Origin of the sequence: Polynucleobacter sp. IMCC 29146 (assembly GCF_021395195.1) — a bacterium.
Classification (GTDB): domain Bacteria; phylum Pseudomonadota; class Gammaproteobacteria; order Burkholderiales; family Burkholderiaceae; genus Polynucleobacter.
The window spans coordinates 171,537-367,706 of sequence record NZ_JAJVCR010000002.1 but is presented as its reverse complement, the minus strand read 5'-3'; the positions used below and the strand labels follow the sequence as shown (position 1 = coordinate 367,706).

Here is a 196,170-nt window from a genome sequence, read left to right as displayed (position 1 = left end):
GACGCAATAAGGTGACGATTTGCTCGGGTTTAAGACGTTGGCCTTTTGCCATATTTAGCACTCCTTTAGGGTGAAGATTATCAAAAATCCTCTCTTTTGGAGTGGTACTAAAAATCAGGTCAGTTCATGAGCTTGGATTTGCGCTTGATAAAATAATGCCTATTAACTCAAGCGGGATGGTTACGGCACGCGATGGAATAACGATCTGGATAGATAAAAAGAGTTTTGAATCCTTTCTTAAAAAATTTATTCAACTAAGTGCTGATGATGTAAGAAGTGAATATAAGCTTGGCGACGATACAAAAGACTGGAGTATTGAAAGAGCTCAAGCTGATGTTAAATCAAATCAATTAGCCTCATGTATTGCTCGAGTTGAGTATCGTCCATTTGACTACCGATGGACTTTTTATACTGGACAAGCAAGAGGTTTCATATGTAACCCAAGGCGACCAGTTTTACAACATATCCGTGCTTTAAAAAATATTGCATTGGTGGTTAATCGCCAGGTTAATAATGAATTTCGACATGCACTTGTAAGTAGATCTCTTATTGATACATGTACTCTCTCTAGTGCTACTCGGGAAACTGCGTATATTTTTCCTCTTGAGCTCTCCGTTGAAGGGGGGCTACCTTTACTGGATTTAATAAAGCATTTTAATTTTTCAGAGGATTTCTTAAAGACATTTAAGGAAGCTATACCCAATATAAACCCCTCAGAGGAATTTTCTGAAAAAATATTTGCATATATTTATTCAATTCTTTACAGCGATTCATATCGATTAAGATATGCCGAGTTTTTGAGAATTGATTTTCCTAGGATTCCTATACCTAAGGACATGAAGTTATTTTTAAATCTATCGGCTCTTGGAGAGAGGTTGATACAACTCCACCTTTTAGATGAGTACCAAATAGTAGACTCTCAAATTTCATATTCAGGTAATGAAAATATTCAGATTGAAAAAGGAGCTTTTACCCTTGATACGATATGGGTAGATAACGCCCAGACATCTGGTTTTATGGGCGTAAGTGAAAAAATATGGAATTATCACATTGGTGGTTATCAAGTTTGTCAGAAATGGCTTAAAGATAGAAAAGGATGTCTCCTTTCAAAAGAAGATATTCGGCATTATCAAAAAATAATTATTTCTTTGGCTAAAACCATCGAAACAGTAGAGCAAATTGATGATGTTATAAACGAGCATGGCGGTTGGCCTAATGCCTTCTTATTAAAAGAAATATAGCTATGCCAGTTTAGTTAAAATTATAAATTTTTAAAACTAGTTATAGTATTTTTAGGGATATTTGGTGGGCGTATTCGAAGATTTAGAATTCAACCCTTTAACTCCGTCCTAAAGAATAAGATCAATTTTCTCTTGGTACGGTAACTCCATGTGACCATCATACTCCTATTGCAGCATAACTATATCCCTATGATATTCGAGGAATTGTTGCTGTTCTTCTCTAAAACTTCCTACATTGATATTTTTTTCAATTCTCCACTGATCAATCACTGCAGCATCTAAGTGTGTTGAAAGAATTAGATCGCCATTCTCTTTGAAGGAAATAAACCCCTTATCAAATAAATGATCAATATGGGGGGCAAGCAATAAACCATTAAAGCCGCTCAATTTTTCAATGTCATCAGATTTAGACCAGGGTTTTATATGGCTAGCGATTAGGTGCTTGGGGTTGGTTACTTTTGTAACTCTGCAAGCATTCTCAATCAGGCGTACATTTGCTTTAAATATGCCTTGACCCCTGCGTGAGCTAATGATTTGGGTTATTTGTGTAGCCCCAATATCGGTTCTCATTTTAATTTCACTAACTTCCGCAATCTCGTCATTGGGAGCGGCAAAGTCTAAATTTTGGGATAAGTCTTCCACAATTGAAGCACCCACACCCTTAGATAGAGCAATAAGAATGTCAGCCATTTGTTTTGAGATCTTCGCTAAATAGATCTGATTTCCGCCTCCATCAGGGCGAATAGGCGATAAAACTTCGGGTAGCGTAGGATTTAAAAGACCCATATATTCTTTGGGCTTAAATTGAGCCAATCCCAGCTCTTGGAATGCTACGTCAACCAGCCAACCATCATCTGACCAATTAGCGCCTGCATTGCCAAAGTCGGGTTTAACGCTAGATTGAGCTGGGCTTGTTACAACGCCAATTGCCTTGATATAGGTATCTGCAAATGAAAAGACAATGTCACCTATTTTCATATCCTCCATAAAATCATAGGAAGGAACTCTTCCGCCTCTAGAGCTTGTCTTGGGTGACCACATAAAGTTTCCGGGAACTTCATGCTTATAAGTTTGATTTTGGCTAACCCACCAATATTGACGATCTAGTAGTTGAATGCTTGGCGCAGCCTCAGAAAGTAGTGGCGTGCGCGATGGCTCTGATATGAATTGATCTACAACCGTCTTAGCTACTTTTGATATTAAGTCTGGGTTGTGGTGTAAGGCGTTGAATATTTCATCTTTAAGTGATGCTGAGACATTAAATTCAATCAGTTGATTGGGGGTTGGGGTATTGCTTTGTGCGAATAATGACGCCGGAGCATTAATTTCTACAATGCCGTCATTCTTCAAGCGCCAGAATGGTTCATTCCGGGTATTGGAAGCGTTGTTAGAGCCATACTTCTCAAGCCATTTCTTGAGATCAGGATCAAGCTCTGCAAATGTGAAGCTATTACCATGACCATTCAGAATTCTCTCCAGCACGAGCAAAATGAGGATTGGTTTGTGTGGCGCATAACCATTACCTAGTCTCGCGCAATTTATTGAGTTAAAGAGTTTTAGGATTTCAGAGCTAGTCATTCCCAATACTTCGCTTTCTCAGGAATAATCCATCTTACCCCGCCTCTAGCATCCTCTTGATCGCCTTTATATCTTGGAATGAGATGCATATGTAAATGGGGAACTGTTTGACCAGCTGCAGGGCCATCGTTAATTCCGATGTTATAGCCATTTGCGCTAAATTCTTTTTCTAGAACTTTTTGAGCTTTTGTGAGGAGCTCCATCAGGCTAAGCTGCTCTTCTTTACTAATTTCAAACCAAGAGCCAATATGTCTTTTGGGGATGACTAAGGTATGCCCGGGGGAGACTGGGAAGCCATCTCGAATCGTCACCCCAAATTCATTAGAGTCAATGATTCGTTCTTGGGCTAAGGTGCAAAAGGGGCAATTATTCATATCCTAGACAGTTTATTAGTATTTTTATATCTATTATTAGTTTATTTGAAGATTTACTAGGACTTGGGTATGACGACTTAAACCTCTTTTTTTATGACATATTGATTTACCTACCTAAGGAATGTATATGTTAGCTGGCACTGTAGAGTCTGCCTTTTTAAGAAAGAAAGTTGCGCAAGGCAGAAATACTGATTCTCAGGAATCATAGTTGGTATGCTGTAGTAATGTATATGCTGACTAAAAGCAAAATCATCACAGGCTTGCAATGCCATAAGAAGTTATGGTTTGATGTAAACGAGCCCATTAAGGGCGATTCACATTTGTTTCATTTGGGTAATCGCCTAGGTGATTTTGCGAGAACTTATTACGCTATAGCTGACCAAACTATTAGTCTTGATGGGCAATACTCGCCAGAACTCATTTTGCAGAAAACGCAAGAGGCCATGAATGATCCATCAGTTCAAGTCATTTATGAAGCAGCTTTTTTAGATATGCAAACCTTAGTACGCGTTGATATCCTAAAGCGCCTAGGTAATGCCTGGGAAGTAATTGAAATCAAAGCATCAACTGAGCTTAAGGCTTTGCATATTGATGATGTCAGTATTCAGGTGGCGGTATTGCGGGCTAACAGTATTCAGGTTAACAAAGTCAAGATTGGCCATATTAATAAAGAATTCATATACGAGGGTAATGAGCAATATGTTGAGTTGATTACTGAAGTGGATGTGACTGCAGCGGTTAATAGCAAGGCAAATGAAGTTGGGCAATGGATAGCCGAATTACTTCCCGTTGCTATTAAAGGCGCTCCAATGCCAAAGATTGAAATGGGAGCCTGGTGCAATGCGCCTTATGTATGCCTTTATCAAGAGCGGTGTTTAACGGCTTATCCCCCTAAAGCTGAGCATCCGATAGAAATTTTGCCCAAGGTAGGTAAAAAAATGGCGCTGGAGTGGAATGCCAAAGGTGTTTTTGATATTCGTGAATTACCGGTTGAGGCATTAACTAGTCCCATTCATCAAGCAATTCAAAAAGCCCATCAAACTTTGCAGCCTTGGTTTGATTCCGAGACCATTGCGCAAATTAAATCAATGCCCTGGCCGCGTTACTTTATGGATTTTGAAACAGTCCAGCAAGGGGTGCCATTAATTGTGGGTACTAAACCCTATCAAGCTATTCCCTTTCAGTGGTCAATACACCGCTGGGATAGGGTAGCTCAGGTGCTGAGTATTGCCGATGGGAAAAGTTTTCTGGAATTTATTAGTCCCACCATGTTTAGAGACTTTGCTCAAAAGCTCATTGGCGAGTTAGGTAGTGTGGGACCTATTTTTGTGCATCACAAACCCACCGAACGCGGGGTTCTTAAATATTTAATGGAGCGTGAGGATTGTGCGGATCTTGCGCCACAAATTGGGGCAATTATCGATCGTTTAATCGATAGTTTAGAGCTTGTACGTAAGGGCTTTTATACGCATCAAATGGGGCAAAGCACGGGTAATTCATATTCAATTAAAACCCTAGTAGAAGTAATACCCACAACGGTGAACTACGAGGAGGGTAATGTCGGCTCAGGAATGGACGCGCAAATTGCGTGGTTTGTCTGTACCGATCCCAAGTCTACTCAATCCGAAAAAGATGAGTGGTCTAAATCTGTCTTGAACTACTGCGCTAAAGATACCTTAGCTGTAGCTGATCTAATTAGGTATTTTGAAATGCAGTAATAAAGCTTTACAAAGCCAGTTAAAAAAGTGAAGGTGCCCCGTAGAATGATCCCCGGTTTTTGAGTTCGGTAACCACTTGTAGCCGGTCATCGCAATGCCAGTCGCTAGGTAGATCGCTTTGGCTTTGACATGGATACAGCCTAGATAAATGATGGGGTAAAGCGGGTCTAAAGGCGGCGCGACCATGAAACCATGTCGAAAGAATTGCTGTACTCGGCTAGTAAGCCGAGAACCGCGTAGCGAGCCTAGACGATAACGTAATGTTTTGTACTGCCATCGAGGCTTTAGAGCCCGCTTTTTTAAGAAAGAAAGTAGCGCAAGGCAGAAATACTGATTCTCAGTAATTTCCTACAAGAAAATACGATTTTTCTGCTATGTAATGGTTAATGCAGGCTTTACGCTTACATCTTTAACCCAGCTTGACTTAATAAAGAAAATCTCATGCTTGCAATTGACTACACCCATAAACGTGTTCGCTTATTTCGCATTGAACTAAATTACTACATTTTGATTGGTATCTGCCTAGCCGTCGTCATCTGGCGTTTACTGGTGTTGCTGACATATATTTAACGTGGTAAATAGCCCTACTAAGGCTAGCGACTTGGGGTGTAGTGCTTAATTAATACAAAATCCCCACTTCAACCATAGCCCTTACTTGAGAGGTATTAGTGCCATTTGCGCCAAAGCTTGCACCAGCGGCGGCATTTATGGCCTTTACGAGCGATGCTTCAAGGCGCATGAAGTATTGCTCAAACTGATAGGTGGGGGTGATGGTGAAGGTCCAGGCTGAGCTATTGGGGCCGTAAAGCAGTATTGGCGCCCCAGCTACATTGCCGCCGTTAGTAGATAAATACTCCACGCGCACTGGCAAACTTATATTCTTTAATTTAGCTGCGCCCATTTCAGTAGGGCGCATTTTATAGTTCACCAATATCGCGCCACCCCGAGTGGTATACGAAACAGGTATACCAATCGAAGGGTTGGCGGGTATCAATGAGTACTGTAAATAAGGTACAACTTGCCAATGATCAGAGCTAAATTTATAAACGACATTAGCAATTTGCGAATTGTTTTCTAATAAAGGCGTATTAAAAGTATTCGTATTATTGGGGCTGAAAGAGCCGACATAGCTAATGCCAAGATAATGATTTAGATTAGGTCGATAGCTAGCTGAGGCACCCAGCCAATTATATTTTCCTGAATACGCGCCATCATTAAGCGTAAAAGCCAAATCGATCTTATCTTGGGTGTGATTGACTTGAATACCGCGGGTAATGACATTCGTTTGGGCCCATAAGATGCCACGGGCAATATTTAAGTTTTGGTAGGTGAAGCCAGACTCATAACCCCCCATGGCCTGCAGCTTACCTATCATTGCCGACCAATTGCTATTGGGAACATAAGCGGCATAAACCTGTGGAACGTAGCCATAAGTATCGGCAGTATAAAAATTCGCTCTTTTGTATGCTGTGCCCAGCGTAGGAAAGCTATACGAACCTGCCTTAAAATAAAACTGAGCCACCCCAGTATTTTTTTGCAAAATTAATTGTGCATTCGAGAGATCGGCAGTGGTGCTTGGATAGCCTGGGGATGTATTAGTTTGGCTGACGCCAATAGCACTTACTGCGGCTGAGGCGATCCATTCACCATATTGACCTAAATCAATTGCCAGCCCCTTGCCGCTAAATTCAAGCGAGTTATCCATATTAATACCCAATTGAATAGTATCGGTTGGCGTAGCGGATATAAAGGACTGCAGAGTCGCTGTTTGGCATAAGCCACTATTAGCAATAAGCCCTAGTGCTGCTGCCAAAATGTTGCAGCAAATTGATGGATATTTTTTAGAGGACAAGCTTTGCTTTAGAAGATGTTTGAATTGAAGCGTAAGCGAAGGGGACGAGCCCAACCCCCGGCACTGGCAGTACTTGGGTTTGGCTGCTTCGTTCCCGACCTGACCAGGTTACCAAGCCACCATGCGAGGAGGCCCGTCCACCCACATTTTAGCCTTGTTCGAATACCTATGGCAGTATTGGTATTGGGTCACACCCAGGGGGGCAAATAATGAATATGAGTTTAGTCAGAATTGCGTTAATGTCGATGATGGTCGGCCTTAGTGGAATTGGTTTCTGCTTAGCTCAAGTTAACCCTCCTGCGGGTTCAGAAGGCGATATAGAACTAGAAAACGTAAAAGCCCCACCTAGAAATATTCAGGATATTTTGCAAGTACTTGATACTAGTAAGCAAGACTTCGCTGCTCAAGATGAAGCAAAAAAAATTCTGGCATCTCCTAAACCAGAATCAAATGATCCCAAAATATTAAATAATTTTTACTATAAACAAGCTAAGGCATTTGAAAGATTTGGCAACTATAGAGCTGCCGTTGCTATTTATGAAAAAATAATCACTGAATATCCTCTCACTGGAGGAGCTGGCGCTGACGAGCTTACTTATTATTCATTGGCTGAAATGAGAAATGGCAATCCTCTTAAAGCAATTGACTTAATGCAGCGAGCATATGCAATAAATTTTTCGATCGGCAATCAAAGGGGTTTTATACCCAATAATCGCATTTTAATTCAATATTTTCTTACTATTGGCAACTTAGAAGCTGCAAAAAAGACTATGGGCTTGCTTGAAACCCAGTTAGAACAACTATTAGCTAATCCTAAAGTACGTTTTGTTGACAAAGTGCGCTTAGAGGGTCAGGTTGAGACTGTTAGGGGGTCAATTTTTCTTAGAGAGGGGCGACCAATTGATGCGGAAAGGAGATTCCGTAAGGCCATTAAATTAACACTGGATACTATAGCTAATTATGAGGGTGTCACTAACGAGCTTAACTCCGCCGAACGAAATGCTGAAAGTGCTAGAGTAATCGATGCCAAAAGCAGACTAGCTGAACTTCAGAATTACCTAGCAATGGCATTTTTAAATCAACATAAATTTGTTGATGCTGAAATAATGGCTAGAGAGAGTATTAACACAGTCATAAGCTCCTTTGGAGTGGTAGCTCCTGAAATTACTTCAGGTTTAACCACGTTAGCAAATATTCTTTTGGCTCAGGGGAGGGCTGATGAGGCTCGCATTTTAGCCCTTGAGTCTTTAAGAATATTAACTTTAGGTAATTCTGATGACTTGTCGACTCGGATGATAAGGCAGAAAAATTTTCTCGGCCAAGTTCTTGCCGCTGAGGGCAAATATGCTGAAGCAGATAAAGTTTATTCAAATTTATTAAGCAATTTACAGAGAGACCCTGAATTATTGATTAAGTTTCAACCAAGAAATTTAAGCTGGGTACTAGCCATGCTTAAAACCAATAAAGTAGCCCAAGCCACCCAAATGACCGATGGGCTTCTCAAGCAGGCAGTAGGCCGCATGGATAAAAACTCTCCTAGTCTAGCCATGACCCGCGCTTTTCATGCCTCAGCATTACAAGCTGATGGTAAAAGTAGTTCCGCAGCTACCGAATTTAAACAAGCAATCCCCATTTTAGTGAATCAAGCCCAAAATGATGCCGAGAACTCAACCGGTAGCTTTACTCAGACCCAGCGCCTTAATTTTGTGTTGAGTAATTACTTGGCACTCCTTGCCCAAAGCGCTAAAGCAAGCCCCTCTCAAGCTGGTGATGCTGCTGCCGAAGCTTTCCAAATCGCTGATGTGGCACGCGGTAGTGGGGTACAACGCGCCTTAACCGAGAGTGCCGCGCGCGCTTCGATTAAAGACCCCCAACTAGCTACTTTAGCGCGTCAAGAGCAAGATTTACAGCGGCGGATTAATACCTTATCTGATTTGTTAACAGGCCTCTTATCTGCCCCCGCTAATCAACAACTCCCTGGCGTACAAGCTAAACTTAAAACCGATATTGATACCTTTAAAGCCCAGCGTGACCCGATTAAAAAAGAGATTGAGAAGAAGTTTCCTGAGTACGCCGAGTTAGTTGATCCTAAGCCGGCGACGGTTGAGCGTACGCAGAAGTTACTTAAGCCCGATGAAGTGCTAGTCTCCTGGTACTTTGCTGATACGGTAGGTTATGTCTGGGCGATTAGTAAAGATGCTCCGGTACAGTTTGTGCAATTGCCTATTGGTAGAGCACAAATCGCAAAAGAAGTGGCGCAACTGCGTAAAGCCTTAGATCCTGGGGTCTCTTCGGTTGAAGAGATTCCGCCTTTTGATGTGGTGCTCGCCAATCAACTCTATCAACAGATACTCGCTCCCGTAGAGTCGGCTCTGAAGGGTAAAAAGGTCTTGATTGTGGTACCCCACGCCGAACTAGGCCAATTGCCTTTATCGGTCTTAGTTACTAAAGCCACGACCCAACCCACTAAAGCAGGAACTCCCTTTGCAGGATACAAGACTGTGCCTTTTTTAACCAAAGACATTGCCATTGCCCAGATTCCCTCAGTTACTGCACTCACGGCCCTAAGAAGTCTGCCTGAGGGCGATCCCAACCGCAAGAGCTTTGTCGGTTTTGGTGACCCGTACTTTAGCGCTACCCAAGAAAAACAAGCTGATAAAGGCAAAGGGACTCAGTTAGCTACTAGAGGCATTCCCTTGGCTTTGCGCAGCGCTCCTAAAACTGCGGGAGTCAGTTCTGCTGAACTAGCTCTACTGCCAAGACTACCGGATACAAGTCTTGAGATTGAAGATATTGCCAAAGTGGTAGGAGCAGGGCCAGACGATATCTTTTTACATAAACAGGCTAGTGTGAAGCAAGTGATGTCAATGGACCTGTCTAACCGTAAGGTGGTGATGTTCTCGACCCACGGTTTAGTTCCGGGAGAGCTTAATGGCTTAACCCAACCAGCGCTCGCTTTATCGTCACCCGATGTCACGGGAGATAAGGATGATGGCTTACTGACCATGGATAAAGTTATTGGTTTAAAACTGAATGCAGATTGGGTGGTACTCTCGGCTTGTAATACGGCCGCTGGCGAAGGCGCTGCCTCAGAAGCAGTCTCTGGTCTTGGTAGAGCCTTCTTCTTCGCCGGAACCAAAGCACTCTTAGTCTCAAACTGGCCAGTAGACTCCGTCGCTTCAAGGCAACTCATGACTGACCTTTTTAAGCGTCAACAAGACAATAAGACCTTAGCCAAACCCGAAGCCCTAAGACAAGCAATGCTCGCGCAAATCGATCAGGGAGGAGTGAAAGAGGGCAGTACGGTGAAATACAGTTATGCCCACCCACTCTTTTGGGCACCATTTATGGTGGTGGGGGATTGATTCAAGCCTTGTTAGAATCTAGGGATGACCGCATTAGCATTAGCCCGTTCGTGGCGCCCTAAAACCTTCACCCAATTGGTAGGGCAAGACCACGTGGTCAAAGCCTTGACACATGCTCTAGATCAGGGGCGCCTGCACCACGCTTGGTTATTTACGGGTACACGCGGTGTGGGAAAAACCACCATTGCCCGTATTTTGGCCAAAGCCTTAAATTGCACTGGCGCTGATGGTAAAGGTCAGATGACTTCAGAGCCCTGTGGTAAGTGCCCCGCCTGCGTTGAAATTGATGAAGGCCGTTTTGTCGATTACATTGAAATGGACGCCGCTAGTAATCGCGGGGTCGATGATATGGCTGCTTTGCTTGAAAAAGCCGCCTATGCACCAAGTAGCGCACGCTTTAAGGTCTACATGATTGACGAGGTACATATGTTAAGTACCCAAGCGTTTAATTCGATGTTGAAAATGCTCGAAGAGCCGCCTCCCCATGTGAAGTTTATTTTGGCAACGACCGATCCGCAAAAAATTCCAGTAACGATTTTGTCGCGTTGCCTACAATTTAATTTAAAGCAAATGCCGGTTGCGCTGATCATCGAGCATCTGGAAAAAGTATTAGCCGCTGAAAAAGTGAGCTATGAGCCTGTAGCCTTACGGGTACTTGCCAAGGCTGCGCAGGGCTCGATGCGCGATGCGCTTTCACTGACTGATCAAGCCATTGCGTATGCTGCTGGCGCTGTAAACGAAACTGCAGTTCGCGGCATGTTGGGTACCCTAGATGATGCTTATCTCATTAGCATGTTAGATGCCCTGGCAACACATGATGGGGCGAGCTTATTGGCTATTGCGGAGGAAATGGGCGTGCGTAGCATGTCGTTTTCCTTAGCTTTGCAGGATTTATCGAGCCTCATTCAAAAAATTGCCGCTGCACAAGTTGTACCCGAATCGGTATTAGATGATTGGCCCGAGGCAGGTGAAATTCGGCGCTTGGTGTCGGTATTCACCCGTGAAGAAATTCAATTGTTTTATCAGATTGCGATTACCAGTAGGGCTGATATTTCCTTGGCACCTGATGAGCAGACTGGCTTTGCTATGGCCTTGTTGCGGATGCTGGCGTTTCGTCCAGCGGGATCAGGCGATTTATCGCCAAAGGCACCACCCGCCAGTAAGCCGGTAGCCTCATCGGCACCCCTCGCTGCGCCTTCACCAGTTGCAAGCAAAGCGTTACCGCCAGCGGGGCGTCCCAATTGGCACGATTTAATGCGTCAGTTACCGCTGCGTGGTTTAGTGCAGCAAATGGCTTTTCAAACTGATTTACAAGATTGGACTGACTCAGCTCAGGGAATTAAAATCACTGCGCTAAGCAGCTTGCCCCAATTAGCCACGGATGATTGTGTGGAGCGCCTGCGCGAAGTGCTTGCTGCCCATTTTGGCAAACCTGTACGACTTCAAGTAGTTGGGGGTGCGGTTGTTCAGTCGGTGGCTAAAATTGATGCGCAAGTTCATCAAGAACGCCGTTTAAATGCCGAAGAGCAAATTGCTACAGACCCCTTGATTAAAGAGCTCGAAAAGCAATTCGGCGCGAAGGTTGTAAGTGGATCAGTACGGCCGCTGTAACTGCAGTTGCTGTGATTGAATGGATTGGCAAATACGTAATACGGAATTGAGTAAAAAGATGAGGGACGCAAAATGATGAAGGGTCAATTGGCAGGCTTGATGAAGCAAGCTCAGCAAATGCAAGAAAATATGAAGCGTGCGCAAGAAGAGTTAAGTGCGCTTGAAATTACAGCGCAAGCTGCGAGTGGCTTAGTAAAAATTACCATTACGGGTAAATATGAAACCAAGCGCGTGCAAATTGATGCTGGCGCGATGGAAGACCGCGAAATGCTCGAAGACTTAATTGTGACAGCTTATGCCGATGCCTTTAAGCAAGCCGAGGCAGCAAATTCAAAGCTGATGTCGGGTGCGACAGCAGGTATGCCGATGCCACCTGGATTTAAGCTTCCGTTTTAATGACGCGAAATTCAACGAAGCCGAACGGTAAGTACGATTTGCCGCAAGATGCTTTACAGCGCTTAATTGATGCCTTAAGAGTGCTGCCTGGGGTAGGACCTAAGTCGGCACAACGCATGGCTTTTTATTTATTACAACACGATCGTACAGGTGCGGCGTTGTTGGCTCAAGCGCTTGGTGAGGCGGTGGAGAAAGTAGGGCATTGCAAACGCTGTAATACTTTTTCGGAAACTGAAATATGTGTTACCTGTAGTGATTTGCGGCGTGATCCCAGTTTGTTATGCATTGTCGAAACCCCTGCCGACCAAGTGATGGTCGAGCAGACCCTGAGTTTTAAGGGCAATTATTTTGTTTTGATGGGGCGTATTTCTCCACTAGATGGTATGGGGCCAAGCGAAATTCACTTTGATCGCTTACTTGCTCGCATTGAGAATCCCGATACTGAAGTGCCAGTGCGAGAGGTTGTTTTAGCAACCAATTTCACTAGCGAAGGCGAGGCCACCGCCCACTATATTGGCGAGGTTTTAAAACTCAAAGGCATTAAAGTAACCCGAATCGCCCGTGGTATACCGGTGGGCGGGGAGCTAGAGTATGTCGATGCAGGCACCTTGGCACGAGCCATGCTCGATCGTCGAACCTTGGGTTAAGCTATTTTTTGCTTATAAATCATAGGGATAGTACATCGAATTTTTACTAAAAATAGGGCTTTGTCACCTATAATTCGGGGGGTAAACCCGAATTTAATAATATATCTCGATTGAATTGAACTTATTTAACCAACCCTGCGGTCACTTGTTGAAGCAATTACCTCGGCGCACCCTGAGCGTGGTCTACTTTACTTTGTTGACGCTCGGCTATGGCTACGGTGCATTTGCTCAATCTGTACCGGCAACGGTGACGGTAGAGCCTACCAATAAGTTTGATGCTTTTAATCGTGCCGCCCCGAGCAATAAAGTTGAGTCATTTTTACCGCCACCAGAACTGAATTCTACCGAGCTACCCTTACCTAAAATTCTCAATCAATCGGTGAACAATGCGCGTAGCAGTTGGGATTTGCGGCAGCTCTGGAATGAGTTAAGAGCGAATAACCCGCAATTGATTGCCGCCCGTGAAGCCTATTTTGCTGCCAAGGCGACCGTGCCGCAAATTAATGCGCCTGCCAACCCCACAGTTGGGCTAGTCGTTTCTGGTATGCCTGGGTCAGGCTCGCCACTCGCCTTTGGTACTGCGGGAACTAGCCCACAAAGTCAGAATGCGTTTTCTTTCCAGCAGCCTTTTCAGTTTCCAGGTAAGCGCAGTTTGGCTGCCGATATTGCCGATACCTCTGCCGAGGCCTTACAAGCGCGCAATGAAAATCTTTATTTACAGTATGGCGCACAATTAGCTAGTCTTTACTACAGTACGCTCGCCTCGCAACGACAATTAAAAGTGCTGAGTGAAACTGTAGTGCGTACTGAGCTGATTAAAAATATTGCGAAAGCACGTTATGCGAATTACTCTGCTGCTTATGTGGAGTTCTTGAATGCGCAAGTTTCACAAAGCGCTGCTGAATCGGATCGCTTTACTTTAGAGCGACAACTCGCAGTTGCTTATAAAAATATTAATGTATTAATCGGGCGTGATCCCCGTGAAAAATTAGTATTGCGTGGCGATCCAGGTGCAGCAGTGCGCAAGGTACCCACTCTGGTCGAGTTAGAAAGCTATGCTGAATCGAGCCATCCCTTGTTGAAAAGCTCGCTGTTGCAAGTCGATGCCGCTAAAAAAGGCGTTACTTACGCAAAGAAAGCGTATTTGCCCGATTTTCAGATTATTGGCACGAACTTTATGAACCGTAGCCCATTTGCGGCGAATAATAGTGCTTCGTATTACCAAATTGAGTTCGATATTGTCATTCCCTTGTACTTCTTTATGAAGGAGCGGTACGGAGTAGAGCAGGCAGTACGAAACCAAGCGGCCATTGAGGCCAGTAATACCTCAATGCACCAAGAGATTATTTTGGGCGTGGGGAGTTCTTATGCTTCTTATGAGCAAATTAAAAAATTGTATGAATTTCTACGTGACCGTCAGCTGCCGGTGGCCGAAGCCGCATATAAGGTTTCACTGATACAGTATGCTAATAATGGTCAAGGGTTTAACGATTTAATGACTGCACAAATTCAATTACGCTCGATTGAAATACAACTAGCGCTTGCAGAAAGTAATTTAATGCAAGCTCAGGCTACTTTATTTGCTGCGGCAGGTAAAGACCCAATTGAATAGGTATTACGAATGTTAAAAAAACTGACCATCTATCTTGAAAAAATTCTTGCTCTGATCAAGCCACTTAGCGCGAGCGTAATGAGTCGTCTGCGTGCTTTCAAAGACCAAGTTTTTGCCATGTATTGGGATTTAACGCCTGATAATCGCCAGCGGGTGCGTTTAGTGGCCTTTGCTTTTGCTATTTTGGCCTTAGGCTTTTTGGTCGGACGCATTACCAATGTGAATCGAGTAGTGGGGCTTGAAAAAGCAGAGAAAGTGGAGCTGAAGGTTGAAAAAAGTGGCGCAATTGAAATCAAACTTCCCGATCTCAAGTTAAATCCAGCTATCTATCAATTCCAAGTTGTACAAAAGGCTCAAGTATCGGAAGACATTAAGGTGCCTGGACGGCTAGCATTTAATGCCGAGAAATCGAAAGTGCTTTCTGCCCGCATACCTGGTAGGGTTGAGCGAATTTATGCCTTTGAGGGCGCACTCGTGCAAGCAGGTTCGCCTATTGTTGAGCTTTATAGCCCTGAGTTTCTTTCGGCTCAGCAAGAGTTTTTATTGGCGACCAAAACAACTCAAGTATTAAGTGGCAAGCAATCCTTAAGTGATGTTCTGGGTGATGCCCAAATTACGGTTCAAGCTGCTAGTAATCGCTTGCGCAATTTAGGCGCCTCTGATCAAGATATTCAGAATTTAGAGAAAACCGAAAAAGGTCAGCCGAATTTAATTATGCGTTCACCTTTGCAGGGAGTAGTGGTAAAGCGCAATGTCGATCCAGGGGCCTTTGTGAATTCAGGCGATGTTATTGCAACCTTGGCCGACCCTAAGCAGCTCTGGTTTTTAGGGAATGTATTTGAGCAAGATATGCGTCTAATTAGCCGCGGGCAAAAATTAGTTCTTCGTACCGAGGCTTACCCCGATAAAGAATTTATTGCTTATGCAAACTATATAGCGCCCACGATTGACCCAGTCACGCGCGCGCTTTTAATTCGTTGCGATGTAGATAACTCGGCGGGCTTGCTGCGACCAGACATGTATGTTTCAGCGAAACTAACTACGGGCATGGCTGAGGCTTATGTGTTACCCCAAACTGCCATTATTCGGGTGCGTGAAAGTAAGTATGTGATTATGCGTATCGCTAGCGATACCTATAGACGGGTACCCGTGAACGGCTATGACATCGATAGTAAAACGTATGCAGTTACCGAGGGTTTAATGCCTAATGCTAATGTATTAACCGATGGTGCTGTGCTGCTGAACGATCGTTTTGCTAGGCAAGAGGACTAAGTGAGCCTGTTTTCTTCCTTTATGGGAGGCGTGCTTGAAAAGCGCGTGATCGTTATTGTGGCTTCAATTGGTTTATTGGGCTTGGGTATGTTTAGCCTGAGTCAATTACCAATTCAGCCCTACCCTGGAGTGGCGCCATTAACCATTCAGGCAATTTCTCAATGGCCTGGGCGAAGTACCTCCGAAGTTGAGCAGCAAGTCACTATTCCGGTTGAGAATGCCCTTGCGGGTATTCCAGGCGTACAGGCTTTTCGTTCGGTTTCCTTATTCGGCTTATCGGTTGTTACCTTAAAGTTTACCGATACAACTGATCCTTTTAAAGCGCGTCAAACGTTTATTGTTAATCTTAGTAACGTAACTTTTCCCGCTGGCGTTTCATCGAGCATTAGCCCCGACTCAGATGCGACGGGTGAAATTATGCGTTACCACGTGCAATCCGATTTTGCTTCACCAACTCGCTTAAAAACCTTACAAAATTACGAGATTTATAAAGAGCTGAAACAAACCCCTGGGGTAGCTGATGTTTCATCTTTTGGCGGTAAGGTGCGGCAATATCAAGTGATTATTACACCTGAGAGTCTGCAATCAAAAGGGGTAACCGTGTCGCAAATTATTGCTGCCCTTAGTAACGCCAATAGCAATGCAGGCGGCGGTTTATTGCCAGCAGGGGAGCAGCAGTTTGTGGTGAGGGGTGTTGGCCTGTTTAAAAATATAGGAGACATTAAACAGGTTGTGGTTGCCGTAAACCAAGGCGTACCTATTCGGATTGGTGATGTAGCGACAGTGGAGATTGGTTTTGCGCCACGTTTAGGTATGTTTCAATACGGAGAGAACGCCGATGCCGTTGAAGGCATTGTATTTTTGCGCCGCGGTGAAAATGCTACTGAGGTGTTGGCTCGGGTACGCGACAAAATCAAAAATATCAATTCACATATTTTGCCACCCGGCATTCAAGTAATACCATTTTATGATCGGCAGGCGTTGCTAGATATTACGATTGGCACGGTTAAGCACACTTTATTTTTTGGGATCTCTTTAGTACTGGCGGTTCTATTTTTATTTTTAGGAAATTTGCGCGCTGCCGCGGTCGTGGCGGCTGTCATCCCTTTAGCGCTATGTGTCTCGTTTATCCAGATGCATATTTGGAGTGTGCCAGCCAACCTAATTTCTTTGGGTGCAATCGACTTCGGGGTGATTGTTGACTCAGCAGTCATTTTGACGGAAAACGTCATGCGCCATTTAGAGGAGGGGGGTAAGCGCTTAAATCAAAGCATCATCATTGCTACTAGTGAAGTACAACGCGCCATGATTTATTCCACCAGCATCATTATTGTGGCTTATTCCCCCTTATTCTTCATGGGCGGGGTAGAGGGAATTATTTTTAAGCCGATGGCCTTCACCATGGGCTTTGCGCTGATTGCAGCCATGGTTTTAAGCCTGACTTTTTTACCTGCGATGATTTCCCTAATTTTTGGGGAAAACTTACATCACAAGCCACCCCGCTTTATTACGCGTTTGTTAGCTGGGTATAAGCCTTTATTGCGGCGCTGGATGGACCGTCCCCGCACCGTTGTAGCGATTGCAGTGTTTATTTTGGGTTTAACTTTGTTTAGTATGACTAAGCTTGGCACGGCTTTTTTGCCTACCCTAGAAGAAAATAATATTTGGCTACGGGTAACTTTGCCAAATACAGTAGATTTAGGTTATTCAATCAAAATTGCTAATGAATTACGCGGCATCTTTTTGAAGCAAGGTGAAATTGAAAAAGTAGCCGTACAAATTGGTCGTCCAGATGATGGCACTGATTCAACGGGGGTTTTTAATCAGGAATACGGGCTCTATTTAAAAGCCCCAGACAAAATGCCAGCAGGTTCGAGCAAGAAAAAACTGATTGAACATTTAGAAACAGAATTAAATAAAATTCCTGGTATTAATTATAGTTTTTCACAATACATTCAAGATAACGTCAATGAAGCTTTATCTGGTGTTAAGGGTGAAAACTCAGTGAAAATTTATGGCCCTGATTTAGAGGTCTTAGATTTGAAAGCCCGCGAGATTATTGATGAGCTGAAAAAAGTTTCTGGGGTGGCTGATGAAGGTATTTTGAAAGAGTTAGGGCAGCCTACCTTAAACATTCAAATTGATCGCGAGAAAGCATCGCGCTATGGCATTAATGTGAATGATATTCAAACGATCGTGGCTAATGCCATTGGGGGAATGCCAGTTACCAATTTGCTCGAAGATGAAAAAACTTTTGGTATTGCTGTGCGCTTAAATGAAGCAAGTCGTAATGATGTGTTGGATGTCTCGAAACTTTTAGTTGACTCGCCCACGGGCGCAGCAATTCCGCTGTCGATGGTGGCTAAAGTGAGTTTAAGTGATGGCCCTTTCTTTATTTATCGTGAAGCTGGTAAGCGCTATATCGCGATTAAATTTAGCGTGCGTGGACGCGATTTAGGCAGTGCGGTGGAAGATGCACAAGTGCTGGTTCAAAAGAACATCACTTTGCCAGCAAACTATTCGATTAGCTGGGATGGGCAATTTAACCAAATGAAGCAAGCGCAGAAAAAGTTAATGATTATTGTGCCATTAGCTTTGTTAGGTATTTTCCTGTTATTGGTGAGTGCCTTTGGTAACTTCCGCGACGCAGTAATTGTGATGATTAATGTACCCTTTGCGGCAATTGGCGGGGTTCTAGCCTTGCATCTAGCCGGCGAAACTTTAAGTATTTCAGCTTTCTTTGGTTTCTTATCCTTATTTGGTATTGCGATTCAAGATGGAGTGATCTTAATTTCCTTCATTAATAAATCGATGTCGGATGATTTGGCGGCAATGAAAGACACCATGGTTGAAGGCTCATCATTACGGGTACGCCCCGTTTTAATGACAGCGATGCTTTCGGGGCTTGGTTTGTTACCGGCTGCTTTATCGCATTCAATCGGCTCTGAAGCGCAGCGTCCGCTAGCCTTAGTTATTGTTGGTGGCATGGTAACGACGACGATTCTGACTTTATTGGTCCTACCCGTGATTTATAGTTGGTTTAGAGGTCGTTCATTACCCAATGCACCGGTCATTTAGCCTGATTGAATCGACTATCAATTTTACTTTTTAATGCGCTAATTTTAGATTCTCAATATTAATGCCTACCGATACCAATTTACATATTTTAGTTTCCAACGATGATGGTTACTTAGCCCCAGGTTTACTTGCCCTGGTTAATGCTTTGCGTCCACTGGGGCGCATTACAGTGATTGCACCAGAGCAAAATCACAGTGGCGCCTCGAATTCATTAACTTTATCGCGTCCCTTATCGATTCATCGCGTAGCGGGAGGTGAGCGTGATGGTTTCTTATTTATTAACGGCACCCCCACTGACTGTGTGCATATTGCTATGACCGGTTTTTTAGATCAGCGCCCCGATTTAGTTGTTTCGGGTATTAATCAGGGCGAAAATATGGGTGAAGACGTGCTCTATTCAGGCACGGTGGCAGCAGCAATTGAGGGGGTCATGTTTGGCGTGCCAGGAGTGGCATTTTCACAAATCGACCGTGGTTGGGCTCGTATTGATGATGCAGCAGCGATTGCTAAAGATATTGTTACGCATTTATTAGCGAACCCGATTGGCTCTGAAAAAGGGATAGCAACCTTATTGAATGTGAATTTACCGAACCAAAGCTATGCCGATTTACAGCGCTGGCGAGTCACTCGCTTGGGGAACCGTCATCACTCTGAGCCCGTAGTAGTGCAAAAAAATCCTCGTGAAGAACTCATTTATTGGATTGGGGCAGCCGGTGTGGCTAAAGATGCCTCGGCAGGTACTGACTTTAGTGCAATTGCCGATGGCTGTGTTTCACTAACACCGATGCAGCTTGATTTAACTCACCACGCCCGCTTAGCAGCGATGCGTGCCAACGGCTGGGATCGGGGTTGAAGGCGACTTCACGGCATGCTGGTCACCGCCAAGCACTTGCCGATAAAGTTGCCGCTAGTGGGGTAAAGCACCTGAAAACCCTTGAAGCTATTGCTACGGTGCCACGACATGCCTTTATGGATGCGGGTCTACATGCGCAAGCGTATGAAGATTCCGCCATACCCATTGGTCATCAGCAAACCATTTCTAAGCCATCAGTGGTGGCACGCATGATTGAGCTTTTACATAAAAACAAACATCCCCTAGGCAAGGTACTAGAAATTGGCACGGGTTGTGGTTATCAAGCTGCGATCTTGAGTTTGTTAGCTACAGAAGTGTATTCAATTGAACGGATACGACCTTTGCATGATTTAGCTCGGGCGAAGTTACGACCCTTTCGGATTAATAATTTACGCCTCATATACGGCGATGGCATTTTGGGCCTGCCCCAAGCTGCACCCTTTGATGCCATTATTTTGGCAGCCGCAGGGCTCGGTATTCCCGATGCTTTATTAGATCAATTGGCGATTGGCGGGCGCTTAATTGCCCCAGTAGCCCGCAATGCCAATCTGCAGCAGTTATTACTGATTGAACGAGTTAGCTCGCAACGCTATCAAAGAACCGCCTTTGACGAGGTCTTTTTTGTCCCTTTACAATCGGGGGTGATATGAAACGATTGATTGTTAAACCATTATCTTCTGTAGATTTAAAGCGCGCTTTAGCCTCAACTGCACCGCTAGCAATTACTTTGGCAGTGGGTTTGGCTTTAGCTGGCTGTTCTACGCCCCGTACAAAGCCTGCGCCCATTAACGATCGTAATGCGAGCATTTCCTCTGCAATGGCTAATGAACCAACCCCTCCTGGTTATTATCGGGTGAAGCGAGGCGATACCCTGTTGCGCATTTCTTTAGATCATGGTCAATCGTATAAAGATATTGCGCTTTGGAATAATTTAAGCGACCCGAATCAAATTGAAGTGGATCAACTTTTATTAATTAAATCACCTACTGCTAGTAAATCAGCTAGTGCAGCGAGTGCAGCTAGTAAAAAATTACCTGCTGGTGAAAGTGTAGTTGGAGGCACTGGTGCCGCTAAGGCTGCTGCTTTAAAACCCGATACTACCAAGACTGAGACCATAAAAACTGACCCCCTGAAGAGTGATGCCAGTAGTTCTCCAGTTGCCGAGCCAGGTATTCGCTTATCTTGGCCAGCGCAAGGTAAGGTAGTAGAAGAATTTAGTGAAGGCAAAAATAAAGGGATAGATATTGCCGGTAAGTTAGGCGAGCCAGTTCAATCGGCTGCAGATGGTAAGGTAGTGTATGCCGGCAATAGTCTGCGAGGTTATGGTAATTTGGTCATTGTGAAGCATGACAATACCTATTTAACGGCCTATGCGTATAACAAGAGCTTGTTAGTGAAAGAGGGCGATAGCGTACGCAAAGGGCAAAAAATTGCTGAAATGGGTGATACGGATACCAATGCAGTGAAGTTGCATTTTGAAGTACGCGTGAATGGTAAGCCGGTTAATCCAATGCAATTTTTACAATAACTAGCTATTTTCATGCGTGTCGGTGCAACCGTTTTGGTCTTTGATATTGAGACTATTCCCGATGTGGCTGGTTTACGCCGTTTAGAAGATTACCCAACTACCATTGCTGATGCCGAGGTAGCACAGTTAGCGATGGCAGCACGAACTGTGAAAACGGGAAGTGATTTTCTACCGCTCTACTTACAACGAATTGTGGCGATTTCATGCGTGATTCGTCGTACCACTAAAGAAGGTTTACCGCAATTTAAAGTGGGATCTTTAGGCGAAGTGGGTGACGATGAGAAAACTTTAATTCAGGCGTTTTACGATTTAATTGAAAAATATACGCCGCAATTAGTTTCATGGAATGGTAGCGGCTTTGATTTGCCGGTTTTGCATTACCGCGCCATGGTTCAGGAAGTGCAAGCCGCACGTTACTGGGAGATGGGCGAAAGCCAAGACAGCGATAGCCGCGACTTTAAATGGAATAACTATATTTCGCGGTATCACTTACGGCATCTTGACATGATGGATATTTTGGCTAAATTTAATCCGCGCGCCAATGCACCGTTAGACAGCTTAGCAAAACTCTGTGGTTTTCCTGGAAAAATGGGCATGGATGGTAGCCAAGTTTGGGGCGCTTATCAAGAGGGTCGCTTACCTGAGATTCGCAGCTATTGCGAAACCGACGTCGTGAACACGTATTTAATGTATTGCCGCTTTCAATTAATGCGAGGCGGTTTTTCTCCCGCAGAATATGCCGAAGAATTACGGTTTGTGCGCGCCTATCTACAAGAGGAATCGAAGCAGCCACACGGCGCAGCTTGGCAGGAATACCTTGCTGGTTTTGCGGATGCCGCTTAAGTACTTGCGGCATGTCTGAGCTAGTGAGTGAGCCAATTTGGATTGAATCACTTGATTTAGAAGCGCAGGGCATTGCCAGGCTGCCACCCGCCCTAGATGCGCCTGCTGGCGAAGCTGGCAAGGTGCTATTTATTCGTGGCGCATTGCCAACCGAATTGGTTAGCTATCAAATTACCCGTGATAAAGCCCGCTTTGCCAAGGCCAAAGTCATCCACATCCTCAAGCCCGCGGTATTTCGGACTCAGCCGCGTTGCGCAGCCTTTGGAATTTGCGGGGGCTGTAGCATGCAACACCTTGATATGGCTGCACAAATTTCGATGAAGCAAAGAGTTTTAGAGGATGATCTCTGGCATCTTGCCCGTGCTAAACCAGCAGAAATACTTCGCCCCTTAAATGGACCAAATTGGGCTTACCGGCAACGGGCGCGTTTAAGTGTAGTGAATCGCTCGATTAAAAAAGGTACTGCCCTAGTGGGCTTTCATGAATTCAATAGCGGGTATGTGGCCGACATGCTAGCTTGTGAAATATTGCCCCCGCCGGTTTCGGCTTTATTACTTCCTTTGCGGGATTTGGTGAACGCACTCTCGATTCCCGATGAAATTGCGCAATTTGAATTAGCAGTAGGTGAGGGTAATACCACCAATGCATTTCAGCCGGTAACAGTTTTGGTGATGCGCCACATGGCGCCACTGAGTTCTGCTGATCTTGATCTGGTACGTAACTTTGCTGAGATGCACTCTGTATGGATGTGGTTACAAGCTGGCGGCATCGATACTGCCAAACCATTTCATCCTACTGAGGGTGGCTTAAGTTATCGACTACCCGAATTTGGGCTTGAAATGCCTTTCTTACCCACTGACTTCACCCAAGTGAATCATGCGATGAATCGTGCTTTAGTAGGCCTGGCAATGCGCTTGTTGGCACCACAAGCCCATGAACGAATACTGGACTTATTTTGTGGCATCGGTAATTTCACTTTACCCTTAGCGCGTTTAGCCAAAGCAGTTTTGGGGATTGAGGGTAACAACGCCTTAACTCTGCGAGCGCATAGTAATGCAGAACATAATGGGTTGGCTGATATGGCTCAGTTTCAATTGGCCAATTTATTTACAGCTGATGCAGTGATGGTGCGTTCATGGGGGCCAGCAGACCGCTGGTTAATTGATCCCCCTAGAGAGGGGGCGATGGCCCTGTGCCAAGCCTTAGGAGAGCTACAAAAGAATTGCCTCGCCGGCGATGCTACCGCCTTATCCTTTCTACCCAAACGTATTGTTTACGTCTCTTGCAATCCGAAGACGCTAGCGCGCGATACTGCAATCCTCTTGGGCGAAGCTGGCTACGAGTTGACTAAGGCTGGCATCGTGAATATGTTTCCTCACACTTCACATATTGAATCGATTGCGGTGTTTGAGAAAAAATAAGCGCATAAAAAAAGCACCTCGAAAGGTGCTTTTTAGTTGCTAGCGTAAGCAGTCGCTAATTGAGTCTAATCGCGCTGCCCACCCATAATGCCAAATAAAGCCAGCAAGTTGGTGAAGACGTTATAGACATCAAGGTAGATGGCTAGAGTAGCCATTACATAGTTGGTTTCGCCGCCATTAATAACGCGTTGCACATCAACCAAAATAAAGGCTGAGAAAATGGCAATTGCTAGAATCATCACCGTCAGCATGAGTGCAGGTAATTGCAACCAGATATTGGCCAAGGAAGCCACGATGAGGAGCAATACGCCAACCATGAGCCATTTGCCCATACCTTGGAAATCACTTTTGCTAACAGTTGCAATAGTTGCCATGGTGGCAAAAATTAAGGAAGTGCCGCCAAAGGCAAGCATGATTAAGGTAGCGCCATTGCTATAGCTGCTGAGGGTAAAGCCAATTAGGCCTGACAGCATGAGACCCATAAAGAAGGTAAAGCCTAGCAGTAGCAAAACACCGATGCCGGTTTCTTTGTTTTTATTGATTGCCCAGAAGAAGCCAAAGGCAACTGCCATAAAGACGATGAAACCTAAGAAAGGACTACCAGCAAAAGGTACAAACCCCATTGCAACTCCCAACCAAGCGCCAATGACGGTAGGCACCATCGAGAGAGCAAGCAAAGCATAGGTATTGCGCAAAACCCGGTTACGGATTTGCAGACTTGTTACAGAACCAGACTGTCCAAAGCCAAAAGAGTTTAAATCGCTCATTGAGACCCCTTCATTGTTAAATTAACTAAGCCAAAAATTGGCTTGTGTATTAAGTATAGACAAAATAGGTTAATTTCAAGGGCTTTCGTAAAGATAGTACTGCTAAAGGGGTTATCCCCTGTAAATTCAATCACTTAGCTAATTTACCCTTAAAGGTAAGATGGTCTAGGGATGTATAATTCTGTGGGCGTTGCTAAGCGACGCAGCTTTCAGCATCTGCAGCAAGGATGCCCTTTTTGGGGCTCTAACACTGCTTTTTACGATCTTTGATTCAGTACTGGAGTTATGCATGGCAATGGAACGCACTTTATCTATTATTAAACCCGACGCAGTAGCTAAAAACGTCATCGGGCAAATCTACGCGCGTTTTGAAGCGGCTAAGCTCAAAATAGTGGCCTCGAAAATGGCGCACTTATCGCAATCGGAAGCTGAGCAGTTTTATGCTGTGCATAAAGAGCGGCCTTTCTTTAACGACTTAGTCAAGTTCATGATTTCTGGTCCGGTGATGATTCAAGTATTGCAAGGTGAAAACGCCATTGCAAAGAATCGTGAGTTAATGGGCGCGACTGATCCAAAGAAAGCTGATAAAGGTACGATTCGCGCCGACTTTGCTGACAGTATTGATGCTAATTCAGTACATGGCTCTGATGCCCCTGAAACTGCTGCGGTAGAAATTGCCTTCTTTTTTCCTGGCATGACTATTTTTAATCGTTAATGTGAATTCACCCCGCATCAATCTCTTAGATTTAGACGCCGAGGCAATGAAGGCGTACATTGTGGGTCTGCATGAAAAGCCATTTCGGGCAAAACAATTGCTGAATTGGGTGCATCAACGCGGCGTTGGCAATATTGCTCTCATGAGCGATTTAGCCAAGGGGTTTCGCCAGACTCTAAGCGAGCAGGCCGAAGTTTGTGCGCTACCTGTTTTAAATGAAGCGCTAGCGACGGATGGCACCCGTAAATGGTTGCTAGATGTGGGCGGCAGTAATGCCGTAGAAATGGTGTTTATTCCTGAGGATGATCGCGGTACCTTATGTATTTCTTCGCAGGCAGGTTGCGCGGTGAATTGTTCTTTTTGTGCAACTGGATATCAAGGTTTTTCGCGGAATTTAACCACGGGTGAAATGATTGGCCAGCTTTGGTTTGCTGAGCATCATTTGCGCGCCGACCCTAACGCCATTAAACGCATTGAAGAATATCCCACTCCAGGTTATGTTCACGAGGGTAGAGTGGTATCAAACGTAGTCTTCATGGGTATGGGTGAGCCCCTCCTCAATTACGATAACGTCTTGCCGGCCTTACGTTTAATGTTAGATGATCACGCATATGGTTTATCGCGCCGTCGAGTGACCCTCTCAACTTCGGGGGTAGTGCCAATGATGGATCGCTTGGCACAGGATTGCCCAGTGGCTTTAGCCGTGTCTTTGCATGCGCCGAATGATGCCTTACGCGATCAGCTAGTGCCGCTGAATAAAAAATATCCCCTGAAAGAATTGCTAGCCGCTTGTGAGCGCTATTTACCTTATGCACCGCGCGACTTTATTACCTTCGAATATTGCATGCTTAATGAAGTCAATGATCAAGATGCGCAGGCACGAGAGTTGGTGCAATTACTAAAAGGCATTCGTTGCAAAATCAATTTAATTCCGTTTAATCCTTTTCCTGAGTCGGGCTTAACTCGCTCTTCGCCGCAACGGATTTTTGCCTTTAGTAATATCTTGCAAGAAGCGGGCATGATTGCGACGGTGCGCAAAACCCGTGGTGATGACATTGCAGCAGCTTGCGGACAGCTCGCAGGCGATATTATTGACCGCACTAAAGTTCGTGAGCGCACGGTTGATGCAGCACTGGGCGAGCAAATTGTGCAATGGTTGGAACGTTAATTATTAACAGGATGGATATGCGTACTACTCCTGATTCTGCTTGTCTGCCCCTCGGCCCTGCGCCGCGGCGCAGTTCTTTGCAGGCAACCGTATCTTGGCAAGATGTACATGTTACCGTGGGCGGAGATGCACCAGTGCGCGTGCAGTCAATGACCAATACCGATACGGTTGATGCACTTGGTACCGCGATTCAAGTAAAAGAATTGGCGCGTGCCGGTTCTGAATTAGTGCGTATTACGGTCAATACGCCTGAGGCTGCCGCAGCCGTGCCTTACGTGCGCGAAAAATTAGATGCGATGGGTATTTTTACCCCGCTGATTGGTGATTTTCACTACAACGGCCACACTTTGCTAAACGATTTTCCAGCCTGTGCAGAGGCGTTATCAAAGTACCGCATTAATCCGGGTAATGTGGGTAAGGGTGCTAAACGCGATCCGCAATTTGCCCAAATGATTGAAGTCGCTTGCCGTTATCACAAGCCAATTCGGATTGGCGTGAATTGGGGTAGCTTAGATCAAGCGCTGTTAGCCCAGATCATGGATGAAAATGCAATGCTTGCTGAGCCTAAAACAGCGCAAGCAGTGATGATTGAAGCTTTAATTCAGTCAGCCTTGCAATCGGCCACTAAGGCAGTTGAATTAGGTATGAGCCCAAATCAAATTATGTTGTCGTGCAAGGTGAGTGGTGTACAAGATTTAGTTGCGGTGTATCGCGATTTAGCCCGCCGCTGCAATTATCCTTTGCATTTAGGTTTAACCGAGGCAGGCATGGGTAGTAAAGGGATTGTGGCATCGACCGCGGCTTTAGGCATTTTGTTGCAAGAAGGGATTGGCGATACCATTCGGGTTTCACTGACACCTGACCCTGGTGCACCGCGCGAAAATGAAGTGATCGTGGCTCAGGAAATTTTACAAACCATGGGCTTACGGAATTTCACGCCTATGGTCATTGCCTGTCCTGGTTGTGGGCGTACGACCAGTACGACTTTTCAAGAATTAGCAGCCCAAATTCAATCTTACTTGCGCCAACAAATGCCAGTCTGGAAAAAATCGCATCCAGGAGTTGAAAATATGAATGTGGCGGTGATGGGTTGTATTGTGAATGGACCCGGTGAAAGCAAGCATGCCAATATCGGTATTTCGTTGCCTGGCACTGGGGAAGCCCCTGCGGCACCAGTATTTGTTGATGGTGTCAAAGTGAAAACCTTACGTGGTACCGGTATTGCCGAAGAGTTTCAGGTGATTGTAGAAGACTATGTGAAGTCACACTATGGTAGCTCGGCAAGCTAAATACGTAAAATGAGTGCGCAAAAAATTCAAAAACTAGCGGGCGTGCGGGGTATGAATGACCGCTTGCCTACTGAGGCAAAGCAGTGGCTGCATTTAGAAAAAATATTGCACGATTTAACCCGCGCTTACGGTTATGAGTTAATAAACACCCCGATTGTTGAGGCTACTGAAGTTTTTCAGCGCGGTATTGGCGTGGTTACCGACATTGTAGAAAAAGAGATGTATTCCTTTGAAGATCGCCTGAATGGAGAGCAACTCACTTTGCGACCCGAAGGAACCGCCGCAGTTGTGCGCGCAGTCATTGAACATAATTTACTGTACGACGGACCTAAACGCCTATGCTATATGGGACCCATGTTTCGCCACGAGCGTCCGCAGCGTGGGCGCTATCGACAGTTTCATCAATTTGGGGTTGAAGCCTTAGGTTTTGCGGGTCCTGACATCGATGTTGAAATTATCGTCATGGGGCAACGACTCTGGGATGAGTTAGGTTTACGGGGCGTACATCTTGAAATAAATTCTTTGGGCCAAGCAGCTGAGCGCGCTGCCCACCGTGAAGCTTTAGTCGAGTATTTCACGGCAAATACTGCAGCCTTAGACGCAGATTCGCAGCGTCGTTTACTGACTAATCCCCTGCGAATTTTAGACTCTAAAAATCCAGCAATGCAAGAACTGCTTGAACAAGCGCCACGTTTACTCGATTTTCTTGGCGCAGAATCGCTACAACACTTTGCTGCGGTACAGGCTTTATTAAAAGCCCAGAATATTCCCTGCAAAATTAATCCGCGGTTAGTACGCGGCTTAGATTATTACAACCTCACCGTGTTTGAATGGGTCACTACTGAACTTGGGGCGCAAGGCACTATTGCTGGGGGTGGGCGTTACGATCCTTTGGTTGAACGAATGGGGGGTAAAGCGGCACCCGCTTGTGGTTGGGCGATGGGCATTGAGCGCGTGCTTGAACTAATGGCCATCTCAGGATCAGTCCCCGAAGCCGAGGCAGTGTGTGATGTGTATGTTTTACATCAGGGTGGTGAAACCTTAACGGCCGCTTTTATTGCTGCTGAACAATTGCGCAGTGCTGGCATGGATGTTGTTTTATTTTGTGCCCCCGATGGCCAAGCGGCAAGCTTTAAATCCCAAATGAAAAAAGCCGATGCGAGTGGTGCCGCCTTTGCTGTAATTATTGGCCCTGATGAATTGGCGCGCGGTGAAGCCCAAATTAAAGACTTACGCGGGTTGGGTAAACAATATGCAGTTCCGCTAAATCAGGTCTTGGATGCCATGATTGAAGCCTTAGTTTCTGCTTCGGAATAAAATAGCCTGCCCTTGATCCCACTTTACTCATTTATTTAATTTACGTTTACCTTACGGATTGTTATGCCACTGGACCTAGAAGAACAAGAACATTTAGATAACTTTAAAGACTTTTGGAAAAAGTATGGCAAGTTATTGACTGGCTTATTAACTGCTATTTTATTAGCTTATGCGGGCTATAGTGGTTGGCAATGGTGGAAAAATAATCAAGCAATGGAGGCCTCAAAACTGTACGGCACCATGTTGAGTGCGGTGGGCAAAGGTGATAAAGAACAAATCTTTCGCGCAGTAGACGATTTGCAAAATCAATTTGGACGTACAAGTTATGCGGCCATGTCGGGTTTAGTTGGCGCAAAAGTTGCTGCAGATGCAGGCGATACAGCAAAGGCGCTAAGCTATTTACGCTGGACAAGTACTAAAGCAACCGATTCTGCATATGCAGGGGTAGCCAAAATGCGCTTGGTAGCCCAATTAATTGAACAGGGCGGTGATGCGGCGATAACTGAAGCCGACCAACTATTAAAAGAAAAACCAGTTAGTGGCTTTGAGGCTTTATGGATAGAGCGGCGTGGCGATTGGTATTTATCACAACAAAAAATAGCTGAGGCGCGCACGAATTATCAAACCGCGTGGAAAATGATGCTGCAAGCAAAAGAATTGCCCGATGAAAGCCGCCGCTTATTAAAGGTAAAACTGGATGCTGTAGGTGGTGTTTAATGCGTAGGGCTTTATTTGCTTTACTCGCTTTGCTAGTATGTTCAATGCTGGCATGCTCGGGCTCTTCGCGAACTCGCAAGCCTAACGATCTGACGGCAGTGACTAATCAATTTGAAATGAAAGAAATTTGGGCAGCGAATGTTGGCTCGTCCGAACCCTATTATTTTGATCCGATGGTAGCTGGCAATTCAGTCTATGCTGCTTCTGCTAGTGGCAAATTAGTAAGACTAGATTTACAAACTGGTAAAACGATTTGGGAAGTGAGCGTGCCCGATAGGCTAGCTGTAGGCCCAGGGTCGGATGGCAAAACGACAGTGGCGGTTTCAGCTAAGGGGATGGTTTATGCCTTTGATGAAGCCGGAAAAAATATGTGGTCAGTTTCAGTTGGCAGTGAAGTATTAACTGAGCCCATAGTGGCCGCTGGCACCGTAGTGATTCGCACGCTCGATAATCGTTTTATGGGCTTAGACGTACTCACAGGGAAGCGCCGTTGGTTTTATCAGCGCCAACAGTCGGTACTGTCATTGCGTGTAGGTTATGGCATGCTGCTTGTTAATAATGAAGTAATTGTGACAGGCCTATCGAGTGGCCGCTTCGGCATGATTGGGGTAAATAATGGGGCCCTGATTTGGGAAACATCGGTTTCTTTTCCAAAAGGATTTTCTGAAATTGAGCGTTTAAATGATGTATCCGCCAAGCCAAGCTTGGAGGGTGATAAATTATGCGCCGTATCGTATCAAGGCAAGATCGGTTGTAGCATGGTACGTACGGGAAATTTAATTTGGTCTAAGGATTTTTCGAGTTACACCGGCACTGCGCAGGGCCCTGAACTGGTTTTTGCAAGCAATGAAAAATCGCAAGTAGCGGCTTTTAAGAGCGCAGACGGAACGCAGGTTTGGGAAACGAGCAAGCTCAATTGGCGTGACTTAGGTGAGCCTACCGCCATCGGGCGAGTGCTGTTATTTGGTGACGCTGAAGGTTATTTACACGCTATCTCACAGGCGAATGGCGAGATTGTGGCGCGCATTCGGCACGATACCTCACCCATTGCGTCGGCCCCAGTGGTCGCCGGTGGCCTAGTTCTAGTGCAGTCTCAAGGCGGTAAATTAGTTGCCTATCAACCTAAATAAAGTTTACTTTATGAAACTTGTCCCATGAAACCTGTCATTGCAATTGTTGGTCGGCCTAATGTAGGTAAATCGACTTTGTTTAACCGCTTAACGCGCTCACGCGATGCAATTGTGGCTGATTTTTCTGGCTTAACCCGTGATCGACATTATGGCAATGGACGCCTAGGTAGTCGCGGTTTCATTTGCATTGATACCGGTGGCTTTGAGCCTGTAGCGAAAACTGGCATCGTCGCGGAAATGGCCAAGCAAACTAAACAAGCAGTAGCGGAATCGGATGTGGTGATTTTCTTGGTTGATGGGCGCTTAGGTTTGGCCCCCCAAGATCGTGTCATTGCCGATTTCTTACGTAAAACAGGACGGCCGATTATTTTGGCAGTAAATAAAACCGAGGGTATGTCAGCGGGCGTTGTTACCGCTGACTTCCATGAGTTAGGTCTGGGTGATCCCATGCCGATTTCCTCAGCTCATGGTGAAGGCGTGCGCAGCTTAATTGAGGATGCGTTGGATGACTTGGGTGTGCCTGAAGAGGATGATGAGGCTGAGGTGCTGGGTGCAGATAAACCGCTCAAGATTGCTGTGGTGGGTCGTCCTAATGTAGGTAAGTCGACATTAATAAATAAACTGATTGGCGAAGAGCGGGTGATTGCTTTTGATCAACCTGGCACAACCCGCGATGCCATTGAAGTACCCTTTGAACGTGCTGGTCGCCCCTATATTTTGATTGACACCGCTGGCTTGCGGCGTCGCGGTAAAGTGTTTGAAGCGATTGAAAAATTTTCAGTCGTGAAAACCTTGCAAGCCATTGCCGACGCCAATGTGGTGATTTTGATGCTGGATGCTCAACAAGATATTTCTGAGCAAGATGCCCATATTGCTGGGTTTATTGTTGAAGCCGGGCGAGCCTTAGTGGTGGCAGTAAACAAATGGGATGGCGTCGACGCTTATGTGAAAGAGCGTTGCCGTTTAGAGATTGCGCAAAAATTGCGCTTTCTCGATTTTGCCAATGTTCATACGATTTCAGCGCGCAAGGGCTTTGGTCTAAAAGAACTGTTCAAAGATGTTGATGCTGCGTATAAAGCGGCCACGACGAAGATGCCCACCCCGCGTTTAACGCGAATTTTGATTGAGGCTATTGAACATCAGCAGCCTAAACGGGTGGGGATGGGGCGTCCGAAAATGCGTTATGCACATCAAGGGGGCATGAATCCGCCAATTGTGATTATTCATGGCACTGGCCTTTCTGGCGTTACAGATAGCTATAAACGCTTTCTAGAAGGGCGGTTTAGGGCGGTTTTTGGTCTCCGTGGGACACCGATGCGTATTGAATTACGCACCAATCGTAACCCTTACGTTGATGATGACAAAAAGAAGAAGCGATAATAAGATTCTGTTTTGAGTTTGAAAAAATCAAGACTCCCATTAGTGCTTAAAGGAGCGGTATGAATAATAATAAAAGTCAGATGTTGCAAGACCCTTTTCTCAATGCTTTGCGTAAAGAGCATGTGCCTGTTTCGATTTATCTCGTGAATGGCATTAAATTGCAAGGCAATATTGATTCATTTGATCAGTATGTGATTTTGCTGCGCAATACGGTGACGCAAATGGTGTACAAACATGCTGTTTCTACTATCGTTCCTGCCCGCGCAGTGACTTTTCGCCTAGATGAGGAAGAGCCCTCTGCATAAAACTAGTATTGACGCTGTGCGAGCGGTGCTAGTCGGCGTTGATACTGGCTTAGCTGATTTTCCCGAAAGCATGGCAGAACTTGCTTTATTGGTGGAAAGCGCAGGAACATTGCCAGTGGCTAATGTCATTGGGCGCCGCGGCAAAACTGATCCTGCTTTATTTATTGGGTCTGGTAAAGCTAACGAACTGAAGCACATTCTTGAAGAGCAAGAAGCGGAGTTGGCGATTTTTAATCATCCTTTATCGCCTAGTCAGCAACGCAATTTAGAGCGCCACTTGGGGCGCCATGTGCTCGATCGAACCGGGTTAATTTTAGATATCTTTGCCCAACGGGCGCAAAGTCATGTGGGTAAAACCCAAGTTGAGTTAGCCCATGTGCGTTATCGCATGTCGCGTTTAGTGCGGGCTTGGAGTCACTTAGAGCGGCAAAAGGGTGGTATTGGCTTACGGGGCGGTCCAGGTGAAACCCAAATGGAGTTAGATCGGCGCATGTTGGCTACACGTGCTAAGCGACTTGAGCTTGAATTGGCGAAGTTACAGCGGCAACAACGAACTCAACGCCGCTCACGCAGTCGCAAAGAAGTTTTCTCAGTATCGTTGGTGGGCTATACCAATGCGGGTAAATCAACGCTCTTTAATGCTTTAACAAAGGCTGGCGCCTATGCGGCCGATCAATTGTTTGCCACCCTCGATACCACTTCACGCAAAGTGCATCTGCCTGAGACGGGGTCGATTGTAGTGTCCGATACGGTGGGGTTTATTCGCGACTTGCCCCATCAATTGGTAGAAGCTTTTCAAGCAACCCTAGATGAAACGATTCATGCCGACTTAATTTTGCATGTGATTGATGCAGCTAGCTTAGTTTCACGCGAACAACGGGCTGAAGTTGAGCGGGTTTTGCAAGATATTGGGGCTACTGACATTCCGCGCCTAGAAATCATGAATAAAATTGATTTAATGCCTGAAACCTTTGCCCATGGGCCTATTGTCAAGAGGGATAATAATGGCTTACCCAACCAAATTTTCCTTTCAGCACAGGCTAGCTTGGGCCTTGACTTACTCCGTAGTGCTTTAGGCGAACATGCCCAATTGGCTGATAGAATTAGGGCTCAAGATGACCGAGCCAAAAATCACACTAACGCCACTGATTTATTAGCTCCCTTAACCGATCGACCTGACTCTGCCGAATTTAATCCCCTCCCTTCCCGTAGCTATTCGCCACATAATGCATAAACTGCTTGCACTTTTTTCAGTAAAAGACCCAGGCTGGGGCAATAGTAGCAACAGCAATGATGCTAAAGACTCTGGCAATGGCGAAGGTACGCCTGCAGGCGAAACTAAGCCGCCAGTCGTTGAGGGAGCTCCAGGAAATAGCCCAGAAAATATACCCACAGTCAGCCCACAACCACCATCCAAGCCACCTGAGCGACCCACCGATGGGCCGCCCGATCTGGATGAGCTCTGGCGCGATTTCAATAATCGCCTGAATAATTTTTTTGGTGGTAAAAAAGGCCCCAAAAGTACTACAAATAATTCTGGCAATTCATCGCCAAATAAAGCGCCATTTAATAAGCCCTCGAATAATGGTGGCGGCGGTAAAAACCAAGCGCCATTTAATTTTAATTTTACGAATCCCTTTTCCAGCAAGGCAAGCTTTGGTTTTATTGCAGCTGGTGCGGTCTTGTTTTGGTTATTAAGTGGTTTTTTTATTATTCAAGAAGGTCAGGCGGGTGTGATTCTCACCTTTGGTAAATACAGTTACACCGCTGGGCCTGGCATTAACTGGCGTATGCCTTGGCCCATTCAGGCGCAAGAAATTGTAAATTTATCGGGCGTTCGTTCGGTTGAAGTAGGGCGTCCAGTCTTAATTAAGTCAACTAACTTAAAAGATGCATCGATGTTGACCGAAGATGAAAACATTATTGATGTGAAATTCGCCGTGCAATATCGTTTAAAAAATCCGACAGATTATTTATTTAATAATCGTAATCCGGATATTGCGGTAACACAGGCTGCTGAGACGGCAATTCGGGAAATTGTGGGCCGCAGCAAAATGGATACCGTGCTTTATGAGGGGCGTGAAAAAATTGCCATTGACTTAGCTATCTCAATTCAAAAAATCTTAGATAGTTATAAAACCGGTATTTATATTACGAGCGTGACAGTGCAAAATGTGCAACCCCCCGAACAAGTTCAGGCCGCATTTGATGATGCCGTCAAAGCCAGTCAAGATGCTGAGCGTTTGAAGAGCGAAGGTCAAGCATACGCAAACGATATTATTCCGCGCGCTAAAGGTACTGGCGCACGTTTACTGCAAGAGGCTGAAGGCTATAAAGCACGAGTCATTGCAACTGCTGATGGTGATGCCACCCGCTTTAAACAAATTTTGACGGAATATGCAAAGGCACCTCAAGTCACGCGTGATCGGATGTATATCGACACGATGAAGGAAGTCTATAGCAATGTAACGAAAATTTTGGTCGATACCACTAAGAGTAATAGTCTCTTGTATTTGCCCCTCGATAAAATTGCCGCGCAAGTGAGTGCTGAAAGTGCCCAGGCGGCTGCGGCAGCACCCAATAGCAGCATGGGTTCGGGTTCGGTTGGTAGCTCTACTGGAGTACCTAGTTTGCCAGCTACGGGCTCGGTCACGGTTTCACCAGCACAGCCTGCGTCTGGCTCTGCGGCAACGGGCGGCAGTAATAGTTCGGTTGATAAACGCGATGGCTTACGCAGCCGCGATCGGGATGCCCGCTAATGAATATGAATCGCGTACTTGCTGCTTTAATTGGGCTCATTGCCATTATTTATTTATTGGCTTCCAGTATTTTTATTGTTGACCAACGGCAGTTTGCGGTGGTATTTTCCTTTGGTCAAATTGTGCGGGTAATTCAAGACCCTGGTTTGCAATTTAAGTTTCCTGCCCCATTTGAGAATGTGCGCTTTTTCGATCGCCGCATTTTAACGATCGATAATCCTGAAGCTGAGCGTTTCATTACCTCCGAAAAGAAAAATCTCTTGGTTGATTCTTATGTGAAGTGGCGCATTGTTGATCCGCGTAAGTTTTTTGTGAGTTTTAGAGGTGATGAAAGTTTAGCGGTCGATCGATTAAATCAGCTAGTTCGTTCAGCTTTGAATGAAGAGTTTACGAAGCGCACCGTACGTGAACTTATTTCTGAGCAGCGCGAACAAGTGATGCAGGGAATTCGTAAGAAAGTAGCCGATGATTCTGCCGATATTGGTGTTGAAATTGTTGATGTGCGTTTAAAGCGCGTCGACTTATTGGCTGAAATTAGCGATTCAGTGTATCGACGCATGGAAGCAGAACGCAAACGCGTAGCTAATGAATTGCGCTCTACGGGCGCAGCTGAGTCGGATAAAATTCGTGCCGATGCCGAGCGCCAGCGCGATGTTATTTTGGCTGAGTCGTATCGGGATGCGCAAAAAATTAAAGGCGCTGGCGATGCGAAGGCGACCGCCTTATATGCCGAAGCGTTTGGTCGGGATTCCCAATTTGCTCAGTTTTATCGCAGTTTGGAGGCATACCGCAGCTCTTTCAAAGATAAGAAAGACTTGATGGTGGTTGAACCCAGTGGTGAGTTCTTCAAGTTTTTGCATAAAAAGAGCCAATAAGACGACCCGCTCTTTAGGGCCTAAAAGGCCGCAGACTCAGAGTTCTGCGAGATTCCCCAGCATTGCCCATCATCAAGCATAGTTGAGCCATAATATTAGGCATGAACCGTTGGTTATTACCTGAAGATATTGCTGATATTTTGCCAGCTGAGGCTGCCAAAGTAGAGGCTTTGCGTCGTCGCTTGCTCGATTTATATCAATCTTATGGCTATGAGTTGGTGACCCCACCCTTAATCGAGTTTCTCGATTCTTTGTTAACGGGTACTGGTGCGGACCTTAATTTACAAACCTTTAAGTTAGTTGATCAGCTCTCAGGGCGTACCTTAGGCTTGCGGGCTGATATGACACCCCAAGTTGCTCGGATCGATGCGCATTTATTAAATCGAGATGGCGTAACCCGCCTATGTTATGCGGGCTCGGTTGTCCATGCCCGCGCCAGCATTACTAGTGCGTCGCGCGAAGAGGTGCAATTGGGCGTGGAAATTTATGGTTGCGCTAGTTTGGATGCTGATTCTGAAGCGATTTCACTTTTATTGCAAACCCTGCGTTTGGCTGGGCAAGAACAGGTCTATCTCGATTTATCGCATGCCGGAGTATTGGCTGGCGTGTTAGAGGGCGTAACGCTAACGCCTGCAGATATGCAAACTGTATATGGCTTATTGCAAAGTAAAGATCGCCCCAGTTTGGTGGCCTGGTCGCAAGCAGTGCCCACCGATTGTGCTAAAGCCTTGCTAGCACTAACGCATTTAAATGGACCGAGTAGCGAGGTTTTAAAAAAGGCCCGCAAAGGTGAATTTGCTTTGCCAAATAATCTTCAAGTACAGGAATCTTTATTGCAATTAGAAGCGTTGCTCGCGTCAATGACTGAGCTCGCGCCTACTACCGAAATGAGTATTGATTTAGCAGATTTACGGGGTTATCAATACCACACTGGGGTGACGTTTGCGGCTTATATTGCTGACTTAGCTCAGCCCATTGCGCGGGGTGGTCGCTATGATCAGGTTGGAGCTGCTTTTGGGCGCGCGCGCCCCGCAACTGGGTTTTCACTCGATTTGTTGACCTTAGCAAGTCTTTCTAAGGCATCCGCTCTGCGGCCGGTAATACGTGCACCCTGGCTTTCTGATGCGGCTTTATTGGCCCAAATTTCCCAATTAAGGGAGGCTGGCGAAGTGGTGATTCAGATCAAGGTGGGGGAGGAACTTTTAAGTTCCCAATTCCAGTGTGATCGAGAATTGGTTCAGCAAGGTAAAAACTGGGTGGTAAGCCCATTAAGGTCGGTAAAATAGCCCGTCTTGATCAAATTTGGATTGAATATGTCTCAGCAGCAAAGTAAGCAAAACCCTGGCCAACCCAGGTCAGCCAAACGCGGCCGAAATGTGGTGGTAATAGGCACTCAATGGGGTGATGAAGGCAAAGGCAAGGTAGTCGATTGGTTAACTGATCATGCTGCTGGCGTCGTGCGCTTTCAAGGTGGCCATAATGCGGGACATACTTTAATTATCGGTAATAAAAAAACCATTTTGCGTTTAATTCCTTCGGGAATCATGCATCCGCAGGTCATTTGTTATATCGGTAATGGTGTTGTGCTATCGCCTGAAGCACTCTTTAAAGAAATTGGTGAGCTCGAAGCCGCCGGATTAAATGTCTGCGATCGCCTGCGTATTTCTGAAGCAGCGACGTTAATTTTGCCGTATCACGTCGCAATTGATAACGCCCGCGAGAAAAAACGGGGGGCAGCGAAAATTGGCACTACCGGACGTGGCATTGGCCCCGCATATGAAGATAAAGTAGCCCGCCGTGCTTTGCGTGTGCAAGATTTGTTTTATCCCGAAAAATTTGCCGCGCAATTGCGTGAAAATTTGGAATATCACAATTTTGTTTTAACCAATTACTACGGAGCGAGCCCCGTTGATTATGAAGCTACTTTAGCTGAGGCCATGAGTTATGCAGCGCGCCTTAAGCCGATGGTTACCGACGTTTCTAGTGCTTTATATGCAGTCGAACAAGCTGGGCAAAATTTATTATTTGAGGGTGCTCAGGGTACGCTGCTCGATATTGACCACGGAACCTACCCTTATGTAACTTCGAGTAACTGTGTGGCGGGGAATGCAGCCGCGGGTTCTGGAGTAGGGCCTGATTCTTTGCAATATATCTTGGGTATTACCAAAGCCTATTGCACCCGAGTGGGCGCTGGCCCATTTCCTAGTGAGCTTTATGATTTCGATAATCCTGCGAAGCAAGACCCAGTTGGCATCCGCTTAGCTGAAGTGGGCAAAGAGTTTGGCTCAGTAACAGGCCGTCCGCGTCGCACGGGTTGGCTTGATGCGGCCGCATTAAAGCGCTCAATTCAGATTAATGGGCTAACTGGTTTATGTATCACTAAATTAGATGTGCTCGATGGCCTTGAGCAGGTCCGCTTATGTGTGGGTTATCGTTTGGAGGGCAAAGAGCTCGATGTATTGCCGCGGGGTGCAGAGGCAGTAGCTTTATGTGAACCGATTTATGAAGATTTTCCAGGTTGGCAAGATAGTACTGTTGGTATTCAAAATTGGGACCGCCTACCAATTCAGGCACAACACTTTTTGCGTCGTATTGAAGAGGTCGTTGGCAAACCCATTGCCATGGTGTCGACTGGGCCAGAGCGCGATGAAACCATTTTGGTGCACCATCCTTTTGAGGCGACGCATTAAGCGGTAATGTGTAATTTATAGGCTATTTTTATTGTGAGATTTATTTAAAGGTTTTTATCATGACTGTACGTATTAACTGTTTTGGCTTGCAGGTTGCCGATTCACTTTACCGTTTTATTGAGGATAAAGTGTTACCAGGTCTGCAGATTAAAAGTGCTGACTTCTGGAAGGGCTTTGCCGCAATTGTTAAAGACTTAACCCCAATTAATGACGCATTGCTGGCCAAGCGTGATCGAATCCAGCGTGATTTAGATAAATGGCACCAAACTCATCCAGGCCCAATCAAAGATATGCCTGCGTATCGCCAGTATCTAAAAGAAATTGGCTATATAGATGAGATACCAGCCAATGTAGTGGCTTCTACTCAGAACGTCGATGATGAACTTGCTCTCCAAGCGGGCCCCCAGTTGGTTGTTCCTGTGCTCAATGCGCGCTATGCTTTAAATGCAGCTAATGCTCGTTGGGGCTCTTTGTATGACGCGCTCTACGGTACAGATGTTTTGTCTGAAGAGGATGGTGCTACCAAAGGCGGAGCGCTCAATCCAATTCGTGGCGCTAAGGTTGTAGCCTATGCGCGGCAGTTTTTAGATCAGGCTGCACCTTTGCTTAAAGCTTCATATAGCGATGTGGTGGCTTATACCGTGGTAGCCAATAAACTGGCGGTAAAGTTAAAAGATGGTAGCACTACTGGCTTGCTTGATGAAAAACAGTTTGTGGGCTACCAAGGTGATCCTTCCGCACCTTCATCTGTTTTACTACGCAATAATGGTATTCATATTGATATTGAAATTGATAAGACGAAAACCATCGGTGCTAGTGATTTAGCTGGTGTAAATGATGTCGTACTAGAAGCCGCGCTCTCTACCATTCTGGATTTGGAAGATTCAGTAGCGGTTGTTGACGCCGATGACAAAGTACTCGCTTATGAGAACTGGTTAGGTATTCTCAAAGGGACCTTAGTTGAAGAGGTGAGTAAGGGTGGCAAAACTTTTACCCGCCGCCTCAATCCAGATCGTCAATACAAAGCCGGTATTGGCGCAGTAAATGCAAAAGATGGCTTGGTGACCTTACATGGCCGATCACTATTATTCCTGCGTAACGTTGGTCACCTGATGACAAATCCTGCCATCATTACTAGTGAAGGTAAGGAAGTTTACGAAGGCATCTTAGATGCAGTCGTGACCGTATTAATTGCTTTATATGATATTAATCGCCCAGCAGCACAAGCGATTGGCAATACCCGTAAAGGTTCTGTATACATTGTTAAGCCTAAAATGCACAGTCCTGAAGAAGTTGCATTTGCTAGCGAGCTCTTTAGCCGTGTTGAGAAATTGCTTGGCTTGCCAGAGAACACCGTCAAATTAGGCATCATGGATGAAGAGCGGCGCATGAGCGTCAATATTAAAGCTGCCATTGCGGCAGCTGGTGCACGCGTTGCTTTTATTAACACTGGCTTTTTAGATCGTACTGGCGATGAAATTCATACTGGTATGTATGGCGGTGCCATGGTCCGTAAAGGCAAGATGAAGGTCGGCAAATGGTTCAATGCGTATGAGCGCCGCAATGTCTTGGCTGGCTTAGATTGTGGTCTACGGGGTCGCGCACAGATTGGTAAAGGCATGTGGCCTGCACCAGACCTCATGCGAGAAATGGTAGAGCAAAAAATCGCCCACCCTCAGGCTGGTGCCAATACAGCTTGGGTGCCTTCACCCACAGCTGCTACTTTGCATGCTATGCACTATCACCAAGTCAATGTGGCGAAAATTCAAGAAGACATGGAGAAAAAAGATACTGCAGCTGAGTATGAATCGTTAATGGATGATTTATTGACTGTGCCAATTGCGCTCTATCCAGATTGGACTAAAGAAGAGATTCGCGAGGCGCTTAATAATAATTGCCAAGGTATTTTAGGTTATGTGGTTCGTTGGATTGATCAAGGTGTTGGCTGCTCGAAGGTGCCGGATATTTACAACGTTGGATTAATGGAAGATCGCGCGACATTACGTATCTCTAGTCAGCATATCGTCAATTGGTTACTGCACAAAATTGTGACTGTAAATGAGGTAAATGAAGCCTTGCAACGGATGGCTAGCATTGTTGATATGCAAAATGCAGGCGACCCCCTCTACAAACCAATGATGCCAAATTACAAAGACTCATTCGCTTTTCAGGCAGCCAGTGATTTGATCTTTAAAGGACTCGAGCAACCCAATGGTTACACTGAGCCGCTGCTACATGCTTGGCGTAGGCAAGTAAAAGGGGTATAGCTTACCCGTGTACTAAGAAAGCTTGGAATAGTGGTGCCCAGAAGAGGACTCGAACCTCCACAACCTTTCGATCGCCAGCACCTGAAGCTGGTGCGTCTACCAATTTCGCCATCTGGGCAATGGGCTCTATTATAGGGGGTATCTGGTTATTTTTTACTCTAATCTTGATTTGAAAGAAATGCATGTTGAAAGTAAGCAAGCGTAAGACTGAAGCTTCAGTGCAACGCGAGGCCGATCGGATTGGCACAGTACAAGGTCATCGTGATGGTTTTGGCTTTGTGATACCGGATGATGGTGGCGAAGATATTTTTTTATCGGAACGCGAAATGTCACGGGTGATGCATGGCGATCGCGTAAATGTAAAAGTGCTTGGAGTCGATCGTCGGGGTCGACCTGAGGGGCAAATTGTCGAAGTGCTGGTGCATGCTAACCGCCTCGTCATTGGGCGTTTGCTGAATGAAAACGGAGTATTGATTGTGGCCCCTGAAGATATGCGGATTGGCCACGATATTTTGATTCCCCCAAAGGGCCAAGGAAATGCTAAGTTAGGCCAAGTGGTCAGCGTAGAAATTATTGACTACCCCGATAGTTATCGGCAGGCAGTAGGGCGGGTGGTAGAGGTGTTGGGTGAAATTGATGACCCTGGGATGGAAATTGAAATTGCGGTACGTAAGTACGGGGTGCCTCATGAATTTTCAGCTGCTGTTATTAAAGAAGCCGCCGCATTACCTGACGGTGTTCTGCAAGCTGATTTAGAGGGTCGAGTTGATTTGCGCGACATACCTTTAGTGACAATTGATGGTGCTGATGCGCGCGATTTTGATGACGCGGTGTATTGCGAGCCGACCCTGTTTGGAAAGTCGAAAGCCTGGCGCTTAATTGTGGCTATTGCTGATGTTTCGCATTATGTCAAACCTGATCGTGCTCTGGACGATGAAGCCTTATTACGAGCGACCTCGGTATACTTTCCGCGGCGCGTGATTCCGATGTTGCCAGAGAAAATCTCCAATGGCTTGTGTTCATTAAATCCTGGAGTCGATCGTTTATGTATGGTGTGTGATGCGGTAGTCGATTTACAGGGCATTGTTTTGGCGTATCAGTTTTATCCAGCAGTTATGCATTCAGCACAGCGGTTTACTTACGACACCGTGTGGGAAATTTTAAGTAATTCGAAGGGGCCAGAAGCAGCTCGTTTCGCAGCATTTCGTACTGAATTAAGTAATTTATATCAACTATATAAGATTCTTGATGCAGCGCGTGAACGGCGCGGGGCGATTAATTTTGAGACCACTGAAACCCAAATTATTAGTAATGAATTAGGCAAGATTTTACGGATTGAGCCACGCATCCGCAATGAAGCTCATAAAGTGATTGAAGAATGTATGTTGGTAGCTAATGTGTGCGCTGCTGATTTATTGGCACAAAATAATCACTATAGCTTGTACCGCGTGCATGAAGAGCCTTCTGCAGAAAAACTAGCCACCTTAAGGCAAGCTTTGCGTACCTCAGCCCTTAGCTTAGCGGGGGGTGATAAACCACAGCCCAAAGACTTTGCGCGCTTAATTAAGGAAATTAAACCGCGGCCCGACTCAATGATGCTGCAATCATCGGTTTTGCGCTCCATGCAACAAGCAGTTTATCAGCCTGAAAATGCTGGGCATTTTGGTTTGTCTTATCCTGCTTACGCCCACTTCACCAGCCCGATTCGGCGGTATCCTGATTTATTGACGCATCGGGCGATCAAAGCCATTTTGCAGAAAAAAACCTATCACCCAACTCTGCCAGAGCGGGTGCCCCTGAATCTCACCTTACCTCGCAAAGGCACTGCTCGTGCGAATGCCGTAGCCGCTAAAAAATCGCATGGTGAGGCAGTGCAATCTCGCTTAGAGTCCAAAGGAATCAAAGGGCCTAAGGGTGCACAAGGTGATAAGGGTGCAAAGGGACAGCACTTGAGTTTGCCTGTTTGGGGTCAGTTAGGGGTCCATTGCTCAGCTAATGAGCGCCGTGCAGATGAGGCTTCACGTGATGTTGAGGCTTGGCTGAAATGTTATTACATGCGCGATCATTTAGGGCAAGAATATGCTGGCACGATTACCGGGGTAGCTAATTTTGGTTTATTTATTCAACTTGAGAATCTTTTTGTTGAAGGCATGGTTCATGTGACAGAATTGGGCGGTGATTATTTTCAATACGATGAGGCTCGCCAAGAATTACGCGGCGAGCGCACAGGTATTCGTCATCGTCTTGGTGATCGACTACATGTATTAGTAAGTCGAGTTGATTTGGACGCACGCAAAATTGAGTTTAGTTTAGTCAAGTCGGTTGGCGCAGAGGGCGGTGGCTCGCGGACCCGTAATTTAATGTTGGCTGCGGATACTGGGCGCCCTCATAAAAAAGCAGCTTCAAAAAAAACCCGTCCCGATAGTAAAGCGCCTGTTAAAGGCTCACAAGGAAGCGCGATTAGCGCGGCGACTGGTAGCGCGAATGGAGCCAATCGTAAGGCTGCTACCAAGAGCGGCAAGCATAAAGCAAAAGGCCGCGGAGCCCATAAACCCGCTGGTAATAAGCCGCCAGTGCGTAAAGGTAAGCGTAAGTGAAAAATATCATTTTGGGTTTTCATGCAATTCAAACCCGCTTACGTTTAGACGCCCAAAGTTTACGTGCAGTCTATTACGATCCTGCGCGCCGTGATCGCCGTATGGGTGATTTTTTAAAACAAGCAACACCATTATTAGGCGATCGCTTGCATTCTGCCAATTCTGAGCGTTTACATAGCTTGGCAGGGCATGATCGGCACCAAGGCCTTGTGGCGCTAGCAGACAAAATGACTGTGGCGAGAACATTACCTGAATTAGTAGATGGTATCGAGGGACCAGCTTTGCTGTTAGTTCTAGATGGCGTTACCGATCCGCATAATTTAGGCGCCTGTTTGCGAGTGGCGGATGGCGCAGGGGTACACGGGGTTGTGGTACCCAAAGACCGTTCGGCGCACGTAAATGCGACGGTTACTAAAGTTGCCAGCGGTGCAGCAGAGGTAGTACCTTTAATTCCAGTAACAAATTTAGCGCGCAGTATGAAAGAGTTAAAGGAAATGGGTATTACCTTAATTGGTACCGATGAAGAGGCCGAGTTATCAATTTATGATCTTGATTTAACTGGCTCAATTGGCATTGTGATGGGCGCTGAAGGTGATGGTATGCGGCGATTGACGCGCGAAAACTGTGACCAGTTGGTGCGTATTCCGATGCAGGGCGTGGTCGAAAGCTTAAATGTTTCCGTTGCCAGTGGGGTTTGTTTATTTGAGGCAGTAAGACAACGCTTAGCTCTTATTTAAGTAATTGTTCTAATTTTTCAATATCAGCACAGAAGCTGCGAATGCCTTCGGCGAGTTTTTCAGTCGCCATGGCATCATTATTGAGTTGTAAACGAAATGCGGCTTCCTTCGTGTTGAGTTCAGTAGCCGATAAGTCATTCAGGGCTTCTGCATGTAACTGGCGTACGACGGGTATGGCACTATCTTGTAGGTTAGACAGTAATTCTGGGCTAATGGTTAACAGATCACAGCCGGCTAGCTCAATGATTTGCCCTATGTTGCGAAAGCTCGCTCCCATCACCTCTGTCTGAATACCAAATTGTTTGTAATAGCGGTAAATACGTTTAACAGAATTGACGCCAGGATCACTGGCGCCGCCATGAGTAGCATCCACCCAATTCGTTCCTAAGCGGGTTTTATGCCAATCGGTTATGCGCCCCACAAATGGAGAAATAAGGGTTGCCTTGGCTTGGCCACAAGCCGCTGCTTGAATTAAGGAAAACAATAAGGTCATATTGCAATGAATACCTTCAGCCTCCAGTTGTTTAGCGGCCTGAATGCCTTCCCAAGTAGCAGCTAATTTGATTAATACGCGCTCTTGATCAATACCTTGTTTTGCATACAGGGCAATGAGATGACGTGCTTTGGCGATGGTTGCGGAGGTATCAAATGATAGTCGGGCGTCAACTTCTGTTGAGACCCGACCTGGCACAATTTGGAGGATTTCTAAGCCAAAAGCAACTAAAACATGGTCCATGAGCTCGGTGGCGCTTGCCTGTGGATGCGCTTGCTGAACTCCTTTAACCAAATCTGCATAAGCACTTTGTTGCACGGCTTTCAGGATTAAAGAGGGGTTGGTAGTGGCATCTTGCGGCTGAAATTGGCGCATCCGTGCAAAATCGCCGGTATCGGCTACAACGGTGGTGTACTGTTTAAGTTGATCGAGGCTATTCATCGGTATTTATCTTCTTTTGACATATCATAATGAATTCAGAGGGGAGGCGGACGTGAATCCAGAAGAATTAAAACGCTTAGTGGCTCAAGCCGCTTGTGACGAAGTCTTAAAGCTGCCCGCTGGACAGTGTTTGGGTATTGGCACAGGCTCGACTGCCAATTGGTTTATTGATTTGTTAGCACCGCATCGCAACCACTTCGCTGGCGTTGTTTCAAGTTCGATAGCCAGTACGCAGCGCCTTATTCAGCAAGGTTTTTATGTTTTTGATACCAATCAAGTAGCTGATTTACCAGTCTACGTCGATGGGGCCGATGAAATTAATCCTCAGGGCCACATGATTAAAGGGGGTGGCGGCGCTTTAACGCGTGAAAAAATTATTGCGGCAATGGCCAAGCGCTTTATCTGTATTTGTGATGCCTCAAAACAAGTTGCTGTATTAGGCCGCTTTCCCTTGCCGCTGGAAATTATTCCCATGGCAGAGCCTTCTATTAGACGTACGATCGCTGCTTTAGGTGGTGACGGCCATTTGCGCATGGTTGGCACAACAGGTCAACCTTTTATGACTGATAACGGTGGCTGGATTGTGGATGTGCACGGTTTATCAATTAATCAGCCCGTGCAATTAGAGCTGCAGATTAATCAAATACCTGGAGTCGTTAGTGTTGGGCTCTTTGCCCAACGTAAAGCTGATTTACTCTTAGTCGGGAGCGCTACTGGGGTGGCGGCGGTGGCACATAGCCAGTAGCCATATCAGCGCCATCCTCAAAGAAATGTTTTTCAGCTTGCTTTAAGAGGTATTGGCGTGCGCGGGCATCGACCATATTCAGGCGATTTTCATTAATCAGCATTGTTTGGTGTTTAAGCCAGCCAGCCCAAGCTTCTTTTGACACTTGTTGCCAAATGCGCTTCCCTAATTCGCCCGGTAAAGGAGCAAAATCAAGACCTTCAGCTTCTTTATTGAGTTTGATGCATTGAACCATGCGTACCATGAAAAAACCTTTCTTTTAATACCAATATCGAGAGAAAATCAATTTTAGACGTTCTTAATCAAAACCATTGATTTACGATCCCAGTTATAAATTTCTTTACGCTCGATGGGTAAATCATCGACTGTGGCGCGCACAAAGCCCCGCTTTAAAAACCAATGTTCGGTACGGGTTGTGAGGACAAAAAGCTTGGTGATACCCTCATTTTTTGCTCTCATTTCAATATGCTTGAGGAGGCGCTCTCCATCACCCGAGCCTTGTACTTCGCTATCAACGGCTAAACAAGCGAGCTCGCCAACCTGATTCGGAAAAGGGAAGAGCGCAGCGCAACCAAATAACACCCGATCATGCTCGATAACCGAAAACCGCGCGATATCGCGCTCAATCACATCTTGACCGCGGGGCGCCAAAATACCTTCTTCTTCAAGCGGCATGGTGAGCTGCAAAATACCGCTAACATCATCTTGGTTGGCTTCGCGTAAATTTTCAATGTTGGAGGAGGCTAGCATCATGCCAATACCATCGTGAGTAAATAACTCTTCCAAAAGCGCGCCATCGCGATTGGCAGGTAAAAAATGTACGCGGTTGACGCCAGCTTTAACAGCTTGTGCGGCTAAATTCAGTAAGCTACGAAAACCGGGGAGTAATTCGGCATGGCTATTCACATAAGTGTTTAATTGCTCCAGCGACAATTCAGTTATGGGTTCGTGCTGCTCATCGCGCAGAGCGGGATAGGGCGTTAGAAATAAAATTTTGTCAGCCTTTAAGGCTGCAGCAGTCGCTGCAGCGACATCTTCATACGATAAATTAAATGCTTGGCCAGTGGGCGAAAAACCAAGCGGCGAGAGCAAAACTATTTTATTGCTATCAAGCGAGAGATTGATGGATTCAGCATCGACTTTGCGGACTAAGCCGGTATGAATAAAGTCGGTTCCGTCAACTACGCCAAAAGGCATAGCAGTTATAAAGTTTCCAGAAATAACTGAGATGCGTGAACCTGCCATGGGGGTGTTGGGCAAGCCGCGGCTAAAAGCGGCCTCAATATCTAGCCGTAATTCACCAGCTGCTTCTTTTACACACTCTAAGGCCGCAGCATCAGTAATGCGGTATGCGCTCATGGTGGCTTTGCCGTATTTACTTTTAATTTTGCGCAACTTAAGCTGCTCTTCAATTTGCGGGCGAATGCCGTGGACCAAGACAATCCGCATGCCCATGGCGTGCAGCATAGCAATATCTTCGATTAGGCTCTCTAAGCCAATTTCTTGGGCCAATTCGCCAGCAAAAGCAATGACAAAGGTTTTTCCACGAAAACTATGGATATATGGCGCAACATCGCGGAGCCAAGCAACAAAGGGGAAATCAGTACCCGCAGGGATTGCAGCCAGGTTTAATGACGAAGTTTGCTGGGTAGTGGCGGCTAAGTCACGCCGGTTTTGGTCGAGCTTAGGTGGATTCGCGTTCATAGTGAGAAAATTATAGGGTGCAGAAGCCGATAAACCAAACAAAATTCAACCCAGAGTCTCTACCTGTGTCCACTTCCAACACTTCTGAGGAGGCCAAAGCTTGCCTTCTTGCGATTGAGTTTCCCGAAGAATTGCCAGTTTCAGGTGAGCGTGAGCGGATTATGGCAGCTTTGCGAGAACACCAATTGGTGATTGTTTGCGGCGAGACTGGCTCAGGAAAAACGACTCAGCTGCCCAAAATTTGTCTTGCGCTTGGTCGGGGACGTGCTAATGGAGGGCGTTTAATTGGCCATACGCAGCCCCGCCGTATTGCTGCCACAGCAACCGCCAAACGCATTGCGCATGAATTACATTCCCCATTGGGTCAGGATGTGGGTTATCAAGTACGTTTTGCCGATAAGACTAGCTCTACCGCTTCAATCAAATTAATGACGGATGGCATTTTATTGGCTGAGACGCAGCGCGATCCACTCTTAAAGGCTTATGACACCATTATTATTGATGAGGCCCATGAGCGCAGTTTAAATATTGATTTTTTATTGGGATATTTGCGGCAACTTTTGCCCAAACGTAAAGATCTCAAAGTGATCATTACTTCGGCCACAATTGATGCGAATCGTTTTGCGCAACACTTCGCTATTAATGAGATACCCGCTCCAGTTATAGAAGTGAGCGGCCGTTTATTTCCAGTAGAGCAACGCTATTTTCCTTTAGAGGGCGCAGGCAAAAAGGAAACAAAGGATTTGAGCGAGGGTGTAGCAGAGGCGATTCATGATTTATGGCGTGAGGGTGCTTTAGGTGCTGGGGACGCGTTAGTATTTTTACCAGGCGAACGGGAGATTCGCGAATGTGCTGAAGTGTTACGCAAAGATCCCCATTTGCAACAGCGTTTTCATCCCGAGGTCTTAACCTTATTTGCGCGTCAATCGGTGGCAGAGCAAGAGCGGGTATTTCAAACAGGGCATGGACGCCGCATTATTCTAACTACCAATGTTGCTGAAACATCTTTAACGGTGCCCAATATTCGCTATGTGATTGATAGCGGTTTAGCGCGAGTGAAACGCTATTCCTATCGTAATAAAGTGGAGCAATTACAAATTGAGCCCATTTCACAAGCCGCTGCCAACCAACGTGCAGGCCGCTGTGGTCGGGTTGCAGATGGTATTTGTGTGCGCCTGTATAGTGAAGAAGATTTTCTGGGGCGGCAAAAATTTACTGATCCGGAAATTTTGCGTAGCTCGCTAGCAGCAGTTTTATTACGCATGAGCGCCTTACATTTACCGCGTATTCATGATTTTCCTTTTTTAGATCGCCCATTGGGCAGAGCAGTAGCCGATGGCATGCAATTGCTAGATGAATTAGGCGCGATTGAAACGAGCGCTGAAGATGGTACTCAAGCAGGTGAAATTAAGCTTACTGCCTTAGGGCGTGAATTAACAGAATTACCGTTAGATCCAAAAGTTGGGCGCATGCTACTGGCGGCGCGAGATCATCAGGCCTTAAAAGAAGTTACTATTATTGTTTCTGCTTTAGCGACCCAAGATCCACGCGATCGACCGTTGGAGCAGGCAGCTGCTGCCGATGCAGCGCACCAACGTTTCGCTGACCCTAAATCTGAATTTTTGAATTATTTAAAAATTTGGAATTGGTATCAAGATGCCTTACATCATAAGCACTCTAATCGACAGTTAGAAAATTTATGTCGAAGTCAATTTTTATCCCCCCGCCGATTACGTGAATGGCGAGATGTTTATGGCCAGCTACATACTATGTTAGGCGAAAAGGGTTGGCGTGAAAATACGATACCGGCGACTTATGAGCAAATTCATTTAGCTTTATTAACCGGCTTATTGGGGCATGTAGCTAAAAAAGAAGAGAGTGATAAGACCACCACGCCAAATACTAAAGTAGGCTCCTATTTGGGCGCACGCGGAATTCGACTTTTTATTTGGCCCGGTTCAAGCTTGGGAAAAAAGGCCGGGGCATGGATTTTGGCAGGTGAATTACAAGAAACCACACGGATGTATGCCCGCACGCTTGCCAAAATTGAGCCACACTGGGTCGAACAAGTGGGCGCACACCGTTTGGTCAAATCTTTAAGTGACCCTTTCTGGGATAGTCGTCAAGGCGAAGTCATGGCGCATGAACGCGGTACCTTGTATGGGCTATCGATTTACCATGGCCGCAAAGTCACTTTTGCTCCCCATGATCAAGCTGAAGCCCGTCAATTATTTATTCAAAAAGCCTTGGTTGAAGGGGAGATGTTTGGGCGGGTAGATACCCCGGCACTGGCGAAAGAAACCGAAATAGAGGCGCAAAAGCGCTATCCTCATAACTATGCGTTTTTCTGGCATAACCGCCGTTTAGTGCGGGAAATTGAGGCGCTCGAGCATCGCTCGCGTCGCCCAGATGTACTAGTTGACGATGAACTATTGTTTGCTTTTTATGCGGCACGTATACCGACGGAAATTTATAGTCGCCCTGGTTTACAAGCTTGGTTACAAAAAACGGCTACTGCTGAAGCGAGTTTACGTTTAGATAAAGCCGACTTAATGCGTCATGAAGCTGCAGGAATAACGGTCGATCGATATCCTCAGCAATTAGTCATGGGGGGCACTGAATTTACTTTGTCTTATCACTTTGAGCCAGCTAGCCCAAAAGATGGGGTGACCTTAATTTTGCCTTTAACGCTATTGAATCAAGTAGATAGTCGTCGTTGTGAGTGGTTAGTACCTGGGATGTGCGAAGAGAAAACGCAAATACTAGTCAAGTCGCTCCCGCAAAAGTTGCGGCGTCATTGCGTACCAATTGCTGACTACGCTAAGGATTTTTTGGAGCGTAGGATAGCAGCGGATGAATTTGGTAAGGGCGATTATCTCGATAGCTTGATCTTGGATTTACGTCAAGTGAAGTCTTTAGAGGTAAAGCGTAGCGATTTTCGTCTTGAAGCGTTAGCGCCGCATTTGCTGATGAATTTTCGTTTACTGGATGAGCACGGTCGGCAATTAGAATTAGAGCGTAACTTGCCGCGCTTAAAAGCTGAGTTTGGTAATAGCGCCCGTCTTGCTTTTCAGGCCGTTGCGCTGGCGCCATCAGCCCTTTCTCGCACAGCCCTTAGCTCTGGCACTTATACCCAGTGGGACTTTGGCGAACTGGCAGAAACCTTAGAAATTCAAAAAGGAGGCAAAACCCTGTTTGGTTATCCTGCCTTAGTCGATGGCGGGGAATCTTGTGAATTAGCGGTATTTGATGATGTAGTTGAGGCACGTAAATTCCATTGGCTCGGTTTACGCCGTTTATTTGCGCTGAGTCAACGCGATACCCTAAAAGCCCTGCAAAAACAATTACCCCATGCGCGTGAAATTGGCTTGTTATTTATGCAAATTGGTACGGTAGAGAGCATCATGGAGCAGATTCTGAATTTAGCACTTGAACGAGCATTCATGGCAGAACCGTTGCCGATTAATCATGAGCAATTTCAAGCGCGTTTGCAAGCAGGCAAGCCACGGCTAACTTTAATTGCCCAAGAAATTGCCCGCCATCTCTTAGTCGCCTTGGAAGCCCACGCCGATGTACAGAAAAAATTAGCGCAAGCAAAAGCCCTTTCTGCTAGCACTCATGCTGATATTACCCAGCAAATTCAGGGTTTGATTTTTCCGCGCTGCATTGCTGACGTGCCCTATACGCAATTAGTGCACTTACCCCGCTATTTAAAAGCCATTGTTTTACGTCTTGATAAATTGCGCGCTAATCCGGTGCGCGATGCCCAGGCTCAGCGAGAGTGGGAGGCCTTAGCGAGGCCTTGGCAAAAATTACTTCAAGGCCAGAAAGGGGGCGCATCTTATGTTTTAGATGAAGACGCGCGTTTACAAGATTTTCGTTGGCAATTAGAAGAGCTCAGGGTAGCCCTGTTTGCTCAAGAATTAAAAACTCCTATGCCAATGTCAGCTAAACGCCTCGAAAAGGTGCTGCAAAGCCTTTATAGGTAAATATAGCTAAGTCTTGATTCGTATCAAAGCCTGTTGTAGAGAGGGGATTTACAATGGGCTAATGAAATTTCTTTCCAGCGTTACTGTTTTTTTTGTCACATATTTGCTCTTTCCGCATTCTGGTGTTGCGCAAACTGTTACCCCACCCCTAGCGAGGCAAGGCGAGCCAAAGGTTGCCATCGTATTAAATTCAGGTGATGCCAGTATTAGCCTAGTCGATATGCAATTACGTGAAGTTATTAAAACTGTACCCATCGGGAAAGAGCCGCATCATTTAATGATGGCGCCTGATCAAAAAACCCTATTAGTGGCCAATGCGGTAGGCAATGATATTGCGGTTTTAAACGCTAACACTGGCGAGGTAAAAGGGCGTATTCCCAAAATCATTGACCCCTACCAAATTGGCTACTCACCAAATAGTCAATGGTTTGTAGTGAATGGGAATCGCTTGAATCGAGTAGATATTTATGCTGTGCAAGGCAATGACTTTACTTTAGCGAAGTCACTTGCTTTGGCTAAGACTCCAAGCCACATTGCCTTTACTGCCGATAGCAAAATTGCTTTTATTACGTTGCAAGACTCTTCTGAGTTAGTGGCGATTGATTTAGCTAGTCAGACGGTATTGTGGAGAATGCCCACGGGACCAACACCTGCCGGTTTATGGCTGACCCCAGGAGATCAATATTTATTGGTGGGTATTACTGGTGCTGATTATGTGGAAGTGATTGATTGGCGAACGCGCCAATCCATTAAGCGCATTGCGACCGGCAAGGGCGCGCATAACTTTAGACCTCAAGGCGATCGAAAGCATGTCTTTGTGAGTAATCGCGTAGCTTCAACGATTAGCTTAATTGATATGCAGACCTTAACTAAAGTGGGTGATATTACTGGTTTACCAGCGGGCCCAGACGACATGGAAATTACTCCTGATGGAAAAAGTTTATGGGTCACCTTGCGGTTTGCTAAAAAAGTGGCGGTGATTGATATTCCGAGTATGAAAGTAAGCTCAATTATTCCAGTAGGCAAATCACCGCATGGCGTTTTCTTTTATCCGCGAGCTGCCTGGGAGTAGATTTTGCGTAGGCTCTTTAACTCGCTGCTGATTTTATTTTGTTTGACCAGTTTGGGGTGGGCACAAACTATGCCTACGTCAGTTTGCAATAAAACGGTGTACCTCACTTTTGATACTGGCAATATGGCAATGGCTGAAACAATTGCAGCTATTCTGCGGCGCCAGCAAGTACAGGCTACTTTTTTTGTGGCCAACGAAAAAACCAGCCGCGGAGATTTTTCTTTAGACGATAGCTGGCGCTCTTATTGGCAAAAATTAGCGCAAGCAGGCCATCATTTTGGCAGTCATACTTATGATCATCTGTATTTTCAAGGCGATGGCAAAGCTGGGTTTGTTCGTCTTAAGCCACAATTTGGTGCCGATGCAGGCATTGGCAAATGGTATGACGCCCCCGCATTATGTGCGGAGTTAAAGCGGGTTGATGGGCGCTTTCATGATTTAACGGGGCGGCATTTAGAGCCCATCTGGCGCGCTCCAGGCGGTCGAACTTCAGCTCGGTTAATTGCACTTGCTGAGCAGTGTGGATTTCAACATATAGCTTGGTCCAGAGCAGGGTTTTTAGGCGATGAGCTTGACTCGGCGCGCTTCCCTAATGCCGTCTTACTTGAGCAAGCTAGTAGAAATATTCAAGATGGGGATATTGCCATGGCTCACTTAGGTATTTGGTCACGTAAAGAGGCCTGGGCGCCAGCAGTTTTAGAGCCCTTGATTGATAATTTGAAACAGCGGGGATTTTGTTTTGCTACTTTACCTGTAATGACTGCTAAATCCCTGCCTCTTAAACCATAAGGCTGAAGTACGACGATGCTCGATTTTTTATCCCAGCAATATAGCCAAGCGCAAGAGGCTTTGTATCATTATTTGCTTGAGCCAGTGCTGTATCAATTTGGCTTAATGCATTGGGCAGAGGATGCTTTTGATGGCAGTGAATGGCTTTTATTAGGCTTACTACAAATTTTTCTTATTGCTTTTGGATTGCGCCTGTGGGAGAAATTGAATCCCGCTGAATTGCAAGTACGTCAGGCCAAGGGCATGTCGGCTGATGTGTTTTACACTTTTTTTCATCGCTTGGGTTTATTTCACGCAATCATTTTCATTGTTTTTGCCGATCTCTTTTTCCAATTTGAAGGGCAATTACACGACTGGCGTTTTGAGCGTTTTAATGTCGAAAGTTGGTGGCCTGGCATGACCTCAATTCCTTGGGTTAGCTTTTTGATTTATTTAATCATCTTAGATTTTGTTGATTATTGTTATCACCGTGCTACCCATTACTTTCGGTGGTGGTGGCAGTTACATGCTTTACATCATAGCCAAACTACCATGACAGCATGGTCGGATAATCGCAATCATTTTTTAGATGATGTGATGCGCGCCTTGGTTTTTGCGTTTTGCGCTTTAGTTATTGGAGTCAGCCCAGGTCAATTTATTTTGCTGGTGGTCGTCAGTCAATTTATTCAAAGTTGGCAGCATGCAAATGTAAAAGTGCATTTAGGCTGGGCTAAGTATTTATTGGTATCGCCTATTTTCCATCGGCGCCATCATGCTATTCGTCTGGGCTATGAAGCCAGCAATCAACCTGGAGTATTGGGCGGGTGTAATTTTGGTGTTTTATTCCCGTGGTGGGATATGATTTTTAAAACGGCTAATTTTGATCAGCAAGTTCACCCCACTGGCGTAGAGCATTTGCAACTTGCTAATGGCGTACTAAAGCATCAATGGCAGAGCTTAAAATTGGCTTGGCAGACTTTTTTTAAACGCCCTCATTCGCGTTAAAGGTCTAGAAGTAACTTTAAAGGGAGTTTAGATGGTTGGTTTTAGTAGCGTCATTCGTGCTTTGGGTTTGGCCTTGGTAGGTTCAATGCATCCACGTATGTTATGGCTAAGCTTTAGACCATTTTTAATGGCGGCAGTTTTTTGGGGTGTTTTGCTCTGGTTCGCTTGGTCGCCTGCGCTCGATTATTTACGAATTTTTTTAAGCGCTTCGATTTTTACTAGTTGGATCGAGCATGCCCTTGCTTGGCTTGGCATTGAAGGTTCTCAAACCTGGTTAGCACCGTTATTTTTTATCATGCTTTTAATGCCAGTTGCGGCGATTAGTCTTTTGCTAGTGATTGCTTTTACAACTGTGCCCGCCATTGTAAATAGCGTGACCGAGCAGCCAGCTTATGCTAATTTGGCGCTGCCTATTGGCACCCGTTTATTTGGGGGGTTTTTTAGTGGCCTAGTCTATACCCTTTGGTCAAGTTTAATTTGCTTAGTTTTGGTTTTTCTTACTTTACCTATTTGGTGGATACCACCCTTGTTTGCAATCTTGCCACCTTTGTTATGGGGTTGGTTAACGATGCGTTTAATGACTTACGATGTTTTGGCGAAGCATGCCAGCACTGCTGAACGGCATGCCATATTAGAAAAATATCACTGGTCTTTATTAGTTATGGGTATTTTGGCGGGCTTACTGGGAGTGGTGCCTAGCTTCTTTTGGGCTACTTCGGTGCTAGCTTTAGTGTTATTTCCGTTTGTGTCGTTTGTGGCGCTGTGGGTCTATTCAATCATTTTTGTTTTTGCTGCTCTATGGTTTTCCCATTTCTTATTACAAGCCTTAATTGAACTGCGGAGTACGAGTACCGTTGACGTGATTGAGCATGACCCGTTGCATGGATAATTGCGTATATGTCTTCAATTAACCCAAGGCGTTCTGCGCAGAATAAGAGCCCAGAGCAGCAGATCTCCACTTCGGCCAATTCGCCGGCTACAAGACGTTTTGGTTTGCTCGTTATTGGCGATGAAATTTTGTCAGGCCGAAGAAGCGATAAACACCTTGCTAAGCTGATTGAATTACTCAACGAACGGGGCTTGAGTTTATCTTGGGCGCGCTATGTGGCAGATGATCCCGTGCAAATTATTCAAACCCTACAAGACACCTTTGCCAGTGGGGATGTGGTTTTTAGCACAGGCGGTATCGGTGCCACCCCTGATGACCATACCCGTGCTTGTGCAGCTAAAGCTTTGGGGTTAAGTCTAGCCCTGCATCCTGAAGCCAAAGTATTAATTGCTGCCCGAATTCAGGCAACTGCTGAGGGCGATCCGGTGAAGGCAGATCTGCATACGCCAGAAAATCAGCATCGCTTCAAAATGGGCGAATTTCCGCTCGGTTGTGAAATTATCCCTAATCCCTATAACCAAATTCCGGGTTTTCGGCTTCAAGAGCATCATTTCTTGCCCGGGTTTCCGGTGATGGCAGCGCCGATGATGGCCTGGTGTTTGGACCAGCACTATGCGGATTTATTTCACCGTAGCGAATGGGCTGAAAAAAGTTTTATCGTCCCCAGTGGCATTGAGTCAACCCTAACGCCGCTGATGGAGCAAATTGAGCGCGACTTTGCAGGCGTGAAGGTGTTTAGTTTGCCTTCGGTTGGCGACCCCTCGCGCAGCGGTATTTTTGCTAAACGCCATATTGAATTAGGCGTGAAGGGCGAGCAAAGCACCTTAGATCAAGCCTGGGAGGCTTTGCGCCAAGGCACCACAGCTTTGGGGTATGAAATTCATGATTTGCCAGCCCGCAGTACTTAATTCAGGCTGGAGAGTGAGGAATTGACGGGTAGTTCAATTTATGCACTAATTTAGTGCAATAATAATGCCTTCAACACCATGGTTTCAGTAAATTAGTCTTATCGGTATTCGCTTTTGGTTTGCTGCAAACAGGAAGCGTAGTTGATTTAAAGCCTGGAGCTTGTGAGATCCAGTATTTTTTCTTAGAGGAGATTTGCATGACGAAGACCGTCGCAGATGTGATGAAGTTAGTGAAAGATAAAGAGTGTACTTTTGTCGATTTTCGTTTTGTCGATACCAAAGGTAAAGAACAGCATACGACTGTACCAATTTCAGCTTTTAATGAAGATAAATTTGAGAGTGGTCATGCATTTGACGGCTCTTCAATTGCAGGATGGAAGGGCATTGAAGCATCTGATATGTTGCTGATGCCAGATCCAACCGCTTGCTATATTGATCCCTTTTATGAAGAGTCGACTTTAGTCATTACCTGTGATGTCATCGAGCCATCGGATGGCAAAGGATACGACCGCGATCCACGATCTATTGCGAAGCGGGCTGAAGATTATTTAAAAAGTACGGGCCTTGGCGACACCGCTTATTTTGGTCCAGAGCCTGAATTTTTTGTTTTTGATGGCATTCGCTGGGGCGCTGACATGCAGGGCTGTTTTGTCAAAATTGAATCGGAAGAGGCCCCCTGGTCTTCTGGCGCTGAGTTTGAAGGCGGAAATACAGGCCATCGTCCAGGCAAAAAAGGTGGTTACTTCCCAGTTTCGCCAGTGGATACCTTTCAAGATATGCGCTCAGAAATGTGTTTAATTTTGGAAAACTACATGGGCATTCCAGTTGAAGTGCATCACCATGAAGTTGCTGGACAAGGTCAATGTGAATTAGGGACGAAGTTCAGCACCTTAACGCAACGTGCCGACTGGACTATTTGGCAAAAGTACGTGGTGCAAAACGTCGCCCATTCTTATGGCAAAACGGCTACCTTTATGCCTAAGCCCGTGGTTGGTGATAACGGCTCTGGTATGCACGTGCACCAATCAGTCTGGAAAAATGGCGAAAACTTATTTGCTGGCAACGGTTATGCTGGCCTTTCTGAATTTGCTCTGTACTACATTGGCGGCATTATTAAACACGCTCGTGCGTTGAACGCAATTACCAATCCGGGGACTAATTCCTATAAGCGTTTGGTGCCTGGTTTTGAAGCACCAGTGAAGCTGGCTTACTCGGCCCGCAATCGTTCGGCCTCGATTCGCATTCCGCATGTGGCTAATCCGAAGGGTCGACGGATTGAAACGCGTTTTCCTGATCCGCTAGCAAATCCCTACTTAGCGTTCTCTGCTTTGTTAATGGCGGGTTTAGATGGCGTGCAAAACAAAATTCACCCCGGTGAAGCGGCCGATAAGAATTTGTATGACTTGCCACCAGAAGAGGATGCCAAAATTCCAACGGTGTGCCATAGCCTCGATCAGGCCTTGGAATGCTTGGATCAGGATCGTGAATTCTTAACCCGCGGTGGGGTCTTTACGAATTCGATGCTCGATGCTTACATTAGCTTAAAGATGGAGGAGGTTACCAAGTTTAGGATGACGACCCATCCAGTCGAATTTGAAATGTATTACTCGCTGTAATTTGTTTTTAAGAAGGAAAGATTAAAGGAAACAGCTTGAGCGCAAGTATCTTGCGCAATCCTTTCAAAGGGGCAGCTGCGGCTGCCCCTTTTGTTCCGGGATTGCTCGAACATTTACCCAATGCTTTGGTGGTATTTACTATGCCAACTTTTCAGTTGATTTATGTTAATCCCGCTGCTGAAGCTGCACTCGATCTGTCACGAAAATCGTTATTAGGTTATTCCATTCTAGATTTATTTGCGCACAATGAGGCTTTACAGCACATGATTACAGAAGTTTCAGCAGGCCGTGTAGCCACCAAGCGCCAAGAGCTAGTACTAGACCCTATGCCTAGCCGCATTCATCAAGAATCGATGCCAGCTCATGTGGTTATAGGGATGCTGGAAGAGCCTAACTTATTGATGATGGATTGGTTTCCTATCGATCAACAACTGCGTAGTGAGCGCGATGAAAGAGTGACTCAACAGGTAGAGGCCAATAAAGAACTCATGCGTAATTTAGCGCACGAAATTAAAAATCCATTGGGCGGTATTCGCGGCGCTGCACAGTTATTGGAATTTGAATTACCAGATAAAAATTTACGTGAATATACTCAGGTCATTGTTAAAGAATCCGATCGCTTACAAACCTTGGTCGATCGTTTGCTTGCGCCTCACCGTAAAGCCCATGCGATGGAAACTTTCAATGTGCATGAAGCCCTAGAGCGGGTTCGTAGCTTGGTATTGGCAGAATTTCCGCGTGGCTTAAGTATTGCGCGGAATTATGATACGAGCTTGCCTGATGTGACCGGCGATCAAGAGCAATTGATTCAGGCTGTACTCAATATTGTGCATAACGCTGCCCAAGCGTTACAAGATCAAATGAAACTCGGTACTGCCAAAATTGAATTAAAAACACGCATTGCCCGCTCGGTGACGATTGCGAAAGTGCGCTATAAGATGGCTTTTGATCTGCACGTCATTGATAATGGCCCTGGTATACCTGATGAGATTCGCGAACGCATTTTTTTCCCTTTAGTTTCTGGTCGAGAAGGCGGAAGCGGTTTAGGGCTTACCTTGGCGCAAACCTTTGTGCAGCAACATCAAGGCTTTATTGCCTGTGAAAGTCGCCCAGGCTTAACTGATTTCCAAATTCAAATTCCCTATCGTAAACAGGAGCTAGTAGCATGATAAAACCCGTTTGGATCGTGGATGATGACCAATCTATTCGTTGGGTCTTAGAAAAAGCGCTGACCCGAGAAAATATTCCCCATCGTAGCTTTACTAATCCAAATGATGTTTTAGACGCCTTAGAAAAAGAAACGCCTGAGGTATTAATTTCTGATATTCGGATGCCGCGAGGTAACGGCTTAGATTTATTGCAACAAGTAAAAATCAGTAATCCCAATTTGCCGGTGATTATTATGACAGCATATTCTGACTTAGATTCAGCGGTATCTTCATTTCAAGGGGGTGCATTTGAATATCTAACCAAACCTTTTGACATTCAAAAGGCAGTGGAATTAATTCAGCGGGCAGTCAGTGAGGGCTTGCGGAATAAGACGGGCTCTAAAGATCATGCTAGTTGGCGCAAAGATGTGCCAGAGATAATCGGTCAGGCACCAGCCATGCAAGAAATTTTTCGGGCGATTGGACGCTTAGCCCAATCCAATGCCACGGTTTTAATTAGAGGTGAGTCGGGTACGGGTAAAGAATTAATTGCACATGCACTTTATAAGCATAGTGCGCGCTCAAAAGGGCCATTTGTAACCTTAAACACAACGGCAATTCCACAAGATTTATTAGAGGCTGAACTATTTGGCAATGAGCGAGCACAGTTTGGCAATACCAAGGGCCTAAAACGGGGCGCTTTAGATCAGGCTGAAGGGGGCACCTTATTCCTGGATGAAATTGGTGAACTGCCGTTTGAATTGCAAACCCGTTTATTACGCGTGCTGACCGATGGGCATTTCTATCGCGCCGAAGGTACAGAGTCGATTCGTGCAAACGTGCGGGTGATTGCCGCGACCCATCATCAGTTAGAGGCGCGTGTGGCAGCCGGTTTATTCCGCGAGGATTTATTGCATCGCTTAAATGTGATTCAACTGCGTTTACCAGCATTACGTGAGCGGGCTGAAGATATTCCCGCCTTAGCCCGTCACTTTATGTTGGCTTGCGCTAATGGCTTAAATATAGAACCTAAGCGGCTCGCAGATGAAGTGTTAAAAGAGATGAGTTTAATGTCGTTTCCTGGCAATGTTAGGCAATTAGAAAATTTGTGTCATTGGCTAACGGTCATGTCGCCTGCCAATATTATTGGCCTCAGTGATTTGCCAGCCGAGACCTTGGCCGATGCTGCGGCGCTTTCTGCGGTGACCGATATTGAGGCACCCTCGTCGGTGGGTCATGGTCAGCGCGCTAATCGGGACGAGTGGGATATTGCCTTGGGACGCTTAGCGATAAAAATGTTACAAGATGGTGATAAGAGTGTATTTGATACCTTAACACTACGCTTTGAGAAAGCGGTTCTGAAAGCCGCTTTAGAAGTCACCCGGGGCCGGCGCGTGGAGGCTGCTCAACGACTGGGAATTGGACGTAATACGATTACCCGTAAGCTCCAAGAATTGGATTTGAATGATTAGAATTGCGGCTTGGAATGTCAATTCCTTAAAGGTGCGCTTGCCACAGGTTATCCGCTGGTTACAAGAGCAGAATCAAGCCAAGACACCGATCGATGCATTATGTTTGCAAGAATTAAAACTCACTGATGATAAATATCCGCATGCTGAACTTGAAGCAGCTGGATATTTAAGTTTAGTAGCAGGTCAAAAAACGTATAACGGAGTTGCAATCTTAGTACGTCGAGGTGCTTTAGCAGCGATTTCTAGCAATGTTGAAACCACTTTTTTAAAGCCGACCCGCAATATTCCAGGCAGTACCGATGAACAACAGCGCATTCTAGCTGCAACCGTTTGTTTTAAGGGAGTTGCACCGCTACGCTTAATTTCAGCCTACTTTCCTAATGGACAGGCTCCTGGCAGTGATAAATTTTCTTATAAATTAGCTTGGCTTAGTGCCTTAGAGGGTTGGTTAAGCGATGAATTGCAACAGTTTGAGCGCTTAGCCTTATTGGGTGACTTTAATATTGCTCCTGGCGATATTGATGTGCATGATCCGCAAGCTTGGATTGGTCAAAATTTAGTTTCTGTAGAAGAGCGGGCTGCCTTTCAAGGGTTAATTCAATTGGGATTAGTCGATTCATTTCGTTTATTTGAGCAGCCCCCCAAAGTATTTAGCTGGTGGGATTACCGCATGATGGGTTTTCGGCGTAATGCTGGCATGCGCATAGACCATATTTTATTAAGCCAGCAATTAAAGGGTTTGTGTCGGGCGAGTTGGGTCGATAAAATTCCCCGAACCTGGGAGCAACCATCCGACCATGCTCCGGTGGTGGCAGAAATTGCTGGCATTTAAGCCGCTGTCGTTAAGCCGCCATGTCGAAGTAAAGCATCGATACTCGGTTCACGACCACGAAAAGCTTTAAATGATTCAGCCGCAGGACGACTACCACCAACGGCTAAAATTTCTTGTCGATAACGTGCGCCAATTTTAGTATCGAGCACACTACCACTCACCTTGGCGGCATCTTCAAAGGCGGAATAGACATCGGCAGACAAGACTTCTGCCCACTTATAACTGTAGTAGCCTGCCGCATAGCCACCAGCAAATATATGACTAAAACTATTAGGCCAGCGCGAGATTGGCGCTTGGGGGAGGACATTTAAACGCTCATTTATTGCTGCAGCAAGATGAATGATTGCAGAATGATTGGCTTCTTTGGCATCAAAATTAGCGTGTAAGTACCAATCGGTGAGCGAAAGAACAATTTGGCGCAAGGTGCTTAAACCATTGTGGTAATTCTTAGCTGCTAACATTTTGTCAAATAATGGCTTGGGTAAGGGTGCCTTAGTATCAATATGGGCCGTCATATTTTTGACGACGTCCCATTCCCAACAAAAGTTTTCCATAAATTGGCTAGGCAACTCTACGGCATCCCACTCCACACCATTAATGCCAGATACCCCTAGCGCTCCCACCTGAGTGAGCAGGTGGTGCATGCCATGACCACTTTCATGAAACAAAGTGATGACATCATCATGTGTAATAGTGGGTTCACGCTTAACGCCATTAATCTCGAGAGGCGGAGGAAAGTTACAGACTAAGTAGGCTATCGGAATTTGAATGGTGCCATCAGGTAATTCACGGCGTCCCCGTGCATCATCCATCCACGCACCACCCCGTTTTCCCGAGCGGGAATAGGGATCCAGATAAAAATAAGCGATGGTTTTGCCATCTTTCTGATTGACGGCAAAGGATTGCACGTCGGCATGCCAAGTAGGTAAATTCGCAGGCAGTATTTTTACGGTAAATAAGGTTTCGATCAAGCCAAATAAGCCATCTAAAACCTTAGGCAAAGGAAAATATTGCTTTACTTCATTTTCGGAAAAAGCATAGCGGGCTTGTTTCAGCTTTTCTGAAGCAAAGGTAATATCCCAAGGTTGTAAGCCTTCCTGACTATCGTTACCAAGATTTAATTCGCGTTTAGCAAAATCTTGCAGCTCATCCCAATCGGTTTGGGCAAATGGTTTAGCGCGGCTTGCAATATCCTTTAAAAAATTTTCAACTTCACTAACACTACCTGCCATTTTGGCAGCTAAGCTCAGAGCCGCATAATTTTCATAACCCAAGAGCTGTGCTTCTTCATGGCGTAAGCGCAGTTGCTGCAGCATATTTTCGGTGTTATCCCAAGCTAGTTGCCCATGGCCATATTGCGGACCTAGTTCTGAAGCTCGAGTTAAATAAGCCTCACAGAGCAGACGCCGTAGCGCTCGATTTTCGGCATATTGTTGTACGGGGTAATAGGCAGGAAAGTGCAAGGTAAAGACCCAACCTGTTAGCCCTCTTTGTTTTGCTTGATCGGCAGCAGCAGCTAAGGCATCGGCGGGCAGACCCTGTAATTCCTGTAGATCGACGACGTGATGAAAAAAGCCATCGGTTGCATCGAGTACATGATCAGAAAATGCTTTGCCTAATTGCGCCTGCTCATCTTGAATAGCTGCAAAGCGTGGTTTTATTGCAGCCGGAAGCTCTGCACCTCCTAAACGAAAATCACGAATAGAATTTTCTAAGACTTTTTGTTGCGCCGGCTGAAGTTGTTTGAAAGCAGGGCTTTGTTGTAGCAATTTAAAACGTTCATATAGAGCAAGATTTTGGCCGAGGTCGCTAAAAAACGCGGTAACTTGGGGCAGCATTGCGCCATAAGCTGCACGCAATTCAGGGGTATCGGCCACGCTATTCAGATGGCTAACCACCCCCCATGAGCGACTTAAGGCCTCTGTAGCATCTTCAAGTGGTTCAATTAAAGTATTCCAGCTGAGTTGCGCATTGGGGATAGAGTTGTAATCTAGCGCGCGCTGCACGGCTGCTTCGGCCTGTTGCAATAGCCAGGTGATTGCAGGATCGATATCGGCCGGCTGAATCGCGGGATAATTTGGAATGCCGCGGCCAAAGTTCAGTAAGGGATTGCCGCTGGAGGCAGGACTGCTTAAATCGCGCACGACTTCCAAAACTCCAATTCCAGTTAAGACAATTTGACCGCTTTTTCGGCTGCTTCAATGGTATTCATTAAGAGCATTGTAATGGTCATTGGCCCTACGCCTCCAGGTACAGGGGTAATCCAGCCAGCGACATATTTAGCTGAATCGAAGTCGACATCACCACATAATTTACCGTCAGGTAAGCGATTGATACCAACATCGATGACTACCGCACCCGGTTTAATCATGGCTCCAGTAATCATTTTAGGTTTGCCAGTGGCTACCACAAGCACATCGGCATCTTTAGTATGGTGGGCTAAGTCACGGGTTTTACTATTGCAAATTGTGACGGTCGCACCCGCTTGGAGTAATAACATCGCCATGGGTTTGCCCACAATATTCGATGCACCAACCACGACGGCTTTTGCGCCACGTAGCGGGTATTCAATGCTTTCTAACATTTTCATACAACCATAAGGAGTGCAGGGAATGAATTCAGGTGCACCCACCATTAAGGCACCAGCATTGGCGATATGGAAGCCATCCACGTCTTTTGGCGGGGTAATTGCTTCGAGGACCCGTTTTGAATCAATATGTTCAGGCAAAGGTAATTGCACCAAAATTCCTTGAATGGAGGGATCAGCATTTAAAGTGGCGATACGTGCTAGTAGCTCTTCTTCGGATAATTCGCTTGCGTAGCGCTCTAGAACAGAATGAAAACCAGCTTCCTCGCAAGCCTTAACTTTATTTCTGACGTAGACTTGGCTGGCGGCATTTTCGCCTACCAAAATAACTGCTAAGCCAGGGCGTAAGCCTTTAGCTGTAACAATGGCCGCACGGGCCGTAATTTCGGTACGCAGCTTTTTTGATAAAACATTTCCATCGATTAACTGGGCTGGCATAGTGAACTCATTGGTTTAGGTGGAAATAAAAAACCAGTTTACCAGTTATTTATCGGTTGATCAACTTCCCTGAGACTCGGATAAAGCGAGACGCAGAAGGTCAGCCACTGTGCTGACATTCAACTTTTCCATAATATTTGCGCGGTGGGCTTCAACCGTTTTAATAGAAATACTAAGGTCGTCAGCAATTTGCTTATTGAGTCGGCCAGAAACAATGCGTTCGAGTACTTGGCGCTCACGGCCAGTGAGTTTTCCTAATAGACTCTGGGTTACTTTGCGGTTGCTAGCTAAGGAGTAATCGGCACGTGCTTTCATTAACATTCGTTCAACTAAATGACAGAGCTCATTTTCTTTAAATGGCTTCTCGATAAAATCAACGGCACCCCGTTTCATGGTGGATACCGCCATAGAGACATCGCCATGCCCCGTTATAAAGGAGACTGGCATTGGTAAATTTTCAGCGGTGAGTCGTTCTTGTAATTCCAGCCCCGACATACCTGACATACGAACATCTAGAATGGCACAGGAAATAGTGGATTTATCGGTATTTTGTAACGATTGTAAAAAACGTTCAGCGCTTGCATGACAGCGCACCGTGTAGCCGTTACTCTCTAAGAGCCAAGTTAGTGAATCACGAACGGCCTCGTCGTCGTCAACAACGTATACAACCTCAGCTTGACTGGTTTTCGGGGTATTGCTTTGGATCATCATGGTTCTCGCTTAAATTCTCAGACAGCTCTATGGGTAATAGGATTGTAAAGGTGCAACCAAAAAGGCGGGTATGTTCTGGATCTAGCTGATTTTTGGCCCAGAGGCGGCCATGGTGTGACTCAATGATAGAGCGACAAATATTCAGCCCCATGCCCATGCCATCATCTTTAGTACTAAAAAAAGGCTCAAACATCCGCTGAATCACGGCATCTGCTATACCAGAGCCTGCATCTGTCACTTGAATACGTAGGGCAGTTGGGTAGGTCTCAGGATCTAAATCAGCAGTAATTTTTACCGGCGGGGCAGACCAGCGTGAAGGTAGGGGGTAAGCATCTCGCAAACTATCTAGGGCATTTTTTAAGAGATTAACGAGAACCTGCTCAATTAAGACAGGATCGAGTTCGATACGCGGCAAATTAGGCATGATCTCAGCCACAATTGAAAACCGATGGCGATTCGCTTCAATCTCTAGCAGATCAACCGCATTGCCAATAATTTGGGCGATATCGCAGCTTTTTCTTTGTGGTTCACTGCGTTTAACAAAGTCTCGAATGCGCTGAATAATGGTGCCAGCGCGCAAGGCTTGGGCGGAAGCTTTTTCTAAGGCTGGCATTAGCTCAGCTATTAGACTGGAATCAGAGTAGGTTTTTAATCGTTTGGCTACGCCCATGCAGTAATTGGAAATAGCTGACAAAGGTTGATTAAGTTCGTGCGCCAGTGAAGAAGCCATCTCACCCATTGTTGTTAGGCGACTGGTAAATTGCATCCTTTCATCCTGTTGGCGCGCTAAATCTTCGGCTTGTTTACGGAGCGTAATATCGGTAGCAATGAGTAGTTGCGCCAAATGACCATCGACCCAGGGAATATATCGCCCGCGTACTTCATACCAAGATGGTTCACCATCCATTAATTGCACTTCATGTGAATCGCTGCCCGTATTTTGATTGAACTCCGATTCAGGTAGGCCAGCAAAAACATCAACACTATCATCTTTCATATCATGAATGACATGGGGGCTCATCTCATCGGCATTTAAACTAATGTGGCCTTTTTCAGTAGGACCAAAGCGTTGTCGATAAAAACGATTGGCAAATAATAATTTGCCGGTTTCTAGAGAGACTACTGAAACTGCGGCATCCAATCCTTCCAAAACCGTGACAAAGCGTTCTTGCGTTGCCGTTAATTCTTCGCGAATTTTTTTGGGTTCAGAAATATCCGTAATCGAAGTGACCCAGCCAGTTTGCAAACCTTTTTCGTTTAGCAGAGGAGCGGCATAGGTACGCGTATTGATACGTACGCCATTGCGGCGTTGTAGTTCGCCTTCAATACCTGCTTTCATCAATTGATGATTTTGCTCTTGTAATACCCGTTCCATATTGGTGCCAAGCTGATCATGCTTATCGGCTGGCCAGAAGGGAAAGGGCGGTACTAGGCCAATTAATTCTTCACTAGAGTAGCCTACCATTTCACAAAAAGCCCGATTCACATAGGTGATACGTTTTTCCATATCGTGAGCGCGAATTCCAATTGGCGTGGAATCTTCCATGGCGCTACGAAAACTCGTTTCCGCACGCAAGTTGGTTTCAATTTTATTACGTGCTTGAATTTGTTTTAAGACCGACCATAAACTCCAAATAACGAATGCACTTAAGCCAATCACGACGCCAAGTAGCATTCTAAAAGTAAGATTAGTTGGGGGTGGATAGGTATCTACTTTTAAAATTAAAGTGGGGCTAAAGGCGCCTAACTCGAGACTAGTTTCATTACTCAGCGCCCGAGTTGGGGTATTTCGATCCGAAGAAATGGCCAGCACATTACCTGAATAATTTAGCAAGGTAAAGCGATATTGACTTTTTAGTTCCGTGGGAATGATGTACTCTAAAATTCCATGGGCGCTGTATAAAACTGCCAGAATGCCTGCGCCCTCGCCTTCGATGGTAGTGGGTACAGTTTGCCAAAATACGGTTTGTCGCTCGAGCGGAATGGGTTGATCGGTATTCGATTGCAGGCTAATAATTTCACTGTACGCTGGACGATTGGTTTCCCTGCTTAAAATTATTGCCCGTTTTAATTGCCGCTCGATTGTTTCGGCATTAGGTGACTGATCAAACCAATCGGTCGCTTGCGAGGGTAAGGGAATCATCCATTGGCGTAAATTATTTTCATTAAACCAAATTAATTGGCTAATCTCATGGTTATTGGCGACAAAGGCTTCAGCCTGTTTTAATACTTTTACTTGGGCATTGTTATCGGTATTGGCCTTACCCAGCTCTTGACTCATTGCCACTAATGCTTCTGAGTTTGTTAAAAAACGCAATTGAATGCGTTGCTTTACAAATGAAAGCTCTCTGAAAAGAGCATTTTCTTGCTGGGAGCGCTCTTGCATTTGGAGCGTTCCCAAAATAATGCCCATCGCCAGTGTAAAAATAATAATTGCTAATAGCGGTGTAAAGACAATGCGTGATGCCCGCAACTTTGTTAAAAGGTTGCGGTTAAAGAGTTTGGCTGTGAAGAGTTGTTTGAGGGAGCGCATGGGGCGTATAGAGATTACCCTTATTCTGCCTTATTCCCAAGTTGATTTGCAGCGCAATATAATTCCATATTATGATAAATGCTATCATTATGTGGAATATTTCTTGTCAATATAACTTTCTCTTCTTAAAATTCAGCCATAAAGTGAAGTTCAACGGCATTGCATATCACTATGGAGATTAAAAATGGCAGCAATTCCAGAGCAAATATTGGGGCAACTTATTGCCAACACCAAGGATGAAGATCCAGGTGAAACTCAAGAGTGGTTACAAGCGCTTGATGGCGTAATTCGTACCGAAGGCGCTGAACGGGCAGCGTATTTAATTGACCAACAAATTTCCCATGCCCGCGTGAATGGCGTTAATCAAGCCTTCCATGCTGAAACACCCTATATCAATACGATTCCAGTTGAATTGCAAGTACGCTTACCAGGCGATCAAAATATTGAACATCGGATCCGTTCTTATACTCGTTGGAATGCGATGGCCATGGTGTTGCGGGCAAACAAAGATACCAATGTGGGTGGGCATATTTCTTCGTTTCAATCGGCCGCCACTTTATATGATGTTGGATTTAATCACTTTTGGCATGCGCCTTCTGAGCAACATGGCGGTGATCTCATTTTTGTTCAAGGGCATTCTGCGCCAGGTGTTTATGCACGGGCTTTCATGTTGGGTAGGCTCGAGGCTAGCCAGTTAGACCATTTCCGCCAAGAGGTCGGAGGTAAAGGTATTTCGAGCTACCCCCATCCTTGGTTGATGCCCGATTTCTGGCAATTTCCAACGGTCTCGATGGGTCTGGGGCCAATTATGGCGATCTATCAAGCGCGCTTCATGAAGTATTTAGAAGACCGCGGTTTCGCAATTACAAAAGGTCGCAAGGTCTGGGCTTTTTTAGGTGACGGTGAAACCGATGAGCCTGAATCGTTAGGTGCAATTGGCATGGCTGGCCGCGAAAAACTAGATAACCTTATTTTTGTGGTGAATTGTAATTTACAGCGGCTTGATGGTCCTGTGCGTGGAAATGGCAAGATTATTCAAGAGCTTGAAAGTGAATTTCGTGGAGCAGGTTGGAACGTCATTAAGGTAGTGTGGGGCGGCCATTGGGATGCTTTGTTTGCGCGCGATAAAAAAGGTATTTTGATGCAGCGTTTGGGTGAAATTGTTGACGGTCACTATCAAACCATGAAGTCTAAGCATGGCGCCTATGTGCGTGAAATTGTATTTAATACCCCCGAATTAAAAGCGCTAGTGGCCGATTGGAGTGATGATGATATTTGGAATTTGAATCGCGGCGGTCATGATCCCCATAAGGTGTATGCCGCATTTCATGCCGCGGTTCATCATGAAAATCAACCTACTGTTATTTTGGCTCATACCATTAAAGGTTACGGTATGGGGGGGTCAGGTGAGGGCATGAATATTGCCCACCAAGCTAAAAAAATGAACCCTGAAGATGTGCGGCGTTTCCGTGATCGTTTTGATATTCCAGTAAGTGATGATCAGTTAGATGAGATCCCTTTGGTTAAATTTGCAGATGGCAGCCCCGAGTTGGAATATATGCGGGCGCGGCGTAATGAACTTGGTGGTTATTTGCCCCAACGTCGCACCAAAGCTGAAAGCTTGCCAGTACCCGCGCTAGACACTTTTGCACCGCTTTTAGAGGCGACTAGTGAAGGACGTGAAATATCTACGACGATGGCATTTGTGCGACTGCTTAATATTGTGATTCGCGACAAAATTTTAGGTAAGCGGGTTGTGCCAATTGTGCCCGATGAATCGCGTACCTTTGGTATGGAGGGAATGTTTCGACAACTAGGCATCTGGAATCAATTGGGGCAGCAATACACCCCTGAAGACCATGATCAGTTGATGTTTTATAAAGAAGATAAGCACGGCCAAATTTTGCAAGAAGGCATTAATGAGGCGGGTGGAATGTGCGATTGGATTGCTGCGGCGACCTCGTATTCAACCCATGGCGTACCGATGCTACCTTTTTATATTTTTTACTCGATGTTTGGCTTTCAACGTATTGGCGATTTAGCTTGGGCAGCCGGTGATATGCGTAGCCGCGGTTTTTTGCTTGGAGGTACTGCTGGCCGAACCACCTTAAATGGGGAGGGCTTGCAACATGAAGATGGTCATAGTCACGTATGGAGTGCAGCGGTGCCTAATTGCATTAGTTACGACCCTACTTTTGCTTTTGAATTAGCGGTTGTGATTCAGGATGGTATGCGTCGTATGCTTACTGAGCAAGAAGATGTGTATTACTACATCACCCTGATGAATGAAAATTATGCGCATCCAGGTATGCCAAAAGGCGCAGCGGAAGACATTATTAAAGGGATGTATAAGTTACAAAGTATGGGCGAGCCTAACGCGAAATTACGCGTACAACTATTGGGTTGCGGGACCATTTTCCGTGAAGTGATCGCAGCTGCCGAGCTGTTACAAAGTGAATGGGGTGTAGCTACTGATTTATGGGGTTGCCCGAGTTTTACGGAGTTAGCGCGGAATTGGAATGCCGTGAATCGTCATAACCTCTTGAATCCTGCGGCTGAGCCAAGCTTGTCGCATGTCGAGATTTGTTTAAAAGATACCATTGGCCCCGTAATTGCAGCAAGTGATTACATTCGGATGTTTGCCGAACAAATTCGCCCGGCGATTCAAAATTTGGGAAGACGTTACGAAGTGTTGGGCACCGATGGCTTTGGTCGCTCGGATACGCGTGAAAATTTACGACAATTTTTCGAAGTAGATCGCCATTGGATTGTGTTAACTGCCTTAAAAGCACTAGCAGATTCTGGCCAATTAGAGCGGCAGAAAGTTACCGAGGCCATACAGAAATATGGCATTGATACCAACAAGCCTAATCCACTAACAGTTTAATGCCCAGCCTAATATACGGTTAAAGTTCTTATGAGCCAATTAATTGAAGTTAAAGTTCCCGACATCGGTGATTACCAAGACATTCCAGTCATTGAAGTTTTAGTTCAGCCTGGCGATGTGATTGAAAAAGAGCAGTCTTTAATTACCCTTGAGTCGGATAAGGCAACAATGGATGTGCCTTCTTCCCATGCTGGTGTGGTTAAGGAGGTGAAGGTAAAGGTTGGCGATAATATTTCTGAAGGTGGGCTGGTTTTGCTGCTGGAAGCTACTGACGCTGCGGCAACCCCCCCAGTCGCAGCCGCACCAAGTCAAACGGCCGCTCCTTTAGCTGCAGTGGCACAACCGCATACCGCTTCAGCTCCTCCCGCAGTTGCCGTTACTCAAACTCATACGGCCACCCCAGCAACAGTGACTAGCCCAATAGGGGATAGCGACTTAATGGGGAAAGCTAGCCATGCCAGCCCGTCGGTGCGTAAGTTTGCGCGCGAATTGGGAGTGCAAGTTGCCTTAGTAACGGGTTCTGGTTTGAAGGGCAGAATTACGCAGGAAGATGTGCAGGCTTTTATTAAAGCGGCAATGATTGCTAATACCGGTTCTCATACTAATGCGTCAGCTACGGGATTAGGTAATTTCAATCTTTTACCTTGGCCTAAAGTGGATTTCACTAAATTTGGTGCAGTCGAGCGGCAACCGCTGTCGCGCATTAAAAAAATCTCTGCTGCAAATTTAGCGCGTAATTGGGTGATGATTCCCGCTGTTACTTATCATGAAGATGCTGACATTACTGATTTAGAAGCCTTCCGCATTTCAACAAACAAAGAAAATGAGAAGCAGGGTAAAAAAATTACCATGCTCGCTTTTTTAATTAAGGCGGCCGTTGCAGCCTTGAAAAAATATCCTGAATTTAATAGTTCGCTTGATGGTGATGACCTGGTCTTGAAAAAGTATTTTCATATTGCCTTTGCTGCAGATACGCCCAATGGTTTGGTTGTTCCAGTGATAAAAAATGCCAATCAAAAAGGTATTTTTGAGATTGCCCAAGAAACCTCCGAATTGGCGGCGCTCGCTAGAGAGGGAAAATTAAAGCCCGATCAAATGCAGGGAGCCAGCTTTACCATTTCTTCCGTCGGCGGTATTGGCGGCACCGCTTTTTCACCCATTGTGAATGCGCCTGAAGTCGCTATTTTGGGTGTGAGCAAGGCGGCTATGAAACCAGTTTGGGATGGCCAGCAATTTATTCCCCGTTTAATTTGCCCCTTGTCTTTAAGTGCTGATCATCGCGTCATTGATGGTGCTTTGGCAACCCGCTTTAATGCCTATATTGCCCAATTGCTCGCTGATTTTCGGCGTGCAGTACTGTAAGGAGCGCAGATGACTAAGCAAGCCTTAATCGTGCCTGATATTGGCGATTACGATGATGTGCCGGTAATTGAAGTGCTGGTTAAAGTAGGCGATAGCGTCGAAAAGGAACAGCCCTTATTTGTTTTAGAGTCGGATAAAGCCACCATGGAAGTTCCAGCAGAAATCGCTGGAAAAATAGTGAGCCTAGCAATTAAGCTAGGCGATAAAGTGGGTAAGGGTACGGTGATTGGCGAGATTGAAGTCACTGCAGTGGCATCTTCGGCGGCACCGGCTACGGCGCCTTCGCAGTCATCTGCACAGACTACGTCACTACCTCCAGTGCCTAGCCCAGATTCTTCAGTTTCAGCGCCTAGAGCAGCCGGGCAATATAGTGGCGCCGTACAGCATGAGTGCGAAGTACTCGTTTTGGGTGCAGGGCCTGGTGGCTATAGCGCTGCTTTTCGTAGCGCCGATTTAGGTATGAAAACGATTTTGCTCGAGCGTTATGCGAACTTAGGCGGGGTTTGTTTAAATGTGGGCTGTATTCCCTCAAAAGCCTTATTACATACTGCTGCAGTAATGGATGAAGTGAAATCTATTTCTCGCCATGGCGTTCGCTATAGCGCTCCGGAAATTGACCTCGCTGAATTACGCACCTATAAAGAATCAGTCATTGGTAAGTTAACCAGCGGTTTGGCTGGTATGGCTAAAGCACGTAAGGTGACTGTCGTTCGCGGGGTAGGCCATTTTCTTGATGCGAATCATGTGGCTGTTCATTTGACCCGTGGTGATGGCCAAGATTTAAGCGGCGCACAGGAAGTGATTCGTTTTCAAAAAGCCATCATTGCAGTTGGTAGTCAACCTGTGCATTTACCGTTTTTACCAGCCGATCCGCGTATTGTGGATAGTACGGGAGCATTGCAATTAAAGAGTATTCCAAAGCGCATGTTGGTTATTGGCGGCGGCATTATTGGTTTAGAGATGGCGACCGTTTATAGTGCCCTCGGCACAAAGATCGATATTGTGGAAATGTTAGATGGCCTGATGGCTGGCGCTGATCGGGATTTGGAAAAGGTTTGGGAAAAACAGAATGCAGGACGTTTTGAGCATATTTTCTTAAAGACCCGTGCCGCCAAGGCCGAAGCAAAGCCAACAGGAATTGAAGTGACGTTTGAGGGTGAGCACGCTCCCGCTTCGCCACAAAGCTACGATTTAGTGTTGGTTGCTGTGGGACGCACGCCAAACGGCAAAAAAATTGACGCGGGTTTAGCAGGCGTGCAGGTTGATGAGCGCGGATTTATTGCTGTTGATAAACAAATGCGTACCAATGTACCGAACATTTTTGCGATTGGTGACTTAGTAGGGCAACCCATGCTGGCCCATAAAGCCGTACATGAAGGGCATGTAGCAGCAGAAGCTGCTGCTGGTCAAAAATCTTTTTTTGATGCTAAGCAAATTCCTTCAGTGGCCTATACCGACCCTGAAGTTGCATGGGCTGGATTAACAGAAGAGCAATGTAAGGCACAGGGAATTGCTTATGAAAAAGGTTTATTTCCTTGGGCTGCAAGTGGCCGTGCAATTGCCAATGGACGCGATGAGGGTTTTACTAAATTACTATTTGATGCGGCCACGCAGCGCATAATTGGCGGCGGTATTGTTGGCACCCATGCGGGCGATTTAATTGGCGAAGTGTGTTTAGCTATTGAGTTAGGTGCCGATGCAATTGATATGGGTAAAACGATTCATCCCCATCCAACCTTAGGTGAAACAGTGGGTCTAGCTGCGGAAGTACAGCATGGCTCGTGTACGGATTTACCTGCCCAGCGGAAGAAATGAAAAAAGCCCAGAAATTCTGGGCTTCAATCATTTTGCTACGGTCGAGATCGGATAAAACGACTTATTTGCCTTTGCCGCCCTTAGCTGACTTCACAGCTTTATCGGCTGCTTGCATGACACTGTCGGTAGCAGTATTTAAGTTGGTTTGGGCAATATCAATTGCGTGTTTAACGGCCTTTTGGCTGTTTTCAAATACGGTACTGGCTGAGGCAATGGCTTGCTTCATGGCATTAACTGCTGCCTCGGATCCTGCAGGTGCACTTTTCGCCCAATCGTCTACCATCGACTGAATTTTCTTCTGGCTAGCCTGAATTTCGGCTTCAGCAGATTGGCTGAAGGAGCTGTGGGTTTCATGCGCTAAATCGTAGAGGTGGCGGCTATACGCCATAATTTTTTCAGCCATGGGTTTAACTGTGTCAGCTTGATGAGCCAGCAATTGCTGAATATCTTTAATTTCCAAAGCTTTCTTCGCATTTCCTAAGCTATCGGTAAGGCTTGATTTTGCTATTTGCATATTCAGTTCAACCAACTTCTCAATACTTTTTAAAGCTTGGCCAGTGAGGCCGCTTAATGTTTCTAGGTTGGCTTTTTGGGCTGCTGCTAATTGTTCTGGTGTTAAGTTCATTATTACTCTCCGCAGGTTTTTTAATTAATAAAAAAGGGCTTTTGGTAGTTTTCTATTGTCCTATTGGCCCTTAGGTTATGCACCTAATTTTTATAATTATATAGCAAAATTGATGCAATGCAACAAAAAAGGCCAGTTTCCGGTTTCCGCCTAAAATAAGGGCCATGATCCCATTTTTGTGCCTAGTGGCAGCTCAATAACACAATGCGCTTTTCACTAGAGGCCGCGATGGGGCCCATTTTTGTCCTTATTTGGAGTACCGGCTTCATTATTGCGCGGCTTAGCATGCCTTATGTCGAGCCAGCCACTTTTTTGCTTTGGCGCTTCATGGGAGTTTTATTGGCCATGGGTATCCTGAGCTTAATTTGGCGCCCCGTTTGGCCCAAATGGCCATTAGCTGGTCACATTGGCGTTGCTGGGGCTTTATTGCAGTTTGGCTATCTTTTGGGAGTATGGTGTGCAGTGCGCTTTGGCATGAGCGCAGGCTTAGCCGCACTGATTGTGGGCTTGCAACCGATTTTGACAGCCTGGTGGTCGGCGTGGGTCGCAGAGCATGTTACCCAACGACAATGGCTGGGTTTGGCTTTGGGGTTTATTGGAGTGGCATTTGTGGTGTTTGAAAAAACCCATTTTGTACAACTACCATTAGCAAGTTATTTGCTCATTATTGGAGCCTTACTATCGATTACGCTGGGTACCTTATATCAAAAAAAGTTTTGTGCCAACTTTGATTTACGGGCTGGATCACTCATTCAGTTTGCCGTTGCGGTGGTGTTGACTGCCATTACTGTTGCCTTATTTGAAACTGGCAAGATGGTGTGGAATTGGCCCGTTGTTATTGCCTTGGGATGGTCTATTGGGCCGCTCTCGATTGGATCGGTGAGCTTGTTATTTTTATTAATTCGTAAGGGTACCGCTACCCGCGTAACTAGTTTGTTGTATTTAACTCCGCCAACCACTGCAGTTATGGCTTGGATTGGTTTTCATGAGCCGCTAACCGCGCTGATGATTTTTGGCATTCTTTTAACCATGGTAGGTGTTCTCATAGTGAATCACAAAGCGCAAGTCAGTCTTCCCTAGCGCTATTTTTAGATGTTGGTTTGCATAAATGCGTTGCTTGGCTGAAAAAGTATTTATCATGCTCAGATTCAGGTCGATAGAAAGTGGTTTAGATGGGTTTTCAATTTATTGAATATTTAAAGCATTCTGCCTTATTGCAGTGGCAGCATTTCTGTGTTGCAGGAGTTCTGGCGTTTATCATTTTAGGTGGTCTTCTCGGCAACCCGGCTGTCGCGCAAAATAACGGTAGTACTAATAATAAGAAAAAAGCCTCTACTCAAGCAGTTGCCCCGGTTGCGGCTGTTAGCAATAAATCAGCACCCAAAACGAGCGCTAAGGTTGTCGTCGCTAAAAAGCCTAAGCGAGTACGCATTACCGTTACCCGCCAACCCACTACTATGGTTGCTGAAGCGGCGCGACCATCCTTTGCCACCGCCTTGGGTTTGCGTGGGCAGCATGATGAATTAAGTTTGAAATCGAGCGTAGCTTTAGTTGTGAATCAAGATACTAAAGAAGTGATTTTCGAGAAAAATTCGAACGTGAGTTTACCGATTGCCTCGATAACCAAATTGATGACGGCGATGGTGGTGCTCGACTCTAAATTGCCCCTTGATGAGCTCTTGGTAATTAATGCCGAGGATGTGCAAAGCTATAAGCATTCACGCATCGCTTTAGGTTCTGCCTTTAGCCGCGAAGATTTTTTACGTTTAGCTTTAATGTCTTCAGAAAATCGAGCTGCTTATACCCTTGGGCGTAATTATCCTGGCGGTATGACCGCGTTTGTTGCCGCGATGAATCGGAAGGCCAAAGAATTGGGCATGGTGCATTCTAATTACGCTGACCCAACCGGTTTAATGAGTGAAAACGTAGCTAGCGCAGAAGATTTAACCCGCATGCTAAATGCTGCTTACCAATATAAATTAATTCGCGAGTTTTCTACTTTACCCGAGCAAACTATTTTGATTAATAATCGGCCGCAAAAATTTTTAAATACCAATCGCTTGGTTCGTTCTGGCAATATGGATATTGGCCTGCAAAAAACGGGTTTTATTAATGCTGCGGGTAAATGTTTGGTGATGCAAGCACGGGTAAATGGTGCACCACTTTTATTGGTATTTTTAGATTCAGTTGGTACACAGTCGCGCTTTGCCGATGCTGAACGGGTGCGAGATTGGTATGAACGCATTCCAATTGGTGCTGCACCTGCTGGGCGCCAATTAATGTGAGGCTAGAGAATCATTTTAAGAAGTTGGTTTGGGTTTAAAGCCAAGCCCACGGGAGATTTGAACGGCAGTTTCTTGCAGGGCTTTAAGCCAGTCTACCTGCATACGATCGGTAGGGGCGCTTAACGATAAACCCGCTACTAATTTTCCACTGTCATCAAAGATGCCCGCAGCCAAACAGCTTACCCCCAGCTCAAGTTCTTCATCGTCGCGGGCATGGCCTAATTTTTTTGCTTTACCCAGTTCCATTTCCAGCGCATTGACTTCAGTAATGCTATTGCGAGTATGGCCAGTTAAACCTGTGCGGGTTGCATAGGCACGTACTTGCGGCGCTTCATCGCTAGCTAAAAAGAGCTTACCCACCGAAGTTAAGTGCAAGGGCGCGCGACCACCAATAGCACGAACCACTTGCATGCCAGAGCGTTCGCTGTAGGCGCGATCGACATAAATAATTTCATCTCCTTGACGCAAGGAAAGATTGACCGTTTCCCCAGTAAGTTTATGCAGGTTACGCATGGGCATTTGGGCAGCTTCACGCACCGATAGGCGCGCTTTGACTAAATTACCTAACTCTAAAAGCTTCAAGCCTAGGCGGTAGGTACCACCATCGCCGCGCTCAACCAAGCGACAGGCAACTAAGTCGTTGAGGATACGGTGCGCAGTTGAGGAATGCAGGCCAGTTTGCTCGGCTAGCACTTTAAGAGGGCTGGCTTCCTCCTGCTCGGCCAAAGCATCGAGCAAATTCATCATGCGCTCGACAACCTGAATCGCAGTTTTACCCACTTCCCCTATGGCTTTGGGCGTTTTGGAGGGCTTGGCAATAGTCATGCTCTTATTGTAGCTATTCTTACTACGATTGCATATTATGAAATCAAATTTTATAGCTGCGCTTTTAGCGCTTGGGTGTGAGGGCCTTGACGCACTCGTTAATGAGGCTGGGACCGCGGTATATCAGTCCTGTATACAGTTGAATGAGTTGCGCACCCGCGCTTATTTTTTCTTGGGCATCGTGACCCGACAGGATGCCGCCCACCCCAATAATGGGAATTTGATTGTGGAGTTGGGCATGTAAGCTGGCAATGAGTTGATTAGAGCGCTGTTGAAGTGGGGCGCCGGAGAGTCCCCCCATTTCTTGGGCGTGTTCAAGTCCTTGTACCCCCTCGCGCAAAGTGGTGGTATTGCTAGCGATTACTGCATCGATGCCATACTCCAAAAGCAAATTGGCTATGAGAACCACATCGCTTGCTACTAAGTCGGGCGCAATTTTTAGAAAAAGCGGCTTTTTCAAGCCAAATTGATCGGTTAAACGTTGACGTGCTTCACTTAAATGGGTCAACAGGGCGCGCAAGGGCGCCTCTGCCTGGAGGGAGCGTAAATGGGCCGTATTTGGCGACGATATATTAATGGTGATGTACGAAGCGACTTCATAGACTGCCGTCATTGCGGCGATATAGTCATCCGCTGCATGCTCAATTGGGGTCGTGGCGTTTTTTCCAATATTGAGGCCAATGATGCCGCCCGTTTGCCAAAAATGGGATTGCCGCACTCGCTCTACACAGGCGACCACGCCATCGTTATTAAAGCCCATGCGGTTAATTAAGGCTTGTGCCGCGCTGAGGCGGAACATGCGCGGCTGAGGATTGCCTGCTTGCGGTCGTGGTGTAACGGTACCAATTTCTAAATACCCAAAACCTAAACGGGCTAAAGCATCAATATGGCGACCATCTTTATCGAGTCCCGCAGCAAGACCTACCGGATTAGGGAAAGTGAGACCACAGAGAGTCTGTGGTTGAGGGGTGATCGAGGGAACAACATATTTTAATAAGCCTAAGCGCTCTGCGCGGTCTAAGTTTCCTAAAGTGAGGTTATGCGCTTGCTCCGCGTCGATTAAGAATAAACCGGGGCGCAATAAGGCATAGACGTCAATCATGGCGATACATTAGACAAGGGTAGTACAGCGGGTGAGGCTAGGGTTTGCCATTGTTCGTTAATTAAACCCTCAAGCGGTTGAAATTTTGCTTTATAGGCCATCTTCTCACTGGCTTGAATGTAATAGCCTAGATAGAGATAGTTTAAGCCAAGTTGCTGGGTTTGATTAATTTGCCAGAGCACGCTATAGGTACCAAAACTAGTAGTGGCATCGTTAGCATCAAAAAAAGTATAGACCGAAGAGATGCCCTGTTCGAGAATATCAATCATGCTAACCATGCGTAAGCGGCCAGGATGTTCGCCGCTGAGCCCATCGCGAAATTCTACTAGTCGAGAGTTCACCCGACTTTGTAATAAGAATTGGCGGTACTGGTCTTCATCATCGCGATCCATATCTCCGCCTGCATGACGCTGATTTTGGTATTGTTGGTAGAGTTCGTAGTGTGCTTCTTGGTAAGTTAAATTTAAGACTTGAACTTGTAAATGCGCATGTTTTTTCCAAGCGCGACGTTGACTGCGGTTGGGGCTAAATTGGTTGACCGGAATGCGGGTTGCGATGCAGGCTTGGCATTGATCGCAATAGGGCCGGTATGTAAACAGACCACTGCGTCGAAAACCAGCATTGACTAGTTCGCCATATAAATCAGCATGAATGGAATGCGAAGGAGTGGCAACTTGCGAGCGGGCAATTTGATCGGGCAAATAGCTACAGGGATAAGGTGCGGTGGCATAAAACTGTAGGGCCGTTAAGGGTAGCTCGTTAACTTGCGTCATAGCCAGCGTTGCAAAATTGCTTTATCAAAAGACCATGGCACCGCCGTCTGGTTTTGTTGAATCGCTTGGTTAATGTGTTGAAGAAATGCGGCGCGTGTAATGGGGCGAGCCCCTAAAGAATTTAAATGCGCAGTTTCTTGTTGGCAATCGATTATTTTCACACCTCGATCGTAGCACCATGCGCAAAGCGCTGCCAAGGCAATCTTTGAAGCATTGTCGGTATAACTAAACATCGACTCTCCGTACACCATACCGCCAAAGTTAACACAATAGAGGCCGCCCAATAATTGGTCATTTTCAAGGACGGCAAGGCTATGGGCATGTCCAGCTTCATAAAGCGCGGTGTAGGCCTCAATTATTTCATGGGTAATCCAGGTGCCCTCCTGATTTTTGCGCTGGATGGTGGCGCAGGCCCTTAAAACAGCATCAAAATGCTGATCCACTTGTATTTGGGTGTTGGATTGATGATAAAAATGGCGTAAGGATTTATGAAGTGATTTACTGACAATAAATTGCGCGGGACTCAGCACCATGCGCGGGTCGGGCGACCACCATAAGACAGGTTGACGATCGGAATACCAAGGAAATAAACCTAATTGGTAAGCTTGGCTCAATTGACCGGGGTAAATATGTTCGCTTACTGCGAAGAGCCCAGGTACGGCCGGATCGGGATCAGGAGTAAGGCTGGGATCGGGAAAGGAATCGGCTATACCAAGCCACGGGATAGGACTCATCGAGTAATTACCACTTAGATTTTTTCGTGCGGGAGAATATCTCGGCTATGCATACTGCCAGCGAAGTGCGTAGCCATTTTACCTGCAGCCCGATCAGCAAAAAACCAGAGCAGCGTTTGTTTTACAGTCGGAAACGCAATCTCAGACCAAGGAATATCGGCTTCATTAAATAGGGCTACCTCTAAACTTTCCGTGCCCGCTAAAAAATCTGCGCTACGCATTTGCGCTAAATAAAATAGATGGACTTGCTCGACATGAGCCACATTTAGCAGGGAGTAAAGCGGCCCAATATCGACCTCAGCACCCGCTTCTTCGAGAGTTTCACGCGCTGCACCCATACTAGTACTTTCTCCAATTTCTAAAAATCCTGCGGGTAAGGTCCAGAAACCCAAACGTGGTTCAATCGCCCGCCGACAAAGTAATACTTGCTGCTGCCAGATGGGAATACTTCCGACTACATTACGGGGATTGAGATAGTGAATGTGTTGACAAACCGTACAAACATGGCGCAGACGAGTGTCATCAGCGGGAATGTGTAGGGTGACGGGTGAGCCACAGCGGGTGCAATATTTCATCAGGAATTCGTTTTATTAAGGCGGAATGCGGGAGTGATATTAAAAAGTGGCCGACAAGGGGCCACGTAGGGCATTACAAATAATAATCTCTTCGGCAGCTAAGACTTCAGCAACAGTCAGGTTGACCTCATGGGTTTGACGCTGATTATCATCGAGTAACTGTTGGCGCATGATTCCAGGTAAGACGCCCGCAGTGAGGGGTGGCGTTAACCATTGCTGGCTTTCTTTGGGACGGATAAACAGCGAACTCCGCCCCCCTTCGGTAACCATGCCTTGCTCATTAGTAAAGAGGGCATCAAAGCCGCCTTGCTGAACTGCCGCTTGCCAAGCCGTATCGTAGGCTAAGCGTTGAGTAGTTTTATGTTGTAAGAGCAGATTACCGGAATGCATGATGGCCATGGCAGGATCGCGGAGCAAATCTTGCGCCCAAAAAATGTTGACTGGGCTTGGGAGGGCCGCTAGCGCGCTAAATTGAAATGACAACAAGCCCGCAGGCGATAAATCGATTCTAAGACGAAACTCACCCTGCGCAGGAATTTGCTGGAGGGCATCTTCAACACAGCTATGCCACTGTGATGATGAAATGGGAATGCCTAAACTCTGTGCTGATTTGGTTAAACGGGCGTAGTGGGCAGCCAGTTGTACTGCTTGGCCTGTAGTGACGCGGATGGTTTCAAATAAACCCACGCTACTGGGTAAATGACTTAAAAAACCCGACTTGACTTGGCACTCTTCCCATTCTGCGGCTGGATTTGAATCATTGGTAATACCTGCACCTACCCCCATCACAAAATGGGTTGCTTGGGTTGCGGCATTGCGACTTAATTGAATGGTGCGAATGGGTACACTTAAAGCAAAGTCTTGGTTGGGATCAAACCAACCTAAAGCGCCGCAGTAATAGTTGCGAGCTTGGGGTTCGAGCGAACGAATAATTTCCATACTACGTTTTTTGGGCGCACCAGTGACCGAACCACAAGGAAAAATTGCCGCCAAGATTTGTTGTAATGAAATTCTAGGCTGTAATTGGGCGGTGACGGTTGACGTCATCTGTAATACATCACCATGACGGGCCACTTCAAATAATGCAGGCACAGTAACGCTACCAGTAAGCGCAATGCGACCAAGATCGTTACGTAATAAATCTACAATCATGACATTTTCTGCGCGATTTTTAGGGTCGGCGCTTAATGCTGCAGTTGAGCTTTCAAGTGCATTGGCTGTACCTTTCATCGGCATCGCCGCAATTTGCTGGCCAGTGCGCTGGACAAAGAGTTCGGGCGAGTGCGACAAAATATAATGTGTGTTGGCCGCCACAAATGCACCATAACGACCTGGTTGACGGGCGCGTAAGCGGGCATAGAGAGCTAGTGGTGCACCATAGGCTTGACCTCGCACTTGATAAGTATGATTAATTTGATAGGTATCGCCACTTTGTATCCACGCTTGAATGCGCGCAATATCAGCACTGAAGTCGGTTGCTGAAAGGGACTCACTTAAATGAGCTACCCCTGCGCTCGCTTCATCTGGCGGCAATTGTTGTAGCTCTGCCAAAAGCCATTGATCTACCTCTGTTTTACTCAGCTTGTTGACCGTTGAAAAAGCCCAGGCTTCAATTAAAGGATCTTCGGTCATTGCTTTAGCAGGTTGCGGCGCATGATCATTGCGCGACGACATGCCTTGTAAATAGTGACCTAATTCATAAGCAAAGGCAGCGACTACATAGAGACCTTGTTGGGTCGCAGACTCAATTGCCGTAAGACAGCTAGCAATTTCTGTGACCTGTTTAGCAGCCCAGTATTGAGTTGGGTGGCGGTAGAGGCGACTGGTTGGTAGCGCAGGCGTGCTTTCAACATCATCAAGCAAGATCATTGTGAACGCTTACGGCAGTTAGTTGGCGGAAATGAATTAGCTTAATTCAAAATAGTGGCCGACTGAATCACAACCGGCACGGTTGGTACATCAGCGAAGCGTCCCGCACCAGGCACATTTACCGTTGTAGTCTGCACTTTTTTGATGGCATCAATAGTTTGCATGCCTGAAATCACTTTGCCAAAGACGGTATAACCATTACCTGCAGCATTGGGATAGTTGAGGGCTTCATTGTCTTTGACGTTAACAAAAAATTGTGCAGTGGCTGAATCAGGATCGGCAGTACGTGCCATGGCAATGGTGTAGGCTTGATTCTTGAGGCCGTTTTGGGCTTCTGAAGGAATTGGTGCTTGGGTTGGTTTTTGTACCATTTCGGCAGTAAAGCCACCACCTTGAATCATGAAGCCGTCAATGACACGATGAAAAATAGTGCCATTATAAAAACCGCTTTTGACATAATTCAAAAAATTAGCAGTTGATTTAGGCGCTTTAGTTGCATCTAATTCAACCACAAAGCTACCCAAAGTCGTTTTCATTTCAACTTTAGGGCCTGCATAGGCGAATTGTGCAAAGCAAGCCAGGCTGACGATAGTTGTGAATAAAACCAGAATTTTACGCATAGCAATTTCCTTTAAAAAGAGCTGAATAAGTTACGCTGCAAGGCAGTCATCCCTAATTGTATTGAGTATTAGTTTTCTGGGTTCTAACGATCAGCATGGGCTTGTGCTAGTTCATCCCAAGCGGTAGTGTAGTTGGGGGTGCGTTGGGACGCCTGCATGCGCCAGTGTGGCTGCAGACCAGCGCCAGCCAAGCTTAAGGTATTGGCACCATACTTTTGATTGAGGTGATCCATGACATGCATGACTTTATTATTGCGCGCAGGCGCATCTGCCACGAATAGATTCCCTTGTTGCTGCGTAGCAGGGTGTAATCCGAGTAGGATGACCCCTGCTTTTTTATAGCGATACCCTGCGCGATAGATTTTTTCGATGCCTAAGACCGCGAGTTGTGCTAAGCGACGGGTATCGTTACTTGCCACAATCAGGGGTAAGGTAAGGCTATTCGCATACTGTTTTTGTTGGCTGGAAAAAGGATTCGTTTGGATGAATACGACGATATGTGAGCAGACTGAGTCTTGTTGGCGCAATTTTTCTGCCGCGCGCGCAGTGTAGCTTAATACGGCTGCACTTAAATCGGTCAATGTGGTAATGGGTTGACCAAAACTTTTACTCGAAATAATCTGTTGTTTGCGCTTTTCCTGATTGGTTTGGGTATCTTCTAAGGCGAGACAAGCGAGGCCATTTAATTCTGCAACTGTGCGCTCGAGTACAACGCCAAAACGTTGACGGATTAAGCTGGCCTGCGCATATTTCAAATCGCGGCAAGTTTGAATTGCCAGCGCTCTTAATTGCACGCGTAAGCGTCTACCAACACCCCAAATTTCACCGACATCTATTTGGGCCATTAAGCAATCTTCTACCAAGGGCTCACAAGCCTGCCAATCGAAAACACCGCCATACTGTGGGCGTTTTTTGGCGAGATGGTTTGCTAATTTGGCGAGGGTTTTGGTTTTGCCGATACCTACGCTAGTGGGTAAACCTAAGTAGCGCCGCGTAGACCGACGAATGGTTTGGCCATAGCTGACGGCATCATGATGGATGCCGGTTAGATCGAGAAAGCATTCATCAATGGAATAAATTTCTTGTTGGGGTGCAAAACTGCTAAGTAAAGTCATCATACGCGCACTCATATCACCATAGAGTGTGTAGTTGGAGCTAAACCAAATGAGACCATGGCTTTGCATTAGATGTTTAGCTTGAAAAAAAGGGATGCCCATGCCAATACCTAAATCTTTTGCTTCTTGACTACGCGCGACGATACAACCATCGTTATTTGAAAGTACAACTACGGGCCTTTTTTCTAGCTGCGGATTAAAGACGCGCTCACAAGAAACATAAAAATTATTGGCGTCAATGAGCGCAAAGGTAGATGGTGCACTGTTAAATGGTTGGGGCATGAAAAAGAATGAATGGCCAGAATGGGAAGAAAATTGCTAGTCGAGAGGCGGTGACGAAGGGCTATGGCTTATGAATTACGTGTGAGACCACGCCCCAAATTTGTAATTCTTGGTCGGCTGCGATGGCCAGATCGGGATAGCTGGGATTATCAGCTTTAAGAATAATTTTGCCGCGCTGCCGATGCAGTCGTTTAACGGTGAGCTCACCATCAATTACAGCAATGACGACGCGGCCATGGGTGGGCTCGACTGAGCGATCAATCACCAATAAATCGTTATCGTGAATACCGGCGCCAATCATCGAGTCGCCCTTGACGCGTAGAAAAAAAGTCGCTTCGGGATGCAAAACCAGATGCTCATTCAGATCAAGGCGCTTATCGTAATGATCGGCGGCAGGCGAAGGAAAACCTGCCGGAGCCGGGCAGGCGTAGAGCGGAAAACGAGCGACTTGCAGCGGGTATTTGGGGCGAATAAGTGAATTTTGCATATACTGTATTTTTATACAGTATAGGGGAGTTTTTTGACAATCGCTTATTTCTTCGCGTCGACGTCCAATTGACGCAAAAAAGCCATTTTTTCCGCAATTTGGCTTTCTAAGCCGCGCTCAACTGGCTCATACCAGCGGGGCTCTGGCATACCAGTCGGTAGATAAGTTTCACCGGCAGCATAAGCATGGGGTTCATCGTGTGCATAACGGTAGGCGTGACCATGACCAAGCCCTTTCATTAGCTGAGTAGGCGCGTTACGTAAATGGATTGGTACTTCACGACTTTGGTCGCCTGCCACAAAGGCGCGTGCGGCGTTGTAGGCGTTGTAACTCGCATTACTTTTAGCCGCTACTGCTAAATACACGACTGCTTGACCAAGGGCTAATTCACCTTCAGGTGAGCCTAGTCGCTCATAGGTTTGCGCTGCATCGTTAGCCAATTGCATCGCGCGGGGATCGGCCAAGCCGATATCTTCCCAGGCCATGCGCACAATCCGGCGGGCTAAGTAACGTGGGTCGGCGCCGCCATCAAGCATGCGGCATAACCAGTAGAGCGCTGCATCGGGATGCGAGCCGCGGACGGATTTATGCAAAGCAGAAATTTGATCATAAAACTGATCGCCGCCCTTATCAAAGCGCCTGACATTGCTCGCCAAGGTATTTTGCACATAAGCTTGATCAATTTGTTTGACTTCACAGCCTGGGGCTGAGAGGGCATTGCGAATTTGTTCGACTAAATTGAGTAAGCGGCGGGCATCACCATCGGCATGTGCCACTAAAGCTTCAATGGCCGCACTATCAAAGGCGATATCGGGGAGTGCAGCAGCGCGCGCGCGGGTTAAGAGTAGCTTGAGCTCAGCGGTGCTGAGCGGTTTGAGCACATAGACTTGCGCACGTGATAAGAGCGCTGAGATGACTTCGAAGGAAGGATTTTCGGTAGTGGCACCAATAAAAGTAAAGAGGCCCGATTCAACATGGGGTAAGAGTGCATCTTGTTGACTTTTATTGAAGCGGTGAATTTCATCGACAAATAAAATTGTTTGGCGGCCAAATTGCGCCATGGTTTGCTGGGCGCGTTCAATGGCTTCGCGAATTTCTTTTACGCCTGCCAAGACTGCAGAAATAGCAATGAAGTCGCGTTGAAAGGCTTGTGCAGACAGTCGCGCTAAAGTGGTTTTACCTACACCTGGCGGCCCCCATAAAATCATCGAGTGCGGTTGACCTGAAGCAAAGGCGAGATTTAGCGGTTTGCCAGCTGCCAATAAATGGGTCTGACCAATCACTGCGTCAATTGTTTTAGGGCGTAAAGCCTCGGCTAATGGTGGCGGCGGCTGCGTATCAAAGAGCTCGCCCATACTGTTTAATTCAGCAGAATCACGTTAGCACTCCAGGCTAAGCAAGCCATCGCCACGAAAGTGAGATGGGTGCGCATCTGCAGGAATACGCGGCAAGCAACTTCATTGCTGAAGTAGTGGGGGTAAGTAGTTTTATCAATTACTAACTGAATCAGTAATAGTGCTGCCAAAATGAGCAGCGCTACCGGAATATAGAGATGCAAGGCCAACCAAGCGGTTAAGGCCGGAATCACACCCCACACCCAGGCATTGCGTTCGCTCCACCTTGTGGCAGTAGTAGGAGTTGAGTTGATTGAGCGCAAGCTAGCACCCCAATGGATTGCACCTAAAAATGCCACAATGACTGCGCCATATCCCGCTAAGGATTCAGCGGCGAGAAAATTATTCGGCGTTGAGCCCAGTTGCGTTACGAATGTCAAACCAATAAACGGTAAGAGGCCGGCGTAACCCAGAAGGCGTACTGCTTTAAGTGGCATATTGATACACGCCACGGCCTGTTTTACGGCCTAAGTAGCCGGCCGCCACAAGCTCTTGGAGGAGGGGGCAAGGCCGATATTTTGAATCACTAAAGTTTTCAAAGTACACCTGCATGACAGCTAGACAAGTATCAAGACCAATTAAGTCGGCTAATGCCAAGGGACCAATAGGTTGATTGCAACCCAATTTCATACCCGCGTCGATATCTTCAGCGCTCGCTAAACCTTCGGCCAGCACAAAAAATGCTTCATTAATCATCGGCAACAAAATGCGGTTCACTACAAAGCCGGGTGAATTTTTAACGGTGATCGGTTCTTTGCCAATATATTTAGCCATTGCAATTACCGCATCATGAGTGGCATCGCTAGTTTGTAGACCGCGAATGACCTCAACCAAAGCCATTAAGGGCGGTGGATTAAAAAAATGCATGCCGATAAAACGCGCTGGATTGGAATTTAAGGCCGCGAGTTTAGTAATCGATAGTGAAGAGGTATTGGTGGCAATAATCGTTTCGGCGCTAACAATCTCATCAATTTGCTGTAGAATTTTTTCTTTAGTCGCCTGATTTTCGGTAGCAGCTTCAATGATGATTGAGAGCCCAGCGAGATCGTTATAGTTAGTACTACCTTTTACTTTTTGTAGGACAATTTCTTTCGCTTCAGCTGTAAGCACCGCTTTTTTAATGAGGCGATCTAAGCTTGTATTGATTTGATCTAGACCACGCTTAACCGCAGCATCGTTCATGTCGATCATTACGACATCAAGACCAGCAACTGCGCAAACCTGCGCGATGCCATTACCCATTGTGCCTGCGCCGATAATTCCGACTGATTGAATTTTCACGGCATACTCTCTATTAAATAATTACGACATTAAATGTTGCAGCACTTGCTTAATCTGGTTTTAGCTTTTCTGCTTTGGGCTTATGCCAAAGAGCTGATCTTTCGCGGGAGCGTTAGTTAGCGGTTTACGAAATTCTGCAAGTACTTGGACGCCGCGTTGAACTGCAGGGCGAGCGCCAATTTTTTCATACCATTTTTTAAAATGGGGGAAGTCATCCAATTCAATACCCTGATTTTTCCAATTGCGGGTCCAAGGATAAGTCGCAATATCAGCAATCGTATATTCCTTGCCAGCAATAAATGGATGCTTGGCCAGTTGTCGATCCATGACCCCATAAATGCGCTTGGCTTCATTGGTATAGCGATTCACGGCGTAGTCAATTTTTTCAGGCGCGTAGAGACGAAAGTGGTGGTTTTGGCCTAACATGGGCCCAACCCCTCCCATTTGAAACATCAACCATTCCATGACGACATATTTATCGCGGGTTGATTTCGGTAGAAAGCGACCTGTTTTCCCGGCGAGATAGAGCAAAATTGCACCCGATTCAAAGAGATGAATTGGCTTGCCATCAGGCCCATGCGGATCGACTAAAGCAGGAATTTTATTATTGGGGCTAATCGTTAAAAAATCAGGATTAAATTGGTCGCCTTTGCCAATATCCACAGCATAAGCGTCCCAATCACGGCCTAATTGATAACCGCATTCCTCCATCATCACATGGATCTTGTGCCCATTGGGGGTTGGCCAGCTATAGACTTCCATGGGTGTGTGTTTCTTTACCATCTGGTTTCCTTAAAGTGATTGCTTGATTTTACAAGTGCTGGAGGCGTAATAATGCACTTTTTAACGTTTCGGTCTGCTTAGCAAAGCAGAAGCGCACGACGCCTGATTCCAGTGGCTTGGCATAGAAGGCTGAAACCGGAATAGCCGCGACGCCGATTTCAGTCGTCAGCCAACGGCAAAAATCACTTTCATTCAATTTCGCTTCGGGCACGGTTAAGGCGGAATAATCGACACATTGAAAATAAGTACCAGGGCAAGGCAGGAGTTGAAAGCGCGTGTTCGCTAAACCGGCGCGAAAATAATCCCGTTTAGCTTGATAAAAACGCGGTAAATTTTGATAGTGTGCGGCAGTCTTTAGATACTGGGTAATACCATATTGCACTGGCGTATTTACCGTGAAGACATTAAATTGATGAACCTTACGAAACTCATGCGTAAGTTCGGCTGGTGCGGCGACATAGCCAATTTTCCAGCCAGTGACATGATAGGTTTTGCCAAAGCTCGAAATCAGAAAGCTACGTTTAGCCAATTGCGGATGACTAGCAACGCTTTGGTGCGCTTGGCCATCGTAGACCATATGTTCATATACTTCGTCGCTACAAACTAGGATATCGGTATTTGCAAGTAGTGTTGCCAAGCGATCTAAGTCGGCCTTGCTCCACACCATGCCCGTAGGATTATGGGGTGAGTTAATCATGATGAGGCGAGTTTTTTTATTGATCGCCTGACTTAATTGCTCCCAAGGAATTTCATAAGAAGTTACTTGGCCTTTCTGATCGCGGATGGTTTGAAGCGCAATGCCAATGGGTTTGCCACCTGCTAGTTCAATGGCGGGTTGGTAGCTATCGTACGCTGGCTCGAGCAAAATGACTTCATCACCAGAATGAACACAACAGAGCACAGCGGTCAAAATACCTTGTGTCCCTCCCGCAGTAATTGTGATTTCGGTTTCAGGCTGATAACTTTTGCCATACAAAGCTAGAATTTTCTCGGCAATCGCTTGGCGTAATTCAAGAATACCTGCCATGGGTGGATATTGATTATGACCAGCCATCATGGCAGCACTCACTGCTGCAATCAGAGCGGGATCGCACGGAAAGTCGGGGAAACCTTGGCCTAAATTAATTGCCTTTGACTCGCTGGCGAGCGCCGACATGATAGTAAAAATGGTCGTCCCCACGTGTGGTAAGCGCGAGGGAAAGGGCGCAATTGCAGCGGAATGTGCTGATGGTGGCGTGCTGTCGCTAAAATAGGGGGAATCTTGTTTCTTCATAACCAAATTGTGCCATGCTGATCGTTCTTTCCCCTGCAAAATCGTTAGATTACCAAACCCCAGTGAAGCTGAAAAAGCACACTCTCCCTGAATTCGTGCCCGAAGCCGCTGAATTGATTGCCAGCTTAAAAACACTCTCGCCCCCACAATTAGCTAAGCTAATGGGTCTATCTGATCCATTAGCAGCCTTAAATGTCGGCCGTTTTCGCGATTGGTCGAGTAAATTTACCGCGGCAAATAGCAAGCAAGCCCTTTTTGCCTTTAATGGCGACGTGTATGACGGTTTGGATGCCAGCACCTTAAATACCAAGGCCTTAGATTTTGCGCAAGACCATGTGCGAATTCTTTCGGGGCTGTATGGGGTGCTAAAACCCTTTGATTTAATGCAGCCTTATCGCTTAGAAATGGGCACTGCCTTCAAAAATGGGCGGGGGAAAAATCTGTATGAGTTTTGGGGTGAGCGGATTACCAAAGCACTAAAAAAAATCCTTGCGAGCCAAAAAAATCCTTTTTTACTAAACTTGGCTTCCGAGGAGTACTTTAAGGTGTTACAAGCTGCAGACTTCGATTGCCCCATTGTCTCCCCAGTTTTTAAAGATGCGAAAGCAGGGCAATACAAAATTATTTCGTTTTATGCAAAACGGGCGCGTGGCCTAATGACGCGTTTTGTGGTTGAAAATCGGCTTACCGACGCTGCTGATTTAAGGGAATTTAATTTAGCTGGTTACCGCTACAATGCAGCAGCATCAAAGCCATTACAACCGGTTTTTTATCGCGCAGAAAAAAATTAAGGCTTTTCATTATGGCTGTCTACCGTTCAAAAACCTCACAACGTTCTTCGCCCGAAGCCGATCGCTTAGTGGCCGATGCGATTTCCCTCGCGGCATCGGGCAGTCGAATTGAGGATGAGTTTTGGGAACTTCGCTTACTTGAGCGTTTAGCGCGCCTGCTAAAAAGCCAAAATCAAAACGTGATTGACGCAGCATTAGATCAAACTTTTAAAATTAATACAGTCGCTTTTGAAGTTTTGGCGGATAACGCAGAAACTTTAGCCGAATCGCTGACGCTTGAATACGAAGGGCAAAGTTGGGATGCACTCTTAATTGCCATGCCCATTGTGGCGCATACGCGGTATCAAATTCCGTCGGGCGCTTTGCCTGTGCAAGTGATTGAAGCAACTGCTTTAGCACTACAACGTTCGATTGCCGCCACCGATACGCGTCTAGCAATTGTGCCTTGGTTATATAGCATCGATCAAATGCCCCATTCGCATTGCCAAACCCGGATTTTGCTTGATGCTTTATCGACGGCAGCAGTTTCTGCTAGCGAGATGAAATTAGAGATGCGCGGTATGTCTGAAACAATTGCAGTATTAGCAGATCCGCGTTTTATTATTGCGGTTATTGCCGCTCCCAGTTCGCAACCGTTATTTCGTTGGCAGGCTGAAACCCCGTCCAGACAAGAGCGTGGCGTGAGTTTAGTCGAGTGGCAAGCGGCTATGCATGAACCAATTGCAAGTTTGTTTCCTGGCTGTGAATTTAATTTACTATTGCCTGAAGCATATTTCACTAATTGCCGCTTAGCGGATAAACAAGTGCGTCCCCTGAGTATTCGGGCAGCGGTTAACTTTCTAGAATCTGCGCTGAGCATCATTCCGGCGGGCTTATCATGTGTAGTTGGTGCTTTTGGCGAAGAGCAGGCCGATGAATATCGTTTAGCCTTTAGCATGAAGGGTTCGGGCGATGTTGTCTATGGCGTAATTTGGCCCCTTTACGATCGCGAACATGTTGCTAACGACGCGTTAAATGATGTTTCAAACGATGAAAGCCCCATTAAAGAAATTTGTGACGCGCTACGGGATGCTGGAATTGAAGACGTTTTTCGACACGCCGTTTTGTTTGCGCCCGAATTGTGTGACGACTGTGGGGCGCCCCTGTTCCCAGATCGTCAAGGTGAAGTGGTGCATGCGGAAATGCCAGAAGACACGCCTACCCAACAACCTTTATTTCATTAGTCTTATTCGACTTTAGTAAACAGGTGAGGGTCTTTGCCGCCTTTCATGTCAGCAGTTTGGCAAAAATCAGCTAAGCGTACGCCACTCTTAATATTAAAGAGCATGGCTTTATTGCCCAACACCACGAGGTCTAGACCCGTGTCCATATTTTTATAGCGCAAACTGCCGGGTAAGGACGTTTCTTTGTTCATCACAAAGTTTTTCGAGTTCCATTCTAAAGTGAGATTTTCAGCTGTGCCGGAGGTTTTGAGTTCCATGCCATTACTGCAGGTCCAAGAGAAGGGCGAAGAATTGCGCAGACTTTGTGCTTGACTCGTTAATGCAACTAAGCAAGCAGTACTTGCCAGCGCGATTTTGAGAGGTAGTACCAGTGCGATTTTTTTCATGTTGTGTTCCTTAATTAAGTAAGTAAGTGCTTTACGCCTGCTTGTTCTTCAAGTAATTCATTCAAGGTGTGAGTCATGCGTTCACGTGAAAACTCATCAATGGCTAAACCTTCAACCAATTGATATTCCCCATTTGCACAAATAACGGGGAAACCATAAATCATTTCAGCTGGAATACCATAGTCGCCTTTTGAGGCAATACCCATTGTGGTCCATTTGCCATTAGTACCAAGCACCCAATCATGCATATGATCAATAGCTGCATTTGCAGCCGAGGCCGCAGAAGATAGGCCGCGAGCTTCAATGATGGCGCCGCCGCGTTTCGCAACTGTAGGAATAAAAACATCCTTATTCCAAGCTGGATCATGAATCAGTTTTTCTACCGATTCGCCGTTAATCGTGGCAAAGCGATAGTCTGGATACATCGTCGGACTGTGGTTTCCCCAGACAATTAATTTTTCAATTTCAGCGACTGGTTTGCCCATTTTCGCCGCCAATTGAGAAAGCGCGCGATTGTGATCAAGGCGCAACATCGCAGTAAAGTTTTTAGCGGGTAAGCCTGGCGCTGATTTCATCGCAATATAGGCGTTGGTATTAGCGGGATTACCCACTACCAAGACCTTGACTGTGCGTTTGGCAACAGCGTCGAGCGCCTTACCTTGTGCAGTAAAAATTTGGGCGTTAGCCGAGAGTAAATCTTTGCGTTCCATGCCAGGGCCACGTGGACGAGCTCCGACCAGCATCGCAATATCAACATCTTTAAATGCCGTCAGGGGGTCGCTGTGAGCGCTCATACCCACGAGGAGGGGGAAGGCGCAATCATCGAGCTCCATCATCACGCCTGCTAGTGCCTTTTGCGCTTTTTCATCAGGAATTTCAAGCAGTTGCAAAATCACCGGTTGATCTTTGCCTAATAAATCGCCATTGGCAATACGAAACAGCAGGGAATAGCCAATTTGGCCGGCTGCGCCGGTAACTGCGACGCGCATGGGTGCTTTTGCCATTACTAAAACTCCAGATGAAGGTTAAAAATTACTTCTATTATCCCTTTAAGTTTAGGGATTCCCCTATTACACTGTCAACCATGTCTTCTATAAGACCTCAAAACCACTTATTTTTTGCCTTTGCCAGGGCCAAAATAGCTTTTTATTGGAGTCATCTTGAGTGCCAATTTAACTGCTTTAGCCACCTTTAGCCCGCTTTATCAACAGATTAAAGCCATGTTGCTCGCTAGTTTGCAAGCGGGGGAATGGCAGCCTGGGGAGGTCATTCCTAGCGAATTTGAATTAGCAGCCCGCTATGAAGTTAGCCAAGGTACCGTACGCAAGGCGATTGATGAGTTAACTGCCCAAAACTTATTGATTCGTAAGCAAGGCAAAGGCACGTTTGTTGCCACCCACCATGAAGAGCGCCAGCAGTTTCGATTTCTGCGCTTAGCGCCCGATGGCGGCCAAGCAATGGTTTTAAAAAATCACTTTCTCAGTTGCAAAAAAATGAAAGCCCCCGCTTTTATTACGCAGGTTTTGAAAATTAAAGCAGGGGAGAGTCTAATTGAAATTGAGCGCGTGCAAACCTTTGCGGGTAAGGCGATTGTCTTTGAGCAAATTTGGTTGCCCAGCTTGCGTTTTAAGACGCTGAATTTAGCTACCTTACAAGCTTGGGCGGGCCCCCTGTATGCTCTCTATGAATCGACCTTTGCCACACATATGGTACGGGCAGAGGAGAAAATTAAGGCCGTTGCTAGTGACGCGATGAGCGCAGAGCGCTTAAATTTGCAATTGGGGGCGCCGATTTTATTGGTGGAGCGGGTTTCTTATTCCTATGGCAATAAGCCTGTAGAAATGCGCCTCGCCCGTTATGAAACGAGTACGCAACACTATGAAAATACCTTAAGTTAGGCCTAATGATGGAAAATCCCCCCATGCTTTCCTGCTTTCTACTAAAATATGTTGCAATACAACATATTTAATCGATTATTCCTTTTTATACCGAGATAAAACATGGCTGACGCCCAGCAGGACTTGAACCCTTCGCGACCCAAGCCGGTCTACCGCAATATTGGCTTGGCGCAGTTAATTCATTACCGCTTACCTTGGGCAGGGAAGGTTTCTATTTTGCACCGCATTAGTGGTGCGGCTTTATTTCTTTGTTTGCCATTCTTGTTGTATTTACTTGATCAGAGCCTCGCCTCAGAACTCAGTTATAAAAAATTCCAAGCCATTGTTGCTAACCCTCTAGCGAAATTAGTGCTCTTGGGATTGATTTGGAGTTTTCTGCATCATTTTTTTGCCGGCATTCGTTATCTGCTTCTAGATCGTGAAATTGGTATCGACAAAGTTCCAGCTAATCGTTCGGCAATTGGAGTTTTGATAATTAGTCTCTCGCTGACGCTGATTTTGGGCGCAAAATTATTTGGTTTGTTTTAAGGTAAGGAACAGGATGTCAATTTATAACGTTGGTCCGCGTCGTCTCGTTGTTGGCGCGCATTATGGCTTAAAAGAATGGTTGATTCAGCGCGTGACTGCGGTGGTGATGGTGGTCTTCACCTTGATTTTATTGGGCGACTATGTGCTCAATGGGGGCGCAAATTACACCGCTTGGGCTAGCTTGTTCAGCAATCAATTCATGAAGCTGCTGACCTTACTGGCTTTTCTCAGTCTTTTTTATCATGCTTGGGTTGGTATGCGTGATATTTGGATGGATTACATCAAGCCGGTGGGAACGCGCTTAACTTTACAAGCCCTAACAGCTCTGTGGTTGATAGCTTGCACTGCTTACGCTATTCAAATTTTGTGGAAAGTGTGAGATGACAGAGATTCAAAAAGCATTACCGCGACGTCGTTTTGACGCAGTGATTGTTGGCGCAGGCGGTTCTGGCATGCGCGCCTCACTGCAACTCGCTGAGGCCGGGCTAGATGTGGCGGTGCTAAGTAAAGTATTTCCAACCCGTTCACACACCGTTGCTGCACAGGGTGGAATTGGCGCTGCCTTAGGTAATATGAGTGAAGACAATTGGCACTATCACTTTTACGATACGGTGAAGGGCTCCGATTGGTTGGGTGATCAAGACGTGATTGAATTTATGTGCCGCGAAGCGCCCAAGGTTGTGTATGAGCTTGAACACTTTGGGATGCCCTTTGATCGCAATCCCGATGGCACCATTTATCAGCGCCCCTTTGGCGGACACACGGCGAATTATGGTGAAAAGCCAGTACAGCGTGCTTGCGCCGCAGCTGACCGAACTGGGCATGCAATGTTACATACCTTGTACCAACGCAATGTGATGGCTAAAACCCATTTTTATGTGGAGTGGCTAGCGCTCGATTTAATTCGTGATGCAGCTGGCGATGTCGTCGGCGTTACTGCGCTAGAAATGGAAACAGGCGAGCTGTATATTCTTGAAGCCAAAATTGTGATTTTGGCAACGGGTGGGGCGGGGCGCATTTGGTCTGCTTCAACCAATGCCTATATTAATACTGGCGATGGCATGGGCATGGCAGCACGCGCTGGTATTCCTTTAGAAGATATGGAATTTTGGCAGTTTCACCCCACTGGAGTAGCCGGAGCTGGTGTATTACTAACTGAAGGCTGTCGTGGCGAAGGTGGCGTATTGCGCAACAAAGATGGCGAACGGTTTATGGAGCGTTACGCCCCCACTTTAAAAGATTTAGCGCCCCGCGATTTTGTCTCGCGCTCGATGGATCAAGAAATTAAGGAGGGTCGGGGTTGTGGCCCGAATGGCGATTATGTCGTGCTCGACTTAACCCATATTGGCGCTGAAACCATTATGAAACGCTTACCCTCGGTCTATGAAATTGGTATGAACTTTGCCAATATTGATGTGACTAAAGAGCCGATTCCAGTGGTGCCGACGATTCACTATCAAATGGGTGGTATCCCCACTAATATTCATGGTCAAGTTGTCGTACCCAAAGACGGTAATCCCAATCATATTGTGCAGGGCCTCTATGCCATTGGAGAGTGCTCATGTGTTTCAGTACATGGTGCCAATCGTTTAGGTACCAATTCTTTACTTGATTTATTGGTCTTTGGGCGCGCTGCGGGTAATCATATAGTTGCAGCCAATTTAAAAGACCGTGAGCATAAGGCCTTACCAGTAGATGCAGGCAGCAAGAGTGTGGCGCGCATAGCTAAGTTAGATGCTTCTACTAGCGGTGAGTATGCGCAAGATGTAGCCAACGAGATTCGCAAAACTATGCAAACCTATGCGGGGGTATTTCGCAATCAAACATTAATGGATGAGGGCGTACGCCAAATGGCGCTGTTGACCGAGCGGGCGAATCATTTATGGGTTAAAGATAAGTCACAAATTTTTAATACTGCGCGAATTGAGGCTTTAGAAATCGCCAATCTCATTGAAACGGCCAATGCCACCATGATTTCTGCAGCGGCACGCACAGAAAGCCGCGGCGCCCACTCACATGATGACCATCCAAAACGAGATGATGTGCATTGGCTAAAGCATTCATTGTGGTTTAGTGCGGGTAATCGTATGGATTACAAACCAGTGCAACTACAGCCGCTAACCATTGAATCTGTACCCCCAAAAGAACGCACCTTTTAATGCCTATTTGTAGACGAAAGAATTGAAATGAGTGATACCCGTATTTTTGAAATCTATCGTTACGATCCCGAGACCCATGACGCGCCTCGCATGCAGCGTTATGAAATTGAATTAAGCGATGAGCGCATGTTGTTAGATGCTTTAATTACTTTAAAGAAGATGGACGAAACCATTTCTTTTCGGCGCTCGTGTCGCGAAGGTGTTTGCGGTTCAGATGCCATGAATATCAATGGTAAAAATGGTTTGGCCTGCTTGACGAATATGCGTAGCTTGCCCAAAACCATTGTGTTGCGTCCGCTGCCTGGGTTACCGGTCGTACGCGATTTAATTGTTGATATGACCTTGTTCTTTAAGCAGTACTTATCGATTAAACCGTACTTAATTAACGAGACCCCACCGCCCGAAAAAGAGCGCTTACAAAGCCCCGCTGAACGTGAAGAGCTAGATGGCTTATACGAGTGCATTTTGTGCGCTTCTTGTTCTACTGCTTGCCCGTCATTTTGGTGGAATCCCGATAAATTTGTTGGACCTGCGGGCTTGTTACAGGCCTACCGCTTTATTGCCGATAGTCGTGATGAGGCTACCGCACTTCGACTTGATAATCTCGAAGATCCTTATCGTTTATTCCGTTGTCATACGATTATGAATTGTGTAGATGTTTGTCCTAAGCACCTGAACCCGACAAAGGCCATTGGCAAAATTAAGGAGTTGATGGTTCGTAGGGCGGTATGAAGCTAGCAAAATGAGCTTAACTTCGGCCGAACGCTATCGTTTGCATGCGGCAGCGCGACGGGGATTATTGGAAAACGATTTAATTTTGGAGCGTTTTTTTAAGCGCTACGGGGCAGTTTTGGATCAAGAGCAAGCTGTGGCTTTGAGTCAATTATTGGCTTTAGACGACAATGATTTACTTGAGCTGTTATTAAGTCGTAGCAATACCGTCGCAGCCCTGGGAAATGCGCTGGAATCGCCGGTCTTGCAGAAATTATTGTTGATGTTGCGGGAAAAATAAGTAGCACAATTGCACTACCGATTGTTAATTTGGAACCCTTGAGGATGAATCATGATTGAATCCGACATTAAAGCGAAGCTTTCTTTTTCTGATGGCACACCCGATATCGACTTACCTATTTATAAAGGTACGGTAGGGCCTGAGGTGATTGACATCCGCAAACTCTATGGGCAGACGGGTAAATTTACTTATGATCCTGGTTTTCTTTCAACCGCTTCGTGCAGTTCGAAAATTACGTTTATTGATGGCGACAAAGGCGAATTGCTCTATCGTGGGTATCCAATTCAAGATTTGGCTGGTAAATGCGATTTCTTAGAAATTTGTTATTTACTGCTCAAGGGTAAATTACCCAATCAAACTGAAAAGAGCGGCTTTGAAGAATTGGTTATGCATCACACTATGGTGCATGAGCAAATGCAATTTTTCTTGCGCGGTTTTCGTCGTGATGCTCATCCCATGGCGGTCTTAACTGGGCTAGTTGGGGCAATGGCCGCTTTCTATCATGATCAAATCGACTACTCCGAACCCATGGCGCGTCATATTGCTCAAATTCGCTTAATTGCTAAAATGCCTACCTTGGTAGCAATGTCTTATAAGTATTCAATTGGGCAGCCTTTTATTTATCCCGATAATTCTCTTTCATACACCGCTAATTTTATGCGCATGATGTTTGCTACACCGTGCGAGCCTTATAAAATTAACCCGGTCTTAGTTAAGGCCTTAGATCGAATTTTTATTCTGCATGCCGATCACGAGCAAAACGCTTCGACTTCAACTGTGCGTTTATGCGGATCTTCTGGTACCAATCCATTTGCGGCTATTTCCGCCGGTATTGCTTGCTTATGGGGTCCAGCGCATGGCGGGGCAAATGAAGCTTGCTTAGATATGCTCACCAATATTCAAAATAATGGTGGTGTGGAAAAAATTGGTGAGTTTATTGCCCAAGTCAAAGATAAAAATTCAGGCGTACGTTTAATGGGCTTTGGTCATCGGGTCTATAAGAACTTTGATCCGCGCGCAAAATTGATGCGTGAAACTTGTTATGAAGTCTTGAATGAACTTGGTTTAGAGAATGATCCCCTCTTTAAATTAGCTATGACCCTTGAGAAGATCGCTCTGGAGGACGAGTATTTTGTTGGCCGTAAACTCTATCCTAACGTCGATTTTTATTCGGGTATTGTGCAGCGCGCCTTAGGCATTCCTACTGATATGTTCACTTGTGTATTTGCCTTAGCGCGTACGGTAGGCTGGATTGCCCAATGGGAAGAGATGATTACTGATGCAGAATATAAAATTGGTCGACCACGGCAATTATTTATTGGTGAAACCGAAAGAATAGTGCCAGCAGTTGCTGAGCGAAAATAAGTCTCTTTAAGGAATTTGCATGGCCCGCACCTTGTATGACAAATTATGGGATGACCATGTCGTCTATTCTGAAGATGATGGCACAGCCACGCTTTATATTGATCGACAGTTATTGCATGAAGTGACTAGCCCTCAGGCCTTTGAAGGGCTGGCTTTAGCGCAGCGCCCAGTTTGGCGTATTTCAGCCAACTTAGCGGTTTCCGATCACAATGTGCCAACTACCGATCGGGCTTTAGGTATTGCCGACCCGATTTCTAAATTGCAAGTCGACACGCTCGATCAAAATTGTGATCGTTTAGGTATTACCCAATTTAAGATGAATGATTTGCGTCAAGGCATTGTGCATGTCATCGGCCCTGAGCAGGGTGCAACGCTGCCGGGTATGACGGTGGTCTGTGGTGATTCACACACTAGTACCCACGGCGCGTTTGGGGCCCTCGCATTTGGTATTGGTACTTCAGAAGTTGAGCATGTTTTAGCTACCCAAACCTTGCTGATGAAAAAAAGTAAGAATATGTTGGTGCGCGTAGAGGGTCGTTTGCCTCCCGGTAGTACTGCTAAAGATATTGTCTTGGCTGTGATAGGGCGTATTGGCACCGCTGGCGGCACAGGTTATACGCTTGAATTTGCTGGTGAAGCAATTCGTAATTTATCGATGGAAGGGCGCATGACTGTTTGTAATATGGCCATTGAAGCTGGTGCTCGTGCAGGTTTAATTGCAGTTGATGAAACGACGATTGATTACATTCAGGGGCGCCCTTATAGCCCTAAGGGCGAAGTGTTGCGCCATGCTTTGCAATATTGGAGAAGTTTGCATTCGGATGCAGATGCGGTATTTGATCAAGTGATTGAATTACGCGCAGAAGAAATTCAACCGCAAGTAACTTGGGGCACCTCGCCAGAGATGGTCTTGGCCATTGGTGAGCGTATTCCCGATCCAGAAAAAGAACGTGACCCGAATAAGCGCTTAGCGATGGAGCGTGCTTTAGAGTACATGGGGCTCATTCCCAGCATGCCGCTGACGAGTATTCAGCTCGATAAGGTATTTATTGGTTCATGCACTAATAGCCGCATTGAAGATTTACGTGCAGCAGCCAAAGTGGTCGATCGTTTAGGCAAGAAAGTTGCCGCAAATATTAAGGTCGCCATGGTTGTGCCTGGATCGGGCTTAGTCAAAGCGCAAGCCGAACGCGAAGGTTTAGATCGGGTTTTTAAAGCTGCTGGCTTTGAATGGCGCGAGCCTGGATGTTCAATGTGTCTAGCGATGAACGCCGATCGTTTAGAACCGGGCGAGCGGTGCGCCTCCACTTCCAACCGCAATTTTGAAGGTCGTCAAGGTGCTGGTGGGAGAACCCATTTAGTTAGCCCAGCGATGGCGGCTGCTGCTGCAATTGAAGGTCATTTTGTCGACGTTTGTAAAATTGCGTAAGCAAATTCATTCGAAAAAACATCATAAAGGGGTGAAGAGATGAAATTAATTAATCACCGTGCTCAAACAGCGCGCCTTATAGTCTTAGCGCAAGGCATTGTTCCCGCTACGCTCATGGTGCTGATGAGCGTAGGCTGCACAAATACGGTTACCGGCATGGGTAAAGATATTCAAAAAATGGGCCAATCGATGAATAGTCAAAGCAGTACCTCTGGAACGGCGGCTAAAGCCAACCCGAGCGACTCGTTAAGTCAGGGCAAAGATGTTGTGGTAACCCCCGTAGTAGTTACACCAACAAAATAAAGCAAAACACTAGCGTAATGGAAATAGCGTAATGGAGAAATTTACGGTTTTTACAGGTTTGGTTGCGCCGCTGGATCGCGAGAATGTCGATACTGATGCGATTATTCCGAAGCAATTTTTAAAGTCGATTAAAAAAACTGGCTTTGGACAAAACCTATTTGATGAATGGCGCTATAAAGATCATGGTGAGCCAGGCCAAGATTGCAGCATTCGCCCGCTCAATCCCGATTTTGTTTTAAATCAAGCGCGCTACAAAGGCGCCGGTATTTTGTTGGCGCGTAAAAATTTTGGTTGCGGTAGCTCGCGGGAGCATGCGCCCTGGGCCTTAGCGCAATATGGCTTTAGGGTAGTGATAGCCCCCAGTTTTGCAGATATTTTCTTTAATAATTGTTATAAAAATGGCCTATTGCCCGTTGTTTTAAGTGAGTCGCAAATTGACCATCTTTTTCACGAAACTTTAGCCTTTCCGGGTTACGAGTTAACTGTCAATTTAGAACAACAAGAAGTGAATGCGGGCGATAATCACGTCTATGCATTCGACATTACGCCATTTCGAAAATATTGTTTAACGAATGGGTTTGATGATATTGGCTTAACTTTGCAGAGTGCCGATAAAATCAAGACCTACGAAGCTGAGCGCTTGTTGCGGATGCCTTGGTTAAATACTCAATTGCCCTAAGGGCACACAAAGGTTTTTATGAAAATTGCGGTTCTCCCTGGTGATGGTATTGGGCCAGAAATTATTGCCGCAGCGGTCTCGGTGCTGGAGGCCTTAGGGCCATCATTCGATTTAGAGTTTGCACCTGTTGGGGGAGCGGCTTATGATCTGGCGGGACATCCTTTGCCGCCCGCAACCTTAGCTTTAGCTCAGTCTGCCGCGGCGATTTTATTTGGCGCTGTAGGCGACTGGAAATACGATACATTGGCCCGAGAATTACGCCCTGAACAAGCCATTCTAGGTTTACGTAAACACCTTGGTTTATTTGCTAATTTTCGGCCAGCGATTTGTTATCCCGAATTAACCGCGGCCTCGAGTTTGAAGGCCGAAATTATTGGTGGGCTCGACATCTTAATTGTGCGTGAACTCAATGGCGATATTTACTTTGGCGCGCCACGGGGAATTCGGGAATCAAGCAACCCGCTGTTTTTAGGTGCCCGCGAAGGTTTTGACACTATGCACTATAGCGAGCCAGAAGTTGAACGTATTGGTCGGGTTGCATTTGAGGCTGCTCGTAAGCGGCATAAAAAAGTATGTAGCGTAGATAAAGCGAATGTTTTAGAAACCTCCCAACTCTGGCGCGATGTAATGACCCGCCTGAGCCAAGACTATAGCGACGTGGAATTAAGCCATATGTATGTCGATAATGCGGCGATGCAATTAGTTAAAGCCCCCAAGGCATTTGATGTAGTGGTAACGGGAAATTTATTTGGCGATATATTATCTGATGAAGCGGCCATGTTAACGGGCTCAATTGGGATGTTGCCATCGGCATCATTGGATAAAAATAATAAAGGTTTATACGAGCCCAGCCACGGCTCAGCACCCGATATTGCGGGGCAGAATATTGCCAACCCCTTGGCCACCATACTTTCAGCAGCGATGATGTTGCGCTATTCCTTAGGTCTGCCCGCTGAGGCCGAGCGGATTGAGCGGGCGGTACAAAAGGTATTGAGTCAAGGTTATCGCACCGTCGATATTTATACGCCCGGTACTCAGCAGCTGGGAACGCGTGAAATGGGCGAGGCAGTGGTGAAGGCTTTATCCTAGAGGTACTATTTCAATTTTTTATTAAGTAATACATGGTTAATTCTTCAGTTGAACGGCAATCCAGTAATCCACCTTTAGTAGGCTTGGTGGGTTGGCGCGGCATGGTTGGTAGCGTGCTCCTAGAGCGCATGTTGGCTGAGCATGATTTCGATTTAATTGAACCCATTTTTTTTAGCACTAGTAATGCTGGGGCTGAAGTCCCTTTATTCGGCGGACAAAAAGTCGCTAAAAAAATGAGCACGTTACAAGACGCGAATGATTTGCAAGCCCTTGGGCGTTGCGACATTATTTTGACTTGTCAGGGCGGCGATTACACCAAGGCCATTTTTCCGCAACTGCGCGCTAGTGGCTGGAATGGCCATTGGATTGACGCTGCCAGTGCTTTACGGATGCAGGATGATGTAGTTTTGGTGTTAGATCCGGTGAATCGCTCGGTAATTGATGCTGCCTTGGCTGCCGGAAATCGGAATTGGATTGGCGCGAACTGTACGGTTAGTTTAATGATGATGGCCATTGGGGGTTTATTAAAGGCAAATTTAGTTGAGTGGGTGAGCGCCATGACTTATCAGGCTGCCTCGGGTGCAGGCGCACAAAATATGCGTGAGCTTTTGCTACAAATGGGTGCTGTGCACGCTGCAGTACAAAGCGATTTAGCCAATCCAGCCACTGGAATTTTAGAGATTGACCGAAAGGTCAGCGCGCAGTTACGCTCGGCAGATTTCCCCACCACGAATTTTCGCAACACAGCTTTAGCTGGTAGTGTGATTCCATGGATTGATGAGCCAGTTGAGTTTGGGCAGACCCGAGAAGAATGGAAGGGTGGCGCTGAGCTGAATAAGATATTAGGTAAGCCGCCATTTCGGGCGCCCGGCAGTATTGCGGTAGACGGTATCTGTGTGCGAGTTGGGGCGATGCGTTGTCACTCGCAGGGCTTAACCGTGAAACTAAAGCGCGATATTCCGCTGACAGAAATTGAAGCGCTCTTGGCTGCCGATAGTAGCTGGGTAAAAGTTATTCCTAATGAACGCGTGGCGACCGAGCGCGAGTTATCGCCAGCCGCAATTAGCGGCACTTTAACCGTTGCCATTGGGCGTTTGCATAAGTTAGCAATGGGACCAGAGTTTCTTGGGGCTTTTACCGTGGGCGACCAACTAACTTGGGGTGCAGCAGAGCCCTTACGGCGTATGTTGCGCATTCTGCTCCATGCCGATACTTAATTTGGGCTGCACACCACAGCGGTTCAGTTTTTTCGCTGTATTGATTTGGCTGGTTGCCTTAGCATGGGGGCATTCGGCGATGGCAGTTTCCTTAGGCTCGCCTTTAGTTACTTCGCAGCCGGGCGAACCTTTTCGCGCAGAAATTCCATTATTACTGTCGCCAGATGAGATGTCGCTAGTTGAGCAAATGACAGTAGAGGTGCCAAGCTCAGCGACTTTTGATCGATTTAGTATTTCTAAGCGAGTTTTAGAATTAAAACCCCAAGCCCAAATTCGGCTGGGGAAATCGGCAGCCGGGCAAAATCAATACCAACTACTGATTCAGTCTGACCGCGCGCTAAGCGACCAACAGGACCCTTTTTTAGATTTGCTCGTGCAGTTAACTTGGCCCTCAGGAAACATCAGCAAAGTCTATTCCTTATTAGTGGCTGATGCGCAAAAAGTTGTGGTGCAGCCAGGGCAAACCTTAAGTGAAATTGCACTGCAAATGGCGCCTCAGCTGGGTGGGGCCAGTTTAGATGAGACATTGTTGGCTTTATATAAAGCGAATCCCGATGCCTTTGCGGGCGGCAGTATTCATCGCCTCAATGCTGGCGCTGAACTGTATAAGCCCAGCCAAGCATTGCTGCAATCGATCACTCCGGCTGCAGCCAAAAGCTTTGTGTCTAAAAGCAATGAAACCTGGGTAGAGTTAAAAAAATCGGGCGATAGTAGCCCAACTAAAAATCCAGATTCTAAACTAAATGTAGCTTCTAAATCCCTGAAAGAAAAGGAAATTAATAAAAATGAACCGAAGCAAGAAGCCCTTGACCGTTTAAAAATTGGCCCTGGTATTGGGGTTGGCGCCGAGCAACGGCGTTTTCAAGAAGAGCTGGTGATGCAAGAGCAGGCTTTATCCCAAGCGCGGGTTCGCGCAGCTGAGCTAGAAAAAAATATTGCCGATTTACAGATCTTATTAAATCAGCAGAAGGCAGAGCAGCAGGGGGCTAAACCCCCCCCATCCTTTACTTGGGGGCCGGTGCTATTGGTCGTCAGTTTATTGCTTTTAACGGGGGGTTTGTTTTGGCTTTTAGCGCGTTACACCCGTCAAGCGGAAACGCGTCAAGCGTTTCGAGTTAACGAAACTTCAGGCGGTCCTTTTCAGCCAGATTCACCTCAGCATGCCGCTCAGCGCGCATACCCAGAAAGCGTGGGCTTACCAGAAATGCCCGCACGTGCTAAGGCCCTGTTTGCTGGTCTCAATCTTGATTTGGATACCCCCCCGCAATTTGAACGGGTTGATCCGCAACTGAGCGCTAGCTCCTTACCCCTTGCGTTTGAGACCTTACAGGTGAAATTCAATTTAGCGCGAGCTTACGTCACTATTGAAGATTTTGTAGCCGCACGTACTTGCTTGAATGAGATTATCTGCGCTGAATTGGCTACTGATATTCCAGCTCATGCGACTCTTATTGTTGCTGCACAACATCTCTTGCAAACCTTAAATGAGCGTAGCGTTTAAGGTGAAGTGGTGAGGATAAGCTAATGGTTGCGCCCAGCAAACGTATCGCCCTAGGCTTGCAATATGACGGCAGTTCATTTTCTGGTTGGCAATCACAACCAAATGGTAATACCATTCAAGATCAATTAGAGCAAGCGCTTGAGCGTTTCATTGCCGCCGATCCAACCGCTTTGCCACTGCGGGTGACCGCTGCGGGCCGGACTGATGCGGGTGTACACGCCTTAGGGCAGGTAGTGCATTTTGATACCGCAGTTGAGCGCGACGCTTGGTCATGGGTGCGCGGTTTAAATCGCTACTTACCGCAAACCATTGTGGTGAATTGGGCACAGCCAGTTCCGATTGAATTTGATGCGCGTTTTTCGGCCTACGAGCGTACGTATATTTACGCCTTACACGCAGGACCATGTCGGGCGCCGACCGTAGCAGAGCGGGCAGGCTATTTAATGCTGCCAGCACAACAATGGTTTGATATCGCCGCCATGCGAGCCGCAACTACTTGTTTAATTGGCCAGCATGATTTTTCTGCTTTTCGGGCGGCAGAGTGCCAAAGCAACACTCCCGTTAAACACCTCTACGAAATTACTTTACTCGACAAGGAGCCTTGGCTATTTTTTAAAATTCGCGCCAATGCTTTTTTGCATCATATGGTTCGTAACCTTGTGGGCAGTTTAATTGCGGTTGGCTTGGGTAAGCAATCAAGTGCTTGGATGGCGACCGTGCTAGCTTCTCAAAATCGGCAGATTGCGGCGCCGACGTTTGCAGCCGATGGTTTATATTTGACCGCAGTAAAGTACCCCAGTGAATTTGCTATTCCCGAGCCTTGGCTCAGGCATTCTTGGTTGCCTTATGGGGCGCTGGAGGCTTTAGGGTTTCCACCTTCAGAAGTCCAAGAGGCTTATCCTTAGCATATGGGTTTACTTCAATACTCTCCTGGGAAAACCAGAATTAAAATTTGCGGCTTAAGGGATGCGGTAGCAGTGAATGCGGCCGTTCAGGCTGGCGCAGATGCGATCGGCTTGGTTTTTTATCCGCCTAGCCCACGAGCTATTTCGATCGAGGCAGCGCGCCCCTTAATGCAGCACATACCCGCTGGGGTCGATGTCGTTGCCTTGTTAGTGAATCCCAGCGAGGCTGAAGTTGAGCGCCTGCGCACCAATTTGCCCATTACTTTGTGGCAGTTTCATGGGGATGAATCTCCCGCCAACTGTATCGGGCTCGCAGCCGGCCAACCTTGGCTTAAAGCAGCCAGAATTGGGGAGAAATTCGCCTTTGCCAATTTTTCCCTACAATATGACTTAGCTAGTGCTTTTCTCTTAGATGCTTTGGTTGCAGGATATGGGGGGGGCGGGCTACCTTTTAATTGGCAAGGGATTCCACAGTCATGGGTAAGCGCAAACGCGCATCGGGTCGTTTTGAGTGGTGGGTTGAACGCGCACAACGTCGGCGAGGCCATTGCTCGCTTGCGACCTTGCGCAGTGGATATTTCGAGTGGCGTTGAAATTGCCAAAGGCGTAAAAGATCCAACGCTAATCCGTGAATTTATTGAAGCGGTGCGCGCTACCGATACACCCAATTAACCCTTAAAAGCGGTTACTGATTAATTAGAAGAGGTACTTATGTACGATAAACCCGATTCCCGCGGTCACTTTGGCCCTTATGGTGGAGTGTTTGTTTCTGAAACCCTGATGTTTGCTTTAGAGGAGCTCAAGCAGGCCTATGCCCGCTATCAACACGACCCTGAATTTTTAGCTGAATTTCACCGCGAGCTTAAGCATTTTGTTGGCCGGCCTTCACCGGTTTATCACGCAAAACGGTGGAGTGAAATGCTTGGCGGCGCGCAAATTTATTTAAAGCGCGAAGATTTAAATCACACCGGCGCCCATAAAATTAATAACGTTATTGGTCAAGCGATGCTTGCCAAGCGCATGGGCAAGCCGCGCATTATTGCGGAAACTGGCGCGGGCCAGCATGGGGTTGCTACAGCTACCATTTGCGCCCGCTACGGTCTGGATTGCACCGTTTACCAAGGCTCGGTCGACGTTGAGCGGCAAGCCCAAAATGTCTACCGCATGAAGTTACTGGGCGCTAAAGTCGTGCCTGTTGAGTCGGGTACGAAAACGCTTAAAGACGCCTTAAACGAAGCCATGCGTGACTGGGTGACGAATGTTGAAGATACCTTTTACATTATTGGTACTGTGGCAGGGCCCCATCCTTACCCAATGATGGTGCGTGATTTTCAAAGCGTGATTGGTGAAGAATGCAAAGTGCAAATGCCAGAAATGATTGGCCGTCAGCCCGATTATGTTTTAGCTTGCGTTGGCGGCGGTTCAAATGCCATGGGTATTTTTTATCCCTATATTGAATATCCTGAAGTACAACTGATTGGCGTCGAGGCTGCTGGTCGTGGCATTGCTAGTGGTGCGCATTCAGCAGCTTTATGCGCTGGCAAACCCGGTATCTTGCATGGTAATCGCACTTACTTGTTGCAAGACGATAATGGCCAAATTGCAGAAACCCATTCGGTTTCTGCGGGGATGGATTATCCAGGGGTAGGGCCTGAACATGCCTGGTTAAAAGATTCTGGTCGCGCTGATTATGTGGCCATTACCGATGCGGAAGCACTCAAGGCATTTCATGACTGCTGTCAAATTGAGGGCATCATTCCTGCGCTTGAGTCGGCCCATGCAATTGCCTATGCATGCAAAATGGCGCCCACTTTAGCTAAAGATAAAACGATCTTAATTAATCTCTCCGGGCGCGGTGATAAAGATATGCACACTGTTGCATTGGCAACGGGTTCAGAGGGCTAGTTCATGTCAAAAATTCAGGCTCTGTTTGCCGATTTACACCGCACTGGTAAAAAAGGACTGATCCCTTTTATTACTGCGGGTGACCCCGACCCGGCCTCGACAGTCGAGTTGATGCATGCTTTAGTGCGGGGTGGTGCGAATTTAATTGAGCTGGGAATCCCTTTTTCTGACCCAATGGCCGATGGTCCAGTCATTCAGCGCTCTTCGGAACGGGCTTTAGCCAAAGGGGTGACGTTGCGGCAATGTTTAGCGATGGTGCAACAGTTCCGCTCCAGCGATAACGCGACACCAGTAGTCTTAATGGGTTATGCCAACCCCGTTGAGCAAATGGGTGCAGAGTCTTTTGCGCAGCAAGCTAAGGCCGCTGGGGTAGATGGCGTACTGATTGTGGATTATCCGCCTGAAGAGTGCATTGATTTTGCTGCGTTGATGCGGGTAGCTGGAATTGATCCTATTTTCTTGTTAGCCCCCACTTCTTCGCAGGCACGGATTGAGGCAGCCGCGAAAGCAGCTTCTGGTTATATTTACTATGTTTCCTTGCGCGGTGTTACGGGTGCGGCACATTTAAGCACCCAAGATATTGCCAGCATTATTCCTGCGATTCGGGCAACCACAGCGCTTCCCATTGCTGTTGGCTTTGGAATTCGTGACGCCGCTAGTGCGCGTGCAGTGGCTCATTTGGCCGATGCGGTCGTCATTGGTAGTCGGATTATTCAATTGTTGGAAGAGTCGGTTAAGCAAGGTGAGATGACTGCAGCAGTACAATCACTAGAAAATTTTATGCGTGAAATTCGTGCCGCCCTCGATGCGCAATAAAACTATTAGAGATCATCATTAATGAGTTGGATCGATAAACTACTTCCCCCGCAAATTCAACAAACCGACCCGGCTAATCGCAAATCGATTCCAGAGGGTTTATGGGTCAAGTGCCCCGCGTGCGAAACCGTTTTGTATAGCACCGATATTGAAGCCAACTTGTCAGTTTGTCCTAAATGTGCGCACCATATGCGCATTGGCGCACGGCAACGCCTCAAGGCATTGTTAGACCCTAAACCACAGGAAGAAATTGGTGCGACGATTTTTCCGTTGGATCCATTAAAGTTTTATGATTCAAAAAAATATCCCGATCGCTTAAAAGAAGCTAAAGATGTCTCAGGTGAGAGCGAAGCATTAATTGTGATGGGTGGAAAAATTGCAGGTATTCCGGTAGTGGTCGCGAGTTTTGAATTTCAATTTATGGGCGGCTCAATGGGTTCGGTAGTGGGTGAGCGTTTTGTGCGCGGCGTTGATGCGGCGATTCAACAAAAATGTGCATTCATCTGCATTACAGCTACAGGTGGTGCCCGCATGCAAGAAAGTTTGTTATCGCTTTTACAAATGGCCAAAACCAATTCGATGTTAACGAAGTTAGCGCACCAAGGTTTACCGTTTATTAGTGTTTTAACCGACCCAACTATGGGTGGAATTTCAGCTAGCTTTGCTTTCATGGGCGATATTGTGATGGCTGAGCCGCAAGCTTTAATTGGTTTTGCTGGTCCCCGAGTGATTGAACAAACTGTGCGTGAAAAATTACCCGATGGTTTTCAGCGTGCTGAATTTTTGTTGCAACATGGTGGCATTGATATGATTGTTGATCGGCGCCAAATGCGCAGTGAAATTGCGAATTTATTAGCGCTTTTACAAAGTCGCCCAGCGCCAAACGTTGTTACAGTTTCTGAAGATCTTGCTTAGTTGACTTCAGCACCAGCGAACCCTTACTTTTTTGCAACCCTAGAAGCATGGCTTAGCCACTTAGAGGTAGCGCATCCGCTTGGCATTGATATGAGCCTAGAGCGGATTACTTTAGTAAAAAATGCCTTAGGCCTGCAAATAACTTGCCCTGTAATAACCGTTGCTGGTACCAATGGCAAAGGTTCAACTTGCGCTTTTTTAGAAGCCATTTTGATTGCGGCGGGCTATCGCGTCGCTTGCCATACTTCGCCCCATTTATTGCACTTCAATGAACGCGCTCGCTTGCAGGGCGTGGCTGCAAGCGATGCACAATTACTCGTCCACTTTGCTGCTGTAGAAGAAGCCCGTTTGCGGGTTCCTAACACCCCAACCCTAACGTATTTTGAATTCACTACTTTAGCAATCTTGCATTTATTTGCCCAAGCGAATTTAGACGTAGTGATCTTAGAAGTTGGTATGGGTGGCCGTTTAGATGCGGTAAATATTATTGATGCCGATTGCGCAATTGTTACCAGTATTGATATTGATCACGCCAGTTTTTTAGGGACAACCCGCGAAGCGATTGCGAGAGAAAAAGCTGGTATTTTTCGGGCCGGTAAGATAGCTGTATGTGGTGATCCATTGCCACCACAATCCTTAATCGACTATGCAACAAGCCTAGGTTGCGATTTACATCTTTCCGGTCGCGATTTTCATTTTCAAGGTGATCAACAGCAATGGGCATGGTCAGGAAGGGATAAGCGCTTTAGTGGCTTAGGTTATCCCGCTTTACGTGGCGCCAATCAACTCTTAAATGCGGCGGCTGCGCTTGCTGCTTTATCTGCTTTGCACCACCGCCTACCCGTATCGGCGCAAGATATTCGACTCGGCTTTGCAACAGTGGAATTGCCCGGCCGCTTTCAAGTTTTGCCTGGTAGACCAACTCGTATCTTCGATGTGGCTCATAATCCCCATGCTGCTGCAACCCTTTATCGCAGTTTGGATTCCATGGGTTACTTTCCTTATACCTTTGCTGTTTTTGGAGCGATGGCCGATAAAGATATTGCAGCTGTTTTGCAACCCTTTATATCTTTGGTTGATTATTGGTTTTGTACCGATTTACCCACAGCTCGAGCAGCTAGCGCGTTGGCAATCAAAGCGCAATTGCTCGCTTTGGGCGTAGCGGAAGAGCGCCATAAAGATGGCGGGATCCGCTGTTTTGCCGATCCAGCTAAGGCTTATCAAGAGGCTGTCGCAAAAGCCGGCGAGGGTGATAGAATAGTGGTCTTCGGATCCTTCTATACTGTTGCTGGCGTAATGGCTTATCGAAACAACCTGGTTAATTGATCCATGATTCGTTTACCGAAGCTGTTTAATCGCAATACCAAACCCGAGCCGGTCGGTCGGGTTCCTATCGGCAGCCGATCGCGAGCCAGCAGCAAATCAGGCGGTGCTTCAAGTGCCTACCAGCGTTCCTCACAAACCCAATCGGCCGATGATCCTGCTTTAACAGAAGATCCTGATCGGCAACGCGCCCGTCATCGTTTAATTGGCGCAGCAGTTTTAGTGCTAATTGCAGTCGTAGGTTTGCCCCGCCTCTTAGATGGAAGCCCGAAAACGGTGAGCAATGATATTGCTGTCAATATAGTCACCAGCTTGCCCTTGGTTGGTGCTGTGGTTAGCAGCTCGCCAGCCAATACACCTCCTGTTACAACCCCAGTCATGACACCACCAGCACCTAGCGCACTGGCTGTGACGCCACCAACGCAAGCGGCGACAGAGTCTGCAACAGAAACTAAGCCACCACCTGTTTATGCCCCGATTACGGTTGCACCAGCAAAAAACTTGGGCTTAGCTGCAGGTGAAGAAGTTGTTAAGCCTAGTTCCAGCGCTTTGGCTGACAATGCTATCCCAGAGGTGAAGACCAGCGGCACAAAGTTTGTGATTCAAATTGGCGCATTTGCCTCAGAAGAACGTGCAAAAGGTTGGATTGCTAAATTAAAAGAACAAAAAATCCCCAATTATGTGTTGAATAGAACCAGTGCTGATGGCACTAAGTTATTTGTTTTACGTGCGGGGCCATTTACCGACAAAGACGCGGCAGAAGCGGCGGAGAAAAAGATCAAGGCAATGGGTTTAAGCCCGCGTTTAGTAGAGGTAGGGAAAGCCTAATGGAACTCCTAGCTTCGTTGAAGTTAACCCCAGTAGATTATGTTGTCTTTACAGTGCTTTTAATCTCGGCCTTGGTGGGTGTGTCGCGCGGTTTATTTAAAGAAGTACTCGCACTATTTTCATGGATCATCGCTGCCTGGATTGCTTATCACTACAGTGAATACTTATCTACTGAGTGGCTGTCGACGTTCAAAATGGATGAGCTCTTTCGTCTTGGTTTAAGTTTTCTGATTTTATTTGTCGCCGCTTTAATTGCCTGTGGCTTGTTGGGCGGCATCATTCAAAAATTAATTTTGTCGGCTGGCCTCAGTTTGACTGATCGTTTTTTAGGCTTAATTTTTGGCTTGTTACGGGGCGCAGTAGTAGTAGTTATCCTGGCAAGCTTGGCGGCTTTAACGCCACTTACTCAATCTACCGATTGGCGCTTAGCAAAAACGCGCACTACTCTAGAAATTGCCACTAGCTTAATTAAAACGTGGTTACCAGCTGATTGGGCTAGTCAATTAGGTGCTTTACCAAAGGGTGCTATCCCAAACCTTGCTTTACCACTCAAATTAGGAAGCTAAGGCTATGTGCGGAGTTGTTGGCAGTGTTTCACACTATCCCGTAAATCAATTGCTGTATGACGCGTTGTTGCTGTTACAGCATCGTGGCCAAGACGCCGCTGGAATTGCCACCATGAATGGCAATTCTTTTGCGATGCATAAAGCTAATGGCTTAGTGCGAGATGTTTTCAGAACGCGGGATATGCGGAGCTTAATTGGTAATGCAGGCATTGGGCAAGTGCGTTACCCAACTGCAGGTTCGGTAAGCAATGAAGAAGAAGCGCAACCATTTTATGTTAGCGCACCGTACGGCATTATTTTGGTACATAACGGTAACTTAACCAATGCACTCAGCCTACGGGTAGAAATAGCCTATCTCGATCGACGCCACATTAACACTAATTCTGATACCGAAGTACTACTTAATGTATTGGCCGATGAATTACAACGCGAAACTAATGACGCGCCTCTAGATGAAGACGCTATGTTTAAAGCAGTAAGTAGTTTATCGCGGCGGGTGAAGGGCTCTTATGCAGTAATCTCGATGATTGCGGGCTATGGTTTACTGGCTTTTCGTGACCCCTTTGGCATTCGTCCTTTGTGTATTGGTCGACTTGATACCGCAGATGGACCAGAATGGTTAATTGCTTCTGAATCTGTCGCCTTAGAAGGTCTTGGCTTTACGTTTGTGCGTGATGTCAATCCGGGTGAAGCCATTTATATTGACCTTGAGGGCAATTTTTCTTGCCGTCAATATGCTGAATCAAGCCTAGTGCCGTGCATTTTCGAATATGTGTATATGGCGCGTCCCGATTCAACCATTGACGGTGTTACTGTTTATAACGTGCGCATGCGCATGGGTGATTACTTAGCAGAAAAAATTCGTGCTGAAACCGATGTTAGTCAAATTGATGTCGTTATGCCCATTCCAGATTCAAGTCGACCCGCTGCTATGCAAGTGGCTAAACGCTTGGGCATCGCTTATCGCGAAGGCTTCTTTAAGAATCGCTATATTGGTCGTACCTTCATCATGCCTGGTCAAGAGGTGAGAAAAAAATCAGTACGCCAAAAATTGAATGCTATGCGCGTTGAATTTAAAGACAAAACGGTTTTAATTGTTGACGATTCAATTGTGCGGGGAACTACTTCCTATGAAATTGTACAAATGGCTCGTGAAGCGGGCGCTAAAAAAGTCATTTTTGCCTCGGCTGCGCCACCCGTGCGTTTTCCTAATGTCTACGGGATTGATATGCCTACCCGAAGTGAATTGGTTGCTTATGGGCGTACCGATGAAGAAATTAACCGCCTCATTGGCGCTGACCAATTAATTTATCAAGACGTTGAAGATATGAAGCAAGCTGTGCGGGATATTAATCCTGATTTAAAGGAATTTGAAGCCTCCTGCTTTGATGGCCACTATATTACAGGTGATATTAACGAGTCTTATCTCGATGCACTAGAAGCCGCGCGCAACTCCGAGTCGGCGCAAGCCGATCGGCAAAAAGACCCTAGCGATTTTGCCCGCTCGCAATTGCATCTGCATTTAGCTACCGAAGATTAAATACCATGACGCGTAAACCCCCTAAGCGATCACCGCTTGATTTTACTCAGCTTGCCCAAGAGACGGTTGCGGTACGCGCTGGCACACGGCGCACCACTGAATTTAATGAGCATTCAGAAGCCTTATTTCTAACGTCTAGCTATTGCTTTAATAGTGCTGCCGAGGCGGAAGCGGGTTTTGCGAATGCGGAAGATGGCTTTATTTATTCTCGCTTTACAAACCCTACAGTGAGTATGTTTCAAGATCGCTTAGCCGCTCTTGAGGGTGGTGAGGCGTGTATTGCCACCGCATCTGGAATGGCAGCCATTTTGAGTGTAGCGATGGCGCATTTACAAGCTGGCGATCATGTGGTGTGCTCGCGCTCAGTGTTTGGAGCAACCATTCAATTATTTACGACCATCTTAGGGCGCTTCGGCATTACTACAACTTATGTCGATGTTTGTGATAGCAAAGCCTGGAAAGCAGCAGCCCTACCTAATACCCGTATGTTTTACTTAGAGACGCCTTCCAACCCATTAACTGAGTTAGCTGATATTGCTGCGATCGCTAAAATTGCCAAACAAAAGAATGCCTTATTCGTAGTGGATAACTGCTTTTGTACTCCTGCATTGCAGCAGCCTTTAAAGTGGGGTGCAGACGTCGTGATTCATTCCGCCACCAAGTATTTAGATGGTCAGGGGAGGGTCTTGGGCGGCGCAATTGTGGGTAACAAGACTTTCATTATGGGTAAAGTATTTCCCTATGTGCGCACGGCGGGGCCAACCCTTTCAGCGTTTAATGCCTGGATTTTTCTGAAGGGTTTAGAGACCCTCGACTTGCGCATGAAACAGCAAAGCAGTAACGCTTTAGCTTTGGCGAAGTGGTTAGAAAAACAACCGGCGATTGCCCAAGTCTTTCATCCGGGTCTGCAATCGCACTCCCAATATGCTTTAGCACGTCGCCAACAAACGGCGGGTGGCGCAATTGTGTCATTTGTTTTAAAAGGCGGTAAAAAAGCAGCTTTTCGTTTAATCGATCAAACCCGCTTATGTTCAATTACCGCCAATTTAGGTGATACCCGCACAACCATTACGCATCCTGCCACTACGACCCATGGTCGAATCTCGCCTGCGGCGCGCAAAGCAGCGGGGATTAGTGATGGCTTGGTGCGGGTGGCAGTTGGGCTTGAAAATGTCGCCGACCTGATTGCTGATTTCAAACTAGCCCTCAGTAAGAGCGCCTAGTTTTAGGCGACCCATTTAATGGGCTGGTAATAGTCTGCGTGGATCATTAATAGGGCGCAGCGGCATGATATGAATTTTACTGGCATCAAGCTCTAAGAAGACTGTACTGCCAAGCTGAATTCCCAGTCGTTTGATTTCGGCTGATGAGGCTTCCCAAACCAGCGATTCTTTGCTGGCACCGACGCTAAAACGGACAACTGCGATTTGACCAATAGAGCTAAGGGCCTCAACTTGTGCCGGCAAATAGTGCGGAGCAGCTTGCGAATAGACAGTTAAACCCTCTGGCGGAATAACCCAGGCTACTGGGCTAGCAGGGGGAATTTTACCTTTATCTAAGACGTCAAAATGCCAATCATTCGCCAGCCAATCGAGGCGTCCTGAGTTAAAGATGCCATTAAATACATTGGGAATGCCGACCAAGGCAGCGACCCTTGAATTGCGTGGTTTTTGAAATAATTCATTGGGGGCGGCAGTTTGTAGGCCAATGCCCTGATCAATGACGGTAATGGTATCAGCCAGTAAATTGGCCTCACGTAAATCGTGCGTAACTAAAATCATCGGAATGGCGAGGTCTTGGCGTAATTCTGCCAAAATTCGATAGAGATTTTGGCGGGTAGGATTGTCAATGGCTGAAAATGGTTCATCCAATAGCAGTACCTTGGGATTTCTGGCTAAAGCGCGAGCGAGGGCAACCCGCTGTTGCTGCCCGCCTGAGAGCTGGCCTGGAAAGCGCTCAGCGAATTCACTCAGAGCCATTCGCTCCAGCCATGTTCGCGATTGCGCAAGCCGTGCTGCCTTAGATAGTCCACTATTTTCTAGGGCAATGGCGACATTATGTAATGCCGATAGATGGGGGAAGAGGGCGTATTGTTGAAATAAAAAACCGCAAGAACGCTGTGCTGGCGAGTAGTTCGTGATGGCTTGATTGGCGATTCGCCCTTCATACCATGTTTCACCAGCACATTCAATGAGCCCTAACTCGGGCTGATGCAAGCCGGCAATTGTTCTGAGGATGGTGGTTTTACCGCTACCCGATGGGCCAACTAAAGCATGCAACTCACCAGCCGCACAGTTGAGATTCAGTTCCAAAGGAATGCGAGAGTGATAGGGGTTGCCGTGTGACTGGCTCTGGATGCGGACTTTCAGCATGAGCCGATCCGTTGGGCGCGCCGCTGACTATTGGCGCCAAAAAAACCATATGAGATCACGATTGCGCAAAGCGAAATACCCAATAACAAGAGCGAAAGCAGCCCTGCACCTGAGACATTAAAACTTTGCACTTGATCATAAATAGCAATCGATGCCGTTTTTGTTTTACCAGGTATTGCTCCGCCAATCATGAGAATGACGCCAAATTCGCCTAGCGTATGGGCAAAGGTTAGTACCGCAGCGCTAAGCACACCACGCCAAGCTAAAGGTAGATTAATGCGGTAAAAGATTTGCCAAGCGTTTAAACCGCAGACCTCAGCTGCCTCTTTAAGGGCGTTGGGGATAGCTTCAAAGGCTCGCTGAATCGGTTGTACGGCAAAGGGCAAATTCACTATTAAAGAGGCAATTAGAATGCCGAGAAAGGAAAATACCAAAGGCTCACCAAACAGTGTTTTGCCGCTAAAGCCCACCAATAGGTAATAACCTAAAACCGTGGGGGGCAGCACCAAGGGTAGTGCTAGTAAGGCCTCGAGCCAGGGCTTCCATCTACCAGCCGTGACCAAATGATGCGCCAGCCAAATACCCAAAGGCAAAATAATCAGCAGCGTACAAAAAGCCAGCTGGAGCGATAAGAAGATGGCTTGGGTATCAATCATGGTGGAATCACCGCCTATATTAGCTGAAAGAGTTACTGGGGCCTGGCTAGCTCAATCACTGCGCAGCGGTTTGTTAGCAAAACTAGGGTTTCTACTTACTTTATAAAAATATATTATATTTAATTAGAAAATATTTATTATTTATCTTATAATTATCGGCATTCATTACCAGGCTTATTAAGCAATGTAGATTCAATTGATAACCGCAGATCATCACTAATAAAAAAATGGTACAAATTACCAATAAAATTGATTTAAAAAAAATGCGTCAATCTGCTGATGGCGCATGTAAATTAATGAAAGTGCTCTCGAATCGCAATCGATTAATGCTTTTGTGTGAAATTAGCCAGGGTGAAAAATGCGTCAGCGATTTAGAGGTGGGACTTGGAATTGTTCAGCCCACCTTGTCGCAGCAGCTAACAATTTTGCGGACGCAAAAACTCGTTAAGACGCGCCGCGAAGGTAAGCAAATTTACTATTCATTAACTAGCCCCATTGCTATTTCAGTAATGGATTTGTTGTATCAACACTACTGTAAAAAATAACTAGGAGTTTATATGCAATGCAACGTTGGTAATACAGATCGATATTTGCGCATGGTAGTCGGCGCTGTTTTAATTCTCTTGGCGCTGCTTGGCGTAATTGGCGTGTGGGGCTGGATTGGCATTGTGCCGCTTGCAACAGGTTTTTTTCGCTACTGCCCAGCTTATACTTTACTCGGTATTGGCGGTAATAAAACAGCAAAATAAGTTTACCAAGTTGTAATAATTCAGCGTTTAATTTATGGCAATGAAAGAAAATAGAGTTCGCGCAAAAATCCGTCAGGCCCCAGAAGGTTTTCTAGGCCTGGACTTGATTGCAGAGGTTAATCAATTCGGCTTAGATCAAAAGCGCCGCAGTTTTTTGCGGCAGGGTTTGGCGGCTGCAGCAAGTGGGGCCATTGGTACGGTCGGTACAGGCTTAGCGTTACCTGTTTTAGGAGCGGTTGAGGGCGACCCAGCCATTTTAGAAAAACAGGTGTGGCAAACCACCCTAGGAAAAAACGTCGCCACTATGCCTTATGGTACGCCATCGGTATATGAGGCAAACTTAATTCGACGTGAATCACCAGGGCTTACGCGTGTATCGGCTGCTTCGGTGGCCTTTACTCCGTTGCAAGGGTTATTTGGCATTATTACTCCTAATGGTTTGCATTTCGAGCGACAACATCAGGGCTGGTACAACATCGACCCTAATTTGCACCGCTTAATGGTGAACGGCCTAGTAAAAAATAGCCGCGTATTTACGATGAGCGATTTAATGCGCTTACCATCGGTGTCGCGCATTCACTTTATTGAGTGTGGGGCAAATACGGGTTTGGAGTGGGGTAATGTCGCCGTACCTACGGTGCAATACACCCATGGCATGTTATCTTGTTGCGAATTTACAGGGGTGCCACTCAGTCTTTTATTGGACGAGTGCGGCGCTGATTTAAAAAAAGGTAAATACCTCTTGGCTGAGGGTGGCGATGGTTCGGGAATGACGCGCACAATTAACTTAGATAGCGCACTCAAGGATAGTATTGTGGCTTGGGGCATGAATGGTGAAATGCTACGCCCAGAGAATGGTTTTCCATTGCGCTTAGTAGTGCCCGGAGTGCAAGGGGTTAGTTGGGTTAAGTGGTTACGCCGACTCGAGGTTGGTGATATGCGATACGCTTCTAAAGATGAGGCAGTCCATTACAACGATTTGATGCCTGATGGTTTAGCGCGGCAATACACCTCAATTCAAGAATGCAAATCCGTCATTACCACGCCTTCGGGTGGCCAGCAACTCCTTGAAAAAGGTTTTTATAACATTACGGGCTTGGCTTGGTCTGGTCGCGGCAAAATTAAGCGGGTCGACGTTTCAGTAGATGGTGGTAATAACTGGCGTACTGCCCGCTTAGAAACGCCAATCTTAACGAAAGCACTCACGCGCTTCAATATCGATTGGACATGGGATGGCGCTCCAGCCATTATTCTGTCGCGAGCCATGGATGAAACTGGTTATGTGCAGCCCACGATCAAAATGCTACGCGATGTAAGGGGTACGCGTTCGATTTATCACAATAATGCAATTCAGGCGTGGAAGGTTGATAGCAATGGCGAGGTGAGTAATGTTCAAGTTGGCTAAGCAGAATTGCGCTCGGTTCTTGCGTCATACACTAAACCTATGCTTCGTACTAGCCACGCTGGTGGCCCTACCGAGCTTTGCTCAAAATGCTCCCGCTAGTGCGGCATCGAGTTTGCCTCATTATCAAGGTATCGGCAGAATAGCCACCGCAGCAGAAGTGAATGCTTGGGACATTGATGTACGCCCAGACTTTGCTGGTCTTCCCAAAGGATCAGGCTCGGTTGCGCAGGGTCAAGCATTATGGGATGGAAAATGTGCGAGTTGCCACGGTACCTTTGGTGAGTCGAATGAAATTTTTACCCCGATTGTGGGTGGTACAACACAAGATGATGTGAAGTCAGGTCGAGTAGCGTCGTTAAACGACAATAAACAGCCTCAACGAACGACCTTAATGAAGGTTGCAACTCTATCTTCGCTGTGGGATTATATTTATCGGGCTATGCCATGGAACGCACCGCGCTCGCTTTCCAGCGACGATACTTTTGCTTTGCTAGCGTATATTCTTTCTTTGGCAGAAATCGTCCCTGATAATTTTGTCTTAAATAACCTTAATATTGCGGACGTGCAAAAGAAAATGCCTAACCGCAATGGCATGACTTTGAAACATGGTTTATGGGATGTGGGTGGAAAGCCAGATGTTCAAGCCAAAGCGTGCATGAATAATTGTGTTGCGTTTGTGCAAATTGGCTCAAGCTTACCTGATCATGCGCGCAATGCGCACGGCAATTTGGCTGAACAAAATCGAGAATATGGGCCATATCGTGGGGTGAATACCAGTCAACCCCCTTTAGCCCAATTACCGCTTCAAATAGTTGCTGCACCGAGTACAGCTCAGGTTGCGACGGCTAAAATGAGCGGTCCAAAACTACTTTTTAAAGATAACAATTGCTCTGCTTGCCATGCCGATCATAGTAAGTTGGTAGGGCCATCGATTAGCGATGTGGCCACCAAATATCGGGGTCAGTCTGGCGCTGAGGCTAAACTAGTGGCAAAAGTAAAACAAGGCGGATCGGGGGTATGGGGGCCCATCCCAATGCCTCCCCATCCCGATATATCGAGTAAGGATTTACAGGTTTTGGTGCATTGGATGCTAACTGGGGAATAAATACCAGTGGTTGTTAGCTTTCCTTGCGATTGATCGACAAAAGGTGTTTGAGTTTGACTGAAGGAGTTTTTATGAATAAGCAGCGACGAGATGTAATAAAGTACTCGGCCATATTTGGATTGATGGCTGCAGCAGGTTTAATTAGCGAGGCGCAAGCTCAAGCTTGGAATAAAGCTGCTTTTGAGGGCAAAAGCCTTGACGATGTTTTTAAGGTACTCGGCAGTGCTCCAGAAAAATCGGGCGCCGTAACGTTAAATGCCCCTGATATTGCTGAAAATGGCGCGGTTGTACCCGTGGGCATTTCTACTACCTTGAAGGCAGATCAATTGGCTATTTTGGTAGAAAAAAATCCTAGTGCTTTGGCAGCCTTATTTTTTATTCCTGCTGGTACAGAGCCGTTTGTGACAACCCGCATCAAAATGGGTCAAACTTCTAATGTCTATGCACTAGCAAAGGCAGACGGTAAGTGGTTGATGTCTTCTAAAGAAGTAAAAGTGACTTTGGGTGGCTGCGGCGGTTAAACCCAATGTCGATGAATAAAGCAATACAGATTATTACTAATGGGGATTTTCCCTTAAAAGATTAAGGAGCAATAATGGCTGATCCAATGCGCGTAAGAGCAACCGAAAGCGGTGGCGTAGTTGATGTAAAAATTTTAATGAAGCATGATATGGAATCAGGTCAGCGGAAAGATGCTGCCGGCAAAATCATTCCAGCGTGGTTTATTAGTACTCTAAACGTAAAGGCGCAAGGTAACGACGTATTTAATGCTCAGTTTGGGCCTGCAGTATCCAAAGACCCCTTTTTGAATTTTAAATATAAAGGCGCTAAGGGTGACAAGCTTGTAGTTAGTTGGGTTGATAGTAAGGGTGATAAACGTACTGATGAGGCAACCGTCGCTTAGGTTTTGTATTGCTTTCCAATAATAACAAGGGATAAAAGCCATGAGACAGCATTTTTCGCTGAGTTGTAAATTCGGGTATGCAATATTGTTTAGTGCCTTAGCCACACTTGCACTGGTAAAGACGGTGCAAGCGCAAACCGCAAGCGAGGGCATTGCTAAATACCGCGAAATGATTGCCGATGGCAATCCTTCTGAGCTCTATGAAGCGGCAGGGGAAGAATTATGGAAAAAGCCTATGGGCCCAAAAAATGCCACTTTAGAGCAGTGTGATTTGGGTCTTGGCCCTGGCGTGGTTGCGGGTGCTGCGGCACAGTTACCGCGATATTTTAAAGATAGTAATCGCGTACAAGATCTCGAGTCGCGACTGATGACTTGTCGAGAGAAATTGCAGGGCATCGATCCACAAGCCACTATTGATGCCCCATTTCAGGTGGGCCCCAAAAAAGAAATGGAAGCTTTGGTCGCTTATGTAGTCACCCTCTCAAAAGGTAAAAAAATTAATGTCAGCACCACGCATCCGAAAGAAAAAGAAATGCTGGCTTTAGGCAAGCGCGCTTTTTTCTTTGAGGGTGGACCGATGGATTTTTCTTGTGCCTCTTGTCATGGAGAAAATGGTAAACGAATTCGCTTACAAGACTTGCCTAATTTGACTACTCAAGCTGGGGCGGCCTTGGGTTGGGGATCTTGGCCTGCGTATCGTGTTTCTAGTGGTCAATTTTGGACAATGCAACAACGTTTAAATGATTGTTATCGGCAGCAACGTTTTCCCTTCCCAATTTATGGCTCGGATGTGACGATTGCTTTATCCATGCATATGGCAGCTACAGCTAATGGGGGAATTGTGCAAACCCCAGGCTTAAAACGATAAGAATGGAACTCAAAATGAACTATGTAAAACATAAAAATATGCGCACATTAGTTAGCTCAGCCCTGCTATTGAGTGCTACCGTATTGGGTTTCCTGAGTTTTTCAGGCATCGCCTTAGCGCAACAAAAGGCTGACCCAGCATTTCAGAAAATGATGCAAAGCGGCTTTAAGGCTGATGGTATAGCAGGCTTAGACCGAATACAGCAAGACGAAACGCAGGCTTTTTGCTCTGATCCAGTCTTTGCTAACGGCAATAGTAAGGCAGCTACCGCTAAACGTGAAGCGATTCAAAAATTGAATATGGCTGAAATTCAACAACCTACAGACGGTAAATATGTGGGCGATTGGAAAAAGGGTGAAGCGATTGCGCAAAGTGGTCGTGGTGCTACTTGGACCGATACTGCGACAACCCCTGTGGGCGGAGGTTGTTATAACTGCCATGAAATTAATAAAAAAGAAATTTCTTATGGCAATCTTGGCCCTAGTCTATGGAACTACGGTAAGTCGCGGGGCTATTCGAAAGAAATGATGGTGTACACCTGGAATCGGATTAATAATTCGAAGGCTTATAACGCTTGCAGCAATATGCCGCGCTTTGCGCATTTTAAATTACTGAATGAAAAACAAATGCAAGATTTAATGGCTTTGTTATTAGATCCAGAATCGCCAGTTAATCAATAAGGTTTTATGTCAATTCATCGTCGCGAGTTTTTGCAGGCGCTAGCTATAGCTGCTGCAGGTGGAATGGGTTTAAGTGCTAATTTAGCTAGCGCACAAATTGCTGCAAAAAAATTCTATGATTTACCAGCCTTTGGTAACGTCCATTTATTACACTTTACCGATTGTCATGCGCAGCTTTTGCCAATTTATTTTCGCGAACCCAATGTGAATTTAGGTATTGGTCCGCAGGCTGGGCAGATGCCCCATTTAGTGGGCGATTATTTTTTAAAGGCCAATGGCATTGCAGCGGGAACACCCGATGCCCATGCCTTTACTTACCTAGACTTTAGTGCTGCTGCACAAAACTACGGGAAGATGGGTGGCTTTGCTTATCTTTCTTCCTTAATTCAGCAAATGAAAGCCTCTCGTCCCAATGCGCTGCTATTGGACGGCGGTGACACTTGGCAGGGTTCGGGAACAGCCTTGTGGACCAACGGCCAAGATATGGTTGATGCCTCCTTGGCGCTTGGGGTTGATGTCATGACGGCGCATTGGGAAATGACCTTAGGCGAAAAACGCGTCTTAGAAATTGTTGAAAAAGATTTTCGAAATAAAGTTTCTTTCTTGGCCCAAAACATTAAAACAGCAGATTTTGGGGATGACGTTTTTAGCCCCTATGTCATTCGACAAATGAATGGCGTTTCAGTTGCCATTATTGGTCAAGCGTTTCCCTACACACCAATTGCAAACCCACGTTATTTTGTACCTAATTGGACCTTTGGTATTCAAGAGGAAAATTTACAGAAAAATATTAATGAGGCGGTTGGTAAAGGGGCAAAAGTAGTCGTCTTGCTTTCACACAATGGGATGGATGTCGATTTAAAATTAGCCTCGCGGGTTACTGGTTTACATGCCATTTTAGGTGGCCATACCCATGATGGTGTGCCAATTCCGGTGAAGGTGAAAAATAGCTCGGGCGTAACATTGGTGACTAATGCCGGATCGAATGGAAAATACCTCGGTGTTTTAGATTTCGATGTGAAGGGCGGGAAGCCAGTTGATTTTCGTTATAAATTATTACCAATCTTCTCAAATTTATTACCTGCCGATGCCGGCATGAGTCAATTAATTCAAAAAATTCGTGCTCCATTTGAAGTTAAATTAGCTGAAAAATTAGCCGTAACTGACGCTTTACTCTACCGCCGAGGTAACTTCAACGGCAGTTTTGATCAAGTGATTTTAAATGGTCTAATGAGCCAAAAGAATGCAGAGATTGCCTTTTCACCCGGGTTCCGTTGGGGCACTTCATTGCTACCAGGGCAAACGATTACGATGGAAAATTTACTCGATCAAACAGCGATTACTTATCCCTACACTACCGTTTCCAATATGACGGGAGAAACGATTAAAAATGTTTTAGAAGATGTGGCGGATAATTTATTTAACCCGGACCCTTATTACCAGCAGGGCGGAGATATGGTGCGAGTTGGTGGGTTACAGTACACCATCGATCCAGCTGCATCCATGGGTGGCCGTATTTCAAATATGCGCTTGAATGGCAAGCCACTTGACGCTGATAAATCTTACCGCGTAGCGGGATGGGCGCCAGTTAGCGAAGACTCTAAAAATCTCGGCGGCGAGCCAATTTGGGATGTGATTGCGCGGCATTTACGCGAAATGAAAACAATTAAAGCGGTTAAATTGAATGAGCCCGAAGTTAAGGGTGTAAGCAATAACCCTGGGATGGTGATTTTAAATTAGTAGTCACAATCAAGCGAGCAAATTTATTAGCGTAGGCCTAAAGGATAATGATGAAATATAAATTTACTACTGCCGTATTGCTCACGCTCGTTTTAACTTTTGCTGCGCTGGGTTCTCAGCTCAGTTTTGCACAAAGCGCCAATACCCCAACTCAAGTGGTATATCACGTTGATGATGCTGAAACCCAAGGACTAAAAGCCCTGCGTAATATTCGCAACCATTTGGATACTGCACCAAGCACTAAAATTATCATGGTAACGCACGCTAACGGAGTTGATATCTTGATGGAAGGCGCTAAGGATAAAAAAAATAATGTTGAATATGCGCCCTTAATTGGAGCATTAAAGTCGCGGGGAGTGCGGTTTGAGGTTTGTGAAATTACTTTAAAAAATCGCAATTTAAAAAAAGATCAATTCATTCTCGATGCTGACTTCACCCCTTCGGGTGTGGTGCGAATAGCCGATCTTCAGGCAAAAGATCATTTTGCTTACATTAAGCCGTAATTACGGCGTTTTATTCCTGGGTTTATTTTGCCAGTTAGCACTGGCGCAGGGTCACAGACTCATTGATGTAAGCGATACGGTGCCGAATCAAATTCAACCTATTGAAGTCGCTAAACAAGTTTATTTTGTACAGGGCTTGCCTGAAATGGGCAGCGCCAAAAATCAAAACTTTATTTCTAATGCCGGTTTTGTGATTACGCCCAAGGGAGTGGTGGTCATTGACGCCTTAGGCTCGCCTATCTTAGCTGAGCAATTACTGCAAAAAATTAAGCTGCTTACTCCGCAGAAAGTAGTCGCTGTTATCGTAACGCACTATCATGCCGATCATATTTATGGTTTACAGGTTTTTCGTAATGCTGGCGCAGTTATTTATGCCAATGAAAATGGCAAGTTGTATTTAACTGCAGATGCAGCGCAGCAGCGTTTAATTAGTTCGCGTCAAGATTTTGCCCCATGGGTAAATCAAAATACGCAATTGATTGCGGCCGATCATTGGGTCAAAGATCGCTTTACGTTGGTAGTGGGAGGAGTAGAGTTTTTATTAATAAGAGCCGGGCCAGCACACACAGCTGAAGATCTTCTGGTCTACGTACCAAGCAAAAAAGTGCTTTTTGTTGGCGATCTGGTTTTTAATGGGCGTATTCCATTTGTAGGTAATGCAGATAGCCAGCGGTGGATCGCGTCTTTGCAACAAATTGAAAAACTACAAGCCGCAATTATTGTGCCTGGTCATGGAGCATATTCTAATAACCCGCCGCGTGATATCGCCTTTACAAGCGAGTATTTGCGTTATTTACGTCACTCCATGGCGCCTGCAGCGCGAAATTTAGACTCCTTTGATGAGGCCTATCAAGCCACCAATTGGGGGGAGTATGAGGGTATGCCATTGTTTCGTGCTGCTAATCGCATGAATGCGTATAACGTTTATCTCTCCATCCAAGAGGAGTAAATTCCTTTAAAATAGCGCCATGATCGGTTTTCGCGCTAAATCTCCTTTTCAGCTTTTTTTTAAAACAATGTGTTTTTTTATTGGCATTTTTTCTGCTAATGCTTTTTGTTTTGCTGCAGATACCGCCCTCAAAAATGGCAAGCTCATTGAAGAAACAAAATGCTATGCCTGCCATGCAAAAAAATCGGGCTTTGGTAATGGCGATATGATTTATACCCGTAATGATCGCAAGGTGGAGAGTTATTCACGCCTCAAAGCAATGGTCGCAATTTGTAATAGCGAACTACGACTCGATTTATTTCCCGAAGACGAGGCTGATGTTGCACAATATTTAAATCATCAGTTTTATCGTTTTAAGAATAATTAAGTAAGAATAACTAAACTAGTGCCAAATTCCAGCGATCTACTTCACCTTAGCCAACATATTTTGTGGCTAACTTTGGCAGTCACAATTTTACTGGGCGCATTAATGCAATGGTCGAGCTTTTGTACCATGGGCGCGGTATCCGATATCTTGGTCATGGCGGATTACACGCGTATGCGGCAGTGGTCTTTGGCAATTGGCGTGGCTATTGTGGGGGTGGCGGTTTTAGCTGCGCAAGGCTATATCGATCCGAGTAAATCTATTTATACCAGCAATCGCTTGCTTTATTTATCGACTATTATTGGCAGCCTTTGCTTTGGTTTTGGCATGGTCCTTGCATCTGGTTGCGGTAGTAAAACCCTGATTCGCATTGGCGGCGGTAATTTAAAGTCCGTCGTGGTTTTTTTTGTGCTGGGCTTGGTTTCCTACATGACTTTAAAGGGGCTCTTGGCAGTATTGCGCGTAAATACTATCGACACCTGGTTTATTTCCCTAAGCACTGCACAAGATCTACCCAGTATTTTTGCTGCCCAAACCAGTATGGCTAAAACCCATTTGCAACTGATTTTAGGATTGCTGATCGGCGGTGGATTTATTCTGTTCGCTTTGCTAAAAAAATCGTTTTGGCAAATCGATAATCTGTTGGCTGGGGCTGGGGTTGGATTGGCGATTGTTGCTATTTGGTGGGTTTCTGGCTATCTCGGCTATATTGCTGAAGATCCCAAGACCCTAGAGGAAGTATTTTTAGCGACGAATTCTGGGCGCATGGAAAGCCTTTCTTTTGTTGCGCCATATGCTTACACTCTCGACTGGTTGATTTTATTTAGCGATACCTCGAAGGTCTTAACACTTGGAATTGTGGCGGTTGGTGGCATGATCATTGGCGCTTTTCTTAGTGCTGTACTCACCAAAACATTTCGTTGGGAAACCTTTCATGGGGTCGAAGATACGGGCAATCATTTGCTGGGCGGCGCTTTAATGGGTTTTGGCGGGGTTACTGCCCTTGGCTGCACGATTGGTCAAGGTTTAACTGGGATATCAACACTCGCGCTTAGCGCTTTTTTAGCCTTGCCTGGTTTTATTGGTGGGGCGTGTCTAGGTCTGTGGTATTTGCAGTGGCGTCTTGAGCGCCAGGCCAACTAAAAGGTGAGGCGCTATGCACATTGATTGGACCGTATTTACACCCTTTCCCGCGTTATTAGGCGGCATCATTTTGGGTCTTGCTGCCGCACTGTATATTCATTTGCATGGGCGAATTTTAGGGGTTAGCGGCATTGTGGGTGGTTTGACTAAACCCGAGGCGGGCGATTGGCTTTGGCGTCTTAGTTTTGTGTTTGGTTTATTGTCAAGCCCGCTGTGGGCCAGTTTAATTTTTGATGTGCGAGCCATCGTGGTCATTGATGCAGGTTGGGGCGCATTAATTGTGGCCGGCCTCTTAGTGGGCTTTGGTGCTAGTTATGGTGCGGGGTGCACCAGTGGGCATGGTATTTGTGGGATTTCACGACTATCCTTAAGCTCTTTAGTGGCGACGATCACTTTTATGGGCACCGGCTTTCTAACCGTTTTTCTCCTGCGCCATGTCTTTTAGGTGGCCTTGGAGAGCGCAATGATGAAACGTCATTTTGGACTACTTAGTCAATTTGCCATCGGCGTTATTTTTGGTTTAGGCCTGATTATTTCTGGCATGACTAACCCGCAGAAAATTCTGCAATTTCTTGATCTCACTGGCAACTGGGATCCGAGCTTAATTTTCGTGATGTTGGGTGGTATTTTGGTGGGTTTAGCCGCTTTTTATCTCGCCCGTAAACGCACTGAAGCATGGTTTGGTGGGCTGATTCAGTGGCCCAAAACTAGCCCAATCGACCGCCATTTAGTCATTGGCAGCGGGTTATTTGGCATCGGTTGGGGAATTGCGGGATTTTGCCCAGGACCTGCTATCGTTGCCTTAGGGTCTGGGCATGCCAAGGCCTTGGTTTTTACCGTCATGATGTTCATCGGCATGCTGATTTATCAGTACCTAGGCAGCCAAATCAAAAAACGTCTACATTAATTACATTAAATGCTTTTTAAGAGGTTGAAATGAGTCTTGGAATTGCTTGTCATAATGCATTATTTGGTACGGTTGGACAAATTGCGCCAGCTGATTTAGCAGAAATTGCCGCTCAGGGCTACAAGAGCGTAATTAATAACCGACCTGACTATGAGGAGGGCCCCGAGCAACCCCCTCATGAAGCGATTCAAGCTGAGGCCTTAAAACTCGGCTTAAATTATGCCTTTTTACCCGTTGTTAGTGGTGCGATTACGCTTGCACAGGTTGAGGAAATGGCTGGCTTACTGAAAACCCTGCCAGAACCTATTCTGGCTTTTTGTCGCTCGGGCGCCCGTTCAACTAATCTATATCAAATGGCGGTGCATCTCAATCAAGAGCGCAGTTAAATGCCCGATTTGTTAAATGCCACAGAGCGGCGCGCCTTAGCAACGAGTTATCCTGCCTGGCAGCTACTCACAGAGCGCGATGCAATGAGCCGCACCTTTTTGTTTGCTAATTTTGAAGCTGCATTTCGCTTTATGCAAGGTTGTGCTGTTTATGCTGAGCAAATCGACCATCATCCCGAGTGGTTGAATGTTTGGAATCGTGTTGAGGTGGTCTTAACTACGCATAGTGCAGGCGGCTTAACTCAACTTGATCTGCAACTAGCTCAATGGATGGATCAAACTGCTAGTGCAATCGGCTTGCAGCCGCCGAAATCATAAAATGCGTACTTGGTTCATGAAGCGTAATTGTTCATTTACGCCACGGCAACTCAGCTATTTCTACTTTTCTTTGGCTGCCTTTTCATTAATAGTGGGCAGCTATTTTTTATGGCAAGGGATATGGGTCATTATTTGCTTTACTTTGCTTGAATTGACCCTGGTTGCAATTGCTTTACTGGTTTATTCGCGTCATGCGCTTGATTATGAAAAAATTTCAGTAGATGGCGATCTGCTCATTTATGAAAAGAGCTGGGGTGGCCAAGTTAGCTGTCACCAATGGAATGCCCGCTGGGTAAAATTAATTCATCTGCATAATGATCCCAATCAATTGGCTTTGCGTTACGGCAATGAAAAAAAGCCCATTGGTGTCTTTTTACGTGCTATCGATCGGCCCCGTTTTGAGCATGATTTACGCCTGCATCTTACTTAACTCGATCGTAATTAAAGGCTTTTATGAGAATTGAAATACCCGAGAACAAGCGCTTTGTTCATGAATCGACGATGGACATTCGCTGGGGCGATATGGATGCATTTCAGCATGTCAATAACACCCTTTATTTTCGTTATATGGAGCAATCCCGCATCGACTGGATTGTTTCTTTAGGATTTACGAATATGGTGGATAAGGAGGCCTTATTGATGGTAAATGGCTTCTGTAATTTTTATGCGCAATTATCCTTTCCTGGAACCTTGATTGTGCAAACCTTTATTGGCAATATTGGAAAATCGAGTATTGATTTGTATAACACCATTGCCTTGGCGAATGCGCCAGAAGTGATTTGTGCAGCCGGCGGAGCCACGATGGTATGGGTCGATTTAGCGACCAATAAATCCCGTCCTTGGCCTGAGCATATTTTAAAAATATTGCAATAACAATATTCCCAGAGCGTGTCTAAATTGTTGCTGGAACCGATGGTTGATTTTTCGCAATACGATGCCATTATTGACACACGTTCTCCGGCTGAATTTGCCCTCGATCATATTCCTGGCGCGATTAATTACCCGGTCTTAAATAACGAGGAACGGGCCCGAATTGGCACGATTTATAAAAACGATTCAGCGTTTGCCGCTAAAAAAATTGGCGCGGCTTTGGTAGCACGGAATATTTCAGCCCACTTAGAAAATCATTTTTTAGCCTTTCCTTATAGTTGGCGCCCCCTGATTTACTGTTGGCGGGGAGGCGAACGAAGCGGTGCATTTACCTTGATTCTGCAGCGCATTGGCTGGAAGGCCGATCAATTGGTGGGCGGTTACCAAGCTTTCAGACGCCACGTTATTAGTGAGCTCAATGATTTTGCTAGCCAGTTTTCTTTTATCGTTATCTGCGGCATGACAGGAACCGGAAAAACCCGTCTATTGGCTGAATTACAAGGGCGTCAGTTGCAAGTACTTGATCTAGAGGGCTTAGCGGTACATCGGGGCTCGGTCTTGGGTCATCATCCAGAAGCCCCGCAACCGAGTCAAAAAAGTTTTGAAACTGCCCTATGGAATACCTTGCGTTTATTCGACCCAAGCAAGCCAGTTTATGTTGAATCGGAAAGTAAAAAAGTAGGGGGCTTGCATATTCCCGACCCCTTAATGGCGCGAATTCGGGCTGGGGAGTGTATTGAGATTCAGGCTGAGATTACGTTGCGGGTGCAATGGTTAATGGAACAATATCCGCATTTTTTAGTCGATGTTCCTGCTTTAGAGGCGCAGCTCATTAGCTTGACGGCTCGCTATGGCCGCATGCAGATTGAGGAATGGTGTGCAGCTGCTCAGGCAGGAGAGTTTGCTGAGTTAGTGCATGCCTTACTGGTGCAACATTACGATACTGCGTATCAACATTCAATTGAGCGCAATTTTACCCATTACCCCACTAAGCGCAGCTTAGATTTAGCTGCACTGAGCCCAGCCGCTTTTAGTGCCTTGGCTGATCAGGTGCTAACTTTAAAGCGCGCTTAATTAAAGGCTTGAATGCCTGTTTGGGCGCGACCTAAAATGAGGGCATGAATATCATGCGTACCTTCATAAGTGTTCACGACCTCTAAATTAAGTAAATGCCGAATCACACCATATTCATCTGAGATTCCATTGCCACCATGCATATCGCGGGCCATCCGTGCAATTTCGAGTGCTTTCCCGCAAGAATTCCGTTTCATAATTGACGTAATTTCAGGTGAAGCTAGATGTTCGTCTTTCATTCGACCCAATCTTAAACAGCCTTGTAAACCGAGGCAAATTTCAGTTTGCATATCAGCTAGCTTCTTTTGAATGAGTTGATTGGCGGCTAAAGGACGACCAAATTGAATGCGATCAAGGGTATATTGGCGCGCCGCATGCCAACAAAATTCTGCTGCGCCTAAGGCACCCCAAGCAATACCGTAACGTGCTGAGTTTAAGCAGGTGAATGGACCTTTTAAGCCGGTAACGTGGGGTAATTCATTTTCGCTAGGAACAAACACTTTTTCCATGACGATTTCACCCGTAATGGATGCGCGTAAACCCATCTTGCCCGTAATTTTTGGCGTGCTTAAACCAGGCATGCCTTTTTCCAGAATAAAACCCCGAATCTCATCGGCATCATTTTTAGCCCAGACGACAAAGACATCAGCAATAGGTGAATTCGAAATCCACATTTTGGCCCCCGACAGCTCAAAGCCACCTGGAACGCTATGGGCCCGGGTAATCATGCCGCCCGCATCTGAGCCAAAATTGGGTTCAGTAAGACCAAAGCAACCAATCAATTCGCCAGTGGCTAACTTGGGTAAGTATTTTTGTTTTTGTTCTAAGCTACCGAATTCATTAATGGGCACCATGACTAATGAAGACTGCACGCTCATCATCGACCGGTAGCCTGAATCAACTCGCTCGATTTCGCGAGCAATTAGCCCATAGGAAACATAATTTAAATTAGCGCCGCCAAATTCTTCGGGGATGGTAATACCGAGTAAGCCTAATTCACCCATTTCGCGGAAGATGCTGGTATCAGCCCCTTCCTCGCGAAAATCGGCTTGGATACGGGGTGCGAGACGTCCTTGCGCATACTCAAAGGCAGCTTCGCGTACCATGCGCTCTTCGGTCGTGAGTTGCTGGTCTAACAGCAGGGGGTCGGCCCAATTAAATGGGGTTTTACTCATATCTTTGACTCACTTTTTAGGCTTTGAAATAGGGCTGGGCAAAACCAACCAATTAGCACTATTCTAGTCAATTACTGACTAAAGTATTTTGCTGGGCTCTTCACCTTGGAAAAAAACCCGCCACCGCGCCGCCATTATCGCTACTACGATTTAATCTTAGTGGCTTTTGTGGTGGTCTTGCTGTGCTCAAATTTTATTGGCGCTGGCAAAGCAGGAACCCTTGATTTACCGTTCTTTGGTCCCGTTATCTTTGGTGCCGGGGTGCTTTTTTTTCCTATTGCCTACTTTTTTGGCGACATTCTAACGGAGGTGTATGGCTATGCCTATGATCGGCGTGCCGTCTGGGCTGGATTTGCCGCCTTAATTTTTGCGGCAATCATGGCGCAAGTGGTAATTGCTTTACCGATTGCCCCAGGCTCTTATATGGCGAATTATCAACAGGGCTTAGAGACCGTCTTTGGTAATTCATGGCGCATTGCCTTAGCATCGATTAGTGCCTTTTGGTGTGGTAGTTTTGCTAATGCCTTTATTATGGCAAAGTTGAAAATTGCCACCGCCGGACGTTTTTTATGGTTGCGGGCAATTGGCTCAACCGCAGTTGGCGAGTTAATCGATTCCTCGCTATTTTATCTGCTAGCGTTTTATGGTATTTGGCCGCTCGCTGAATTGCTGCAAATTGCCTTAGCGCAGTATGTGCTAAAAACCAGTTGGGAAGTGCTAGCAACCCCGCTGACGTATTGGGTAGTTAATTTTTTAAAACGTAAAGAACATGAAGATTATTATGATATCCATACTAATTTCACCCCCTTTCGCATGCGCGTTGACCGCTAGGAGAAGCTATGAAGCCATTTATTGATCCCACCATATTACCCAGTGAAATTACCCCGCAAGCCATCTTTGCACAACGTCGAAACTTAATTAAGGCGGCAGCAGCGGGCAGCTTCGGCGCGGGCTTGATTCCCTGGTTTACGCGTGAAGCATTTGCTCAGACTCAACCTGCTGGGCCGCCGGCAGGTGGGGTTAAATTAAAAACTATTCCTTCCAACTATTCCACTACCGAAACGCTATCGGCTTATAAAGACGTCACTACCTATAATAATTTTTATGAGTTTGGTACTGATAAAGCCCAGCCTCATGAAGCAGCTAAAAGCTTAGAAACCCGACCGTGGACTGTTACCGTTGAGGGCTTAGTTAAAAAGCCACAGACTTTTGATATTGAGGCCTTACTAAAATTAGCGCCTATGGAGGAGCGTATTTATCGCATGCGTTGTGTTGAAGGCTGGTCAATGGTCATTCCATGGGATGGCTATTCTTTATCTAAATTACTCAACGTAGTTGAGCCCACTAGTGCCGCTAAATACGTCGAATTTATTTCACTTGCAGATCGTAAGCAAATGCCGGGCGTCAACTCATCCGTATTAAATTGGCCTTATCGCGAGGGTTTGCGCTTAGACGAAGCGATGAATCCATTGGCCTTACTTACTTTTGGTTTATACGGTGAGGCTTTGCCAAAACAAAATGGCGCCCCCGTACGCATGGTGATTCCGTGGAAGTATGGTTTTAAAAGCGCCAAGTCAATTATTAAAATTCGTTTAACTGAGCAACAGCCACCGACAAGCTGGAATACCTCAGCTCCAAGTGAATATGGCTTTTATTCCAACGTGAACCCTAATGTTGATCATCCCCGTTGGAGCCAAGCTACTGAACGACGGATCGGTGATGGCCGCGGTTTTTTTGCGCCTAAAGTGAAAACTGAAATGTTTAATGGGTATGGCAATCAGGTGGCGAGTTTATATGCAGGCATGGACCTTAAAAAATACTATTAATCAAACAGGTTTTTTAAAGGGTTTTAAGTTTCTGGTTTTTTTGCTGGCCCTGATTCCACTAGAGCGACTTTTCTATTTTGCTTACAGCGATCAATTGGGCGCCAACCCAATTGAATTGATTACCCGCTCAACGGGCACTTGGACCCTGGTTTTATTTTGTCTTACTTTAGGTATGACACCGCTGCGCTTAATTACAGGGTGGGGCGGCTGGATACGGGTGCGTCGTATGCTCGGCCTATTCGTATTTTTTTATGCTTGTTTGCACTTTTTAATTTGGCTTTGGTTAGATCAAGATTTTGCTATAGCCTCGATGGCGAAAGATGTAATTAAGCGCCCCTTTATAACCATGGGTTTTATTAGCTTTGTGTTGCTCATTCCATTGGCACTCACATCAAACCAGTGGTCGCAGCGTCAATTAGGGCGCCGCTGGGCCTTGTTACACCGTTTAGTTTATGTCATTGCAGGCACGGCAATTTTGCATTATTGGTGGGATAAGGCGGGTAAAAATAACTTTTCAGTCGTTTCGATTTACCTCGGAGTTATTATCTTATTACTAGTCTTACGAATACCGCTGATAAAAAATCAACTCAATCGAATCCACCTTACGAAACCAAAGCCACCTGTTTAGGAATCATTAAATGCCATTGAAGATCATCCTGTGCAGATTAATACCATCGACTGCGCTAGTTTTCAGCCTGATTCTGAGCGTTTCTAACGTGGCTGCACAGACCAAAGACCTTGCTTATCCCAATCGCCAAATTACTTTAATTATTCCTTTTCCACCTGCAGGCGCTACCGATGCACTAGGCCGACTGCTGGCGCAGAAATTATCACAGCGTTTAGGCCAGACAGTTATTATCGATAACCATCCCGGCGCAGGCGGCTCAATTGGCTCAAATATCGTTGCCCGCGCTGCTCCCGATGGCTATACCTTACTTTTGTCTACTGGCAGCACTCATGCAGTTGCGCCGAGTTTTACTAAAAAATTACCTTATGACACCCAAGCCGATTTCACCCCTATTGGGGGGGTTGCCATTGCGCCTGGCTTACTAACGATTACGAAGACTTTACCGGTTAAAAATCTAGCTGAATTTATTGAATACGCGCGGGCTCATCCGAATGAGATTAATTATGCGACGAGCGGTAATGGCACGGTCATGCATTTGAATGCTGAGTCGCTAAAAGCCGCTGGCCGTTTTAATATGACACACATTCCCTACAAGGGCTCTGCTTTAGCTACGCCTGATTTAATTTCCGGAAAAGTGCATTTATTATTTGATACCACCATTGCCAGTTTGCCTTTAGTCACTGAAGGGAAGTTAATGGCCTTAGGAGTTGCTAGCCCAAAGCGCTCACCCTTGCTGCCGAATGTGCCAACCATTGGCGAGGCAGGTAAAAATTATGGTCTAGAGCAATTCGAGACGTCGAATTGGTTTGGGCTGTATGGCCCTAAAAATGTACCTATTGAAATTGTCAATAAACTAAACGCGAATCTCAATGCCATTTTGCTTGAAAAAGACACCAAAGAGCGCTTAGCGCTTTTGGGGGCTGAACCAATTCCTGGGACCCCTGAAAAATTTGCCACCATGGTCGCGCTTGATCGGGTCCGGTGGACCAAAATTATTAAACAAAATCAAATTTCGATCGACTAATCTATACACTGGCTCAACATGCAATTTCATTGGCAAAACCCTTATCCCACCATTCGCATGCCAGTAATGGGGCGCAATGTTGTGGCGACATCACATCCTTACGCGGCGCAAGCGGGTTTGAAGATTTTGCATCAAGGTGGTAACGCCATTGATGCGGCGATTGCCGCCGCCGCCGCCCTAATGATTGTTGAGCCTGTTTCTAATGGTTTAGGTAGCGATTGTTTTGCCATAGTTTGGGATGGACAGGAATTGCATGGCTTAAATGCTTCTGGGGTTGCCCCACAGGCGTGGAACCCAGCCTACTATGCGAAGAAATATGGCGTCGATGCTAATGGCATTGCTAAACGACCGATGCGCGGGTGGGATACCGTCACCGTGCCTGGTGCTTTAGCAGGGTGGGAGGCTTTGCAGAACCGCTTCGGTTCCTTGCCTTTAGCTGATTTATTGCAGCCGGCTATTGAAATTGCCGAACGAGGCTATGCAATGCCGCTGATTGTGGCGCATAAGTGGGCAGCGGCGATTCCGGATTTACAGACCCAGCCGGGTTTTGCCGCGGCTTTTATGCCGCATGGTAGAGCGCCGCTTGCTGGTGAGCGCTTTACCTTTCCAAGCGCTGCTCGCACCTTAAGAGCATTAGCAAAAAATGGTATTCGAGCCTTTTATGAAGGTGAAATTGCCGAAGCGATTGTGGCGTTTGCGAAGGCGACAGATGGCGCCATGACTTTAGCTGACTTAAGCGCATACCGCCCCGATTGGGTAGGTACGATTCAACAGAGTTTGCGGGCGGCAGATGGCCAGCAATATGACTTACATGAAATTCCACCGAATGGTCAGGGTATTGGCGCCATAATTGCCTTGGGTATCTTGCAACATTTTGATTTAGCGAGTTTGCCTGTCGATGGCATTGAAAGTCAGCATTTACAAATTGAAGCGATGAAGTTAGCTTTTGCAGATGTGTATCAATATCTTGCTGACCCTCGTTCAATGGCGGTAACACCAGAACAAATGCTTAGTCCGAGTTATTTGGCTGAGCGCGCCAAACAGATTAATCCTAAAAAATCGACCCATTTCAAACATGGCTTACCCGCTTCAGGTGGCACCGTGTATTTAACTACCGCTGATGCACAGGGGCGGATGGTTTCTTTTATTCAAAGCAATTACATGGGCTTTGGCTCTGGGGTAGTGGTGCCAGAGTGGGGCGTCAGTTTGCAGAACCGCGGTTATGGTTTTTCACTCGACCCTCAATCGGCCAATGTAGTTGCTGGCGGCAAGCGGCCGTTTCATACCATCATCCCCGCTTTCCTTACCCGCAATGATGGCGGTCAAATTTTCCCCCAAATGAGTTTTGGAGTGATGGGTGGCGATATGCAGCCGCAAGGCCATTTACAAACCTTGGTGCGCATGATGAATTATCAGCAACAGCCCCAGGCTGCTTGTGATGCACCACGCTGGAAGGTGAATCGCGATTTCACCTTAGATGTTGAGTCGAACATGAACCCCGCTACGGTGGCGGGCTTAATTGCCATGGGTCATACTTTAAAGAAAATTGATGATCCCTATATGGATTTTGGCTCGGGGCAGTTTATTTGGCGCTTAAGCGATGATCTTGAGGATGGCTATATTGCCGCTAGCGATAGTCGGCGCGATGGCTTGGCGGCAGCGTATTAATTTGGCGAATTGATTGAAATAACTGCATTGAGCACGAACACCGTTAAAATAGGCGGTTTGCTATAAATCATTTCGATTGAGAAGGTTATCGTGCTGTCAGCTTCTAACATTACTATGCAGTTTGGGGCCAAGCCCTTGTTTGAAAATATTTCGGTTAAATTCGGTGGTGGTAACCGCTATGGCCTAATTGGCGCTAACGGTTGTGGCAAGTCTACCTTCATGAAAATTTTGGGCGGCGATCTCGAGCCCACTAGTGGCAATGTCAGCTTAGACCCCAATATTCGTTTAGGTAAATTACGTCAAGATCAATTTGCTTTTGAAGATGTACGAGTGCTTGATGTAGTGATGATGGGGCATGAAGAAATGTGGCAGGCGGCAGCTGAACGTGATGCCATCTATGCTAACCCCGATGCAACTGACGAAGATTATATGCATGCTGCTGAGCTTGAAGCGAAGTATGCTGAATATGGCGGATACACGGCAGAAGCTAAAGCCGGCGAGTTGTTACTTGGCATTGGTATTCCCATTGAGCAACACGATGGCCCGATGAGTAATATTGCCCCCGGCTGGAAATTACGCGTACTGTTAGCGCAAGCGCTTTTTTCCGACCCCGATGTTTTGCTCTTAGATGAGCCGACGAATAACTTGGATATTCACTCGATTCATTGGCTTGAAGAAGTGTTAAATAATTTTAATAGCACCATCATCATTATTTCCCATGATCGCCATTTTCTTAATGAAGTATGTACGCACATGGCTGATATGGATTTTGGGACGCTGAAAGTGTATCCCGGTAATTATGATTCTTATATGTTGGCTTCGGTGCAAGCGCGGGCGCAGCAAATGGCCTCGAATGTAAAGGCTAAAGAAAAGATTGCAGAACTACAAGCCTTTGTCAGTCGCTTCTCAGCGAATGCCTCTAAGGCTCGCCAAGCAACTTCACGGCAGCGGCAGTTAGAAAAAATCGAGATTACAGAAATTAAACCTTCTTCGCGCCAAAACCCATTCATTCGCTTTGACTCCGAAAAGAAATTACACAATATGGCAGTGGAGTGCAATGGCCTAACTAAAGATTTTGATCGCACTATTTTTAAGAATTTTAAATTAGGCGTTCGTGCGGGCGAAAAAATTGCCATTATTGGTCAAAATGGCGCTGGCAAAACAACCTTACTAAAAACAATTTTAAGTAAACGTTTTAATGGTTTGCAGGCCGATAAAGGTGATGTTAAATGGGCTGAAAATGCGGATGTTGGGGTGATGCCGCAAGATACCAGCGAATTATTTCCTACTGAAACAACCCTGATGGAATGGATGAGTGGTTTTCGCAATACGGGAGATGATGATCAGGTCGTACGAGGTACTTTGGGTCGCTTATTATTTTCCGGAGACGATATTGGAAAGTCGGTAAAGGTCTTGTCGGGCGGCGAAAAGGGGCGGATGATTTGGGGGCAATTAATGCTGCAAAAGCATAATGTGCTGGCGATGGATGAGCCAACCAACCATATGGATATGGAATCGATCGAAAGCCTACAAATAGCGCTCGAAAAATATGAGGGTACCTTACTCTTTGTTTCGCACGATCGTGAATTTGTCTCGGCTTTAGCCAATCGCATTTTAGAGGTTAAAATGGATGGATCGGTGGTTGACTATTCAGGCACGTATGAAGAATATTTACGTAGTCAAGCCATTACAGGTTAGTAATTTAATTAGCTAAAAATAAGGAAGTTTATGCAAATTACCAAGAAACTAGTTTTTGCTGTCTCATTGGCCTCAAGCATTGGTTTGAGCACTCTAGTTGTGCAGGCCGCCGAGTTTCCTGGCGATCGACCGATTACCTTAATTGTGCCTTTCGCTGCCGGCGGTCCTACCGATAAAGTGGCCCGTGAGCTTGCGCTAGTCATGGGCAAGCAATTAAAGGGGCAAATTATTGTTGAAAATACCCCAGGCGCAGGCGGTACTATTGCGGCTAAAAAAGTGGTAAACGCACCAAAAGATGGCCATACTTTACTAATCCATCATATTGGTATGTCAACCGCTCCAGCGCTATATAAAAATCTTGGTTTCGACCCGATGAATGATTATGAATATATTGGTCAGGTTGCTGATGTACCGATGATGCTCATTGCGAATAAAGATTTGCCGCCGAAAAACTTCAAAGACTTAGTGCCTTATATGAAGGCTAACACGAGCAAGATTGCCTACGCTAACGCAGGCATTGGCTCGGCGAGTCATTTATGCGGTTTACTACTGATGAGTCGCATTCAGATCGATTTAACTACTGTACCTTACAAGGGAACTGCACCCGCATTAACTGATCTAATGGGTAATCAGGTACAACTCATGTGCGATCAAACTACGAACATCGGTACGCAAGTTACCGCAGGCTCAGTAAAGGCATACGGTACAACTACTTTGCAACGCATTAAAGCGTATGACAAGGTGCCCACTTTGAATGAAGAGGGTTTGAAAAACTTTGAAGTTAAAGTATGGCACGGTGTATATGCGCCCAAGGGCACCCCTAAGGCTGATACTGAAAAATTAGCCGCCGCCCTAAAAGCTGCGATTCAAGATCCCAGCTACAAAAGTAAGATGGCTGAAATGGGTGTTGAAATTCCGAGTCAAGCCAATGCTAGCCCAGAGGGATTGAAAAATCACTTGAAAGCACAAATTGATTTGTGGTCGCCAATTATTAAAGCAGCCGGAGTCTACGCAGACTAATTAAAGTTCTTAAGTCTTAGTCTGGAAGCGCATCGCAGTACCTTCTAACTGAATGCGTTCCCAGACTATTTTTTTTTCTACAGGTGATAAAAAAACCCAGTTACTCACTTCCTGCGCGGTTCTGCCACAACCCTTACACACTTCATCAAATAGGGTAGAGCAGACGCCAATACAGGGGGAATCGGATTCAGCATCGCCAATAGCTAAAGAATTTGCGCCATCACTCATAGACATACTTTAGCTGAAATTCCAATTACCGTTTTGACGCAAGGGCGAATGCTCTTGAAGTTCATCAATATATTCGGCAATGCCTTCGCGCTCACGCTCTAAAAATCGATCTACTGCATTTAAAAAGCGTTCGTCGGCTAACCAATGGGCTGACTGCAAGGTAGTAGGTAGAAACCCACGGGCCATTTTGTGTTGGCCTTGAGCGCCACCTTCGAATAATTGAATTTTCTCCGCGATACAAAATTCAATGGCCTGGTAATAAGCAGTTTCAAAATGTAAACAGGGAATATGCTCAAGGCAGCCCCAATAGCGACCATAGGCAGTTGAGAGCGGAGCATGGCGATCGACCACTAGTAAAGAGGCTGCAATAGCTTGCGAATTACGTTTAGCCAGAATTAAATGAAGATTTTCAGGCATGCGCTCTGCCCATTGCATAAAAAAATCTTCATTGAGATAGGGTGTAGAGTGATGTTCAAAATAGGTATTAGCATAACAACGATAAAAGAATTGCCAATCATCAATTGTTGCTGCTGTTCCCGAGAGGTGAGTAAACGAAATACCAGCTTCAGCAACGAGACGACGTTCGCGGCGAATGTTTTTGCGTTTCTTCATATTGAGGCTACTTAGAAAGGCATCAAAATTGATAAATGCTTGGTTATGCCAATGAAATTGCACGGCATTGCGCAGCAAAAACCCCTGCGTGACTAAGGCAGCTAAACTTTCCTTGAGAGGAAATAAAACATGCGCAGAGGATAATTGGTGTTGAATGACCAATTGCTTCAGACCCTCAACCAGTGCAACGCGAGCGGCTGCTGAGTGAGTTAATATTCGCCCACCTTGTACTGGCGTAAAAGGTATAGCACATAATGCTTTGGGATAATATTGCAAACCATTTTGGGTATACGCTTCAGCCCAAGCCCAGTCGAAGACGTATTCCCCGTATGAATGACGCTTAAGATATAAAGGCATTGCGCCACAAATATCAGTACTGCCGGTCTCACGCAAAATCAGGTGGGCTGGTTGCCAGCCTGTTTCGTTACCAACGCAGCCACTCTCTTCAAGTGTAGCTAGAAATTCGTAGCGCAAGAAGGGCCCCGATTCTGAATCTAATAAAGCATTCCATACAGCCGCTTTAATCGGGGCTAGGCTATGCACTACTTCAAGCGAGTAAGACATCAGGATGGATTAATTAAATAGCCACAAATTCGGATTTCGAGCTTACCAAATATGGGCATTTGCACTAAGCCACGCATCGGTCAAATAGGGGGCTTGTTTGGCAAAAATCAAGGTAGTATTTTCAGTTAACAAGGAGCCAGCTTCAATCGCTAATAAACTAGTAGCAAAAGACTCGACTTTGCCGTTGTCATTTCTACGCATGATGAGATTGGGTGTTACTTCAGAAGGATGTTTTAAGCTTGCCGCTGCGAGGAGATCGGCAACGGCTTTTAAGGTATTGTGATGAAATGCGTAGACTCGCTGCCCTTTATCTAAGGGGTCGAGGGCTTTTTGCCGTTGTGCATCTTGGGTTGCAACCCCAGTTGGGCAACGGTCGGTATTGCAAATGCGTGATTGAATACAGCCAATAGCAAACATAAAGCCACGTGCAGAATTACACCAATCAGCCCCGATGGCGCAGGTACGCAGGACATCAAATGCAGTGATAATTTTTCCTGCAGCACCCAGCCGAATTTGAGAACGTAAATTCACGCCCACTAGCGTGCTATGAATTAAGCGCAGAGCATCGCGCATCGGCATGCCGACATGATCGATAAATTCAACGGGGGCTGCGCCCGTGCCACCTTCGCTACCATCTACTACAATAAAGTCAGGGGTAATGCCGGTTTCCAACATCGCTTTAACGAGGGCAAACCAATTTTCAGGCTGACCAATACATAGTTTGAAGCCCACGGGTTTACCATTCGCGCTGACCCGTAATTGCTGAATGAAATGCATCAATTCAATGGGCGTATGAAAGGCAGTATGGCGATGGGGCGAAATACAGTCTTTGCCTAGAGGAATATCACGCGTTTTAGCAATTTCAGGGGTAATTTTTGCTGCTGGTAGCACGCCACCATGCCCTGGTTTTGCACCTTGCGATAATTTAATTTCAATCATTTTAATTTGAGGATCGTTAGCTACCTCGGTAAACTTCGCTAAATCAAAATGTCCGCTTGAGGTGCGGCAACCAAAATACCCAGAGCCAATTTCCCAAATAAGGTCGCCACCATATTTACGGTGATAAGGCGAAACAGATCCTTCTCCCGTATCTTGGGCAAAGCCGCCTAACTTTGCTCCCTTGTTCAGGGCTAAGATCGCATTGGCCGAGAGTGCACCAAAACTCATTGCAGAAATATTGAAGATTGAAATAGCATAAGGTTGCGTACAAGCGGCGCCACCAACCTGAACATGCAGGCTTTTAAGCGGCACCTGTGGTGAGGGTGCATTCGCATAAGCAAGCCATTCGTAACCGGCAGCATAGACATTTTCAAGCGTACCAAACGCGCGTTGATCGGATAAATTTTTCGCGCGTTGATAAACAATGGCACGTTGATTCCGTGAAAACGGCACCTTATCGGTATCGGATTCGATTAAATATTGTCGAATTTCAGGGCGAATTGCTTCCAGCCAAAAACGAAATAAGCCTGCCACTGGATAATTTTTTAAAACCGCATGCTTGGTCTGCAATAGATTAAAGAGGCCAATTAGCGAGAGGCTAGCAAAAAGAATAAAGCCAAACCAAGCAATAATCGGTTTAGGCTCCGATAAAATAAGGTATGCAAGGAAGATGGATAGCACAATACACAGGTGCCAAACCAAATGACGATGAAAGAAGGTGGATAAGTTCATAGCCCCATTCTAGTGAATATTGAGCGACATGTTTTATTAGACCCTGTTAAACAATACTAGTATGATATGAAGTACAGTTCCTCCACTCTATAAGATTGTCATAAAAATGAAATACTTTCTTTTATCCTGCTTTACCTGCATCGTTGCTGCTGTTTTATCAGCCTGTGGAGGCAGTCGGATTGGCAGCACAGACAAAATGCCCGAGTCGGGTTTTTTACCGAATTACAAGCTCTTACAGCCAGTGCAGGATATGCCACAAGATGTACAAATGTGGCGTTATCGCAAGGTGGGCCTATCCCCAAGTCAATATACCGAAATAATCGTCGACCCAATTTATCTGAATCAAACCGAATATTCAGGGGCAATTACGCCGCAACTTGTGGCAGAAACTAAAGTAATTTTAGATCAAACTATTCGCGCTGCGATTGTGAATAAAGGCTTAAAAATAGTGACCCAGCCGGGCCCTAAAGTGGCGCGGGTTTCCCTAGCTATTACTGGGGCAGAGCTTACCAATGATAATTTAAAAGTGTGGAATTTTACGCCGATTGGCTTGGCGACAAACGCAGCTGCTTATGCTGGCGGAATGAATTCAAAAACACCAGCTTTAGTAGTTGAAAATAAAATTACCGATAGCCAATCAAAAGAATTTATTGGTGGTGGTGTTGTTACCGTTCAAGGCGAATCATTCCGCTTGGAATCGAGCTCAGTAAAAGCGTTTCAAGATATGGCTAAACGCATTGTGACTTTAGCTTTGGAAGCCCCAGGTAAATAAGCCTCATTTTTTAATTCGGCTTGAGTTAATACTGCAGACGTATTCCATCGTGTTCAATTTGGATTTGTTTGGGAGCATTGCCAAGTAGGGGCGAACTATTTTCAAAGCGATAAATGACTTGTTGCTCCAGTAGGGCTGGCACTATTTTTTTAAGTAAGGCGGCTATTTGTTCCGAAGCGTTGTTATCGCTATCCACTGTAAATAACTCGAGCTGAGGCTGTGCAAGTCGCACTAAGCGATCGCTGGCTTTATATTGCAATCCAGAATTTAAGGCAATATTTCCCGCATAGGTTTTCTTCCCTAAGGCTAGCCCGTTGACCACATAGTTTGCATTTAATACAACTCGCTGTTCGTTTGCTAGTAAAGTTATCTCTGGATCTTTGAAGATTATTTGGGCAATGAGGGCATTTTTGCTGAGTGGAAAAGCACCCCACAAAAATAGCTCAATCCATTGTTTAGTGATAAAAAAATCAGTTTGAGCGATTGCGTTATTGATTAAAGGAAATAGGCAGAGAGCCAGTAGCCATTTACGCTTATTCATGCCATGGGTTTTGAGTTTCATACTTATGGCGTGATATCGGGCAGATGAAAATCAATCCCCGTACGGTCTTTTAACTCTTGATAAGAAATGGGTGGAGTCATGGCTGCCGTATTGGTATTTTCTATCCAGTAAGCCCACGCTTTCTTACGACTAGGGTCATAAACTAATTTATAAAGATGGCTGGGAATAGTGACTTGGCTAGCGCCAATTCGACCTAAGTCGCCAGTTGACCCTGTGAACACGTAAATATCTCCGCCAGCCCGCAGCGCGTAATGCCGTGTCGCCTGCTCAACTTGTTTAGCCCAAATACCCCGATTATTTTCGCGCGCTTGGGGCATCATGTTGGCGAGAGAAAAAGATTGCGCCATGGCTTGCTCATTATGCATATCGGCAGCAGGGGCGTTATGACCACGATCGTAACCACTATCGCGATAGTCAGTAATTAAGGCGCGTTCTTGGCGCGGCAAGCGCGCCTCCTCATAAAATCGATTACTTCTTTTTTGGCGTTCACCCATTAAGCGATTACGATTCAGTTTTTCGACCACATAAATGGGTTTTTTATGCTCAGGCGAATAATAGACTGCAAAACCTTCAAAACAGAGGTCGCGACCGATTTGTGCAGTGGAGGGTAACTGTTGCGTCGGGAAATAGTCAAGGCATGCATCGAATAGCGCAAATGCGCTATTTGGCAGGGCGATGATGACAAGGACAAGAAGGCGGTACAGTATTGACATATTGCGCATTAGTTTAGGACACAATGCGCATCATTGATTGGAATACGAGTGATATGAACGCAGAAGCCTTAGAAAAGGTGCTTACTTTTAGAATGCCTTACGGGAAGCATCAAGGCCGCATTCTTGCTGAGTTACCCGGCAATTATTTGGCTTGGTTTGCCCGGCAAGGCTTTCCTAAGGGCGAATTGGGGCAATTACTAGAATTGATGTATACGCTCGATCACAATAACTTACGCAGCCTATTGCGCCCCCTAAAGAAAGGTAATGGTAATCTAGCTTAATTCTAGTTATTGAAGGGAAAAGTGATGCCGGAGAAATACGAAACAATTTTAGTTAGCGCCCATGGCAAGGTAGGTTTAATAACCCTCAATCGGCCTCAGGCGCTCAATGCCTTAAGTCCTGAATTAACTCGCGAGCTGGGCTTAGCTTTGGATGATTTTGAGGGTGATGAAACGATTGCTGCAGTAGTGATTACTGGCAGTGATAAGGCCTTTGCCGCTGGAGCAGATATTAAGGTAATGAAAGATTGGTCCTATATGGATGTCTATAAGGCCAATTTTGTTTCGGCAACTTGGGAACGCTTAGCGCGTTTTCGTAAGCCCACTATTGCTGCTGTCGCAGGATATGCCTTAGGCGGTGGTTGTGAGTTAGCGATGATGTGTGATTTTATTATTGCCGCCGATACTGCAAAATTTGGTCAGCCTGAAATTACGATCGGTACTATTCCAGGGGCGGGTGGCTCGCAGCGCTTAACCCGGTTTGTGGGGAAATCGAAGGCAATGGAAATGGTCCTCACAGGCCGGATGATGGATGCCGCTGAAGCAGAGCGTAGCGGCTTAGTGAGTCGAGTCGTACCTGCTGATCAGTTAATTAGTGATGCCTTGGCGACCGCTGCAAAAATTGCCAGTATGTCTTTGCCAATCTTAATGATGGCAAAAGAAGCGGTGAACATGGCTTATGAGGTCCCTTTGGCTGAAGGCATTCATTTTGAGCGGCGCTTATTTCATTCAACCTTTGCTACGGAAGACCAAAAAGAAGGGATGGCGGCATTTACTGAAAAACGTCCCCCCGTATTTAAAGATAAGTAAGAAAAAACTATTATTGATATAGAAAGTAGATACCTTGTTCAGGAGTTTGATTCATTTCTTGCGTGGGGGCCAATCAAGGCTCGGTTTTCAGCTCAATGATGGTGGTCGATTAGCTTCGGGATATAAGGGCTATGCAGGCGATTGTGTTATTAGATCGATTGCCATTGCTGCTGAATTGCCCTATGCCCAAGTTTATGAAGCTTTACGAGCGGCAAATTTTGCTTATGCTGATAGCAAACGCGATCGTCTGGCTAAACAATTAAATCAGCGCGGCGCATCACCACGCAACGGTAATCACCGTAAAGTATTTCACGATTATATTTTGGCGCAAGGTTTTCAATGGGTGCCAACCATGAAAATTGGCGGCGGCTGTCAGGCACATCTACGACTTCACGAAATTCCATCAGGGCGGGTTATTGTTAAGGTCTCCAAACACTTAACTGCTGTCATCAATGGCGTAATTCATGATACTCATGATCCATCGCGGCGAGGTACGCGCTGCGTTTATGGTTATTACTTAAAGACCTAAACTAAACTTAAAATAATATGCACTGCTAATTGCAGAGCATTTAAATGCCAGGCCCCCAGCGGTATTGCCAAAGCACATTAATGATGTTGAAGTTATTGCCCACCTTCGCATATACCCCTTGACTAGCGGCAATACGAATCGAGTTATTTTGATTAACGGGCAGCGCTAGAGTAGTGCCAATACGCCAATTTTGCAGATAATTATTATTTGACCTGCCATCAATCGTGGTCTGTCCGCCAGTATAGTAATTGGCATCAGCAGCAATCCAGGCTCCAGTTTTGAAGGTATAAACGACATGGCCTTCACTCGAGTAAATTGGGCTTTGGCTTAAGGTGTTGCCACCATAAAAGTTTTTATTTTCAGAGAAATATGTAATTGAACCCGTGAGCTCTATTTGCCATGGACCAAAAGCCTGTGAAGCTCCAACGCCAGGCTTAACATACCAGCGGTTCGCACCAATGTTTAATAATTTGCTACTGTCATAGCTCCCCCAAGGGATGGAGGTGGCAATACTTGCGCCAATAATCAGATCTTGTTGATAGTTTTTAAAGTCAGCAATAGAAAGGGCCGGGGCCCCATACAAATTAACTGAGAGCGTTAAGAGTGGGTCAATTAAGCCATCAGATACACCGCTAATCGAATGGCCACGAGCGTTATACGAGCCATAAAGCTGACCATAGGGTAGAGCGAGGGTAAGCTTTGCAGATTGACCATTGATATCTAAAATTCGCGTTAGGGCAACGATTTCAGAAGAAAGTTGATAGTTGGGGCTGCTTACTTGGGTATAGGCCAGCCCAAGAAAATTAATGTTAACTGGCGAATTGTTGTATGCTCGCGGATCAATTTCTTGGGCCCCTAGGTTGCTAGATAAGATAAAGATCAGCGATAAACTGCCTATTTTTAGCGCCCTTAGAAACCTTTTCATTACCCATTTTAGCGGTCTAAATATTCCTCGGAGTTGTTGGCAATTGCTGCTGTAGCGCATACAATGCCTGCAAGCATCTTAATAGGGAAGTTTGGAGCGAGCCCAGACTCATTCATTATCAAACCTTATCTTTTTTTAGTATTTTTTGCCGGGACTTATTCTGCTGGAGTTTTAGCAGTCGAAACACCTTGCAAGCCTCAGCCACATAAAGTAACTGGCATCCTCATGCCGTGCCCGGATAAGAGTTCTGATATGCCAGTGAGCAAGGGTCCTGTGAGTATTCCCGCTGGCAGTCAGCCTGAGAGCACTCAACCCAGCACAAGCCCTAAACTGCAAGCAGTGCCGCCTTGCAAGCCTCAACCACACAAGGTAACTGGCATACTGATGCCTTGTCCAAATTAACAGCCCTATTTTGGGGGAGCTAAAAAATGACATTAATTGAAGTTATTCAGGGCGTCAGCGATGTGATGGATGGACTGGGCGTGGCAGTAGTCGCCTTGGGCGTCTTATGGGGCTTGTATGTTTTTATTAAAGACCTACCAAAGATGCCCATCGATGATGCTTATAAATTATTTCGTAATCAAATTATTCGTGCCTTGCTCTTGGGTTTGGAAATATTGGTTGCAGGTGACATCATTCGTACGGTCGCAGTTAGCCCAACATTAATGAGTGTAGCGGTGTTAGGGGCAATTGTGGTTATTCGTTGTTTCTTAAGTTGGTCTTTGGCTTTAGAAATGAATGGCCGGTGGCCATGGCAGTCGCCAAGAGAAACAAAATAATTTTCTTCATCCTTATTTAAGCATGCAGTTCAATATATGCCCTTCCTACTGGTTTTAGTAGTAAATAGTTTTTTGGTGATGGCCGCAATCTTGTTTCATTACGAGGTTCTTTTTCATTTAGCGAAACGCTTGGCTGCCATTCATCACTTTGCGCCAAGAATCCGGGTTTTATTTGGAGTGATTGTTATTTTCCTTGCCCATGTTATTGAAATTTGGCTTTTTGGGCTCGGCTACTTTTTTACTTTAAAAATAGATGGCCTTGGTAAGTTAGTTGGCAGTATTGCTGGCGGTGGATCACTGCTCGACTGTGTTTATCTTTCCTTTTTAACCTTCACTACGGTTGGCTATGGTGATGTTGTGGGGGAGGGTTATGTACGGTATTTAACTGGGGTAGAAGCTTTAACAGGTCTAATTTTAATTACTTGGTCAGCTTCTTTTATTTATCTTGAAATGCAAAAATTTTGGAACTTGCCTCGGGCTTCGGCCAATGAATAAACGTAACTGAACAAAGTAAGGTAAATTTCAAATTATTGAATTTGCTGGGCCTAAAAAGACTTTTTACTATGCTGCTTTGGTTTGTCATTATTTATTGGATTATTTCAATTGGCATCGGCTTATGGGCAGCCATGCGCGTAAAGAATACGGCTGACTTTGCGGCCGCTGGTCATAGCCTGCCTTTGCCAATTGTGACGGCAACTGTTTTTGCTACTTGGTTTGGGTCTGAAACGGTATTGGGTATTCCTGCTACGTTTCTGAAGGATGGTCTGGGCGGAATCGTTTCCGATCCCTTTGGGTCTTCGCTCTGTTTGATCTTAGTCGGCTTATTTTTTGCCAAGCATTTGTATAACCGTAAGATGCTAACGATTGGCGATTTCTTTCGTGAAAAGTATGGGCGTACAGTTGAAATACTCGTTACCTTATGTATTGTGGCCTCTTATTTAGGTTGGGTTGCTGCGCAAATTAAAGCCCTTGGTTTAGTATTTAATGTCGTTTCTGAAGGTGGGGTCAGCCAAACTACCGGCATGTTAATTGGCGCTAGCAGCGTTTTAATTTATACCCTGTTTGGCGGTATGTGGTCGGTTGCTATTACTGATTTTATCCAGATGATTGTGATTGTGGTTGGGATGCTTTACATCGGCGGTGAAATGGCTAGCGAAACTGGGGGGATTAGTGTAGTTATTCAGCATGCAGCTGCAGCTGGGAAGCTCAATTTTTGGCCTGACATGAATTTAGCTGCTATTTTAGGTTTTATGGCGGCATTATTTACGATGATGTTAGGTTCGATTCCTCAGCAAGATGTCTTCCAACGAATTACCTCATCTAAAAATTCAACTATTGCAGTCCAAGCAGCCATTTTAGGAGGAGTACTCTATTTTATTTTCGCTTTTATCCCGCTTTTCTTAGCCTATTCAGCGAGCCTATTAGACCCCGCTCTAATTGCAAAATATTTAGACACTGATCCCCAATTAATTTTACCTAAGCTCATTTTGAACCATGCGCCATTGTTTGCCCAAATTATGTTTTTTGGCGCCTTACTATCGGCCATTAAAAGTTGTGCTAGTGCCACGCTATTAGCGCCGTCAGTTACGTTTGCTGAAAATATTGTGCGGGGTTTTTATCGTCATTTAACAGATCTTCAGCTGTTGAAAATTATGCGTATTACCGTACTTTGCTTTACTGTCATCGTAACTACCTTTGCAGTTAATTCTGAACTTTCTATTTTTAAGATGGTTGAAAGTGCCTATAAGATAACCTTGGTGTCGGCATTTGTGCCTTTGGCGTTTGGAGTGTATTGGTCACGCGCTAACTCGTTGGGCGGGTTATTGGCGATCATCAGTGGTTTAACTGTTTGGATTGGCTGTGAGATTTTTGCGCCACTAGCAATTTTGCCGCCGCAATTGGCCGGTCTACTGGCTAGCATTGCCGGTATGTTAATTGGCGGTGTATTTCCGCGCTCTGCTGGCGTGCCAGAGGCCTATTTGCGGGAGTAGTATATTGGTAGTATATTAGATAGCATTGCGACCGAGTCTTTCATTCACAGGCGGATTACATGCTAAAAACTCTTTCAGAACAGCAGGTGAGGCAATATCAAGAACAGGGATACCTTAGTAAAATAAGGGTATTGAGTGCCGAGCAGACCCTAGAGATCCGCCAAAAACTTGAAGCTTTCGAGGCTGAACAAGGCAAACCCTTAAATGGCTCCCAACGGCACAAAACCCATTTACTCTTTACTTGGCTTAATGAGTTAGTCCGCAATAGCAAAATTCTTGATGCAATAGAGGATTTATATGGCGAAAATATCCTGTGTTGGACGACAAATTTTTTTATTAAAGAGGCTAATGATCCCGGTTTTGTTTCATGGCATCAAGACTCGACTTATTGGGGTCTATCTTCACCTGATGTAATAACTGCATGGATTGCTTTATCCCCAAGCAATCAAACTAATGGTGCGATGGCAATTATTCCCGGCACACACTTGCTCGATCAGTTGCCCCACCGAGATTCTTTTGCAAAAAATAATTTACTTACCCGTGGCCAAGAAATTGCAATGGCAGTAAACGAGGCCGAGGCGGTAACCTTAGAGCTAGAGCCGGGTGAAATGTCTTTACATCATGTGCGTATTATTCATGGCTCCCCGCCGAATCATTCTGCCGAGCGGCGAATTGGCTTTGCGATTCGCTATATTCCTACTTTCGTTAGACAAATTGAAGGTGATGATTCAGCTACGCTAGTGCGCGGCATGGACGAGTACCAAACCTTCACTCATGAGCCCACCCCAAGCAAGGATATGGATCTTGATTTTGTTGCTTTACACCAAAGTATTACCGATAAAAGCGCGAAGATTTTATATAAAGATACGAAGATCGATAGTTATGATGCCTCGATGGCCAACCCGAAGGAGCGGGCCTGACAAATTCAGGAGCTAGTGATAAGGGATGCGCTCAGTTCCTCTTAAGCTTAGTGACCAGCGCTGCGAATGGTTTAAATTTTAGGATTGGCGGAGCGATCCCATAAGTTAGGCACTTGAGCCGAAGAATAGCCGGAAACAAATTGTTTCTTTGCTCCAGTTTCATGATGATAGGTATGGCGATTGACTGCGCCAATATTAGCCCCATAGACATGAATGCTAATAGCGTTTTGGGTGGAGGAGGCATTGCGCACAATATGAATATCGCCAATATCTGGACTAACCGCTTCAACTTCTCCTGGATTAAGGATGACTTCAGGACCATCTTGCACTAATTTGCCAGCTTGATCGTGCTTAAAGCGCTGACTAATTTCAGAGCCGCGAAGCATACCAATTAGGCCCCATACACAGTGATCATGAATTGGTGTCTTATGGTCTGGCCCCCAAACAAAGCTAACCACGGAGAAGCGCTCTAAGGGATCGGTATGTAACAAAAATTGTTGATAGTATTCATGATGATGAATGGTGCAAAAGGTCGGCAGCCAAGTGTCATTTGCAATAAGTTGTTTTAGTAAGGCCCCACCTTTATTAACTAGGGTAGGCTCATCCTGGGTTTCATTGACTAAATGAGTCATTGCAATGACAAACTCGCGCAGTGGGCTAATCGGATGGGTGGTTGCTGACATGGGTTTTCTCCGGAAAGGAATAAATATTAGGGTATCCCCCCACCATTATTCCAGTAATATAATTAATATTCAAGTAATATATCAGAAACATATTTGATGATTCGAATGGTTATTGTTTTTTCTTTAGCTTAGGAGGGTAAGCAATGAGCTCAGCAGCAAAACCCATGTTCATGAATGAGCGCCAACGGAAGTTTCGCGCGGCTTATATTGGCGCTATTAGCCCGTTTTATAACGGCATCGTGCATATTGGCGTGATGTATTTAGCAGGTTTAGTGGCAATTTATTATTGCGCCTCTCAATTAGTTAACCCTGGCTGGGCTTGGTTAACAGTAATTCCAGTTGCCATTGCAGGTAACTTTGTGGAGTGGGGTATGCATTTTTTTGTCATGCACCGTTTAATTGATAAGTTTGCCTTACGCGCCATTTATGATCGTCACACCCGCCAGCATCACCAGTACTTTACTGATAACGATTACACCATCGATACCGCACAAGAGTTTCGCATTGTATTTTTCCCTTGGCGAGTCTTAATTGTCTTGGGTGTTTTCGGCACTCTTTTCGGCTATATTGCAGCGCAGATTTTTAATCCTAATGTGGGATATATTTTATATATCACCATGGTTGGCCATTATTTGCTTTACGAAACCTTTCATTTTTGCTGCCATGTAAAAGACAATTGGTTTGTACGTAATATGCCATGCGTAAATACCATCCGTCGCCACCATGCCGCTCATCATAATTTAGGCATCATGATGCATAAAAATATGAACCTCACTTTTCCTGTAGCAGATTGGTTTTTAGGCACGTCTGATATTAAAAGAAGTCTTCTCGGCACTCTCTTTAATGGTTTTGATGAAACATATCTCGACCCTAAACTAAAACCGATTATTAACAAGTTTCAAGACAGCCAAGTACAGGAGGAAAAAGTGACGCTTGAAGGGCCGATTCTATCCCCTGCTGAGCAGCAAATTTTGCGCGCATAACCAGATGGTACAGGCCGTTTTTTTCGACGTCTTACCTAAAGAGGGTTCTGTTGAAACCTACTTTAGTATGGCCGCTAGCTTACGCCCAATCGTTGAAAAAAATCCCGGCTTCGTGGCGGTAGAGCGTTTTGAAAATTTACAGGAATCGGGGTGGTTTTTTTCATTTTCGCAATGGCGTGATGAATTGGCTCTGGCGCAGTGGCGGTGCCAGCCAGACCACTATGGAGCTCAGGTTTGTGGGCGTAGCCTCATACTTGCAGACTATCGTTTAAGAGTGGCCGCACAGCAAGTTGGCGCACCTATACAAAGCGAGATAAAAGAACGTGAACAGGTAGCGATGTTGATTGGGAATTTTGCGGCAATTGAGCACGCGTTTAAAGCGAGGCTAGACGCCGGCAATGATTTACAACTGTTCCGAGGGGTTATCGATGCACAGCGCGGTATCGGGCTGGTTAACCACATTTCAGGACCCGTTGAATTTGCTGCCTCTACTCAATATGAACTCAGATATTTTGAGGTTTGTCGTGACTATGGTATGTTTGATCGTGCCCAAGCCCCGCAACAATTTGCCTAAAAAATAATTCAAATGCTATGGATACTTTGGTCAAAATAAAATCAGTAGCTGCAAAGGAAGATTTATCGCTTTCTGATCAAGCTTATCGGCGTCTGGAAGAGATGATTGCCACCATGGCGCTTGCTCCCGGTGCCCCCATTTCTGAAAGTCAGCTATCTACTTTATTGGGAATTGGCAGAACACCCATTCGCGAAGCACTGCAAAGATTAAGTCGTGAACATCTGGTCACCATCTTACCGAAACGCGGTATTTTTATTTCTGACCTAAACCCGCAGAAGCAATTGCGCGTACTAGAAACCAGGCGTGAGTTAGAAAGACTGATTTGCAAGAAGGCTGCTAAACGCTCGACCAATGATGAGCGTACTGAATTTATTAGGCTGGCAAAAGATTTTCGGAGATCTGCAAAAGAAAAAAATAATACCTTATTTCTAAAAATTGATAAAGAATTAAACGACTTAACAATTAAGGCGGCTAAAAATGAATATGCGGCAGCAGCTATGACTACTTTGCACGGCATGTCGCGACGATTTTGGTTTGGTAATTTTCATCAGGAGGTGAGTATTTCTAGTATTGCTGCTTTGCACGCTACGCTAGCAGATGAGATTGCTGCCGGGCAAGAAGAGGCTGCCGGCCAAGCATTAGATAAGTTGCTTGACTACATTGAAGATTTCACCCGCAGAACAGTATTACCCGATCATTGATTTATTTTAAGTAGTTGCAGTTGGGTATTTTAGTAATTTATAAAAAGAGGAGACAAAATGAAAAAGAAATTAGTTCAAAATGAAAGCCGCCGGTCTGTCATTAAAGGTATTGGCGCCACTTCTTTGCTTGCTGCAGGGGGGTGGGGTTTTCCTGCAATTGCTCAAAATACTCCAATTAAAGTTGGTATTTTGGCGCCACGCGCTGGTATAGCTGGCACTATTGGCGAATGCGGCTTACGGGGCGCAATGTTTGCAGTAGATAAGATTAATAAAAGTGGTGGTATTGGCGGCCGCAAAGTTGAACTCATTGTCGAAGAAGAAACAAATGCCAAAGATACTACCGAACGTTTTCGCAAATTAGTTTTACAAGATAAAGTAGATTGCGTACAAGGGATTGTTTCGTCTGGCGTTTCATTGGCGATGAGCCCTACAGTTGAAGAAATGAAAGCCTTAACCATCTATTGGGATGGCACATCCCAAGATGGCGTGAAAGAAACTATTCCGACACCAAAATATTTATTCCGCTCTACGGATAATGAGTGCGAGGCGGTAATGGCTTCATTACTGGCGATTAAATATTACAAAGGTAAATTTGCCACCATTGCAGGGATTAATCCCGACTATTCTTATGGCCGAAACAATTGGGCTGCCTTTCAGGCACTTTTAAAGCGCTTTGGCATTCCCCATAAGGTTGTGGCAGAGCAGTGGCCAAAGGTGGGCACGATGGACCTTTCTAGTAATATCGCTGCCTTAAAAGCTGCTAAGCCCGATTTAATTTTCTCTTCTTTATTATTTGCTGACTTACCAGTATTTATGCAAAATGCGCATGCTGCAGGTTTGGCCAATGGGGATATTAAATATGTGATGCCTGCTGCTGGCTTTCAGCAAACCTTGATGAAAAAAGAATTTACTCCCGAGGGCATAGTCTTTGGTTTAAATACGTTAGACTTTAACTATCCCAATGCTAGCCCCCTGCAGAAAGAGTTTGTGCAGTTTTATTACAGCAAATATAAAGATTATCCAAATTGGGAAGCTGATCGTGCGTATTTTGCCATGCAGATATATAAAGCAGGCACTGAAAAGGCGATTAAAACAAAGGGTGGGGCATGGCCTAAGACTGAAGAAATTATCGCTGGTATTGAAGGAATCGAGGTTCAGTCATTAGGCGGTCCTGGCAGAATGCGGGGCGACCATATTGCTGAACAAACTTTCTATCAAGGCTTAACTACACATAAAAATAAGTATGATTTTGTAACCACAAATCCTGTGGATAAGAAATTCAGCAGCGAATTACAAAAGCCGCCAGGCATGGATTTTTGGCAATGGCTTGAAACTGCAAAAATTACTCTTTAGATCGCGCTAAACCGGGCCGTAGCAGTACGGCTCGGTTTTTTTTGAGCATCTCTTATGACAGCATTTATCGATATCGTATTAAGTGGCATTTTTCATGCTGCAGTACTATTTTTATTAGCTGGTGGTTTGCAGTTGGTTTTTGGCGTACAAAAAATTGTGAACTTATCTTGTGGCGCTTTTTATGCACTAGGCGCCTATTTTGGCATTACTTTTGTTAACCTAGCAATCCAGCAGGGCATTTCATCATCTTATTTGCTGGCACTTATTTTATTGGCCGGCATGATCATCGGCCTGGTTGGGCCTTTAATAGAGCGACTATTGCGCTTAGTTTATCAGCGTGAGGAAGGCTTTCAATTGCTGCTTACCTTTGCCATTATGTTGGTCTTGGAAGACTTAATTCGGATGCTTTGGGGCGCTACTCCTATGACCTTGGGCAATATTTCGATGGTATATGGCAAATTAAATTTTGCTTCGACTACCTTACCCGTTTATAAGGCTCTCGTAATTGGTTCAAGCATCTGCTTAGCTTTAGCACTTGGTTGGATGCTGCAAAGAACTAATTTTGGGCGTATTGTGCGAGCAACTGCAGAAAATCGCCGCATGAGTGAAGCCCTTGGGGTCAACGGCGTCTGGATTAATGTCGCTATCTTTACCCTGGGTACCATGTTGGGCACCCTTGGTGGCGCCTTAGTGGTGCCGACTTCCGCAGCTTCGCTCGATATGATCTCCGAAGTTGTTGTCGAAGCCTTTGCAGTAGTAGTCATTGGTGGGCTAGGCAGCATGCGGGGCGCTTTGGTAGGCGCTTTAATTGTTGGTTTAATGCGCGCGTTTGCGGTATATGCCTACGCAGAGCTTGAGCTACTCCTCATTTATTTAATAGTTATTTTAGTTTTAATTATTAAGCCTTCTGGTCTTTATGGAAAGGCAGCTGAATGACGCTTAAGTTTAAGTTGGTGATCTTAATTTGTTTGGCCGTGCTTTGTAGCTCGCCTTGGATTTTAAGCCCTTATTACATGACCTTGTTATTGCCAGCAGTGGCATACAGTATTATTTTGTTGGGCTTCAATTTACTCTTTGGTTATACCGGCCTTTTATCTTTTGGTCATGCAATGTATGTTGCTTTAGGAGCTTATACAGTTGCCATCTTGACGAGCCGCCTTGGCATTAAAAGCATGGAAGTCAATATCCTTGGGGCGGCGCTTGTTTGTTTTCTTATTTCGATTCCCATTGGGCTACTTTGTGTGCGCTATGTACGAATTTTTTTCGGCATGCTGACCTTAGCTTTTGGCATGTTATTCCATTCCATTCTCTTTAAGTTCTATGATTTATCGGGTGGGGATTCTGGCATTAAAGTTATTCGCCCCAACTTATTTGGCGTTGACTTAAGTGAAATGGATAAAACTAGTTTTTTAATTGGCCCATTTTTTTACTATTCAATTGGGGTCATGCTTATCCTCGCATTGGTGATGTGGCGGATTGTGCATTCGCCACTCGGCCTGCATTTGCAGTCCATACGTGATAACCCCCGTAAGGCCGAATATTTAGGCATAAAGGTACATCGTTTTCGTTTAATTTCCTTTGTTATTTCGGCGGTGTATGGCGGAATCGGCGGCGCCTTATTAGTCGTGCCCGTAGGCTTAGCCGATCCTGAGTTGGCTTATTGGACTCAATCGGGCAATATTGTTTTTATGACTATCTTCGGGGGCTTTAATAATTTCTTTGGCCCGATCATTGGTGCATTTGCGTTTATTGGGCTAAAAGATCAAATTGTCAGCCAAACTCAATATTGGCGGTTGGTATTGGGAATCGTGTTAATTCTGCTAGTGGTTTTTTTACCTGGCGGAATCATGGGCTTATTGACTGGCAAGAAGTCTGTGGCTCGTTCGCAGGAGGGGCGCTGATGCCGATTTTAGAATCAAAGGCGGTTTCAAAACATTATGGAGTTTATAAGGCACTGCAAGACGTTAGCCTGCAATTTTTTGAAAACGAAATTATCGCGATTGTGGGCCCGAATGGGGCAGGAAAAACTACCTTTGTTAATGTGCTTACTGGTTTATTAAAGCCAACTCATGGTGAAGTTGCCTTTCATGGCAAATCGATTGCTGGAGTTGGTCCCGTAACCTTAGCGAAATTAGGCATGGCGCGTGCTTTTCAGCTAGTACAAATATTCCCGCAATTAAGTGTGCAAGAAACTATTATTGCTGCCGTTATTTCTCAACGTAATATGCAATACAACTTTTGGTCAAACGTTGGCTCCAAGTCGGAGTTAATTGAGCGCGCGCTTGAGGTGGCAGCTATTTTTAACTTAGACAAAAAAATGGCTTGGCAAGCTTCCTATTTGTCTCAAGGTGAGAAAAAGCTCCTAGATATTGCCAGCGCATTTGCTTTAAGCCCAGAGGTGATTTTATTAGATGAGCCAACGAGTGGTATTTCTACAGGCGAGAAGCGCGGCATTATGGATACCTTGATGGCTGCAGCGAAATTAGCTGGCATAAAAACGATGCTGTTGGTTGAGCATGATATGGAATTAGTTGCCGAGTATTCAACGCGAATCGTTGCTTTGGCAGAAGGCAAATTATTAGCTGATTTACCCCCCAACGAGTTTTTTAATGATCCTGAACTGCAGGCAACTATTATTGGTAAACGGGTGAATCATGCTTAAGGTGAAGGCGATTTCGGTTGAAATTCAAAATAGCCCCATTCTGCGTAAAGTTAGCCTTGAAGTTAAGGCCGGTGAATTGGTATGTTTGGTTGGTAGAAATGGCGCAGGCAAAACTACTACCCTAAATAGCATCATGGGTTATCGCAAACCAAAAGAGGGCGATATTCTGCTTGAGGAAAAATCGATTCTAGGAAAACGGACGTTTGATATTGCCCGATTAGGGATTGGATTTTCTCCAGAAGAAAGTGAAGTTTTTGGTGATCTAACTGTGGCTGAAAATATTGAAATGTCAACCTGGACAATTAAAACTAAAATGCCCAATGCTGAACGCATTGCGATGGCCTATCGTATTTTTCCTAAGCTAGACGGGTATCGCGAACGTGGTGGCAATCATTTATCGGGTGGTGAGCGGAAGATGCTTTCAATTGCTCGAGCGCTGACGCTTGATCCGAAGTTATTAATTCTGGACGAACCTTTCGAGGGGCTTTCGCCTGCGATTATTCCGATTATTAGTGACGGCCTATCGAGCATTCGTGAGGCAGGCCGAGCAATTTTAATGGCCGAGTCCAATGCTTTTCATATTCCCGACTATGCCGACCGTGTTTACGTGATTGAGCGTGGCGAAATTATTTTTTCTGGCAGCGTGAATGATGCTAAACGGCATACTAATTTAAGTCTTAAGGGCGAAGCATAGTAATTATTAAGGAGATTAAGTTGAACAAAGCAACGGCAGTGCCTGAGCAAAAAAAACGAACCATGCAAGATATTTATGCCTCAAAAAAAACAGGTGAGAAAATGGTTTATATGTCTGTACCCGATTACACCTCAGCAAAATGGGCAGAAACTGCGGGGGTTGATGTTGCTGTGATTGGGGATAGTTTGGCGATGATTGCGCATGGGCACTCTAATACGATTCCAGCGTCGATGGATATGATGGTGATGCACGCTGCTGGCATTCGACGTGGCGCCCCAAATACCTTTCTGCTGGGTTGTATGCCTTATCAAAGCTACAACACAATTGATCGGGCGCTCACCAATGCGACGCGGTTTATGCAGGAAGCAGGCTCAGATGCGGTGAAGCCTCAAGGTGGAAAATCGCAAGCACATATTTTGCGAGCTATGGTCGATGCAGGTATTCCAACCGCCTCTCATATCGGCATGACCCCCCATACCGTAGCTGTATTTGGGGGCTTTAAGGTACAGGGACGTACAGCTGACACCGCCATGAAAATTTTAGAAGATGCCTTTGCAATTCAAGATGCCGGCTGTTTTATGCTGGAGTTTGAAGCTGTGCCAGCAAAGATTGCCAGCGTTATTTCACAGCAATTAGAAATCCCAACAATTGGAATTGGTGCTGGCGTTGGTACTGACGGTCAAATTTTGTTATGCCATGATTTATTGGGCGTATTTTCTGATTTCAAGCCGAAATTTACTAAACGTTATGCGAATTTAACTGAAGTAGCGGTTGCCGGCATTAAGGAGTACATTGCCGATGTTAAGGGAGGTACCTTTCCAGATGATGAGCATAGTTATTCTGTGGACGAAAAAGAATTTGACAAGTTTCTTAATCTAGTAGAGAAGCGAAAGCATCATTAACCAAGATTTCACTTTCACTGCTAAATGAGCGCTAATCGTCAGAAAATAGCGGTAGTGGGAGCAGGCGCCGTCGGCTGTTATTTTGGTGGCATGCTGGCACGCAGTAATCATGAGTTAATCCTGATTGGTCGCAGCGAGCGAGTGGATGCTATCAATCGTTTTGGTTTGCAAATGGATTGCCAAAGTTTTCAAGCTAATGTAGCTTTACAAGCAAGTGCTGATTTTGCGAGCATCGCTGCTGCAGACATGATTTTACTTTGTGTAAAGTCTTACGATACCGTTGCTACGATGCAGGCTCTAAAACCATTCTTATCTGCTAATGCAGTGATTGTCAGCTTGCAAAATGGAGTGAGTAATACCGAATTAATTTCATCGCTAGTTGCCAATCCTGTTTATGCAGCCGCTGTTTATGTGGCAGTAGTAATGACTGATTTAAATACGGTAAAACATTATGGTCGTGGTGAATTACAAATTGGCTCATTTATTCCAGATTTAACTATTACTCAGCAGCAAGCTCAGTCTTTAACACAATTAATTAAACAATTTTCAAATTCCGGCGTACCCTGTGCCCATTCTATTGATATTAAAAGAGAGCTTTGGTTAAAGCTGTTGGTGAACTGTAGTTATAACGCCATTTCTGCAATTGGACAAATCAGTTATGGGCAAATGGCTCAAGTACCTGAAATTCAGGCATTAATCGAACGCCTCACGGACGAGTTTTTATCGGTGGCGCAGTGTGAAAAAGTCAAGATCAGTAAGTCTGAGGCAATTCAGGCAAATGAAATTATTGCCCGCACTATGGCGGGGCAAAAATCATCCACTGCGGCAGATGTAGCGCGGGGAAAAAGAACGGAGATCGACTTTTTAAATGGTTATATTGTGCGTAAAGGCGCTCAATATAACTTGCTAACCCCAGCTAATCAGGCTCTGTATGCCTTGGTCAAAATGATTGAGGCCAAATTCAAGTAACACGCATTAACCTCAATTTATTTTGCACTGCAATATCTCAGCTAAATTAAAGCTTCTATTTATTAGAATCAGATATACTTCTTTGGAAGCAGGAGAGCGAGAGGTTATTTATCTCCACCGAAGGCGCAAACTCCCATGAACGCTCAGGTATCCCAAAAGACTGGTACTGCTTAACTTAAATAGCCGTCTGGAGAGTCGCCACTGAAATGGGGCGCACCGAAGGAGCAAATACCTAACTATGTTTAGGTATGAATCTCTCAGGTACCAAGGACAGAGGGAGCGGCAGCCGTAAATGAATGGCTGCATTTTTGCCTCGATTCATTTGGCGGAAAGTACTTGGGAGTTTCATGCTATGCAAGTTAAACCAGCACATCAATATAAAGTCCTCATTTTTGGCGCCTCTTATGGCTCTTTGTTAGCAACTAAATTGGCACTAGCGGGCCATGATGCCACTCTTGTTTGTCTACCTAATGAAGTGGAACTGATAAATCGTGAGGGCACAAGAGTACGCTTTCCCATTAAAGGCAGAGAGGGCTTAGTTGAGGTAGATTCTCGGGGTTTGCTGGGAAAAATTTCTGCCACTACACCAAATAATGTCAACTTAGCAAATTACGATTTAGTGGTGCTTGCAATGCAAGAGCCACAGTATGGCGCAACTGGCGTGCGGGAATTACTGCATGCCGTGGCAGAAGCAAGGTTGCCAACGATGTCTATTATGAATATGCCACCCCTTACTTACTTAGCTCGTATTCCTGGTTTATCGCTAACAGATTACCGTAATTGTTATACCGATCCTAGTGTTTGGGATGGCTTTGATCCCACGATGATGACTTTATGTAGCCCTGATGCGCAAGCATTCAGGCCGCCAGATCAGCCTATTAATGTATTACAAGTTCGCTTACCCACTAACTTCAAGGCTGCGCGCTTCGAGTCAGAGGTTCATACCCAAATGTTACGTCAAATCGCCGCTGATATCGAGGCAGTGCGCTTTGATACAGGTTCCGAAGTAATTGAGTTGCCAGTGAAATTAAAAGTATTTGACTCAGTCTTTGTGCCACTAGCAAAATGGAGCATGTTATTAGCAGGTAATTATCGCTGCGTTGGCGCTAATGGCATGCGGCCAATTAAAGAGGCAATTCATGATGATCTTGGGCTATCAAAAAATATTTATAACTGGGCTCGGCAACTTTGCCTATTATTGGGGGCAAGCGAGACAGATTTAGTGCCCTTTGAAAAATATGCGAATGCAGCGCTTAGTTTAGGTAGCCCTTCATCGGCGGCACGGGCTTTATTTGCGGGAGCAAAAAATATTGAACGGGTTGATTTGCTAATGCAAACGGTCGCCGCCAAACAGGGCATGCAATCAGAGGCAGTTAATCAGATTGTGAACTTAGTGAATCAGCAATTAGAAAAAAATCGGGCTTTGCCGGTGGTGGCTTAGCAACTAGTATTACCAAGACTAATCGTCTGCCAGATCGTCGTCTGGCGACGGTTTCTTTTGCGTATTTAATTTGTTTGGAATGCCGTTAACTAAGATTGCTTTAGTGACCCAAGCCGATTGATTTTTATCGGTTTCAATAATTTCTTTTAAATGAGCACAATCGCTACGATGGCTACAGGCGGCAAAACTATCGTTAGCTTTATGGGTTGTAAATTCTGAGCATAATTTTTGATACCAAACACCATCTAATGGACAAGAATCTTTTTTCATTCGCTAATCCTTTGTAATAAATTCACCTGAATTTAGTGTTTAGTCCGTCAACCTCGTTTTTTTAGTTCGGACTAGGACTAGGATAGGGTCAATGTCATTTTTTATTTTGATGCAGATCAAGATCGAGAGCACTTAATGGATTTGGGGTAAAGTGGATCCAATAATTAGAAATTCACCAAAAAGGTGCTTTTTTCTGCATTTTTCTATCCAGATCTGTTCTAATAAAAAGGTTAATTTTGTTGGGCTTTTGCTGGTATTGCTGCTTTATTCCACTTCTCCATTCTTTTTCTTATAAGGATTAAAAAATGAAACGACGCGACTTTTTAGGAAAAGCCTCAGTAGGGGCTGCTGCAGGTATTTTGGCTGCTCCAGCCATTGCCCAATCCATGCCAGAGGTAAAGTGGCGCTGCGCATCTAGCTTTCCAAAAAGTTTAGATACGATTTATGGTGGTATTGACGTGATTGCAAAGCGGGTAGCTGCGCTAACAGAGGGTAAATTTCAAATTCGTCCTTTTGGGGCTGGTGAAATTGTGCCTGCGTTTGGTACGGTTGACGCAGTGCAGCAGGGCACGGTTGAATGTACCCATACCGCAGGCTATTATTTTGTTGGTAAGAATAAGACTTTTGCGTTTGATACTACTGTGCCATTTGGCATGAACCAACGGCAGCAAAATGCCTGGATGTATTGGGGCGGTGGCTTAAAATTACAACGTGAATTTCTTAGCAGTTACAACATTATTTCATTTCCAGCGGGCAATACTGGAACCCAAATGGGTGGTTGGTTTCGTAAACCCGTTAATACCGTAGCCGACTTAAAGGGGCTGAAGATTCGAATTGCAGGTCTTGGTGGCGAAGTGATGGCACGACTTGGGGCAATTCCCCAGCAAATCGCTGGTGGAGATATTTATCCTGCGCTAGAAAAGGGCGTGATTGATGCGGCCGAATGGGTTGGGCCTTACGATGATGAAAAGCTAGGTTTTTATAAAATTGCGCCGAATTATTACTATCCTGGCTGGTGGGAAGCTTGTTCAATGTACTCGCTTTATGTCAACATCAAAGAATGGGAAAAATTGCCCAAAATGTATCAGGCTGCGCTCGAGGCCGCCTGTTATGAGGCGAATGCAGACATGATGGCTGAGTATGACTTTAAAAATCCCCCAGCCTTACAACGTCTACTAAAAAATGGCGTTAAATTATTTGCTTATTCAAATGACATTATGAAAGCGGCGCAAAAAGCCTCATTTGAAATGTTTGAAGAAGAGGCTGCAAAAAATCCCTCCTTCAAGAAAATATATGAACCTTGGAAAAAATTCCGTGCCGAACAATTGCTTTGGAATCGGGTCGCAGAAAATACCTTAGCATCATTTAATTTTGCTAATCCAGTTAATTAAGCGCTAGATTGAATGCTTAAGCAGTTGTTGCGCCTCGCTGGATTTGTTGATCGGTTAAATGATCGCTTTGGCGTTTTGGCAAGCTGGCTAGTGCTGATATCAGTGCTGGTCAGCGCCGGCAATGCTTTAGTGCGCTATGGCTTTAATGTTAGTTCTAATGGTTGGTTAGAAGTCCAGTGGTATATGTTCATTGGCATGGTGATGTTCGGTGCCGCTACCACCTTAAGGCTTAACGAGCACGTCAGGGTCGACGTTTTATATGCCCTGTATCCAAACCGAGCGCGGCTTTGGTTGGATTTCTTTGGCGGTATTTTTTTCCTCTTGCCAATGACGACGATTATTGGGTGGTATTCGTGGGATTTGCTCTATAACTCGATTTTAGTAACTGAAATGTCTAATAATTCGGGCGGCTTGTTACGTTGGCCGGCGCGGGCAATGATTACCTTGGGCTTTTTCTTGCTAACGTTACAAGGTTTATCAGAAATTATTAAGCGGTATGCCGCTTTGCAAGGCCTAATTAAAATCGATCCTCGCTATGAGAGGCCACTGCAATGATTGCTCATGAGGTAATGGCGCCATTGATGTTTGGCGGCCTAATTGTTTTTTTACTGATTGGCTATCCCGCAGCTTTTTCTTTGGGCGCAGTAGGCTTATTTTTTGCTTTCATTGGCATTCAGTTAGACTTTTTTCAGCCAACTTTTTTACAAGCCTTACCTGATCGTGTTTTCGGCATTCTTTCTAATGACTTACTGCTATCGATTCCATTTTTTACTTTCATGGGGGCGATACTAGAACGCTGTCGCTTGGCTGAAGATTTATTAGAAGGATTAGGTCAATTATTTGGCCCAATTCGTGGTGGTCTGGCTTATGCAGTGATTATTGTTGGCGCAGTGTTGGGGGCAATTACTGGCACAGTTGCGGCCTCAGTTATTGCCATGGGATTAATTTCCTTGCCCATCATGCTACGGTATGGGTATAACCCTCGCGTCGCTACTGGAGTGATCGCTGCTTCTGGCACCATTACTCAATTAATCCCGCCTTCCTTAGTATTAATTATTCTTGCCGATCAATTGGGCAAATCTGTGGGTGATATGTATGCGGGAGCAATTGGTCCATCGATTATTCAAATTATCTTATTTTGTTTATTTATATTTTTCCTTTCTGTCTTTCGCCCCCAAGATGTACCTGCACTTCCCATAGATGCCCGCCCGCCAATTGACTGGAAACTGATTAAGCGAATCATGTGGGGGGTTATTCCCTCCTTAGCCTTAATTTTCTTGGTTTTAGGTACGATTTTGATGGGTTTGGCGACGCCGACAGAGGGTGGGGCAATGGGTGCGGTTGGCGCCTTGGTATTGGCTGCCATGAATAAGCGTTTACAAAAAGATTTAGTGTGGCAAGCTATGACATCGACTATGCGCATTAATGCGATGGTGATGTTTATCTTAATTGGTTCAACTGTTTTCGGTCTTGTTTTTCGTGGGGTCGATGGTGATTTATGGATCGAACAGCTTTTGTCAAATTTACCTGGGGGTCAGATTGGCTTCTTAATTGCGGTTAACCTCTTTGTATTTTTTCTCGCCTTCTTCCTCGATTATTTCGAAATTGCTTTCATTATCATTCCCTTATTGGCGCCAGTAGCAGACAAATTAGGCATTGATTTAATCTGGTTTGGCGTCTTGTTGGGGGCAAATATGCAAACCTCCTTCATGCATCCGCCTTTCGGTTTCGCTTTATTTTATTTACGAGGGGTAGCTTCAAAAGAGGTAAAAAGTTCAGATATTTATTGGGGCGCTTTACCTTGGGTAGGATTGCAATTAATTTTGGTTGCCATTCTGATTTTTTTCCCAGAAGTGGTTACCTATTTTGTTGATAAGCCTACAGTGGCAGTTGAGAGAGGTGATGCATTGATTGATCCCTTTGCAAATGCTGTGCCAGCGGCACCCGTCGTAGATTCCAGCGCAGATATTGAACGGCAGCTCCGGGGTTTGAAGTAAACAGATAAAGAGTTAACTTATGCAAGCTAAATGGGGTATGCAAGGAATGGCTGTTGCACCGCATTCCTTGGCAGCAGAATCGGCTTTAGCGGTATTAAAGGAAGGTGGCAATGCGCTTGAAGCAATGGTTGCAGCTGCAGCAACCATTGCCGTGGTTTATCCGCATATGAATTCGATTGGGGGCGACTCTTTTTGGCTTATTTATGCTCCTGGTAAAGCCATCGGTGGTATCGATGCTTGTGGCGCTGCCGCGAGCCTAGCTTCAAGGCAATGGTATTTCGATCAAGGCATTACAGAGGCGATTCCATTTCGCGGCCCATTAGCAGCGAACACAGTGGCTGGTACGATTTCTGGATGGGGTGCTGCGCAGCGATTATCACAAAAGTGCCTGGGGGGAAAATTACCGTTAACTCGCCTTTTAGCTGACGGTATTTATTATGCTGAAAACGGAATTCCTGTAACGCATAGTCAATCGAGTCTAACGGCCAAGAAGCTTAAAGAGTTAGAACCTCAGCCAGGTTTTGCAGAAACCTTTTTGGTGGCTGGCCAAAGCCCAAAGACTGGCAGCATTTTTAAACAGGCCCGTCTAGCAAAGACGCTGCACAGAATTGCACAATATGGCACTGAAGAGTATTACCGCGGCGCTCTTGCTAACGTCATCGCTCAAGAGTTACAAACTCTGGGTAGCCCAATTCGGCTTTCAGATTTGCATCGGCACGAAGCCAAGTTAATAGATCCATTGCGATTGACGCATAGCTTGGGCAGTGTGTACAACATGACACCACCCACTCAAGGCGTTGTTTCACTGATGATTTTGGGAATTCTTGATCGTTTAGATTTACAGCGTTTCAAACTAGATAGCGCTGAGTATGTGCATCTTTGTGTTGAAGCAACCAAGCAAGCTTTTAAAATTCGTGATCAATTTATTACTGATCCTGCTTATATGCATTGCGATTCCCAAGATTTTTTAAAACCTGCATTTTTGCAAAAACTCGCGGATGCAATTGATCTCAATAAAGCATTGCCCTGGGGGCAGGGCAAAGGTCCGGCTGATACGATTTGGATGGGCGTTGTGGATAAACAAGGTTGTGCTGTTTCTTTTATTCAGAGTATTTATCACGAGTTTGGTGCTGGCATTGTATTACCAACCTCAGGAATTAATTGGCAAAACCGTGGTTGTAGTTTTTCGTTAAATCCTGCTTCACTAAATGCCTTAGAGCCTTTACGTAAACCCTTCCATACTTTAAATCCTGCTTTAGCACTTTTTAAGGATGGTCGTACCATGGTTTATGGCACGATGGGGGGAGATGGACAGCCACAAACCCAATGTGCAGTCTTTACTCGAACAGCAGTTTATGGTCTAGATCCACAAGCTGCGATTAGTCGGCCACGTTGGTTATTGGGAAGAACATGGGGTCAAACTAGCGATAGCCTGAAGCTGGAGTCACGCTTTGATTCACAAGTCATTAGCGACCTTGCTGCTCTTGGTCATGAAATTGAGCTACTCAATGATTTTGATGAAACTGTAGGACATGCTGGCTGCATTATGCGCGAACCCTCGGGTGTATTACGAGGGGGCTGGGATCCTCGCAGTGATGGCGGGGTCGCAGCCTATTAAGCAAGCATTTAGATTTTGTATTAAAGTGTTTATTAGCGATTAAATTATCAACAATTTGGTTATTAAAAATACACAGGAGACCTTTCATGCAAAAATTAGATCAAAATCAGTTTTCTTTTAGAACGCTTGCCTTAGCCTTGGGGACTGTTGGTCTTATCTCGCTTAGTGCATGTCAGTCTATGAAGCATGGCAATGGACAACAGGCTTCTGCCAAATTAGAGCCACGTTCAGGCTCAACTACAACTGGCGAAGTCCTATTTATTTGGCAGGGTCATGATGTTTTGGTTACGGGTAAATTTGCTGGACTTAAACCCAATGCTGAGCAAGGTTTTCATGTGCATGAGAAAGGAGATTGCTCTGCGCCTGATGCGACTAGTGCTGGCGGCCATTTCAATCCTGATACCAAAGACCACGGTATGCCTAATAGCAATATGAGCCATGCAGGTGATATGCCAAATATCAAATCAGATGCCAATGGAAATGCCACTTATTCTGCTAAGTTAACCGGGTTTTCAGTTGATAACAGCTCAACCGGAATTTTAGGTCGTTCTGTAGTAGTGCATCGCGATCCTGATGACTATAAATCTCAGCCAGCTGGAAATTCTGGTCCGCGGATTGCTTGTGGATTAATCAAGTAAATTTTTATCAATTACATAGCTGTCATTAAGGGATGACAGCTATGGGCAACTAGATTTTAAATGTGAGCCGTGTTTAGAATTGCGCTCTTATGCTATTCTGATTTATAAGATTATAAATTGGAGGCAAAAATTTATAGCAAAGTGAAGCAACTTGCTCTTTTATTGAGCCCTTGGCTTATCTTATTGGCCCTATGGCAGATCATTATCTCGGCTAGCTTGGTAGATCGCTCACTCATGCCCAGCCCGCCCGAAGTGGCTGCTAAATTTTACGACTTATTAAAGAATGGTCGCTTACTTGGCGATATTATTATGTCGACCCAGCGGGTTTTTTTGGGGGTAGTAAGCGGCATTGCTTTAGCGGTGCCGGTAGGATTTTTAATTGGCTGGTATAAAGACGTCCGCACTTTTCTAGATCCGGTTATTAATTTTTTTCGCGCGTTGCCCCCAATCGCCCTAATTCCTTTAGTGGTTGTTTACTTTGGCATTGACGAGCCTGCCAAAATTATTATCTTATTTTATGCATCATTTTTTGCAGGCGTTATTGTGATGTATGAGGGCGTTGCACAGATTAGCCCAATTTATATTAAGGTAGCCCATACACTTGGAGCAACCGACTGGGAGATATTTACGCGTGTAATTGTGCCGCTGACAATGCCGCATATTTTGACTGCACTGCGAGTGGCATTAGGAGTCGCCTGGGCTACTTTAGTTGCATCTGAATTGGTCGCTGCACAAAAGGGGTTAGGGGCACTCATTCAAAGTGCCGGATCATTTTTTCAGCTTGACGTTATTTATGTTGGCATTATTGCAATTGGGTGTGTGGCTTTAACTATGGACCTAATCTTAAGGTCGTTGACTAAGCGATTAATTCAATGGCAAGATAGGGTGGAAGCGCAATGAGTCAGGATCGCATTCGCTTTGAAAAAGCGACAGTTGATTTTAAAGTTGACAAGGGTTTGCTACGGGTTATTGATGACATCTCTTTCTCAATCTCGGATGGTGAATTTATTTCTATAGTAGGTCCATCGGGTTGCGGTAAGACCACTTTAATGAATATTATTGCTGGGTTTGTGAAGCCGACATCAGGAACGGTAAAACTTGATGGCGTTGAAATTAATGGTCCTTCTCAGAACCGTGGAGTTATTTTCCAAGAGTACGGAATTTTCCCATGGCTTACTGTTGAAAAAAATATCCTCTTTGGCTTAACTCTACGAAATAGTAAAGTGCCCAAAGATCGACATCAAGAAATATGTAGCCGATACCTGCAGTTGATGGGCTTAACTGATTTTGCTTTAGCTTATCCCCGCACTCTTTCAGGAGGCATGCGACAGCGTTTGGCGATTGCCCGTGCCTATGCTACGAATCCAGAATTTCTGTTAATGGACGAACCCTTTGGCGCCTTAGATGCTCAAACCCGAGCCAAAATGCAAGACTTACTACTTGAGGTTTTGCAGCATGAGCGTAAAACGGTTTTATTAATTACGCACTCTGTAGATGAGGCAATTTATTTATCATCTAAAATTATTGTAGTAACTGCTCGTCCCGCTAAAATTAAAGAAGTGATAGAAATTCCATTTCCTTATCCCCGTCATGAGTCAATTCATGATGACCCCCAATTCATTTCTCTTAAGTCGCGCCTGAGAGATTTGGTTATGAAAGAATATGAGGCGCAACAAAAACTTTCTAGCAATTAGACTAGAAGCCTTTATTAATAGGAGATTATGGTGAAAAAAAATAATTCTGAATTTAATCGTCGTCAATTTATAGTTGGTGCTGCATCTGCATCTGCATTGGCAATTACTGGTTTTCCGGCTATTGCCCAATCAAAGGTGAAATTAAAAGTTGGCTATGTTGATACCCTTGCAGTCACAGGTCAACTATGGACTGGTGTGCATCGTGGTCAGTGGGCGAAGGAGGGAATTGAATTTGATCCCTATAAATTTAATACTGGTTTAGATTTATTTAATGCCATGATTGGCGGAAGTCTAGATATGCTGAGTACGGGGGCGGTTATTTCTAATTTCCCAGCTCGTGGACAAGGTAAGGCGTTCATTATTAACAATATTGAATTTGCTACTGCTCAGCTTTGGGTTCGGCAAGATCAAGGCATTAAAGATTGGGCTGACCTAAAAGGTAAAAAAATAGCGACCACCATTGGAACTACGGCCCATGTATTTTTAGATGCCGCTTTGCGCGCTAATGGCCTTGATCCTGCTAAAGATGTAGAGATTGTTAATCAAGGGATGCCAGTAGCTGTAACCTCATTTATTTCTGGCGCTGTTCCAGCTGTTGCTTTGTGGGTGCCATTCAATGTCTTGGTACGAGATAAAGTACCTTCAGCCAAAATGTTAGTTGATGCCTCAGCCTATTATCCGAAATCAGCGATTCTTGGTGGATGGGCAGTGCGGGCAGATTATTTGGAAAAAAATCGTGCAATTTGTGCTAGTGTAATTAAAGGCTGGGCGGCTGCAAATGATGATTTGATTAAAAACTCTGAAGAAATTCTGCCCATTATTCAAAAAGCAAACTATAGCCAGGTGCCTCTTGCCGATCTACAAGCGCAGTTTAAGGCCTCTAAATACAATACCGCTGCCGAGTGGAAGAAACTGATTGAAAATGGTACTGCTATAGGCTGGTTACAACAAGTAACTGACTTTTATGCCAGAGCTGGGAATATTCAAAATCCTATTCCTGCTAAAACCTATTTTGAATCAAAACTTTTTACGGATAATGTCAAAGGCTAACGCGCCCTCCCAGACCTGGGACTATATTATTGTTGGTGCCGGGTCTGCAGGATGTTTGCTGGCAAATCGTTTAATTCGTGCTGGTTTTTCTGTTCTTTTAACCGAGGCGGGTAAGCAAGATAAAGGCTTTTGGCTGCATTTACCGGTAGGGTATTTTAAGACTATTTTTGATGAACGTTACTCACGATTATTTGCGGTTGAACCACAATTAGAAACTGGTAACCGAAAATTAATTTGGCCTCGCGGTAGGGTATTGGGTGGATCAAGTTCTATAAATGGGTTGATTTATATTCGTGGCCAGCACGCTGATTATGACGACTGGGAGCGTGCGGGGGCAACTGGCTGGGGGTATGAGAGTGTATTGCCATTTTTCAAGCGCTCTGAGCGTTATTCGGGAGAAGAGAGTTATTTTCATGGTCAGAGTGGTGAGCTTGGAGTTTCTAATTTAAAAAATGATGACCCCTCTTGCCATGCTTGGCTAGAGGCGGCACATGAGTATGGATTGCCATTGAACACAGACTTTAATGGCGAGACCGATTATGGGGTAGGCAAATATCAACTTAGTATTCGGGGGCGCTGGCGTTCAAGCGCCGCAGAAGCTTTTTTACGACCAGTTGAAGGCGACAATAGATTAACTGTGCTAATTAATACCATGGTATCAAAAGTCATTATTGACAATAATCAAGCCATTGGTATCGAATGCATTAGTAATGGATTGATTCACCGCTATTATTGTAATGCTGAAGTAATTTTAAGCGGCGGTGCTTTACAAAGCCCGCAAATTTTGCAGCTTTCGGGAATCGGCCCAGCAAATTTGTTGCGTCAACATAAAATTCCGATTATTTATGACTCTCCTGAGGTGGGTAAAAATTTACAAGACCATTACCAAGCACGGACAATTGTTCAGTTAAAAAATAAAATTTCTCTCAACAATCAAGTGCGTAATCCTCTGGGTTTAGCAAAAATGGGTTTTGAGTGGTTATTGATGCAGAAGGGGCCTTTAACAGTAGGTGCAGGGCAAGTTGGCGGTTTTGCAAAAACAGTCCACGCTAAAGATGATCGTGCTGATATTCAATTTAATGTGATGCCATTATCGGTAGATAAGCCTGGCGATCCTTTGCATCAGTACGCGGGTTTTACTGTTTCGGTCTGTCAATGTAGACCACAATCAAGGGGAGAATTACAGATTCAATCGACCAATCCTTTTGAACAAGCAAAAATTACCTCAAACTACTTAACTGCTGACGTTGATATAAAAACTTTAGTGGCTGGCCTAGAAATGAGCCGTGAAATTTATCGACAGAAAAGTTTTTGTAATCTATGGCAAGAGGAGAAGTTACCTGGACAATTGCCCTTAGAAAGTTTTGCTCGAAATAATGGCGGAACCGTTTTTCATCCTACTAGTACATGCCGAATGGGATCTGATTTTTCTGCAGTTCTTGACCCTCAGTTACGTGTCAATGGCGTTAATAATTTAAGGGTTATTGATGCATCCGCTATGCCGACTGTTATTTCTGCTAATACGAATGCCGCCACGATTATGATTGCCGAAAAGGGTGCAGCACTGTTAACTGGATAACTAGGTTGATTTATGTGAGGCAGCCAGCCCCTCTAGCGCTAATCCATAGCCTAATAAATTCTGCATTTTTTGTTTTAATTCTTGGGTTAATAAGGTTCTTGAATAGCGTCGTAAGAGCGGGCTGCGTTGCATTAAAAATTGAGCGTGCTCATAAGCGCGTGGTAATAGCTTATCTGCTGGTAAGATTTCACTAATTAGCCCTATCTCCTTTGCCTCTTGAGCTGAGAGAGTTTGACCTGTTAATAAAAAATACCGTCCACGGTTGATGCCCATTAAGTGTGGAAAGACAATATGTACACCATCTCCCGGCACCAAACCACCAGCAAAATGGGCTGAGTCTTGAATCGTTGTATTGTCGCTAGCGAGCACAATATCGGATAACAATGGAATTTCTGAATGACGTAAGGCTGGCCCATTAATAGCGCCAATAATAGGTATTTCAATATTTAATAAGTTCATCAAGAGATGCTTTCCCTCCCAATAAATTTTGTCCCATTCCATGGCAGTCACCGGATGGCTTACATGATTATGGCCATTGGGTGGGCAGGGCGGACCACTAAAGACTTCACCCGAGCCAGTCAGAATCATGACTTCATTTTCTGGGTCGTGACCAATCTCATAAAAAGCCCGCTCTAATTCTCCATGAGGTAGTAGACTCCAATGCAAAGGGCCGTCATTGGTGTGAAGTTTCACTTCAAGAATGCCATCCTGACGCTTCATTTTGATGGTTTGATATTTATCGGCGTATTCGCTTAGCTTAGTCATTCTCAATTTTCTCAATCGTTATAAAGAAGGTTTAATTCCGGCAGCCTTAATAATATCTCCCCAGCGTGCAGTATCGGTTTTCATTAAGGCGCCAAAATCAGCCCTCGAGTCTCCACCAGGCAATAGTGCTTGAGGGGTTAAAACCTCATCAATAAAAGTTTTATTCTTTAGAATTTCAACGATATCTTGATGGATTTTATTGAGTGCTACTGTTGGGGAACCTGCGGTTGCAACCATTCCAAACCAAACATTAATCGCAAATCCAGGAACCCCTGATTCAGCCACGGTAGGTAAGTCTGGCCTAAATGGCAGCCGTTTATCTGTGGCTGCTGCGAGGATTTTAATTTTCCCCGATTTTTCATGTTGTTCAAAGGCGCCTAGTGTGCCAACATAGAGGTCTACTTGCCCCCCAATCAAATCAGTAATAATTTGTGCCGTGCCCTTATAGGGCACATGGAGTAACTTGGTACCCGTTTGTTTTTGGAAGTCTTCCATTGCGACATGCGGATAAGACCCATTGCCAAGAGAGGCATAAGGGGTGTCAGGGTGAGCTTTTAGATAGGCTATCAGCTCCTTAATGGTGTTGACTGGTATTTTGGTCGAGATAACAATGATGGGGGCTTGACGTGCAACTAAGGTAATGGGCGCAAAATCTTTTAAGGGTGAGTAATTAATGTTGGGAAATAAATTAGGCAAAATTACATAAGGAGCACTATCTGAAATCATCAGGGTATAGCCATCCGGCTGAGCTTTAGCTACAGCTTCAGCACCAATCATGCCGGATGCACCGCCTCTGTTGTCTACTAGAACAGGCTTCCCCCATTTTTTTGCAAGTTGAATTGCGATACTTCTTGCTAAGGCATCGGTTGCTCCGCCAGGGGTATATGGCACTACAATTTTTACTGGTTTATCTGGGTAGGTTTGCGCAAGCGCCAAAGATGTAGATATTAAAATTAAATTAGCAACTAGAAATTTCTTAAGCATATGGTGGCCCAGTTAATATTGTTTAAGTTAAATCGGCTGGATTAACCTAAGAACTTAGGTTCTTCTAATCCCTGAATACCTGTGTTAACTGCGAGCAAACAGCCTGCTAGCGGTTGTTGAGCTAACTCTTTTTCTTTCATGCGACGGCGCGCAGTAGTGATATATAAAGTATCTAAATTAGGGCCGCCAAAGCATAAGCTGGTTACTCGGCGCACTGGAAGGTTAATGACGGTATCAATTCTGCCTCTGGGGTCATAACGGGTAACGCACCAGCCATCCATATTGGCACTCCAAAAGCAGCCATCGGCGTCTACAGTAGAGCCGTCGCAGATACCGCGACCGAGCGGAACATCCGCAAAATGGCGGCGATTATAAATAGCCCCATCAGTTGCGTCGTAATCGAATACGTCAATGCGACAACTAAAAGAATCTGTGAAATACATTAAGCGATTATCAGGACTAAAGCTGATACCGTTGATACAGGTAATACCCTCCATGATGAGGTTTGCCTTAAGATCTGCATCGAGGCGCCATAGCCTGCCGCGCGGAGTGTATGCGCTAGCTTGTACAGTGCCAGTCCAAAAGCGGCCATGCCGATCTACTTTGCCATCATTAAACCGATTCCCTGGGCGATCAGCATCTGGCTTGACTATTTCAGTTAATGAACCATTTTCCGGATCGAAAAAATAAAGGCCAGAGCGCATGCCAACGACAAGACCCCCTTTTTGACGTAAGCCAATGGAGCCAATTTCTTCAGCCATTTGCCAGCTTTGTTTTTTATTTGTACTGGGATCAAGTCGATGAATAAACATCCCTATACCGTCTACCCACCAGAGAAGCTGTTTATCTTTATCCCAAATAAGCGACTCACCCAAGATATCGTGATTAGAGTCGATAATATCGATATCCGAACCAATCATATCAATCGGTCGTGTTTTGGCATTAACGGTCATTGCTACCCCTTGAATCCATATCTAGTTTTGAATGATTTTGCGACACCTCAGGTATATTAAACGTTTACGAGAGGTCGTGTTTTTTTAGTTGCTATAAATATTATTGATAAAAAAAGGAATACTCGTGCAATTCAAGCTATATCTAAAAATATTTGTTTTGTACTCCCTCCTAGGCATAACATATGCGGTTGGTGCATTTGCACAGGGTGACGTTTTTCCATCTAAAAGCATCAAGGTTATTGTGCCATTTCCGCCGGGGGGAGGGACCGATACGCTGATGCGCATTATTACCCCTCCCTTATCAGAGATGTGGAAACAATCGATTGTGATTGAAAATCGTCCCGGTGCTTCTGGGGCTGTTGGAGCAGATGCCGTAATTCGCGCGCCGGCAGATGGATATACCTTATTGGTTGCTACTACCGCATTGCCGGATCGCTTAGTTAATCAATTAGCGCCGATTAGTTTGATTTCTGCGTCACCTTATGTTTTAACCGTAAGCCCAGCTTTAAAAATTAATTCGGTACAACAATTAATCGCTGCAGCAAAAGAAAATCCTGGCTTAATTCGCTTTGGTTCATCTGGTCCTGGTTCGGCCTCGCATTTATCAGGAGAATTATTTAAGGCGGTTGCAGGAGTTGAAATGCTTCATGTACCTTACAAGGGGACAGGGCCCGCAATGACGGATTTATTAGGGGGTCATATTAATGTGATGTTTGCGCCAGCGCAAACAGTGATGCCTCAAGTAACGTCTGGCAATTTAAAGGCCTTAGCAGTGACTAGTGCCAAGCGATCTCAATCTATTCCTAATTTACCTACTATTGCTGAAGCAGGCTTACCGACCTATAGTGCAGTGGGCTGGTTCGGGCTTTTTGCTCCACCCAATACACCTAAAAGCGTGATCACCAAGATTAATACCGATATTGATAAGGTTCTAAAGTTACTTCAAGTACGACGTGAAATGTTGGAGCGCGGCATCGAGCCATCCGGTGGCTCGCCTGAGGAATTTGCCGACCTAGTAAAAACGGATCAACTAAAATGGTCAAAGTTAATTCGAGAAAAAAATATCAAAATTGATTAGCAATTAAATAGGGCAATATGAGATTAATTACTTTTATTCGCGCAGGGTCGTCTGCTGCAGAAATTGGTGCGCGCATTCCGCTGGCTAGTGGGGATTGTATTTTGCCTTTTAGTGAATCCGCCATGCGCAATAACATAGCAAATTTTCCTGCTGATATGAAATCTTTTCTAGCGGCGGGAGATGCAACGATGCAGTTAGCAAAAACTTGGGTAGCTAGCCTTAAGTCAAATCATGCTCTACTTGATTTGACTCTTCCTGACGACAAAATAAACTATTTACCCCCCATTAGCAATGCTGATAAATTTTTATGTGTCGGCAAGAATTACCGCTCGCATTTAGAGGAACTAAAACGTACCAATTTAATTAAAGAAATGCCTGAGGAACCAACTTGTTTTGTGAAGTTAAATTCTTGTCTTAGTGCTCATAATGATAAGGTAATTAGACCTAAAGGTATTACGCATCTTGACTATGAGCCAGAGCTGGTTTTTGTCATGGGAAAAAGAGCTTTAAAGGCCAAAGGCGAAGAAGCGCTTAGCTATATTGCTGGCATCACTATCTTAAATGATTTAACTTGTCGCGATTTGCAACTAAGAGAGGTTAAATCGGGCTCACGTTTCTGGACGGGGAAAAATATTCCGGGCTTTGGTCCACTTGGACCAGAAATCATTACGCTTGATGAAATTCCAAACGTTTATGATTTATGGATGACCTGTGCGGTTAATGGCCAAGTGAGAATGCGGGTAAATACGAGTGAACAGATATGGAAAATAGCCGATATTTTGGAGCATTTTTCGCGCTATATTCCGATCGAGGCTGGTGACTTATTCTCTACTGGCGCGCCCGGTGGTGTAGCGGTAGGTAAGCCAAATGCTGAGGAACTGTACTTAAAGCCTGGCGATGTCATTGAATGTTCAATTGAAGGCGTAGCAACTTTACGCTCCTTTATAGTTGATGAGATTTAGTGTATTTTGATAAAAATATTTCTAAGGGATTCATGATGAAAATGAATATTAAGCAGTATTTCTTCTTGCTACCTCTCGCATTGGTTTTATTCTCTACTAGCAATCTTTATGCCCAGTCAGATTATCCTAATCGTCCAGTCAAAATGATTGTTGGATTTCCCGCAGGTGGTGCTGTTGATGGAGCGGGAAGAATGATGGCCCAAATTTTACAAAAGGCGTTTAATCAAACTTTTATCATTGAAAATCGCCCTGGTGTAGGCGGGATGCTGGCAATGCAAGAGGTTGCAAGGGCAGCGCCAGATGGCTATACGCTTGCAGTGGGTTCAGCAGGCCCGTTAACAGTAAGTCCCTCCATCTTTAAAAAAGCGAATTTTGATCCTCGCCAATCCTTGGCGCCTATTATTTGGTTTGTTAATAATCCAGGCATTGTAGTAATTCGTAAAGATTTACCAGTCAATAATATTGCCGAGTTAGTTAAGTTATCTAAAACTAAAGAATTGAATATGGCTTCTGCTGGTACTGGTAGCGTATTACATTTAATGGGGGAATACTTTCAAGAACGCATGGGAGTCAAATGGGTACACGTTCCATATAAAGGCAGCGGCCCAGCATTAACTGATATGGTTGCCGGCAGAACCGATGTAGCCTTAGAGCTTGTTCCTTCAGCAGCACCCTTTGTCAAATCGGGGCAGTTACGGGCATTAGCGATTACTTCAAGCAAACGTTTAAATGTTTTACCTGATATTCCTACTTTGGCAGAACTTGGCTATAGTGGCTTAGACATGGGGTCGTGGATGGCGCTATTAGCGCCTAAAGGAACTTCCCCTGAGATTATTAATAAATTAAATCAAGCGCTAAACGAAGCGATGAAAAACTCCGAACTTATTCAAAAGGTGAACGCTGGTGGGGGCGAACTAGTTGGCGGTACCCCTCAAGACCTGACTAATCAAATGAATAAAGAGATTCCCCGTTGGGCAACAATTATTGAGCGATTGAATATACAACCCGATTAGCGCCATTTTATTCTTTGAGGAAAATTGATGACAAAGCAAGAAATTTCAACAACTAATATTAAAAAACCAGGTGGACATTTCTCTCAGGCAACAGTAGTAGAGGCTAAAGGTAAATTAGTCTTTATCTCTGGCATGACCGCGCATAAACCCGATGGCACTATTGCGGGAATTGGCGATATGGAGGCGCAAACCCGCCAGGTTTGTGAGAATGTAAAGAATGCGGTTGAGGCAGCAGGCGGCACGATGGCTGATATTTGCCGGGTCGATGTCTACGTGATCGGCATGGAGCATTTTGATGTCATTCACAAGGTGCGGCGCGAATATTTTAAAGCGCCTTTACCTGCATCTACGATGGTTGAAATATCGCGCTTTGTTTCACTGGATTACTTAATTGAAATGAATGCAATTGCAGTGATTCCATAAAGAATTATTTGAAAGGCTTTTATGTATTTTTGTACCTTTAATTTAAATGGACGTCCACAGCTAGGAATGGCTCAAAATTCCCAGTTACAGGCCTTAGTCAATTTAACGGAAATTTGGCCCGAAGCTTTAGCGCCGAGCAATGTTGGTGAATTAATTAGTGTAGGTAATGCGGGTCTTGTAATTGCGGCGAAATTACATCAGTCCGCGACCAAATGGATTGAAGTTCAGGATTTGCAATGGTTAGCTCCTATACCGAAACCTCATAAAAATATTTTTTGTGTTGGTCGTAACTATCGGGAACACATTATTGAAGGCAATATTGCGCAGGGCCGCGAACCTAATTTATTTCCTGAATTTATTGAATTGTTTACTAAGGCGCCAACGGCTGTAATTGGGCATGGCGCAACAATACCGCTACATGCTGGCTTAACTGCCATGCTGGATTATGAGGCTGAGTTAGCCATTGTGATTGGGCGGGGCGGGGTAAATATTGGTGAAGATAGGGCCAACGACGCTATATTTGGATATACTATTTTGAATGATGTTACTGGCCGTGAAATTCAGCGGCGGCACGGACAATGGTTTAAGGGCAAGAGTCTAGATGGTAGTTGTCCAATTGGCCCCTGGGTTGCTCATAAGTCTGCCATTGCCGACCCGCATCAATTGGCAATTTCCTTAAAAGTAAATGGCGAGCAGAGACAAAATGGGAATACTTCGACAATGATTTTTACCATTCCGCGAATTATTGCTGAATTATCAGCTGGCCTTACTCTTGAGCCCGGAGACATTATTGCGACCGGTACGCCTTCAGGAGTGGGTTATGCGATGAAGCCGCCTCGTCCTTTGAAAACTGGAGATGTTATTACTATCGAAATTGAGGGGCTTGGTAAGTTGGAAAATACGGTGGGCAATTAAAGCGAGCAAGCTAGTTGCAGCACTTCTGGAACATTAACCGTGATTTTAATTTGTATTCAATTTAGGGTATTCCTCTATGGATTTGATGCATTCTTGAGATAAAGTAGAAAAATAATAAGCAGAAGAAGGAGGGGTAATGCCAAAGGAAGACAATACTCTAAATCGACGTAAATTTATTAAGTCATCTATTTTAGCTGGCGCAGGTGTTGGTGCTTCAATTCAATCAGGGCTAACGCATGCTCAAGCTCCAGCCCCAGCTAATTTTTTAACGATTGATCCTTGGACGAAGATTCAACGACAGGGTCAGCCGAACTTAACTTATGGTCTACCAACTAAGTTCGAGAAAAATGTTGTTCGTGACCCTTATGGAAATGGCTCTAAAACCCCACTTCAAAAACTTCACGGGATTATTACACCAAATGGCCTTCACTTTGAGCGCCATCATGGTGGCATTCCAGAAATTGATCCTAACTTACATCGTCTAGTCATTCATGGTTTAGTAGATAGACCACTGATTTTTACCATGGATGATCTGGTACGATTTCCCTCGGTAAGCCAAATTCATTTTTTAGAGTGCTCTGGAAATACTTGGGCGGAATTAAAAAAGAAAACTTGGGCAACGGTTCAAGAAACCCATGGGCTTTTATCCTGTTGTGAATGGACTGGAGTTCGTTTATCTACACTTCTTCAAGAGGCTGGGGTAAAGCCTGAAGCTAAATGGGTATTGGCCGAGGGGGCTGATAGCGCGGCAATGACTCGCAGTATTCCGATTCAAAAAGCACTTGATGATGCTATTGTTGCTTATGGTCAAAATGGTGAAATGTTACGAGCAGAACAGGGTTATCCATTGCGTTTATTTTTACCGGGCTTTGAAGGTAATATGAGTATTAAGTGGTTGCGTCGTCTTAAGTTGGGTACAGAGGCTTGGCAAACACGGGAGGAAACTTCTGCTTATACCGACTTAGGGGCAGATGGCAAAGCCCTGCAGTTTACTTTTTTGATGGGGGTTAAATCAGTCATTACCACTCCTTCGGCTGTCATGAAATTAAAGGGGAAAGGTTTTTATGAAATCTCCGGAATAGCTTGGACTGGTAGTGGAAAAATAAGGCGGGTAGAAGTTTCGGTAAATGGCGGTAAATCTTGGAATGAGGCAACGCTACAAGCCCCTATTTTAGATAAATGCTTAACTAAATTTAGCATGGCCTGGAACTGGAATGGTGAAGAGGCGGTATTAATGAGTCGAGCTTATGATTCAAATGGCGATGTGCAGCCTAGCTTAGAGTCCGTATTACAAGCAAGAAGCTCAAATGCTTTTTATCATAACAATGCAATTCAACCCTGGATTGTTGCAAGTAATGGCGAGGTATCTAATGGACGTTAAGCCGCTACTCCTTTTTACCGGCTTTTTTTTCTTAGCTGCGTGCAGCACTAACCAGGCTACCTCTGGCCCCACCAAGCTTGGAAAACCAATTTCTGAGGCGCAAGTAGCAGCTTGGAATATTGATATAAGTGAAAGTGGGATAGGATTGCCAGCGGGCTCTAGTACCCCAAAAATAGGTGCATCGATTTATCAAGCAAAATGTGCTTTATGCCATGGCGATAAAGGTCAAGGCGGCGTTGCGAATCAATTGGTTGGTGGCGGAGCGCTTAATACTGAAAAACCGGTTAAAACTGTGGGCAGCTTTTGGCCCTATACGGCAACAATTTTTGACTATGTAAAAAGATCGATGCCGCATCAGGCGCCACAATCATTAACTGATGACGAAGTATATGGCGTCACTGCCTATATTTTGTATATGAATAAAATTATCGGTTTTGATGATATGATGAATGCTAAAACATTGCCTTTAGTAACTATGCCAAATCGTGATGGGTTTGTTCGAGTAGAGCGATAAAGCGTTAGCTAAATGGCTTAACTTAAGTTCCACTTTGCCCAAAAAAGAGCCTTGGCCCATTGGGTGGCAAAAAGAGTTGCTGATAAAAAATCGGTTTCGATCGCTGGCCACTCGCCATAATCTCAACTAGCACCCCTTTGGTATTTTTTGCTTGGCCCAAGAGTTGATTGATCGTGCTTGGCAAGGCAATGCATTGAATCGTCCGGTCAATTTTTTCAAGGTAAATTTGATAATGATCTTGAATTAATCCGGCAAAATTAGCGCTATTTAATTCTTTCAATGGAGTTTTAGCAATAATTGGAAATTGTTCTGGATCAAGAAAGTATTTGCTATAAAAAGTATATTCCCCGGCCTGAATAACGCGATTGATTTGGAGTAATTGAACGTTTATTTTCCCTGCCGTTAACCAATGGGCCCATGATTCTGTAGAGCGGATTAATTTCCTCTTCACTACTTGGGTCGACATGGGCACAAATTCTGCACTGTCTTTTTCAAGAAAGCGAAAGATCCAGGGCCCACCGATACGTTTTTCAATTGGAATAACAAAGGTGCCCAATCCACGCTTGCGCTGTAAAAATCCCTCGCGAGTGAGGCTGCCAATAGCTTTTTGAATTGTTCCAAGACTAAATGGAGTAGATTTTGAAAGCTCTAACTCGGTAGGTAGCTTGACCCCACATTTCCAATACCCATCTTGAATGGCTGCCAAGATGGATTCACGTAAAACTTCATATTTCCTCACGTTAACCCTATGTTGAGGCTTATATTTTTTATAAAAAAGGGCTTCGCTCATTTGTTTATTGTGGTTATAGGACCGTAGTGCTTACTATCTTACGCTGCGCCTTAGAATTTTGCGCTGCACAAGTTAATATATAGTAAGTCTTGACAAATTTCCCAACTCTCAATAATCTAACTAAGCTTTATTGTTAAAAATTAAAAAATATAGTCGATTAAATCGCACTTAGGAGATAAAAATGCGTGGGGCGGTAGTTTGCTCTCATCAAATTGCTGCAGATGCGGGTGCTAAAACGATGGAGCATGGCGGCAATGCTATCGATGCAACTGTTGCAGTTGCTATGGCTTTAGCTGTGCTTGATCCTGCAAATTGCGGAATAGGTGGGTATGGCGGCTTTATGGTGATTCAAAAAACGCCCCATGAAATCCCTATAACCATTGATTTCAATGCTACGGTAGCCAATGAATTCAATCCAGCATTACTGACGTCTAATAAAATCGGCGTAAATTATTTTGGTAGCGCTGCTTCAGTCTCTACCCCCTTAGTGTTAAGTGGCTTGCTTAAGGCTCACCAAGAATTTGGGTCACAAGACTTTGCGCCATTACTAAACACGGCTATTGCTGCGGCGCAGGAGGGCTTCATTGTCGGTCAGAATTTACAAATGGCCTTAAGCTGGGCTGCAGCGCGTGCGGACCAGTTTCCAGACAACTTTAAGGCCATTTTTGCCCCTGATGGCAAATGGTTGCAGGCTGGTGATCGCCTTATTCAGGCAGAGCTAGCAAATACACTCACTCACATTCAAGCGGATCCCGTTGGATTTTTTTATCAAGGTGAGTTTGCCGCTGCTACTAGCCAATTTTTATTAGAACATGGCGGCTGGTTAAGTAAAGAAAACTTTAATCAGCAGCAGGCCAAGCTTGATGTTGGTAATCCAGTAGCATTTCACGGGTCAACTATTTATGGCCCAAACCCCTTAACTTCTGGTTTTGGAATCGTCCAAGATGCGCTGCAACAATTGTCGAATATAGGACTAGAAGAACTGCAGGCAGAAAAAAATTATATTGCTCTAGTTGCAGATGCTTTGCGGATAGGCTGGAGAAATAAAAGAGAGGCTTTTGCAGTTACTAAGGCAGCAGAGCAGCATACAACTCATTTTTGTATCAGCGATACCAAGGGTATGACAGTTTCTTGTACTTTTACACAGGGACCATTATGGTTTGGATCTGGCCTAATAACTCCAGGAACGGGGGTAGTTTTAAATTGCGCTGGCAATTTATTCCGCCAGTCGCGCGCTTCTGGGAAATGGCTTTGTGTGACCAATCTCTCACCTAATGTAATGCTAAAGAAAAATGGCGATCAAATTGCTTCGGGTTCTCCGGGCGGACCTCGCATACCAGCAATTATCTTACAAATTATTTTAGAAATGAGCTCTAAAACTGGCAATCTACAACAAGCAATTAACCGTCTGCGTGTCTCGGTTACGCCAAATGGCGAATTAGAGCTAGAGGATGAAGTGCTAGCTAAGCGTTATCAGGGGTTGAAAATTCATGCTGCAGAATATTTTGGGCCAACCTCAGCTTTGTTGAGAGCGCCAAATGGCGATTTACATATTGGTACTGATGATCGCTTTGAGAAGGGCGTAGCGTGGGTATAAGCCAACATAATCTTGAATAAAGGAATGGTTGTGGATAAATCCGTAGGCATTATTGATACAACTTTACGCGATGCTCACCAATGCTTATGGGCAACACGCATGACGACCGCCCATATGCTGCCAATCGCAGAACAAATTGATCAGGCTGGCTTTGATCAAATTGATTTGGCAGGAACCATCCAGTTTGATGTTTGTGTGCGCTACTTAAAAGAAGACCCGTGGGAACGCGTTCGACTGATGCGTAAGCTAATTAAAAAAACGCCACTGCGGACATTGGTACGCAGTAAAAATATTGCCTCATTTGACTTTGTTCCCGACGATATTATTGAGCTCTGGGTAGAGCGCTTAGTTGCCAACGGCTTTAGGGTGGTTGGTGCTTTTGATGGCCTCAATGACGTTGCCAATATGTTAGCCACCACGCGGGTATCAAAAGCCTTGGGGGTTTATACATTTGGCGCGCTTTCGTACAGTTTAAGCCCAGTTCATACTGATGAGCTATACGTTGAAACTGCTAAGCAATTAATTGCCAGTGGTACGGTTGATGCCATTATGCTCAAGGATGCTGGCGGTTTATTAACGGTTGATCGTATTCGCACTTTAGTTCCTGCGCTTAAAAAAGTAATGGGTACAGTACCCCTCGAAATTCATGGACATTGCTTAACAGGTATTGCCCCATTAATGTATTTAGAGGCCGTCAAGCTTGGCGCCGATCAGTTGCATACTTCGATCGCGCCGCTAGCAAATGGCGCTGCACAGCCTGCTACACAAAGTGTTGCTAAAAATTTAAGGCTAGACGGCTATCGCCTATCAATTAATGATGAGGTAATTGATGAAATTGGCGCCCATTTTCAGCGCATTGCTGAACTTGAAGATAAGCCTGTTGGGCAGATTTTGGAATATAACGCTTTTCACTATCAGCATCAAATACCTGGCGGCATGCTGAGTAATTTTCGCTCTCAATTAGACCAGGCTGGCATTGCAGATAAATTTGATGCACTTCTAGATGAGTGTGCTAGGGTCAGACAAGAGCTCGGCTACCCAATTATGATTACACCGTTTGCGCAATTTGTGGGTACCCAGGCGGTATTAAATGTCTTGCATGGCGAGCGTTATCGCGTTGTGCCTAATGAAATTAAAAAATATGCTTTAGGGTATTACGGTAAATTATTAGCACCAGTCGAGCCAAGCGTTTTGGATCGGATCATAGAGAATGGCTCTAAACAAATCGGTTTAAACCCCACGCCGCGCGAACCAGGCGTGAAGGCATTAAGAAAGAAATATCCGCACGCCAGTGATGATGAGCGCTTATTGCGCTATATGTTTGCAGGATCGCAAGTTGATGATATGTTAGCAGCGGGCGCAATGAAAACTGAATATGTTTTTGAGCACTCGGTTGTTTCGTTAATTAAAGAATTGAGTCGGCGACCTAAGACAAGTCGGATACATGTATCTAAACCTGGCCTGAATATTGAAATTGCTGGGTAATAATGATTCCAAATTTAAAACAAGGAGATAGTGGTGTCTGAGCGCAATTTAAATTATCAGGATTTGATGGAGATCATTCGCTTAGTAGAGGATTCACCACAATTTTCGGAGTTTAGTCTACAGTATGGCGATATTAAAATTGATTTACGAAAAAATTCTGCCAATTCACAGGCCCGGTCTTTTCAACGCTCTGGCATCGTAGGGCAGGCCTCTGCGCCCGCGCAAAGTGCTGTAGTAAGCGCCGAAATAAGTGCTGCACCACAAACGGTCGTCAGTAAAAAAATGATGGTGGCGCCTTCTGGTTTGGTTGGTATTAAGGCGCCAATGGTTGGCAGCTTTTATCGCTCTCCGGAACCAGGTGCTCCCCCATTTATTGAGATTGGCGCTAAGGTCGGAATCGATTCAGTAGTGTGCATTATTGAGGTAATGAAGTTGATGAATTCATTACCGGCTGGTGTTGATGGGGTGGTAAGTGAAATTTTGGTTGGTGATGGTGAGCCAGTTGAATATGGCCAAATATTGATTTTAATAAAGCCCAATGCGTAAAGCAAAACCCATTAAAAAACTGCTAATCGCTAATCGCGGTGAAATTGCAGTGCGTATTATTCGGGCTTGCCAAGAGCTTGGTATTGAAACTGTGCAGGTGTATTCAGAGGCAGATAGCCAATCACTGCCGGTTTTTATGGCAGATAAATCGATGTGCATAGGCCCTGCTCGGGCTAGTGAGAGTTACTTAAACGTTGAAAAAATTCTCACGGCTGCCTATCTCTTTCGGGTCGATGCAATTCATCCTGGCTATGGGTTTTTATCTGAAAATGCCGATTTTGCAGAGCGTTGCGAGCGCGAGGGCTATATTTTTATTGGCCCAAGTTCAACTTCCATTCGCTTAATGGGCGATAAGGCTACGGCTATTCGCCTGGCAAAAGAGGCCGGTATTCCGACCACGCCAGGTTCAAATGGAATTTTACAAGATGCAAAAGAGGCGGCCAGTATCGCAGACAAAATTGGCTACCCGGTTTTATTAAAGGCAAGTGCAGGAGGTGGGGGAAGAGGCATGCGCATTGTTAATCATGCCGAGCAAGTCGAATCGGCCTATATTGAGGCCTCCCAGGAGGCAAAGTCTGCTTTTGGTGACGGCTCGCTTTATATGGAAAAGTTTCTGACGGGCATACGGCATATAGAGGTACAGGTGCTGGGTGACGGTGAAAATGTTTTGCATCTCGGTGAACGAGATTGTTCTTTGCAGCGCCGCAATCAAAAATTGGTAGAAGAAAGCCCCTCTCCAGTGTTAAGTGAGAAATTGCGCACCGATATTGGCAATGCAGCCATTCAACTTTGCAAACATGTTAATTACCGCAGCGCGGGCACGATTGAGTGCATGCTTGACCCTATTTCAAAGCAATTTTATTTTATGGAAATGAATACCCGGATTCAGGTTGAACATCCAGTAACTGAAATGGTTACTGGCATTGATTTGGTCAAGGCTCAGATACTAATAGCTGCAGGGGAGGGTCTGAGTTTGCAGCAAAAAGATATCCGTTTAACAGGGCATGCAATTGAATGCCGCATTAATGCCGAAAGTGCAGCCAATGATTTTCGACCTAATCCGGGCAGGGTTAACGAGTATTTTGCACCCGGTGGTTTTGGTATCAGAATGGATAGTCATTTATTTTCGGGATATGTGATCCCCCCATTTTATGATTCCCTGCTAGGTAAGGTAATTTGCTGGGGCCGTGATCGAGCTGAGGCAATTGCACGTATGCAACGGGCTTTATTAGAAATGCAAGTTGAGGGCGTGGAGACTACGCGTGAATTTCAAAGAAAACTGATTAGCTCTTCTGAATTTATGACAGGTGATGTGCATACTCGTTTTGTTGAAACCAATTTTTTAAACCGGATGGAATAAATTGTTCAGCTCTTTTTTTAGTTCCACTAGTAAAAAAATGAATCCAGGCATTAAGGCTGCCGGGCTTAATGTCCTTGCTTTAGCAGCATTTTTATTGTTATGGCAATTACTAGCGGGTTGGGTTGCTTCACCATTTTTCCCTCCAGTAGATGCTGTGTTCAAGGCATTTAAAAATTTACTTGTAAAAGGTGATACCCAAGGTATCTCACTCGGAGCCCATGCATGGGCGAGTTTATATCGGGTTTTATTGGGCTTTAATCTGGGTGTTTTTTTGGGAGTACCACTTGGCTTGTTGATGGGCCTAAATAAAAGCCTATACAACTCAACCCGCTCGGTCATGGAGCCTTTTCGCTTTATTCCACCCATTGCCTGGATTCCCTTGGCCATTATTTTATTTGCAGGCGATACGCGCTTTGCATTTTTAATTTTTCTTGGCGCTTTTTTTCCGGTTTATACGTCAACCTTAGTGGGAGTTCAGCGGGTTGAACCTTTGCATAAGAAGGTAGTAGCCGTTTATGGCGCCTCGAAGTTTTATACCTTAATGCATGTGGTGGTGCCTACCGTACTTCCAGATATTTTAGGGGGCATGCGAGTGGCGATGGGTGCCGCTTGGCTGACCATTGTTGCAGCTGAATTAGCTGGCGGGATTAATGAGGGCTTGGGACGCATGATGCTGAACTATGCTGAATTATTAAAGATTCCAGAAATTATTGTTGGCATGATTGTGATTGGTGCAATTGGCTTTGTTTTGAATGAGTTGCTACTAATGGCTGAGCGTTATTTATTTAAGTGGAGATGGCAGGTTACCCTTTAAGGGCTTATCAAGCTAAATGATGACAAATTTAAACTCCAAACTTCAAGTTGCTATCTCTCACCAGTATGGTAATTTGGTCGTACATGGCGATATTCAATTTTCGGTTAAAGAAAATGAATTTTTGTGTATCTGCGGTCCCAGTGGCTGCGGTAAAACAACCTTACTTGATATTCTTAGCGGCTTATTAAAACCGTCAAAAGGCGACGTATTGTTAGACGGTGAAATCGTCAATCCAAAAAAACATAGTATTTCTTTTGTTTTTCAAGAACCCTCTACCTTGCCGTGGCTAACCGTTTGGGAAAATATTGCCACAGGCTTAAAAATTAAGAAATTAAAGAAAGCCGAAATAAAACAAAAAGTAGAAGAGGTGATTCGCATTGTTGGGCTTGGTGGGTTCGAGGGTTTTTATCCGCATCAGATTTCTGGCGGCATGAAGCAGCGAGTTTCAATTGCCAGAGCTTTTGCAACGGATGCAGATTTAATCTTAATGGATGAACCATTTGTAAGTCTAGATCAACCGACACGAGAAAGAATGCAGCAAGAGGTTTTGGATATCTGGAAAAATTTGAAACGGACGATTGTTTTTGTTACACATAATTTAGAAGAGGCAGTTTTTTTAGGCGATCGCGTCATTATTCTTTCTGAAAAGCCCACTTCTATTAAGGCTGATTTACCAATCGACTTGCCACGACCACGGAATTTAATGAGCCTTGAATTTACGGAATTAAGAGCCAAGTGCTTTTCTTTTTTGCATCAAAAGTAGGGGTAGATAAAGTAGTTTAAGCAGTTAAAAATCACTTTTTAAACAGGAGAAGAGAGATGATTAATACTAATAAAAATCGCAGAAATATTTTAGGTATGGGTGCAGCAGCATCGCTGGGGACCATGCTGCCGATGGGCACGCCGTTATTTGCACAAAGCAAAAAAACAGTTATTAGGCTAGCAGATCAAGCTGGCGCTGAGGTTGACTATGCAGCTATTTGGGTGGCTGAAAATCAAGGCTATTACGATCAAGAGGGCATTCAAATTGATCGGCGCACCTATCCCAATGGCCCAGCATCGTTACTCGATTTAAATAAAAACTTAGACGCTGTAATGTGTGGCTTGGCACCGATCATGCAATATGCTGCAGGCGGCGGACAATTTTCGATGCTTTGTTCGGTCACTAAATACAATGCGCCACTGGTTGGCCATAAACAATTTAAATCTTATGCTGATTTAAATGGCAAAAAGGTAGGAACACCTGGGCTTGGCACAATTCACGATGCCATTTTATTTTATGTTGAAAAAACCCAAAATCTTAAATTCCAAAAGGTGCCTGGTCGCGTTGGTGATATTGCTGCCATGCTTGATCGCGGAGAGGTAGACGCATTTATTGCTTGGGAGCCAGCTTCAGCATTAGCAGTTTCTAAAGCCAAAGATACCCATTACATAGTGCAGTTACCACCCATACCCAATGCGGAGAGTTTGGACTTGGTTTTTCATCCCACCTTTATTAAAGATAATCCTGATGCAGTAGTGCGTTTTTTAAAGGCCACCTTAAAAGGGATGAATTTTATTAAAACTAAACCTAGGGATGAGGTTGCAGAAATTATTGCTAAAAAAATGAATGATCCGACCGCTAAACCCGTGGCGCTAATGGCCTTGAACTCAGTGTTACTTACTGAACCCCGCTTAGATATGCCTTCAACCCGCTTAATTCTGAAAACTATTTCTGAGCAAGGCAAGATTGATCCTGCGCTAGTCGCAAATACGGATGCTTGGGTTGGAAAATACTTAGATTATTCCTTTTTAGATAAAGCGGAAAAATCGCTGAAGGGTTAGGGAATGTTTTTGTACCATCTCTTTTAATTGATCTTTAAATACAGGGGCTTTATCTCAATGGCAAAAACCATCCTAACTTGCGCAGTAACTGGCGGCTTAACAAAGCCAGAGATGACCCCTTATTTGCCTATTACTCCACAACAAATAGCCGATTCTTGTTTGGGGGCTGGCGCTGCTGGAGCTGCTGCCGTGCATATTCATGTGCGCGACCCAGTTTCGGGTAAACAGTCAATGGAATTTGATTTATACGCCAAAGTAGTTGAGTTAATTCGCGCGCAAAACAAAGAGCTTATTATTAATCTAACAACCGGGCCAGGTGGTCGCTTTATTCCTAGTGAAGATGATCCTAAGGTCTTTGCTCCAGGAACTACTTTATGCCATCCCTTAAAGCGCGTAGAGCATATTACCAAGTTAAAGCCTGATATTTGTTCTTTAGATTTTAATACGATGAATGGCGCGACAGATATTGTGATTAATACGCCATTAAACGTGCGCAAAATGGCCAAAGTGATTCGCGATGCTGGAGTTCTTCCTGAATTAGAAATTTTTGATACGGGTGACCTCAATTTAGCTTTGGATTTAATTGCTGATGGCACACTTGATGGCCCTGGTTTATTTAGCTTTGTGTTGGGGGTGAAGTATGGCTTAAACGCTGATCCCGCCACTTTGCTCTATTTACGCGATCAATTGCCTGTTGGGGCTAGATGGTCAGCTTTTGGCATTAGTCGCTTTGAGTTCCCAATTGTGGCGCAATCTTGGTTATATGGGGGCCATACACGGGTTGGCTTAGAGGACAATATTTTTCTCAAGAAGGGTGTGCTTTGTCAAAGTAATGCTGAATTAGTTACTAAAGCAAAACGTATTATTGAAGACCTAGGTGGAGATTTGGCCTCAGCTGCTGAGGCGCGTTCTATGTTGGGCCTCAAAATAGCTTCTTAAGGCTATAAATAGCTAAATTGTTGTAATTTTCACCTAATTTTAGTTTTTTTATAAATAGTTTGCGTTTATATCTTTTTTATAATATACTTTAAAACATAATGTAATTTTACATTTTATTAGGAAATAAAATGAGTCAAGTAAAGCAGAGTACTAAACCAGAGCCATATTGGCACCCCCTTTATGCTGGGCTGGCTTTGGGCCTAGTCTTATTAGCTAGTTTTGTCGTCACTGGGCATGGCCTAGGCGCAACTGGGTTTACAACCCGTCTTACAGCATGGATTGGCATGACAACAATGCCGACCATGACTGCAGCTAATGAATACCTTGGCGGCATGGTGGAGGATGGAAACCCGTTAAATGGCTGGATAACTTGGCAGGTTATTGGCTTGGCTATTGGCGCTTTCGCCTCTGCCTGGCTGGCTAATCGATTTAAGCTGCAAACTGATGGTAAACGTTTTTTAGGGGGTAGTAAGCGTCCCTTAACAGCGCTACTGGGTGGGGTCTTAGCTGGTTTTGGGGCACGTATTGCAGCGGGATGTACTAGCGGTCTGGGTTTATCGGGCACAGCAGTATTGGGGCTTGCCGGGTTTGTTTTTTTAGGTACATTTTTTGCTACCGGCTTAGTCATTAGCCGTTTAATGAAAGAAAAGGCATAAATATGAATTCCATCATCTCTGGGCTACTTTTAGGTGCCGCCTTCGGTTTTGTTTTAGAGCGCGCTGGGTTTGGTAGCCCCTGTAAATTAACGGCTCAATTCCGTTTAACTGATTGGTCAGTATTTAAAGTGATGTTTACTGCGATCGTTTTTGCTTCAGTAGGCATTATGTTATTAGAAAAAATGGGGTATATCGATGCCGCTGATTTATTTGTACCGCCTGCATTTTTAGGGGCAGCCGCTCTTGGTGGGGCTCTAGTAGGAGCAGGTTTTGCCATTGGCGGATATTGCCCTGGAACTTCCGTGGTTGGCTTTGTTTCTGGCCGCATAGATGCCGGTTTATTTTTAATTGGGTTAATCATTGGTACTTGGATTTTTGCCGATATATTTTCTAGTATTGAGTTTTTGACTTCAGCTGGTGAATACGTAAAAGCATCAACATTACCAGAGGCGTTGCAAGTGTCCGCTGGAGTAATTAATCTTTTTATGATTGCTGCTGCGTTGGCTATTTTTGTACTTGGTACATGGATGGAAAAACAAGTCGGGGGTTCGATTTCTGCTGTAGAAGCTATGAATGCCTGCACAGTAAAGCAGTCTTAATCATTTCAACCATTTAATTGTTTAATAAGGAAAATTATGTCTAAGAAAAATACTATCGCTGCATTAGCTTTGGCTTTAGCGGGCTTGGCTGCTGCACCTGTTGCTTTGTCAGCAGATGCGCCAGATAAAAAACCCGCAAATGCTGAGCAAAAAAATCCTTGTGGACCAGCAAAAAAAGCAGATGCAAATCCCTGTGGGCCCGCCAAAAAGAAGGCTGCCAATCCATGTGGACCAGCTAACCCTTGTGGTCCAAAAAAGCGTAAATCAGCCGATTAATTTTATAGCCTTGATAAAAATTCTTAACTATTTAACTTCACCAGTGAAATAAATGCTCACTCAATCTATTCTTTGTTTAGCTGCACAAGAGTTGCTTAGTGTGCAAACCAAATATGCTAAAAAGGGGCTGACATTAAGCCAAGCAGCATTATGTGGGGCAAAGCAATTTGTCGAATGGCGGCACTATCCTAGCAAGGACTTGGTTGATGGTGAGGGAGGGTATGAGTTCTATTACCACGCGCATGCTGCTGATGAGATGCAGAAAGGTGAGCACGGCCATTTTCATTTATTTAAACGTAGTGCTAAACAGCCCAATCATTTCTTTCACCTGATTGGTATTGCACTAGATCAAAAGGGCTTGCCAGTGCGGTTGTTCACCACTAATCAATGGGTAACAGGAGAGCAATGGGCCAAGGCGCCAACGGTCATTGCAGCCCTTCAAGATTTTGATGTATCAGTAAAAGGGCCATTAGGGCCATTAGGCAGATGGGTTAGCGCCTTAACTACATTATTTTATGTTGAGATGCGTGAGTTAATAGTGAAGCGGGACAGAAAAATAACGGCATTAGCTATCAAAGACGGTAATAAAAATTTAGCTTTAGAGAATCGTAAATATCATGTTTTAACAGAGCAAAAAATTCATTATATGGATCGACTTGCGGATCATTTATTTGTATAAAAAAGGTATAAAAATGAAAAAAATTCAAGGATTAATCTTATTTGCTTGCGCAATGGTGACAAGCGTAGCCTACGCTATCACCTTACCTGGCCCAGTTGTTAATGCTGAGTGGTTGGCAAACAATTTGTCAGCAGTGCAAATTGTTGATGTACGTTCAGATATAACTAGCTTTGGTCGAAATCCAGAGTTTGTTACTGATAAGGCGAGTGGCAAAAAAAGCCTAAGTGAAGTTGGGGGGCATATTGAAAACTCGACTTTGCTCAATTTTAAAAATGCTCGAGTAGAGCGCTTAGTCGATGGTCGTAAGGTCAAGTTTTTAATTCCCGAACAAGCTGATTTTGAAAAATATATTCAAGCGGCTGGAATTAACGCAAATAAGCCGATTATTTTAGTACCTGTAGGCCAAGATATTTCTGATGTGGATGAGGCCTTAAGAATGTATTGGCAATTTAAAGTTTATGGTGAAAATCAAGTAGCTGTATTAGACGGTGGTATGGCTGGCTGGTTGGCAGATGGGCGTACATTTGTTACTAGTGCCGCCACAAAGCAAGTAGGAAATTGGGTGGCAAAGTCAGCCCGTAAAGAGTTAATTGCAGGCTCGGAAGATGTGGCTAATGCTTCAAAAACAGGTGCAGCGCAGTTAATTGATTCACGCTTACCTATGCAATATTTTGGTACGTCTAAAAAACCCGATATTGGTGCTTATGGACATATTGCAGGCGCTAAGGAATTTTCGCCAGATTTGCTAACTAAATCTGTGAATGGAGCCCTATATTTTTTCAAACCTGAGACATATTCCGCTCTATTGATAGCAAATGGAATTAAGCCCACGGGCCCAGCAATTAGTTATTGCAATACTGGTCACTTAGCTTCTGGAACCTGGTTTATTGTTTCTGAATTAGTGGGCAATAAGTCGATTCAACTTTATGATGGCTCGGCTTATTTATGGACTTTAGAGGGGCGCCCACTGCAGGGTGTGCCGCTAAATTAAAACCGCTGATTGTTTTAAGAACAGTGCTATATGTTGATGGCTCGAAATTTAATTGATTTAAAAAAAATGCAGCATTCGGCTGGTGAGGCGGTTAAATTACTGAAGGCCTTAACTCATCCAGATCGCATGCTGCTGCTCTGCCAAATAAGTAAAGGTGAGCGATGTGTTGGTGAGTTAGAGAATCTGCTTAATATTCATCAGCCGATGTTGTCCCAACACTTAGGCGCTTTAAAGCGGGCTAAATTGGTTAAAACGCGGCGCGTTGGCAAGAATATTTACTATGCCGTTGCTAATGATTTTGCAATGTCGATTATTGATCAGTTATATAGGCATTACTGCCTTAAAAATATGCTTATTTAAGGGAAAACGAGGATGGTTTCAGCTGATCTTTGTCCTATAAAGTGAGGAGTTAGAAAAAGGAGTGTTATGTCTCAGCCTTTACATCCTCAGGCTATATTAGATTCTTTGGCGCAGTTTGATACCCCCACCATTTGCAATGCGCTAGAGTTAATAGATCCCAATTATCGAAATCACGGTTTTACTACAGAACCATTAGAGTGCATCTATCCTAATTTAGCGCCGATGGTAGGGTATGCGCGCACTGGAACGATGCGTGCAGTTCAAGGGCCCCGTATTAGCCCTGAAGCGCAAAAAGAAATACGGATTGATTGGTATAAGTATGTTGATGAGGGGCCCAAGCCCAGCATTATTGTTTTACAAGACTTGGATGGTGCACGAGCCGGAATCGGTGCATTTTGGGGTGAGGTAAATACCCATGTACACCGCGGTCTAGGTGCTAAAGGGGTGGTTACCAATGGCTCAATTCGGGATATTCCCATGAATGCGAGCAATTTTCAGTTATTAGCTGGGAGTGTAATGCCTAGTCACGCGCATGTACACATTGTTAGCATTGGGATACCAGTTACTGTTGCCGGTATGGCGGTGCAGCCTAATGATTTAATTCATGCCGATCAACATGGCGCAGTGGTCATTCCCTTTGCTGCAGCTGAAAAAATTAATGATGCTATAGAACTTATTGCAAAAAAAGAAGCCGTGATTATTGGCGCCGCAAAAGCGAGCAATTTTTCTTGGGAAATTTTACGCGACGCAATTAAAGAATCAGCTGATATTCATTAAGCGCTAGGGAATATACAGCGCTAATACAAGCAGATTCTATCCAAGGTACATCTTAAAGGAGCAAAATGAAAACCGATCAAATAGCTAATTACCTGCGGCATTTTTGCGCTACCCTTTTATTACTCTCGCTGCCACAGCTTGTCTTTGCGCAAGCGAATGATTGGCCAAATAAACAAGTTTCCATTGTGGTGCCATTTCCGCCAGGTGGTGCGCTTGATATTACTGCTCGGGAAATTGCTTTGCGCTTAACTAACAAATATAAACAGTCTTTTGTGGTTGAGAACCAGCCAGGTGCAGGCGGTTTAATTGGTTCGCGGAACGTTGCTAAAGCTAAGCCAGATGGCTATACATTGTTGGTGGCTTCAACTGGTCAATTGGCTATTCATCCCGCAGTATTTAAAAATCTGCAGTACAACCCCTTAACTGATTTAACGCCGATCATTCAGTTAACCTCAGCCCCATTTTTAGTAGCAGTGAATGCCGATTTCCCTGGGAAAAATGCCCGTGACTTGGTGGCGTATATTAAGAATAATTCGGGAAAAGCCAATTACTCTTCCACCGGAATTGGCACCTTAGTGCATTTATCTGGTGAAATGATCAGCATTGAAGGCAATAGTGGTGCAACGCATGTCCCATTTCAAGGGGGCCCTCCATCGGTCGCGGCTATTGTAGGAAATGACGTGCTTTATACCGCTACTAATATTTCCAACCCATTACCTTTAATTAAGGCGGGCAAGCTTAAAGCTATTGCAACTACTGGCAGTAAAAGGCCCGCTGAATTAGCTGATATTCCCACTATGCAAGAGAGTGGTTTTCCGAATTTCGAAGTGACCGTGTGGGTAGGTTTATTTGGCCCTAAAAATTTACCTGCCAATTTAACCAATACGATCTATCAAGCGGTAAATGAGACATTAACTGATCCTGTTTTAATTAAGAAATTAGCGTCGGTAGGTGATGAGCCAGCCTCGAAAAATCCTCAAGAATTT

The 196,170-nt window shown here is 45.3% G+C and carries 192 protein-coding genes, 1 tRNA gene, 1 other RNA gene, 2 pseudogenes and 2 riboswitches (1 of these 198 cut by a window edge); of the genes and pseudogenes, 150 read left to right on the top strand and 46 right to left on the bottom strand.

Features of this window, described 5'->3' with window-relative positions; all coding sequences use genetic code 11:
* The first annotated feature begins 155 nt into the window (after window positions 1-155).
* Window positions 156-1,241: a type ISP restriction/modification enzyme gene (locus tag LZT22_RS03830; RefSeq protein WP_255700894.1), complete on the top strand. Its 1,086-nt coding sequence runs from the start codon at window positions 156-158 to the stop codon at window positions 1,239-1,241.
* A gap of 165 nt (window positions 1,242-1,406) precedes the next feature.
* On the opposite strand, the gene LZT22_RS03825 is transcribed toward LZT22_RS03830, so the two are convergent.
* Both LZT22_RS03825 and LZT22_RS03820 read right to left on the bottom strand, forming a co-directional pair.
* Complete coding sequence (locus LZT22_RS03825) at window positions 1,407-2,819, bottom strand: HNH endonuclease (protein WP_233923718.1); 1,413 nt, start codon at window positions 2,817-2,819, stop codon at window positions 1,407-1,409.
* Window positions 2,816-3,193, bottom strand: a complete 378-nt coding sequence (locus LZT22_RS03820) for an HIT family protein (RefSeq protein ID WP_233923717.1) — start codon at window positions 3,191-3,193, stop codon at window positions 2,816-2,818. Before LZT22_RS03820 ends, LZT22_RS03825 begins: the two co-directional genes overlap by 4 nt.
* A gap of 224 nt (window positions 3,194-3,417) precedes the next feature.
* Here LZT22_RS03820 and LZT22_RS03815 point away from each other — a divergent pair, with 224 nt between their 5' ends.
* Window positions 3,418-4,911, top strand: a complete 1,494-nt coding sequence (locus LZT22_RS03815) for a DUF2779 domain-containing protein (protein WP_233923716.1) — start codon at window positions 3,418-3,420, stop codon at window positions 4,909-4,911.
* A 49-nt stretch (window positions 4,912-4,960) separates the two neighbouring features.
* Here LZT22_RS03815 and LZT22_RS12755 read toward each other — a convergent pair.
* From LZT22_RS12755 to ffs, 3 genes and pseudogenes are all read right to left on the bottom strand, one after another.
* Window positions 4,961-5,085 (bottom strand): annotated as a pseudogene (locus LZT22_RS12755) (IS256 family transposase); the annotation flags it as partial.
* Between the two features lie 445 nt (window positions 5,086-5,530).
* Window positions 5,531-6,724: an outer membrane beta-barrel protein gene (locus LZT22_RS03810; RefSeq protein ID WP_233923715.1), complete on the bottom strand. Its 1,194-nt coding sequence runs from the start codon at window positions 6,722-6,724 to the stop codon at window positions 5,531-5,533.
* A 79-nt stretch (window positions 6,725-6,803) separates the two neighbouring features.
* An RNA gene (ffs, locus tag LZT22_RS03805) (signal recognition particle sRNA small type) lies at window positions 6,804-6,901 on the bottom strand.
* A 71-nt stretch (window positions 6,902-6,972) separates the two neighbouring features.
* Here ffs and LZT22_RS03800 point away from each other — a divergent pair.
* The 12 genes and pseudogenes from LZT22_RS03800 to rlmD all read left to right on the top strand — a co-directional run bounded on the left by LZT22_RS03800 (window position 6,973) and on the right by rlmD (window position 23,389).
* On the top strand, window positions 6,973-10,128 hold the full coding sequence (locus LZT22_RS03800; RefSeq protein ID WP_233923714.1) for a CHAT domain-containing protein: 3,156 nt from the start codon (window positions 6,973-6,975) through the stop codon (window positions 10,126-10,128).
* 24 nt (window positions 10,129-10,152) lie between these two features.
* Window positions 10,153-11,739 (top strand): DNA polymerase III subunit gamma/tau, encoded by a 1,587-nt coding sequence (gene dnaX / locus LZT22_RS03795; RefSeq protein WP_233923713.1) that lies wholly within the window; start codon window positions 10,153-10,155, stop codon window positions 11,737-11,739.
* 72 nt (window positions 11,740-11,811) lie between these two features.
* A complete protein-coding gene (locus LZT22_RS03790) occupies window positions 11,812-12,135 on the top strand; it encodes a YbaB/EbfC family nucleoid-associated protein (protein ID WP_233923712.1) in 324 nt (107 codons plus the stop codon).
* On the top strand, window positions 12,135-12,782 hold the full coding sequence (gene recR / locus LZT22_RS03785; RefSeq protein WP_233923711.1) for a recombination mediator RecR: 648 nt from the start codon (window positions 12,135-12,137) through the stop codon (window positions 12,780-12,782). The genes LZT22_RS03790 and recR overlap by 1 nt, the downstream gene beginning before the upstream one ends.
* A 145-nt stretch (window positions 12,783-12,927) precedes the next feature.
* The gene (locus LZT22_RS03780) at window positions 12,928-14,394 is read left to right on the top strand and encodes a TolC family protein (RefSeq protein WP_233923710.1); all 1,467 of its coding nucleotides are present in this window, start codon (window positions 12,928-12,930) and stop codon (window positions 14,392-14,394) included.
* Window positions 14,395-14,403: 9 nt separating this feature from the next.
* The gene (locus LZT22_RS03775; protein WP_233923709.1) at window positions 14,404-15,666 is read left to right on the top strand and encodes an efflux RND transporter periplasmic adaptor subunit; all 1,263 of its coding nucleotides are present in this window, start codon (window positions 14,404-14,406) and stop codon (window positions 15,664-15,666) included.
* Window positions 15,667-15,687: 21 nt separating this feature from the next.
* Window positions 15,688-18,744 carry an efflux RND transporter permease subunit gene (locus LZT22_RS03770; RefSeq protein WP_233923744.1) on the top strand — a complete coding sequence of 1,019 codons (3,057 nt, stop codon included), beginning with the start codon at window positions 15,688-15,690 and terminating at the stop codon, window positions 18,742-18,744.
* 61 nt (window positions 18,745-18,805) lie between these two features.
* Window positions 18,806-19,597, top strand: coding sequence for a 5'/3'-nucleotidase SurE (gene surE, locus LZT22_RS03765; protein ID WP_233923708.1), 792 nt, complete (start codon window positions 18,806-18,808; stop codon window positions 19,595-19,597).
* A gap of 26 nt (window positions 19,598-19,623) precedes the next feature.
* A pseudogene (locus LZT22_RS03760) lies at window positions 19,624-20,247 on the top strand (protein-L-isoaspartate(D-aspartate) O-methyltransferase); the annotation flags it as partial.
* Window positions 20,244-21,125, top strand: coding sequence for a peptidoglycan DD-metalloendopeptidase family protein (locus LZT22_RS03755; RefSeq protein ID WP_233923707.1), 882 nt, complete (start codon window positions 20,244-20,246; stop codon window positions 21,123-21,125). The pseudogene LZT22_RS03760 and the gene LZT22_RS03755, both read left to right, overlap by 4 nt.
* Window positions 21,126-21,137: 12 nt before the next feature.
* The gene (locus LZT22_RS03750; RefSeq protein WP_233923706.1) at window positions 21,138-21,968 is read left to right on the top strand and encodes a 3'-5' exonuclease; all 831 of its coding nucleotides are present in this window, start codon (window positions 21,138-21,140) and stop codon (window positions 21,966-21,968) included.
* A gap of 11 nt (window positions 21,969-21,979) precedes the next feature.
* Window positions 21,980-23,389, top strand: a complete 1,410-nt coding sequence (gene rlmD, locus LZT22_RS03745; protein WP_233923705.1) for a 23S rRNA (uracil(1939)-C(5))-methyltransferase RlmD — start codon at window positions 21,980-21,982, stop codon at window positions 23,387-23,389.
* Between the two features lie 65 nt (window positions 23,390-23,454).
* On the opposite strand, the gene LZT22_RS03740 is transcribed toward rlmD, so the two are convergent.
* Window positions 23,455-24,156 carry a Bax inhibitor-1 family protein gene (locus LZT22_RS03740; RefSeq protein WP_233923704.1) on the bottom strand — a complete coding sequence of 234 codons (702 nt, stop codon included), beginning with the start codon at window positions 24,154-24,156 and terminating at the stop codon, window positions 23,455-23,457.
* A 289-nt stretch (window positions 24,157-24,445) separates the two neighbouring features.
* Here LZT22_RS03740 and ndk point away from each other — a divergent pair, with 289 nt between their 5' ends.
* From ndk to LZT22_RS03670, 14 genes are all read left to right on the top strand, one after another.
* Window positions 24,446-24,871, top strand: coding sequence for a nucleoside-diphosphate kinase (ndk, locus tag LZT22_RS03735; RefSeq protein WP_233923703.1), 426 nt, complete (start codon window positions 24,446-24,448; stop codon window positions 24,869-24,871).
* Between the two features lies 1 nt (window position 24,872).
* Window positions 24,873-26,039, top strand: coding sequence for a 23S rRNA (adenine(2503)-C(2))-methyltransferase RlmN (gene rlmN / locus LZT22_RS03730; RefSeq protein ID WP_370635182.1), 1,167 nt, complete (start codon window positions 24,873-24,875; stop codon window positions 26,037-26,039).
* 11 nt (window positions 26,040-26,050) lie between these two features.
* Window positions 26,051-27,328, top strand: a complete 1,278-nt coding sequence (gene ispG, locus LZT22_RS03725) for a flavodoxin-dependent (E)-4-hydroxy-3-methylbut-2-enyl-diphosphate synthase (RefSeq protein WP_233923702.1) — start codon at window positions 26,051-26,053, stop codon at window positions 27,326-27,328.
* Between the two features lie 9 nt (window positions 27,329-27,337).
* On the top strand, window positions 27,338-28,645 hold the full coding sequence (gene hisS, locus LZT22_RS03720; RefSeq protein ID WP_233923701.1) for a histidine--tRNA ligase: 1,308 nt from the start codon (window positions 27,338-27,340) through the stop codon (window positions 28,643-28,645).
* Window positions 28,646-28,708: 63 nt separating this feature from the next.
* Window positions 28,709-29,362 carry a tetratricopeptide repeat protein gene (locus LZT22_RS03715; protein ID WP_233923700.1) on the top strand — a complete coding sequence of 218 codons (654 nt, stop codon included), beginning with the start codon at window positions 28,709-28,711 and terminating at the stop codon, window positions 29,360-29,362.
* Window positions 29,362-30,492, top strand: a complete 1,131-nt coding sequence (gene bamB, locus LZT22_RS03710) for an outer membrane protein assembly factor BamB (RefSeq protein ID WP_233923699.1) — start codon at window positions 29,362-29,364, stop codon at window positions 30,490-30,492. The genes LZT22_RS03715 and bamB overlap by 1 nt, the downstream gene beginning before the upstream one ends.
* 24 nt (window positions 30,493-30,516) lie before the next feature.
* Window positions 30,517-31,872 carry a ribosome biogenesis GTPase Der gene (gene der / locus LZT22_RS03705; protein WP_233923698.1) on the top strand — a complete coding sequence of 452 codons (1,356 nt, stop codon included), beginning with the start codon at window positions 30,517-30,519 and terminating at the stop codon, window positions 31,870-31,872.
* 59 nt (window positions 31,873-31,931) lie between these two features.
* Window positions 31,932-32,177, top strand: a complete 246-nt coding sequence (gene hfq / locus LZT22_RS03700) for an RNA chaperone Hfq (protein ID WP_233923697.1) — start codon at window positions 31,932-31,934, stop codon at window positions 32,175-32,177.
* Window positions 32,155-33,411: a GTPase HflX gene (gene hflX / locus LZT22_RS03695; protein WP_233923696.1), complete on the top strand. Its 1,257-nt coding sequence runs from the start codon at window positions 32,155-32,157 to the stop codon at window positions 33,409-33,411. The genes hfq and hflX overlap by 23 nt, the downstream gene beginning before the upstream one ends.
* Window positions 33,404-34,936 carry an FtsH protease activity modulator HflK gene (hflK, locus tag LZT22_RS03690; protein ID WP_255698819.1) on the top strand — a complete coding sequence of 511 codons (1,533 nt, stop codon included), beginning with the start codon at window positions 33,404-33,406 and terminating at the stop codon, window positions 34,934-34,936. The genes hflX and hflK overlap by 8 nt, the downstream gene beginning before the upstream one ends.
* A gap of 5 nt (window positions 34,937-34,941) precedes the next feature.
* Window positions 34,942-35,811, top strand: coding sequence for a protease modulator HflC (gene hflC / locus LZT22_RS03685; protein WP_233923741.1), 870 nt, complete (start codon window positions 34,942-34,944; stop codon window positions 35,809-35,811).
* 101 nt (window positions 35,812-35,912) lie between these two features.
* Window positions 35,913-37,097 (top strand): ATP phosphoribosyltransferase regulatory subunit, encoded by a 1,185-nt coding sequence (locus LZT22_RS03680; protein ID WP_233923695.1) that lies wholly within the window; start codon window positions 35,913-35,915, stop codon window positions 37,095-37,097.
* A 27-nt stretch (window positions 37,098-37,124) separates the two neighbouring features.
* Window positions 37,125-38,501 carry an adenylosuccinate synthase gene (locus LZT22_RS03675; protein ID WP_233923694.1) on the top strand — a complete coding sequence of 459 codons (1,377 nt, stop codon included), beginning with the start codon at window positions 37,125-37,127 and terminating at the stop codon, window positions 38,499-38,501.
* A 59-nt stretch (window positions 38,502-38,560) separates the two neighbouring features.
* Window positions 38,561-40,768, top strand: a complete 2,208-nt coding sequence (locus LZT22_RS03670; protein WP_233923693.1) for a malate synthase G — start codon at window positions 38,561-38,563, stop codon at window positions 40,766-40,768.
* A gap of 31 nt (window positions 40,769-40,799) precedes the next feature.
* Here the strand turns inward: LZT22_RS03670 and LZT22_RS03665 are convergent.
* A tRNA-Leu gene (locus LZT22_RS03665) sits at window positions 40,800-40,886 on the bottom strand.
* Between the two features lie 64 nt (window positions 40,887-40,950).
* On the opposite strand from LZT22_RS03665, the gene rnr reads away from it, so the two are divergent.
* Together rnr and rlmB are read left to right on the top strand one after the other, a co-directional pair.
* Complete coding sequence (rnr, locus tag LZT22_RS03660) at window positions 40,951-43,365, top strand: ribonuclease R (RefSeq protein WP_233923692.1); 2,415 nt, start codon at window positions 40,951-40,953, stop codon at window positions 43,363-43,365.
* Window positions 43,362-44,102 (top strand): 23S rRNA (guanosine(2251)-2'-O)-methyltransferase RlmB, encoded by a 741-nt coding sequence (gene rlmB / locus LZT22_RS03655; RefSeq protein WP_233923691.1) that lies wholly within the window; start codon window positions 43,362-43,364, stop codon window positions 44,100-44,102. The genes rnr and rlmB overlap by 4 nt, the downstream gene beginning before the upstream one ends.
* Here the strand turns inward: rlmB and tal are convergent.
* Window positions 44,095-45,036: a transaldolase gene (gene tal / locus LZT22_RS03650; RefSeq protein WP_233923690.1), complete on the bottom strand. Its 942-nt coding sequence runs from the start codon at window positions 45,034-45,036 to the stop codon at window positions 44,095-44,097. The genes rlmB and tal overlap by 8 nt on opposite strands.
* A gap of 52 nt (window positions 45,037-45,088) precedes the next feature.
* Here tal and rpiA point away from each other — a divergent pair, with 52 nt between their 5' ends.
* Entirely contained in the window at window positions 45,089-45,781 is a 693-nt protein-coding gene (rpiA, locus tag LZT22_RS03645; protein WP_233923689.1) for a ribose-5-phosphate isomerase RpiA, read from the top strand.
* On the opposite strand, the gene LZT22_RS03640 is transcribed toward rpiA, so the two are convergent.
* Window positions 45,747-46,025 (bottom strand): oxidative damage protection protein, encoded by a 279-nt coding sequence (locus LZT22_RS03640; protein WP_233923688.1) that lies wholly within the window; start codon window positions 46,023-46,025, stop codon window positions 45,747-45,749. The genes rpiA and LZT22_RS03640 overlap by 35 nt on opposite strands.
* A gap of 44 nt (window positions 46,026-46,069) precedes the next feature.
* Complete coding sequence (argA, locus tag LZT22_RS03635; RefSeq protein WP_233923687.1) at window positions 46,070-47,485, bottom strand: amino-acid N-acetyltransferase; 1,416 nt, start codon at window positions 47,483-47,485, stop codon at window positions 46,070-46,072.
* A 65-nt stretch (window positions 47,486-47,550) separates the two neighbouring features.
* Between argA and hrpA the strand changes: the two genes are divergently transcribed.
* The 10 genes from hrpA to xth all read left to right on the top strand — a co-directional run bounded on the left by hrpA (window position 47,551) and on the right by xth (window position 61,184).
* Window positions 47,551-51,474, top strand: a complete 3,924-nt coding sequence (gene hrpA, locus LZT22_RS03630) for an ATP-dependent RNA helicase HrpA (protein WP_233923686.1) — start codon at window positions 47,551-47,553, stop codon at window positions 51,472-51,474.
* 61 nt (window positions 51,475-51,535) lie between these two features.
* Window positions 51,536-52,546 carry a cytochrome D1 domain-containing protein gene (locus tag LZT22_RS03625; RefSeq protein WP_233923685.1) on the top strand — a complete coding sequence of 337 codons (1,011 nt, stop codon included), beginning with the start codon at window positions 51,536-51,538 and terminating at the stop codon, window positions 52,544-52,546.
* A gap of 69 nt (window positions 52,547-52,615) precedes the next feature.
* Window positions 52,616-53,335 (top strand): polysaccharide deacetylase family protein, encoded by a 720-nt coding sequence (locus LZT22_RS03620; RefSeq protein WP_233923684.1) that lies wholly within the window; start codon window positions 52,616-52,618, stop codon window positions 53,333-53,335.
* 15 nt (window positions 53,336-53,350) lie between these two features.
* A complete protein-coding gene (locus LZT22_RS03615; protein WP_233923683.1) occupies window positions 53,351-54,319 on the top strand; it encodes a sterol desaturase family protein in 969 nt (322 codons plus the stop codon).
* Window positions 54,320-54,350: 31 nt separating this feature from the next.
* A complete protein-coding gene (locus tag LZT22_RS03610) occupies window positions 54,351-55,208 on the top strand; it encodes an EI24 domain-containing protein (protein WP_233923682.1) in 858 nt (285 codons plus the stop codon).
* An 8-nt stretch (window positions 55,209-55,216) separates the two neighbouring features.
* Window positions 55,217-56,116, top strand: a complete 900-nt coding sequence (locus tag LZT22_RS03605) for a molybdopterin-binding protein (RefSeq protein WP_233923681.1) — start codon at window positions 55,217-55,219, stop codon at window positions 56,114-56,116.
* A 197-nt stretch (window positions 56,117-56,313) separates the two neighbouring features.
* Window positions 56,314-57,732: a type I glutamate--ammonia ligase gene (gene glnA, locus LZT22_RS03600; protein ID WP_233923680.1), complete on the top strand. Its 1,419-nt coding sequence runs from the start codon at window positions 56,314-56,316 to the stop codon at window positions 57,730-57,732.
* Window positions 57,733-57,767: 35 nt separating this feature from the next.
* Complete coding sequence (gene glnL / locus LZT22_RS03595; RefSeq protein ID WP_370634795.1) at window positions 57,768-58,901, top strand: nitrogen regulation protein NR(II); 1,134 nt, start codon at window positions 57,768-57,770, stop codon at window positions 58,899-58,901.
* Window positions 58,901-60,352 carry a nitrogen regulation protein NR(I) gene (ntrC, locus tag LZT22_RS03590; protein ID WP_370635185.1) on the top strand — a complete coding sequence of 484 codons (1,452 nt, stop codon included), beginning with the start codon at window positions 58,901-58,903 and terminating at the stop codon, window positions 60,350-60,352. The genes glnL and ntrC overlap by 1 nt, the downstream gene beginning before the upstream one ends.
* Window positions 60,345-61,184 carry an exodeoxyribonuclease III gene (xth, locus tag LZT22_RS03585; protein WP_233923678.1) on the top strand — a complete coding sequence of 280 codons (840 nt, stop codon included), beginning with the start codon at window positions 60,345-60,347 and terminating at the stop codon, window positions 61,182-61,184. Before ntrC ends, xth begins: the two co-directional genes overlap by 8 nt.
* Here the strand turns inward: xth and LZT22_RS03580 are convergent.
* The 4 genes from LZT22_RS03580 to LZT22_RS03565 are packed head-to-tail and all read right to left on the bottom strand — an operon-like array spanning window position 61,181 to window position 67,453.
* Window positions 61,181-63,328, bottom strand: coding sequence for a M3 family metallopeptidase (locus LZT22_RS03580; RefSeq protein ID WP_233923677.1), 2,148 nt, complete (start codon window positions 63,326-63,328; stop codon window positions 61,181-61,183). The two genes, xth and LZT22_RS03580, sit on opposite strands and share 4 nt — an antisense overlap.
* A 23-nt stretch (window positions 63,329-63,351) precedes the next feature.
* Window positions 63,352-64,209, bottom strand: a complete 858-nt coding sequence (folD, locus tag LZT22_RS03575; RefSeq protein ID WP_233923676.1) for a bifunctional methylenetetrahydrofolate dehydrogenase/methenyltetrahydrofolate cyclohydrolase FolD — start codon at window positions 64,207-64,209, stop codon at window positions 63,352-63,354.
* A 60-nt stretch (window positions 64,210-64,269) separates the two neighbouring features.
* Window positions 64,270-64,917, bottom strand: coding sequence for a response regulator transcription factor (locus tag LZT22_RS03570; RefSeq protein WP_233923675.1), 648 nt, complete (start codon window positions 64,915-64,917; stop codon window positions 64,270-64,272).
* A complete protein-coding gene (locus tag LZT22_RS03565; RefSeq protein WP_233923674.1) occupies window positions 64,880-67,453 on the bottom strand; it encodes a PAS domain S-box protein in 2,574 nt (857 codons plus the stop codon). The genes LZT22_RS03570 and LZT22_RS03565 overlap by 38 nt, the downstream gene beginning before the upstream one ends.
* A gap of 184 nt (window positions 67,454-67,637) precedes the next feature.
* On the opposite strand from LZT22_RS03565, the gene aceE reads away from it, so the two are divergent.
* From aceE to lpdA, 3 genes are read left to right on the top strand one after another with little or no spacing between them, the layout of a single operon-like run.
* Window positions 67,638-70,340, top strand: coding sequence for a pyruvate dehydrogenase (acetyl-transferring), homodimeric type (gene aceE / locus LZT22_RS03560; protein ID WP_233923673.1), 2,703 nt, complete (start codon window positions 67,638-67,640; stop codon window positions 70,338-70,340).
* 30 nt (window positions 70,341-70,370) lie between these two features.
* Complete coding sequence (gene aceF / locus LZT22_RS03555) at window positions 70,371-71,702, top strand: dihydrolipoyllysine-residue acetyltransferase (protein WP_233923672.1); 1,332 nt, start codon at window positions 70,371-70,373, stop codon at window positions 71,700-71,702.
* Window positions 71,703-71,711: 9 nt separating this feature from the next.
* A complete protein-coding gene (gene lpdA, locus LZT22_RS03550) occupies window positions 71,712-73,517 on the top strand; it encodes a dihydrolipoyl dehydrogenase (protein ID WP_233923671.1) in 1,806 nt (601 codons plus the stop codon).
* A 61-nt stretch (window positions 73,518-73,578) separates the two neighbouring features.
* Here the strand turns inward: lpdA and LZT22_RS03545 are convergent, their stop codons facing one another.
* Complete coding sequence (locus tag LZT22_RS03545) at window positions 73,579-74,142, bottom strand: phasin family protein (RefSeq protein ID WP_233923670.1); 564 nt, start codon at window positions 74,140-74,142, stop codon at window positions 73,579-73,581.
* A gap of 204 nt (window positions 74,143-74,346) precedes the next feature.
* Here LZT22_RS03545 and LZT22_RS03540 point away from each other — a divergent pair, with 204 nt between their 5' ends.
* A complete protein-coding gene (locus LZT22_RS03540) occupies window positions 74,347-75,222 on the top strand; it encodes a DMT family transporter (RefSeq protein ID WP_233923669.1) in 876 nt (291 codons plus the stop codon).
* Between the two features lie 92 nt (window positions 75,223-75,314).
* The gene (locus LZT22_RS03535) at window positions 75,315-76,427 is read left to right on the top strand and encodes a serine hydrolase (RefSeq protein ID WP_233923668.1); all 1,113 of its coding nucleotides are present in this window, start codon (window positions 75,315-75,317) and stop codon (window positions 76,425-76,427) included.
* A 15-nt stretch (window positions 76,428-76,442) separates the two neighbouring features.
* Here LZT22_RS03535 and LZT22_RS03530 read toward each other — a convergent pair whose 3' ends face one another.
* The 14 genes from LZT22_RS03530 to LZT22_RS03465 form a co-directional block, all read right to left on the bottom strand.
* Window positions 76,443-77,252 (bottom strand): IclR family transcriptional regulator, encoded by an 810-nt coding sequence (locus LZT22_RS03530; protein ID WP_233923667.1) that lies wholly within the window; start codon window positions 77,250-77,252, stop codon window positions 76,443-76,445.
* A 64-nt stretch (window positions 77,253-77,316) separates the two neighbouring features.
* Window positions 77,317-78,354 carry a quinone-dependent dihydroorotate dehydrogenase gene (locus tag LZT22_RS03525; RefSeq protein ID WP_233923666.1) on the bottom strand — a complete coding sequence of 346 codons (1,038 nt, stop codon included), beginning with the start codon at window positions 78,352-78,354 and terminating at the stop codon, window positions 77,317-77,319.
* A complete protein-coding gene (locus tag LZT22_RS03520) occupies window positions 78,351-79,127 on the bottom strand; it encodes an arginyltransferase (protein ID WP_233923665.1) in 777 nt (258 codons plus the stop codon). The genes LZT22_RS03525 and LZT22_RS03520 overlap by 4 nt, the downstream gene beginning before the upstream one ends.
* On the bottom strand, window positions 79,124-79,861 hold the full coding sequence (aat, locus tag LZT22_RS03515; protein WP_233923664.1) for a leucyl/phenylalanyl-tRNA--protein transferase: 738 nt from the start codon (window positions 79,859-79,861) through the stop codon (window positions 79,124-79,126). The genes LZT22_RS03520 and aat overlap by 4 nt, the downstream gene beginning before the upstream one ends.
* Before the next feature lie 14 nt (window positions 79,862-79,875).
* On the bottom strand, window positions 79,876-80,436 hold the full coding sequence (locus LZT22_RS03510) for an NUDIX hydrolase (RefSeq protein WP_233923663.1): 561 nt from the start codon (window positions 80,434-80,436) through the stop codon (window positions 79,876-79,878).
* 39 nt (window positions 80,437-80,475) lie between these two features.
* Window positions 80,476-82,305: a bifunctional chorismate-binding protein/class IV aminotransferase gene (locus LZT22_RS03505; protein ID WP_233923662.1), complete on the bottom strand. Its 1,830-nt coding sequence runs from the start codon at window positions 82,303-82,305 to the stop codon at window positions 80,476-80,478.
* Window positions 82,306-82,346: 41 nt separating this feature from the next.
* Window positions 82,347-82,925: a peptidylprolyl isomerase gene (locus tag LZT22_RS03500; protein WP_233923661.1), complete on the bottom strand. Its 579-nt coding sequence runs from the start codon at window positions 82,923-82,925 to the stop codon at window positions 82,347-82,349.
* A gap of 83 nt (window positions 82,926-83,008) precedes the next feature.
* Window positions 83,009-84,322 carry a Y-family DNA polymerase gene (locus LZT22_RS03495; RefSeq protein ID WP_233923660.1) on the bottom strand — a complete coding sequence of 438 codons (1,314 nt, stop codon included), beginning with the start codon at window positions 84,320-84,322 and terminating at the stop codon, window positions 83,009-83,011.
* 61 nt (window positions 84,323-84,383) lie between these two features.
* Window positions 84,384-84,809, bottom strand: coding sequence for a LexA family transcriptional regulator (locus tag LZT22_RS03490; protein ID WP_233923659.1), 426 nt, complete (start codon window positions 84,807-84,809; stop codon window positions 84,384-84,386).
* 44 nt (window positions 84,810-84,853) lie between these two features.
* Entirely contained in the window at window positions 84,854-86,164 is a 1,311-nt protein-coding gene (locus LZT22_RS03485) for a replication-associated recombination protein A (RefSeq protein WP_233923658.1), read from the bottom strand.
* A 5-nt stretch (window positions 86,165-86,169) separates the two neighbouring features.
* Entirely contained in the window at window positions 86,170-86,640 is a 471-nt protein-coding gene (locus tag LZT22_RS03480) for a DUF3429 domain-containing protein (protein WP_233923657.1), read from the bottom strand.
* A complete protein-coding gene (locus LZT22_RS03475) occupies window positions 86,630-87,484 on the bottom strand; it encodes a 3-hydroxybutyryl-CoA dehydrogenase (RefSeq protein ID WP_233923656.1) in 855 nt (284 codons plus the stop codon). Before LZT22_RS03475 ends, LZT22_RS03480 begins: the two co-directional genes overlap by 11 nt.
* A gap of 60 nt (window positions 87,485-87,544) precedes the next feature.
* A complete protein-coding gene (locus tag LZT22_RS03470; RefSeq protein ID WP_233923655.1) occupies window positions 87,545-88,267 on the bottom strand; it encodes a glutathione binding-like protein in 723 nt (240 codons plus the stop codon).
* Between the two features lie 28 nt (window positions 88,268-88,295).
* Window positions 88,296-89,540: a pyridoxal phosphate-dependent aminotransferase gene (locus LZT22_RS03465; protein WP_255700892.1), complete on the bottom strand. Its 1,245-nt coding sequence runs from the start codon at window positions 89,538-89,540 to the stop codon at window positions 88,296-88,298.
* Window positions 89,541-89,554: 14 nt separating this feature from the next.
* Between LZT22_RS03465 and yaaA the strand changes: the two genes are divergently transcribed.
* Both yaaA and LZT22_RS03455 read left to right on the top strand, forming a co-directional pair.
* Complete coding sequence (gene yaaA, locus LZT22_RS03460) at window positions 89,555-90,331, top strand: peroxide stress protein YaaA (protein ID WP_233923654.1); 777 nt, start codon at window positions 89,555-89,557, stop codon at window positions 90,329-90,331.
* A gap of 11 nt (window positions 90,332-90,342) precedes the next feature.
* Window positions 90,343-91,554 (top strand): DUF2863 family protein, encoded by a 1,212-nt coding sequence (locus tag LZT22_RS03455; protein ID WP_233923653.1) that lies wholly within the window; start codon window positions 90,343-90,345, stop codon window positions 91,552-91,554.
* Between the two features lie 2 nt (window positions 91,555-91,556).
* On the opposite strand, the gene LZT22_RS03450 is transcribed toward LZT22_RS03455, so the two are convergent.
* Together LZT22_RS03450 and LZT22_RS03445 are read right to left on the bottom strand one after the other, a co-directional pair.
* The gene (locus tag LZT22_RS03450) at window positions 91,557-91,940 is read right to left on the bottom strand and encodes a hypothetical protein (protein WP_233923652.1); all 384 of its coding nucleotides are present in this window, start codon (window positions 91,938-91,940) and stop codon (window positions 91,557-91,559) included.
* A gap of 14 nt (window positions 91,941-91,954) precedes the next feature.
* Window positions 91,955-92,944, bottom strand: coding sequence for a malate dehydrogenase (locus LZT22_RS03445; RefSeq protein ID WP_233923651.1), 990 nt, complete (start codon window positions 92,942-92,944; stop codon window positions 91,955-91,957).
* 156 nt (window positions 92,945-93,100) lie between these two features.
* Here LZT22_RS03445 and LZT22_RS03440 point away from each other — a divergent pair, with 156 nt between their 5' ends.
* The 23 genes from LZT22_RS03440 (at window position 93,101) to LZT22_RS03330 (ending at window position 115,141) form a co-directional block, all read left to right on the top strand.
* Window positions 93,101-93,838 carry a GntR family transcriptional regulator gene (locus LZT22_RS03440; protein ID WP_233923650.1) on the top strand — a complete coding sequence of 246 codons (738 nt, stop codon included), beginning with the start codon at window positions 93,101-93,103 and terminating at the stop codon, window positions 93,836-93,838.
* Window positions 93,839-93,940: 102 nt separating this feature from the next.
* Window positions 93,941-94,366 (top strand): succinate dehydrogenase, cytochrome b556 subunit, encoded by a 426-nt coding sequence (gene sdhC, locus LZT22_RS03435; RefSeq protein ID WP_233923649.1) that lies wholly within the window; start codon window positions 93,941-93,943, stop codon window positions 94,364-94,366.
* A gap of 13 nt (window positions 94,367-94,379) precedes the next feature.
* Window positions 94,380-94,745, top strand: a complete 366-nt coding sequence (gene sdhD / locus LZT22_RS03430) for a succinate dehydrogenase, hydrophobic membrane anchor protein (RefSeq protein WP_233923648.1) — start codon at window positions 94,380-94,382, stop codon at window positions 94,743-94,745.
* A 1-nt stretch (window position 94,746) separates the two neighbouring features.
* Window positions 94,747-96,525, top strand: a complete 1,779-nt coding sequence (gene sdhA / locus LZT22_RS03425) for a succinate dehydrogenase flavoprotein subunit (protein ID WP_233923647.1) — start codon at window positions 94,747-94,749, stop codon at window positions 96,523-96,525.
* A gap of 27 nt (window positions 96,526-96,552) precedes the next feature.
* Window positions 96,553-97,257 carry a succinate dehydrogenase iron-sulfur subunit gene (locus LZT22_RS03420; RefSeq protein ID WP_233923646.1) on the top strand — a complete coding sequence of 235 codons (705 nt, stop codon included), beginning with the start codon at window positions 96,553-96,555 and terminating at the stop codon, window positions 97,255-97,257.
* 10 nt (window positions 97,258-97,267) lie between these two features.
* Window positions 97,268-97,537: a succinate dehydrogenase assembly factor 2 gene (locus tag LZT22_RS03415; protein ID WP_233923645.1), complete on the top strand. Its 270-nt coding sequence runs from the start codon at window positions 97,268-97,270 to the stop codon at window positions 97,535-97,537.
* A gap of 51 nt (window positions 97,538-97,588) precedes the next feature.
* Entirely contained in the window at window positions 97,589-98,902 is a 1,314-nt protein-coding gene (gltA, locus tag LZT22_RS03410) for a citrate synthase (RefSeq protein ID WP_233923644.1), read from the top strand.
* A 19-nt stretch (window positions 98,903-98,921) separates the two neighbouring features.
* Window positions 98,922-100,331, top strand: coding sequence for a 3-isopropylmalate dehydratase large subunit (gene leuC / locus LZT22_RS03405; protein WP_233923643.1), 1,410 nt, complete (start codon window positions 98,922-98,924; stop codon window positions 100,329-100,331).
* Between the two features lie 39 nt (window positions 100,332-100,370).
* A complete protein-coding gene (locus LZT22_RS03400) occupies window positions 100,371-100,634 on the top strand; it encodes a hypothetical protein (protein WP_233923642.1) in 264 nt (87 codons plus the stop codon).
* 31 nt (window positions 100,635-100,665) lie between these two features.
* Complete coding sequence (gene leuD, locus LZT22_RS03395) at window positions 100,666-101,313, top strand: 3-isopropylmalate dehydratase small subunit (RefSeq protein WP_233923641.1); 648 nt, start codon at window positions 100,666-100,668, stop codon at window positions 101,311-101,313.
* Between the two features lie 18 nt (window positions 101,314-101,331).
* Window positions 101,332-102,402: a 3-isopropylmalate dehydrogenase gene (leuB, locus tag LZT22_RS03390; protein WP_233923640.1), complete on the top strand. Its 1,071-nt coding sequence runs from the start codon at window positions 101,332-101,334 to the stop codon at window positions 102,400-102,402.
* Between the two features lie 32 nt (window positions 102,403-102,434).
* The gene (asd, locus tag LZT22_RS03385) at window positions 102,435-103,619 is read left to right on the top strand and encodes an aspartate-semialdehyde dehydrogenase (RefSeq protein ID WP_233923639.1); all 1,185 of its coding nucleotides are present in this window, start codon (window positions 102,435-102,437) and stop codon (window positions 103,617-103,619) included.
* Complete coding sequence (locus tag LZT22_RS03380; RefSeq protein WP_233923638.1) at window positions 103,606-105,120, top strand: FimV family protein; 1,515 nt, start codon at window positions 103,606-103,608, stop codon at window positions 105,118-105,120. Before asd ends, LZT22_RS03380 begins: the two co-directional genes overlap by 14 nt.
* A 23-nt stretch (window positions 105,121-105,143) precedes the next feature.
* Window positions 105,144-106,025, top strand: a complete 882-nt coding sequence (gene truA / locus LZT22_RS03375) for a tRNA pseudouridine(38-40) synthase TruA (protein ID WP_233923637.1) — start codon at window positions 105,144-105,146, stop codon at window positions 106,023-106,025.
* Window positions 106,026-106,028: 3 nt separating this feature from the next.
* Window positions 106,029-106,697, top strand: a complete 669-nt coding sequence (locus LZT22_RS03370; protein ID WP_233923636.1) for a phosphoribosylanthranilate isomerase — start codon at window positions 106,029-106,031, stop codon at window positions 106,695-106,697.
* Between the two features lie 39 nt (window positions 106,698-106,736).
* Entirely contained in the window at window positions 106,737-107,930 is a 1,194-nt protein-coding gene (trpB, locus tag LZT22_RS03365) for a tryptophan synthase subunit beta (RefSeq protein WP_233923635.1), read from the top strand.
* Between the two features lie 3 nt (window positions 107,931-107,933).
* Window positions 107,934-108,746, top strand: a complete 813-nt coding sequence (trpA, locus tag LZT22_RS03360; protein ID WP_233923634.1) for a tryptophan synthase subunit alpha — start codon at window positions 107,934-107,936, stop codon at window positions 108,744-108,746.
* Window positions 108,747-108,767: 21 nt separating this feature from the next.
* Window positions 108,768-109,661, top strand: a complete 894-nt coding sequence (gene accD, locus LZT22_RS03355) for an acetyl-CoA carboxylase, carboxyltransferase subunit beta (protein ID WP_233923633.1) — start codon at window positions 108,768-108,770, stop codon at window positions 109,659-109,661.
* Complete coding sequence (folC, locus tag LZT22_RS03350; RefSeq protein ID WP_233923632.1) at window positions 109,662-110,987, top strand: bifunctional tetrahydrofolate synthase/dihydrofolate synthase; 1,326 nt, start codon at window positions 109,662-109,664, stop codon at window positions 110,985-110,987. It begins immediately after the preceding gene.
* A 3-nt stretch (window positions 110,988-110,990) separates the two neighbouring features.
* Window positions 110,991-111,812, top strand: coding sequence for an SPOR domain-containing protein (locus tag LZT22_RS03345; protein WP_233923631.1), 822 nt, complete (start codon window positions 110,991-110,993; stop codon window positions 111,810-111,812).
* Window positions 111,812-112,378: a CvpA family protein gene (locus LZT22_RS03340; protein WP_233923630.1), complete on the top strand. Its 567-nt coding sequence runs from the start codon at window positions 111,812-111,814 to the stop codon at window positions 112,376-112,378. Before LZT22_RS03345 ends, LZT22_RS03340 begins: the two co-directional genes overlap by 1 nt.
* A 4-nt stretch (window positions 112,379-112,382) precedes the next feature.
* Window positions 112,383-113,918: an amidophosphoribosyltransferase gene (gene purF / locus LZT22_RS03335; RefSeq protein WP_233923629.1), complete on the top strand. Its 1,536-nt coding sequence runs from the start codon at window positions 112,383-112,385 to the stop codon at window positions 113,916-113,918.
* 5 nt (window positions 113,919-113,923) lie between these two features.
* Window positions 113,924-115,141 (top strand): O-succinylhomoserine sulfhydrylase, encoded by a 1,218-nt coding sequence (locus LZT22_RS03330; RefSeq protein ID WP_233923628.1) that lies wholly within the window; start codon window positions 113,924-113,926, stop codon window positions 115,139-115,141.
* 15 nt (window positions 115,142-115,156) lie between these two features.
* Here the strand turns inward: LZT22_RS03330 and LZT22_RS03325 are convergent, their stop codons facing one another.
* On the bottom strand, window positions 115,157-116,290 hold the full coding sequence (locus tag LZT22_RS03325; protein WP_233923627.1) for an ABC transporter ATP-binding protein: 1,134 nt from the start codon (window positions 116,288-116,290) through the stop codon (window positions 115,157-115,159).
* Window positions 116,284-116,946, bottom strand: a complete 663-nt coding sequence (modB, locus tag LZT22_RS03320) for a molybdate ABC transporter permease subunit (RefSeq protein WP_255700891.1) — start codon at window positions 116,944-116,946, stop codon at window positions 116,284-116,286. Before modB ends, LZT22_RS03325 begins: the two co-directional genes overlap by 7 nt.
* A 227-nt stretch (window positions 116,947-117,173) precedes the next feature.
* Between modB and LZT22_RS03315 the strand changes: the two genes are divergently transcribed.
* The 20 genes from LZT22_RS03315 (at window position 117,174) to mnmH (ending at window position 130,911) form a co-directional block, all read left to right on the top strand.
* Complete coding sequence (locus LZT22_RS03315) at window positions 117,174-117,491, top strand: helix-turn-helix transcriptional regulator (RefSeq protein ID WP_233923626.1); 318 nt, start codon at window positions 117,174-117,176, stop codon at window positions 117,489-117,491.
* A gap of 12 nt (window positions 117,492-117,503) precedes the next feature.
* A complete protein-coding gene (locus LZT22_RS03310; protein WP_233923625.1) occupies window positions 117,504-117,695 on the top strand; it encodes a DUF2892 domain-containing protein in 192 nt (63 codons plus the stop codon).
* Window positions 117,696-117,735: 40 nt separating this feature from the next.
* Window positions 117,736-119,100, top strand: a complete 1,365-nt coding sequence (soxC, locus tag LZT22_RS03305; RefSeq protein ID WP_233923624.1) for a sulfite dehydrogenase — start codon at window positions 117,736-117,738, stop codon at window positions 119,098-119,100.
* A 61-nt stretch (window positions 119,101-119,161) separates the two neighbouring features.
* Complete coding sequence (locus LZT22_RS03300; RefSeq protein ID WP_233923623.1) at window positions 119,162-120,205, top strand: c-type cytochrome; 1,044 nt, start codon at window positions 119,162-119,164, stop codon at window positions 120,203-120,205.
* A 71-nt stretch (window positions 120,206-120,276) separates the two neighbouring features.
* On the top strand, window positions 120,277-120,726 hold the full coding sequence (gene soxY / locus LZT22_RS03295) for a thiosulfate oxidation carrier protein SoxY (protein ID WP_233923622.1): 450 nt from the start codon (window positions 120,277-120,279) through the stop codon (window positions 120,724-120,726).
* A gap of 74 nt (window positions 120,727-120,800) precedes the next feature.
* A complete protein-coding gene (gene soxZ / locus LZT22_RS03290) occupies window positions 120,801-121,109 on the top strand; it encodes a thiosulfate oxidation carrier complex protein SoxZ (RefSeq protein ID WP_233923621.1) in 309 nt (102 codons plus the stop codon).
* Window positions 121,110-121,149: 40 nt separating this feature from the next.
* Window positions 121,150-121,977 (top strand): sulfur oxidation c-type cytochrome SoxA, encoded by an 828-nt coding sequence (gene soxA, locus LZT22_RS03285; RefSeq protein ID WP_233923620.1) that lies wholly within the window; start codon window positions 121,150-121,152, stop codon window positions 121,975-121,977.
* Between the two features lie 14 nt (window positions 121,978-121,991).
* On the top strand, window positions 121,992-122,657 hold the full coding sequence (gene soxX / locus LZT22_RS03280) for a sulfur oxidation c-type cytochrome SoxX (RefSeq protein WP_233923619.1): 666 nt from the start codon (window positions 121,992-121,994) through the stop codon (window positions 122,655-122,657).
* 6 nt (window positions 122,658-122,663) lie between these two features.
* Window positions 122,664-124,397 (top strand): thiosulfohydrolase SoxB, encoded by a 1,734-nt coding sequence (gene soxB, locus LZT22_RS03275; protein ID WP_233923618.1) that lies wholly within the window; start codon window positions 122,664-122,666, stop codon window positions 124,395-124,397.
* Between the two features lie 50 nt (window positions 124,398-124,447).
* Window positions 124,448-124,900, top strand: coding sequence for a DsrE family protein (locus LZT22_RS03270; protein WP_233923617.1), 453 nt, complete (start codon window positions 124,448-124,450; stop codon window positions 124,898-124,900).
* Window positions 124,881-125,849, top strand: a complete 969-nt coding sequence (locus LZT22_RS03265; RefSeq protein WP_233923616.1) for an MBL fold metallo-hydrolase — start codon at window positions 124,881-124,883, stop codon at window positions 125,847-125,849. Before LZT22_RS03270 ends, LZT22_RS03265 begins: the two co-directional genes overlap by 20 nt.
* A gap of 19 nt (window positions 125,850-125,868) precedes the next feature.
* Window positions 125,869-126,216 carry a hypothetical protein gene (locus tag LZT22_RS03260; protein ID WP_233923615.1) on the top strand — a complete coding sequence of 116 codons (348 nt, stop codon included), beginning with the start codon at window positions 125,869-125,871 and terminating at the stop codon, window positions 126,214-126,216.
* 18 nt (window positions 126,217-126,234) lie between these two features.
* Window positions 126,235-127,356, top strand: a complete 1,122-nt coding sequence (locus LZT22_RS03255; RefSeq protein ID WP_233923614.1) for a YeeE/YedE family protein — start codon at window positions 126,235-126,237, stop codon at window positions 127,354-127,356.
* A 13-nt stretch (window positions 127,357-127,369) separates the two neighbouring features.
* Window positions 127,370-127,801 (top strand): YeeE/YedE family protein, encoded by a 432-nt coding sequence (locus LZT22_RS03250; RefSeq protein WP_233923613.1) that lies wholly within the window; start codon window positions 127,370-127,372, stop codon window positions 127,799-127,801.
* A gap of 18 nt (window positions 127,802-127,819) precedes the next feature.
* Window positions 127,820-128,263 carry a DUF6691 family protein gene (locus LZT22_RS03245; RefSeq protein ID WP_370634800.1) on the top strand — a complete coding sequence of 148 codons (444 nt, stop codon included), beginning with the start codon at window positions 127,820-127,822 and terminating at the stop codon, window positions 128,261-128,263.
* Between the two features lie 29 nt (window positions 128,264-128,292).
* Window positions 128,293-128,649, top strand: coding sequence for a TIGR01244 family sulfur transferase (locus LZT22_RS03240; protein WP_233923612.1), 357 nt, complete (start codon window positions 128,293-128,295; stop codon window positions 128,647-128,649).
* On the top strand, window positions 128,650-128,967 hold the full coding sequence (locus LZT22_RS03235) for a 4a-hydroxytetrahydrobiopterin dehydratase (RefSeq protein WP_233923611.1): 318 nt from the start codon (window positions 128,650-128,652) through the stop codon (window positions 128,965-128,967).
* Window position 128,968: 1 nt separating this feature from the next.
* Window positions 128,969-129,397, top strand: a complete 429-nt coding sequence (locus LZT22_RS03230) for a DUF2244 domain-containing protein (protein WP_233923610.1) — start codon at window positions 128,969-128,971, stop codon at window positions 129,395-129,397.
* A gap of 23 nt (window positions 129,398-129,420) precedes the next feature.
* Window positions 129,421-129,840 carry a thioesterase family protein gene (locus tag LZT22_RS03225; RefSeq protein ID WP_233923609.1) on the top strand — a complete coding sequence of 140 codons (420 nt, stop codon included), beginning with the start codon at window positions 129,421-129,423 and terminating at the stop codon, window positions 129,838-129,840.
* A 15-nt stretch (window positions 129,841-129,855) separates the two neighbouring features.
* A complete protein-coding gene (gene mnmH, locus LZT22_RS03220) occupies window positions 129,856-130,911 on the top strand; it encodes a tRNA 2-selenouridine(34) synthase MnmH (protein ID WP_233923608.1) in 1,056 nt (351 codons plus the stop codon).
* On the opposite strand, the gene LZT22_RS03215 is transcribed toward mnmH, so the two are convergent.
* Window positions 130,908-132,086: an acyl-CoA dehydrogenase gene (locus LZT22_RS03215; protein ID WP_233923607.1), complete on the bottom strand. Its 1,179-nt coding sequence runs from the start codon at window positions 132,084-132,086 to the stop codon at window positions 130,908-130,910. The two genes, mnmH and LZT22_RS03215, sit on opposite strands and share 4 nt — an antisense overlap.
* Before the next feature lie 105 nt (window positions 132,087-132,191).
* Here LZT22_RS03215 and LZT22_RS03210 point away from each other — a divergent pair, with 105 nt between their 5' ends.
* The 7 genes from LZT22_RS03210 (at window position 132,192) to LZT22_RS03180 (ending at window position 139,950) form a co-directional block, all read left to right on the top strand.
* A complete protein-coding gene (locus tag LZT22_RS03210) occupies window positions 132,192-132,917 on the top strand; it encodes a queuosine precursor transporter (protein ID WP_233923606.1) in 726 nt (241 codons plus the stop codon).
* 8 nt (window positions 132,918-132,925) lie between these two features.
* Window positions 132,926-133,912, top strand: a complete 987-nt coding sequence (gene msrP / locus LZT22_RS03205; protein WP_233923605.1) for a protein-methionine-sulfoxide reductase catalytic subunit MsrP — start codon at window positions 132,926-132,928, stop codon at window positions 133,910-133,912.
* Window positions 133,881-134,540 (top strand): protein-methionine-sulfoxide reductase heme-binding subunit MsrQ, encoded by a 660-nt coding sequence (msrQ, locus tag LZT22_RS03200; RefSeq protein ID WP_233923604.1) that lies wholly within the window; start codon window positions 133,881-133,883, stop codon window positions 134,538-134,540. Before msrP ends, msrQ begins: the two co-directional genes overlap by 32 nt.
* Before the next feature lie 88 nt (window positions 134,541-134,628).
* On the top strand, window positions 134,629-135,564 hold the full coding sequence (locus LZT22_RS03195) for a tripartite tricarboxylate transporter substrate binding protein (protein WP_233923603.1): 936 nt from the start codon (window positions 134,629-134,631) through the stop codon (window positions 135,562-135,564).
* Window positions 135,565-135,582: 18 nt separating this feature from the next.
* Window positions 135,583-137,232 (top strand): gamma-glutamyltransferase family protein, encoded by a 1,650-nt coding sequence (locus tag LZT22_RS03190; protein WP_233923602.1) that lies wholly within the window; start codon window positions 135,583-135,585, stop codon window positions 137,230-137,232.
* 90 nt (window positions 137,233-137,322) lie between these two features.
* Complete coding sequence (locus LZT22_RS03185) at window positions 137,323-138,930, top strand: ABC-F family ATPase (RefSeq protein WP_233923601.1); 1,608 nt, start codon at window positions 137,323-137,325, stop codon at window positions 138,928-138,930.
* A 30-nt stretch (window positions 138,931-138,960) separates the two neighbouring features.
* Window positions 138,961-139,950 (top strand): tripartite tricarboxylate transporter substrate-binding protein, encoded by a 990-nt coding sequence (locus tag LZT22_RS03180; protein ID WP_233923600.1) that lies wholly within the window; start codon window positions 138,961-138,963, stop codon window positions 139,948-139,950.
* A 9-nt stretch (window positions 139,951-139,959) separates the two neighbouring features.
* Here LZT22_RS03180 and LZT22_RS03175 read toward each other — a convergent pair whose 3' ends face one another.
* Genes LZT22_RS03175 through LZT22_RS03165 form a run of 3 tightly spaced genes read right to left on the bottom strand, consistent with a single transcriptional unit; the run spans window position 139,960 to window position 143,025 of the window.
* On the bottom strand, window positions 139,960-140,178 hold the full coding sequence (locus tag LZT22_RS03175; RefSeq protein ID WP_233923599.1) for a DUF1289 domain-containing protein: 219 nt from the start codon (window positions 140,176-140,178) through the stop codon (window positions 139,960-139,962).
* A 9-nt stretch (window positions 140,179-140,187) separates the two neighbouring features.
* Complete coding sequence (locus LZT22_RS03170; RefSeq protein ID WP_233923598.1) at window positions 140,188-141,354, bottom strand: GNAT family N-acetyltransferase; 1,167 nt, start codon at window positions 141,352-141,354, stop codon at window positions 140,188-140,190.
* A gap of 42 nt (window positions 141,355-141,396) precedes the next feature.
* On the bottom strand, window positions 141,397-143,025 hold the full coding sequence (locus tag LZT22_RS03165) for an FMN-binding glutamate synthase family protein (protein ID WP_233923597.1): 1,629 nt from the start codon (window positions 143,023-143,025) through the stop codon (window positions 141,397-141,399).
* Between the two features lie 106 nt (window positions 143,026-143,131).
* Here LZT22_RS03165 and LZT22_RS03160 point away from each other — a divergent pair, with 106 nt between their 5' ends.
* Complete coding sequence (locus LZT22_RS03160; RefSeq protein ID WP_233923596.1) at window positions 143,132-143,797, top strand: DUF3313 family protein; 666 nt, start codon at window positions 143,132-143,134, stop codon at window positions 143,795-143,797.
* A 25-nt stretch (window positions 143,798-143,822) separates the two neighbouring features.
* Here the strand turns inward: LZT22_RS03160 and LZT22_RS03155 are convergent, their stop codons facing one another.
* Together LZT22_RS03155 and LZT22_RS03150 are read right to left on the bottom strand one after the other, a co-directional pair.
* Complete coding sequence (locus tag LZT22_RS03155; RefSeq protein ID WP_233923595.1) at window positions 143,823-144,359, bottom strand: hypothetical protein; 537 nt, start codon at window positions 144,357-144,359, stop codon at window positions 143,823-143,825.
* Between the two features lie 2 nt (window positions 144,360-144,361).
* On the bottom strand, window positions 144,362-145,072 hold the full coding sequence (locus LZT22_RS03150) for a DNA/RNA non-specific endonuclease (protein WP_233923594.1): 711 nt from the start codon (window positions 145,070-145,072) through the stop codon (window positions 144,362-144,364).
* Between the two features lie 53 nt (window positions 145,073-145,125).
* Between LZT22_RS03150 and LZT22_RS03145 the strand changes: the two genes are divergently transcribed.
* Genes LZT22_RS03145 through LZT22_RS03135 form a run of 3 tightly spaced genes read left to right on the top strand, consistent with a single transcriptional unit; the run spans window position 145,126 to window position 146,689 of the window.
* A complete protein-coding gene (locus tag LZT22_RS03145; protein ID WP_233923736.1) occupies window positions 145,126-145,353 on the top strand; it encodes a DUF3820 family protein in 228 nt (75 codons plus the stop codon).
* Window positions 145,354-145,377: 24 nt separating this feature from the next.
* The gene (locus LZT22_RS03140; protein WP_233923593.1) at window positions 145,378-146,160 is read left to right on the top strand and encodes an enoyl-CoA hydratase; all 783 of its coding nucleotides are present in this window, start codon (window positions 145,378-145,380) and stop codon (window positions 146,158-146,160) included.
* A gap of 46 nt (window positions 146,161-146,206) precedes the next feature.
* The gene (locus tag LZT22_RS03135) at window positions 146,207-146,689 is read left to right on the top strand and encodes a hypothetical protein (RefSeq protein ID WP_233923592.1); all 483 of its coding nucleotides are present in this window, start codon (window positions 146,207-146,209) and stop codon (window positions 146,687-146,689) included.
* Between the two features lie 40 nt (window positions 146,690-146,729).
* Here the strand turns inward: LZT22_RS03135 and LZT22_RS03130 are convergent, their stop codons facing one another.
* The gene (locus LZT22_RS03130; RefSeq protein WP_233923591.1) at window positions 146,730-147,614 is read right to left on the bottom strand and encodes a transporter; all 885 of its coding nucleotides are present in this window, start codon (window positions 147,612-147,614) and stop codon (window positions 146,730-146,732) included.
* Between the two features lie 63 nt (window positions 147,615-147,677).
* Here LZT22_RS03130 and LZT22_RS03125 point away from each other — a divergent pair, with 63 nt between their 5' ends.
* From LZT22_RS03125 to LZT22_RS03105, 5 genes are all read left to right on the top strand, one after another.
* Window positions 147,678-148,016: a hypothetical protein gene (locus LZT22_RS03125; RefSeq protein WP_233923590.1), complete on the top strand. Its 339-nt coding sequence runs from the start codon at window positions 147,678-147,680 to the stop codon at window positions 148,014-148,016.
* 26 nt (window positions 148,017-148,042) lie between these two features.
* A complete protein-coding gene (locus LZT22_RS03120) occupies window positions 148,043-148,393 on the top strand; it encodes a DUF1622 domain-containing protein (RefSeq protein WP_233923589.1) in 351 nt (116 codons plus the stop codon).
* Between the two features lie 36 nt (window positions 148,394-148,429).
* The gene (locus LZT22_RS03115) at window positions 148,430-148,888 is read left to right on the top strand and encodes an ion channel (protein WP_233923588.1); all 459 of its coding nucleotides are present in this window, start codon (window positions 148,430-148,432) and stop codon (window positions 148,886-148,888) included.
* 68 nt (window positions 148,889-148,956) lie between these two features.
* The gene (locus tag LZT22_RS03110; protein WP_233923587.1) at window positions 148,957-150,384 is read left to right on the top strand and encodes a sodium:solute symporter family protein; all 1,428 of its coding nucleotides are present in this window, start codon (window positions 148,957-148,959) and stop codon (window positions 150,382-150,384) included.
* A gap of 59 nt (window positions 150,385-150,443) precedes the next feature.
* Entirely contained in the window at window positions 150,444-151,304 is an 861-nt protein-coding gene (locus tag LZT22_RS03105; RefSeq protein ID WP_233923586.1) for a phytanoyl-CoA dioxygenase family protein, read from the top strand.
* Window positions 151,305-151,375: 71 nt separating this feature from the next.
* Here the strand turns inward: LZT22_RS03105 and LZT22_RS03100 are convergent, their stop codons facing one another.
* Window positions 151,376-151,987: a cysteine dioxygenase gene (locus tag LZT22_RS03100; protein ID WP_233923585.1), complete on the bottom strand. Its 612-nt coding sequence runs from the start codon at window positions 151,985-151,987 to the stop codon at window positions 151,376-151,378.
* A 143-nt stretch (window positions 151,988-152,130) separates the two neighbouring features.
* Between LZT22_RS03100 and LZT22_RS03095 the strand changes: the two genes are divergently transcribed.
* The 11 genes from LZT22_RS03095 (at window position 152,131) to LZT22_RS03045 (ending at window position 162,266) form a co-directional block, all read left to right on the top strand.
* Window positions 152,131-152,970: a sterol desaturase family protein gene (locus tag LZT22_RS03095; protein WP_233923584.1), complete on the top strand. Its 840-nt coding sequence runs from the start codon at window positions 152,131-152,133 to the stop codon at window positions 152,968-152,970.
* A 4-nt stretch (window positions 152,971-152,974) separates the two neighbouring features.
* Window positions 152,975-153,544 (top strand): antibiotic biosynthesis monooxygenase, encoded by a 570-nt coding sequence (locus LZT22_RS03090; RefSeq protein ID WP_233923583.1) that lies wholly within the window; start codon window positions 152,975-152,977, stop codon window positions 153,542-153,544.
* A 17-nt stretch (window positions 153,545-153,561) separates the two neighbouring features.
* Entirely contained in the window at window positions 153,562-154,245 is a 684-nt protein-coding gene (locus LZT22_RS03085; RefSeq protein WP_233923582.1) for a GntR family transcriptional regulator, read from the top strand.
* Window positions 154,246-154,302: 57 nt separating this feature from the next.
* Window positions 154,303-155,598, top strand: a complete 1,296-nt coding sequence (locus LZT22_RS03080; RefSeq protein ID WP_233923581.1) for an ABC transporter substrate-binding protein — start codon at window positions 154,303-154,305, stop codon at window positions 155,596-155,598.
* A 54-nt stretch (window positions 155,599-155,652) separates the two neighbouring features.
* Complete coding sequence (locus LZT22_RS03075) at window positions 155,653-156,534, top strand: branched-chain amino acid ABC transporter permease (RefSeq protein WP_233923580.1); 882 nt, start codon at window positions 155,653-155,655, stop codon at window positions 156,532-156,534.
* Complete coding sequence (locus tag LZT22_RS03070) at window positions 156,531-157,499, top strand: branched-chain amino acid ABC transporter permease (protein ID WP_233923579.1); 969 nt, start codon at window positions 156,531-156,533, stop codon at window positions 157,497-157,499. The genes LZT22_RS03075 and LZT22_RS03070 overlap by 4 nt, the downstream gene beginning before the upstream one ends.
* Complete coding sequence (locus tag LZT22_RS03065) at window positions 157,499-158,260, top strand: ABC transporter ATP-binding protein (RefSeq protein ID WP_233923578.1); 762 nt, start codon at window positions 157,499-157,501, stop codon at window positions 158,258-158,260. Before LZT22_RS03070 ends, LZT22_RS03065 begins: the two co-directional genes overlap by 1 nt.
* Window positions 158,253-158,954: an ABC transporter ATP-binding protein gene (locus tag LZT22_RS03060; RefSeq protein ID WP_233923577.1), complete on the top strand. Its 702-nt coding sequence runs from the start codon at window positions 158,253-158,255 to the stop codon at window positions 158,952-158,954. The genes LZT22_RS03065 and LZT22_RS03060 overlap by 8 nt, the downstream gene beginning before the upstream one ends.
* 20 nt (window positions 158,955-158,974) lie before the next feature.
* Window positions 158,975-159,856: a 3-methyl-2-oxobutanoate hydroxymethyltransferase gene (gene panB, locus LZT22_RS03055; protein WP_233923576.1), complete on the top strand. Its 882-nt coding sequence runs from the start codon at window positions 158,975-158,977 to the stop codon at window positions 159,854-159,856.
* Between the two features lie 24 nt (window positions 159,857-159,880).
* Window positions 159,881-160,825, top strand: a complete 945-nt coding sequence (locus LZT22_RS03050; protein ID WP_233923575.1) for a ketopantoate reductase family protein — start codon at window positions 159,881-159,883, stop codon at window positions 160,823-160,825.
* 79 nt (window positions 160,826-160,904) lie between these two features.
* Window positions 160,905-160,998, top strand: a riboswitch (glycine riboswitch).
* Between the two features lie 4 nt (window positions 160,999-161,002).
* A riboswitch (glycine riboswitch) is annotated at window positions 161,003-161,109 on the top strand.
* A gap of 8 nt (window positions 161,110-161,117) precedes the next feature.
* Entirely contained in the window at window positions 161,118-162,266 is a 1,149-nt protein-coding gene (locus LZT22_RS03045) for a hypothetical protein (protein WP_233923574.1), read from the top strand.
* A gap of 18 nt (window positions 162,267-162,284) precedes the next feature.
* Here the strand turns inward: LZT22_RS03045 and LZT22_RS03040 are convergent, their stop codons facing one another.
* Window positions 162,285-162,536, bottom strand: a complete 252-nt coding sequence (locus LZT22_RS03040; protein WP_233923573.1) for a hypothetical protein — start codon at window positions 162,534-162,536, stop codon at window positions 162,285-162,287.
* Window positions 162,537-162,841: 305 nt separating this feature from the next.
* Here LZT22_RS03040 and LZT22_RS03035 point away from each other — a divergent pair, with 305 nt between their 5' ends.
* The 9 genes from LZT22_RS03035 (at window position 162,842) to LZT22_RS02995 (ending at window position 172,503) form a co-directional block, all read left to right on the top strand.
* Entirely contained in the window at window positions 162,842-163,927 is a 1,086-nt protein-coding gene (locus tag LZT22_RS03035) for a TRAP transporter substrate-binding protein (RefSeq protein WP_233923572.1), read from the top strand.
* Window positions 163,928-163,939: 12 nt separating this feature from the next.
* A complete protein-coding gene (locus LZT22_RS03030) occupies window positions 163,940-164,482 on the top strand; it encodes a TRAP transporter small permease subunit (RefSeq protein ID WP_233923571.1) in 543 nt (180 codons plus the stop codon).
* Window positions 164,479-165,924: a TRAP transporter large permease subunit gene (locus LZT22_RS03025; protein WP_233923570.1), complete on the top strand. Its 1,446-nt coding sequence runs from the start codon at window positions 164,479-164,481 to the stop codon at window positions 165,922-165,924. Before LZT22_RS03030 ends, LZT22_RS03025 begins: the two co-directional genes overlap by 4 nt.
* Window positions 165,925-165,943: 19 nt before the next feature.
* Complete coding sequence (locus LZT22_RS03020; RefSeq protein WP_233923569.1) at window positions 165,944-167,542, top strand: gamma-glutamyltransferase family protein; 1,599 nt, start codon at window positions 165,944-165,946, stop codon at window positions 167,540-167,542.
* A gap of 86 nt (window positions 167,543-167,628) precedes the next feature.
* Window positions 167,629-168,180 (top strand): superoxide dismutase family protein, encoded by a 552-nt coding sequence (locus LZT22_RS03015; protein ID WP_233923568.1) that lies wholly within the window; start codon window positions 167,629-167,631, stop codon window positions 168,178-168,180.
* A 141-nt stretch (window positions 168,181-168,321) separates the two neighbouring features.
* Window positions 168,322-169,080: an ABC transporter permease gene (locus tag LZT22_RS03010; protein WP_233923567.1), complete on the top strand. Its 759-nt coding sequence runs from the start codon at window positions 168,322-168,324 to the stop codon at window positions 169,078-169,080.
* On the top strand, window positions 169,077-169,874 hold the full coding sequence (locus LZT22_RS03005; RefSeq protein ID WP_233923566.1) for an ABC transporter ATP-binding protein: 798 nt from the start codon (window positions 169,077-169,079) through the stop codon (window positions 169,872-169,874). Before LZT22_RS03010 ends, LZT22_RS03005 begins: the two co-directional genes overlap by 4 nt.
* Window positions 169,875-169,904: 30 nt before the next feature.
* Complete coding sequence (locus LZT22_RS03000) at window positions 169,905-170,924, top strand: ABC transporter substrate-binding protein (protein ID WP_233923565.1); 1,020 nt, start codon at window positions 169,905-169,907, stop codon at window positions 170,922-170,924.
* Window positions 170,911-172,503, top strand: coding sequence for a GMC family oxidoreductase (locus LZT22_RS02995; RefSeq protein ID WP_233923564.1), 1,593 nt, complete (start codon window positions 170,911-170,913; stop codon window positions 172,501-172,503). Before LZT22_RS03000 ends, LZT22_RS02995 begins: the two co-directional genes overlap by 14 nt.
* Here LZT22_RS02995 and LZT22_RS02990 read toward each other — a convergent pair whose 3' ends face one another.
* The 3 genes from LZT22_RS02990 to LZT22_RS02980 are packed head-to-tail and all read right to left on the bottom strand — an operon-like array spanning window position 172,504 to window position 175,205.
* Window positions 172,504-173,268, bottom strand: coding sequence for an enoyl-CoA hydratase/isomerase family protein (locus LZT22_RS02990; protein ID WP_233923563.1), 765 nt, complete (start codon window positions 173,266-173,268; stop codon window positions 172,504-172,506). It lies immediately after the preceding gene.
* Window positions 173,269-173,286: 18 nt separating this feature from the next.
* The gene (locus LZT22_RS02985; RefSeq protein WP_233923562.1) at window positions 173,287-174,252 is read right to left on the bottom strand and encodes a tripartite tricarboxylate transporter substrate binding protein; all 966 of its coding nucleotides are present in this window, start codon (window positions 174,250-174,252) and stop codon (window positions 173,287-173,289) included.
* Between the two features lie 41 nt (window positions 174,253-174,293).
* Window positions 174,294-175,205, bottom strand: coding sequence for an SMP-30/gluconolactonase/LRE family protein (locus LZT22_RS02980; protein WP_233923561.1), 912 nt, complete (start codon window positions 175,203-175,205; stop codon window positions 174,294-174,296).
* 124 nt (window positions 175,206-175,329) lie between these two features.
* On the opposite strand from LZT22_RS02980, the gene LZT22_RS02975 reads away from it, so the two are divergent.
* From LZT22_RS02975 to LZT22_RS02945, 7 genes are all read left to right on the top strand, one after another.
* Window positions 175,330-176,283 (top strand): tripartite tricarboxylate transporter substrate binding protein, encoded by a 954-nt coding sequence (locus LZT22_RS02975; RefSeq protein WP_233923560.1) that lies wholly within the window; start codon window positions 175,330-175,332, stop codon window positions 176,281-176,283.
* A gap of 17 nt (window positions 176,284-176,300) precedes the next feature.
* Window positions 176,301-177,245: a fumarylacetoacetate hydrolase family protein gene (locus LZT22_RS02970; protein WP_233923559.1), complete on the top strand. Its 945-nt coding sequence runs from the start codon at window positions 176,301-176,303 to the stop codon at window positions 177,243-177,245.
* Window positions 177,246-177,280: 35 nt separating this feature from the next.
* Complete coding sequence (locus LZT22_RS02965; RefSeq protein ID WP_233923558.1) at window positions 177,281-178,258, top strand: tripartite tricarboxylate transporter substrate binding protein; 978 nt, start codon at window positions 177,281-177,283, stop codon at window positions 178,256-178,258.
* Window positions 178,259-178,285: 27 nt separating this feature from the next.
* Window positions 178,286-178,681: a RidA family protein gene (locus tag LZT22_RS02960; protein ID WP_233923557.1), complete on the top strand. Its 396-nt coding sequence runs from the start codon at window positions 178,286-178,288 to the stop codon at window positions 178,679-178,681.
* A gap of 21 nt (window positions 178,682-178,702) precedes the next feature.
* Complete coding sequence (locus LZT22_RS02955) at window positions 178,703-179,596, top strand: fumarylacetoacetate hydrolase family protein (protein WP_233923556.1); 894 nt, start codon at window positions 178,703-178,705, stop codon at window positions 179,594-179,596.
* Window positions 179,597-179,732: 136 nt separating this feature from the next.
* A complete protein-coding gene (soxC, locus tag LZT22_RS02950; RefSeq protein ID WP_233923555.1) occupies window positions 179,733-180,977 on the top strand; it encodes a sulfite dehydrogenase in 1,245 nt (414 codons plus the stop codon).
* A complete protein-coding gene (locus tag LZT22_RS02945; RefSeq protein WP_233923554.1) occupies window positions 180,967-181,491 on the top strand; it encodes a c-type cytochrome in 525 nt (174 codons plus the stop codon). The genes soxC (LZT22_RS02950) and LZT22_RS02945 overlap by 11 nt, the downstream gene beginning before the upstream one ends.
* A gap of 22 nt (window positions 181,492-181,513) precedes the next feature.
* On the opposite strand, the gene LZT22_RS02940 is transcribed toward LZT22_RS02945, so the two are convergent.
* The gene (locus LZT22_RS02940) at window positions 181,514-182,230 is read right to left on the bottom strand and encodes a GntR family transcriptional regulator (protein ID WP_233923553.1); all 717 of its coding nucleotides are present in this window, start codon (window positions 182,228-182,230) and stop codon (window positions 181,514-181,516) included.
* A 232-nt stretch (window positions 182,231-182,462) separates the two neighbouring features.
* Between LZT22_RS02940 and LZT22_RS02935 the strand changes: the two genes are divergently transcribed.
* From LZT22_RS02935 to LZT22_RS02860, 16 genes are all read left to right on the top strand, one after another.
* Window positions 182,463-183,878 carry a gamma-glutamyltransferase gene (locus LZT22_RS02935; protein ID WP_233923552.1) on the top strand — a complete coding sequence of 472 codons (1,416 nt, stop codon included), beginning with the start codon at window positions 182,463-182,465 and terminating at the stop codon, window positions 183,876-183,878.
* Window positions 183,879-183,908: 30 nt separating this feature from the next.
* Entirely contained in the window at window positions 183,909-185,363 is a 1,455-nt protein-coding gene (locus LZT22_RS02930) for a pyruvate carboxylase subunit B (protein WP_233923551.1), read from the top strand.
* Between the two features lie 33 nt (window positions 185,364-185,396).
* A complete protein-coding gene (gene accB, locus LZT22_RS02925) occupies window positions 185,397-185,909 on the top strand; it encodes an acetyl-CoA carboxylase biotin carboxyl carrier protein (RefSeq protein ID WP_233923550.1) in 513 nt (170 codons plus the stop codon).
* Window positions 185,902-187,269 (top strand): acetyl-CoA carboxylase biotin carboxylase subunit, encoded by a 1,368-nt coding sequence (gene accC / locus LZT22_RS02920; RefSeq protein WP_233923549.1) that lies wholly within the window; start codon window positions 185,902-185,904, stop codon window positions 187,267-187,269. Before accB ends, accC begins: the two co-directional genes overlap by 8 nt.
* Before the next feature lie 37 nt (window positions 187,270-187,306).
* The gene (locus tag LZT22_RS02915; RefSeq protein ID WP_233923548.1) at window positions 187,307-188,083 is read left to right on the top strand and encodes an ABC transporter permease; all 777 of its coding nucleotides are present in this window, start codon (window positions 187,307-187,309) and stop codon (window positions 188,081-188,083) included.
* 19 nt (window positions 188,084-188,102) lie between these two features.
* Window positions 188,103-188,846 carry an ABC transporter ATP-binding protein gene (locus tag LZT22_RS02910; protein WP_233923547.1) on the top strand — a complete coding sequence of 248 codons (744 nt, stop codon included), beginning with the start codon at window positions 188,103-188,105 and terminating at the stop codon, window positions 188,844-188,846.
* A 56-nt stretch (window positions 188,847-188,902) separates the two neighbouring features.
* Window positions 188,903-189,907 carry an ABC transporter substrate-binding protein gene (locus tag LZT22_RS02905; RefSeq protein WP_233923546.1) on the top strand — a complete coding sequence of 335 codons (1,005 nt, stop codon included), beginning with the start codon at window positions 188,903-188,905 and terminating at the stop codon, window positions 189,905-189,907.
* 51 nt (window positions 189,908-189,958) lie between these two features.
* Complete coding sequence (locus LZT22_RS02900; protein WP_233923735.1) at window positions 189,959-190,846, top strand: 3-keto-5-aminohexanoate cleavage protein; 888 nt, start codon at window positions 189,959-189,961, stop codon at window positions 190,844-190,846.
* Between the two features lie 128 nt (window positions 190,847-190,974).
* Window positions 190,975-191,502, top strand: coding sequence for a YeeE/YedE thiosulfate transporter family protein (locus tag LZT22_RS02895; protein WP_233923545.1), 528 nt, complete (start codon window positions 190,975-190,977; stop codon window positions 191,500-191,502).
* 2 nt (window positions 191,503-191,504) lie between these two features.
* Window positions 191,505-192,101, top strand: a complete 597-nt coding sequence (locus LZT22_RS02890) for a YeeE/YedE thiosulfate transporter family protein (RefSeq protein ID WP_233923544.1) — start codon at window positions 191,505-191,507, stop codon at window positions 192,099-192,101.
* A gap of 36 nt (window positions 192,102-192,137) precedes the next feature.
* Window positions 192,138-192,377: a hypothetical protein gene (locus LZT22_RS02885; RefSeq protein ID WP_233923543.1), complete on the top strand. Its 240-nt coding sequence runs from the start codon at window positions 192,138-192,140 to the stop codon at window positions 192,375-192,377.
* 52 nt (window positions 192,378-192,429) lie between these two features.
* Entirely contained in the window at window positions 192,430-193,056 is a 627-nt protein-coding gene (locus LZT22_RS02880; RefSeq protein ID WP_233923542.1) for a hypothetical protein, read from the top strand.
* A 13-nt stretch (window positions 193,057-193,069) separates the two neighbouring features.
* Window positions 193,070-194,047, top strand: coding sequence for a sulfurtransferase (locus LZT22_RS02875; RefSeq protein ID WP_233923541.1), 978 nt, complete (start codon window positions 193,070-193,072; stop codon window positions 194,045-194,047).
* A 30-nt stretch (window positions 194,048-194,077) separates the two neighbouring features.
* Window positions 194,078-194,407, top strand: coding sequence for a metalloregulator ArsR/SmtB family transcription factor (locus LZT22_RS02870; protein ID WP_233923540.1), 330 nt, complete (start codon window positions 194,078-194,080; stop codon window positions 194,405-194,407).
* A gap of 66 nt (window positions 194,408-194,473) precedes the next feature.
* A complete protein-coding gene (locus LZT22_RS02865) occupies window positions 194,474-195,184 on the top strand; it encodes an RraA family protein (protein WP_233923539.1) in 711 nt (236 codons plus the stop codon).
* Window positions 195,185-195,249: 65 nt separating this feature from the next.
* Window positions 195,250-196,170: the 5' portion of a tripartite tricarboxylate transporter substrate binding protein gene (locus LZT22_RS02860; RefSeq protein WP_233923538.1), read on the top strand. 72 nt of this gene lie beyond the right edge of the window; only the first 921 of its 993 coding nucleotides appear in the window; it begins with the start codon at window positions 195,250-195,252; its stop codon lies beyond the right edge, outside the window.

What these genes read in the sequence shown, in the direction of transcription:
- LZT22_RS03830 (WP_255700894.1), top strand. Translation starts at nt 156, where the DNA reads ATGCCTATTAACTCAAGCGGGATGGTTACGGCACGCGATGGAATAACG.
- LZT22_RS03825 (WP_233923718.1), bottom strand. Translation starts at nt 2,819, where the DNA reads ATGACTAGCTCTGAAATCCTAAAACTCTTTAACTCAATAAATTGCGCG.
- LZT22_RS03820 (WP_233923717.1), bottom strand. Translation starts at nt 3,193, where the DNA reads ATGAATAATTGCCCCTTTTGCACCTTAGCCCAAGAACGAATCATTGAC.
- LZT22_RS03815 (WP_233923716.1), top strand. Translation starts at nt 3,418, where the DNA reads ATGTATATGCTGACTAAAAGCAAAATCATCACAGGCTTGCAATGCCAT.
- LZT22_RS03800 (WP_233923714.1), top strand. Translation starts at nt 6,973, where the DNA reads ATGAATATGAGTTTAGTCAGAATTGCGTTAATGTCGATGATGGTCGGC.
- dnaX (WP_233923713.1), top strand. Translation starts at nt 10,153, where the DNA reads ATGACCGCATTAGCATTAGCCCGTTCGTGGCGCCCTAAAACCTTCACC.
- LZT22_RS03790 (WP_233923712.1), top strand. Translation starts at nt 11,812, where the DNA reads ATGATGAAGGGTCAATTGGCAGGCTTGATGAAGCAAGCTCAGCAAATG.
- recR (WP_233923711.1), top strand. Translation starts at nt 12,135, where the DNA reads ATGACGCGAAATTCAACGAAGCCGAACGGTAAGTACGATTTGCCGCAA.
- LZT22_RS03775 (WP_233923709.1), top strand. Translation starts at nt 14,404, where the DNA reads ATGTTAAAAAAACTGACCATCTATCTTGAAAAAATTCTTGCTCTGATC.
- LZT22_RS03770 (WP_233923744.1), top strand. Translation starts at nt 15,688, where the DNA reads ATGGGAGGCGTGCTTGAAAAGCGCGTGATCGTTATTGTGGCTTCAATT.
- surE (WP_233923708.1), top strand. Translation starts at nt 18,806, where the DNA reads ATGCCTACCGATACCAATTTACATATTTTAGTTTCCAACGATGATGGT.
- LZT22_RS03755 (WP_233923707.1), top strand. Translation starts at nt 20,244, where the DNA reads ATGAAACGATTGATTGTTAAACCATTATCTTCTGTAGATTTAAAGCGC.
- LZT22_RS03750 (WP_233923706.1), top strand. Translation starts at nt 21,138, where the DNA reads ATGCGTGTCGGTGCAACCGTTTTGGTCTTTGATATTGAGACTATTCCC.
- rlmD (WP_233923705.1), top strand. Translation starts at nt 21,980, where the DNA reads ATGTCTGAGCTAGTGAGTGAGCCAATTTGGATTGAATCACTTGATTTA.
- LZT22_RS03740 (WP_233923704.1), bottom strand. Translation starts at nt 24,156, where the DNA reads ATGAGCGATTTAAACTCTTTTGGCTTTGGACAGTCTGGTTCTGTAACA.
- ndk (WP_233923703.1), top strand. Translation starts at nt 24,446, where the DNA reads ATGGCAATGGAACGCACTTTATCTATTATTAAACCCGACGCAGTAGCT.
- ispG (WP_233923702.1), top strand. Translation starts at nt 26,051, where the DNA reads ATGGATATGCGTACTACTCCTGATTCTGCTTGTCTGCCCCTCGGCCCT.
- hisS (WP_233923701.1), top strand. Translation starts at nt 27,338, where the DNA reads ATGAGTGCGCAAAAAATTCAAAAACTAGCGGGCGTGCGGGGTATGAAT.
- LZT22_RS03715 (WP_233923700.1), top strand. Translation starts at nt 28,709, where the DNA reads ATGCCACTGGACCTAGAAGAACAAGAACATTTAGATAACTTTAAAGAC.
- bamB (WP_233923699.1), top strand. Translation starts at nt 29,362, where the DNA reads ATGCGTAGGGCTTTATTTGCTTTACTCGCTTTGCTAGTATGTTCAATG.
- der (WP_233923698.1), top strand. Translation starts at nt 30,517, where the DNA reads ATGAAACCTGTCATTGCAATTGTTGGTCGGCCTAATGTAGGTAAATCG.
- hfq (WP_233923697.1), top strand. Translation starts at nt 31,932, where the DNA reads ATGAATAATAATAAAAGTCAGATGTTGCAAGACCCTTTTCTCAATGCT.
- hflX (WP_233923696.1), top strand. Translation starts at nt 32,155, where the DNA reads ATGAGGAAGAGCCCTCTGCATAAAACTAGTATTGACGCTGTGCGAGCG.
- hflK (WP_255698819.1), top strand. Translation starts at nt 33,404, where the DNA reads ATGCATAAACTGCTTGCACTTTTTTCAGTAAAAGACCCAGGCTGGGGC.
- hflC (WP_233923741.1), top strand. Translation starts at nt 34,942, where the DNA reads ATGAATCGCGTACTTGCTGCTTTAATTGGGCTCATTGCCATTATTTAT.
- LZT22_RS03680 (WP_233923695.1), top strand. Translation starts at nt 35,913, where the DNA reads ATGAACCGTTGGTTATTACCTGAAGATATTGCTGATATTTTGCCAGCT.
- LZT22_RS03675 (WP_233923694.1), top strand. Translation starts at nt 37,125, where the DNA reads ATGTCTCAGCAGCAAAGTAAGCAAAACCCTGGCCAACCCAGGTCAGCC.
- LZT22_RS03670 (WP_233923693.1), top strand. Translation starts at nt 38,561, where the DNA reads ATGACTGTACGTATTAACTGTTTTGGCTTGCAGGTTGCCGATTCACTT.
- rnr (WP_233923692.1), top strand. Translation starts at nt 40,951, where the DNA reads ATGTTGAAAGTAAGCAAGCGTAAGACTGAAGCTTCAGTGCAACGCGAG.
- tal (WP_233923690.1), bottom strand. Translation starts at nt 45,036, where the DNA reads ATGAATAGCCTCGATCAACTTAAACAGTACACCACCGTTGTAGCCGAT.
- LZT22_RS03640 (WP_233923688.1), bottom strand. Translation starts at nt 46,025, where the DNA reads ATGGTACGCATGGTTCAATGCATCAAACTCAATAAAGAAGCTGAAGGT.
- argA (WP_233923687.1), bottom strand. Translation starts at nt 47,485, where the DNA reads ATGAACGCGAATCCACCTAAGCTCGACCAAAACCGGCGTGACTTAGCC.
- LZT22_RS03625 (WP_233923685.1), top strand. Translation starts at nt 51,536, where the DNA reads ATGAAATTTCTTTCCAGCGTTACTGTTTTTTTTGTCACATATTTGCTC.
- LZT22_RS03620 (WP_233923684.1), top strand. Translation starts at nt 52,616, where the DNA reads ATGCCTACGTCAGTTTGCAATAAAACGGTGTACCTCACTTTTGATACT.
- LZT22_RS03615 (WP_233923683.1), top strand. Translation starts at nt 53,351, where the DNA reads ATGCTCGATTTTTTATCCCAGCAATATAGCCAAGCGCAAGAGGCTTTG.
- LZT22_RS03610 (WP_233923682.1), top strand. Translation starts at nt 54,351, where the DNA reads ATGGTTGGTTTTAGTAGCGTCATTCGTGCTTTGGGTTTGGCCTTGGTA.
- LZT22_RS03605 (WP_233923681.1), top strand. Translation starts at nt 55,217, where the DNA reads ATGTCTTCAATTAACCCAAGGCGTTCTGCGCAGAATAAGAGCCCAGAG.
- glnA (WP_233923680.1), top strand. Translation starts at nt 56,314, where the DNA reads ATGACGAAGACCGTCGCAGATGTGATGAAGTTAGTGAAAGATAAAGAG.
- xth (WP_233923678.1), top strand. Translation starts at nt 60,345, where the DNA reads ATGATTAGAATTGCGGCTTGGAATGTCAATTCCTTAAAGGTGCGCTTG.
- folD (WP_233923676.1), bottom strand. Translation starts at nt 64,209, where the DNA reads ATGCCAGCCCAGTTAATCGATGGAAATGTTTTATCAAAAAAGCTGCGT.
- LZT22_RS03570 (WP_233923675.1), bottom strand. Translation starts at nt 64,917, where the DNA reads ATGATCCAAAGCAATACCCCGAAAACCAGTCAAGCTGAGGTTGTATAC.
- LZT22_RS03565 (WP_233923674.1), bottom strand. Translation starts at nt 67,453, where the DNA reads ATGCGCTCCCTCAAACAACTCTTCACAGCCAAACTCTTTAACCGCAAC.
- aceE (WP_233923673.1), top strand. Translation starts at nt 67,638, where the DNA reads ATGGCAGCAATTCCAGAGCAAATATTGGGGCAACTTATTGCCAACACC.
- aceF (WP_233923672.1), top strand. Translation starts at nt 70,371, where the DNA reads ATGAGCCAATTAATTGAAGTTAAAGTTCCCGACATCGGTGATTACCAA.
- lpdA (WP_233923671.1), top strand. Translation starts at nt 71,712, where the DNA reads ATGACTAAGCAAGCCTTAATCGTGCCTGATATTGGCGATTACGATGAT.
- LZT22_RS03545 (WP_233923670.1), bottom strand. Translation starts at nt 74,142, where the DNA reads ATGAACTTAACACCAGAACAATTAGCAGCAGCCCAAAAAGCCAACCTA.
- LZT22_RS03540 (WP_233923669.1), top strand. Translation starts at nt 74,347, where the DNA reads ATGCGCTTTTCACTAGAGGCCGCGATGGGGCCCATTTTTGTCCTTATT.
- LZT22_RS03535 (WP_233923668.1), top strand. Translation starts at nt 75,315, where the DNA reads ATGGGTTTTCAATTTATTGAATATTTAAAGCATTCTGCCTTATTGCAG.
- LZT22_RS03530 (WP_233923667.1), bottom strand. Translation starts at nt 77,252, where the DNA reads ATGACTATTGCCAAGCCCTCCAAAACGCCCAAAGCCATAGGGGAAGTG.
- LZT22_RS03525 (WP_233923666.1), bottom strand. Translation starts at nt 78,354, where the DNA reads ATGATTGACGTCTATGCCTTATTGCGCCCCGGTTTATTCTTAATCGAC.
- LZT22_RS03520 (WP_233923665.1), bottom strand. Translation starts at nt 79,127, where the DNA reads ATGACGCAAGTTAACGAGCTACCCTTAACGGCCCTACAGTTTTATGCC.
- aat (WP_233923664.1), bottom strand. Translation starts at nt 79,861, where the DNA reads ATGAGTCCTATCCCGTGGCTTGGTATAGCCGATTCCTTTCCCGATCCC.
- LZT22_RS03510 (WP_233923663.1), bottom strand. Translation starts at nt 80,436, where the DNA reads ATGAAATATTGCACCCGCTGTGGCTCACCCGTCACCCTACACATTCCC.
- LZT22_RS03505 (WP_233923662.1), bottom strand. Translation starts at nt 82,305, where the DNA reads ATGATCTTGCTTGATGATGTTGAAAGCACGCCTGCGCTACCAACCAGT.
- LZT22_RS03500 (WP_233923661.1), bottom strand. Translation starts at nt 82,925, where the DNA reads ATGCGTAAAATTCTGGTTTTATTCACAACTATCGTCAGCCTGGCTTGC.
- LZT22_RS03495 (WP_233923660.1), bottom strand. Translation starts at nt 84,322, where the DNA reads ATGCCCCAACCATTTAACAGTGCACCATCTACCTTTGCGCTCATTGAC.
- LZT22_RS03490 (WP_233923659.1), bottom strand. Translation starts at nt 84,809, where the DNA reads ATGCAAAATTCACTTATTCGCCCCAAATACCCGCTGCAAGTCGCTCGT.
- LZT22_RS03485 (WP_233923658.1), bottom strand. Translation starts at nt 86,164, where the DNA reads ATGGGCGAGCTCTTTGATACGCAGCCGCCGCCACCATTAGCCGAGGCT.
- LZT22_RS03480 (WP_233923657.1), bottom strand. Translation starts at nt 86,640, where the DNA reads ATGCCACTTAAAGCAGTACGCCTTCTGGGTTACGCCGGCCTCTTACCG.
- LZT22_RS03470 (WP_233923655.1), bottom strand. Translation starts at nt 88,267, where the DNA reads ATGGTAAAGAAACACACACCCATGGAAGTCTATAGCTGGCCAACCCCC.
- LZT22_RS03465 (WP_255700892.1), bottom strand. Translation starts at nt 89,540, where the DNA reads ATGAAGAAACAAGATTCCCCCTATTTTAGCGACAGCACGCCACCATCA.
- yaaA (WP_233923654.1), top strand. Translation starts at nt 89,555, where the DNA reads ATGCTGATCGTTCTTTCCCCTGCAAAATCGTTAGATTACCAAACCCCA.
- LZT22_RS03455 (WP_233923653.1), top strand. Translation starts at nt 90,343, where the DNA reads ATGGCTGTCTACCGTTCAAAAACCTCACAACGTTCTTCGCCCGAAGCC.
- LZT22_RS03450 (WP_233923652.1), bottom strand. Translation starts at nt 91,940, where the DNA reads ATGAAAAAAATCGCACTGGTACTACCTCTCAAAATCGCGCTGGCAAGT.
- LZT22_RS03445 (WP_233923651.1), bottom strand. Translation starts at nt 92,944, where the DNA reads ATGGCAAAAGCACCCATGCGCGTCGCAGTTACCGGCGCAGCCGGCCAA.
- sdhC (WP_233923649.1), top strand. Translation starts at nt 93,941, where the DNA reads ATGGCTGACGCCCAGCAGGACTTGAACCCTTCGCGACCCAAGCCGGTC.
- sdhD (WP_233923648.1), top strand. Translation starts at nt 94,380, where the DNA reads ATGTCAATTTATAACGTTGGTCCGCGTCGTCTCGTTGTTGGCGCGCAT.
- sdhA (WP_233923647.1), top strand. Translation starts at nt 94,747, where the DNA reads ATGACAGAGATTCAAAAAGCATTACCGCGACGTCGTTTTGACGCAGTG.
- LZT22_RS03420 (WP_233923646.1), top strand. Translation starts at nt 96,553, where the DNA reads ATGAGTGATACCCGTATTTTTGAAATCTATCGTTACGATCCCGAGACC.
- LZT22_RS03415 (WP_233923645.1), top strand. Translation starts at nt 97,268, where the DNA reads ATGAGCTTAACTTCGGCCGAACGCTATCGTTTGCATGCGGCAGCGCGA.
- gltA (WP_233923644.1), top strand. Translation starts at nt 97,589, where the DNA reads ATGATTGAATCCGACATTAAAGCGAAGCTTTCTTTTTCTGATGGCACA.
- leuC (WP_233923643.1), top strand. Translation starts at nt 98,922, where the DNA reads ATGGCCCGCACCTTGTATGACAAATTATGGGATGACCATGTCGTCTAT.
- LZT22_RS03400 (WP_233923642.1), top strand. Translation starts at nt 100,371, where the DNA reads ATGAAATTAATTAATCACCGTGCTCAAACAGCGCGCCTTATAGTCTTA.
- leuD (WP_233923641.1), top strand. Translation starts at nt 100,666, where the DNA reads ATGGAGAAATTTACGGTTTTTACAGGTTTGGTTGCGCCGCTGGATCGC.
- leuB (WP_233923640.1), top strand. Translation starts at nt 101,332, where the DNA reads ATGAAAATTGCGGTTCTCCCTGGTGATGGTATTGGGCCAGAAATTATT.
- asd (WP_233923639.1), top strand. Translation starts at nt 102,435, where the DNA reads ATGGTTAATTCTTCAGTTGAACGGCAATCCAGTAATCCACCTTTAGTA.
- LZT22_RS03380 (WP_233923638.1), top strand. Translation starts at nt 103,606, where the DNA reads ATGCCGATACTTAATTTGGGCTGCACACCACAGCGGTTCAGTTTTTTC.
- truA (WP_233923637.1), top strand. Translation starts at nt 105,144, where the DNA reads ATGGTTGCGCCCAGCAAACGTATCGCCCTAGGCTTGCAATATGACGGC.
- LZT22_RS03370 (WP_233923636.1), top strand. Translation starts at nt 106,029, where the DNA reads ATGGGTTTACTTCAATACTCTCCTGGGAAAACCAGAATTAAAATTTGC.
- trpB (WP_233923635.1), top strand. Translation starts at nt 106,737, where the DNA reads ATGTACGATAAACCCGATTCCCGCGGTCACTTTGGCCCTTATGGTGGA.
- trpA (WP_233923634.1), top strand. Translation starts at nt 107,934, where the DNA reads ATGTCAAAAATTCAGGCTCTGTTTGCCGATTTACACCGCACTGGTAAA.
- accD (WP_233923633.1), top strand. Translation starts at nt 108,768, where the DNA reads ATGAGTTGGATCGATAAACTACTTCCCCCGCAAATTCAACAAACCGAC.
- LZT22_RS03345 (WP_233923631.1), top strand. Translation starts at nt 110,991, where the DNA reads ATGATTCGTTTACCGAAGCTGTTTAATCGCAATACCAAACCCGAGCCG.
- LZT22_RS03340 (WP_233923630.1), top strand. Translation starts at nt 111,812, where the DNA reads ATGGAACTCCTAGCTTCGTTGAAGTTAACCCCAGTAGATTATGTTGTC.
- purF (WP_233923629.1), top strand. Translation starts at nt 112,383, where the DNA reads ATGTGCGGAGTTGTTGGCAGTGTTTCACACTATCCCGTAAATCAATTG.
- LZT22_RS03330 (WP_233923628.1), top strand. Translation starts at nt 113,924, where the DNA reads ATGACGCGTAAACCCCCTAAGCGATCACCGCTTGATTTTACTCAGCTT.
- LZT22_RS03325 (WP_233923627.1), bottom strand. Translation starts at nt 116,290, where the DNA reads ATGCTGAAAGTCCGCATCCAGAGCCAGTCACACGGCAACCCCTATCAC.
- modB (WP_255700891.1), bottom strand. Translation starts at nt 116,946, where the DNA reads ATGATTGATACCCAAGCCATCTTCTTATCGCTCCAGCTGGCTTTTTGT.
- LZT22_RS03315 (WP_233923626.1), top strand. Translation starts at nt 117,174, where the DNA reads ATGGTACAAATTACCAATAAAATTGATTTAAAAAAAATGCGTCAATCT.
- LZT22_RS03310 (WP_233923625.1), top strand. Translation starts at nt 117,504, where the DNA reads ATGCAATGCAACGTTGGTAATACAGATCGATATTTGCGCATGGTAGTC.
- soxC (WP_233923624.1), top strand. Translation starts at nt 117,736, where the DNA reads ATGAAAGAAAATAGAGTTCGCGCAAAAATCCGTCAGGCCCCAGAAGGT.
- soxY (WP_233923622.1), top strand. Translation starts at nt 120,277, where the DNA reads ATGAATAAGCAGCGACGAGATGTAATAAAGTACTCGGCCATATTTGGA.
- soxZ (WP_233923621.1), top strand. Translation starts at nt 120,801, where the DNA reads ATGGCTGATCCAATGCGCGTAAGAGCAACCGAAAGCGGTGGCGTAGTT.
- soxA (WP_233923620.1), top strand. Translation starts at nt 121,150, where the DNA reads ATGAGACAGCATTTTTCGCTGAGTTGTAAATTCGGGTATGCAATATTG.
- soxX (WP_233923619.1), top strand. Translation starts at nt 121,992, where the DNA reads ATGAACTATGTAAAACATAAAAATATGCGCACATTAGTTAGCTCAGCC.
- soxB (WP_233923618.1), top strand. Translation starts at nt 122,664, where the DNA reads ATGTCAATTCATCGTCGCGAGTTTTTGCAGGCGCTAGCTATAGCTGCT.
- LZT22_RS03270 (WP_233923617.1), top strand. Translation starts at nt 124,448, where the DNA reads ATGAAATATAAATTTACTACTGCCGTATTGCTCACGCTCGTTTTAACT.
- LZT22_RS03260 (WP_233923615.1), top strand. Translation starts at nt 125,869, where the DNA reads ATGATCGGTTTTCGCGCTAAATCTCCTTTTCAGCTTTTTTTTAAAACA.
- LZT22_RS03250 (WP_233923613.1), top strand. Translation starts at nt 127,370, where the DNA reads ATGCACATTGATTGGACCGTATTTACACCCTTTCCCGCGTTATTAGGC.
- LZT22_RS03245 (WP_370634800.1), top strand. Translation starts at nt 127,820, where the DNA reads ATGATGAAACGTCATTTTGGACTACTTAGTCAATTTGCCATCGGCGTT.
- LZT22_RS03240 (WP_233923612.1), top strand. Translation starts at nt 128,293, where the DNA reads ATGAGTCTTGGAATTGCTTGTCATAATGCATTATTTGGTACGGTTGGA.
- LZT22_RS03235 (WP_233923611.1), top strand. Translation starts at nt 128,650, where the DNA reads ATGCCCGATTTGTTAAATGCCACAGAGCGGCGCGCCTTAGCAACGAGT.
- LZT22_RS03230 (WP_233923610.1), top strand. Translation starts at nt 128,969, where the DNA reads ATGCGTACTTGGTTCATGAAGCGTAATTGTTCATTTACGCCACGGCAA.
- LZT22_RS03225 (WP_233923609.1), top strand. Translation starts at nt 129,421, where the DNA reads ATGAGAATTGAAATACCCGAGAACAAGCGCTTTGTTCATGAATCGACG.
- LZT22_RS03215 (WP_233923607.1), bottom strand. Translation starts at nt 132,086, where the DNA reads ATGAGTAAAACCCCATTTAATTGGGCCGACCCCCTGCTGTTAGACCAG.
- msrP (WP_233923605.1), top strand. Translation starts at nt 132,926, where the DNA reads ATGAAGCCATTTATTGATCCCACCATATTACCCAGTGAAATTACCCCG.
- msrQ (WP_233923604.1), top strand. Translation starts at nt 133,881, where the DNA reads ATGCAGGCATGGACCTTAAAAAATACTATTAATCAAACAGGTTTTTTA.
- LZT22_RS03190 (WP_233923602.1), top strand. Translation starts at nt 135,583, where the DNA reads ATGCAATTTCATTGGCAAAACCCTTATCCCACCATTCGCATGCCAGTA.
- LZT22_RS03180 (WP_233923600.1), top strand. Translation starts at nt 138,961, where the DNA reads ATGCAAATTACCAAGAAACTAGTTTTTGCTGTCTCATTGGCCTCAAGC.
- LZT22_RS03175 (WP_233923599.1), bottom strand. Translation starts at nt 140,178, where the DNA reads ATGAGTGATGGCGCAAATTCTTTAGCTATTGGCGATGCTGAATCCGAT.
- LZT22_RS03170 (WP_233923598.1), bottom strand. Translation starts at nt 141,354, where the DNA reads ATGTCTTACTCGCTTGAAGTAGTGCATAGCCTAGCCCCGATTAAAGCG.
- LZT22_RS03165 (WP_233923597.1), bottom strand. Translation starts at nt 143,025, where the DNA reads ATGAACTTATCCACCTTCTTTCATCGTCATTTGGTTTGGCACCTGTGT.
- LZT22_RS03160 (WP_233923596.1), top strand. Translation starts at nt 143,132, where the DNA reads ATGAAATACTTTCTTTTATCCTGCTTTACCTGCATCGTTGCTGCTGTT.
- LZT22_RS03155 (WP_233923595.1), bottom strand. Translation starts at nt 144,359, where the DNA reads ATGAAACTCAAAACCCATGGCATGAATAAGCGTAAATGGCTACTGGCT.
- LZT22_RS03150 (WP_233923594.1), bottom strand. Translation starts at nt 145,072, where the DNA reads ATGTCAATACTGTACCGCCTTCTTGTCCTTGTCATCATCGCCCTGCCA.
- LZT22_RS03145 (WP_233923736.1), top strand. Translation starts at nt 145,126, where the DNA reads ATGAACGCAGAAGCCTTAGAAAAGGTGCTTACTTTTAGAATGCCTTAC.
- LZT22_RS03140 (WP_233923593.1), top strand. Translation starts at nt 145,378, where the DNA reads ATGCCGGAGAAATACGAAACAATTTTAGTTAGCGCCCATGGCAAGGTA.
- LZT22_RS03130 (WP_233923591.1), bottom strand. Translation starts at nt 147,614, where the DNA reads ATGAAAAGGTTTCTAAGGGCGCTAAAAATAGGCAGTTTATCGCTGATC.
- LZT22_RS03125 (WP_233923590.1), top strand. Translation starts at nt 147,678, where the DNA reads ATGCCTGCAAGCATCTTAATAGGGAAGTTTGGAGCGAGCCCAGACTCA.
- LZT22_RS03120 (WP_233923589.1), top strand. Translation starts at nt 148,043, where the DNA reads ATGACATTAATTGAAGTTATTCAGGGCGTCAGCGATGTGATGGATGGA.
- LZT22_RS03115 (WP_233923588.1), top strand. Translation starts at nt 148,430, where the DNA reads ATGCCCTTCCTACTGGTTTTAGTAGTAAATAGTTTTTTGGTGATGGCC.
- LZT22_RS03110 (WP_233923587.1), top strand. Translation starts at nt 148,957, where the DNA reads ATGCTGCTTTGGTTTGTCATTATTTATTGGATTATTTCAATTGGCATC.
- LZT22_RS03105 (WP_233923586.1), top strand. Translation starts at nt 150,444, where the DNA reads ATGCTAAAAACTCTTTCAGAACAGCAGGTGAGGCAATATCAAGAACAG.
- LZT22_RS03100 (WP_233923585.1), bottom strand. Translation starts at nt 151,987, where the DNA reads ATGTCAGCAACCACCCATCCGATTAGCCCACTGCGCGAGTTTGTCATT.
- LZT22_RS03095 (WP_233923584.1), top strand. Translation starts at nt 152,131, where the DNA reads ATGAGCTCAGCAGCAAAACCCATGTTCATGAATGAGCGCCAACGGAAG.
- LZT22_RS03090 (WP_233923583.1), top strand. Translation starts at nt 152,975, where the DNA reads ATGGTACAGGCCGTTTTTTTCGACGTCTTACCTAAAGAGGGTTCTGTT.
- LZT22_RS03085 (WP_233923582.1), top strand. Translation starts at nt 153,562, where the DNA reads ATGGATACTTTGGTCAAAATAAAATCAGTAGCTGCAAAGGAAGATTTA.
- LZT22_RS03080 (WP_233923581.1), top strand. Translation starts at nt 154,303, where the DNA reads ATGAAAAAGAAATTAGTTCAAAATGAAAGCCGCCGGTCTGTCATTAAA.
- LZT22_RS03075 (WP_233923580.1), top strand. Translation starts at nt 155,653, where the DNA reads ATGACAGCATTTATCGATATCGTATTAAGTGGCATTTTTCATGCTGCA.
- LZT22_RS03070 (WP_233923579.1), top strand. Translation starts at nt 156,531, where the DNA reads ATGACGCTTAAGTTTAAGTTGGTGATCTTAATTTGTTTGGCCGTGCTT.
- LZT22_RS03065 (WP_233923578.1), top strand. Translation starts at nt 157,499, where the DNA reads ATGCCGATTTTAGAATCAAAGGCGGTTTCAAAACATTATGGAGTTTAT.
- LZT22_RS03060 (WP_233923577.1), top strand. Translation starts at nt 158,253, where the DNA reads ATGCTTAAGGTGAAGGCGATTTCGGTTGAAATTCAAAATAGCCCCATT.
- LZT22_RS03050 (WP_233923575.1), top strand. Translation starts at nt 159,881, where the DNA reads ATGAGCGCTAATCGTCAGAAAATAGCGGTAGTGGGAGCAGGCGCCGTC.
- LZT22_RS03045 (WP_233923574.1), top strand. Translation starts at nt 161,118, where the DNA reads ATGAATGGCTGCATTTTTGCCTCGATTCATTTGGCGGAAAGTACTTGG.
- LZT22_RS03040 (WP_233923573.1), bottom strand. Translation starts at nt 162,536, where the DNA reads ATGAAAAAAGATTCTTGTCCATTAGATGGTGTTTGGTATCAAAAATTA.
- LZT22_RS03035 (WP_233923572.1), top strand. Translation starts at nt 162,842, where the DNA reads ATGAAACGACGCGACTTTTTAGGAAAAGCCTCAGTAGGGGCTGCTGCA.
- LZT22_RS03030 (WP_233923571.1), top strand. Translation starts at nt 163,940, where the DNA reads ATGCTTAAGCAGTTGTTGCGCCTCGCTGGATTTGTTGATCGGTTAAAT.
- LZT22_RS03025 (WP_233923570.1), top strand. Translation starts at nt 164,479, where the DNA reads ATGATTGCTCATGAGGTAATGGCGCCATTGATGTTTGGCGGCCTAATT.
- LZT22_RS03020 (WP_233923569.1), top strand. Translation starts at nt 165,944, where the DNA reads ATGCAAGCTAAATGGGGTATGCAAGGAATGGCTGTTGCACCGCATTCC.
- LZT22_RS03015 (WP_233923568.1), top strand. Translation starts at nt 167,629, where the DNA reads ATGCAAAAATTAGATCAAAATCAGTTTTCTTTTAGAACGCTTGCCTTA.
- LZT22_RS03005 (WP_233923566.1), top strand. Translation starts at nt 169,077, where the DNA reads ATGAGTCAGGATCGCATTCGCTTTGAAAAAGCGACAGTTGATTTTAAA.
- LZT22_RS02995 (WP_233923564.1), top strand. Translation starts at nt 170,911, where the DNA reads ATGTCAAAGGCTAACGCGCCCTCCCAGACCTGGGACTATATTATTGTT.
- LZT22_RS02990 (WP_233923563.1), bottom strand. Translation starts at nt 173,268, where the DNA reads ATGACTAAGCTAAGCGAATACGCCGATAAATATCAAACCATCAAAATG.
- LZT22_RS02985 (WP_233923562.1), bottom strand. Translation starts at nt 174,252, where the DNA reads ATGCTTAAGAAATTTCTAGTTGCTAATTTAATTTTAATATCTACATCT.
- LZT22_RS02980 (WP_233923561.1), bottom strand. Translation starts at nt 175,205, where the DNA reads ATGACCGTTAATGCCAAAACACGACCGATTGATATGATTGGTTCGGAT.
- LZT22_RS02970 (WP_233923559.1), top strand. Translation starts at nt 176,301, where the DNA reads ATGAGATTAATTACTTTTATTCGCGCAGGGTCGTCTGCTGCAGAAATT.
- LZT22_RS02965 (WP_233923558.1), top strand. Translation starts at nt 177,281, where the DNA reads ATGAAAATGAATATTAAGCAGTATTTCTTCTTGCTACCTCTCGCATTG.
- LZT22_RS02960 (WP_233923557.1), top strand. Translation starts at nt 178,286, where the DNA reads ATGACAAAGCAAGAAATTTCAACAACTAATATTAAAAAACCAGGTGGA.
- LZT22_RS02955 (WP_233923556.1), top strand. Translation starts at nt 178,703, where the DNA reads ATGTATTTTTGTACCTTTAATTTAAATGGACGTCCACAGCTAGGAATG.
- soxC (WP_233923555.1), top strand. Translation starts at nt 179,733, where the DNA reads ATGCCAAAGGAAGACAATACTCTAAATCGACGTAAATTTATTAAGTCA.
- LZT22_RS02945 (WP_233923554.1), top strand. Translation starts at nt 180,967, where the DNA reads ATGGACGTTAAGCCGCTACTCCTTTTTACCGGCTTTTTTTTCTTAGCT.
- LZT22_RS02935 (WP_233923552.1), top strand. Translation starts at nt 182,463, where the DNA reads ATGCGTGGGGCGGTAGTTTGCTCTCATCAAATTGCTGCAGATGCGGGT.
- accC (WP_233923549.1), top strand. Translation starts at nt 185,902, where the DNA reads ATGCGTAAAGCAAAACCCATTAAAAAACTGCTAATCGCTAATCGCGGT.
- LZT22_RS02915 (WP_233923548.1), top strand. Translation starts at nt 187,307, where the DNA reads ATGAATCCAGGCATTAAGGCTGCCGGGCTTAATGTCCTTGCTTTAGCA.
- LZT22_RS02910 (WP_233923547.1), top strand. Translation starts at nt 188,103, where the DNA reads ATGACAAATTTAAACTCCAAACTTCAAGTTGCTATCTCTCACCAGTAT.
- LZT22_RS02905 (WP_233923546.1), top strand. Translation starts at nt 188,903, where the DNA reads ATGATTAATACTAATAAAAATCGCAGAAATATTTTAGGTATGGGTGCA.
- LZT22_RS02895 (WP_233923545.1), top strand. Translation starts at nt 190,975, where the DNA reads ATGAGTCAAGTAAAGCAGAGTACTAAACCAGAGCCATATTGGCACCCC.
- LZT22_RS02890 (WP_233923544.1), top strand. Translation starts at nt 191,505, where the DNA reads ATGAATTCCATCATCTCTGGGCTACTTTTAGGTGCCGCCTTCGGTTTT.
- LZT22_RS02885 (WP_233923543.1), top strand. Translation starts at nt 192,138, where the DNA reads ATGTCTAAGAAAAATACTATCGCTGCATTAGCTTTGGCTTTAGCGGGC.
- LZT22_RS02880 (WP_233923542.1), top strand. Translation starts at nt 192,430, where the DNA reads ATGCTCACTCAATCTATTCTTTGTTTAGCTGCACAAGAGTTGCTTAGT.
- LZT22_RS02875 (WP_233923541.1), top strand. Translation starts at nt 193,070, where the DNA reads ATGAAAAAAATTCAAGGATTAATCTTATTTGCTTGCGCAATGGTGACA.
- LZT22_RS02870 (WP_233923540.1), top strand. Translation starts at nt 194,078, where the DNA reads ATGTTGATGGCTCGAAATTTAATTGATTTAAAAAAAATGCAGCATTCG.
- LZT22_RS02865 (WP_233923539.1), top strand. Translation starts at nt 194,474, where the DNA reads ATGTCTCAGCCTTTACATCCTCAGGCTATATTAGATTCTTTGGCGCAG.